Annotated in this window: 216 protein-coding genes, 3 rRNA genes and 4 pseudogenes (2 of these 223 running past the window's edge); 85 read left to right on the forward strand and 138 right to left on the reverse strand. The window is 68.7% G+C overall.

Features of this window, described 5'->3' with window-relative positions; all coding sequences use genetic code 11:
* The 11 genes from htpX to OG453_RS00370 form a co-directional block, all read right to left on the reverse strand.
* Window positions 1-458, reverse strand: partial view of a zinc metalloprotease HtpX gene (gene htpX, locus OG453_RS00320; RefSeq protein ID WP_266863271.1) — the 5' portion only. The gene continues 406 nt to the left of window position 1, outside the view; 458 of the gene's 864 nt are visible here — the first part of the coding sequence; the start codon lies at window positions 456-458; its stop codon lies beyond the left edge, outside the window.
* A 175-nt stretch (window positions 459-633) separates the two neighbouring features.
* Window positions 634-2172 (reverse strand): NADH-quinone oxidoreductase subunit N, encoded by a 1539-nt coding sequence (locus OG453_RS00325; protein WP_266863273.1) that lies wholly within the window; start codon window positions 2170-2172, stop codon window positions 634-636.
* A complete protein-coding gene (locus OG453_RS00330; RefSeq protein WP_266863275.1) occupies window positions 2169-3758 on the reverse strand; it encodes an NADH-quinone oxidoreductase subunit M in 1590 nt (529 codons plus the stop codon). Before OG453_RS00330 ends, OG453_RS00325 begins: the two co-directional genes overlap by 4 nt.
* A gap of 6 nt (window positions 3759-3764) precedes the next feature.
* Window positions 3765-5759, reverse strand: a complete 1995-nt coding sequence (locus OG453_RS00335; RefSeq protein WP_266863277.1) for an NADH-quinone oxidoreductase subunit L — start codon at window positions 5757-5759, stop codon at window positions 3765-3767.
* Window positions 5756-6160, reverse strand: coding sequence for an NADH-quinone oxidoreductase subunit NuoK (gene nuoK / locus OG453_RS00340; protein WP_266863279.1), 405 nt, complete (start codon window positions 6158-6160; stop codon window positions 5756-5758). The genes OG453_RS00335 and nuoK (OG453_RS00340) overlap by 4 nt, the downstream gene beginning before the upstream one ends.
* Window positions 6160-6804 (reverse strand): NADH-quinone oxidoreductase subunit J, encoded by a 645-nt coding sequence (locus tag OG453_RS00345; protein WP_266863281.1) that lies wholly within the window; start codon window positions 6802-6804, stop codon window positions 6160-6162. The genes nuoK (OG453_RS00340) and OG453_RS00345 overlap by 1 nt, the downstream gene beginning before the upstream one ends.
* Window positions 6801-7361: an NADH-quinone oxidoreductase subunit I gene (locus tag OG453_RS00350; RefSeq protein WP_266863283.1), complete on the reverse strand. Its 561-nt coding sequence runs from the start codon at window positions 7359-7361 to the stop codon at window positions 6801-6803. Before OG453_RS00350 ends, OG453_RS00345 begins: the two co-directional genes overlap by 4 nt.
* Complete coding sequence (locus OG453_RS00355) at window positions 7361-8329, reverse strand: complex I subunit 1 family protein (RefSeq protein WP_266863285.1); 969 nt, start codon at window positions 8327-8329, stop codon at window positions 7361-7363. Before OG453_RS00355 ends, OG453_RS00350 begins: the two co-directional genes overlap by 1 nt.
* Window positions 8326-10011 carry an NADH-quinone oxidoreductase subunit C gene (locus tag OG453_RS00360; RefSeq protein ID WP_266863287.1) on the reverse strand — a complete coding sequence of 562 codons (1686 nt, stop codon included), beginning with the start codon at window positions 10009-10011 and terminating at the stop codon, window positions 8326-8328. The genes OG453_RS00355 and OG453_RS00360 overlap by 4 nt, the downstream gene beginning before the upstream one ends.
* Window positions 10008-10616 (reverse strand): NADH-quinone oxidoreductase subunit B family protein, encoded by a 609-nt coding sequence (locus OG453_RS00365; RefSeq protein ID WP_323178586.1) that lies wholly within the window; start codon window positions 10614-10616, stop codon window positions 10008-10010. The genes OG453_RS00360 and OG453_RS00365 overlap by 4 nt, the downstream gene beginning before the upstream one ends.
* A complete protein-coding gene (locus OG453_RS00370; RefSeq protein WP_266863289.1) occupies window positions 10607-10996 on the reverse strand; it encodes an NADH-quinone oxidoreductase subunit A in 390 nt (129 codons plus the stop codon). Before OG453_RS00370 ends, OG453_RS00365 begins: the two co-directional genes overlap by 10 nt.
* A 233-nt stretch (window positions 10997-11229) precedes the next feature.
* Between OG453_RS00370 and OG453_RS00375 the strand changes: the two genes are divergently transcribed.
* The 6 genes from OG453_RS00375 (at window position 11230) to OG453_RS00400 (ending at window position 19576) form a co-directional block, all read left to right on the forward strand.
* Window positions 11230-12417: a sensor histidine kinase gene (locus OG453_RS00375; RefSeq protein WP_266863291.1), complete on the forward strand. Its 1188-nt coding sequence runs from the start codon at window positions 11230-11232 to the stop codon at window positions 12415-12417.
* A 139-nt stretch (window positions 12418-12556) separates the two neighbouring features.
* Complete coding sequence (locus OG453_RS00380) at window positions 12557-13924, forward strand: sensor histidine kinase (protein ID WP_266863293.1); 1368 nt, start codon at window positions 12557-12559, stop codon at window positions 13922-13924.
* A 137-nt stretch (window positions 13925-14061) separates the two neighbouring features.
* A complete protein-coding gene (locus OG453_RS00385) occupies window positions 14062-15501 on the forward strand; it encodes a hypothetical protein (RefSeq protein WP_266863295.1) in 1440 nt (479 codons plus the stop codon).
* Window positions 15502-15583: 82 nt separating this feature from the next.
* Entirely contained in the window at window positions 15584-16243 is a 660-nt protein-coding gene (locus OG453_RS00390; RefSeq protein WP_323178646.1) for a response regulator transcription factor, read from the forward strand.
* A gap of 311 nt (window positions 16244-16554) precedes the next feature.
* Window positions 16555-18486 (forward strand): 2-oxoacid:acceptor oxidoreductase subunit alpha, encoded by a 1932-nt coding sequence (locus tag OG453_RS00395; protein ID WP_266863299.1) that lies wholly within the window; start codon window positions 16555-16557, stop codon window positions 18484-18486.
* The gene (locus OG453_RS00400) at window positions 18479-19576 is read left to right on the forward strand and encodes a 2-oxoacid:ferredoxin oxidoreductase subunit beta (RefSeq protein WP_266863301.1); all 1098 of its coding nucleotides are present in this window, start codon (window positions 18479-18481) and stop codon (window positions 19574-19576) included. The genes OG453_RS00395 and OG453_RS00400 overlap by 8 nt, the downstream gene beginning before the upstream one ends.
* Window positions 19577-19614: 38 nt before the next feature.
* Here the strand turns inward: OG453_RS00400 and OG453_RS00405 are convergent, their stop codons facing one another.
* Window positions 19615-19989: a helix-turn-helix domain-containing protein gene (locus OG453_RS00405; RefSeq protein WP_266863303.1), complete on the reverse strand. Its 375-nt coding sequence runs from the start codon at window positions 19987-19989 to the stop codon at window positions 19615-19617.
* Window positions 19990-20088: 99 nt separating this feature from the next.
* Between OG453_RS00405 and OG453_RS00410 the strand changes: the two genes are divergently transcribed.
* The 3 genes and pseudogenes from OG453_RS00410 to OG453_RS00420 all read left to right on the forward strand — a co-directional run.
* Window positions 20089-20949, forward strand: coding sequence for an SDR family oxidoreductase (locus OG453_RS00410; protein ID WP_266863305.1), 861 nt, complete (start codon window positions 20089-20091; stop codon window positions 20947-20949).
* 115 nt (window positions 20950-21064) lie between these two features.
* Entirely contained in the window at window positions 21065-22075 is a 1011-nt protein-coding gene (gene rarD, locus OG453_RS00415; RefSeq protein ID WP_266863307.1) for an EamA family transporter RarD, read from the forward strand.
* A gap of 107 nt (window positions 22076-22182) precedes the next feature.
* Window positions 22183-22482: pseudogene (locus OG453_RS00420) on the forward strand (helix-turn-helix transcriptional regulator); the annotation flags it as partial.
* Between the two features lie 283 nt (window positions 22483-22765).
* Here the strand turns inward: OG453_RS00420 and OG453_RS00425 are convergent.
* Window positions 22766-24229, reverse strand: a complete 1464-nt coding sequence (locus OG453_RS00425; protein ID WP_266863309.1) for an MFS transporter — start codon at window positions 24227-24229, stop codon at window positions 22766-22768.
* A 236-nt stretch (window positions 24230-24465) separates the two neighbouring features.
* Between OG453_RS00425 and OG453_RS00430 the strand changes: the two genes are divergently transcribed.
* Window positions 24466-24891, forward strand: a complete 426-nt coding sequence (locus OG453_RS00430; RefSeq protein WP_323178647.1) for a helix-turn-helix domain-containing protein — start codon at window positions 24466-24468, stop codon at window positions 24889-24891.
* Here OG453_RS00430 and OG453_RS00435 read toward each other — a convergent pair.
* Complete coding sequence (locus OG453_RS00435) at window positions 24855-25556, reverse strand: ABATE domain-containing protein (RefSeq protein ID WP_266863311.1); 702 nt, start codon at window positions 25554-25556, stop codon at window positions 24855-24857. The two genes, OG453_RS00430 and OG453_RS00435, sit on opposite strands and share 37 nt — an antisense overlap.
* Window positions 25557-25578: 22 nt before the next feature.
* Between OG453_RS00435 and OG453_RS00440 the strand changes: the two genes are divergently transcribed.
* The gene (locus tag OG453_RS00440; RefSeq protein WP_266869654.1) at window positions 25579-26028 is read left to right on the forward strand and encodes a VOC family protein; all 450 of its coding nucleotides are present in this window, start codon (window positions 25579-25581) and stop codon (window positions 26026-26028) included.
* A gap of 33 nt (window positions 26029-26061) precedes the next feature.
* Here the strand turns inward: OG453_RS00440 and OG453_RS00445 are convergent, their stop codons facing one another.
* Complete coding sequence (locus OG453_RS00445) at window positions 26062-26631, reverse strand: TetR/AcrR family transcriptional regulator (protein ID WP_266863313.1); 570 nt, start codon at window positions 26629-26631, stop codon at window positions 26062-26064.
* 138 nt (window positions 26632-26769) lie between these two features.
* Here OG453_RS00445 and OG453_RS00450 point away from each other — a divergent pair, with 138 nt between their 5' ends.
* The 4 genes from OG453_RS00450 (at window position 26770) to OG453_RS00465 (ending at window position 30776) form a co-directional block, all read left to right on the forward strand.
* The gene (locus OG453_RS00450; protein ID WP_266863315.1) at window positions 26770-27339 is read left to right on the forward strand and encodes a dihydrofolate reductase family protein; all 570 of its coding nucleotides are present in this window, start codon (window positions 26770-26772) and stop codon (window positions 27337-27339) included.
* A 57-nt stretch (window positions 27340-27396) separates the two neighbouring features.
* On the forward strand, window positions 27397-28980 hold the full coding sequence (locus OG453_RS00455; protein WP_266863317.1) for a hypothetical protein: 1584 nt from the start codon (window positions 27397-27399) through the stop codon (window positions 28978-28980).
* A gap of 74 nt (window positions 28981-29054) precedes the next feature.
* Window positions 29055-29996, forward strand: a complete 942-nt coding sequence (locus tag OG453_RS00460; RefSeq protein ID WP_266863319.1) for a M28 family metallopeptidase — start codon at window positions 29055-29057, stop codon at window positions 29994-29996.
* A 183-nt stretch (window positions 29997-30179) separates the two neighbouring features.
* A complete protein-coding gene (locus OG453_RS00465; RefSeq protein ID WP_266863321.1) occupies window positions 30180-30776 on the forward strand; it encodes a flavodoxin family protein in 597 nt (198 codons plus the stop codon).
* Between the two features lie 3 nt (window positions 30777-30779).
* Here OG453_RS00465 and OG453_RS00470 read toward each other — a convergent pair whose 3' ends face one another.
* The 4 genes from OG453_RS00470 to OG453_RS00485 form a co-directional block, all read right to left on the reverse strand.
* Window positions 30780-31694 (reverse strand): ABC transporter permease, encoded by a 915-nt coding sequence (locus OG453_RS00470; RefSeq protein WP_266863323.1) that lies wholly within the window; start codon window positions 31692-31694, stop codon window positions 30780-30782.
* The gene (locus OG453_RS00475; RefSeq protein ID WP_266863325.1) at window positions 31681-32607 is read right to left on the reverse strand and encodes an ABC transporter ATP-binding protein; all 927 of its coding nucleotides are present in this window, start codon (window positions 32605-32607) and stop codon (window positions 31681-31683) included. The genes OG453_RS00470 and OG453_RS00475 overlap by 14 nt, the downstream gene beginning before the upstream one ends.
* Before the next feature lie 157 nt (window positions 32608-32764).
* Window positions 32765-34012 (reverse strand): DUF2092 domain-containing protein, encoded by a 1248-nt coding sequence (locus tag OG453_RS00480; protein ID WP_266863327.1) that lies wholly within the window; start codon window positions 34010-34012, stop codon window positions 32765-32767.
* A gap of 250 nt (window positions 34013-34262) precedes the next feature.
* Window positions 34263-35228 carry a CHRD domain-containing protein gene (locus OG453_RS00485; RefSeq protein WP_266863329.1) on the reverse strand — a complete coding sequence of 322 codons (966 nt, stop codon included), beginning with the start codon at window positions 35226-35228 and terminating at the stop codon, window positions 34263-34265.
* Window positions 35229-35397: 169 nt separating this feature from the next.
* Here OG453_RS00485 and OG453_RS00490 point away from each other — a divergent pair, with 169 nt between their 5' ends.
* Window positions 35398-35937 (forward strand): hypothetical protein, encoded by a 540-nt coding sequence (locus OG453_RS00490; RefSeq protein WP_266863331.1) that lies wholly within the window; start codon window positions 35398-35400, stop codon window positions 35935-35937.
* Window positions 35938-35998: 61 nt separating this feature from the next.
* On the opposite strand, the gene OG453_RS00495 is transcribed toward OG453_RS00490, so the two are convergent.
* Window positions 35999-37009, reverse strand: coding sequence for a polyprenyl synthetase family protein (locus tag OG453_RS00495; RefSeq protein ID WP_266863333.1), 1011 nt, complete (start codon window positions 37007-37009; stop codon window positions 35999-36001).
* 279 nt (window positions 37010-37288) lie between these two features.
* Here OG453_RS00495 and OG453_RS00500 point away from each other — a divergent pair, with 279 nt between their 5' ends.
* Both OG453_RS00500 and OG453_RS00505 read left to right on the forward strand, forming a co-directional pair.
* Window positions 37289-38803 carry a peptide MFS transporter gene (locus OG453_RS00500; RefSeq protein WP_266863335.1) on the forward strand — a complete coding sequence of 505 codons (1515 nt, stop codon included), beginning with the start codon at window positions 37289-37291 and terminating at the stop codon, window positions 38801-38803.
* 10 nt (window positions 38804-38813) lie between these two features.
* Window positions 38814-40802, forward strand: a complete 1989-nt coding sequence (locus OG453_RS00505; protein WP_266863337.1) for a CocE/NonD family hydrolase — start codon at window positions 38814-38816, stop codon at window positions 40800-40802.
* Window positions 40803-40883: 81 nt separating this feature from the next.
* Here OG453_RS00505 and OG453_RS00510 read toward each other — a convergent pair whose 3' ends face one another.
* From OG453_RS00510 to OG453_RS00520, 3 genes are all read right to left on the reverse strand, one after another.
* Window positions 40884-41690, reverse strand: a complete 807-nt coding sequence (locus tag OG453_RS00510) for an HAD family hydrolase (RefSeq protein ID WP_266863339.1) — start codon at window positions 41688-41690, stop codon at window positions 40884-40886.
* Window positions 41691-41962: 272 nt separating this feature from the next.
* Window positions 41963-43165, reverse strand: a complete 1203-nt coding sequence (locus tag OG453_RS00515) for an FAD-dependent oxidoreductase (RefSeq protein ID WP_266863341.1) — start codon at window positions 43163-43165, stop codon at window positions 41963-41965.
* 92 nt (window positions 43166-43257) lie between these two features.
* Window positions 43258-44520 (reverse strand): ATP-grasp domain-containing protein, encoded by a 1263-nt coding sequence (locus OG453_RS00520; protein WP_266863343.1) that lies wholly within the window; start codon window positions 44518-44520, stop codon window positions 43258-43260.
* A gap of 187 nt (window positions 44521-44707) precedes the next feature.
* On the opposite strand from OG453_RS00520, the gene fahA reads away from it, so the two are divergent.
* Entirely contained in the window at window positions 44708-45994 is a 1287-nt protein-coding gene (gene fahA / locus OG453_RS00525) for a fumarylacetoacetase (protein WP_266863345.1), read from the forward strand.
* A gap of 87 nt (window positions 45995-46081) precedes the next feature.
* Here fahA and recQ read toward each other — a convergent pair whose 3' ends face one another.
* The 15 genes from recQ to OG453_RS00600 form a co-directional block, all read right to left on the reverse strand.
* Window positions 46082-48010 (reverse strand): DNA helicase RecQ, encoded by a 1929-nt coding sequence (gene recQ, locus OG453_RS00530; protein ID WP_266863347.1) that lies wholly within the window; start codon window positions 48008-48010, stop codon window positions 46082-46084.
* A 190-nt stretch (window positions 48011-48200) separates the two neighbouring features.
* A complete protein-coding gene (nuoN, locus tag OG453_RS00535; protein ID WP_266863349.1) occupies window positions 48201-49865 on the reverse strand; it encodes an NADH-quinone oxidoreductase subunit NuoN in 1665 nt (554 codons plus the stop codon).
* On the reverse strand, window positions 49862-51433 hold the full coding sequence (locus tag OG453_RS00540) for an NADH-quinone oxidoreductase subunit M (protein ID WP_266863351.1): 1572 nt from the start codon (window positions 51431-51433) through the stop codon (window positions 49862-49864). Before OG453_RS00540 ends, nuoN begins: the two co-directional genes overlap by 4 nt.
* Window positions 51434-51438: 5 nt before the next feature.
* Window positions 51439-53334 carry an NADH-quinone oxidoreductase subunit L gene (gene nuoL / locus OG453_RS00545; RefSeq protein ID WP_266863352.1) on the reverse strand — a complete coding sequence of 632 codons (1896 nt, stop codon included), beginning with the start codon at window positions 53332-53334 and terminating at the stop codon, window positions 51439-51441.
* 14 nt (window positions 53335-53348) lie between these two features.
* Complete coding sequence (gene nuoK, locus OG453_RS00550; protein ID WP_016640174.1) at window positions 53349-53648, reverse strand: NADH-quinone oxidoreductase subunit NuoK; 300 nt, start codon at window positions 53646-53648, stop codon at window positions 53349-53351.
* Window positions 53645-54460, reverse strand: coding sequence for an NADH-quinone oxidoreductase subunit J (locus tag OG453_RS00555; RefSeq protein WP_266863356.1), 816 nt, complete (start codon window positions 54458-54460; stop codon window positions 53645-53647). The genes nuoK (OG453_RS00550) and OG453_RS00555 overlap by 4 nt, the downstream gene beginning before the upstream one ends.
* Entirely contained in the window at window positions 54457-55083 is a 627-nt protein-coding gene (nuoI, locus tag OG453_RS00560) for an NADH-quinone oxidoreductase subunit NuoI (RefSeq protein ID WP_266863357.1), read from the reverse strand. The genes OG453_RS00555 and nuoI overlap by 4 nt, the downstream gene beginning before the upstream one ends.
* A complete protein-coding gene (nuoH, locus tag OG453_RS00565; RefSeq protein WP_266869655.1) occupies window positions 55076-56425 on the reverse strand; it encodes an NADH-quinone oxidoreductase subunit NuoH in 1350 nt (449 codons plus the stop codon). The genes nuoI and nuoH overlap by 8 nt, the downstream gene beginning before the upstream one ends.
* Before the next feature lie 8 nt (window positions 56426-56433).
* Window positions 56434-58950, reverse strand: coding sequence for an NADH-quinone oxidoreductase subunit G (locus tag OG453_RS00570; RefSeq protein ID WP_266863359.1), 2517 nt, complete (start codon window positions 58948-58950; stop codon window positions 56434-56436).
* Entirely contained in the window at window positions 58947-60311 is a 1365-nt protein-coding gene (gene nuoF, locus OG453_RS00575) for an NADH-quinone oxidoreductase subunit NuoF (RefSeq protein ID WP_266863360.1), read from the reverse strand. The genes OG453_RS00570 and nuoF overlap by 4 nt, the downstream gene beginning before the upstream one ends.
* Window positions 60308-61081, reverse strand: a complete 774-nt coding sequence (nuoE, locus tag OG453_RS00580; protein ID WP_266863361.1) for an NADH-quinone oxidoreductase subunit NuoE — start codon at window positions 61079-61081, stop codon at window positions 60308-60310. Before nuoE ends, nuoF begins: the two co-directional genes overlap by 4 nt.
* Complete coding sequence (locus OG453_RS00585) at window positions 61078-62400, reverse strand: NADH-quinone oxidoreductase subunit D (protein ID WP_266863363.1); 1323 nt, start codon at window positions 62398-62400, stop codon at window positions 61078-61080. The genes nuoE and OG453_RS00585 overlap by 4 nt, the downstream gene beginning before the upstream one ends.
* On the reverse strand, window positions 62400-63110 hold the full coding sequence (locus OG453_RS00590) for an NADH-quinone oxidoreductase subunit C (RefSeq protein ID WP_266869656.1): 711 nt from the start codon (window positions 63108-63110) through the stop codon (window positions 62400-62402). The genes OG453_RS00585 and OG453_RS00590 overlap by 1 nt, the downstream gene beginning before the upstream one ends.
* Before the next feature lie 11 nt (window positions 63111-63121).
* Window positions 63122-63676 carry an NADH-quinone oxidoreductase subunit B family protein gene (locus tag OG453_RS00595; protein ID WP_005313804.1) on the reverse strand — a complete coding sequence of 185 codons (555 nt, stop codon included), beginning with the start codon at window positions 63674-63676 and terminating at the stop codon, window positions 63122-63124.
* Between the two features lie 21 nt (window positions 63677-63697).
* Complete coding sequence (locus OG453_RS00600; protein WP_003992243.1) at window positions 63698-64057, reverse strand: NADH-quinone oxidoreductase subunit A; 360 nt, start codon at window positions 64055-64057, stop codon at window positions 63698-63700.
* Window positions 64058-64898: 841 nt separating this feature from the next.
* Between OG453_RS00600 and OG453_RS00605 the strand changes: the two genes are divergently transcribed.
* Window positions 64899-65714 (forward strand): C40 family peptidase, encoded by an 816-nt coding sequence (locus OG453_RS00605; RefSeq protein WP_266863368.1) that lies wholly within the window; start codon window positions 64899-64901, stop codon window positions 65712-65714.
* Between the two features lie 99 nt (window positions 65715-65813).
* Here the strand turns inward: OG453_RS00605 and OG453_RS00610 are convergent, their stop codons facing one another.
* Both OG453_RS00610 and OG453_RS00615 read right to left on the reverse strand, forming a co-directional pair.
* Window positions 65814-66140 (reverse strand): putative quinol monooxygenase, encoded by a 327-nt coding sequence (locus OG453_RS00610; protein WP_266863370.1) that lies wholly within the window; start codon window positions 66138-66140, stop codon window positions 65814-65816.
* A gap of 61 nt (window positions 66141-66201) precedes the next feature.
* Window positions 66202-67491 carry a geranylgeranyl reductase family protein gene (locus OG453_RS00615; protein WP_266863372.1) on the reverse strand — a complete coding sequence of 430 codons (1290 nt, stop codon included), beginning with the start codon at window positions 67489-67491 and terminating at the stop codon, window positions 66202-66204.
* 97 nt (window positions 67492-67588) lie between these two features.
* Between OG453_RS00615 and OG453_RS00620 the strand changes: the two genes are divergently transcribed.
* Together OG453_RS00620 and OG453_RS00625 are read left to right on the forward strand one after the other, a co-directional pair.
* On the forward strand, window positions 67589-68113 hold the full coding sequence (locus OG453_RS00620) for a GNAT family N-acetyltransferase (RefSeq protein ID WP_266863374.1): 525 nt from the start codon (window positions 67589-67591) through the stop codon (window positions 68111-68113).
* Window positions 68114-68235: 122 nt separating this feature from the next.
* On the forward strand, window positions 68236-68574 hold the full coding sequence (locus tag OG453_RS00625; RefSeq protein WP_266863375.1) for a PASTA domain-containing protein: 339 nt from the start codon (window positions 68236-68238) through the stop codon (window positions 68572-68574).
* A gap of 48 nt (window positions 68575-68622) precedes the next feature.
* Here OG453_RS00625 and OG453_RS00630 read toward each other — a convergent pair whose 3' ends face one another.
* The 6 genes from OG453_RS00630 to OG453_RS00655 form a co-directional block, all read right to left on the reverse strand.
* Window positions 68623-71205, reverse strand: a complete 2583-nt coding sequence (locus OG453_RS00630) for a zinc ribbon domain-containing protein (RefSeq protein WP_266863377.1) — start codon at window positions 71203-71205, stop codon at window positions 68623-68625.
* Between the two features lie 153 nt (window positions 71206-71358).
* Window positions 71359-72051: a demethylmenaquinone methyltransferase gene (locus OG453_RS00635; RefSeq protein ID WP_266863379.1), complete on the reverse strand. Its 693-nt coding sequence runs from the start codon at window positions 72049-72051 to the stop codon at window positions 71359-71361.
* A gap of 180 nt (window positions 72052-72231) precedes the next feature.
* The gene (locus OG453_RS00640) at window positions 72232-72831 is read right to left on the reverse strand and encodes a hypothetical protein (protein ID WP_266863381.1); all 600 of its coding nucleotides are present in this window, start codon (window positions 72829-72831) and stop codon (window positions 72232-72234) included.
* Window positions 72832-72838: 7 nt separating this feature from the next.
* Window positions 72839-74038: a cyclic dehypoxanthinyl futalosine synthase gene (mqnC, locus tag OG453_RS00645; RefSeq protein WP_266863383.1), complete on the reverse strand. Its 1200-nt coding sequence runs from the start codon at window positions 74036-74038 to the stop codon at window positions 72839-72841.
* A gap of 71 nt (window positions 74039-74109) precedes the next feature.
* Window positions 74110-74814 carry an A24 family peptidase gene (locus OG453_RS00650; RefSeq protein WP_266863385.1) on the reverse strand — a complete coding sequence of 235 codons (705 nt, stop codon included), beginning with the start codon at window positions 74812-74814 and terminating at the stop codon, window positions 74110-74112.
* A 16-nt stretch (window positions 74815-74830) separates the two neighbouring features.
* Window positions 74831-77809 (reverse strand): BTAD domain-containing putative transcriptional regulator, encoded by a 2979-nt coding sequence (locus OG453_RS00655; protein ID WP_266863387.1) that lies wholly within the window; start codon window positions 77807-77809, stop codon window positions 74831-74833.
* A 458-nt stretch (window positions 77810-78267) separates the two neighbouring features.
* Between OG453_RS00655 and OG453_RS00660 the strand changes: the two genes are divergently transcribed.
* Together OG453_RS00660 and OG453_RS00665 are read left to right on the forward strand one after the other, a co-directional pair.
* Entirely contained in the window at window positions 78268-78918 is a 651-nt protein-coding gene (locus tag OG453_RS00660; protein WP_266863388.1) for a hypothetical protein, read from the forward strand.
* Window positions 78915-80027: a hypothetical protein gene (locus OG453_RS00665; RefSeq protein WP_266863390.1), complete on the forward strand. Its 1113-nt coding sequence runs from the start codon at window positions 78915-78917 to the stop codon at window positions 80025-80027. Before OG453_RS00660 ends, OG453_RS00665 begins: the two co-directional genes overlap by 4 nt.
* 644 nt (window positions 80028-80671) lie before the next feature.
* On the opposite strand, the gene OG453_RS00670 is transcribed toward OG453_RS00665, so the two are convergent.
* Window positions 80672-81088 (reverse strand): hypothetical protein, encoded by a 417-nt coding sequence (locus OG453_RS00670; RefSeq protein WP_266863391.1) that lies wholly within the window; start codon window positions 81086-81088, stop codon window positions 80672-80674.
* Between the two features lie 241 nt (window positions 81089-81329).
* On the opposite strand from OG453_RS00670, the gene OG453_RS00675 reads away from it, so the two are divergent.
* Together OG453_RS00675 and OG453_RS45310 are read left to right on the forward strand one after the other, a co-directional pair.
* A complete protein-coding gene (locus tag OG453_RS00675) occupies window positions 81330-82898 on the forward strand; it encodes a PstS family phosphate ABC transporter substrate-binding protein (RefSeq protein ID WP_266863393.1) in 1569 nt (522 codons plus the stop codon).
* A gap of 105 nt (window positions 82899-83003) precedes the next feature.
* Window positions 83004-83162, forward strand: a pseudogene (locus OG453_RS45310) (DUF4345 family protein); the annotation flags it as partial.
* Window positions 83163-83327: 165 nt separating this feature from the next.
* Here the strand turns inward: OG453_RS45310 and OG453_RS00680 are convergent.
* Complete coding sequence (locus OG453_RS00680) at window positions 83328-83537, reverse strand: DUF397 domain-containing protein (RefSeq protein WP_266863395.1); 210 nt, start codon at window positions 83535-83537, stop codon at window positions 83328-83330.
* Window positions 83534-84385: a helix-turn-helix transcriptional regulator gene (locus OG453_RS00685; RefSeq protein WP_266863397.1), complete on the reverse strand. Its 852-nt coding sequence runs from the start codon at window positions 84383-84385 to the stop codon at window positions 83534-83536. The genes OG453_RS00680 and OG453_RS00685 overlap by 4 nt, the downstream gene beginning before the upstream one ends.
* A 168-nt stretch (window positions 84386-84553) precedes the next feature.
* On the opposite strand from OG453_RS00685, the gene OG453_RS00690 reads away from it, so the two are divergent.
* Together OG453_RS00690 and OG453_RS00695 are read left to right on the forward strand one after the other, a co-directional pair.
* Window positions 84554-84985: an ATP-binding protein gene (locus OG453_RS00690; RefSeq protein ID WP_266863399.1), complete on the forward strand. Its 432-nt coding sequence runs from the start codon at window positions 84554-84556 to the stop codon at window positions 84983-84985.
* 1186 nt (window positions 84986-86171) lie between these two features.
* Window positions 86172-86531: a hypothetical protein gene (locus tag OG453_RS00695; protein ID WP_266863400.1), complete on the forward strand. Its 360-nt coding sequence runs from the start codon at window positions 86172-86174 to the stop codon at window positions 86529-86531.
* Between the two features lie 31 nt (window positions 86532-86562).
* Here OG453_RS00695 and OG453_RS00700 read toward each other — a convergent pair whose 3' ends face one another.
* From OG453_RS00700 to OG453_RS00740, 9 genes are all read right to left on the reverse strand, one after another.
* Complete coding sequence (locus tag OG453_RS00700) at window positions 86563-87021, reverse strand: pilus assembly protein TadG-related protein (protein WP_266869657.1); 459 nt, start codon at window positions 87019-87021, stop codon at window positions 86563-86565.
* Between the two features lie 2 nt (window positions 87022-87023).
* Complete coding sequence (locus OG453_RS00705) at window positions 87024-87452, reverse strand: TadE/TadG family type IV pilus assembly protein (RefSeq protein WP_266869658.1); 429 nt, start codon at window positions 87450-87452, stop codon at window positions 87024-87026.
* Between the two features lie 35 nt (window positions 87453-87487).
* Entirely contained in the window at window positions 87488-87940 is a 453-nt protein-coding gene (locus OG453_RS00710) for a TadE family protein (RefSeq protein ID WP_266863402.1), read from the reverse strand.
* A gap of 37 nt (window positions 87941-87977) precedes the next feature.
* Window positions 87978-88229: a hypothetical protein gene (locus OG453_RS00715; RefSeq protein WP_266863404.1), complete on the reverse strand. Its 252-nt coding sequence runs from the start codon at window positions 88227-88229 to the stop codon at window positions 87978-87980.
* Between the two features lie 82 nt (window positions 88230-88311).
* Window positions 88312-89247 (reverse strand): type II secretion system F family protein, encoded by a 936-nt coding sequence (locus tag OG453_RS00720; protein ID WP_266863406.1) that lies wholly within the window; start codon window positions 89245-89247, stop codon window positions 88312-88314.
* Window positions 89244-90305 (reverse strand): type II secretion system F family protein, encoded by a 1062-nt coding sequence (locus tag OG453_RS00725; protein ID WP_266863408.1) that lies wholly within the window; start codon window positions 90303-90305, stop codon window positions 89244-89246. Before OG453_RS00725 ends, OG453_RS00720 begins: the two co-directional genes overlap by 4 nt.
* Before the next feature lie 7 nt (window positions 90306-90312).
* Window positions 90313-91623, reverse strand: a complete 1311-nt coding sequence (locus tag OG453_RS00730) for a CpaF family protein (protein ID WP_266863409.1) — start codon at window positions 91621-91623, stop codon at window positions 90313-90315.
* Window positions 91620-92561 carry a hypothetical protein gene (locus OG453_RS00735; protein WP_266863411.1) on the reverse strand — a complete coding sequence of 314 codons (942 nt, stop codon included), beginning with the start codon at window positions 92559-92561 and terminating at the stop codon, window positions 91620-91622. The genes OG453_RS00730 and OG453_RS00735 overlap by 4 nt, the downstream gene beginning before the upstream one ends.
* A 17-nt stretch (window positions 92562-92578) precedes the next feature.
* Complete coding sequence (locus tag OG453_RS00740) at window positions 92579-93319, reverse strand: RcpC/CpaB family pilus assembly protein (protein WP_266863412.1); 741 nt, start codon at window positions 93317-93319, stop codon at window positions 92579-92581.
* Between the two features lie 569 nt (window positions 93320-93888).
* Between OG453_RS00740 and OG453_RS00745 the strand changes: the two genes are divergently transcribed.
* The 7 genes from OG453_RS00745 to OG453_RS00775 all read left to right on the forward strand — a co-directional run bounded on the left by OG453_RS00745 (window position 93889) and on the right by OG453_RS00775 (window position 100897).
* Window positions 93889-94773 carry a trypsin-like serine protease gene (locus OG453_RS00745; protein WP_266863413.1) on the forward strand — a complete coding sequence of 295 codons (885 nt, stop codon included), beginning with the start codon at window positions 93889-93891 and terminating at the stop codon, window positions 94771-94773.
* A 314-nt stretch (window positions 94774-95087) separates the two neighbouring features.
* Window positions 95088-95765, forward strand: a complete 678-nt coding sequence (locus tag OG453_RS00750) for a hypothetical protein (protein WP_266863415.1) — start codon at window positions 95088-95090, stop codon at window positions 95763-95765.
* A gap of 112 nt (window positions 95766-95877) precedes the next feature.
* Entirely contained in the window at window positions 95878-96561 is a 684-nt protein-coding gene (locus OG453_RS00755; RefSeq protein ID WP_266863417.1) for a hypothetical protein, read from the forward strand.
* A 96-nt stretch (window positions 96562-96657) separates the two neighbouring features.
* Window positions 96658-97599, forward strand: coding sequence for a hypothetical protein (locus OG453_RS00760; protein WP_266863419.1), 942 nt, complete (start codon window positions 96658-96660; stop codon window positions 97597-97599).
* Window positions 97600-97824: 225 nt separating this feature from the next.
* Window positions 97825-98154 carry a hypothetical protein gene (locus OG453_RS00765; RefSeq protein ID WP_266863421.1) on the forward strand — a complete coding sequence of 110 codons (330 nt, stop codon included), beginning with the start codon at window positions 97825-97827 and terminating at the stop codon, window positions 98152-98154.
* Between the two features lie 54 nt (window positions 98155-98208).
* Window positions 98209-100206, forward strand: coding sequence for a DUF6571 family protein (locus OG453_RS00770; RefSeq protein ID WP_266863423.1), 1998 nt, complete (start codon window positions 98209-98211; stop codon window positions 100204-100206).
* A 25-nt stretch (window positions 100207-100231) separates the two neighbouring features.
* Window positions 100232-100897: a hypothetical protein gene (locus OG453_RS00775; RefSeq protein ID WP_266863425.1), complete on the forward strand. Its 666-nt coding sequence runs from the start codon at window positions 100232-100234 to the stop codon at window positions 100895-100897.
* A gap of 6 nt (window positions 100898-100903) precedes the next feature.
* Here the strand turns inward: OG453_RS00775 and OG453_RS00780 are convergent, their stop codons facing one another.
* The 5 genes from OG453_RS00780 to OG453_RS00800 all read right to left on the reverse strand — a co-directional run bounded on the left by OG453_RS00780 (window position 100904) and on the right by OG453_RS00800 (window position 103557).
* Window positions 100904-101422, reverse strand: a complete 519-nt coding sequence (locus OG453_RS00780; protein WP_266863427.1) for a hypothetical protein — start codon at window positions 101420-101422, stop codon at window positions 100904-100906.
* 298 nt (window positions 101423-101720) lie between these two features.
* Window positions 101721-102278 (reverse strand): hypothetical protein, encoded by a 558-nt coding sequence (locus OG453_RS00785; protein WP_266863429.1) that lies wholly within the window; start codon window positions 102276-102278, stop codon window positions 101721-101723.
* Between the two features lie 318 nt (window positions 102279-102596).
* Window positions 102597-102989 carry a hypothetical protein gene (locus tag OG453_RS00790; protein WP_266863431.1) on the reverse strand — a complete coding sequence of 131 codons (393 nt, stop codon included), beginning with the start codon at window positions 102987-102989 and terminating at the stop codon, window positions 102597-102599.
* Window positions 102986-103279 carry an Arc family DNA-binding protein gene (locus OG453_RS00795; RefSeq protein ID WP_266863433.1) on the reverse strand — a complete coding sequence of 98 codons (294 nt, stop codon included), beginning with the start codon at window positions 103277-103279 and terminating at the stop codon, window positions 102986-102988. The genes OG453_RS00790 and OG453_RS00795 overlap by 4 nt, the downstream gene beginning before the upstream one ends.
* 50 nt (window positions 103280-103329) lie before the next feature.
* Window positions 103330-103557 carry a GntR family transcriptional regulator gene (locus tag OG453_RS00800; protein WP_266863435.1) on the reverse strand — a complete coding sequence of 76 codons (228 nt, stop codon included), beginning with the start codon at window positions 103555-103557 and terminating at the stop codon, window positions 103330-103332.
* A gap of 164 nt (window positions 103558-103721) precedes the next feature.
* Here OG453_RS00800 and OG453_RS00805 point away from each other — a divergent pair, with 164 nt between their 5' ends.
* From OG453_RS00805 to OG453_RS00820, 4 genes are all read left to right on the forward strand, one after another.
* Complete coding sequence (locus tag OG453_RS00805) at window positions 103722-104009, forward strand: hypothetical protein (RefSeq protein ID WP_266863437.1); 288 nt, start codon at window positions 103722-103724, stop codon at window positions 104007-104009.
* The gene (locus OG453_RS00810; RefSeq protein WP_266863439.1) at window positions 104006-104374 is read left to right on the forward strand and encodes a hypothetical protein; all 369 of its coding nucleotides are present in this window, start codon (window positions 104006-104008) and stop codon (window positions 104372-104374) included. Before OG453_RS00805 ends, OG453_RS00810 begins: the two co-directional genes overlap by 4 nt.
* Before the next feature lie 206 nt (window positions 104375-104580).
* Window positions 104581-105237 (forward strand): hypothetical protein, encoded by a 657-nt coding sequence (locus OG453_RS00815; protein WP_266863441.1) that lies wholly within the window; start codon window positions 104581-104583, stop codon window positions 105235-105237.
* 2 nt (window positions 105238-105239) lie between these two features.
* Window positions 105240-106256: a hypothetical protein gene (locus OG453_RS00820; RefSeq protein ID WP_266869659.1), complete on the forward strand. Its 1017-nt coding sequence runs from the start codon at window positions 105240-105242 to the stop codon at window positions 106254-106256.
* Between the two features lie 178 nt (window positions 106257-106434).
* On the opposite strand, the gene OG453_RS00825 is transcribed toward OG453_RS00820, so the two are convergent.
* The gene (locus tag OG453_RS00825; RefSeq protein ID WP_266863442.1) at window positions 106435-107454 is read right to left on the reverse strand and encodes a hypothetical protein; all 1020 of its coding nucleotides are present in this window, start codon (window positions 107452-107454) and stop codon (window positions 106435-106437) included.
* A 282-nt stretch (window positions 107455-107736) separates the two neighbouring features.
* On the opposite strand from OG453_RS00825, the gene OG453_RS00830 reads away from it, so the two are divergent.
* From OG453_RS00830 to OG453_RS00850, 5 genes are all read left to right on the forward strand, one after another.
* Window positions 107737-108774: a hypothetical protein gene (locus OG453_RS00830; protein WP_266863443.1), complete on the forward strand. Its 1038-nt coding sequence runs from the start codon at window positions 107737-107739 to the stop codon at window positions 108772-108774.
* Between the two features lie 42 nt (window positions 108775-108816).
* Window positions 108817-109677, forward strand: coding sequence for a hypothetical protein (locus tag OG453_RS00835; protein ID WP_266863444.1), 861 nt, complete (start codon window positions 108817-108819; stop codon window positions 109675-109677).
* A 13-nt stretch (window positions 109678-109690) separates the two neighbouring features.
* Window positions 109691-109957: a hypothetical protein gene (locus OG453_RS00840; RefSeq protein ID WP_135332408.1), complete on the forward strand. Its 267-nt coding sequence runs from the start codon at window positions 109691-109693 to the stop codon at window positions 109955-109957.
* A gap of 26 nt (window positions 109958-109983) precedes the next feature.
* The gene (locus OG453_RS00845) at window positions 109984-110439 is read left to right on the forward strand and encodes an RDD family protein (RefSeq protein ID WP_266863448.1); all 456 of its coding nucleotides are present in this window, start codon (window positions 109984-109986) and stop codon (window positions 110437-110439) included.
* 84 nt (window positions 110440-110523) lie between these two features.
* Complete coding sequence (locus OG453_RS00850; protein WP_266863450.1) at window positions 110524-111729, forward strand: hypothetical protein; 1206 nt, start codon at window positions 110524-110526, stop codon at window positions 111727-111729.
* Between the two features lie 18 nt (window positions 111730-111747).
* Here OG453_RS00850 and OG453_RS00855 read toward each other — a convergent pair whose 3' ends face one another.
* From OG453_RS00855 to OG453_RS00865, 3 genes are all read right to left on the reverse strand, one after another.
* Entirely contained in the window at window positions 111748-112149 is a 402-nt protein-coding gene (locus OG453_RS00855; protein WP_266863452.1) for a hypothetical protein, read from the reverse strand.
* 391 nt (window positions 112150-112540) lie between these two features.
* A complete protein-coding gene (locus OG453_RS00860) occupies window positions 112541-114673 on the reverse strand; it encodes a hypothetical protein (RefSeq protein WP_266863454.1) in 2133 nt (710 codons plus the stop codon).
* Between the two features lie 76 nt (window positions 114674-114749).
* A complete protein-coding gene (locus OG453_RS00865; RefSeq protein ID WP_266863456.1) occupies window positions 114750-115088 on the reverse strand; it encodes a hypothetical protein in 339 nt (112 codons plus the stop codon).
* 186 nt (window positions 115089-115274) lie between these two features.
* Between OG453_RS00865 and OG453_RS00870 the strand changes: the two genes are divergently transcribed.
* Window positions 115275-115559: a WXG100 family type VII secretion target gene (locus OG453_RS00870; protein WP_135332414.1), complete on the forward strand. Its 285-nt coding sequence runs from the start codon at window positions 115275-115277 to the stop codon at window positions 115557-115559.
* Window positions 115560-115693: 134 nt separating this feature from the next.
* On the opposite strand, the gene OG453_RS00875 is transcribed toward OG453_RS00870, so the two are convergent.
* The 4 genes from OG453_RS00875 to OG453_RS00890 form a co-directional block, all read right to left on the reverse strand.
* Window positions 115694-120160, reverse strand: coding sequence for an FtsK/SpoIIIE domain-containing protein (locus OG453_RS00875; RefSeq protein WP_266863459.1), 4467 nt, complete (start codon window positions 120158-120160; stop codon window positions 115694-115696).
* A gap of 36 nt (window positions 120161-120196) precedes the next feature.
* Window positions 120197-120646, reverse strand: a complete 450-nt coding sequence (locus tag OG453_RS00880) for a hypothetical protein (RefSeq protein WP_266863461.1) — start codon at window positions 120644-120646, stop codon at window positions 120197-120199.
* A 138-nt stretch (window positions 120647-120784) separates the two neighbouring features.
* Window positions 120785-122509 (reverse strand): serine/threonine-protein kinase, encoded by a 1725-nt coding sequence (locus OG453_RS00885; RefSeq protein ID WP_266869660.1) that lies wholly within the window; start codon window positions 122507-122509, stop codon window positions 120785-120787.
* A 119-nt stretch (window positions 122510-122628) separates the two neighbouring features.
* The gene (locus OG453_RS00890; protein WP_266869662.1) at window positions 122629-123486 is read right to left on the reverse strand and encodes a menaquinone biosynthetic enzyme MqnA/MqnD family protein; all 858 of its coding nucleotides are present in this window, start codon (window positions 123484-123486) and stop codon (window positions 122629-122631) included.
* A 359-nt stretch (window positions 123487-123845) separates the two neighbouring features.
* Between OG453_RS00890 and OG453_RS00895 the strand changes: the two genes are divergently transcribed.
* Complete coding sequence (locus tag OG453_RS00895; protein WP_006138897.1) at window positions 123846-124049, forward strand: cold-shock protein; 204 nt, start codon at window positions 123846-123848, stop codon at window positions 124047-124049.
* 228 nt (window positions 124050-124277) lie between these two features.
* On the opposite strand, the gene OG453_RS00900 is transcribed toward OG453_RS00895, so the two are convergent.
* The 6 genes from OG453_RS00900 to OG453_RS00925 are packed head-to-tail and all read right to left on the reverse strand — an operon-like array spanning window position 124278 to window position 130630.
* Window positions 124278-125063 (reverse strand): ABC transporter ATP-binding protein, encoded by a 786-nt coding sequence (locus tag OG453_RS00900; RefSeq protein ID WP_266863463.1) that lies wholly within the window; start codon window positions 125061-125063, stop codon window positions 124278-124280.
* On the reverse strand, window positions 125063-126004 hold the full coding sequence (locus tag OG453_RS00905) for an ABC transporter ATP-binding protein (RefSeq protein WP_266863464.1): 942 nt from the start codon (window positions 126002-126004) through the stop codon (window positions 125063-125065). The genes OG453_RS00900 and OG453_RS00905 overlap by 1 nt, the downstream gene beginning before the upstream one ends.
* Window positions 126005-126012: 8 nt before the next feature.
* The gene (locus OG453_RS00910; RefSeq protein WP_266863466.1) at window positions 126013-126861 is read right to left on the reverse strand and encodes an ABC transporter permease; all 849 of its coding nucleotides are present in this window, start codon (window positions 126859-126861) and stop codon (window positions 126013-126015) included.
* Window positions 126861-127811, reverse strand: a complete 951-nt coding sequence (locus tag OG453_RS00915; protein WP_266869663.1) for an ABC transporter permease — start codon at window positions 127809-127811, stop codon at window positions 126861-126863. The genes OG453_RS00910 and OG453_RS00915 overlap by 1 nt, the downstream gene beginning before the upstream one ends.
* Before the next feature lie 12 nt (window positions 127812-127823).
* Entirely contained in the window at window positions 127824-129476 is a 1653-nt protein-coding gene (locus OG453_RS00920; protein WP_266863468.1) for an ABC transporter substrate-binding protein, read from the reverse strand.
* A complete protein-coding gene (locus tag OG453_RS00925) occupies window positions 129473-130630 on the reverse strand; it encodes a C45 family peptidase (RefSeq protein ID WP_266863470.1) in 1158 nt (385 codons plus the stop codon). The genes OG453_RS00920 and OG453_RS00925 overlap by 4 nt, the downstream gene beginning before the upstream one ends.
* 109 nt (window positions 130631-130739) lie before the next feature.
* On the opposite strand from OG453_RS00925, the gene OG453_RS00930 reads away from it, so the two are divergent.
* Window positions 130740-131660, forward strand: coding sequence for a MurR/RpiR family transcriptional regulator (locus OG453_RS00930; RefSeq protein ID WP_266863472.1), 921 nt, complete (start codon window positions 130740-130742; stop codon window positions 131658-131660).
* 81 nt (window positions 131661-131741) lie between these two features.
* On the opposite strand, the gene OG453_RS00935 is transcribed toward OG453_RS00930, so the two are convergent.
* Both OG453_RS00935 and OG453_RS00940 read right to left on the reverse strand, forming a co-directional pair.
* Entirely contained in the window at window positions 131742-132563 is an 822-nt protein-coding gene (locus tag OG453_RS00935) for an MBL fold metallo-hydrolase (RefSeq protein WP_266863474.1), read from the reverse strand.
* A gap of 223 nt (window positions 132564-132786) precedes the next feature.
* Window positions 132787-133365 (reverse strand): helix-turn-helix domain-containing protein, encoded by a 579-nt coding sequence (locus OG453_RS00940; protein WP_266863476.1) that lies wholly within the window; start codon window positions 133363-133365, stop codon window positions 132787-132789.
* A 94-nt stretch (window positions 133366-133459) separates the two neighbouring features.
* Between OG453_RS00940 and OG453_RS00945 the strand changes: the two genes are divergently transcribed.
* Together OG453_RS00945 and OG453_RS00950 are read left to right on the forward strand one after the other, a co-directional pair.
* Complete coding sequence (locus OG453_RS00945; protein WP_266863478.1) at window positions 133460-134242, forward strand: AzlC family ABC transporter permease; 783 nt, start codon at window positions 133460-133462, stop codon at window positions 134240-134242.
* The gene (locus tag OG453_RS00950) at window positions 134239-134553 is read left to right on the forward strand and encodes an AzlD domain-containing protein (RefSeq protein WP_266863480.1); all 315 of its coding nucleotides are present in this window, start codon (window positions 134239-134241) and stop codon (window positions 134551-134553) included. Before OG453_RS00945 ends, OG453_RS00950 begins: the two co-directional genes overlap by 4 nt.
* On the opposite strand, the gene OG453_RS00955 is transcribed toward OG453_RS00950, so the two are convergent.
* Window positions 134519-136351 (reverse strand): long-chain fatty acid--CoA ligase, encoded by a 1833-nt coding sequence (locus tag OG453_RS00955; RefSeq protein WP_266863482.1) that lies wholly within the window; start codon window positions 136349-136351, stop codon window positions 134519-134521. The genes OG453_RS00950 and OG453_RS00955 overlap by 35 nt on opposite strands.
* Window positions 136352-136638: 287 nt before the next feature.
* On the opposite strand from OG453_RS00955, the gene OG453_RS00960 reads away from it, so the two are divergent.
* From OG453_RS00960 to OG453_RS00980, 5 genes are all read left to right on the forward strand, one after another.
* On the forward strand, window positions 136639-137187 hold the full coding sequence (locus OG453_RS00960) for a hypothetical protein (protein ID WP_266863484.1): 549 nt from the start codon (window positions 136639-136641) through the stop codon (window positions 137185-137187).
* Between the two features lie 46 nt (window positions 137188-137233).
* Complete coding sequence (locus OG453_RS00965; protein ID WP_266863486.1) at window positions 137234-137605, forward strand: hypothetical protein; 372 nt, start codon at window positions 137234-137236, stop codon at window positions 137603-137605.
* 114 nt (window positions 137606-137719) lie between these two features.
* The gene (locus OG453_RS00970) at window positions 137720-138742 is read left to right on the forward strand and encodes an AraC family transcriptional regulator (protein WP_266863488.1); all 1023 of its coding nucleotides are present in this window, start codon (window positions 137720-137722) and stop codon (window positions 138740-138742) included.
* Between the two features lie 104 nt (window positions 138743-138846).
* Window positions 138847-140004, forward strand: a complete 1158-nt coding sequence (locus tag OG453_RS00975) for a lipase family protein (protein ID WP_266863490.1) — start codon at window positions 138847-138849, stop codon at window positions 140002-140004.
* 118 nt (window positions 140005-140122) lie between these two features.
* Complete coding sequence (locus tag OG453_RS00980; RefSeq protein ID WP_266863492.1) at window positions 140123-140398, forward strand: DUF1876 domain-containing protein; 276 nt, start codon at window positions 140123-140125, stop codon at window positions 140396-140398.
* 27 nt (window positions 140399-140425) lie between these two features.
* Here OG453_RS00980 and OG453_RS00985 read toward each other — a convergent pair whose 3' ends face one another.
* Window positions 140426-140857, reverse strand: coding sequence for an ATP-binding protein (locus OG453_RS00985; RefSeq protein WP_266863494.1), 432 nt, complete (start codon window positions 140855-140857; stop codon window positions 140426-140428).
* A 127-nt stretch (window positions 140858-140984) separates the two neighbouring features.
* Here OG453_RS00985 and OG453_RS00990 point away from each other — a divergent pair, with 127 nt between their 5' ends.
* The 3 genes from OG453_RS00990 to OG453_RS01000 are packed head-to-tail and all read left to right on the forward strand — an operon-like array spanning window position 140985 to window position 142502.
* The gene (locus OG453_RS00990) at window positions 140985-141851 is read left to right on the forward strand and encodes a helix-turn-helix transcriptional regulator (protein WP_266863496.1); all 867 of its coding nucleotides are present in this window, start codon (window positions 140985-140987) and stop codon (window positions 141849-141851) included.
* On the forward strand, window positions 141848-142111 hold the full coding sequence (locus OG453_RS00995) for a DUF397 domain-containing protein (RefSeq protein ID WP_266863498.1): 264 nt from the start codon (window positions 141848-141850) through the stop codon (window positions 142109-142111). Before OG453_RS00990 ends, OG453_RS00995 begins: the two co-directional genes overlap by 4 nt.
* Window positions 142089-142502, forward strand: coding sequence for a DUF4440 domain-containing protein (locus OG453_RS01000; protein WP_266863500.1), 414 nt, complete (start codon window positions 142089-142091; stop codon window positions 142500-142502). Before OG453_RS00995 ends, OG453_RS01000 begins: the two co-directional genes overlap by 23 nt.
* Window positions 142503-142513: 11 nt before the next feature.
* Here the strand turns inward: OG453_RS01000 and OG453_RS01005 are convergent, their stop codons facing one another.
* Window positions 142514-142975: a hypothetical protein gene (locus OG453_RS01005; protein WP_266863501.1), complete on the reverse strand. Its 462-nt coding sequence runs from the start codon at window positions 142973-142975 to the stop codon at window positions 142514-142516.
* Between the two features lie 213 nt (window positions 142976-143188).
* Here OG453_RS01005 and OG453_RS01010 point away from each other — a divergent pair, with 213 nt between their 5' ends.
* On the forward strand, window positions 143189-143737 hold the full coding sequence (locus OG453_RS01010) for a TetR/AcrR family transcriptional regulator (RefSeq protein WP_266863503.1): 549 nt from the start codon (window positions 143189-143191) through the stop codon (window positions 143735-143737).
* Window positions 143738-143744: 7 nt separating this feature from the next.
* On the opposite strand, the gene OG453_RS01015 is transcribed toward OG453_RS01010, so the two are convergent.
* The 5 genes from OG453_RS01015 to OG453_RS01035 form a co-directional block, all read right to left on the reverse strand.
* A complete protein-coding gene (locus OG453_RS01015; protein WP_266863505.1) occupies window positions 143745-144110 on the reverse strand; it encodes a gamma-glutamylcyclotransferase family protein in 366 nt (121 codons plus the stop codon).
* Window positions 144111-144570: 460 nt separating this feature from the next.
* Window positions 144571-145230 carry a maleylpyruvate isomerase N-terminal domain-containing protein gene (locus tag OG453_RS01020; RefSeq protein ID WP_266863507.1) on the reverse strand — a complete coding sequence of 220 codons (660 nt, stop codon included), beginning with the start codon at window positions 145228-145230 and terminating at the stop codon, window positions 144571-144573.
* Between the two features lie 67 nt (window positions 145231-145297).
* Complete coding sequence (locus OG453_RS01025) at window positions 145298-146932, reverse strand: alpha/beta hydrolase (protein ID WP_266863509.1); 1635 nt, start codon at window positions 146930-146932, stop codon at window positions 145298-145300.
* Between the two features lie 84 nt (window positions 146933-147016).
* Window positions 147017-148918, reverse strand: a complete 1902-nt coding sequence (locus OG453_RS01030) for a long-chain fatty acid--CoA ligase (protein ID WP_266863511.1) — start codon at window positions 148916-148918, stop codon at window positions 147017-147019.
* Between the two features lie 93 nt (window positions 148919-149011).
* The gene (locus OG453_RS01035) at window positions 149012-150292 is read right to left on the reverse strand and encodes an acetyl-CoA C-acetyltransferase (protein WP_266863513.1); all 1281 of its coding nucleotides are present in this window, start codon (window positions 150290-150292) and stop codon (window positions 149012-149014) included.
* A 72-nt stretch (window positions 150293-150364) separates the two neighbouring features.
* On the opposite strand from OG453_RS01035, the gene OG453_RS01040 reads away from it, so the two are divergent.
* Window positions 150365-151690 carry a 3-oxoacyl-ACP reductase gene (locus tag OG453_RS01040; protein WP_266863515.1) on the forward strand — a complete coding sequence of 442 codons (1326 nt, stop codon included), beginning with the start codon at window positions 150365-150367 and terminating at the stop codon, window positions 151688-151690.
* Window positions 151691-152217: 527 nt separating this feature from the next.
* Complete coding sequence (locus OG453_RS01045) at window positions 152218-153042, forward strand: MaoC family dehydratase (protein ID WP_266863517.1); 825 nt, start codon at window positions 152218-152220, stop codon at window positions 153040-153042.
* On the opposite strand, the gene OG453_RS01050 is transcribed toward OG453_RS01045, so the two are convergent.
* Both OG453_RS01050 and OG453_RS01055 read right to left on the reverse strand, forming a co-directional pair.
* Window positions 152998-153645: a TetR/AcrR family transcriptional regulator gene (locus OG453_RS01050; protein WP_266869664.1), complete on the reverse strand. Its 648-nt coding sequence runs from the start codon at window positions 153643-153645 to the stop codon at window positions 152998-153000. The genes OG453_RS01045 and OG453_RS01050 overlap by 45 nt on opposite strands.
* Before the next feature lie 254 nt (window positions 153646-153899).
* A complete protein-coding gene (locus OG453_RS01055; protein ID WP_266863518.1) occupies window positions 153900-155003 on the reverse strand; it encodes a hypothetical protein in 1104 nt (367 codons plus the stop codon).
* A gap of 251 nt (window positions 155004-155254) precedes the next feature.
* Between OG453_RS01055 and OG453_RS01060 the strand changes: the two genes are divergently transcribed.
* Entirely contained in the window at window positions 155255-156697 is a 1443-nt protein-coding gene (locus OG453_RS01060; RefSeq protein WP_266863520.1) for a recombinase family protein, read from the forward strand.
* Window positions 156698-157112: 415 nt separating this feature from the next.
* On the opposite strand, the gene OG453_RS01070 is transcribed toward OG453_RS01060, so the two are convergent.
* From OG453_RS01070 to OG453_RS01090, 5 genes are all read right to left on the reverse strand, one after another.
* A complete protein-coding gene (locus OG453_RS01070; protein ID WP_266863521.1) occupies window positions 157113-158477 on the reverse strand; it encodes a dicarboxylate/amino acid:cation symporter in 1365 nt (454 codons plus the stop codon).
* 439 nt (window positions 158478-158916) lie between these two features.
* The gene (locus OG453_RS01075; protein ID WP_266863522.1) at window positions 158917-159207 is read right to left on the reverse strand and encodes a DUF4229 domain-containing protein; all 291 of its coding nucleotides are present in this window, start codon (window positions 159205-159207) and stop codon (window positions 158917-158919) included.
* A 94-nt stretch (window positions 159208-159301) separates the two neighbouring features.
* The gene (locus tag OG453_RS01080; RefSeq protein ID WP_266863524.1) at window positions 159302-159826 is read right to left on the reverse strand and encodes a GNAT family N-acetyltransferase; all 525 of its coding nucleotides are present in this window, start codon (window positions 159824-159826) and stop codon (window positions 159302-159304) included.
* 173 nt (window positions 159827-159999) lie between these two features.
* Complete coding sequence (gene mqnE, locus OG453_RS01085) at window positions 160000-161163, reverse strand: aminofutalosine synthase MqnE (RefSeq protein WP_266863526.1); 1164 nt, start codon at window positions 161161-161163, stop codon at window positions 160000-160002.
* Window positions 161164-161220: 57 nt separating this feature from the next.
* The gene (locus OG453_RS01090) at window positions 161221-161679 is read right to left on the reverse strand and encodes an Lrp/AsnC family transcriptional regulator (RefSeq protein ID WP_135332842.1); all 459 of its coding nucleotides are present in this window, start codon (window positions 161677-161679) and stop codon (window positions 161221-161223) included.
* Between the two features lie 133 nt (window positions 161680-161812).
* Here OG453_RS01090 and OG453_RS01095 point away from each other — a divergent pair, with 133 nt between their 5' ends.
* A complete protein-coding gene (locus OG453_RS01095) occupies window positions 161813-161944 on the forward strand; it encodes a hypothetical protein (protein WP_266869962.1) in 132 nt (43 codons plus the stop codon).
* Here OG453_RS01095 and OG453_RS01100 read toward each other — a convergent pair.
* From OG453_RS01100 to OG453_RS01110, 3 genes are read right to left on the reverse strand one after another with little or no spacing between them, the layout of a single operon-like run.
* Complete coding sequence (locus OG453_RS01100; RefSeq protein ID WP_266863530.1) at window positions 161941-162615, reverse strand: UbiX family flavin prenyltransferase; 675 nt, start codon at window positions 162613-162615, stop codon at window positions 161941-161943. The two genes, OG453_RS01095 and OG453_RS01100, sit on opposite strands and share 4 nt — an antisense overlap.
* Window positions 162616-162624: 9 nt before the next feature.
* Window positions 162625-163548 (reverse strand): menaquinone biosynthesis prenyltransferase MqnP, encoded by a 924-nt coding sequence (mqnP, locus tag OG453_RS01105; RefSeq protein WP_266863532.1) that lies wholly within the window; start codon window positions 163546-163548, stop codon window positions 162625-162627.
* On the reverse strand, window positions 163549-165000 hold the full coding sequence (locus OG453_RS01110) for a menaquinone biosynthesis decarboxylase (protein ID WP_266863534.1): 1452 nt from the start codon (window positions 164998-165000) through the stop codon (window positions 163549-163551). It abuts the gene before it with no gap.
* An 89-nt stretch (window positions 165001-165089) separates the two neighbouring features.
* On the opposite strand from OG453_RS01110, the gene OG453_RS01115 reads away from it, so the two are divergent.
* Both OG453_RS01115 and OG453_RS01120 read left to right on the forward strand, forming a co-directional pair.
* The gene (locus OG453_RS01115; RefSeq protein ID WP_266863536.1) at window positions 165090-165413 is read left to right on the forward strand and encodes a PLD nuclease N-terminal domain-containing protein; all 324 of its coding nucleotides are present in this window, start codon (window positions 165090-165092) and stop codon (window positions 165411-165413) included.
* Window positions 165413-166324, forward strand: coding sequence for a LysR family transcriptional regulator (locus tag OG453_RS01120; protein WP_266863538.1), 912 nt, complete (start codon window positions 165413-165415; stop codon window positions 166322-166324). The genes OG453_RS01115 and OG453_RS01120 overlap by 1 nt, the downstream gene beginning before the upstream one ends.
* On the opposite strand, the gene OG453_RS01125 is transcribed toward OG453_RS01120, so the two are convergent.
* Window positions 166269-167186, reverse strand: a complete 918-nt coding sequence (locus OG453_RS01125; RefSeq protein WP_266869665.1) for a DMT family transporter — start codon at window positions 167184-167186, stop codon at window positions 166269-166271. The genes OG453_RS01120 and OG453_RS01125 overlap by 56 nt on opposite strands.
* 142 nt (window positions 167187-167328) lie before the next feature.
* Here OG453_RS01125 and OG453_RS01130 point away from each other — a divergent pair, with 142 nt between their 5' ends.
* From OG453_RS01130 to OG453_RS01140, 3 genes are all read left to right on the forward strand, one after another.
* On the forward strand, window positions 167329-167778 hold the full coding sequence (locus tag OG453_RS01130; RefSeq protein ID WP_266863540.1) for a nucleoside deaminase: 450 nt from the start codon (window positions 167329-167331) through the stop codon (window positions 167776-167778).
* 106 nt (window positions 167779-167884) lie between these two features.
* Window positions 167885-168847 (forward strand): phospholipase, encoded by a 963-nt coding sequence (locus tag OG453_RS01135; RefSeq protein WP_266863541.1) that lies wholly within the window; start codon window positions 167885-167887, stop codon window positions 168845-168847.
* A 37-nt stretch (window positions 168848-168884) separates the two neighbouring features.
* Entirely contained in the window at window positions 168885-169841 is a 957-nt protein-coding gene (locus OG453_RS01140) for an isopenicillin N synthase family oxygenase (RefSeq protein ID WP_266863543.1), read from the forward strand.
* 4 nt (window positions 169842-169845) lie between these two features.
* On the opposite strand, the gene OG453_RS01145 is transcribed toward OG453_RS01140, so the two are convergent.
* The 10 genes from OG453_RS01145 to hemL all read right to left on the reverse strand — a co-directional run bounded on the left by OG453_RS01145 (window position 169846) and on the right by hemL (window position 180036).
* Entirely contained in the window at window positions 169846-170370 is a 525-nt protein-coding gene (locus OG453_RS01145) for an SRPBCC domain-containing protein (RefSeq protein ID WP_266863545.1), read from the reverse strand.
* A gap of 96 nt (window positions 170371-170466) precedes the next feature.
* Complete coding sequence (locus OG453_RS01150) at window positions 170467-171402, reverse strand: CU044_5270 family protein (RefSeq protein WP_266863547.1); 936 nt, start codon at window positions 171400-171402, stop codon at window positions 170467-170469.
* Entirely contained in the window at window positions 171399-172028 is a 630-nt protein-coding gene (locus tag OG453_RS01155) for an RNA polymerase sigma factor (RefSeq protein ID WP_266863549.1), read from the reverse strand. Before OG453_RS01155 ends, OG453_RS01150 begins: the two co-directional genes overlap by 4 nt.
* Window positions 172029-172137: 109 nt before the next feature.
* Window positions 172138-173244, reverse strand: a complete 1107-nt coding sequence (gene ccsB, locus OG453_RS01160; RefSeq protein ID WP_266863550.1) for a c-type cytochrome biogenesis protein CcsB — start codon at window positions 173242-173244, stop codon at window positions 172138-172140.
* Entirely contained in the window at window positions 173241-175055 is a 1815-nt protein-coding gene (locus tag OG453_RS01165) for a cytochrome c biogenesis protein ResB (protein WP_266863551.1), read from the reverse strand. The genes ccsB and OG453_RS01165 overlap by 4 nt, the downstream gene beginning before the upstream one ends.
* A gap of 3 nt (window positions 175056-175058) precedes the next feature.
* Complete coding sequence (locus tag OG453_RS01170) at window positions 175059-175826, reverse strand: cytochrome c biogenesis CcdA family protein (RefSeq protein WP_266869666.1); 768 nt, start codon at window positions 175824-175826, stop codon at window positions 175059-175061.
* A gap of 10 nt (window positions 175827-175836) precedes the next feature.
* Entirely contained in the window at window positions 175837-176466 is a 630-nt protein-coding gene (locus OG453_RS01175) for a TlpA disulfide reductase family protein (protein ID WP_266863552.1), read from the reverse strand.
* A gap of 66 nt (window positions 176467-176532) precedes the next feature.
* The gene (locus OG453_RS01180) at window positions 176533-177765 is read right to left on the reverse strand and encodes a hypothetical protein (protein WP_266863554.1); all 1233 of its coding nucleotides are present in this window, start codon (window positions 177763-177765) and stop codon (window positions 176533-176535) included.
* Window positions 177766-178021: 256 nt separating this feature from the next.
* Window positions 178022-178714 (reverse strand): histidine phosphatase family protein, encoded by a 693-nt coding sequence (locus tag OG453_RS01185; RefSeq protein WP_266863556.1) that lies wholly within the window; start codon window positions 178712-178714, stop codon window positions 178022-178024.
* Complete coding sequence (hemL, locus tag OG453_RS01190) at window positions 178711-180036, reverse strand: glutamate-1-semialdehyde 2,1-aminomutase (RefSeq protein ID WP_266863558.1); 1326 nt, start codon at window positions 180034-180036, stop codon at window positions 178711-178713. The genes OG453_RS01185 and hemL overlap by 4 nt, the downstream gene beginning before the upstream one ends.
* Before the next feature lie 381 nt (window positions 180037-180417).
* Here hemL and OG453_RS01195 point away from each other — a divergent pair, with 381 nt between their 5' ends.
* Window positions 180418-180858, forward strand: coding sequence for a hypothetical protein (locus OG453_RS01195; protein WP_135332860.1), 441 nt, complete (start codon window positions 180418-180420; stop codon window positions 180856-180858).
* A gap of 30 nt (window positions 180859-180888) precedes the next feature.
* Here the strand turns inward: OG453_RS01195 and OG453_RS01200 are convergent, their stop codons facing one another.
* The 3 genes and pseudogenes from OG453_RS01200 to OG453_RS01210 form a co-directional block, all read right to left on the reverse strand.
* On the reverse strand, window positions 180889-181470 hold the full coding sequence (locus OG453_RS01200) for an FMN reductase (protein ID WP_266863560.1): 582 nt from the start codon (window positions 181468-181470) through the stop codon (window positions 180889-180891).
* Window positions 181467-182587 (reverse strand): annotated as a pseudogene (locus OG453_RS01205) (LLM class flavin-dependent oxidoreductase). The gene OG453_RS01200 and the pseudogene OG453_RS01205 overlap by 4 nt, the downstream one beginning before the upstream one ends.
* Before the next feature lie 125 nt (window positions 182588-182712).
* The gene (locus tag OG453_RS01210; RefSeq protein WP_266863562.1) at window positions 182713-183330 is read right to left on the reverse strand and encodes a TIGR03086 family metal-binding protein; all 618 of its coding nucleotides are present in this window, start codon (window positions 183328-183330) and stop codon (window positions 182713-182715) included.
* An 82-nt stretch (window positions 183331-183412) separates the two neighbouring features.
* On the opposite strand from OG453_RS01210, the gene OG453_RS01215 reads away from it, so the two are divergent.
* A complete protein-coding gene (locus tag OG453_RS01215; RefSeq protein ID WP_266863564.1) occupies window positions 183413-184252 on the forward strand; it encodes a helix-turn-helix domain-containing protein in 840 nt (279 codons plus the stop codon).
* Between the two features lie 216 nt (window positions 184253-184468).
* Window positions 184469-185911 (forward strand): MFS transporter, encoded by a 1443-nt coding sequence (locus OG453_RS01220; RefSeq protein WP_266863566.1) that lies wholly within the window; start codon window positions 184469-184471, stop codon window positions 185909-185911.
* 3 nt (window positions 185912-185914) lie between these two features.
* Here OG453_RS01220 and OG453_RS01225 read toward each other — a convergent pair whose 3' ends face one another.
* On the reverse strand, window positions 185915-186334 hold the full coding sequence (locus OG453_RS01225; protein WP_266869667.1) for a MarR family winged helix-turn-helix transcriptional regulator: 420 nt from the start codon (window positions 186332-186334) through the stop codon (window positions 185915-185917).
* A gap of 194 nt (window positions 186335-186528) precedes the next feature.
* Here OG453_RS01225 and OG453_RS01230 point away from each other — a divergent pair, with 194 nt between their 5' ends.
* The 5 genes from OG453_RS01230 to OG453_RS01250 all read left to right on the forward strand — a co-directional run bounded on the left by OG453_RS01230 (window position 186529) and on the right by OG453_RS01250 (window position 189416).
* Window positions 186529-186864, forward strand: a complete 336-nt coding sequence (locus OG453_RS01230) for a YnfA family protein (RefSeq protein WP_266863568.1) — start codon at window positions 186529-186531, stop codon at window positions 186862-186864.
* 79 nt (window positions 186865-186943) lie between these two features.
* Window positions 186944-187732, forward strand: a complete 789-nt coding sequence (locus OG453_RS01235; protein WP_266863570.1) for an SDR family NAD(P)-dependent oxidoreductase — start codon at window positions 186944-186946, stop codon at window positions 187730-187732.
* On the forward strand, window positions 187732-187884 hold the full coding sequence (locus tag OG453_RS01240; RefSeq protein ID WP_266863572.1) for a hypothetical protein: 153 nt from the start codon (window positions 187732-187734) through the stop codon (window positions 187882-187884). The genes OG453_RS01235 and OG453_RS01240 overlap by 1 nt, the downstream gene beginning before the upstream one ends.
* On the forward strand, window positions 187881-188372 hold the full coding sequence (locus tag OG453_RS01245) for an N-acetyltransferase (RefSeq protein WP_266863574.1): 492 nt from the start codon (window positions 187881-187883) through the stop codon (window positions 188370-188372). The genes OG453_RS01240 and OG453_RS01245 overlap by 4 nt, the downstream gene beginning before the upstream one ends.
* Before the next feature lie 240 nt (window positions 188373-188612).
* Complete coding sequence (locus tag OG453_RS01250; RefSeq protein WP_266869669.1) at window positions 188613-189416, forward strand: hypothetical protein; 804 nt, start codon at window positions 188613-188615, stop codon at window positions 189414-189416.
* A gap of 52 nt (window positions 189417-189468) precedes the next feature.
* Here the strand turns inward: OG453_RS01250 and OG453_RS01255 are convergent, their stop codons facing one another.
* Window positions 189469-190662 (reverse strand): RtcB family protein, encoded by a 1194-nt coding sequence (locus tag OG453_RS01255; protein ID WP_266863576.1) that lies wholly within the window; start codon window positions 190660-190662, stop codon window positions 189469-189471.
* A gap of 192 nt (window positions 190663-190854) precedes the next feature.
* Between OG453_RS01255 and OG453_RS01260 the strand changes: the two genes are divergently transcribed.
* From OG453_RS01260 to OG453_RS01270, 3 genes are all read left to right on the forward strand, one after another.
* Window positions 190855-191754 carry a DUF3558 domain-containing protein gene (locus tag OG453_RS01260; RefSeq protein WP_266863578.1) on the forward strand — a complete coding sequence of 300 codons (900 nt, stop codon included), beginning with the start codon at window positions 190855-190857 and terminating at the stop codon, window positions 191752-191754.
* Window positions 191755-191872: 118 nt separating this feature from the next.
* Window positions 191873-192751, forward strand: a complete 879-nt coding sequence (locus OG453_RS01265; RefSeq protein WP_266863580.1) for a DUF3558 domain-containing protein — start codon at window positions 191873-191875, stop codon at window positions 192749-192751.
* 172 nt (window positions 192752-192923) lie between these two features.
* A complete protein-coding gene (locus OG453_RS01270) occupies window positions 192924-194306 on the forward strand; it encodes a DUF2637 domain-containing protein (RefSeq protein WP_266863594.1) in 1383 nt (460 codons plus the stop codon).
* On the opposite strand, the gene OG453_RS01275 is transcribed toward OG453_RS01270, so the two are convergent.
* Window positions 194264-194548 carry a hypothetical protein gene (locus tag OG453_RS01275; RefSeq protein ID WP_266863596.1) on the reverse strand — a complete coding sequence of 95 codons (285 nt, stop codon included), beginning with the start codon at window positions 194546-194548 and terminating at the stop codon, window positions 194264-194266. The two genes, OG453_RS01270 and OG453_RS01275, sit on opposite strands and share 43 nt — an antisense overlap.
* 91 nt (window positions 194549-194639) lie before the next feature.
* On the reverse strand, window positions 194640-196385 hold the full coding sequence (gene lysS, locus OG453_RS01280) for a lysine--tRNA ligase (RefSeq protein ID WP_266863598.1): 1746 nt from the start codon (window positions 196383-196385) through the stop codon (window positions 194640-194642).
* Between the two features lie 135 nt (window positions 196386-196520).
* On the opposite strand from lysS, the gene argS reads away from it, so the two are divergent.
* Window positions 196521-198320, forward strand: a complete 1800-nt coding sequence (gene argS / locus OG453_RS01285) for an arginine--tRNA ligase (RefSeq protein WP_266863600.1) — start codon at window positions 196521-196523, stop codon at window positions 198318-198320.
* A 125-nt stretch (window positions 198321-198445) separates the two neighbouring features.
* Here the strand turns inward: argS and OG453_RS01290 are convergent, their stop codons facing one another.
* From OG453_RS01290 to OG453_RS01300, 3 genes are all read right to left on the reverse strand, one after another.
* On the reverse strand, window positions 198446-199648 hold the full coding sequence (locus OG453_RS01290) for a PLP-dependent aminotransferase family protein (RefSeq protein ID WP_266863602.1): 1203 nt from the start codon (window positions 199646-199648) through the stop codon (window positions 198446-198448).
* Between the two features lie 140 nt (window positions 199649-199788).
* Window positions 199789-201087 (reverse strand): helix-turn-helix transcriptional regulator, encoded by a 1299-nt coding sequence (locus OG453_RS01295; RefSeq protein ID WP_266863604.1) that lies wholly within the window; start codon window positions 201085-201087, stop codon window positions 199789-199791.
* Window positions 201088-201180: 93 nt separating this feature from the next.
* Window positions 201181-201654: a carboxymuconolactone decarboxylase family protein gene (locus OG453_RS01300; protein WP_266863606.1), complete on the reverse strand. Its 474-nt coding sequence runs from the start codon at window positions 201652-201654 to the stop codon at window positions 201181-201183.
* Between the two features lie 203 nt (window positions 201655-201857).
* Between OG453_RS01300 and OG453_RS01305 the strand changes: the two genes are divergently transcribed.
* Window positions 201858-202736, forward strand: a complete 879-nt coding sequence (locus tag OG453_RS01305; RefSeq protein ID WP_266863608.1) for an NAD(P)-dependent oxidoreductase — start codon at window positions 201858-201860, stop codon at window positions 202734-202736.
* A 151-nt stretch (window positions 202737-202887) separates the two neighbouring features.
* Here OG453_RS01305 and OG453_RS01310 read toward each other — a convergent pair whose 3' ends face one another.
* The 7 genes from OG453_RS01310 to OG453_RS01340 form a co-directional block, all read right to left on the reverse strand.
* Window positions 202888-203865: a zinc-binding dehydrogenase gene (locus OG453_RS01310; RefSeq protein ID WP_266863610.1), complete on the reverse strand. Its 978-nt coding sequence runs from the start codon at window positions 203863-203865 to the stop codon at window positions 202888-202890.
* A gap of 64 nt (window positions 203866-203929) precedes the next feature.
* On the reverse strand, window positions 203930-204919 hold the full coding sequence (hemB, locus tag OG453_RS01315; RefSeq protein ID WP_266863612.1) for a porphobilinogen synthase: 990 nt from the start codon (window positions 204917-204919) through the stop codon (window positions 203930-203932).
* 132 nt (window positions 204920-205051) lie between these two features.
* The gene (locus OG453_RS01320; protein ID WP_266863614.1) at window positions 205052-206710 is read right to left on the reverse strand and encodes a bifunctional uroporphyrinogen-III C-methyltransferase/uroporphyrinogen-III synthase; all 1659 of its coding nucleotides are present in this window, start codon (window positions 206708-206710) and stop codon (window positions 205052-205054) included.
* Window positions 206707-207666 carry a hydroxymethylbilane synthase gene (gene hemC, locus OG453_RS01325; protein WP_266863616.1) on the reverse strand — a complete coding sequence of 320 codons (960 nt, stop codon included), beginning with the start codon at window positions 207664-207666 and terminating at the stop codon, window positions 206707-206709. Before hemC ends, OG453_RS01320 begins: the two co-directional genes overlap by 4 nt.
* A complete protein-coding gene (locus tag OG453_RS01330) occupies window positions 207663-209471 on the reverse strand; it encodes a glutamyl-tRNA reductase (protein ID WP_266863618.1) in 1809 nt (602 codons plus the stop codon). Before OG453_RS01330 ends, hemC begins: the two co-directional genes overlap by 4 nt.
* Window positions 209468-210223 carry a redox-sensing transcriptional repressor Rex gene (locus OG453_RS01335; protein ID WP_266863620.1) on the reverse strand — a complete coding sequence of 252 codons (756 nt, stop codon included), beginning with the start codon at window positions 210221-210223 and terminating at the stop codon, window positions 209468-209470. Before OG453_RS01335 ends, OG453_RS01330 begins: the two co-directional genes overlap by 4 nt.
* A gap of 315 nt (window positions 210224-210538) precedes the next feature.
* Window positions 210539-210817 (reverse strand): glutaredoxin family protein, encoded by a 279-nt coding sequence (locus OG453_RS01340; protein WP_266863622.1) that lies wholly within the window; start codon window positions 210815-210817, stop codon window positions 210539-210541.
* Between the two features lie 125 nt (window positions 210818-210942).
* Between OG453_RS01340 and OG453_RS01345 the strand changes: the two genes are divergently transcribed.
* The 3 genes from OG453_RS01345 (at window position 210943) to OG453_RS01355 (ending at window position 214487) form a co-directional block, all read left to right on the forward strand.
* Window positions 210943-211887: an HAD family phosphatase gene (locus OG453_RS01345; RefSeq protein WP_266863624.1), complete on the forward strand. Its 945-nt coding sequence runs from the start codon at window positions 210943-210945 to the stop codon at window positions 211885-211887.
* Between the two features lie 301 nt (window positions 211888-212188).
* The gene (locus tag OG453_RS01350) at window positions 212189-212980 is read left to right on the forward strand and encodes an ECF subfamily RNA polymerase sigma factor, BldN family (protein ID WP_266863626.1); all 792 of its coding nucleotides are present in this window, start codon (window positions 212189-212191) and stop codon (window positions 212978-212980) included.
* A 277-nt stretch (window positions 212981-213257) separates the two neighbouring features.
* Window positions 213258-214487 (forward strand): DUF5667 domain-containing protein, encoded by a 1230-nt coding sequence (locus OG453_RS01355; protein ID WP_266863628.1) that lies wholly within the window; start codon window positions 213258-213260, stop codon window positions 214485-214487.
* A gap of 109 nt (window positions 214488-214596) precedes the next feature.
* Here the strand turns inward: OG453_RS01355 and OG453_RS01360 are convergent.
* A pseudogene (locus OG453_RS01360) lies at window positions 214597-214746 on the reverse strand (glycerol acyltransferase); the annotation flags it as partial.
* Between OG453_RS01360 and OG453_RS01365 the strand changes: the two are divergent.
* Window positions 214703-214834, forward strand: coding sequence for a hypothetical protein (locus OG453_RS01365; RefSeq protein WP_266863630.1), 132 nt, complete (start codon window positions 214703-214705; stop codon window positions 214832-214834). The pseudogene OG453_RS01360 and the gene OG453_RS01365 overlap by 44 nt on opposite strands.
* On the opposite strand, the gene OG453_RS01370 is transcribed toward OG453_RS01365, so the two are convergent.
* The 12 genes from OG453_RS01370 to OG453_RS01425 all read right to left on the reverse strand — a co-directional run bounded on the left by OG453_RS01370 (window position 214831) and on the right by OG453_RS01425 (window position 228008).
* Window positions 214831-215898: a lysophospholipid acyltransferase family protein gene (locus OG453_RS01370; RefSeq protein ID WP_266863632.1), complete on the reverse strand. Its 1068-nt coding sequence runs from the start codon at window positions 215896-215898 to the stop codon at window positions 214831-214833. The two genes, OG453_RS01365 and OG453_RS01370, sit on opposite strands and share 4 nt — an antisense overlap.
* 14 nt (window positions 215899-215912) lie before the next feature.
* Entirely contained in the window at window positions 215913-216959 is a 1047-nt protein-coding gene (locus OG453_RS01375) for an NAD-dependent epimerase/dehydratase family protein (RefSeq protein ID WP_266869670.1), read from the reverse strand.
* A 234-nt stretch (window positions 216960-217193) separates the two neighbouring features.
* Window positions 217194-217292, reverse strand: a complete 99-nt coding sequence (locus tag OG453_RS01380) for an AURKAIP1/COX24 domain-containing protein (protein WP_003948845.1) — start codon at window positions 217290-217292, stop codon at window positions 217194-217196.
* Between the two features lie 125 nt (window positions 217293-217417).
* Entirely contained in the window at window positions 217418-217627 is a 210-nt protein-coding gene (locus OG453_RS01385) for a helix-turn-helix domain-containing protein (RefSeq protein ID WP_266863634.1), read from the reverse strand.
* A gap of 131 nt (window positions 217628-217758) precedes the next feature.
* A complete protein-coding gene (locus tag OG453_RS01390; RefSeq protein ID WP_266863635.1) occupies window positions 217759-218574 on the reverse strand; it encodes a phosphatase in 816 nt (271 codons plus the stop codon).
* A 252-nt stretch (window positions 218575-218826) separates the two neighbouring features.
* On the reverse strand, window positions 218827-219999 hold the full coding sequence (locus OG453_RS01395; protein ID WP_266863637.1) for an acetoin utilization protein AcuC: 1173 nt from the start codon (window positions 219997-219999) through the stop codon (window positions 218827-218829).
* Window positions 219950-221167 carry an MFS transporter gene (locus tag OG453_RS01400; RefSeq protein ID WP_266863639.1) on the reverse strand — a complete coding sequence of 406 codons (1218 nt, stop codon included), beginning with the start codon at window positions 221165-221167 and terminating at the stop codon, window positions 219950-219952. Before OG453_RS01400 ends, OG453_RS01395 begins: the two co-directional genes overlap by 50 nt.
* A 117-nt stretch (window positions 221168-221284) precedes the next feature.
* Window positions 221285-221986, reverse strand: coding sequence for a VC0807 family protein (locus OG453_RS01405; RefSeq protein ID WP_266863641.1), 702 nt, complete (start codon window positions 221984-221986; stop codon window positions 221285-221287).
* A 143-nt stretch (window positions 221987-222129) separates the two neighbouring features.
* Window positions 222130-222774, reverse strand: a complete 645-nt coding sequence (locus tag OG453_RS01410; protein WP_266863643.1) for an HAD family phosphatase — start codon at window positions 222772-222774, stop codon at window positions 222130-222132.
* A 67-nt stretch (window positions 222775-222841) separates the two neighbouring features.
* Window positions 222842-222958, reverse strand: a 5S ribosomal RNA gene (rrf, locus tag OG453_RS01415).
* Window positions 222959-223050: 92 nt separating this feature from the next.
* Window positions 223051-226173: ribosomal RNA gene (locus tag OG453_RS01420) — 23S ribosomal RNA — on the reverse strand.
* A 309-nt stretch (window positions 226174-226482) separates the two neighbouring features.
* Window positions 226483-228008 (reverse strand): 16S ribosomal RNA (locus tag OG453_RS01425).
* The 16S, 23S and 5S rRNA genes sit together here, the layout of an rRNA operon.
* An 894-nt stretch (window positions 228009-228902) precedes the next feature.
* Here OG453_RS01425 and trpS point away from each other — a divergent pair.
* Window positions 228903-229626, forward strand: partial view of a tryptophan--tRNA ligase gene (gene trpS / locus OG453_RS01430; RefSeq protein ID WP_266863645.1) — the 5' portion only. 287 nt of this gene lie beyond the right edge of the window; 724 of the gene's 1011 nt are visible here — the first part of the coding sequence; its start codon is at window positions 228903-228905; its stop codon lies beyond the right edge, outside the window.

Raw genomic sequence — 229626 nt, forward strand, 5'->3', positions numbered from 1 at the left:
GCGAGCGCGCCCGCGACGGACGAGATCAGGATGTCCCGGTTGTAGACGTGGCTGAGCTCGTGGCCGATGACGCCCCGGAGCTCGCGCTCGTCCAGGAGCCGCAGGATGCCTTCGGTGCAGCAGACCGCGGCATTGCGCGGATTGCGGCCCGTCGCGAAGGCGTTGGGGGCCTCGGTCGGTGAGATGTAGAGGCGGGGCATGGGCTGGCGGGCCTGGGTGGAGAGCTCGCGGACCATGCGGTACAGCTCGGGCGCCTCGAATTCGCTCACCGGGCGCGCGCGCATGGCGCGCAGGGCGAGCTTGTCGCTGTTCCAGTACGCGTACGCGTTGGTGCCGAGCGCCACGAAGAGCGCGACGATCAGGCCCGTACGTCCGAAGAAACTGCCGATGACGAGGATGAGAGCGGACAGTCCCCCGAGGAGTACGGCGGTCTTCAGCCCGTTGTGCCGGCGGTGCACGGTACGCCCTCCTGATGGTGCGTGGGGGAACCCTCTGCCTACTGGTGCTTCCACTCTTCAGTGGACCCTCCCGTACTGGTCAACGCCAGGCGGGGAGCACTAGTTCCCTTGTGCGCGCAGGAGCGGTGTGGGCCGCTCGGGTGAGGCCCCGAGCGGCCTTGGAGGAAGGGGATCGTCAGAAGAGGCCGGTGTCCGCGAACCTCAGGACGAGTTGCGGCGCTCCGGAGAGGGCGACGCCGAGGACCGCGGTCAGGGCGATGGCTGCCGTCAACGGGGCGGGCACGCGGTGCTTCACCGGCTCGCCCTCGGGGGCGCGGAACAGCAGCGCGGTCCACTGGAGGTAGTAGAAGAGCGCGATCACCACGTTCACGGCCATCACCACGGCGAGCCAGCCGAGGCCCGCGTCGACCGCCGCCGAGAAGACGGTGACCTTCGCGAAGAGGCCGATGATGCCCGGCGGCAGGCCCGCGAGGCAGAGCAGGAAGAAGCCGAGCACCAGGGCGGACAGCGGGCTCCTGGCGTACAGGCCCCGGTAGTCGCTGACACGGTTCAGGCGCTGTGTGCGGCCGACGAGCGCGGCCACGGCGAAGGCTCCGAGGTTCACTGCCGCGTACATCAGGGCGTACGCGACGGTGGAGCCGATGGCCTTCTCGGCCTCCGCGGGGTTGTCCGCGTAGCCGGCGGCGGCGATCGGCACCAGGAGGTAGCCGGCCTGGCCGACCGAGGACCAGGCGAGCAGCCGGACCGCGCTGTACGCGCGCGTGGCCTGCTGCCGCAGCGCCGCCACGTTGCCCGCGGTCATGGTGAGGGCGGCGAGCACGGCGAGCGCCGGGCCCCACACGTCCGCGTACGAGGGGAAGGCGACGACGGTGACGAGGATCAGGCCGGTGAAGCCGACCGCCTTGCCGACCACGGAGAGGTAGGCCGCCACCGGCAAGGGGGCGCCTACGTAGGTGTCGGGTACCCAGAAGTGGAAGGGCACGGCCGCCACCTTGAAGGCGAAGCCGACGAGGGTGAGGGCGACGCCGGTCTGGGCGAGCGTGTCCAGCTGCCCGTCCACGGTGCGGAGTTCGGTGGCGATCTCGGTGAGGTGCAGGGTGCCGGTCGCGGCGTACACGAAGCTGACGCCCATCAGCGTCACGGCGGTCGCGGCGACCGAGGACAGGAAGAACTTCAGGGCCGCTTCGGAGGACCGCTTGTCGCCGTGCCTGAGGCCGACGAGCGCGAAGGCGGGCAGCGAGGCGACCTCCAGGGCGACGACGAGGGTCGCGAGGTCACGGGAGGCCGGCAGCAGCGCGGCGCCCGCCGCCGAGGACAGCAGCAGGAACCAGAACTCCCCCTCGGGGAGTTCCCTCTTGGTGCCGTTCGCGTCCTTGAGGGCGGTCATCGACAGGAGCGCGGCCAGCAGGGCGCCGCCCAGGACGAGGAGCTGGATGACGAGCGTGAAGCGGTCGGCCGTGTAACTGCAGGCGTCCGCACCGCCGGTCAGGCAGAAGGTCGACCGGTCGTCGTTCAGGATCGGAAGCAGCGACAGCGCGGCCGCTGCCAGTCCCGCCACGGAGATCCAGCCGAGCAGCGCCTTCTTCTTGTCGCCCACGAAGAGGTCGGCGACGAGCACGAGGAGACCGACGACCGCCGCGATGGTGGGCGGGGCGATCGCCAGCCAGTCGACGGACTGGACGACACTGGCGGCGCTTTCGGCGGCCACGGTCACGACTTGCCTCCTGCGAGGAGCTGCTGCACGGCCGGGTCGGTGAGGCCGAGCAGCGCGGCGGGCCAGAGTCCGGCGAGGACGGTGAGGGCGACGAGCGGGGTCCAGGCGGCGAACTCATAGCCCTGGACGTCGGCGAGCGCCGGGGATTCGGTCGCGGCGGCGCCCTGCGGCATCGGGCCCATGCAGACGCGGCGTACGACGATGAGCATGTACGCGGCGGTGAGCAGGGTGCCGAAGGCGGCGATCGCCATGAACGTGAGGAAGGCCGGGCGGCTGAGGTCGTCGGCGGGCTTGAACGCGCCGAACAGGGCGAGCATTTCGCCCCAGAACCCGGCGAGGCCCGGAAGGCCGAGCGAGGCGACCGCGCCGAAGGCGAGCAGGCCGCCGAGGCGGGGGGCCTTGCCGTAGAGCGCGGCGCCCGACTCCTGCGCGAGGGTGTCGAGGTCGCTGGTGCCGGTGCGGTCCTTCAGCGCGCCGACGAGGAAGAACAGCAGGCCGGTGATGAGGCCGTGCGCGATGTTGGCGAACAGCGCGCCGTTCACGCCGGTCGGGCTCATCGTCGAGATGCCGAGGAGCACGAAGCCCATGTGGCCCACGGACGAGTAGGCGATGAGGCGCTTGAGGTCTCCCTTCGCGCCCTGCTTGGCGAGCGCGAGGCAGGCAAGCGATCCGTAAATGATCCCGACGACCGCGAAGGCCGCGAGGTACGGCGCGAAGGTGCTCATCCCGTCGGGCGTGATGGGCAGCAGGATGCGGACGAACCCGTACGTGCCCATCTTCAGCAGCACGCCGGCCAGCAGGACCGAGCCGACGGTGGGCGCGGCGGTGTGCGCGTCCGGCAGCCAGCTGTGCAGCGGCCACATCGGCGTCTTGACCGCGAGGCCGATCCCGATCGCCAGAACTGCGATGACCTGCACGGATGTTGTCAGCCCACGGCCGTTGTCAGTGGCGAGTGCCACCATGTCGAATGTGCCGGAATTCAGGCCGATGAGGAGGAGACCGAGCAGCATCACGACGGAGCCGAGCAGCGTGAAGAGGATGAACTTCCAAGCGGCTTGGACCCGTTGCTCACCGCCCCAGCGGGCGATGAGGAAGTACATCGGGATGAGCACCATCTCGAACGCCAGGAAGAACAGCAGCAGATCGAGGACGGCGAAGGTCGCGAGGGTGCCGGACTCGAGCACGAGGATCAGTGCCACAAATGCCTTGGGGGACGGCCCAGTCGGCATTTTGAAGTAGGAGTACAGCGCGCAGAGGAAGGTCAACAGCGCGGTCAGGACCAGAAGGGGGAGCGAGATGCCGTCGACGCCGAGGTGGATGCGCACGTCGAGTGCGGGGATCCAGCTGATATCGGTCGTGGCCTGCATCTTCGACGGCTGGTCGTGGTCGAAGCCGAGCGCGAGGACGATCGCGGCGATGAGGACGGCGCCGGTCACGGTCACGCCGTGGCGGAGCACGGCCTGGTCGGGCGACTTCCCCTTCAGTCCGGGCGGGGCCGGCAGGAGAGCGGCGACGGCGCCGATGAGCGGGCCGACGACGATCAATGCGAGAAGGAACTGCATCACGGATTCGCTGATATCGATCACGGCTGCTCACGCTCCGACGGTGGCGACGAGGACGGCGGCGACAGCCAGGACGACGGTGCCTGCGAGCAGCGCGCTCAGGTAGGTCTGCACATTGCCGGTCTGGGCGCGGCGGACGGCCGTGCCGAGCCAGCGGGGTGCGGTGCCCGCGCCGCGTACGTACGTGTCGACGACCTCGCGGTCGAGGAACCGGACGAGGCTCGCGGCCGCCCGGACGGGGCGCACGAACAGGGCGGAGTAGACGGCGTCGACGTGGAAGCCGACGGCGGCGTGCCGGTGCAGCGGGCCGAGCAGGAGGCGGCCCGGGTCGGCCGGGTCATGGGCGGCGGCCACGTCTCCGTAGGCCGGAGCGTGCGTGGCGATGGCCTCTGCCTCGACGAGCCCGCCGTCGGCCTCCGCGTCGGCGGCGACCGCACCCATCGGGACACGGGCGGCGAGCGCCGTGGTGTGACGCCACGCGCCGTACGTGACGAGCCCGCCGACGAGGGCGAGTCCCGTGCCGAGGACGGAGGTGGTGAGGGTCGGGGTGAGCTCGTGGCCGTCGAACCAGTCCGGCAGGACGCCGACGGTGAGGCCGAAAGCGAGTGAGGGGACGGCGAGCACCCAGAGCACGGCGGTCATCGTGACGGGCTGCCTGCCGTGGTCGGGGGCTTCGACTCCCTTGCCGTTGAAGGCGAGGAGCCACAGGCGCGTCGCGTAGGCGGCGGTGAGGAGGGCGGTGAGCAGACCGGCGACGAGGACGATCCAGCCCGCGGCGGAGGGCGCGGTCTCGGAGTGACCGGTGGCCGCGTGCTCGGCGGCGCCCAGGACGGCTTCCTTGGAGAAGAAGCCGCTGAACGGCGGGATCGCGGCGAGCGCGAAGAGCGCCACGGTCATCGTCCAGAAGGCGTCGGGGACGCGGTCGCGCAGGCCCTTCATCCGGGACATCGCGGCGAGGGAGTTGGTGCCGGCGGCGTGGATGATCACGCCCGCGCCGAGGAAGAGGAGCGCCTTGAAGGCGCCGTGCGACAGGAGGTGGAAGACGGCGGCGCCGCGTTCGCCGACGGCGAGGGCGCCGGTCAGATAGCCGAGCTGGCCGATCGTCGAGTACGCGAGGACGCGCTTGATGTCGTCCTGGGCGAGCGCGGCGAGGGCCGAGCCGGCCATCGTGACGGCGGCCATGACGGCGAGGACGACCAGGGCCGCCGACGACGCGGCGAAGACCGGGAGGAGACGGGCCACGAAGTAGACACCGGCGGCGACCATCGTCGCGGCGTGGATGAGCGCGGAGACGGGCGTGGGGCCCGCCATCGCGTCGGGCAGCCAGGTGTGCAGCGGGAACTGCGCGGACTTGCCGGCCACGCCCGCGAGGAGCAGCAGGGCGATGAGCGTGGGGTGGTCGAGGCCGCCGTCCGCGACCGTCGCGAGGACGGTCGTGATGCGGAAGGAGCCCGCGTCGACGGCCAGGGCGAACAGGCCGATCAGGAAGGGGACGTCGCCGAGCTTGGTGACCAGGAAGGCCTTGAGGGAGGCGGCGCGTGCCTCGGGCGTCTCCCAGTAGTGGCCGACGAGGAAGTACGAGCAGATGCCCATGATCTCCCAGCCGACCAGGAGCACCATCAGGTCGCCGGAGTAGACGACGAGCAGCATCGCGGAGGTGAAGAGGGAGACGAGAGCGGCGTACGAGGGGTAGCGCGGGTCGTCGCGCAGGTAGCCCGTCGAGTAGATCTGCACGCAGGAGGCGACGACGCCGACCAGTACGGCGACCAGGGCGGCGAAGCCGTCGATGTGCAGGGCGAGTTCGATGGGGACCGAGCCGGTCGGGGTGAGCTCGGTGGCGGAATCGATGTCGGCGCCGCCGCCGTGCCGGAAGGCGACCAGGACGGCGAGGACGAGCGCGGCCAGCGTGGGCAGCACCGCGAGGGGGCGTACGAGTCCGGGGATCGTGCGGCCGAGCAGCAGGCCGGCGGCCGCGCCGAGGAACGGCAGGAGGGGGACGAGTACGGCGAGGGTGGTCGTGGTCACGCGGTGGCCTCAGCCTTCTGCGACTTCTGCGACTTCTCTGCCGGGGCGGGCTCTTCGGTGGCCGCGCCCTCGGCATCGTCTTCGGGGTCTTCGGGGCCCTCGGCGGTGTCGCGGAGGTCGTCGACGGCGGAGGAGCCGCGGTTGCGGTAGACGGCGAGGACGATCGCGAGGCCGATGCCGATCTCGGCGGCGGCGATGGCGATGGTGAAGAGGGTCAGGGCCTGGCCGGAGTGGAGGGCGTCGCGCAGCCAGACGTCGAAGGCGACCAGGTTGAGGTTGACGGCGTTGAGCATCAGCTCGACGGACATCAGGACCAGGATCGCGTTGCGGCGGGCGAGTACTCCGTAGAGGCCTACGCAGAAGAGGAGGACGGCCAGGACGGCGGGATAGGCGAGGTGCATCAGCGCTGCTCCTTGTCGCTGGGGGCACCGTTCGTGCGGGTGTCGCCGGGGGTGTTGTTCAGCCGGGTCATGCGGGCGTTCCTGCGGGAGAGGACGATCGCGCCGACCAGGGCGGCGAGGAGCAGGACCGAGAGAGCCTCGAAGGGCAGTACCCAGTGCTGGAAGAGGAACTTTCCGGTCACGGCGGTGGAGCCCTGGGCTTCGTCGGCGGCGCGGTCGAGGTCGATCCAGGTCGTCCGGAAGGCGTCGACGACGACCCAGACCAGGGCGGCGGCCGCGAGGACGGCCACCGCGAGCGCGACCGGGCGGTTGCCCGAATCGGCGTCCGGGGAGCGGCCGATGGGGGCCCGCGTGAGCATCAGACCGAACAGGAGGAGGACGACGACGGAACCGACGTAGATCAGTACCTGCACCCAGGCGATGAACTCGGCGGTGAGCAGGAGGTACTCGACGGCCAGGCCGCCGAGCGTGGCCACCAGCCACAGGGCGGCGTGCACCAGCTGCTTGGTGGTGACGGTGACGATCGCCGAGCCGAGGGTGACAAGACCGACCAGGAGGAAGGCGATCTCCACTCCCGTCGGGGAGAGGAAGCCCTGGCTCTCGACGGCCTTGGCCGCCGCTTCGGAGGCTGTTGTGAGGGTCACGCGTCTCCCTCCGGTCCGGGTGCCGGGGCCTGCTGGGCCGCGGCGAGCTTCTCCGCGGCCTTGCGGGCGGTGGCGATCTCCTTGGGCTCCTCGGCGGTGGGGACCAGGGCGGGCGGGGCCGGCACGGTCCACATCCAGTCGCGGAGCTTGTCGCGCTCGTGGGTGAGTTCGTGGATGTCGGTCTCGGCGTACTCGAACTCCGGGGACCAGAACAGGGCGTCGAAGGGGCAGACCTCGATGCAGATGCCGCAGTACATGCAGAGGGAGAAGTCGATGGCGAAGCGGTCGAGGACGTTGCGGCTGCGCTCGCGGCCGCCCTCGACGGCCGGCGGGACCGTCTCCTTGTGGGAGTCGATGTAGATGCACCAGTCCGGGCACTCGCGGGCGCACAGCATGCAGACCGTGCAGTTCTCCTCGAAGAGCCCGATGACGCCTCGGGTTCGGGGCGGTAGTTCGGGCTGGTGCTCCGGGTACTGCTGGGTGACGGTCTTCTTCGTCATCGTGCGGAGGGTGACGGCGAGGCCCTTGGCCAGGCCGCTGCCAGGGATCGGAGGCATTAGTTGATCGCCACCTTCACGATTCCGGTGAGCGCGATCTGCGCGAGGGCGAGCGGGACGAGGAGGGTCCAGGAGAACTTCTGGAGCTGGTCCTCGCGGAGACGGGGGTAACTGACGCGTAGCCAGATCACGAGGAAGGCGAGCACGCCGGTCTTGAGGAGGGTCCAGACCCAGCCGAGGCCGTCGGCGCCCCAGGGGCCGTGCCAGCCGCCGAGGAAGAGGACGGTGGTGAGGCCGCAGAGGACGACGATTCCGGCGTACTCGGCGAGCAGGAAGAGGGCGAAGCGGAGGCCCGTGTACTCCGTGTACGCGCCGAAGATGATCTCCGAGTCGGCGACCGGCATGTCGAAGGGCGGGCGCTGCAGTTCGGCGAGGCCCGCGATGAAGAAGACGAGGGCGCCGACGATCTGCCAGGGCAGCCACCACCACTGGAAGGCGTTGAGGATGCCGGGCAGCGAGACCGTCCCGGCGGCCATCGCGACCGAGGCCGCGGCGAGCAGCATCGGGAGTTCGTACGCGAGGAGCTGGGCGGCGGTGCGCAGGCCGCCGAGGAGGGAGAACTTGTTGGCGCTGGCCCAGCCGGCCATCAGCGAGCCGAGTACGCCGATGCCCATGACCGCGAGGACGAAGAAGATGCCGGCGTCGACGAGTTGGCCGACGGCGCCTTCGCTCGGGCCGATGGGGATGGCCACGAGGACGAGGAGGTAGGGCAGCAGGGCGACGGCGGGGGCGAGCTGGAAGATGCGGCGGTCGGCGTCGGCCGGTACGACGTCTTCCTTCTGCGCGAACTTCACGCCGTCCGCGACGAGCTGGGCCCAGCCGTGGAAACCACCGGCGTACATGGGGCCGAGGCGGCCCTGCATGTGGGCCATCACCTTGTGCTCGGTCTGGCCGATGACCAGGGGCAGGACCATGAATACGGCGAAGACGATGAGAAGCCGCAGGGCAACGTCGAGAGTGTCGTTCACTCCGTGCCTCCTGGGCGGCGGTCGTCTTCGGGGGTTTCGGTGGGGGCGGGGTCGGGGTCGGGGGTGACGGTGGGCTCGGGTGCGGGTGCGGGTGCGGGTGCGGGTGCCGGTGCCGGTGCGGGTGCCGGTGCGGGTGCGGGTGCCGGTGCGGGTGCCTGATCCGCGTCGGCCGTCGGCTCGGGGGCGAGTGCCGGCTCGGGCTCGGGTGCCGGCCCGGGTGCGGGCGTCGGCTCGGCCTCAGGTGCCAGCTCGGCCTCGGCAGTCGGCTCGAGTGTCGGCCCAGGCGGGGGCGTCTGCTTCGCCTCGGCTGCGGGCGTCCGCTCGGGATCGGGTGCCGGCTCCGCCTCGGGCGCAGGTGTCGGCACCGCCTCGGGTGCAGCTGTCGGCACCGTCTTGGGCGTCGGCTCGGGCTCGGGCGTTGGCTCAACTGCGGGCGCCGGCCCGGGCGTCGACTCAGGCTGGGGCGTCGGCTCGACCGCAGGTGTCTGCTCGGGTGCCGGCGTCTGCTCCGGTGTCGCCTCGGCCTCCGGCGTGGGCTTCTGGTCAGCCGGGGCTGTCGGCTCCGCCTTGGCGGCCGACTCCGCTTCCGGTGTTGCTGGCTTCGGCTGGTCGGTGTCGTCGAACGCCGGGCGCGCCTTGTGCCAAGGGGCGTCGGAGCCGGACGGGGGCGCCGCCGCGGGCTTCGCCTCGGCTTCGGGCTTCGTCGGCGCGGTCACCTCGGCTTCGGGCTTCACCGGCGCGGTCGACTCCGCTTCGGGCTTCGCCGCCGCGGGCTTCGCCTCGGCTTCGGGCTTCGTCGGCCCGGTCACCTCCGCTTCGGGCTTCACCGGCGCCTTCGCCTCGCCCTCAGGCTTCGCCGCCGCAGGCACCTCAGGCTCCGGCGCAGGCGGCGTCCCCGGCGCCGAAGGAGCAGCCTCCGGCGTCGGTCGCTGGGATGCCGAGCCCTGGCTCACGCTGCGGGATCGGCGTGGGCGGGGTGCTTCCGGGGCGGCCGGGGTCGGCTGCTCCGCTGTGCCGGACTGGCTTGCCGAGCCCTCGCCCGCCGTGCGGGTGCGGCGGGCCGGGCGGTCGCCTGCCGCGCGGGCCGCGCCGCGGGCCGGGCGGGCCGGGGCCGCGGGGAGTTGGCCCTTCAGAGGGCCCCATTCGTTCGGGTCCGGTACGCCGGGGGGCAGCATCTGGCGGCGCTTGGGGCCGCCGTGCTCCGACTCCCCCGGCTCCTTGGCGCCCGGCCAGGCCTTCGCGACACGGGCGGCGAGTACGAAGTCCTTGCGGAGAGGGTGACCCTCGAAAGTGTCGGGGAGGAGCAGCGGCACCAGGTTCGGGTGGCCTTCGAAGCCGATGCCGAACATCTCGTGCGTCTCCCGCTCGTGCCAGCCCGCGCCCGCGTAGACGCCGACCGCGGTCGGCAGGACCGGGGCGTCGTGCGGAACGGTCGTACGGATGAGGAGACGGCGTACCGGAGAGAGGGCGACGACGTGGGCGGAGACGAGGAAGCCCGTGCCCGGCTCGTCGACCGCGCTCAGCCAGTCGAAGTAGGTGCAGGTCAGGGTCGTGCGAGCGGTTTCGAGCGCGGCGATCCAGGAGGAGGGCGGTACGTCCACCGTCAGGAGGTCGTACGACTCGTCGGCCGTCGCCTCCGCACCGAAGAGCTCCTCGACGGGGCTCGGCAGCCAGCCGGTCATGCCGTGCCCTCCCCCGAGACAGAAGGCGCAGAAGGCGGCTTCACCAAGCCGCTCTGCAGCGCCGCCGCCGAAGGCCGCGCACCGCTCCCGTACCGCTCCCCCAGCGACTCCCGCGCGATCTTCTCCTGGAGCTTGAGGATCCCCTGGAGAAGGGCTTCGGGACGAGGCGGGCAGCCGGGGACGTACACGTCGACCGGGATGATCTGGTCGACGCCCTTGGTGACGGAGTACGAGTCCCAGTAGGGGCCGCCGCAGTTGGAGCAGGCGCCGAAGGAGATCACGTACTTCGGCTCGGGCATCTGCTCGTACAGGCGCTTCACGGCGGGGGCCATCTTGTCCGTGACCGTGCCGGACACGACCATCAGGTCGGCCTGGCGCGGGCCCGGCGCGAAGGGGATGACGCCGAGCCTGATGAAGTCGTGGCGCGCCATGGACGCGGCGATGAATTCGATGGCGCAGCAGGCGAGACCGAAGTTGAAGACCCAGAGGGAGTACCGGCGGCCCCAGTTGAGGACCACCTTCATCGGCTCGGGGGCGAGGCGCGAGAGCACGCCCAGCTTCTTCGGCTCGGGGAGCAGCACAGGCTCCGAGGGGGTCACGTCCACGTCAGGACGCCCTTCTTGTATGCGTACAGCAGACCCACGGTCAGGAAGCCGAGGAAGATGAACATCTCCACCAGCGTCGTGGCACCGTAGCCGGGCGCGGCGAAGACCGTCGCCCACGGAAAGAGGAAGATCGAGTCGACGGCGAAGATGACGTAGAGGAACGCGTAGACGTAGTAGCGGACCTGGGTGTGGGCCCAGCCCTCGCCGACCGGGTCGACGCCGCACTCGTACGTCAGGAGTTTCTCCGGGGTCGGCACGACGGGCCGCAACAGCCGCCCCGCACCGAAGGCGACGGCGACGAACAGCACGCCCACGACGGCGAGCAGTCCGACGACGGAGTACGACTGGTAGTAGCTCGCCGCGACGTTCGTCACGTGCACGTCAGCCCCTTCACTCCCCGACAGTCCCCGACCGCCTCTGAAATTGATCACCGTTCAGTGATCACAGTTCATTGATCACTGTTCGACGATCTGTACGCACGGGAGTCTAGGGCCTGCTAAAGGCAAGGTAAGCAGAGCGTCACGCTTCGGTCAGGACGGGTGGGGTTATCCCCCGCCCAGCTTGGCGGTCAACCTCATGGCGCCGGAGCGGCGGGCCGGGCACCCTTGCGCATATGACCGCAAGCACCATGTCCCCTTCTCCGTCCGCGTCCTCGGTGTCCCCGCCGCCCGCCCGCTTCGCGGCGTACGACCGGCACACCTGGAAGGAGATCGCGCACCTCCTCGCCAATCTGCCGCTGGGCGTGGCCGGTTTCGTCTATGTGACCGTGGCCGTGGCGGTGGGCGGCGGTCTGTCCGTGACGGTCATCGGTCTGCCGCTGCTCGCGGGCGCGCTGATCGGCGCGCGGCAGCTCGGCAAGGCGGAGCGGGCCCGCGCCAGGGGGCTGCTCGGGCTGCGGATCGAGGAGCCGAGTCCGCTGCCGAGACAGCACGGGCACGGCTTCTTCAGCTGGCTGTGGTCGAGCCTGAAGGACCCGGTGGGCTGGCGCGCGATGCTGTACGAGTTCATCCGGCTGCCCTGGGGCGTGGTGACCTTCACCGTCGCCTTCACCGGCCTCTTCGTGTTCTGGCCCGTACTCCCCTACGTCGCGCGCGGTCTGACCAACGCCGACCGGGCGATGGCGCGCGGCCTTCTCTCGCCCTCCGACGAACTGGAGCGGCGCATCGCCGAACTGGAGTCGGACCGGGGCGTCGTGGTCGACACCGCCGCCGCCGATCTGCGCCGCATCGAGCGCGATCTGCACGACGGGGCGCAGGCCCGCCTGGTCGCGCTCGCCATGGGCCTCGGCCTGGCCAAGGAGAAGCTCCTCGAGGACCCCGACGCCGCGGCCGCGATGGTCGACGAGGCGCACGGCGAGGTGAAACTCGCCCTCCAGGAGCTGCGCGACCTGGCCCGCGGCATCCACCCGGCGGTCCTCACCGACCGCGGCCTGGACGCGGCGCTCTCCTCCGTGGCCTCGCGGTGCACGGTCCCGGTGAAGGTGACGGCCGATCTGCCCGACCGCCCGGCCGCCGCGATCGAGGGCATCGCGTACTTCACGGTCTCCGAGCTGCTGCAGAACGTCAGCAAGCACAGCGGCGCGCGCACGGCTTCCGTGGAGGTGTGGCGCTCCGACCAGCGCCTGCTCATCCAGGTGGGGGACGACGGCCACGGCGGCGCGAGCCTCGACGGGGGCACGGGCATGGCGGGGCTCGCGGACCGGCTCGGCGCGGTCGACGGCCTGTTCATCATCGACTCGCCGCAGGGCGGTCCGACGACGATCACGGCGGAGCTGCCGTGGCGGGACCGCGACCAGGGGTAGGGAAAACCCCCGGTCGAAGACACCCACCCACCACATGGTCCGGATCCGCCCAGGCCAGCAGGCTGGTCATAGACAGCGCACGACCCAGCAGCGCCCCAGCAGCGACCGAGCAGCGACCGAGCAGAAACGGACGGCACCGATGGCCACGGAGTACGGACAGGAGTACGGACAGGAGTACGGACGCATGGACCGTTCGGAGTTCCGGGGTTCCGACCTCGATGAGCGCCGGCGCCGGATCCCCGCCGGGCTGCGCGCGCCGTTCCAGGCCCGGGCCTGGAAGGAGTTCGGATATGTGCTGCTCAGCCTGCCCATCAGCATCGTCACCTTCACGTACGCGATCACGATGCTGTCGCTCGGTGCCGGCCTGCTGATCACGTTCATCGGGATCCCGGTGCTGGCCGCCGGTCTGGCCGGCTGCCGGGGCATCGGCGCCCTCGAGCGGGTGCGGGCGCGCTCGCTGCTCGGCGTCGAGGTGGCGAACCCGGAGCCGCTGCGGCCCAAGAACCGCGGGCCGATGGGATGGATGGGCGCCGTCCTCAAGAGCGGTGTCTCCTGGCGGCACGTCCTTTACTCGGTGCTCCACATGCCGTGGGCGGTCTTCTCGTTCAGCGTGTCGCTGGTCTTCTGGTCGAGCGGCTGGACGCTCCTGACGTATCCGCTGTGGCAGTGGCTCTTCCCGGCGTACGGGGACCAGGGCGGCATCCAGCTCTACGGCGACGACGGTCACCGCATCTACCTGGACAACCCCTTCGAGATCGGTGTCACCGCCCTCATAGGACTGCTGATCACGCTGGCCACCCCCTGGATCATCCGGGCCCTGACCACCGTCGACCGCGTCATGGTGGTCGGCCTGCTCGGCCCGTCGAGCCTGGCGACGCGGGTCGTCGAGCTGGAGTCGGACCGCGGCGTCGTCGTGGACACCGCGGCCGCCGATCTGCGCCGTATCGAGCGCGATCTGCACGACGGCGCGCAGGCCCGCCTGGTGGCGCTCGCCATGGACCTGGGTCTGGCCAAGGAGAAGCTGGCGGAGGACCCCGAGGCCGCGGCGCGCATGGTGGACGAGGCGCACGGCGAGGTGAAGGTCGCTCTCCAGGAGCTGCGCGACCTGGCCCGCGGCATCCATCCGGCGGTCCTCACCGACCGCGGCCTGGACGCGGCGCTCTCCGCGCTCGCCGCACGGTGCACGGTTCCGGTGCAGGTCGAGGTGGATCTGCCCGCGCGTCCCGCCGCCGCGATCGAGGGCATCGCGTACTTCACGGTCTCCGAGCTCCTGCAGAACATCTCCAAGCACGCGCGGGCGACGCGCGGCACCGTCGACGTCTGGCATGTCGAGGACCGGCTGATGCTCCAGGTCACCGACAACGGCGCGGGCGGCGCCGACGTGACGTCGGGCTCCGGCCTCGCGGGGCTCGCCGAGCGGCTCGACGCGGTCGACGGGATCCTGGTCGTGAACTCGCCGGCGGGCGGGCCGACGACGGTGACGGCGGAACTGCCGTGGCGGGCGTAGCCCGCGCCAACAGTGCCTTGTTTCCCCGGAGTTGGGTACCTTCTGGCTGATCGGCCGCGGTCCTGATCGGCGGCAGTCTCGATCGGCCACAGGGGACTTCTCGGGGGAGGCGCGTCATGCAGCGAGGGCGGTCCCGCTTGCGTGAGCGGATACAGCAGCGGCTGCGGGGAGACGCTCCCCCGGCCGACTCGGACGCCGGCAGCCAGGCCGCCGACAATGGGCTGCCGTTCGACTACCGCGTGCGCGTCCTCGTGGAGATCCAGGAGGACCCGGATGAACTGGCGCTCGCGGAGAGCCAGTTGACCGCACGGGGCTGGCCGGTCAGGGAGCCCAAGCCGGGTGAGTACGCGCCGGGTGAGGTGACACCTTCGTACGTCCCAAGGATCGTCGAGGTGCGCCTCATCGGCGCGCGCGACGGCGCCGCCCAGCACGCGCTGCACCAGGTGATGGACCTCTCCTACGCCAGGGAACTCGCCCTGCATGTACGGGACGCGGCGCTCATCCAGCACCGGCCGGACCCGCACATCACGTGGAAGCTCCATCCCAAGCGGGTCCCCACACCGCGCGAGCGGCTCAAGGAATGGCTGGGCATCGAGAGCGGCGGCACGGAGGAGGATCCGCAGCCCGAGCGCGTGATCCGGATTCCGGAGGACGCGCCCGAGGCGGACGCGCTGGCCGCGGCGGCCTCGCACTCGCCGGCGTGGCCGCCGTTCGACCCGCTGAAGCATGAGGTGCGGCCGGCGCGGATCAACAGTGCGCCGCCGATCGCACTGGCGCACTGCCTCTCGGCCGCTGCCGCGGTCGCCATCGCCTATCTGGCCATCCGATACCTGCCGATCGGCGGTGATTCTTGGTGGGCCGACATGGGCGTGGGCCTCGTCCTCGGGATCGGTGGCGCGCTCAGCAGCCGACTCGTCGCCGGCATCGTCTTCATCTACCGTCAGTCCACCGCCCTGCGCGCCGTCCTGCCCTGGGCGCTCCCGGTCGTCGTACCCACTGCCTTCGCCGCGATTCCGCAGGTGGGGCAGTCGATGTACGCGGGCTATCTGTCGGCCTTCGACCTGTCCGGGGAGGTCTCGACCGGGGCATGGCCGGACGGTCTGATGGCCGGGGCATGGGTGTCGGCCGCGTTCCTGTACGGGCTGCTCGCCGGGATCGGCGCCAGCGGCTGGGTGTACCGGACCACGGCACGCTCCGGCACCGCCTTCGGCACCGCCGTGCTCATCGGCATGTACGTCGGGGCGCTCACGGGCTGGCTGCTGGCGGCCGCCGTCACCGACCGCGCCGCCGACTCCGGCGAGAACGCCCGCGCCGCCGTCACGGAGTACAAGACCCCCGGCGCCTACTACGGCCTCAAGGCCAACTTCACGTGCGTACGGCCGAAAGAGAAGGACGCCCCCGTCTACGGCGGCACCCTCCCCGCGGACCGCCCGCTGCTCACCTTCGGGCCCAAGGGTGACCGTGTGTCCCTCTGGGATCCGAAGACGAAGCGCGCGCTGAGCATGCGTCTCGAAGACGCCTCCTTCGTGCCCGCCAAGAGCGAACACGGGAAAGCGGTCTGTCCACGAACCAAGTAACGCCCGCGCGTACGCGCGATACTGAGGTGCCGGGGGACTCAAGAACCAAATATGCCGGGGGGCCGTGGACGTGGAGGACAAAGTGCGGGTGGTCATCGCCGAGGATTCAGTGCTGCTCAGGGAGGGCCTGACCCGGTTGCTGACCGACCGCGGGCACGACGTCGTCGCGGGGGTGGGCGACGCGGACGCGCTGATCAAGACGGTCGACCAGCTCCACGCGACGGGCGCGCTGCCCGACGTGGTGGTCGCCGATGTGCGGATGCCGCCGACGCACACCGACGAGGGGGTGCGGGCCGCGGTCCAGCTGCGCCACCAGTATCCGGGGCTCGGGGTGCTCGTCCTTTCGCAGTACGTCGAGGAGCAGTACGCCACCGAGCTGCTCGCCGGGTCCAGCCGTGGCGTCGGCTATCTGCTCAAGGACCGGGTCGCCGAGGTCCGTGAGTTCGTGGACGCGGTGGTGCGGGTCGCGCAGGGCGGCACCGCGCTCGACCCTGAGGTCGTGGCGCAGTTGCTCGGCCGCAGCCGTAAGCAGGACGTCCTCGCGGGTCTGACGCCGCGCGAGCGCGAGGTGCTCGGCCTGATGGCCGAGGGGCGGACGAACTCGGCGATCGCCCGGCAGCTCGTGGTGAGCGACGGCGCCGTCGAGAAGCACGTCAGCAATATCTTCCTGAAGCTCGGCCTCTCCCCGAGTGACGGAGATCACCGGCGCGTACTGGCCGTGCTGACCTATCTCAACTCCTAGAAAACTGACACCCTGTCAGATATTTAGGGCGCAACAAGAGCGTCACCAGGTCGAACCGAGCAGAGCACGAGCACGAGTCGAGCATGAGTGCGGAGAATAGTCCTAGAACCAAAGGATGAGTGGGGGGCGTCTTCCATGTCGGGCCGGGGGGCGAGGCAGACTATGGCAAATCAGGGCAATTACGCGTCTCAAAAGCGCGTCCATCATGCGAGCGAGCCCAGGAAGGCGACCCTTACCGACGTAGGGTGGGCCTTGGGAAGGCTGGTCTTCCGGCCTTTGCCGCTCAGCCGCCTCGAGGGAGGTCCAGTTCAGTGACCAGCCAGGTCAGTAGCCCAGCCGAGCAGGCCGACGGGGCAGTCGTCGGAGAGCAACGCAAGCCTGCTGGTGAGAAAGATGTTCGCCGTCTGGACCGCGTGATCATCCGTTTTGCGGGTGACTCGGGGGACGGCATGCAGCTCACCGGTGACCGGTTCACTTCAGAGACGGCGTCCTTCGGCAATGACCTGTCGACGTTGCCGAATTTCCCGGCCGAGATCCGTGCTCCTGCCGGAACGTTGCCGGGGGTGTCCTCCTTCCAGTTGCATTTCGCCGATCACGACATCCTCACGCCGGGCGACGCGCCCAACGTGCTTGTCGCGATGAACCCGGCCGCGTTGAAGGCGAACATCGGTGATGTGCCGCGGGGTGCGGAGATCATCGTCAACACGGATGAGTTCTCCAAACGGGCGATGCAGAAGGTCGGCTACGACACCTCGCCGCTGGAGGACGGTTCGCTGGACGGCTACAGCGTCCACCCGGTGCCGCTGACGACGCTGACGGTCGAGGCGCTCAAGGAGTTCGACCTCTCGCGCAAGGACGCGGGCCGCAGCAAGAACATGTTCGCGCTGGGGTTGTTGTCGTGGATGTACCACCGGCCCACCGAGGGCACGGAGAGGTTCCTGCGGACGAAGTTCGCGAAGAAGCCGGAGATCGCCGAGGCGAACATCGCGGCTTTTCATGCGGGGTGGAACTTCGGTGAGACGACGGAGGACTTCGCCGTCTCCTACGAGGTCGCGCCGGCGTCCACGGCGTTCCCGACGGGCACGTATCGCAACATCTCGGGGAACCTGGCGCTGTCGTACGGGTTGATTGCGGCGGGGCGGCAGGCGGATCTGCCGCTCTATCTGGGCTCGTATCCGATCACGCCGGCCTCGGACATCCTGCACGAGCTGTCCAAGCACAAGAACTTCGGCGTGCGCACCTTCCAGGCCGAGGACGAGATCGCGGGCATCGGGGCAGCGCTGGGCGCGGCGTTCGGCGGTTCGCTCGCGGTGACGACGACGTCGGGTCCTGGTGTGGCGCTGAAGTCGGAGACCATCGGGCTCGCGGTCTCGCTCGAACTGCCGTTGCTGATCGTGGACATCCAGCGCGGCGGCCCTTCGACGGGGCTGCCGACCAAGACCGAGCAGGCCGACCTGCTGCAGGCCATGTACGGCCGCAACGGCGAGGCACCGGTGCCGATCGTGGCGCCGAAGACGCCGGCCGACTGCTTCGACGCGGCCATTGAAGCCGCCCGCATCGCGGTCAGCTACCGCACCCCGGTGTTCCTGCTGTCCGACGGCTATCTGGCCAACGGCAGCGAGCCGTGGCGGATCCCGGAGATCGATGAACTGCCCGATCTGCGGGTGCAGTTCGCCTCGGGCACCAATCACACCGAGGACGACGGCACCGAGGTGTTCTGGCCCTACCAGCGCGACCCGCAGACCCTGGCCCGCCCGTGGGCGATTCCCGGCACGCCGGGCCTTGAGCACCGCATCGGCGGCATCGAGAAGCAGGACGGCACCGGAAACATCTCCTACGACCCGGCCAACCACGACTTCATGGTCCGCACCCGCCAGGCCAAGATCGACGGCATCGAGGTGCCTGATCTTCAGGTCGACGACCTGACCGGGGATGCCAAGTTGCTGGTGCTGGGCTGGGGTTCGACCTATGGGCCGATCACTGCGGCCGTCCGGCGGCTGCGCGCGGCCGGTGAGAGTGTCGCGCAGGCCCATCTGCGCCACCTCAACCCCTTCCCGCGGAATCTGGGCGAGGTCCTGAAGCGTTACGACAAGGTGGTGATTCCCGAGATGAACCTCGGGCAGCTGGCCACTCTGGTCCGCGCCAGGTTCCTGGTCGACGCCGTCTCCTACAACCAGGTCAACGGAATGCCGTTCAAGGCCGAGCAGCTCGCCACGGCTCTCAAGGAGGCCATCCATGGCTGACACGAAGACCGAAGGCACCGGGAGCACCATCGAGGCGCTTTCGCTGGTGCCCAAGGCCGAGGCCAAGCAGTCCATGAAGGACTTCAAGTCCGACCAGGAGGTGCGCTGGTGCCCCGGCTGCGGCGACTACGCCGTCCTGGCGGCCGTGCAGGGCTTCATGCCCGAACTCGGCCTGGCCAAGGAGAACATCGTCTTCGTCTCCGGCATCGGCTGCAGCTCCCGCTTCCCGTACTACATGAACACCTACGGGATGCACTCCATCCACGGCCGCGCCCCGGCCATCGCGACCGGCCTCGCCTCGTCGCGGCGGGACCTGTCGGTGTGGGTGGTCACCGGCGACGGGGATGCGCTGTCCATCGGCGGCAACCACCTGATCCACGCGCTGCGCAGGAATGTGAACCTGAAGATCCTGCTGTTCAACAACCGGATCTATGGCCTGACCAAGGGCCAGTACAGCCCCACTTCGGAAGTCGGCAAGATCACCAAGTCGACGCCGATGGGCTCCCTGGACGCGCCCTTCAACCCGGTCTCGCTGGCCATCGGGGCGGAGGCGTCCTTCGTGGCGCGCACGGTGGATTCGGACCGCAAGCACCTCACCTCGGTGCTGCGGGAGGCGGCCGAGCATCCCGGCACGGCGCTGGTGGAGATCTACCAGAACTGCAACATCTTCAACGACGGCGCCTTCGAGGTCCTCAAGGACAAGCAGCAGGCCGAGGAGGCGGTGATCCGCCTGGAACACGGGCAGCCGATCCGCTTCGGGGCCCCGCTGGAGAGCGGCCTCGGGTCCCAGGGCGTGGTGCGCGACCCGCTGACCGGTGATCTCAAAGTTGTCCCGGTCACGCCTGAGACCGAGTCTCAGATCCTGGTCCACGACGCGCACTCCACCTCGCCGACGCAGGCCTTCGCGCTCTCCCGGCTCGCCGACCCGGACACCCTGCACCACACGCCGATCGGCGTCTTCCGCAACGTCGAACGCCCGGTCTACGACACGCTCATGGCCGACCAGCTCGACACCGCCATCGAGCACAACGGCAAGGGCGACCTCGCCGCGCTCCTCGCCGGCGGCGACACCTGGACCGTCGTCGGCTAGCTCGGCACGCCACACCCCCGAAGCCCGGTTCTGATCCTTCAGGACCGGGCTTCGTCGTACGCCGCGCGCGCCGTGCCCACGGCGTCCATGCGCCGCTCCGTCCAGGTCGCCAGGGCGTGCACCCGCTCGGCGGCCTCGCGGCCGAGGTCCGTGAGGGAGTAGTCGACGCGGGGCGGGATGACGGGCTTGGCGTCCCGGTGGACGAGGCCGTCGCGCTCCAGGGTCTGCAGCGTCTGGGCCAGCATCTTCTCGCTGACGCGACCGCCGATCGCCCGGCGCAGCTCGCTGAAGCGGTACGCGCGCTCCTGCAGGGCCAGCAGGATCAGCGTGCCCCAGCGGCTGGTGACGTGCTCCAGGACGAGCCGCTGGGGGCACATCTCGTCACTGGTGAGGTTCCAGTCCCTTACTCCCATGCAAGTACCTTACTTCAAAGTGGGTACTTTCCAGAAGTTAGTGCGCGACCTAGGCTCGGTCTCGAACCGCTTCAAACGGAAATCAGGGAGCTTTCAGACATGAGCATCGTCGTCACCGGAGCCACCGGACACCTCGGCCGTCTCGTCATCGACGGGCTGCTCGCCGCGCGGGTCCCCGCCGGGCAGATAGCGGCCGTCGTCCGCGACAAGGAGAAGGCCGCCCCGCTGGCCGCGCGCGGAGTCGAGCTGCGCGTCGCCGACTACAGCACGCCCGAGTCCCTCGCCGGTGTCTTCGCCGCGGGCGACAAGGTGCTGCTGATCTCCGGCAACGAGATGGGGCAGCGGGTCGCGCAGCACGGGGCCGTGATCGACGCCGCGCGCGCCGCGGGCGTCGCTCTCCTCGCGTACACCGGCGTACTCGGCGGTCCCGACGCCGACTTCGACCTCGCGGCCGAGCACAAGGCGACCGAGCAGCTGATCCTCGACTCCGGGGTGCCGTACACGTTCCTGCGCAACGGCTGGTACCACGAGAACTACACGGAGAACCTCGCCCCCGTCCTGGAGCACGGCGCCGTGGTCGCCTCCGCGGGTGACGGCCGGGTCGCCTCCGCCTCGCGCGCCGACTACGCCGCGGCCGCCGTCGCCGTGCTGACCGGTGACGGCCATCAGGGCAAGGCGTACGAGCTGAGCGGCGATGTCGCGTGGAGTCTCGCCGAGTACGCCGCCGAGGTCGCCCGGCAGAGCGGCAAGGACATCTCGTACGCGAACGTCCCGGCCGAGCAGAACCTCGCGAACCTGACCGGCGCCGGTCTGCCCGGGCGGTTCGCCGCGATCCTCGTCGACGTGGACGGGGCGATCGAGCGGGGGCTGCTCGCCGGTACGAGCGGTGATCTGACCCGGCTCATCGGGCGGCCCACGACGCCGCTGGCCGACGCGGTCGCGGCGGCGCTCAAGGGCTGACGCCCGGGCCGCGGGAGCGTCATGACCGTCTTTGAGATACGGGCATGACAGGTGGGCCCCTGTGCCGCTACCTTCGTGAGGGCAGCGTGGGGCTGCCGCGCACCAAGGAGGGGCCGTGGACAGCGGAGCAGCGGGGCAGCCGAAGAGCGAGGCGCGCATAGGACTGCTGAACGGCTTCGCGGCCTACGGGATGTGGGGACTCGTGCCCCTTTTCTGGCCGCTGCTCAAGCCGTCCGGGGCCGGCGAGATCCTCGCGCACCGGATGGCCTGGTCGCTGGTCGTGGTCGGCATCGCGCTGCTGTTCGTGCGGCGTTGGGCCTGGGCCGGCGAGCTGATCCGGCAGCCGCGGAAGCTGGGGCTTGTGACGATCGCCGCGGCGGTCATCACCGTCAACTGGGGCGTCTACATCTGGGCCGTGAACTCCGGCCATGTCGTCGAGGCGTCCCTCGGCTACTTCATCAACCCCCTGGTCACCATCGCCATGGGCGTCCTGCTCCTCGGCGAACGCCTGCGGCCCGTGCAATGGGCGGCGGTCGGCGTCGGCCTCGCCGCGGTCCTCGTGCTCGCCATCGGCGCCGGACAGCCGCCGTGGATCTCGCTCTGCCTGGCCTTCTCCTTCGCCACGTACGGCCTGGTGAAGAAGAAGGTGGGCCTCGGCGGCCTTGAGTCGCTCGCCGCCGAGACCGCGATCCAGTTCCTGCCCGCGGTCGGCTTCCTGCTGTGGCTCGCCTCGCGGGGCGATGCCACGTTCGGCGCGGAGGGCGTCGGGCATGCGGCGCTGCTCGCGGCGACCGGTGTGGTCACCGCCGCTCCCCTGGTCTGCTTCGGCGCGGCGGCGATACGGGTGCCGTTGTCCACGCTGGGGCTGCTGCAGTATCTGGCGCCGGTCTTCCAGTTCCTGCTCGGCATCCTGTACTTCCATGAGGCGATGCCGGCCGAGCGGTGGGCCGGGTTCGGGCTTGTTTGGCTGGCGTTGACGTTGCTGACCTGCGATGCGTTGCGCTCCGCTCGGCGTAATGCGGTGCGGCTGGCCGCTGCGCGGGGCGGTGCCGTTACGTCTGGCTCCGCCGGGGGGCGGGAGGCGGTGGGGCCCGCCGCCGGGCGGGAAGCGGAGACTGTGGTCTGACGACCGCAGGCCCCTACCGTTTTCGGCTGCGGGTGCGTTGGGGCTGGTCGCGCAGTTCCCCGCGCCCCTTCAACCCCGGTAGCTGGGCGCGCCCACGCGGCGGAGGGACGGTGGCCTCGCTGGCCGCCCGCGCCCAGGTGTCCCGCGCGTCCTTCGCCCGCCACTTCACCGAGCTGGTCGGCAGGCCCCCGATGGCGTACCTCACCGAGTGGCGGATGACGCTCGCCGCCGAGCTCTTGGCCGAGCCCGGCGCGACGGTGGCCGCCGTGGCCGGCCAGGTGGGCTACGCCGACGGCTTCGGCTTCAGCGACGCCTTCAAACGAATCCGAGGCATCACCCCGAGCAACTACCGCACCTCACTGACGACCGGCCGACCGGACTCCACCTCGCTCCGGGCGGCGGGCTGACCGTCGCTACCTTTCGCACTCCACCTCGCTCCGGGCGGCGGGCTGACCGCCGCCGCCTCCCGCGACGCCCTGCCCCCCCAAGCAACCACCGCGGCCTCACTGACGACCGGACAGCCAGACCTCCGCCTCGCTCCGGGCGGCGGGCTGACGGCCGCCGCCTCCCGCACTCCGCCCCACTCCGGGCAGCAGGCCGACCGCCGCTCTCAGCGCGACCGCCGCCGGACAGATCTCGTACGCCGACCCCTTCGGCCTCAGCAACACCCCCGGTGCACATCCCGAGCAGCTACCTCGCCTCACTCACCGCCGGGCGACCGGACTCCGCCTCGCTTCGGGCAGCGGGCTGACCGCCGCCTCCCGCGACCCGCCTCCCGCTCCTGCGCCTCCGCAGGCCCTGTGCCGAGAGCAGTACGCCCAGGAGTGCCATCGCCAGCGGGACGGTGAGGGCCGCGTGGAAGGCGGAGAGGGGGGATGCCGCGGTCGTGCCCGATGAGGCCAGGCCGTGGACCGCTGTTACGCCCGAGATGCCTATTGCCGCGCCGAACTGCAGGCCTGTCTGGAGTACTCCGCCCGCCAGGCCCTGTTCCTTCTCGGCCACCCCTTCCGTCGCCGCGATCATCAGCGGGCCCAGGGCCAGCGCGAAGGCCGTGCCCGCGAGGAGCAGGGTCGGGAACATCGCCGCGTACGTCCAGTCCATGCCGACCGGCAGGAAGAGGCCGTACGCCACTGTCGCGAGCAGGAAGCCGGCGAGGATCACCCGGGCGTGGCCGTACCGCGCGACCAGGCGTGGGGTGAGTGTCGGGGCGAGGATCACGTCGCAGCCCATCACCACCAGGGCGATGGCTGTCTGCCAGGACGACCAGCCGCGCAGTTCCTGGAGGTAGAGCGTCAGGACGAACTGGAAGCCCATGAACGCCCCGACGAACAGCAGCGCCCCTAGCCCGGCCCGCACCACCGAGCCCGTAAGAAGGATGCCGAGGCGCACCAGTGGCTCTGCCGTGCGCCGCTCGATCCGTACGAAGGCGGCTCCGAGCAGCAATCCCGCGGCCGCCGCACCGGCGGTCAACGGCCAGCCCGCGAGCCCGTGTTCGAGCCGTACGACGCCGAAGGCGAGCAGCAGCATCGCCCCGGCCGCCGCGGCGGCACCCGGCAGATCGAAGCCCCGCAGGCCGGGTGTGCGCCGCTCGGGCACCGCCTCGCCCGGGACGAGCCGCACCGCCGCCGCGAGGATCGCACCCGCGAGCAGCACCGGCGCGAAGAACACCCACCGCCAGCCGAGTTCGGTCAGGAGCCCGCCGACGACCAGGCCGAGCGAGAAGCCACCGGCGGAGGTGCCGGCGAAGACCAGCAGGGCCTTGTTGCGCTCGGGCCCCTCGGCGTACGAGGTGGTGATGATCGACATCGCGGCGGGTGTCATGAAGGCCGCGGCGAGGCCGGTCACGAAGCGGGCCACGATCAGCATCCAGCCCTCGGTGGCGAGGCCGCCGAGTCCGGAGAAGAGGAGGAAGACACCGAGCCAGACGAGGAACATCCGCCGTCTGCCGAGCAGGTCGGCCGCCCTGCCGCCGAGCAGTGTGAAGCCCGCGTACCCGAGGACGTAGGCGCTCAGGACCCAGGCCGCGGTGCCGGTGGACAGGCCGAGGTCGGATCTGATGGCGGGGATGGCGATCGCGAGCATCGCGATGTCGATGCCCTCCAGGAAAATCGTCCCGCAGAGGACCAGCAGCAGTGCCCAGGCCCGTGCGCCCATGGTGGCTCCCGGTGAGGTGAGATCGGCGGTTGTGACGGTTACTCAGCCGGGGGTCGGTTCCCTCTTGTAACCACTGGAAGCCTGCGGCACCATCGGCAGGTATGGAAGAAGGCACTTTGAAGTCACCGAGTAACCGCGAAGGCACCGTGGGCGTGGGCACGGGCGCGGACGCACACGCGGGCTCGGGCTCGGGCACAGGCACGGGCACGGGCACAGGCACGGGCGTGGGCGTGGGCGTGGGCACGGGCGTGGGCGTGGGCGTGGGCGTGGACTATGGAGACGCCGATCCCTTCCAGTGGGACACCCGCGAGGACTGCCAGGTACGCCAGATCCTCGACCGCGTCGCCGACAAGTGGTCGCTGCTCACCATCGCCCTCCTGGAGCACCGCAAGCTCCGCTTCACCGAACTGCGCCGCGAGATCGACGGCATCAGCCAGCGCATGCTGACGGTCACGCTGCGCCAGCTGGAGCGCGACGGTCTGGTCAAGCGCACGGTGCACCCGGTGGTGCCGCCACGGGTCGAGTACGAACTCACCCCGCTGGGCGGCACCCTGCACCACACCATCCAGTCCCTGGTGACCTGGACGGAGCGGCACCAGAACGAGATCGCGGCCGCGCGGGAGGCCTACGATGTGCGGGCCGCGTCCGAAGAGGCGGGCTGAGTCGCATCCGAAGAGGCGGGCCGAGTCGCGTCCGAAGAGGCAGGCCGAACCGTCTCGCCGCGGGCCCGGTGCACCCTGGCCTTCTGACGGTTGCCGCAGCGTTCCATCGAGCACCAGCGGCGGCGGCCGGGGCGGGACGTGTCGACGAAGAGCAAGGAGCAGTTGCCCCCACCGCATTCGCGGACGCGGTGGGCGAACGGCCCGGTGAAGAGGTCGACCGCGTCGCGCATGACGCTCGACAGGAGCCGTGTGCCGGTGGCGCCCGGCGCCCACGCGCGCGTGCCGTCCGGTTCGATGCGGGCGGTGAGCGGGGCTTCGGCCGCCGCGGCGTTCACGGCGGACAGGCACCCGGGGCCGAGCGGGCGGTCGTGGGCACGGTCGGCGGCGAGCTGGAACAGGGCGTCGCGGGTGCGCCGCACCAATTTCAACTCCCCCTCGCCCACCGCCAGTTCTAGGCCTGACGGCCACCGGAGGCGGCTCTCCCCCGCCCAGCGCACCAGGTCCGCGGGCTCGTGCAGCACCTCGAAGCGCGCGAACTCTCCCGGGCCGCCCGTCGCGAGCAGTTCCAGGCAGAGCGCGCCCGGATCGAAGTGGAACCGCCGGCCCGTGGGCGGGGCGAGCAGCAGCCCCGGCCGTTCGGCCTGTCCCGTTGTGCGCTCCATCATGTAACCAGTATAAGTGGTTAGCATGACCCTGCACTGGAAACTCGTCGTCGACGCCAACGACCCGCACGCCCAGGCCGTCTTCTGGGCCGAGACGCTGGGCTATGAGGTCGAGGACAACAGCGCCCTGATCACCCGCCTCCTCGGCTTCGGCGCCCTCCCCGAGTCCGAGACCATCGAGTTCCGCGGCCGCCACGCCTTCCGCGATCTGGTCGCCGTACGGCATCCGGACGATCCGTACGACGAGGAGACCGGCACCGGCCTCGGGCGGCGGATCCTCTTCCAGCGCGTCCCGGAGACGAAGACCATCAAGAACCGGCTGCACCTCGATGTGCACTGCGCGCCCGACGAGCGCGAGCACGAGGTCACCCGCATCGAGGCGCTCGGCGCGGCCGTCCTGCGGCGCGAGAAGCAGCCGGGTGGCGAGTGGGTCGTCATGACGGACCCGGAGGGGAACGAGTTCTGCGTCCACTAGGGGCGCACCCACAACGGGCGGCGCCCCTGCCCCCTACAGCAGGAGCCGCGACACCATCTCGTCGACCAGGCGCTCGGGCTGATGCGGCGCCAGGAGCTCCGGGATGGTCAGGTCGTCCACCATGAGCCCGAACATGGCCAGGTAGAGCAGCACCATGCCCGTGGTGTCGCCCGGCAGTCCGCTGTCGAGGTGGAAGCTGATGTTGCCCTCCAGCTCGTCGCGGAAGAAGCGCGTCAGCTCGGCGTGGAGTTCGGGGTTCCTGGTGGCCATCAGTCGCAGCTCCAGCATGGCCAGATGGCTGCTGCGGTCGGCGCGCATCCGCTCGATGATCTGGTGCATGAAGGTCTTCACCAGCTCGTGCGTCGGCTCGGCCTTGAGCGTCTCCGCCACGTCCGACGCATCGGGCGTCAGCCGCTCGCGGGTGCGCTGCATGATCTGCCCCAGCATGTCGGCGCGGTTGGTGAAGTAGTTGGACGCCGTGCCCGTGGGGACACCCGCCTCGGTGTCGAGGGCGCGGAGGGTCAGCCCGCGTGAGCCCTCACGGGCGAGCACCTCGATGGCGGCGTCCAGCAGGGCGGTGCGGCGGGCGGGATTCTGACGCATGGGATTCTCCTGAACCATTTTCCATTGGACGGTTGACACCACTGCAAGTGAAGTACTAAGTTCTGACCACTTCAAGCACAGTACATCAAGCGCAGCACCCAGTCGCAGAACTCGCCGTCCTACCCAGGAGAACCCCACTTGCGAAAGCTCACGTACTACGTCGCCGTCACCCTCGACGGTTACATCGCGGGCCCCGACGGATCGTTCGACTTCTTCCCCTTCGAGGGCGAGGTCCGCGAGACGATCATGGCCGAGTACCCCGAGACCCTGCCCGTGGTCGCCCGCGGCCCGCTGGGTCTCAGCGACACCCCCAACAAGCGCTTCGACACGATCCTCATGGGGCGCAGCACCTACGAAGCCGGCCTGCCCATCGGCATGACGAGCCCCTATCCCCAGCTGAAGCAGTACGTCATATCGAGCACGCTGACCGAGACGCCCCCGGACGTGACGCTCGTCGCCGACGACCCGGTCGGGCTCGTGCGCGAGCTGAAGCAGGAGGACGGCCTGGACATCTGGCTGTGCGGCGGCGGCAAGCTGGCCGGTGCGCTCTTCGACGAGATCGACGAGCTGGTCCTCAAGCGCAATCCGTTCGTCATCGGCTCCGGCATCCCCCTCTTCGACAGCCCCTTCGCGGTGACCGGTTTCACCGTGTCGGCGAACCGGTCCTTCGATTCCGGCGTCAATATGACTACCTTCAAGCGGAAGTGACCGGACATGACCGAGAAGTGGGCCAAGTCCGGTAAGACCTGACAGGAGGTCAGGCGGATGGCCCGGCAGCTCGTCGTGACGGAGTACGACGCGGGCGCGCCCCTGCGCGCCCGCGTCCTCCCCCGCGACCAGCGCCCCCTCGTCGCCGCCTGCGCCGGATTCGCCCTGCTCTCGTTGGCCCTCGTCCCGCTCACGCTCACCCTCGGCTGGGACGAGATCGTCTACGCGAGCCGGTTCGGCCCGTACGCGCCCGCCACCCCGTTCAGCGCGCCCCGCGCCCGCGGCGTCCCGCTGCTCATCGCCCCCGTCGCCGCCTGGAGCGACTCGGTCGTGCTGCTCCGGGTCTGGCTGACGGCGCTCGCCACCGGAGCGCTCTATCTGGGGTTCCGGCCCTGGATCCGGGTGCTCGCCGTGCGGCCGGCCGCCGTCGGCGTCGCGGCGGGGCTCTACGGCACCCTCTGGTTCGCGCTGTTCTACGCGGGCGCGGCGATGCCGAACCACTACACCGCCATGGGCGCCGTCGCGGCGGTCGGGCTCTTTCTGCGGGCCGCGCCGACTCCTCTGACGTACGCGGGAATCGGCGCGGGTCTCGCCGTCGCCACCCTGATGCGGCCCAACGACGGTGCCGCCGTCGCCGCCCCGCTGCTCCTCGTCGCGCTCCTCGGTCTCATCGGGCCGCGCTCCTGGGCCCGCGTGCTCGCCGTGCTCGGCGGGGTCGTCGCCGGTGCGCTGCCGTGGGTGATCGAGGCGTACGTGCGGTTCGGCGGCGTACGCGAACGGCTCGTCGACGCCAGTGACGTACAGGGCGGGCTGCGGCCGCTCGCCGCGATCACCGCCCAGTTCACCGCCGTGGACGGGCCGTTGCTCTGCCGGCCGTGCGGCGCCGACCAGATCAGGGCCGTGGGCCTGGAGTGGTGGATCCTGCTGCCGGTGCTTGTGGCCTTCGGGCTCTGGGCCGCCGAGCGCTCCGCTGGGAGTGGCGCGAGGTGCCGTCCGTCATCTGCGGCGCCGTCTTGGCTGGTTGCGCCCACGCGGCAGAGCCGCACATGTCACAGCCCCGCGCCCCTTCAGGGCGCGAGAGCCACCCTCGGGGCGCTCTGGCTCGCCGTGGTCGTCGCGGTGTCCGCCGCCCTCCCCTATCTGCTCCTCGTCCCCTACGGAGCCCCCCGCTTCCTCCTCCCCAGCCACGCCCTCCTCGCGCTCCCCGCGGCCGTCGGCCTGCTCGCCCTCGTCGACCGGGCGAGGGCCTCACGTGCACTCGCGGCCGCCCTCGCCGTCGTCCTCGTCGGGCATCTCGCCGTCCAGCTCCCGCTCGCCCACGGCAACGGCCGCATCCAGGCCGGCGCCCGCGGCGACTGGGCCCGCGTCACCGCGGTCCTGCGCGAACAGGGGGTCCGCGCCCCGTGCGTGCTCCAGGGCAACACCTCGGTGATCCCTCTCGCGTACGTATCCGGATGCGTGGCCGATCCTCGGAGCGGCCCGGAGCGCCCCACCGCCCTTGTCCTGCGCAATGGGCAGACTCCGCCCTGGGCGCGCGACTGGCGGAGCCATCCCGTGCCGGACACCTACGCGCCCGGCTGGACGGTTCTGGTGCCGCCGCGGACCGCCATCCGGAACACTCCGACCGATATGCGCTCTTGACGCACGGTCAACCTCACCCCCACCATCAGGCACGCCAATCCCGTTCAGATTTCACGGAATTCGGAGCCCCCCACATGAAGTTCTCCGTTCCAGGACGCGCCGCGGCAGCCGCCGTCATAGCCGTCACCGGACTCCTCACCACCAGCGCGATATCGTCCGCGGCCCCCTCCCCCACGGCGGCCGCGCCCGACATCTCCGTCGCCAACGTCCAGGGCCATCTCTCCCAGCTGCAGTCCATCGCCGAGGCCAACGGCGGCAACCGCGCCCACGGCAGCGCGGGCTACAAGGCCTCCATCGACTACGTGAAGGGCAAGCTCGACGAGGCCGGATTCACCACCACCGTCCAGGAGTTCACCTCCAACGGCGAGACCGGCTACAACCTCATCGCCGACTGGCCGGGCGGCGACGCCGACCAGGTCGTGATGGCAGGGTCGCACCTCGACAGCGTCGGCTCGGGCCCCGGCATCAACGACAACGGCTCCGGTTCGGCGGCCGTACTGGAGACCGCGCTCACGGTGGCCAAGGAGCAGTACAAGCCCGCCAAGCACCTGCGGTTCGCCTGGTGGGGCGCCGAGGAGCTGGGCCTCGTCGGCTCCTCGCACTACGTCGACAAGCTGCCCGCCGACGAGCGCTCGAAGGTCAAGGACTACCTGAACTTCGACATGATCGGCTCGCCGAACCCCGGCTACTTCGTCTACGACGACGACCCCACCATCGAGAAGACCTTCAAGGACTTCTACGGCGGCCTGAACATCGCCACCGAGCCGGACGAGGAGGGCGACGGCCGCTCCGACCACGCGCCCTTCAAGGACGCGGGCATCCCCGTCGGCGGGCTCTTCAGCGGCGCGGACTACGAGAAGACGGCCGAGCAGGCGCAGAACTGGGGCGGGACGGCGGGTGAGCCGTTCGACAAGTGCTACCACTCGTCGTGCGACACGACGTCGAACATCGACGAGAAGGCGCTGGATCACAACAGTGATGCTGTTGCGCATGCCGTTTGGGGGCTCTCCGGGTAAGGGGGCTGCCGGCTTGTGACTTATCTGCGGGCCGTCCTCGGCTGGGCGCGCCCACGCGGCGGAGCCGCACATGTCACAGCCCCGCGCCCCTGACGGGGCGCAGCCCCCCGTAGACGCAATTACCTGCGCGTGCATATAGTGCACACGCAGGTATTCGCCGCGTCCTACATCAGGGGGACCCCCATGACCCGCAACTTTCTCTTCGTGCTCGGCAGTGCCCGCCCCGGCGGCAACTCCGAGACCCTGGCCCGCAAGGCCGCCGAGCAGCTTCCGTCCGGTGTCGGGCAGCGCTGGCTGAGCCTCGCCGAGCATCCGCTGCCCGACTTCGAGGACCTGCGCCACGACGGCGAACGCCCGCGCGCCCGCCCCCGCCCGGCCGGCGACAACGAGGCGCTGCTCCTGGACGCCACCCTCGACGCCACGGACATCGTCATCGTGTCGCCGCTGTACTGGTACTCCCTCTCGGCCACCACCAAGCGCTACCTCGACTACTGGGACGCCTGGCTCGAGGTCCCGGAGCTCGACTTCAAGGACACCCTGAAGGGCCGCACCCTGTGGGGCGTGACCGCCCTCGCGCACACCGAGGAGGAGGTGGCGGCCCCGCTGATCGGCACGCTGAACCACACCGCGGCGTTCTTCCCGATGCACTTCGGCGGCGTCCTGCTCGGCAACGGCTCACGGCCGGGCAACGTGCTCGACGACACCGAGGCCCTCTCGCGCGCCAAGACCTTCTTCGCCAAGGAGCCGCCGCTCGCCCGCTACCCGTACGACAAGGGCTGATGCTCAGGCAGTGATGTCCTTCGCGCCGAACCTCGCCCACGCCGCCGAGCCGAACACCGCCGCGTAGACCCCTTGCAGGCCGAGGTTCTTGACCAGCTCGTCCCAGTAGACCGGCTCGCGCAGCAGGTCCGCGAAGGACAGCCAGTAGTGCGAGAAGAAGTACGGCTGGATGGCGTGCAGTTGAGGGATCTGGTCGAGGATCTGGATCGTGATCAGCAGGCCGACGGTCGTCGCCATCGCCGCGATGCCGCTGCTGGTCAGCGTCGACACGAAGAGTCCGAGCGCCGCCACGCCGATCAGCGACGCGGCGACCGCGAGCGCGATGAGCAGGGCGCGCAGCATCCCCTCGCCGAAGCCGATCCGCGTACCGGAGATCGTGGTGACCTCACCGACCGGGAAGAGCAGGGCCCCGACGGCGAGCGCCGAGACCGCCACGACAAGGGTCGCGACCAGGCAGAACGTCAGTGTCGTCGCGTACTTCACGAGCAGCAGACGGGTGCGTCCCGCGGGCGCGACAAGGAGATAGCGCAGCGTACCCGCGCTGGACTCGCCCGCGATGGAGTCGCCCGCGACGACACCGATCGCCATGGGCAGGAAGAACGGCAGCGTCGCGGCGAGGGCGGTGAAGACCAGGAACAGACCGTTGTTGGTGACCTGCGCGATGAACGCGGGACCGCCGCCCTCACCGCCACCGCCGATCGTCGAGCCGTCGCTGGTCTCGATCTTGACGGCGACGCCGACGAGGATCGGGACTGCGGCGAGCACCCCGAGCAGCGCGAGCGTCCGCCAGCGGCGGAAGGTGATCCCCAGCTCGCTGCGGAAGAGGCCCAGACTCCAGAGCCGCCGGACCTCGCGTACGTCACTTGCCTCTTCTGCGGCTTGTACCTCTGGTACGTCGGCGACCTCAGCCCGCGACATCGAAGCCCTCCCCCGTCAGCGCCACGAACGCGTCCTCCAGCGAGGCCCGTTCGACACCGAAGCCCCGCACCCGTACCCCCGCCCCGACCAGGGCGGCATTCAGCTCGGCGAGCTCCGTGCCCGGTGGTTCGCCCGTCACCCGGTCCTCCGTCACGACGAGATCCGTCACGCCCAGCTCCTTCAGGACGCGCGCCGCGTCGCCCGTGTCCGGCGTCGTCACCACGAGCCGCCCGCGCGCGCCGGCGGCGAGTTCGGCCACCGGACCCTGGGTGATCAGCCGCCCCTGGGCCATCACGGCGGCATGCGTACAGACCTGCTCGATCTCGTCCAGGAGATGCGAGGAGAGGAAGACGGTCGTGCCCTCGGACGCCAACTCCCGGACCAGTGTCCGGATTTCGCGCATGCCCTGCGGGTCGAGACCGTTGGTCGGTTCGTCGAGCACGAGGAGCCTGCGCGGCTGGAGCAGGGCCGCCGCGAGGCCCAGGCGCTGCTTCATGCCCAGCGAGTACGCCTTCGCCTTCTTGCCCGCGGCTGCCGTGAGCCCCACCCGGTCCAGGGCCGATTCGGCGCGGGCGCGGCGGGTGCGGGGGTCCGCGGTCGGGTCGGCGGAGTCGTAGCGCAGGAGGTTGTCACGGCCGGAGAGGAAGCCGTAGAGGGCGGGGCCCTCGATGAGTGCGCCCACCTGGGGGAGGACCGTGCGGGTCGCTCGCGGCATCGCGCTGCCCAGGACCCGTGCGTGGCCGGAAGTCGGCTCGATCAGGCCCATCAGCATCCGGATGGTGGTCGTTTTGCCGGAGCCGTTGGGGCCGAGGAACCCGAAGACGCTGCCTGCGGGGACGGTGAGGCTCAGCTGGTCCACGGCCAGTTGCTTGCCGTAGCGCTTGGTGAGCGCGACGGTTTCGATAACGGGCATATGTCCTCCCTCACCGTTGCGGCGGACTCAGGGGTTCGTACCCTGAGTCCGCCGCAAGTACTTCATCTGCGAGTGCGTTGGGGCTGGTCGCGCCCCGCGGCGGAGCCGCAAATGTCACAGCCCCGCGCCCCTTCGGGGCGCTCCAGTTCGGGGCGGTCTAGTTGGCTGCGTTTGCCGCCTTCACCAGAGCGTCCTTGGTGACCGCGCCCGCGTAGACCTTGCCGTCATCGGTGATGAGGGCGTTGATCAGGCGGGTCTTGAAGACCGTGCCCTCGCCGAACTTGCCGGACACCTTGTCGCCGAGCGAGTCAAGGAGGCGCTGCGCGTCCGCCGGTACGTCGCCGGATTCGGCCGTCGGGAGGCCCTGGCCGCCCGGCAGTTCCAGCTCGGCGATGGAGTTCCAGCCCTTGCCGATGACGTTCAGACCGTTCAGGTCCTCCTCGCCCTTGAACTCCTTGGCGTCGCCCTTGAAACCGTGCTTCTGCTGCTCGGCCTTGGCGTCGTCGGCCTCGGTGACCTTCGCGCCCTTGGGCGGCGTGAAGTCGAAGGTCGATGCCGAAGGCTTGGCGAAGTCGACCTTCGTGAAGCCCGCGTCGACGACCGCGCTGCCGCCACCCGCCGGAGACAGCGTGAACTTCAGCGGCGTACCGGTCTTGGAGTCCACCGAGACGGTGATCTGACCGACCGTCGAGCCGGCCTGCTTGGGCTTGATGACCAGGCGGTAGGCGTCGCGGCCCGCGACCTGCGCGGTGCCGTCGACCTTCACCGACGTCGTGTCGTCGACCGCCTTCAGGGCCTCTTCGGCCAGTTCCTTGGGGGTGGACGGGACGTCCTTGGGAAGGTCCGTCTTGCCGGAGTCCTTACCGGATTCCCCGGCCTTGCCCGCCGACTTGGAGTGGTACACCTCGTTCGACTTGCTGTCGTAGGCCCATACGTCGTCGCCGTTGTGGATCAGGCTGTACTCGGCCGCGTCGTCCAGGACGGACAGCTTCTGCTTGTCGGGGCCGTCGGCGGCGACGCGCAGCGTGTGCGTGCCGGTTGCCAGCTCCATCAGCTTGGACTGCGGGTCGGCGGACGAGCCCTCGCCGTCCTCGCCTCCGCCGCCGCCCGGGGCGAAGCCGCCGGTCATGCCGCCGCCCAGGGACGGGAGTCCGAGGTCGGTGCTGATCTTCACCGTGCCGGAGAGCTGTTCCGTGTCCGACGCGGCGATCTTCTCGATGAGTTCCTGAGCGGTGACGTCGGGCAGTTTGGGGTCGCCCGACGTGGCGAGCGCCGGGACGAGCCCGATGGTCGCCGCCGCCACCCCCGCCACCGCGACCGGGACCGCGTAACGCGCCGCCTTGCGGCGGCCGGCGCGCGGCGCCTCGGCCTCATTGGTGTTCTGCTCCGGTTCGTACGGTGCCATTGTGTGCCCTACCTCCGTGGTCGGCGGCGGCCTTCCCTGTACGTGCCTGCGTCCACCCCGCGCCGCCATTCTCACCCGAATAGGTCAGGAGTGGTTGTTTCTTGCTGGACCTTGCTTGTCTCCATACGACCAAATCGGCCAGCCAGAAGCGTCAGACCCCGGGAGCAACTCCACGTACTGCTGTGGGATGACAGAAGGCGGTGGCGCCTCCCCCATCCCGTAGGGGAGACGCCACTTGGAGGGTCCGGGATCAGCGCTGCACGAACACGTAGTCCGCCTTGTACGGCACCTTCGCGATGGCGCCCTCGTCACAGCTGCCCGCCGGGGCGAGGCCGCCCACCGTGTTCAGGCGCAGGATCTCCGTCACGTGCGAGAGCCGTCCGTGCGGCTTGCCCGACTGGGTGGCCGCCAGGTCGAGTTCGGCGATGTTCTTGTCGCCGTTCGGCGTCCTGGAGATCAGCTTGCCGGTGACCGCGCTGCCGTCGGGGGCCACCCACTGCGGGGTGCCCGAGTTGGGCGCGGTGAAGCTGTGCGCGATGTTCCCCTGCAGCCGTGCGCTGACGTCGCGCTGGGCGAAGGCGAACTTGCCGGAGCCGTCGTCGGCCTTCTTGCACTCGTAGATCTGCTGACCCTCGATCACCGAGGCCTGGAAGTTGGACGAGGCGAACCGGAAGTCGAAGTCGGTGGTGACCGCGTGGAGCTGCCCACGGACCGCGCCGCCCGGGAACTCGGCGGTGTGCAGGTTGGCGTAGAAGCCGCCCGGGTTCTTCTTCAACTCCTCCAGCAGGGCGGCGTCCTTGACCTGGACCGTGCCGGTGACGCGGTGGCCCTTGCTCTGGTCGAGCAGTTTCGTGAAGTCGACCTTGACCCCGCCGTTGGCGCCCCTCTCGCCCTGGTGGATGTGGAGCGCGGTGGGCCTGTCCGTGCCGCGCCACTTGACCGTGACGGACACCTGGTCCCCCTTGACCTGGATGAACTCGAGCGCCGAGCCGTCCTTGTCACCGACCGCGGGCCCGCCCTGCACCGGTACCTCGTTCGCGCCGTTCAGGCTCGCCACGAAGATCGAACCGCTGGTGGTGCCGGTGTCGGCGGCAGCGGCGGGAAGCGTCGCCAACGCCACCCCCGCGGATGCGGCGACGGCGACGCCGGAGGCGAGCAGGGCCCGGCGGCGGTGCGCGAGAGCGCTGAACAGGCTCGAAGTGCTGAAAGTGCCCATGAGCAGAAATCTCCCCGTATGCGAGCTGACGCCCCCTGCGTCAGCTTCTGGGCATGGATACGAAGTGAATCTCAGTCTGGACTCAATCCAGCCCCGCCAAATAATGTGACCTGCATCACACAAGCATAGGATCAAGTGGGAGGGTACCCGGACCACAAAGGGGGTCGTCATGTTCACGACCCGGCACAGCAGAACCCGGCGCGTCAGCGGTTACGCCGCCGCGGCAGCCGCCGTCCTCGCGCTCACCGCGTCAGGCTGCGGCGACAGCGACAGCGGCGACGAGAACGGCGGGGGCGACACCAAGAACTCCGCGACGCTCACCGCCACCGAGGTCGACGAGGTCGGCACGGTCGTCACCAACAGCAAGGGGCACGTCCTGTACCGCTTCGACGAGGACACCGCGAAACCGTCGAAGTCCAACTGCAACGACAACTGCGAAAAGGTCTGGCCTGCCACACCCGCCCCCGGCACGGTGACCGTCAAGGGCGTCGACAAGGACCTGGTGGGCACGGTCACCCGCGACGACGGCACCAAGCAGCTCACCCTCGACGGCTGGCCGCTCTACACCTACGTCAAGGACGACGAGCCGCGTGAGGCGCAGGGCCAGGGCGTGGACGGCACTTGGTACGCCGTCACACCGACCGGCGCGAAGGCGCAGACCACCACGGACCAGCCTGAGGACGAGGACGGGGGCGGCTACGGCTACTGACGCCGAGCGCCACCCCTAGACCGGCTCCGGACCTCGGCCCGCCCGGTGCACCACGCGAACCTCAGCCCGCCCGGTGCACCACGAGATCGCAGAGCTCCACAAGGGACGTCTTCGCGTCGCAGTCCCGCAGCGGCGCGAGCGTGGCCCGTGCCTCCTCGGCGAACCGCACGGTGTCCTTGCGCGCCTGCTCAAGGGCCGGGTGCACCCGCAGCCGCGCAAGCGCCTCGGCGTGCCGGGCGTCGTCCGTCAGGTCGGAGTCGAGCAGCTCGCACAGGGCGATGTCCTCGGGCAGACCGAGCTTCTCCACCCGCTCGCGCAGCCGGAGCACCGGAAGCGTGGGAATGCCCTCGCGCAGGTCGGTGCCGGGGGTCTTGCCGGACTCGCGCGAGTCGGACGCGATGTCAAGGACGTCGTCGGCCAACTGGAACGCGACGCCCAGCCGCTCGCCGTACTGGGTCAGGACGTCCACGACGGTCTCGTCGGCGCCCGACATCATGGCGCCGAAACGACACGCCACGGCGACCAGCGAGCCGGTCTTGCCGCCGAGCACGTCCAGGTAGTGGTCGACCGGGTCGCGGCCCTCGGTCGGCCCCGCGGTCTCCAGGATCTGGCCGGTGACCAGGCGTTCGAAGGCCTCGGCCTGGATGCGCACGGCGTCCGGACCGAGGTCGGCCAGGATGTACGAGGCGCGGGCGAACAGGAAGTCGCCGGTCAGGACGGCCACCGAGTTGCCCCAGCGCTGGTTGGCGCTCTCGACGCCGCGGCGCACATCGGCCTCGTCCATCACGTCGTCGTGGTAGAGCGTCGCGAGGTGCGTCAACTCCACGACCACGGCGGAGGGCGCGACGCCCGGCGCGTAGGGATCGCCGAACTGCGCGGCGAGCATCACGAGCAGCGGCCTGAACCGCTTGCCGCCCGCGCGCACCAGATGCTGTGCCGCCTCCGTGATGAAGGGGACCCCACTTTTGGTGGCGTCGAGCAGACCTTCCTCGACGGCCGTCAATCCGGCCTGGACATCGGCTTCGAGAGCCTGGTCCCGCACGCTGAGGCCGAAGGGCCCGACGACGGTCACGAGGGGTTCTCCTGTCTGCTGACGATCACAAGTCGGTCACTCGGTCGATCATCACTCGGTCGATCTTCGCGTGATGACGGGGTCGATGACACGGTTTGTCGATGTGTCGCTGCCATCACTCAAGTCAGCGTATCCGGTCGCCTTTCGATCACAGTGGGCACCCGCCTGTGCAATGCCGCCCAGGCGGGGCACGATCACCGCCGGTATGTTCTTGATCAGCTGATACGACCCAGAAGACCGCAACGCCCCGTTAACGACCGAACCACCGGGAGCAGCTCCTTGTCCCGTACGCAGGCCGAAGCCGAACCGCCCCCGGATCCTTCCACGGAGCCGCCGCCGGGCGACGACCACGCCTTCTTCGGACAGCCGCGCGGACTGCTCACCCTCTCCGGACTCGAAGTCTGGGAGCGCTTCTCGTTCCTCGGCATGCAGGCCATCCTCGTCCTCTACTTCGCGGACTCCGTCGGACACGACGGCATGGGCATGGATTCCGGAACTGCCGCGTCCGTGTCGGCTGCGTACGGAACGCTCGTCTATCTCGTGTCGGTGGCGGGCGGCTGGCTCGCCGACCGCATCCTCGGCTCGTACCGCGCGGTCCTGTGGGGCGGCATCCTCATCGCCTGCGGGCACTACTCGATGGCGGTGCCGACGGCGACGATGACCTGGGTCGGGCTCGGTCTGATCAGCGCGGGCACCGGACTGCTCAAGCCGAACGTCGCCTCCATGGTCGGCAAGCTCTACAGCACCGACGACGACCGGCGCGACGCCGGCTTCGCGCTCTACTACATGGCGATCAACGTGGGCGCCTTCGCCGGACCGCTGATCACCGGCTGGCTCGGCGAGCACAGGGGCTGGCACTGGGGCTTCTCGGCGGCCGCGATCGGCATGACGTTCGGCCTCGTCCAGTACGTGTGGGGGCGGCGCCATCTCGCCGGGCGCAAGGCATCCGCCGAATTCGCGCTGCCCCGGGACGCGATGCGCCGGGCGGCGTTCCTGATCGTCGTGGGCCTCGTCGCGGTGGCCGCCGTGGGCGGTCTGCTCGCCGCCGCCGGCTGGCTCACCATGGACCGCTTCGTCGACCTGCTCACCCTGATCTCGGTGATCGCGCCGGCCGTCTACTTCGCGGTCATGTTGCGCAGCCCGCGCGTGACGGCCGAGGAACGCGGCCGTCTCAAGCCGTACATCGTGCTCTTCCTGGCGTCGGTCGTCTTCAACTTCATCCTGTTCCAGGCGTACTCGACGATGATCCTGCTCGCGTCGACGAACGCCGAGACCTCGATCCTCGGCTTCACCTTCCCCGCCAGCTGGTACGCCTCCGCGCTCGGCGCCTTCGAGGTCGCGCTCGCCCCGGTCGTCGCCGCGGTCTGGGCGAAGATGGGCCACGGCCAGCCGCACGCGTCCAACAAGATCGCGTTCGGCGTGATCCTGGGCGGCCTCTCGTTCCTCCTGATGGTCCTGCCGACCTCGGGGCACTCCGACGACACGTACAAGATGGCCGTCTGGTGGATCGTCGGCTCGTATCTGCTGCTCGGGCTCGGCGACATCCTCGTCGAGACCTCCGGCATGTCGGCCACGACGAAGCTCGCCCCGAAGGCCTTCGCCAGCCAGACGATGTCCCTCTGGTTCCTCTCGCTCGCCCTCGCCAACGGCATCCAGGCGCAGACCGTGAAGCTCTACGGAGAGGTCTCCAACCCGGCGTACTTCGGCGTGAACGGCGCCATCGCGGTGGCCGCCGGGGTCGCCGTCATCCTGCTCGCACCGTGGCTGCGCCGCACCATGCACCCCGTCCACTGAGGTTCCCGCCATGCAGATTCGCTCCTCCTTCCCGTACGAGACCACCCGCGAGGACGTCCAGGTACCCCTCCCGGACGGGACCAAGCTGTACGCGCGCATCTGGCGCCCGGTGACGGACGAACCCGTCCCCGCGCTCCTCGAATACCTCCCCTACCGGCTGAGCGACTGGACGGCACCGCGCGACTGGCAGCGCCACCCCTGGTACGCGGGCCACGGCTACGCCTCCGTGCGCGTGGACGTGCGGGGCCACGGCAACTCGGAGGGCATGCCGGGCGACGAGTACTCGGCGGTCGAGCTGGCCGACGGGGTCGCGGTCGTCAACTGGCTCGCCGCACAGCCCTGGTGCACGGGCAAGGTCGGCATGTTCGGCATCTCCTGGGGCGGCTTCAACTCCCTCCAGATCGCGGCTCTCGCGCCCGAGCCGCTCAAGGCGGTCGTCACGGTCTGCTCGACGGACGACCGTTATGACAACGACGTGCACTACATGGGTGGTTCCGTCCTCGCGGTGGACATGCACGCATGGGCGGCGACGATGCTGGCGTTCGTGTCGCGCCCGCCGGACCCGCTGTTCGCCGGCTCCGACTGGCGCGAGATGTGGCTGGCCCGCCTCGAAGCCGTGGATCCCTTCATCCACACCTGGCTCGACCACCAGACCCGCGACGACTACTGGCGGCACGGCAGCGTCTGCGAGGACTACTCGGCGATCGGCGCGGCGGTGCTCGCGGTGGGCGGCTTCCACGATCCCTACCGGGACACGGTGCTTCGCCTGGTCGAGCATCTGCCGGGCGAGGTACAGGGGTTGATCGGCCCGTGGTCGCACCAGTACCCGGACCGGGGGCTGCCGCCGGGCCCGGCGATCGGCTTCCTCCAGGAGACGCTGCGGTGGTGGGACCACCACCTGAAGGGCGTCGAGAACGACGTCATGTCCGAGCCGAAGCTCCGCTCCTGGATCAGTGATTCGCACCGGCCCGCGACGGTGTACGACGAGCTGCCGGGCGGCTGGGTCGGCGACCCCTCCTGGCCGTCCCCGAACGTCACCCCCGTGTCGTACGCCCTCCAGGGCAACCCCCTGATCGTGAACTCCCCGCAGCACACCGGCCTGGACGCGGGCCGCTTCTTCCCCTTCGGCAACGACGCCGACCTGCCGCCGGACCAGCGGGACGAGGACGCCAAGTCGGCGTGCTTCGAGTTCGAGGTGCCATCGGCGGTACGCATCCTTGGCCGGCCCCGGGTCACGCTGCGGCTCCGCATGGACGTGCCCTTCGGACAGGCGATCGCCCGGGTGTGCGACGTGGCCCCGGACGGCTCGTCGACCCTGGTCACGCGCGGCGTCCTGAACCTGTCCGCCCGCCACGGCCGCGACCGTGCGGACGCCTGGCCGCTGGGCGATGCCGAGGACGTGACGTTCGACCTGAACGCCATCGGGTACGCGTTCCCGCCGGGGCACCGGATCCGGCTCGCGGTGTCGTCGGCGTACTGGCCGTGGATCTGGCCGCAGGCGGACTCGGCGGGCTTCGTCCTCGACCCGGCGGGCAGCTCCCTGGAACTGCCGGTCAGGGAAGGGGAATTGGACCCCGGGATCACCTTCGCCGCGCCGGAGCAGTCCGAGCCGCTTGAGGTCGTCTACCCGGCGACGCTCGACGAGCAGCGCCCCGAGCGCCTGGTCGTACGCGATGTGGCGAAGGGCGAATGGCGCCTGGAGGTGGACCCGCGCTACGGCGGCACGCGGGTCTACCCGGACGGCCTCGAATTCACCGAGGACGCCCTGGAAACGTACACGATCAACGAGTCCGACCCCCTCTCCGCCCGCACCCGCTCCGACTGGACGATCCGCCTGCACCGCCCCGAACTGGCCTGGGACGTACGGGTGGAGTCACGCTCCGAGATCACCTGCGACGCGGCGGACTTCATCACGTCGAACGAGGTGGTGTGCAAGGACGGCGGAGAGGTGGTGTTCCACCGGACTTGGGAGAAGCGAATTCCGCGGACGGCGGGGTGAGTTGGTTCAGCAGCGCCCCCGAAGGGGCGCGGGGAACTGCGCGACCAGCCACGACGGACCCGCGGACAAATACCGGAGTGCTCAGCCGAGCAGCCGCTCAAGCACCGCAGCCACCCCGTCATCCTCGTTCGACGAAGTCACCTCATCGGCAGCCGACTTGAGATCGGGATGAGCGTTGGCCATGGCGACGCCACGAGCCGCCCACACGAACATCGGTACGTCATTGGGCATGTCGCCGAAGGCGATCGTGTCCGCGGAGCTCATCCCGAGCCGCTCGGCGGCGAGCGCGAGCCCGGTCGCCTTGGTCACCCCGCGCGGCTGCAGCTCGACCGTGCCGGGACCTGACATGGTGACGGTGGCGAGGGACCCGACGGCATCACGCGCCACGGCGGCCAACTCGTCGTCGGTCAGCTCGGGATGACGCAGCAGCACCTTGCTGATCGGCTCGGCCCAGAGCGCGTCACGCCGCCGCACCCGCACGGCCGGCAGCGTGGGGTGCGGCATCAGATACCCCGGCTCGATGAGAGTGAGCCCGTCCACGCCGTCCTGGTCGACGGCGGCATGGACCTGCCCCACCTCGGCCTCGATCTTGCCGAGCGCGGCCTCGGCGAGCTCCCGGTCCAGCGTCACCGACCACACCATCCGGTCGGACTCCGCGTCGTACAACTGCGCCCCCTGCCCGCAGACGGCGAGACCGCCTCTGTCCAGATCGTCGAGGAGCGGCTTCACGCGCGGCGCGGGCCGCCCGGTCACCACCAGGTGCCGTGCCCCGGCGGCGACCGTCGCCGCCAGTGCGGCCCGCGACCGGTCGGAGATGGTGTCGTCGCCGCGCAGCAGCGTTCCGTCCAGGTCAGTGGCGATAAGTGAATATGCGAGGGGAGCGGACATGATCCAGAGAATACGGATCCGCGGCGATGCCGAAAGCAACGTCACAGGAGCTGTGACGGGCGCAGTGCGCCGGTCGCACTACCGGCGCTCCGGGGATTCACCGAGACGTGTCGTTCCGAACGGCTCGGGGGCGCACGCCGGGGTGGAGTGACGGGTGCCCGGACGGGTGCCGGATCCACCCGATTCCCCTTCGCCTTGGCCCTAGTTGGCCGCCGCCACAGACCTCTCGTTCCCCCTCGCCCACCGCCCCTTCGTCCTCCCTCGCCCGCCCCTCAGCCGTGCGCCGCCGCGAGATGCCGGGCAAGGCGCGGCGAGGCGAACTCCGTCCCGCACACGAACCTCATCACCGGTCCGTACGAGGCCGCCGCCGGCAGCCCCGTGAAGTACAGGCCGGGCACCGACGAGACGTACCCCGCACCGAGCTTCGGCGTCCCCCGGCTCACCGCCAGGCGGGCGCGGAGCGCGTGGCCGAGGAAGTCCATCGCGGCGATGTCGACCCGGTAGCCCGTCGCCGCCATCACGTGGTCGGCGGAGAGCTCGCGGGTGCGGCCGCCCAGGGTCTCGACCCGCAGCACCGGGCTGCCGTCACGGACGTCCGCCGATACGACGCGGCGGACCTCGCGCGTCTCGACCTTGCCCTCGAAGCGGTCGCGCAGCCACCAGGCGCCAAGGGGGCCCAGGATGCGGCGGACCAGGAAGTGACGGGCCTGCGGGGGCAGATAGCGGTAGGGGTGCGGGTAGTAGCTGACCGCGTAGAGCGACCAGGCGCGGCCGAACGGCGACTCGGGGCGCAGCCTCGGCTGCTCCCAGGGGGGCGCCCCGAAGCCCACCGACCCCTTGCCGCGCGCCACCACCCGTACGTTCGCGCCCGCTTCGGCGGCGAGCGCGGCCGTCTCCAGGGCGGACTGGCCCGCGCCGACCACGATCAGGTCGCGGCCGGAGAACCGTGACAGGTCGTGGTGCTGCGAGCTGTGCGAGACGGGCCCTGTGGGGGTCGGTCCGTCCGGTACGGCCGCCGCAAGCTCGGGCGGCAGCTGCGCGAGGCCGGAGAGCCCGGTCGCGACGACGACCGCGCGGGCCGTGAACTGCTCGCCGGAGTCCAGCTTCAGCTCGAAGCCCGCCGTGCCCCTGCGGTCGACCGACACCACCCGCACCTGTTCGAGTTCGGGCACGAGCTTCTGCTTGAACCACTCCCCGTAGTCGACGAAGGTCTCCACGGGGATGATGTCCTCGTCGGTGACCAGGCGCGGTATCCCCGCCGCGTCGCAGTAGTCGACGAGGTTGTGGCCGCGCTGCGGCGCGTCGATGTTCGACGCCGCGGGCGTCGACTTCAGGAGCATCCCCGCGGGCATATGGGCGCGCCAACTGACCATGGGCTCGCCGAAGATCCGCACCGGGATGCCGCGGGCCCGTAGATGGGCCGCGGTGGACAGGCCGAACGGGCCCGCCCCGATGATTGCTACTGGCTGGATCACGAAGTCCCTCCCCAGGACGTCACTTGTTGCGTGTGCCTACTTCGTGTGGTGCTGGATTCAGTTGTGTGGTGCCGGGGTGTGTGATGGCGGGATCAACTCGTCGTGCTCCCCCGCCGGTTCGTGCGCCAGAGCTGGTACAGATGCTTGGCCCCCGGCCGTACGAACCTCGCGAGCATCGTGAAGAACGGCTTCATGTCGTCCGCCGCGAGCCACGCCAGTTCCGTGCCGCTCGCGCGGGCGGGCGCGTGCGGCGTCGTATATCCGCTGCGGCGGTAGGCGAGGAGAGCGGGCAGGTCGATGTTCTCCACGACGTACCGATGACCGGCGCGCTGTTCCCCCTCCGGGACAGAGCGGCCTGTCAGGTGCAGATGCATCGCACGGACGACGTCGATCCCGGACTCGCTCTCGAAGAGCCGGAACTGGGCGCCCATGCGCGGGTTGAAGTCGAGCAGTTTGTACTGACCGTCGCGCCGGTCGAAGCGCAGGTCGAGGTCGATGATTCCGGTGAAGCCGATCTGCTTGATGAAACGTGCGGCGAGGTCCGCGAGTTCCGGATTGTCGACGACGTACGCATTCGCCGTCATCCCCGCGTGCGGCGGCCAGGAGCGCACCTTGACGCCCGTGAACATCGCGAGCGGCGTCGAGTCCGCGTCGAAGTACGCGTGCACGATCCAGTCCTCGGCCTGCTCGCGGGGCAGATACTCCTGGAGGATCACACCGGGGCGCGCGCCCCAGTCGCGGGCCAGGCTGAGCAGGCCGTCCGGGGTCTCTATGCGCGTCGTTCCGTTCACCGCGGGTCTGGTGCGGCGGGTGAACGCCTCGCGGTTCTTGGCGACCACCGGGAAGGCCGCCGCGGCGGCGAACTCCTCGATGTCCCCGAGGCTTTCGGGGAAGGCCGCCGCGGGCGACGCGATGCCGTGCTCCACGCACAGCTCGTGCAGGCCCTGCTTGCTGGCGAGGCGGCGAGGCAACTCCGGCTCCACGCGCGGGAACAGGAACCCCGCGTCACCGAGCGGCTGCTGGTGCTCGGCGATGAGGACGGCCGCCTCCTCGTCGGTCGGGATCAGGACCGTGGGCCTGCCGATCCGGCGGGCGACGCGCAGCAGCCCGTCGACGAGCCGCTCCGGCTCCTCAGCCCCTGTGGTCGGCCAGGGGAAGGCTCCGGTGAGGTGACGCGAGACCGCCGCGGGCGTGTAACGGTCCTCCGTGATCGCATACATGGGCACGCCGAGACGCCCCAGGCTGCGGATGGCGCCGACGCCGCCGTGGTGCAGCGGATAGTTGCCGAACTTTACGATCAGGCCGGGCACGTCCCGGTCCGCCGCCACGGGCACGCTGTCGTTCGTCCTGGCCACGGGTCCCCCCACGTGTCCTTCCGTCTGACCCGGACCCACCCCGTCCGCGTCCCCCAAAGGAAGCTAAGCCGGAATTGACCACTCCAGCAAGGCTTATTCGGACATTGCGAACTCTTTAGGCACTGCCCGAACCGGGGACTTCCCACGTAACGTGTGGCACACCCAATGGAAAGCGAGGCAGGTACGCATGTCCGAGCAGACCCCGCTCGAGCCGGCCGGGAGCGACCCTTCCGTGCGCTCCGAAGGCGGCGACCCCTTCGCCCTCTCGGAGAGCGACCCCTTCGGGCCGCACAATCTTCCGTACGGCGTGTTCTCCCCCGCCGGTGACGCCGAGCGCAGGGTCGGCGTACGACTCGGCGATCATGTCCTCGACGCGGGCGCCGCGGCCGCCGCGCTCGGTTCGCCCTATGTCTCGCTGCTCGCACGGCCCACGCTGAACCCGCTGCTCGCAGCGGGCCGCACCGCCTGGTCCGACGTCCGGCGCGCGATCACGGCATGGGTGACGATCCCGGCCCACCGCGAGGTGGTCCGTCCACTCCTTCACCCGCTGTCCGAGGTGACGCTGCACCTCCCCTTCGAGGTCGCGGACTATGTGGACTTCTACGCCTCCGAGCACCACGCGACGCATCTGGGCAAGATCTTCCGCCCGGACTCGCCGACGCCGCTGACCCCGAACTGGAAGCACCTGCCGATCGGTTACCACGGCCGGTCAGGCACCGTTGTGGTCTCCGGGACTGAAGTGGTACGTCCGACGGGGCAGCGCAAGGCGCCCGCCGACACGGCCCCCGTCTTCGGCCCCTCGGTCCGGCTCGACATCGAGGCGGAGGTCGGCTTCGTCGTCGGTACGCCGTCGCAGCTCGGCACGCCGGTGCCGCTCGCGGACTTCCGTGAGCATGTCTTCGGCCTCACGCTCCTCAACGACTGGTCGGCGCGTGACATCCAGGCCTGGGAGTACGTCCCGCTCGGGCCGTTCCTCGGCAAGTCCTTCTGCACCTCCGTCTCGGCGTGGATCACCCCGCTGGAGGCGCTGGACGCGGCGCGCGTCACCCCGCCCGCGCGGACGCACGAGCTCCTCCCCTATCTGGACGACTCGGCGGAGTCCGCCGCGGACGAGCCGGGCGGCTACGACCTGCGGATCACCGTGACCCTGAACGGCCACGTCATCTCCGAGCCGCCCTTCTCCACCGTCTACTGGACGGCCGCCCAGCAGCTGGCCCACATGACGGTGAACGGCGCGTCCCTGCGCACCGGTGACCTCTACGGCTCGGGCACCGTCTCCGGCCCCTCGGAGGGGCAGTACGGCTCCCTCATCGAGATCACCTGGAACGGCCGTGACCCGCTTGTCCTGCCGGACGGGAAGCGGACGTTCCTGGAGGACGGGGATGAGGTCACTCTGAGTGCGTGGGCCCCTGGTCCGGACGGGATCCGGGTGGGCCTCGGCGAGGTTTCTGGCAGGGTCGCCTCAGCACGATGAGTCCGGCAGGGGCCGGGGAGCGTCTACAGCACCGTCGTGGCTGGTCGCGCAGTTCCCCGCGCCCCTTACGGGGCGCGGCTCGGCCCCTCAGAAGTCGTCCGGCGGCTCCGGCCACTCCTCCTCCGGGGTCTCCGGCGGAGTAGTGGCCGTCCCGTCCAGTTCCGCCAGTACCCCCAGTACACCCTCCCCGTACGTCGCCAGCTTCTTCTCGCCGAGGCCGCTGATGCCGCCAAGGTCCGCCAGGGACGAGGGCCGCAGCGTGGCGATCTCCCGCAGCGTGGCGTCGTGGAAGATCACGTACGCCGGGAGGCCGAGCTCCTTGGCCTGTGCCCCGCGCCATGCCCGCAGCGCCTCGAACACCGGGACCGCTTCCTGAGGCAGCTCGGCCACGGCGGCCGCCGTCTTCGCCTTCCGCTCCCCCTTCGAGGCCCGGGCGGCAGCCGCGCGCTTGGGCTCCTTGCGCAACCGCACCTCCCGCTCCCGGCCAAGGACTGTTCCGCTCTCCTCGGTCAGGACCAGCGTGCCGTACTCCCCCTCGACCGCGATAAGACCCTGGGCCAGCAACTGCCGCACCACGCCCCGCCATTCGGCCTCCGCGAGCTCCTCGCCGATGCCGAAGACCGAGAGCTGGTCGTGGTCGAACTGGATGACCTTGGCGGTCTTCTTGCCGAGCAGGATGTCGATGATCTGGCCCGCGCCGAACTTCTGCCCGCGCTCGCGCTGGAGCCGTACGACCGTCGACAGGACCTTCTGCGCCGCGACCGTGCCGTCCCAGGTCTCCGGAGGCGTGAGGCACGTGTCGCAGTTGCCGCAGGACTGGCCCTCCGCCTCCTGGCCGAAGTACGTGAGGAGCTGGGCCCTGCGGCACTGCGCGGTCTCGCACAGCGCCAGCATCGAGTCCAGGTGCGAGGCGGCCCGGCGGCGGAATGCCTCGTCGCCCTCGCCGCCCTGGATCAGCTTCCGCTGCTGGACGACGTCCTGCAGGCCGTACGCCATCCAGGCCGTGGAGGGCAGCCCGTCACGTCCCGCGCGGCCCGTTTCCTGGTAGTAGCCCTCGACCGACTTCGGCAGGTCGAGGTGGGCGACGAACCGGACGTCCGGCTTGTCGATGCCCATGCCGAAGGCGATCGTGGCGCAGACGACCAGGCCCTCCTCCCGGAGGAAGCGGGACTGGTGGGCGGCGCGCGTCCCACCGTCCAGACCCGCGTGGTACGGCACCGCCTCGATGCCGTTCTTGCAGAGGAACTCCGCTGTCTTCTCGACCGAGTTGCGCGACAGGCAGTACACGATGCCCGCGTCCCCCGCGTGCTCCTCCTTCAGGAAGGACAGGAGCTGCTTCTTCGGCTCGGCCTTCGGCACGACGCGGTACTGGATGTTGGGCCGGTCGAAGCTCGCCACGAAGTGCTTGGCGTCCGGCATGCCGAGCCGCTCGGTGATCTCCCGGTGCGTGGCGTGCGTCGCCGTCGCCGTCAGGGCGATGCGCGGCACGTCCGGCCAGCGCTCGCCGAGGAGGGAGAGGGCCAGATAGTCGGGGCGGAAGTCGTGGCCCCACTGGGCGACGCAGTGCGCCTCGTCGATCGCGAAGACGGAGATCTTGGCGCGCGAGAGCAGGTCGAGGGTCGACTCCAGGCGCAGCCGCTCCGGCGCCAGGTACAGCACGTCGAGCTCCCCCGCGAGGAACTCGGCCTCCATCACGCGCCGCTCGTCGAAGTCCTGTGTGGAGTTGATGAACCCGGCCCGCACGCCGAGCGCCCGCAGCGCGTCCACCTGGTCCTGCATGAGCGCGATGAGGGGCGAGACGACCACGCCCGTGCCGGATCTGACCAGGGCCGGGATCTGATAGCAGAGCGACTTGCCGCCGCCGGTGGGCATCAGCACGACGGAGTCCCCGCCCGCGATCACATGCTCGATGATCGCTTCCTGCTCGCCGCGGAACGCGTCGTACCCGAAGACGCGGTGCAGCGTCCGCAACGCGTCACTGTCCGCCACCGCGCTCGGTACGGTCACCTCGCTCATGCCACTGATCCCATCCATCGCCCTGCCCCCGTACGTCGCGCTTCGACCACTGCCTCCACGATAGGGCTCAGGACCGACAGCTCTGGAAGTTATCCACAGGCCCGGCCCTCCAGACGCCACCGCCCGGCACCCCAGTCGAACAGGGTGCCGGGCGGCGTACGAACGGAGACGGAGACCGAGAGGGAGTCGGTCAGCGGACGAAGACCCCCGCCTGGTTCGCCAGATCCAGGAAGTACTGCGGGGCCACACCGAGGACGACCGTCACCGCGACACCCACACCGATCGCGGTCATCGTCAGCGGCGAGGGCACGGCGACGGTCGGGCCGTCCGCCTTCGGCTCGCTGAAGAACATGAGCACGATCACACGGATGTAGAAGAACGCGGCGATCGCGGACGAGATCACACCGACCACGACCAGCGCGCCCGCGCCGCCCTCGGCCGCCGCCTTGAAGACCGCGAACTTCCCGGAGAACCCGGAGGTCAGCGGGATGCCGGCGAAGGCGAGCAGGAAGACCGCGAAGACCGCCGCGACCAGCGGCGACCTGCGGCCGAGCCCCGCCCACTTGGACAGGTGCGTGGCCTCGCCGCCCGCGTCCCGCACCAGCGTGACCACCGCGAACGCGCCGATCGTCACGAAGGAGTAGGCCCCCAGATAGAAGAGGACCGACGAGATGCCGTCCGGGGTCATGGCGATGACACCGGCGAGGATGAAGCCCGCGTGCGCGATCGACGAGTACGCGAGGAGCCGCTTGATGTCGGTCTGGGTGATCGCGACGATCGCACCGGCCAGCATCGTGAGGATCACGACGCCCCACATCACGGGCCGCCAGTCCCAGCGCAGGCCCGGCAGGACCACGTAGAGCAGCCGTAGGAGCGCGCCGAAGGCGGCCACCTTCGTCGCCGCCGCCATGAAGCCGGTCACCGGGGTCGGAGCGCCCTGGTAGACGTCCGGGGTCCACATGTGGAACGGCACCGCGCCGACCTTGAAGAGCAGACCCATGACGATCATCGCGGCGCCGATCAGGAGCAGCGCGTCGTTGCCCATGGTGTCGGCGAGCGCCGGGTTGACCGTCTCGATGCTGCCGTCGACGACCTTCGCGATGGTGCCGTACGACACCGAGCCCGCGTACCCGTAGAGCAGCGCGATCCCGAAGAGCATGAAGGCGGAGGAGAAGGCGCCGAGCAGGAAGTACTTGACGGCGGCTTCCTGCGACATCAGACGCTTGCGGCGGGCGAGCGCGCACAGCAGGTAGAGCGGCAGCGAGAAGACCTCAAGAGCGATGAAGAGCGTCAGGAGGTCGTTCGCCGACGGGAAGACGAGCATCCCGCCGATCGCGAAGAGCGCCAGCGGGAACACCTCGGTGGTGGCGAACCCGGCCTTCGTGGCGGCCTTTTCACCCTCGCTGCCCGGCACGGCGCCGGCCTGCGCGACGAACGAGTCGACGCGATTGCCGTGCGCCAGCGGGTCGAGCCGCCGCTCGGCGAAGGTGAAGATCGCGACGAGTCCGGCGAGGAGGATCGTGCCCTGCAGGAAGAGCGCGGGTCCGTCGACGGCGATGGCGCCCATCGCGGCGATGTGCGCCTTCGTCGTGCCGTATCCGGTGGCCGCGAGCCCGACGACCGCGGCGAAGGCCGCGGTGAGGGCGACCACGGCCACGAACACCTGGACGTAGTAGCGGGACTTACGCGGTACGAAGGCCTCGATGAGGATCCCGAGGACCGCCGCGCCGATGACGATCAACGTCGGTGACAGCTGTGCGTACTCGATCGTGGGAGTGTCGATCTTGTCGATCGTGTCCTGGGGCGCCGCGGCCGACGCCATTGTCCACAGGCTGTGGACAGCCGATGCGCTCACTTGGCCGCCTCCACGTCGGGCTTCGGGTCCTTCTGCTGTACGTCGGACATGGTGTGCTCGACCGCCGGGTTCACCAGCTCGGTGAGCGGCTTCGGGTAGACGCCGAGGCCGATCAGGAGCGCGATCAGCGGGGCGACGACGACCAGTTCCCGCACCCGCAGGTCGGGCATGGACGAGACCTCGGGCTTCACGGGGCCCGTCATCGTCCGCTGGTACAGGACGAGGGTGTAGAGCGCGGCGAGCACGATGCCGAAGGTCGCGATGATCCCGGCCACCGGATAGCGCGCGAACGCGCCGACCAGGACCAGGAACTCACTCACGAACGGGGCGAGCCCCGGCAGCGAGAGCGTCGCGAGACCGCCGATCAGGAACGTGCCAGCGAGCACCGGGGCGACCTTCTGCACCCCTCCGTAGTCCGCGATGAGCCGCGAACCGCGCCGCGAGATCAGGAAGCCGGCCACCAGCATCAGCGCGGCGGTCGAGATGCCGTGGTTGACCATGTAGAGCGTCGCGCCGGACTGGCCCTGCGAGGTCATCGCGAAGATGCCGAGAATGATGAACCCGAAGTGCGAGATCGACGCGTACGCCACCAGGCGCTTGATGTCGCGCTGGCCGACGGCGAGCAGCGCGCCGTAGACGATGCTGATCAGCGCGAGTACGACGATGACCGGCGTCGCCCACTTGCTCGCCTCGGGGAAGAGCCCGAGGCAGAACCGCAGCATCGCGAACGTGCCGACCTTGTCGACGACGGCCGTGATCAGTACGGCGACCGGGGCCGTGGCCTCGCCCATCGCGTTCGGCAGCCAGGTGTGCAGCGGCCACAGCGGCGCCTTCACCGCGAAGGCGAAGAAGAAGCCGAGGAAGAGCCACCGCTCGGTGCTGGTCGCCATGTCCAGCGTGCCGTTGGCCCGCGCCTCGGCGATCTCCTGGAGCGAGAAGTTCCCCGCCACCACGTAGAGCCCGATCACGGCGGCCAGCATGATCAGGCCGCCGACCAGGTTGTAGAGAAGGAACTTCACGGCCGCGTACGAGCGTTGCGCCGATGCCTTCTCGTCGCTGCCCGCGTGGGCGCGGTCTCCGAAGCCGCCGATGAGGAAGTACATCGGGATGAGCATGGCTTCGAAGAAGATGTAGAAGAGGAAGACGTCGGTGGCCTCGAAGGAGATGATCACCATCGCCTCGACGGCGAGGATCAGGGCGAAGAAACCCTGAGTCGGCCGCCAGCGCGAGGACTTGGTCTCCAGGGGATCGGCGTCGTGCCAGCCCGCCAGGATGATGAAGGGGATCAGGAGCGCGGTGAGCGCGATGAGCGCAACACCGATGCCGTCCACCCCGAGTTCGTACCGCACCCCGAAGTCCGCGATCCAGGAACGGGATTCGGTGAGTTGATAGCGGTCCCCATCCGGGTCAAACCGCACGAGGACGGTCACGGCGAGCGCGAGCGTCGCGAGCGAGACGAGCAGCGCGAGCCACTTGGCGGCGCTCCGCCGGGCGGCCGGGACGGCTGCCGTGGCGATCGCGCCGACCGCGGGCAGGGCCGCCGTCGCTGTCAGCAGAGGAAAGGACATCGGTATCAGACCGCCCTCATCAGCAGGGTCGCGGCGATGAGTACCGCAGCGCCGCCGAACATCGAGACCGCGTAGGAGCGGGCGTAGCCGTTCTGCAGTTTGCGCAGCCGCCCGGAGAGCCCGCCGACCGAGGCCGCCGTGCCGTTGACGACTCCGTCGACCAGGGTGTGGTCGACGTAGACCAGGGACCGCGTGAGGTGCTCGCCACCACGCACCAGGACCACGTGGTTGAAGTCGTCCTGGAGGAGATCGCGGCGGGCGGCTCGGGTGAGCAGCGAGCCGCGCGGGGCGGTGACCGGGACCGGCCGGCGTCCGTACTGGACGTAGGCGAAGGTCACACCGATGACCAGGACGACCATCGTGGCGCCCGTGACCGTCGTGGCGCTGAGCGGCGAGTCGCCGTGGGCGTGGTGGGTGACCGGCTCCAGCCAGTGCATGAAGCGGTCGCCGATGCTGAAGAACCCGCCCGCGAAGACCGACCCGAAGGCCAGCAGGATCATCGGGATCGTCATCGACTTGGGCGACTCGTGCGGGTGCGGCTCCTTGCCTTCCGCATCCGGCTGCCACCGCTTCTCTCCGAAGAAGGTCATCAGCATCACGCGTGTCATGTAGTACGCGGTGATGGCCGCGCCCAGGAGCGCCACCGAGCCGAGGATCCAGCCCTCCGTGCCGCCCTTGGCGAACGCCGCCTCGATGATCTTGTCCTTGGAGAAGAAGCCGGACAGACCGGGGAAGCCGATGATCGCGAGGTAGCCGAGACCGAAGGTCACGAAGGTGACCGGCATGTACTTGCGCAGGCCGCCGTACTTCCTCATGTCGACCTCGTCGTTCATGCCGTGCATGACCGAACCGGCCCCGAGGAAGAGCCCGGCCTTGAAGAAGCCGTGCGTCACCAGGTGCATGATCGCGAAGACGTAGCCGATGGGGCCGAGGCCCGCGGCCAGGATCATGTAGCCGATCTGGGACATCGTCGACCCGGCGAGGGCCTTCTTGATGTCGTCCTTCGCGCAACCGACGATCGCACCGAAGAGGAGCGTGACCGCGCCCACGACGGTGACGACGAGCTGGGCGTCCGGCGCGGCGTTGAAGATCTCTCCGGAGCGGACGATCAAGTACACGCCCGCGGTCACCATCGTCGCCGCGTGGATCAGGGCCGAGACCGGGGTCGGGCCCTCCATCGCGTCGCCGAGCCAGGACTGCAGCGGCACCTGGGCGGACTTGCCGCACGCGGCGAGCAGCAGCATCAGGCCGATGGCGGTGAGCTTGCCCTCGCTGGTCTCACCCGTCGACTCCAGGACAGGACCGAAGGCGAACGTCCCGAAGGTGGTGAACATCAGCATGATCGCGATCGACAGGCCCATGTCGCCGACCCGGTTGACCAGGAAGGCCTTCTTGGCGGCGGTGGCCGCGCTGGGCTTGTGCTGCCAGAAGCCGATCAGGAGGTACGAGGCGAGGCCGACGCCCTCCCATCCGACGTACAGGAGCAGGTAGTTGTCGGCGAGGACCAGGAGGAGCATCGCCGCGAGGAACAGGTTCAGATAGCCGAAGAAGCGGCGGCGCCGCTCGTCGTGCTCCATGTACCCGATGGAGTAGATGTGGATCAGCGTGCCCACACCGGTGATCAGCAGGACGAACGTCATCGACAGCTGGTCGAGCTGGAAGGCGACGTCCGCCTGGAAGCCCTCCACGGGGATCCAGGCGAACAGGTGCTGCGACAGGGAGCGCTCCTCGGCGCCCTTGCCCAGCATGTCGGTGAAGAGCAGCACGCCGACGACGAAGGAGGCGGCCGCGAGCAGCGTGCCGAGCCAGTGGCCCACACGGTCCAACCGCCGCCCGCCGCACAGCAGTACGGCCGCTCCGAGCAGAGGCGCCGCTACCAGCAGCGCGATCAGGTTCTCCACTTTTCAGCGACCCCTTACAGCTTCATCAGGCTGGCGTCGTCGACCGAGGCCGAGTGGCGGGAGCGGAACAGCGACACGATGATCGCCAGGCCGACCACGACCTCCGCGGCGGCGACGACCATCGTGAAGAAGGCGATGATCTGGCCGTCGAGATTGCCGTGCAGCCGGGAGAAGGCGACGAAGGCGAGGTTGCACGCGTTGAGCATCAGCTCGATACACATGAACACCACGATCGCGTTCCGCCTGATCAGCACGCCGGTGGCGCCGATCGCGAACAACAGCGCCGCGAGATACAGGTAGTTGACCGGATTCACTTCGACGCCTCCTCGGCCTCGGGCGACCGCTCCAGGCGCTCCGTGGAACGCTGCTCGAGCGCCCGCAGATCGGCGATCGCCTCGTCCGACACATCACGGATCTGGCCGCGCTCGCGCAGCGTCTTGTTGACCGTGAGCTCCGACGGAGTGCCGTCCGGGAGCAGGCCCGCGATGTCCACGGCGTTGTGCCGTGCGTAGACACCCGGGGCGGGCAGCGGCGGCACGTGGCTGGAGCGCACGCGCTCCTCGGACATCTCGCGCTGCGTCTTGGCGCGCTCCGTGCGCTCGCGGTGGGTGAGCACCATCGCGCCGACGGTGGCGGTGATCAGCAGCGCGCCGGTGATCTCGAAGGCGAAGACGTACTTCGTGAAGATGAGCTCGGCGAGCCCCTCCACGTTGCCGCCCGCGTTCGCCTTGGAGAGTCCGGCGAACTCGTTCACCGAAGCGTTCCCGATCCCCGCGAACAGCAGGATCGCGAAGCCGAAGCCGCACAGGCCGGCCAGCCAGCGCTGGCCCTTGATGGTCTCCTTCAGGGAGTCGGCGGCGGTGACGCCGACGAGCATGACCACGAAGAGGAAGAGCATCATGATCGCGCCGGTGTAGACGACGACCTGGACGATGCCCAGGAAGTACGCGCCGTTGGCGAGGTAGAAGACCGCCAGGACGATCATGGTCCCGGCCAGGCAGAGCGCGCTGTGCACGGACTTCTTCATGAGGATGGTGCACAGGGCGCCGATCACGGCCACCGTGCCGAGCACCCAGAACTGGACGGCCTCACCGGTCGACGTGGTGTAGGCGGCAAGCTCGCTCATCCTGCCGCCCCTTCCGCATCGGGGGCCTTCTCGCCCTTGCTGACGGCCACTTGGGGGACCGTGCCGGGCGCGGCCTCGGTCACCAGGCCGCGGTAGTAGTCCTGCTCGTCCGTGCCCGGGAAGATCGAGTGCGGCGACTCGACCATGCCTTCCTCCAGGCCGGCGAGCAGCTGCTCCTTGGTGTAGATGAGGTTCGCGCGGGTGCTGTCCGCCAGCTCGAACTCGTTCGTCATCGTCAACGCGCGCGTGGGGCACGCCTCGATGCACAGGCCGCACAGGATGCAGCGGGCGTAGTTGATCTGGTAGACGCGGCCGTACCGCTCGCCCGGGGAGTAGCGCTCCTCCTCGGTGTTGTCCGCGCCCTCCACATAGATGGCGTCCGCGGGGCAGGCCCAGGCGCAGAGCTCACAGCCGATGCACTTCTCCAGGCCGTCCGGATGGCGGTTGAGCTGATGCCTGCCGTGGAAGCGGGGAGCGGTGGTCTTCTCCTGCTCCGGGTACTGCTCGGTCAGCCGCTTCTTGAACATGGCCTTGAAGGTCACGCCGAAGCCCGCGACGGGGTTCTGGAACCCCTGCTTCGATTGGTTCGACTCGTGGGTCGAGTCCTCGTTCGGCTCAGCCATCGGACGCCTCCTTTCCGTCACTTTGAGTATCCGGCCCACCACTGACAATCAACTCCCGCTCCTGGCGCGAGCGGCGGCGCGGCACGGGCGGCAGGGTCTGTCCGGGCAGCGGCGGGACCGGGAATCCGCCCGCCATCGGGTCGAAGCCGACCGGCTCTTCCTGGACCGCCGCTTCCTTCTCGCGTTTGTCGCGGAAGATGTCGACGACGACGGAGAGCAAGAGCAGTGCGATGACTCCGCCGCCCACATAGAGCGCGATCGAGGTGAAGTCGTACTCCTCGTTCCGCATCACCCTGACCGTGGCCACAAGCATCAGCCAGACGACCGAGACCGGGATCAGGACCTTCCAGCCGAGCTTCATCAGCTGGTCGTAGCGGACGCGTGGCAGCGTGCCGCGCAGCCAGATGAAGAAGAACAGCAGCAGCTGGACCTTGATCACGAACCAGAGCATCGGCCACCAGCCGTGGTTCGCGCCCTCCCAGAAGGTGCTGACCGGATACGGGGCCCGCCAGCCGCCCAGGAAGAGCGTGACCGAGACCGCCGAGACGGTGACCATGTTGACGTACTCGGCGAGCATGAACAGCGCGAACTTGATGGAGGAGTACTCGGTGTTGAAGCCACCGACGAGGTCGCCCTCGGACTCCGGCATGTCGAACGGCGCGCGGTTGGTCTCGCCGACCATCGTCACGATGTAGATCAGGAACGAGACGGGAAGCAGCAGGATGTACCAGCGGTCCGCCTGCGCCTCCACGATCGCCGAGGTCGACATCGACCCGGAGTAGAGGAAGACGGAGGCGAAGGCCGCGCCCATCGCGATCTCGTACGAGATCATCTGCGCGCAGGAGCGCAGGCCCCCGAGGAGCGGATAAGTGGATCCAGAACTCCAACCCGCGAGCACGATGCCGTAGATGCCGACCGAGGCGACCGCGAGGATGTAGAGCATCGCGATCGGCAGGTCGGTCAGCTGCATCGTCGTACGCTGGCCGAAGATCGAGACTTCGTTGCCCGCGGGCCCGAAGGGGATCACCGCGATCGCCATGAAGGCCGGGATCGCCGCGACGATCGGGGCAAGGATGTAGACCACCTTGTCCGCGCGCTTGACGATCACGTCTTCCTTGAGCATCAGCTTGATGCCGTCAGCGAGGGACTGCAGCATGCCCCAGGGGCCGTGCCGGTTGGGGCCGATGCGCAGCTGCATCCAGGCGACGACCTTGCGCTCCCACACGATGGAGAAGAGCACCGTCACCATCAGGAACGCGAAGCAGAAGACCGCCTTGATGGCGACGAGCCACCAGGGGTCACGGCCGAACATGGACAGGTCTTCCGCCGCAAGCGGCACCACGGTGTGCATCACGACGTCACCTCCGGGGCCTCAGTGGGCTCCGGCAGGACCGCCGGGCCGATGCGGACGAGGTCGCCGGGGCGCGCGCCGGTGTCCGAGGCGACGCCTCCCCCGGTCGAGTTCAGCGGCAGCCACACCACCCGGTCCGGCATCTCGGTGACCTGGAGCGGGAGTTCGGTCGCGCCCCCCGCAGGACCGGTGACGGCGAGGGTGTCGCCGTCCTTGACGCCGGCCTCCGCCGCGGTGGCCGCCGAGAGCCGGGCGACCGCCGCGTGCCGCGTCCCCGCGAGCGCGTCGTCGCCCTCCTGGAGGCGGCCCTGGTCGAGCAGCAGCCGGTGGCCCGCGAGAACGGCCTCTCCGGAGGCGGGCCTGGGCGGCTGGGCACCTGTCTCCAGGGGCTCGGTGGCGTGCGGTCCGTCCCAGCCGCCGAGCCGGTCCAGCTCGCGCCGGGCGGTCGTCAGGTCAGGAAGGCCCAGGTGTACGTCGCCGGCGTCGGCCAGCATGTGCAGCACCCGCGCGTCGCTGGGCGCGAGCGGGCGCGTCATCTGGTCGGGCTTGAGCGCGGCGGCGAAAAGCCGTGCCCTGCCCTCCCAGTTGAGGAAGGTGCCCGACTTCTCCGCGACCGCCGCCACGGGCAGGACGACGTCGGCGTGCTCGGTGACCTCGCTGGGGCGCAGTTCGAGCGAGACCAGGAAGCCGATCTCCGCGAGGGCTTCACGCGCGCGTGCCGGGTCGGGAAGGTCGGCGACCTCCACACCCGACACCAGGAGCGCCCGCAGTTCACCGGTCGCGGCGGCCTCGACGATCTGGCCGGTGTCGCGGCCGTAGCGGTGCGGGAGTTCGGCGACGCCCCAGGCCGCAGCGACCTCTTCCCGCGCGCGCGGGTCGGTGGCCGGACGGCCGCCCGGCAGCAGCGAGGGCAGCGCGCCCGCCTCGATGGCGCCGCGCTCCCCCGCCCTGCGCGGGATCCACACCAACTGGGCGCCGGTCGCGGACGCGGCCCGCACGGCGGCGGTGAGCCCGCCGCGCACACCGGCGGCGCGCTCGCCGACGACGATCACCGCACCCGAAGTGCGCAGCGCCTCGGCCGCCTTGGCACCGTCGCCCTCCAGGCCGGCCCCGGCCGCGAGCGCGTCGAGCCACTCCGTCTCGGTTCCGGGAGCGGCCGGCAGCAGCGTGCCGCCCGCCTTCTCCAGGCCGCGGGACGCGAAGGGCGCCAGCGAGAAGGTCCGCTGGCCGTGCTTGCGCCAGGCCTTGCGCAGCCGCAGGAAGATCCCGGGCGCCTCCTCCTCGGACTCGAATCCGACGAGCAGGACCGCGGGCGCCTTCTCCAGTGCCGCGTACGTGACTCCGGTGCCGTCGAGGTCCCGGCCACGGCCCGCGACGCGCGCAGCGAGGAAGTCGGCCTCCTCGCTGCTGTGCACGCGCGCGCGGAAGTCGATGTCGTTCGTGTCGAGCGCCACGCGCGCGTACTTGCTGTATGCGTAGGCATCCTCCACGGTGAGCCGGCCGCCGGTGAGGACACCGGTGCGGCCGCGTGCCGCGGCGAGACCGCGGGCCGCCACCTCCAGGGCCTCGGGCCAACTGGCCGGCTCCAGCTGACCTGTTGCGGCATCGCGCACCAAGGGGGTGGTCAGCCGGTCCGGCTTCTGCGCGTAACGGAAGCCGAAGCGTCCCTTGTCGCAGATCCACTCCTCGTTGACCTCGGGGTCGTCCTGGGCGAGGCGCCGCATGACCTTGCCGCGCCGGTGGTCGGTGCGGGTCGCGCAGCCGCCCGAGCAGTGCTCGCACACCGAGGGCGACGACACCAGGTCGAAGGGCCGGGAGCGGAAGCGATACGCCGCCGAGGTCAGCGCGCCGACCGGGCAGATCTGGATGGTGTTCCCGGAGAAGTACGACTCGAACGGGTCGCCCTCGCCCGTGCCGACCTGCTGCAGCGCGCCCCGCTCGATCAGCTCGATCATCGGGTCGCCCGCGATCTGGTTGCTGAACCGGGTGCAGCGCGCGCACAGCACGCACCGCTCACGGTCGAGAAGGACCTGCGTGGAGATGGGGACGGGCTTCTCGTACGTCCGCTTCTTGCCCTCGAAGCGGGAGTCCGGGTCGCCGACCTGCATCGCCTGGTTCTGCAGCGGGCACTCGCCGCCCTTGTCGCAGACCGGGCAGTCCAGCGGGTGGTTGATGAGCAGCAGCTCCATCACACCGCGCTGCGCCTTCTCGGCGACCGACGACGTCAGCTGCGACTTCACGACCATGCCGTCGGTGCAGGTGATGGTGCAGGACGCCATCGGCTTGCGCTGGCCCTCCACCTCGACGATGCACTGCCGGCAGGCGCCCGCGGGGTCGAGCAGCGGGTGGTCGCAGAACCGCGGGATCTCGATGCCGAGCAGCTCGGCGGCCCGGATGACCAACGTCCCCTTGGGGACGCTGATCTCGATGCCGTCGATCGTCAGCGAGACGAGATCTTCCGGCGGAACCGCCGCCTCACCGCCCCCGGAGGGAGCGCTGTTGGTGGTCACTGTCATGCGTTCACCTCCGAATTGTCGGCGGGCCGGCCGGCCCAGAGCGTCGACTTGGCCGGGTCGAAGGGGCAGCCCTTGCCGGTGATGTGCTCCTCGTACTCCTCGCGGAAGTACTTGAGCGAGGAGAAGATCGGCGAGGCCGCGCCGTCGCCGAGGGCGCAGAAGGACTTGCCGTTGATGTTGTCGGCGATGTCGTTCAGCTTGTCGAGGTCGGACATGACGCCCTTGCCGGCCTCGATGTCGCGGAGCAACTGCACCAGCCAGTACGTCCCTTCGCGGCAGGGCGTGCACTTGCCGCAGGACTCATGGGCGTAGAACTCGGTCCAGCGGGTGACGGCCCGCACGACGCAGGTCGTCTCGTCGAAGCACTGCAGCGCCTTGGTGCCGAGCATCGATCCGGCGGCGCCCACGCCCTCGTAATCAAGGGGGACGTCGAGGTGCTCGTCGGTGAACATCGGCGTGGAAGAGCCGCCCGGCGTCCAGAACTTGAGCCGGTGGCCCGCCCGCATCCCCCCGCTCATGTCGAGCAGCTGGCGCAGCGTGATGCCGAGCGGCGCCTCGTACTGACCGGGGCTGGTGACATGCCCGCTGAGCGAATAGAGCGTGAAGCCCGGGGACTTCTCGCTGCCCATCGATTTGAACCAGTCTTTTCCGCGATTCAGGATCGCGGGAACCGACGCGATGGACTCGACGTTATTGACAACAGTGGGGCATGCGTAGAGGCCCGCGACGGCAGGGAAAGGGGGACGCAGTCGCGGCTGGCCACGGCGGCCTTCGAGCGAGTCGAGCAGCGCGGTCTCCTCACCACAGATGTACGCGCCCGCGCCCGCGTGCACGGTGAGTTCCAGATCGAGTCCGCTGCCCAGGATGTTCTCGCCCAGGAATCCCGCCTCTTTCGCCTCACGCACGGCCTCGTGCAACCGCCGCAGCACGGGGACGACTTCACCGCGCAGATAGATGAAGGCATGCGAAGAACGGATCGCGTAGCACGCGATCACGATCCCCTCGATGAGGGAATGCGGGTTCGCGAAGAGGAGCGGGATGTCCTTGCAGGTCCCCGGCTCCGATTCGTCGGCGTTGACAACTAGATAGTGCGGCTTTCCATCGCCCTGCGGAATGAACTGCCATTTCATTCCGGTGGGGAATCCCGCCCCGCCCCGGCCGCGCAGACCGGAGTCCTTCACGTACGCGATGAGGTCGTCGGGCGCCATCGCCAGGGCCTTGCGCAGGCCCTCGTACCCCTCGTGCCGCCGGTAGGTGTCCAGCGTCCAGGACTTCTCCTCGTCCCAGAACGCCGAAAGGACCGGCGCGAGCACCTTCTCGGGGCTCGTCTCGTGGTCGATCTCGGCTGCCAAGGTCATCACTCCCCCTCCTCGGTGACCGCGTCCGACGTCGACTCGTCACGCGGGTGGACCACCCGCGGCTTTGCCAACTCGCCCTTGGCGAGCCGCAGTCCGATCAGCGAGGCGGGGCCTGCGCCGCCGCTCGCCTCGACGGCGCCGGGCCGCTCGTCGGGGAACCCCGCCAGAATCCGGGCCGTCTCCTTGTACGTGCACAAGGGGGCGCCGCGGGTCGGCTCGACCTGCACTCCCGCGCGCAGGTCGTCGACGAGCCGCTTGGCGGTCTCGGGGGTCTGGTTGTCGAAGAACTCCCAGTTGACCATCACGACGGGAGCGAAGTCGCAGGCCGCGTTGCACTCGATGTGCTCCAGCGTGACCTTGCCGTCCTCTGTGGTCCCCTCATTGCCGACACCCAGGTGCTCCTGCAGCGACTCGAAGATCGCGTCGCCGCCCATGACGGCGCAGAGCGTGTTGGTGCAGACACCGACCTGATAGTCACCGGAGGGCTTGCGCCGGTACATCGTGTAGAAGGTCGCCACCGCGGTGACCTCGGCCGTGGTCAGGCCGAGCACGTCCGCGCAGAACGCCATGCCGGTCCGCGTGACGTAGCCCTCCTCCGACTGCACCAGGTGCAGCAGCGGAAGCAGCGCGGAGCGGGAGTCCGGGTAGCGGGCGATGAGTTCCTTGGCGTCCGCTTCGAGCCGGGCCCGGACGTCGGCCGGGTAGTCGGGGGCGGGAAGTTGGGGCATGCCGAGGCTGACGCCCGCACCCTGTTGGGAAGGAGTGGTGGTCACCGGTCGACGCCTCCCATCACGGGGTCGATGGACGCGACGGCGACGATGACGTCGGCGACCTGGCCGCCCTCGCACATCGCCGCCATGGCCTGCAGGTTGGTGAACGACGGGTCGCGGAAGTGGACCCGGTAGGGGCGGGTGCCGCCGTCGGAGACGACGTGCACCCCGAGCTCGCCCTTGGGCGACTCGACGGCGGCGTAGGTCTGCCCGGCCGGGACCCGGAAGCCTTCGGTCACCAGCTTGAAGTGGTGGATGAGGGCCTCCATGGAGGTGCCCATGATCTTCTTGATGTGGTCGAGCGAGTTGCCCAGACCGTCGGGGCCAAGTGCCAGTTGGGCGGGCCAGGCGATCTTCTTGTCGGCGACCATGACCGGGCCCGGGGCGAGCCGGTCCAGGCACTGCTCGACGATGCGCAGCGACTGGCGCATCTCCTCCAGGCGGATCAGGAAGCGCCCGTAGGAGTCACAGGTGTCGGCGGTCGGCACGTCGAACTCGTAGTTCTCGTAACCGCAGTAGGGCTGCGACTTGCGCAGGTCGTGCGGCAGGCCCGCGGAGCGGAGCACCGGGCCGGTGGCGCCGAGGGCCATGCAGCCCGCGAGGTCCAGATAGCCGACGTCCTGCATACGGGCCTTGAAGATGGGGTTCCCGGTGGCGAGCTTGTCGTACTCGGGAAGGTTCTTCTTCATCTTCTTCAGGAACTCGCGGATCTGGTCCACCGCGCCGGGCGGCAGGTCCTGGGCGAGTCCGCCGGGCCGGATGTACGCGTGGTTCATGCGCAGGCCGGTGATCAACTCGTAGATGTCGAGAATGAGTTCACGATCACGGAAGCCGTAGATCATGATCGTCGTCGCGCCGAGCTCCATGCCGCCGGTGGCGATGCACACCAGGTGCGAGGAGAGACGGTTGAGCTCCATGAGGAGCACGCGGATGACCGTGGCGCGGTCCGGGATCTGATCCTCGATGCCGAGGAGCTTCTCGACCCCGAGGCAGTACGCCGTCTCGTTGAAGAACGGCGTCAGATAGTCCATGCGCGTGACGAACGTCGTGCCCTGCGTCCAGTTGCGGTACTCGAGGTTCTTCTCGATGCCCGTGTGCAGATAGCCGATGCCGCAGCGGGCCTCGGAGACGGTCTCGCCCTCGATCTCCAGGATCAGCCGCAGCACGCCGTGCGTGGAGGGGTGCTGGGGCCCCATGTTGACGATGATGCGCTCGTCGTCGGACCGGGCGGCGGACTCGACGACCTCGTCCCAGTCGCCACCGGTGACTGTATATACAGTCCCCTCGGTGGTCTCACGGGCGGATGCGTGTGAAGTGCTCATCAGCTGTACGACCTCCGCTGGTCCGGAGCCGGGATCTGGGCGCCCTTGTACTCGACGGGGATGCCGCCGAGGGGGTAGTCCTTGCGCTGCGGGAAGCCCTGCCAGTCGTCCGGCATCATGATCCGCGTGAGGGCCGGGTGGCCGTCGAAGATCAGGCCGAAGAAGTCGTACGTCTCGCGCTCGTGCCAGTCGTTGGTCGGATAGACCGAGACCAGCGAGGGGACGTGCGGATCGGCGTCAGGGGCACTGACTTCGAGCCGGATCAGGCGGTTGTGGGTGATCGAGCGCAGGTGGTAGACGGCGTGCAGCTCGCGGCCCTTGTCCTCGAGGAAGTGCACCCCCGAGACGCCCGTACAGAGCTCGAAGCGCAGCGCCGGGTCGTCGCGCAGGGTCTGGGCGACCCGGAGCAGATGTTCGCGCGCGATGTGGAAGGTGAGCTCGTCGCGGTCGACGACCGTCTTCTCGATCGCGCTCGTAGGGACGAGTCCCTGCTCTTCGAGGGCCCCCTCCAGCTCGTCGGCGACCTCGTCGAACCAGCCGCCGTAGGGACGCGCGGAGGCGCCCGGCAGGGTGATGGTCCGCACGAGCCCGCCGTAGCCGGAGGTGTCACCGCCGTTCTCGGCGCCGAACATGCCCTTGCGTACGCCGATGACCTCGCCGGCGGCGTCACGGGGAGCCGGGACGCCGTTCGCGTCGCCGTTCCCGTTCAGGTGCTCGTCGCTCACCGCAGCAGCCCCTTCATCTCGATGGTGGGGAGCGCCTTGAGGGCCGCCTCCTCCGCCTCGCGGGCCGCTTCCTCCGCGTTGACCCCGAGCTTGGAGCCCTGGATCTTCTGGTGGAGCTTGAGGATGGCGTCCATCAGCATCTCGGGCCGCGGCGGACAGCCGGGCAAATAGATGTCAACGGGGACGATATGGTCCACACCTTGCACAATCGCGTAATTGTTGAACATCCCGCCCGATGACGCACAAACCCCCATGGAAATGACCCACTTGGGGTTCGGCATCTGGTCATAGACCTGCCGCAGGACGGGCGCCATCTTCTGGCTCACCCGCCCGGCCACGATCATCAGGTCCGCCTGGCGCGGTGAACCGCGGAAGACCTCCATGCCGAAGCGCGCCAGGTCGTAGCGCCCGGCCCCTGTCGTCATCATCTCGATGGCGCAGCACGCGAGGCCGAAGGTCGCGGGGAAGACGGATGACTTGCGCACCCAGCCCGCGGCTTGTTCGACGGTGGTCAGCAGAAAACCGCTCGGCAGTTTCTCTTCGAGTCCCATGCTCTTTGGCCCCTCAGACCTTTAGTCCCATTCCAGGCCGCCACGCCGCCATACGTACGCGTACGCGACGAAGACGGTGAGCACGAAGAGCAGCATCTCCACGAGCCCGAAAATCCCCAGCGCATCGAAGGTGACGGCCCAGGGGTAAAGGAAGACGATCTCGATGTCGAAGACGATGAAGAGCATCGCCGTCAGGTAGTACTTGATGGGGAATCGCCCACCGCCGGCCGGAGTCGGCGTCGGCTCGATCCCGCACTCATACGCCTCGAGCTTGGCGCGGTTGTACCGCTTTGGACCGATAAGCGTGGCCATGACCACGGAGAAGATCGCAAAGCCTGCCCCGAGGGCTCCCAGCACGAGGATGGGCGCATAGGCGTTCACGCTCCTCGCTCCTCTCAGTCGGCACTGACTGTTGGCGGTTGCGTTGGGCCGAGGCCCGCGAAGATCGCGTACATGTGAAGCAGGTCACAAGCCCAACTGCCACGCATCTTATGCCCGCCGGTCTGTGATCTGCGACACGGGGTGCGACAACAGCTTTGTGATCTCCACCACCTGACGAAGGATCATGAAGTCGGATGAGCGGTGATCTTCATACGCGAAGCGCCTGAGTGATCACCAGAGGTGACATCTCAGCGAGTCACCCCTGGTCGAGAGGGTGTCGCTCTATCAAGGGATGGCGGCCGCAAGCAAATTGGCGCTGGACACATCAGCTTGATAGTGGCGCCCCGTTCACACCTTGGCGGGAGAGGTGTGGACGGATGTGGACGTGTGCACCGATTCACGAGCGAGAGTGACGCACCGCCTCGCGCACGGAGCGCCATCTCGCGCGCGGGAGGGAGTGGTGACCCCCGCGCGGGGATTCGGTGTCCGGCGCGCGGGGATTCCGTGCCGGGCAACACCCCCGAAATCTGCGGGAGATCTCAGGAAGGTCTCGGCGGGATCTCAGGGAGATCCCCTAGGGTCGCGGATGTGACCTGCGCCACAGCGCCATTCGCGGTCGAGAAGCCGGGCTTGGCCAACGGCCTCAACGGGTGGTAGACCGTGGGCAATTCGGACGTATCACTGAAAGCCCATGATCACAGGCGTGATCACCGTTGTCCGCATTGCCCGTTACGGCGTCAATAAGAAGTGACACGCCCGGGATTCAGGGCCGCCGCGAGCAACTGTGGCGCAGCACACGTTTCTTGATGGGAACCCTGACTCCCTGATAGCGGTTGTTCTCATGTCCCACACCGCTCACATACCCAGCCACCGGAAGCCCCGTCGCAGCGCCACGAAGCAGGCCCTGCGCGCCGGAGTTGCCGGTGGCGTCCTCAGCACCCTGGCAGTGGCCGCGGCCGCTGGCACGGCGAACGCCGCCGAGCCGGTGACCGAGACCATCGAAATGCCCACGCTCACCACGGATCTGTCGACGCAGATCGCGCAGTCCGCGGAGGCCACCCAGCAGGCCGCCGACAGCTACGAGCTCCGCGCCGAGCAGGACGCGGCCGCCGTGAAGGCCGCGAAGCAGGCCAAGGAAGACCAGGCGCAGGCCGAGAGGAAGGCCGAGGCCAAGGCGAAGGCCGAAGCCGCCGCCAAGAAGAAGGCGGAAGAGGAGCGCGCGTCGCGCGCCGCCGAGCGCACCACGCTCAGCGCCTCCGCCGGCGGCTCCAGCGCTTCCGCCGATGTGGCCGCCCCGGCCAGCGGCAGCGTCGGCACGGTCATCAGCTTCCTCAAGGCCCAGCTCGGCGACGCGTACGTCATGGGTGCGTCCGGGCCCAACGCCTGGGACTGCTCCAGCCTCGTCCAGGCCGCGTTCAAGCAGGCGGGCGTGGACCTTCCGCGCGTCTCGCAGGACCAGTCGGTCTCCGGTACGCCGGTCGCGCTCTCCAACGTCCAGGTGGGCGACATCCTTTACTGGGGTGGCGCCGGTTCCGCGTACCACGTCGGTGTGTACATCGGTAACGGTCAGTACCTCGACGCCGCCAACCCCGGCAAGGGCGTTGTCATCCAGGACCTGTCGGGTTACCCGGCCGACGGCGCCGTGCGCGTCCTCTGAGGGCCCTCACAGCCGCACACAGCAACACAGAAGGGCCGGGAACCCCCAGCGGGGTTCCCGGCCCTTCTGTGCGCTTCTGGTGAAGGCTCAGCCCTTCGGTCAGCCCTTCGGGGAGAGCTCACCCATCTCGGACCAGCTGCCGCCCGGGATCTCGGTGTGGATGATCTCCGGGGTCGCGGCGATCAGCTCGGACATCGTCTCCATGGCGGTCTTGAAGTGGTCGGACCCGACGTGCACCGCGCCCGCCTCCTGCGAGGCGAAGCCCTCCAGGAGGACGAACTGGTTGGGGTCGTCGACGCTGCGGGACCAGTCGTAGAAGAGGTTGCCCTCCTCCGCGCGCGTGGCCGCGGTGAACGCGGCGGTCCGCTCCAGCCAGCTGTCGCTGTACTCGGGGCGGACGGTGAACTTGACGGCAATAAAAATCATGCGTCCATTTTGCACCGTCTCGCCCGGAGCCCGCGCCGCCAGGCCCTCGGAGCCACCTTGCTCAGGCCTTCGGGGCCACCTTGCTCAGGCCGTTGATGATGCGGTCCATCGCGTCGCCGCCCGTGGGGTCGGTCAGGTTGGCCAGCATCTTCAGCGTGAACTTCATCAGCATCGGGTGCGTCAGGCCGCGCTGCGTCGCGATCTTCATGACCTTCGGGTTGCCGATGAGCTTCACGAAGGCGCGGCCGAGGGAGTAGTAGCCGCCGTAGGTGTCCTTGAGGACCTTCGGGTAGCGCTGCAGCGCCAACTCCCGCTGGGCGGGCGTCTGACGGGCCTGAGCCTGGACGATCACATCTGCGGCGATCTGCCCTGATTCCATGGCGTACGCGATGCCCTCGCCGTTGAACGGGTTCACCATGCCGCCCGCGTCGCCGACCAGGAGCAGGCCCTTGGTGTAGTGCGGCTGGCGGTTGAAGGCCATCGGCAGTGCGGCGCCGCGGATCGGCATCGTCATGTTGTCCGGGGTGTAGCCCCAGTCCTCCGGCATCGAGGCGCACCAGGCCTTCAACACCTCGCGCCAGTCCAGCTCCTTGAAGGCGGCCGACGAGTCGAGGATGCCGAGCCCGACGTTCGACGTGCCGTCACCCATGCCGAAGATCCAGCCGTAGCCGGGAAGCAGCCGGTCCTGGGCGCCGCGGCGGTCCCACAGCTCCAGCCAGGACTCCAGGTAGTCGTCGTCGTGGCGCGGCGAGGTGAAGTACGTACGGACGGCGACGCCCATCGGACGGTCGTCGCGGCGGTGCAGCCCCATCGCGAGGGAGAGCCGCGTCGAGTTGCCGTCGGCGGCGACCACAAGCGGCGCGTGGAAGGTGACCGGGGTCTTCTCCTCGCCGAGCTTGGCGTGCACGCCGGTGATGCGGCCGGTGCGGTCGTCGACGATGGGGGCGCCGACGTTGCAGCGCTCGTGCAGGCGCGCGCCCGCCTTCTGGGCCTGCCGGGCGAGCTGCTCGTCGAAGTCATCGCGCTTACGGACCAGGCCGTAGTTCGGGTAGGAGGCGAGTTCCGGCCAATCGAGCTGGAGCCGAACGCCGCCGCCGATGATACGGAGGCCCTTGTTCCGCAGCCAGCCCGCCTCTTCGGAGATGTCGATCCCCATGGAGACGAGCTGCTTGGTGGCGCGCGGCGTCAGACCGTCGCCGCAGACCTTTTCCCTTGGGAACGCTGTCTTCTCAAGAAGGAGTACGTCGAGTCCGGCCTTCGCCAAGTAGTAGGCCGTCGTGGAGCCGGCTGGCCCGGCCCCGACGACGATCACATCTGCGGTGTGTTCGGTGAGGGGCTGGGGCTCGGTCACGGCGGGTTCTCCCCAAGGCTCGAAATCTGTGTGCCGGCGGGCACGGGATATGGGCAGTCTATGCAGCGGTACTGATCCACCAGCCGAAGGGCCACCCGTGACAAAGCAGGCACCGCCGCACCAGACCCTGCCCGCCGTACAGCTGCGCGTCCCCACCGACGAGGACGCCTTCGTCTGGCACCGGCTGTTCGACGACCCGGACGTCATGGAGTTCCACGGCGGCGTGTCGGCCGAGATGTCCGTGTACGAGGAGCTGACGGCCCGGCAGCGCAGACACGACGCCGAACTGGGCTTCTGCTTCTGGACGTTGCTCGACGCGGACGGCGAGCCGATCGGCTTCACGGGGGCGCAGCCGTGGCCGCACGACTGGGGCCCCAAGGGCAGGATCGAGATCGGCTGGCGGCTGGCGCGCGCCGCTTGGGGCAAGGGGTACGCCACCGCTGCCGCGAGGGAGAGCCTTGAGCGGGTGCGGGCTGCGGGGATAGCCGACGTGGTGGCCATGGTCGACGTACGCAATGAGCGGTCGGTGGCGGTGGCGGGCCGGCTCGGCATGCGCCTTGAGGAGACGTTTACGCTTCCGGGGGGACAGCGGCAGGGGCATCGCTTCGGTCTGGTTCTTTAGCTCGCCGAGTGCTTCGCTGGGGGATGCCACGGGATGCCGTCCTCCATCCGCGGCGCCTTCGTGGCTGATCGCGCAGTTCCCCGCGCCCCTTCAGGGCGCGTACCGCCCGGGGGGTGACATCCGTGACGAAGGCGCCCAGGACCGCCGAAGTGCGCGTACCGCGGCTGATCGGTCTCATGGCCGTCGACGCGCGCGAGTCGGCCGCGGAGCACGGTGTGCTGCTCGCGGCGCCGGACCGCCCCGACTTCCATCTGGTCGTCCTCGACCATGTGGTGCGGCAGTACCCGCTCCCGGGCATGTGGATCCCGCGCGACGCCGTCGTCACGGTGTGGTTCGAGCTCGGCCCCGGGGAGGGCGAGGGCGGCGCGGGAGTTCGGGAGCCGCGCCGCCCGGGCACTCCGGGCGGCGGGCTCCAACGGGAGCTGGACGAGCCGGGACCCGAGGTCGGCGTCGGCTGGTGACCCCGGGCGCCTCGCCCCGGGGTCATCACCGCACTTCCCGCGGAGCGCTCAGCCGTTGATCCGCCAGCGCTCCAGCGCGATGCGGTGGATCTTCTCGCCCTCGCCCGCGGGCCAGAAGTCCGCGCGCCAGGAGAGCTGGATGGCGTACTCGGTGCCGTTGTCCGCGACGTAACTCTGGTTCAGCGCATGGATCTCGCGGCCCGACGTGTCGGTGTAGGTGTACTCCCAGATGGCGCCGCCGCGGCCCTGGAAGGTGTTCGGCTCAAGGCGGATCCGCTCGTAGTCCGACTTCTCCGGGTCCTTCTTGGCGTCCTTCTCGATCGTCGTGAAGTTCTCGTACGAGGTGTACGTGGCGTTCGGCACGACGCCGACGAGGAACTCCTCGCGGCCGGTCGACCCGGCGTACACGATCTGCCCCGGCCGGTCCTCACCCTGCCGGGACCACCCCTCGGGGACGGCGAACTCGAAGCCGCTGACATCGCTCACGAGTTCCGACCCCGCGGGCACCTGGCCGCCGGAGGTCTCATCGTCGTCCGCGGCGTCGGGGGTCGCGGTCGGCTCGACCGTGGGGGTGGGCGTGGCCGAGGGGGACGGCGATCCGTCGGGCTGCTCGGAGCGGCTGACGGCGGGCTTGTCGTCCTTGCCCACGTTGTCGCCCTTGTCGTCGCCGTTGCTCTGCCAGAGCAGTACACCGGCCGCGGCGCCACCCCCGACGACGAAGGCGGCGGCGAGGGTGCCGACCCAGAGGCCGGCGCGGCTGCGGGGCTTGGAGGGCTGCTGGCCGAGGTGGAAGGTGTGGGGGTCGTATACGGGGGATGCGGCTGCGGGTATGGGGGATGCGGCTGCCGGTACGGGTGATGCGTTCGGTACAGGTGATGCGGCCGGTGCGGGGGATGTGGCCGGAGGTGCAGCCGGGGATCCGGCCGGAGACGCGGCCGGAAATGCAGCCGGGGGCCCGGCCTGAGATGCAGCGGCAGATGCCGCCGCGGACGCATCCGGTGCAACCCCCGCTCCCGGAGCGCCAGTTCCCGCAGGGCCGGCCGGCATCGGCGGGACCGGCGCCGGGACGACCCCCGGCCGCCGGCCCAGGATCTGCAGCAGGAACGGCGCGACGAACGCCGCCGCGGACACCCAGAGCAGCCCGAACAGCAGCGCGTCCGGCACGCTCACGCCCGCGTCGAAGCTGCCGTTGCCCGAGCCGCTCATGCCGCCGCCGAACTCCGACGACGCGCTCCCGGTCGCCTCGACGCCGACCCCGCCGACCCCTGCGAGCAGCAGGACCAGCCCGAAGAAGACACCGGCGGCGAGCAGTTGCTCCCCCCGGTGCGCGGAGCGGCGCGCGGCGAGGACACCGAGGATCAGCGCGCAGACCAGCCCGAGCGCCAACGCACCCACGACAGCCCAGGAGTTGGTGACATCGCCCAGCTCGGAGAGGCCGAACGACTCCTTCTCGAAGCCCCCGCCGAACCCTGAACTGCTGCTCTGCACCGACGCGTCGAGCGGCGCCCCCCATCCGAGACCGAGGAGCGCGACGCCGAGGTTGGGCAGTACGAGCAGGGCGATGACCAGCGGCGACACATCGGCGTCGTCGAGGTCCATGGCGCCGGCCAGGTCGTCGATCTGGGTGAGGCTGATGAACGCGACGACCGAGCAGAGCACGAGCACGACGGCGAGCGCGCGCAACGCGGTGCCGGTGGCACGGAACAGCGCCTGCCAGGCGGGGCGTTGGGCCAGCCACTGGCCCAAGTCGGCGCGGTGCAGCACACCGCAGGAGACGGCGAGCGCGAGGACGAGCGCGCCGAGCGTGGCGAGCACGGGCGACGAGGAGATCTCGACGCCCTCGATCTCGGGCTGCGCGAAGAGACCGAGCACGAGGATCCCGCCGGTCACCAACAGCGTGACCCGCAGGGCCGCTTCAAGACCCGCGGTGCCACCGCCTCCGTGTCCCCCGCCGCGTACGAGAACACGACTGCGCAGGATGCGTACGCCGATGAAGAGGGCCCCGATCCACAGCGCGGTCGCGGTCAGCGGGATCAGATGCAGGGTGGCGCTGCCGTCGAACGCGAGGTCTCCGCCGGAACTCCCGCCCCCGAACATCGTCTCCTGCCGCTCGCCGCCCGAGATCTCGAAGCCGCCGCCGACCGCCTGGAGCAGCAGCGCGAGCGCGATCCGCATCCGGGTGCCGAACCCGACGAGGACGTCATCCCCGTCGTCCCCCTGCCCGTAGGAGGGAACGGCCAGCGCCACAGCCGCGATCAGCACAAGGCCCACGGGCCACAAGGCGGCCTGCGCGGCCCCGGCCCAGTCCCCACGAAACGCCCGCCCCAGGAAGGCCCCCACCGGCGACGGCGCCGCGGGCTGCGACGGCGGCGCGGGGACGAACGCGGGTGCGGGCGGAGGCGGGGGCGGGGGCGGCGAGAGGGGTGCGGCAGGGACCGCCGGTTCCGCGTCGGCAGCAGCCTCGTCGCCGCTGGACTCAACCCCTGTGGGTACGCCCAACTCGGCCTCAGGCGGCACGTCGGGCCCCGCGTCCACGGACGTGTCCCGCACCCGCTCCCGCCCGCACTTCATGCAGAAGCGAGCCTCATCAGGAATGGAAGACCCGCATTGGGGACATTGCGGCGACGCCATGGGAACGCTCCGTCATTGGGGAGATGACCAGAAGGGACCGACTCGTGCCCACCGAGCTCGCAGCGCCCGAGGCGGTTCGGCAGAGTCGTATCAACGGACACATCTTGCCCGGTGGCCGGTTCCCGTCAACTCCCGTTCAGGAAGCCCCCGGAGCTAAGCTTTGAACCCCCGGTGCAGCGCCACCACACCACCGGTCAGATTCCGCCACGCCACCTTCGACCAGCCCGCGCCCCGCAGCCGCGCCGCCAGCTCCGGCTGCTCGGGCCAGGAGCGGATGGACTCCGCGAGATAGACGTACGCGTCGGGATTGGACGACACCGCGCGCGCCACCGGCGGCAGCGCCCGCATCAGATACTCCTCGTAGACCGTGCGGAACGGCGCCCACGTGGCGTGCGAGAACTCGCAGATGACGACCCGGCCGCCGGGCTTCGTCACGCGGTACATCTCGCGCAGCGCCTGGTCCGTCTCCTGGACGTTGCGAAGGCCGAAGGAGATCGTGACGGCGTCGAACGTGTCGTCCTTGAACGGCAGCTTCGTCGCGTCGCCCGCGGTGAACGGCATCCAGGGGTGGCGCCCCTTGCCGACCTGCAGCATGCCGAGCGAGAAATCGCAGGGCACGACGTACGCTCCCGCTCGGGCGAACGGCTGGGACGAGGTTGCCGTGCCCGCGGCGAGGTCGAGGATCTTCTGCGCGGGGCGCGCGTCGACCGCCTTCGCGACCTCCTTGCGCCAGAGCCGGGCCTGGCCGAGCGACAGGACGTCGTTCGTGAGGTCGTACCGTTCCGCCACGTCGTCGAACATCGAAGCGACTTCGTGCGGCTGCTTTTCCAGGGAGGCGCGGGTCACCCGGCCTATTGTGTCAGGCCGGTCTTCTTTCCTGCCGGGCGCCTCCGCATCTGCCGTGTCGCGGTGTGTGCGGCGTGTGCGGGTTGCGTTTTGGTTGCTCGCGCCCCGCGGCGGAGCCGCAAATCGATACAGTCCCGCGCCCCTGACGGGGCACCCCTCAGCGCCCCTCACTAGCGATACTCAGCGGCTGCGGTACACCATTCGTCCGCCGATCACCGTCGCCACGCACGTGCCCGCGCCGCGTCGCACCAGGTCCGCCCGGTCGGTGACGTCGAAGATCGCGAAGCGGGCCGGGCCGCCCGCCGTCAGAGGTGGCAGCAGGACCAGCGGCGTCGGTGACAAGGACGGTGGGCCCGGCAGCTGTGGTGGGCGCGCGCCCACCACGAGGCCCGCCCTGCGGACCGCGTCCAGGACCGGGCGGGCGCGGAGTTCGCCCGCCACCGCCACCGTGCCGTGTGCCAGGAGGCGCTGTACGCCCCGGCGCGCGCTCGCGCCCAGGCGGGACGGGTCCGCGCGGAAGATGGCTGCCGCCCGCTCCCCGCCAATGGGCTCGGTGCCCAGCTCGGCGGCCTCGCGCGGGTCGGGGTGGTAGGTGGCTTCGAGGAGTTCGGGACCGTACGGGTTGAGCAGGCCCGGCATGAGGATGCCGGGCCAGTGCCGGACTCGGGCCGAAGGGTGCGCGGCGGCCAGTTCCTCGGACGGACCGACGGCGGCGATGTTCGCGCCGTCGGCCAGGACCGCCGTCTCCGGCGAGCGTTCGGCGACGTGAAGTGTCAGCAACGGAACCTCAGTTGGAGGCGAGGAGCTTGAGCTCCGGGTGGGCCGTGCCGCCCTCGATCGCCGTGGAGGAGATGTGCGAGGCGACGCGGTCGTCGACCGGGTCGTTCGCCGGGTCGTCGTGCACGACGAGGTGCTCGTACGTCGTGGCGCGCTGGGCCGGGACGCGGTCCGCGGTGCGGATCATGTCGATCATCTCGCGCAGGTTGTTCCGGTGCTTGGCACCCGCCATGGAGACCACGTTCTCCTCCAGCATCACCGAGCCGAGGTCGTCCGCGCCGTAGTGCAGGGTCAGCTGGCCGGCCTCCTTGCCGGTGGTCAGCCAGGAGCCCTGGATGTGGGCGACGTTGTCGAGGAAGATCCGCCCGATCGCGATCATGCGGATGTACTCGAAGATCGTCGCCTGGGTGCGGCCCTTGAGGTGGTTGTTCTCGGGCTGGTACGTGTACGGGATGAAGGCGCGGAAGCCGCCGGTCCTGTCCTGTACGTCGCGGATCATCCGCAGGTGCTCGATGCGCTCGGCGTTGGTCTCGCCCGTACCCATGAGCATGGTGGAGGTGGATTCGACGCCCATGTTGTGGGCGGTCTCCATGATCTCCAGCCAGCGCTCGCCGCTCTCCTTGAGGGGGGCGATGGCCTTGCGCGGGCGGGCGGGCAGCAGTTCGGCACCCGCTCCTGCGAAGGAGTCGAGGCCTGCGGCGTTGATGCGCTGGATCGCCTCCTCGACGGAGACCTTGGAGATGCGAGCCATGTGCTCGACCTCGCTCGCCCCCAGGCTGTGGATGACCAGCTGCGGGAAGTCCTTCTTGATCGCGGCGAAGTGCTTCTCGTAGTACTCGACGCCGTAGTCCGGGTGGTGGCCGCCCTGGAACATGACCTGCGTCCCGCCCAGCTCGACGGTCTCCGCGCAGCGGCGCAGGATGTCGTCGAGGTCGCGGCTCCAGCCCTTCTTGGTGTCCTTCGGGGCGGCGTAGAAGGCGCAGAACTTGCACGCCGTCACGCAGACGTTCGTGTAGTTGATGTTCCGCTCGATGATGTACGTCGCGATGTGCTCGGTCCCGGCGTACCGGCGGCGGCGCACGGCGTCGGCGGCGGCGCCGAGCGCGTGCAGCGGGGCGTCGCGGTAGAGGTCGAGAGCCTCTTCCGGGGTGATCCGCCCGCCTGCGGCGGCACGGTCGAGGACGGACTGGAGGTCGGCCTTCTCGGTCACCGGGAGGTCCCTTTCATAGGGGTTGCGGACGGACTGATCCAGCGTACGCCAGCCCTTTCGGCCACCCGACGTCAGGCGGCGTACGCCCCGATCATGAGGCCCACGAACGCGCCGCCGATCAGGAAGGGACCGAACGGGATCGCCGTCTTGCGCCCGGCGCGGCGGGCGATGACGAGCCCCACCCCGTACAGCGAGGCGAGCAGGAACCCGGCGAAGGTGCCGAGCAGCAGCACGCCCCAGCCGTACCAGCCGAGCACGGCCCCCAGGCAGAGGGCGAGCTTCACGTCGCCGAAGCCCATGCCGTTGGGGCTGATCAGGAAGAGCAGGAAGTACACCGCGGACAGCGCGAGCGCCCCGTACAGCGCGTTCAGCCAGGAACCGCCGTGCTCGGGCAGCAGCGCGGCGCCCCCGAGCAGCGCGAGCGCGGCGCCGGCGAGCGGCAGCGTGAGCACGTCCGGCAGCCGGTGCACGGTGAAGTCGACCAGGGCGAGCAGCACGCCGAAGGGCGCGAGCAGCATCCAGACGCCGAGCTCGGGCCGCGCGCCGGTGGTGAGGGCGAGAGCGGCGCAGACGAGGGCGGTGGTGACGACGGTCCCGGAGGTCCGGGGCCCGTAGCCCCCGGCGAGCCCGACCCAGGAGGTGAGGGTCGCCCCCTCCGGGGTCTCGGCGCGCCAGCCCTCGCCGGGCGGCACCGAAAGACGGTACGCGGCACGCGGCACGAAGAGCCCGACGAGGGCGCCCCAGAGGGCGCCGCCGAAGGCGAGGAACAGCAACAAAAGCGTCGACTCCCCGTCAGCTGACCGCGGTCAGGCCACTGCGCCAGGTCGGCAGCAGCTCGTCCAGCAAGGCCTCCGTCCGGGGCGGCACACCCCGAGCCCCACTACGGGCCACGAGATCCGCGGCAACCTGCTGCAACCGCGCGGAGTCGCCGGTGGCATGCGTGGCCCGCAGCAGTTCGTTCCAGAGCCGCTCATCGCCCGGCGCGGAGCCGAGCGCCGCGTTCAGCGCCTCGATGGCCTTCTCCGCGCGCCCCTTCTCCAGGTGGAACTCGGAGAGGGCGAGCCCGATGTCCGCGACGAGCAGCGGCAGCTGCGCGTCGATGATCTCGTGCGTGAGCCAGCCGTAGCGCCCCTGCGGCCGGTCGGCGAGCAGCGGCCCGCGCACCAACACCAAGGCATCGGTGAGCATCCGCCCGCGCACGGCACGGCTGTTGGCACCGCGCCCCTGCGTGGCCTCGTGGTAGAGCGAGCGCAGCACGTCCAAGTCGGAGACGACGGACTTGGCCAGCGTGAGCCGCCCGCTCTGGTCCGCCCGCAGCCGCGGCGCGCCGTCAGGATCGGTGCCGAGCCACTCCCGCAGCCGGTCGACGAGCGCGTCCCGCACGTCCTCGGTGACACCGCGCGGCCACAGCGCGGAGGCGAGCACCCGGGGGTGCACACCTTCGCGGTGCAGCAGGAGCAGCGCGAGCGCCTCGTGCATCAGCGGACTGCGCTCGCCGTCCGGAGTGTCGAGGCCGATGATCTCGTACGTACCGACAAGGCGGGCGTACACCGCGGGCCTGCCCTGCTCGGTGACGTCGACGAGGAACGGCGGAGCGGTCGCCGCACGGCCGGCACCGGAGCCGGTGGCCCCGTCCCCCGGGTCGGCCTCGACGAACAGCTCGACCACGGACCGCTGCAGGGCCTCCGGCAGCGTCTGCGCCTCCAGTTCGAGCCCGAGCAGCGGGGCGAGCAGCTTGCCCTCGCGGGTGATCTCCATCTCCCAGGCGGCGCCCGGCAGGTCACCGGACTCGGTGCCGACGAGGTAGCCGATGCCCAACCGGCTCGCGTCCGCGGCCAGTTCGGCGAGCTTCACGGCGTCGTCGCCGGTCGGCTCGGCGGCGAGCAGCACGAGGTGCGGCGCCCAGCGGGTGTGCTGGGCCGGGCCCGTACGCCCGGTGAGGACCGAGTCGTGGCCCGCGGCGCCGAGCGCGCCGCGGCGCTGGCGCGTCTCGGCCTCCATCGTCTCGATCAGCGCCTCGATGTCGTCGAGGTGGCGCAGCCGGTTGGGCGCGAGCGGCGTCAGGTCCTGGCCGAAGCCGACGAGCGTGATGGTCATGCGGTCCGACCAGCCGTTGGTGGCCAGCTCGGCGGCGACGGACGCGAACACGGCGGCGCGGTCGGCCTCACGTCCGCTCAGCGACACGACGCCGGGCACGGCCTCCAGGTTGAGGAGCAGCCGCGAGTCGTCGAGCGTGCCGAGGCTGACGAGCCCCGGATAGGGAGCGGCGGTATCCACATCCTCGTACCGCTCGGCGTCGGTGCGCGCCAGCATCCAGAACGTCTGGTCCTGTCCCAGCTGCCACGGCGCGGGCGGCCGCCCGGCGGGCTGGGCGAGCTGCAGATGCAGATCGCCGTTGCTGAGCCAGGCCGCGTACACGGTCGGCAGGGCACGCGACTCCTCGGCGAGCGAGGCAGCGAGCCCGCGCAGCGAAAGATCCAGCAGCCGTACGCCGTCGGGGTCGGCGCCCACGAGCAGCGCGTCCTGCGCGGCCGCGGCACCCCCGGTCGGCGTCGGCGGCTCCATGCCGCGGCGGCCGCCGACGGCGCCCATGGCGGACTGCCACAGCGCGTGGCGCCTGCGGCGTCCGAGGGCGCCGAGCAGTCCGGCGGCGAGGAGGGGCGCCCCGAGGAGCGCTTCCGGAAGACCGAAGGAGAAGCCTTCGGACTCGCTGCCGCTGCTGGCGGCGGGGGCTTCCTGCTGCCCCTTGCCTCCCCCTTCGGAAGGCCGCTGCTCGGGAATGGTGATGTGCGCGGTATCGCGATCGACGGACCCGCCGCCGCCCTGCTCCTGGGCGCCGCCACCCTGCCGGTGGTCCCCGGACTTGGCGTAGTCGGAGATCTGCTCCTTCACGTCCTGCGAGATCTTGGGTGCCTCGTCGGGCATCTCGACGAGCTCGCCGCCGTGCGCGTCCGCGGGCATCTCCATGATCCAGCCGGGCCGGATGAGGCTGGCCTCGGAAAGCCGCGAACCGTCGGGCTGCTCACGGTCCTTGTTGAGCTGGTAGATCTCCTTGTACCGGCGCCCGTCGCCCAGGTGCCGCTCGGCGATCTCCCACATGGAGTCGTGGTGACGGCCCTCCGGCGGCTGAATCCGGTAGTACTTGGTGTCCCCGTCCTTCTTGTTGCTGCCGCCGCCCTCCGCATGGGCGGCCGCCTGGTCGGCCTGCTCGGCGATGGCACTGGCGGCGCTGCCCGCCTGCTCCTGCCCGAAGAGACCACCCGGGGTCTGCTGGGCGGAGGCGGCAGACGCGGGCTTCTGATTCCCCTCCAGCGACTGCCCGAACTGCGAGAGCCCCGGCGCGAAGCTGGCGGCGGTGGCACCCACGAGCAGCAGTGCGGCGACGAGCTGCCGGGCGAGGAGCTGGCTGCCGCCGGCGCCGGGAATGCGATTGGGCATGCCGACACCGGAGAGCGCGGCCTTGACCTCGACAAGGACGCAGGCGGTGAACTGCGCCCAGGCGAGCCAGACGACGACGGTCAGTACGTTGATGAACGTACCGACCGTGATCTCCTGCTGCAGCCAGTCCAGCGAGGGCGAACCGCCCGGCAGCGGCCACCCCACGGCGTACGCGAGGGCTCCGGGCACGCCGACGACCAGCGCGACAAGGGCGACGAAGGCGAAGAACGCCTTGACGAAGTCCCCGAACGTACGACGACGCCGGGGCAGCGGCTGCGGCGTCCGGTTCCGCGGAGCCGACGGGCCCGTAGAGCTTGAAGTGGTGCGCGCCATGGCGGGTGTCCTGGTGTCCTCTGCTGCTGGGAGGGAGCGGGTGGAGTGGCTGGAGGCCGGCGATCCGACCTTCTTAGGCGATGGTTACGACCTTCCTTCTTAGGCGATGGTACGGAAGCGACGGAAGGTCAAACAGGGGCAGCGGCCCTTACGGGTGCCCGTTTGCACCCGAGTTGCACCGAAGGCCCAACTCGTTCTGCGCGCTGATGAACTGTCGGCCCTCCCCTTTGACCGGACAGGCGACCGCTCTGACCGGGCAGGCGACCGCACACGTCCCCCTCGTCACAGTTCCGGCACGGATTCGCTGCGCCCGCGTAGCACTTGAGGACCGTTCGCTTCCGTCATCACGCCGAACGCGGGAGCCTTCACAGAGCGCACCAGTTCCGGTAACCCGCTCCTGATAATTTCGTCCGGCTTCATTCTCTCCTGCACATGCCGACCTCTGGGGGACTGCAACCGTGGCCCGTCGCACCATGCCCACCGTCGCCGCGCTGGTGACCAGCGCGGCCCTGCTCCTGACCGCCTGCGGGAGCGGCGGGGACGACACATCCTCGGACAAGATCGAGGGGGCGGGACAGGGGTCGGAGAAGCCGGCGGCTTCGGAGTCGCCCGAGGGAGAGGGTCCGGACGTCAGCGTCCCGAACGACCTGAAGCTGGTCTTCGACTTCGCCGAGCCTTCCGACCCGAAGCAGGCGAAGGCCGTCGACAACGCGGCCAACTACATCCGGGCGCTCAAGCACGGCATCGTCCAGCAGGACGTGAACGACCCCGCCTACAAGTACTACTCGGGCGCGCAGGCATCCACGTACGCGAAGACTCAGATCAAGGCGTGGATCGACGGCGGCTGGGTGCCCACGGGGACGGACCGCTACTTCAAGTCCGAGGCCACCGAACTGAGCGGCGGGAAGGCCGTCCTGGTCACCTTCTGCCGCAACCAGGCGAAGTCGTTCAGCAAGGACATCAAGGGCGACAAGATCCACTACAGCAAGGAATCCCTCGACAGCTACCAGAAGTTCAGCGTCCTGATGAGCCCGCCGAAGGGCGCGGACAAGATCTGGAAGGCGCAGAAGGTCGAGGTCCAGGGGAGGGTGAAGGAATGCCGGGGATGACAAGGCCGGGGACCACCATGAACCTTCGCGCACGGCGGTGCGTCGCGGCAGGCGCGGCGGCACTGATCCTGGGGACCGCGGGAACGGGCACGGCGTACGCCGACGACATACCCGGCGGCACCACGAAACCTCCGACCGAAGAACCGTCCGGCGGAGGCGCCGACAAGAACGGAAACCTCTCGGCCGGAGTCTCCTCCATCAAGCTCAGCTACCCCAGCGGCGGGGACGGCGGCGGCAAGCAGGGCAACCTCGCCCCGATCGACCCCAACTGGGAGCCTCCCGCCTGCTGGTACGAGCCGGCCTTCACCTCCGCCGAGCTCAAGAAGTTCGTGGACACGGACGGCGGCGGCGACGTCGGCATCCACGAGTCCTGGTTCGGCAAGGAGCTCTGGACCGACCACTACCGCGACGGCAAACCGGCCGACAACTTCGACCTGCACAAGCCGACGAACAGTTCGGCCGATGGCTACAAGGACTACAACGAGGGCAAGGACGGCCGCTTCTGGCGCGGCGTCGCGCCCGACTCCTCGGACCCCAAGTCCTGGGACTGCGGCCGCATCATGTTCTGGGTCCCGGACGGTGAGATCCCTGACGACCCGAACGCCCCGACACCCGAGATGCTCGCCGAGTACGCCTACGACAAGGTGAAGGTCCCCGACACCGAGGTCGAGCTGAAGCCCGAGGCCAAGTCCACGGTGAACCTGCCGACTTGGGTCTGGCTGGACAAGGGCACCTTCAAGGAGGTCACGGTCCGCGCGGAGCTCCCGAACACCCCGCTGTGGGCGGAGACCACGGCAAAACCGAAGAGCCTCCACCTGGAGCCCGGCACGCCGGACGCGGAGACCTTCCCCGCATCCGGCGAGTGCAAGATCAACGAGGACGGCAGCATCGGCACCCCGTACACCAAGGGCAAGTCCAAGCAGGACCCGCCGTGCGGCATCAAGTACCTCCGGGCCACGAACGGGAAGCCGTACCAGCTGAAGGCGTCCGTCACGTGGGAGATCTCCTGGGAGGGCTCGGACAACGACGGCGAGCACAAGCTGCCGAACGGGACCTTCGAGACGACCCAGGACATGGACGTCCAGGAGATCCAGTCCATCAACCGCTAGCTTCGCCCGGTCGACGAGTCGGATTCCCTTGCACAGGGGTGGATCTCGGCGCTCGGCCTTCCTGCCGGGGAACAGCTCGCCTTCCGTCCCCCGGAGTCCGGGCACAGGACCTGGATCCGCCGTGTCGGCGAGCCGGATCCGGTTCGGGTTCCGGCACCCGAACCGGCCTCCGAAAGCCCCCTGTTGATCCTGTTCGGCAGCTACCGCTCAATGGGCATCGCGCGCGCGAACCCGCGATGTGTCGCCGATTCCCTGGAATCGCTCGCCTTGGCGGATGGAAACGGGTTCATGGCCATCACGGAGTCACTGGATTACGTACTCCAGGTAGACGTGGAAGAGGACGACCAGTCAGTGGGGATCGAACTGGCGGTTTGGGGCGGAACAGGCGTCAGGATGAAGGGGGATACGAACATGGGCAGCAAGGGCAAGAGTGACCTCAGCATTCCGCTCACCGACCTCGAGGACTACGGCAGCCGGCTGCGGTCCATCAGACACGACCTGGGGCCCGGTACACGGAACCGCAGACCATCGCACGCGCATGACTGTCCTGTCTCCTCCGTCGGCATGCGCCGTTCCCGGTCAGCTTACGAGCAGCCGCCGGCCCACTCCCCCGTGGCTCCGTCGGTCCGCGCCCTGAGCAGTTTCTACGGCAGGTGTGAAACAAAGAACTCGAACCGATACTCCTGCTCGCTGACCGCTGCCACCGCGCCGAGGTCGCTCCTCAGGAAGACCCATGAGGATTCCTTGGCCCGGCGGATCGAGGAGAACCAGGCGGGTGGCATCCGGAACTCGATCCACGGTGCGAGGTCGAGATCGGTTAGCAGGAAGGCCGACGTGCGGAAGCTGTGGCGGGTGAGCAGTTCCTCCATCCAGGAGTCGAGACGCTCGTCGGGGACTTCGTCGTTCAGTGTCGCGGCGGGCTCGGCGGACATGCTCCAGAATCCCCGTACGGCCTCCAGAACCGCGTCGGGCACCTCAGCGGACGCCAACGTGTGCGCCGTGACCACCTCGGAGGCAGCACGCAGCATCCGGTCGAGCTCCTGCCTCTCTCGCCGTTCCATGAGCCTGCGCTGCAGTTCACCGACCACATTGCCCCTTGCTTGTAGTAGAGACGGTGCTTCGGCTGAAATTCTCGTTCTCGTAGGGACACCCGCCCCAACAGCCGGTGAACCCCCGGACCTCGCAGGCAGACGGCCGGTGAACTCCCCTTGAAACACGGCCCGTTGACGACCGCTGCCCGCCTCGCCGCTCGTAACTTGGCCACCCGATCAACTGCGTGCAGCCAACGGGGGTCGTACGGCGATGAGTGGTGGATTTTCCTGGGAGTCGGCGGTCGCCGCCCTCGGGCTCGCGATACCGGTTGGTGCCGCCCTGTGGGAGTTCGGGTTCGCCGGGCGCAAGCGGCTCGGCTACCGCGTGCAGATGGACACCACCGCGAAGAACGCGGACACCCATCCGCACGCCGGGGTGCTGCGGCAGATGCAGCAGCACGGCACCTCCCTCATCGACCCGTCCTTCGTCCTGCTCCGCATCCAGAACAGCGGCTGGACTCACATCGACGCCAACGACTATGTCGTACGCGACGACGACCAGGTCGGCATCCGGATCAGTTTCCCCGGCCGCCGCGTCGACGGCATGGTCGTCACCGAGTACAGCCACGACTACCTGGGCCCCTGCTTCGACGGAGCCGCCGGGCTCCGCATGGACAACGGGCTGATCGAGCTGCCCCGTGTCCCCCTCAACCGCGGCACCCACTACAAGGTCCTCGCCGTCCTGGAACGCGACCCCGACTTCCCGGCCGGGCGTAGGTTCCCCGATCCCGATGTCGTCGCCGGCATAAAGGGCGGCGTACGCGGTGGCCGGATCAAGAAGACCGAGAGCCACACCTTCGCGTCGAAGCCCGTGATGGTCTTCATCGCCCTGCTGGTGCTGATCGCCGCCGCCCAGTCCTTCACCACGTTCACCAGGGACGACGCCGCGGCCCAGGCGGCGCCCGTGGACTGCGCCGAGGGCACGCTGACCCTCTCCGGCTCCACCGCCTTCAAGGACGCCGTCGCGGAGGCCGCCAAGCGGTACGTGAAGAAGTGCACGGACGCCAGGATCCCCATCACGGACAACACGTTCAACGGCAGTGTCGCGGGCCTCGACTCCTTGGCGGCCGCCGGCAAGAAGGCCGGCACGGGTAAGGCCGGTGGGGCCGGCCTTCCCGACCGGCTCGCCTTCACCGACGGGGCCAAGGGCGACGGCCGCCCCCAGCTCCTTCCCCGCCCCGTCGCCCTGTCCCTCTTCACCCTCTCCGTCAACAAGGACGCGGGCGTCCAGGACCTCTCCCTCAAGCAGGTACGCCAGATCTACGCGGGCAAGATCACCAACTGGTCCCAGGTCAACGGCAACAACGTCCCCGTCCACCTCGTCAGCCGCCACCCCGGCTCCGGCACCCGCTCCACCCTCGTCAGCCAAGTCCTCGACGACAAGGAGCTGTTGGAGGTCACCTCGGGGGACTGTGCGGGCATGGACCGCAGCAAGCCGGGCCGCTGCGAGGTCGGCGACACCGGCATCCTCCTGGACACGGTGGCCTCGACCCCGGGAGCCCTCGGCCACAGCGAGGCGGGCGCCGCGCTCACCCACGAGGGCCTCAACCAGGTCCGCATCGCGGGCTACCCGGCGACGGTGGAGGGCGCGGACACGGGCGCGTACCCCTACTGGCAGACGGAGTTCGCGTACACCTACGGAGAGCCCCCCGCCGACTCGATCGCGGCAGGCTTCCTGCGCTACCTGACAGAGGGCGCAGGCAAGGACAGCCTCCCGTCCCACGGCCACCGCCCCTGCTCGGAGCTGGAGAAGCCGCTGCTGTGCCGCCCGGTCAGCTGAGCGTTTTACCCCGGGGGTAATTGAAGGCGCACAGGCTTCGGCGGCAGCCTCTTCGCCATGTCCTCTGACCTTTGGATAGGCGTCGCCGCCTTCTTCTTCCTCGGCATGGGCTTCTTCGGCCTCATCGCACCCGCCGCGCTCATCCGACCCTTCGGTATCAAGCTGACCGTCCCGGAAGCACGTGCCGAGGTCCGCGCCGTCTACGGCGGGTTCGGTGTCGGCTTCGGATGCCTGCTCGGCTGGGCCGCTCTATACGCTTCCGGTGATCTGCGACGGGGGATCGCCCTGACGGCCGCGGTGGCGCTTGCGGGGATGGCTCTGGGGCTGGCTTGCGGCCCGTGCGGTGGAGCGCCCGAGGGCGTTCTATCCGGCGTGGTTCTACTTCTGGGTCGAGGCCCTGGGCGCAGCTGGGCTGCTGTCCGCAGCTGTTCAGCTGCCGGATGCGTAGGTCACGAAGTCGCCCCATGCGGTTGGGGCGAAGGCCAGTTGGGGGCCTCGGGGGTTCTTGGAGTCGCGGAGGTGGATGGTGGTGGGGGTGGTGGCTACTTCGACGCAGTCGTCCGTCTCACTGCTGCTGCTGTAGCTGCTCTTGAACCACTCCAGCCCCGAGGCGTCCCCGGCAGAAGCCTTGCGGATCATGTCTCTCCCAGCACTTGCTCGATGAAGGACAGTGACTCCCGTGGCCTGAGAGCCTGCGCCCGGATCATCCCATAGCGCAACTCAAGGATCCTGAGCTGCTTCGGGTCGGTGACAGGGTGGCTGCCGAACGCCCCCTCGGAGCGTCCGACTGCCGTGCCGTCACGGAACTTCAGCACTTCGATCAGGCCTCCCATTCCGGCATGGCTCTCACAGTCGAGCGGCATCACCTGGAAGGTGACACTCCGCAACTGCGCTACTTCCACCAGGTGTTGAAGCTGTCGCCGCAGCACCATTCTCCCTCCGATGGTGCGTCGCAGCGTCGCCTCTTCCTGGACGAAGTGGAGGGACGGCGCAGGCGAACGCTCGAAGATCGCCTGCCTGCCCATGCGCGCGGCCACTCCTCGCTCCAATTCATCTTGCGAGAAGGCAGGCTGCCGCATCTCGAACAGCGCCCGCATGTGCTCTTCCGTTTGCAGTAGCCCATGGACGTTGTGGTTGCTGTACAACCCGATCTCGACCGCCTGCGCCTCCAACTTCGCCAAGTCCCGGGCCTTCTTCGGATACCGGGCCTCCCGCATCTCCTTCTTCATCGCGGAGACAAGCCCACCCGCGCCCAACACCTCGTCCACCTTGTCCAGATACTCGGGACGAGGAATCCGCGCCCCGCGCTCGATCTTCCGGATCAGGTCCTCCCCGTACCCGATGGCCTCCCCGAACTCGCCCACCCGAAGACCCGCCGCCTCCCTCCGCAACTTGAGATGGTGACCCGCCATCTCGACCACCGCACTGATCTCGTCCTCGGGATCAACGTCCCAACCGGGCTCATCCGCCCCGTCGTTACGCTCCACGCCACCACGCCCAACGTCCACCGCACCCACCTCCGACGTGCCGTCCAAGCCCAACGCGCACTCGTACCCACACGTCACCCCGGACAGCCGGGACAAGCACCGGACAAACGCGGTACGCACAGCCCGCACCGCTATTCACGGTACGCACGGACGACCACGCTGAGTGACGTGAACCAAGAAACCACCCGAGCCCAGACCCCCGTACGCCAGTTCACGATCCTGCTGTCCGCCACGCGAAGAGGCGCCCGCCTGGCACGGCTCCTGGCGGGCGAGCAACTCCGCACATGGGGACTACCGTTCGAGACGGCGGAGCAGATCGTCGCCGAGCTGGCGAACAACGCCGCACTGCACGGCCACGTACCCGGCAGAAGCTTCCGACTGGCACTCACGCTCACCGAGACCGACACTCTCCGTATCGAAGTGACCGACGCACTAGCGGACCGTCTCCCACCGGGTAGACCCCAACTCCCGCCGCTTGAGGTGGAGTCGGGCAGAGGCCTGATCCTGGTCGCGGCACTGTGCGACCGGTGGGGTACGGAGCTGAGCCCGGCCCCCTGCAAAACAATCTGGGCGGAAATCGACCTTCCCGAGCCCGCTTGACGGCGGCGTCCCCGCCAAGGGGTGTGAGCGTGCGGGGCGGGGGCTTTGGCAGCCCGGCATCGAGTTGGCGCCGGGGCCGCCCGCTGTTACGAGGTTGGCGGTTCCGGGCCGGCCATCAAGGGCGCTCCGCTGCGCTACGCGTCGGCTTCGCCGATTCCGCTGCGCTCCACCCTTGACACCCAACCCTCCACCGCAGGTGAACGTCGATCGGGCGGCCCAGGAAGCGGGCCTCACGGGACTGCGGGGATGGGTCATCCGGCTTCGCTGCCGGGTGCGGACTGGTTCGTAGCAGACGCCGTCAGATGGAGAGGTGCGCGGCCGGTTCGGGGATGGGTGCCGGTTTCGTCAAGCGTCTTGGCGGCCGGATCTTCCGGTGTGACCGTCACTTGCGAGGTGACCCTCACGCATCACAGGTTGGGGGGGGTGGGGGACCTACTTTGGAAAAGTAGTGTTCTGACACAAGGGGGGCGCGCGGCACTACGAAACGCAACTTTGCCGAAGTAGGTCCCCCACCCCCCTCTCTCCCGGCCACCCGGTCGGGGCCGGTCGGCAGACGCTTGACGAGACCGGCACCGATCCCCGGACCGGCCGCGCACCCCTCCAGCGGGCAGCGCTGCTACGAACAAGTCCGCACCCGGCGCTCAAGCCGGATGACCCGCCGGGTGGTCCCCGAGAGCCCCGCTTCCAGGGCCGCCCGGTCATATGGCTTCGCGCGGTGGAGGGGTGGGTGTCAAGGGTGGAGCGAAGCGGAATCGGCGAAGCCGACGCGCAGCGCAGCGGAGCGCCCTTTACACCCGGCCCGGAACCGCCAACCTCGGGACAACCGGGCGGCCCCGGCGCCAACTCGACGCCGGGACAGCAAAGCCCCGCATCGAGGTTTCCACGACCCGGCCGCCCCGACAACGAGCGGCAGCAAGCGTCGTCGTACGCCGCTGATCGTCGCGCTCGCCGTCGTGGGCGTCCTGGCGGTCGGTGGCGGGGGCGTCGCCGCGTACCAGCTCATGGGGGACGACGGGAAGGAGAACAACTCGGCGGGGGGGGCAAGCAGGGTTCCGGCTCCGAGGCCGGCAGCAAGCCCGGCGGCAGCGACACCGCGTCACCGGAGACGGCGGCCGATGCCCCGAAGAGCGCCGGGTGCCGTCCCGCCGACGTCACCGAACTCAACATCAATGACCTCGAGCTCTACGTGAACCAGAAGTACTCGGGGGCGACCACGGGCCCCCGGATCACCTACGAGGACTGCGCGGCTCCCCTCAGCAGCAACAGCCTCCGCCTCGCCGACGCAAGCGGCGCGTTCAGCGCCACCACCGAGCAGCGCCCCACCCCCAGCGCATGCCGCGACACCGCGCGCGAGGCGAATCTGCCCAACCCCATCCCGCTCAGCAAGATCAGGGACGACTCGGTCCTCAAGGCGAACACCGGCATCTGTGTCGAGTCCAGCGACGGACCCGTCACGCACCTGTGGATCACCAAGGTCAACAAGGAGCCGGAGAACGACAATCTCCGGTCCTACGTGGTGAAGGCCACCCAGTGGAAGCCTGAGTGAAGCTGCGTCGCGGGGTACCCGGTCCGCCGGCTCAGCCGACCGCGTTCTCCGCCACCGCGCGCCCGCGCACCGTCACGTCCCCGCCGTAGAACATCCCGGTGAACACCGGGCTGTAGGTCATCTGGACCTCGACCTCGACCTGTTCGGCGTTGGCCGTCACGCAGTGCGTGGCCGCGACGTCCGCGCCGCCCATGCCCATCTCCGTGGCGAACTGTCTGGCGCGCGCGCCGCAGTTCTCGTAGTTGATGGGCGCGCCCTTGGCACCTTCGTAGATGCCCTCGGTGTCGAGGTCCTGCGCGGCATAGCGCGCGGCCTGTTCCGCTATGTCCGCGGCACGCTCCCGCTTGGAGATGGAAAGGCCGCCGTCGATGACGAAGGCCGAGAGCGTGAGGAAGACGATCGCGAAGATGATGACGGCGCCCGCGCCCGAGCCACGGTCGTCGAGGCGTTCGCAGCGGGCGGCGGCCCATGAACGGATAACAGGGGCGATGTTCACGCCGACCTCCGGTAGGGGTCCAGCGAAGAGCTGAAGCTGGCCTTCAGCGTCGTCTCCATGTCGAGGCCGAGCATGCCCAAGCCCCTTACCCGACAGCTCACTTCCACCGTGAAGAACGTGCCGGACTTGAAGCCCGTGCTCGTCTGGGTGACGCCGATCGGCCCGATGCAGGTGTCCTCCAGGTCGGCCTCCGCCGCCGCCCTGGCCTCGGCCATCGCCGTGCCCCGGTCCTTCTGGATCGAACCGGCACGGGCGGCGTCACGCGCCGCGCCGTCAACGGCCCCCCGGCCGTCGACCAGTTGGCCGAAGGCCACCAGGAGCAGGATGAAGAGAATCATCACGGGTGCGAGGATGACCACCTCGATGGTCGAGAGCCCACGGTCCGAACGCAGGCGGCCCGAACGCAGGCGGCCCGACGCGCGCATCCCGTGGGGGACGGCGCAAGCCCGTACTTTCGCCATCAGCCGCCCTCACCCTCCTCCACGAACCGCTCCACCGGTCCGGACGACTGCGCGCGCACCGTCATGTCGAGACCGGGGAAGACCGACGGCACCTTCGCGGTGATCTCCACACCGACCGTGTTCGCCTTCGGCTCGACCGTCGCCACATCCGGGTTCAGGACCAACTGCGGGCCGAGCTGCCGGATGTAGTCGTCGACCACGTCGCGCGCCTCGCCCCGCCAGCCGCCCGGGTTCTCGTCGGCCGTCGCGCGGGCCTTGCGCGCCCCCGCCTGGGCCGCGGCCTGGGCGACATGGTCCGCGAAGAAGTACAGCGCGAACTGCACCGTCGCGAAGATCATGAAGAACAGCACCGGAGTGAGCAGCACGAACTCGATCGCGGTCATGCCGGATTCACCGCGGGTGGAGGCTGCCTCCACCCTGCGGCGTACCCATCGCTTCACGCACCCGCGCACTCGTCCCCGCCCTCGCTCCCCGGTAACCGATTGATGATCAGCAGGTGCCGTCGGCGTCCGCACCCTCGATGCAGTCCTTGACGTCTTCCGCGCCGCCCTTGAGCGCGCCGTTGATGACGGCGGCGACCACACCGACGATCGCCACGACGACCGCCGAGATGATGACCCACTCGACTGCGGACGCACCGCGGTCGAGCTCGCCCGAGCGGGCACGCTGCACGCGGCCCTGCAGGAAGGTGATCATGAAGTCCAGACCGGAGTTGCCGGTGCTGAAGTTCCGTCCGTTCATGGTGAGTTGTCCTTTCAGGAGTGGGGGGAGGGACCCGGATCACTGCCGCCGTCGGCAGGTCCGTCCATCGCCGTGAAGATCGCTAGACCTGGAACACGCGCATTGCCGCCGGGAAGATCAGGAAGACAAGGAAGCCGGCACACAGCAGCAGCTGTGCGACGAGCATCGACTGGGATTTCTCGCCCGCGCTGCCCTCGATCTCGGCCATCTCGCGGTGCCGCATCGTCTCCGCGCGGGAGGCGAGCGACTCGCGCACCTTCGCGCCGTCGTCCGCCACCAGGCCGAGCGAAGCCGACAGGTCCTTGAGCTCTTCGACGCCCAGCTGCTCGCCGAGTGTGCCGAGCGCCTGCCACTGGCTGATGCCGGTGATCCGGGCATCGGCCAGCGCGTTTCGGATACGTTGCGTCGCCCATCCGTCGGAGACTTCCGCCGCCGCCATCAGGGCCTCGGGGAGGCCGCGGCCGCCCGCCAGGCTCATCGACACCAGGTCCAGATAGGCACCGATGACGCGACGCAGGTCGCGCCGCTTGTCCGCGGCGTCGCGCCGGACCTCGAGGTCGGGAAGGAAGAAGAAGAGAACGCCGAACATCAGCGCAAGCCAGACCGGGATGATCGGGCTGCTGCCGACCCCCAGCGTCCAGATGATGGCGAACATGAACGGGCCGAAGAAGATGCCCGTCGCCGCCAGCAGTGTCTTCGTCGCCAGGAACTTCTCCCAGCTGCGGTCGAGCACCGCCAGGTCGGCCCGCAGCGAGCGCTGTTCCCAGCCCTGCTGGAGATAGAAGTCGGCGACCCGCGCGCCCACCCGGGCACGCGTCGAGTTCATGCGGCCGGAGCTCTTCTTGTCGTCGCCGGACGGTGCGCGGTTCGACTCGTAGGCCGCGCCCCGCGCACGCATCGCGTCGATGCGCGCGACGGTCGCGACCGCACTCCGCTTGGACGGCATCAGGGCCCGTACGAGGGCGAAGATGCCCAGGCCGAGGATGGCGCCGATCACTATCGGCATCGTCAGGTTCATCGACGTACCCCCTCCGGATTCGCATGGCCGCCCTGCCCGGGGTGACCCGGCTGGCCCGGCTGGCCCGGCTGCCCGTACGGACCGCTCGGGCCCGTCAGCGGCGCCTGCGCCTCACCGGCACCGGGAGCCACACCCGCCCCAGCCCCCCGAGGCCGCACAAACTGCACCCCCGGCTCATCCCGGATCAGGAAGCGATCCGGCGTCTCCACCGTCGACAGCTTCCGCAGCCACCAGAAGCCGAGCGCGAACAGCGCGCAGACGCAGGCGAGTACGAGCTGGCCGACCGGCGTGCCGTACGGCGAGACGAAGTCCCGGTTGAAGATCGAAAGGCCGAGGACGAACGCGATCGACACCGCGACCACGATCTGCACCGACCGCCGCGTCGACGCCCGCTGCGCCATCACGCGCTGCCGCATGTCGACCTCTTCACGCGCCGACTTGGCAAGCGCGCCGAGCACCTGCCGCAGACCCGGACCCCGCAGCTTCGCGTTCAGGATCAGGGCGGCGACGATGATGTCCGCCGACGCGTCGTCGATCTCGTCGGCGAGGACCTGAAGGGCCTCGGGAAGCGGGGTACGAGCCCGCAACCGGTCCACCAGCGCGTCCAGATGCGGACGAAGCACCGGCGCGGCCGCCCGCGCCGAAGCGGGGATCGCCTGCTCCAGGCCGACCGCGCCCGCGATGGTGTCGCGCAGGGACTCCGTCCAGGCGGCGAGGGCCTCGACGCGCTTCATCTGGGCGCGCTCCTCGGCCGCACCCCCGAACAGCTTGTCCCAGAAGAAGACGAGGATGCCGGACGCGATGCCCGCCACCGCCCAGCGGGTGAGGAGGAGGACCACCAAGCCGACGCCGATGGCCAACGAGCCGCGCTGCCCGGCGAAGCGGATGAGTTCACTCATCCGCTCGCTGGCCTTCTGCTTCTCGTGCTCGGGCTTCACGGGCAGTCCGCGCAACGCGATCGCGAGGACCGCGAGGCCTCCGCCGACCGCGATGCCGCAGCCCAGTGCGTACAGGACGGGCAGCGAGAAGAGGCCGCCCATCGAGCCGAGTGAGTTCATGTCGTGCTCACCCCCATTGCCCGGCGGGGCGGTAGCCGAAGACAGCCAGGTCGTCCATGCAAGCTATCGGCGCGTGCGCGACGACCTGCCCGTCCGCGGCCTCCGCGAAGACCTCGCTGGACAGGACGCGGCCGTCGACGCCGTTGACCTCGCGGACCGAGGTCACCATGCGCTGGAGCTTTCCGCCGGTCTGGTAGTTGTTGCGCCGCTGGATGAAGACGACGAAGTTGACGGCTCCGGCCACGAGCATCTGGCTGGCCTCGATGGGCAGCCGCTCGGAGGCCTGGAGGGCGTACGTCGAGATGCGGTTGAAGACCTCACTCGAGCTGTTGGCGTGGATCGTGGAGAGCGAGCCGTCGTTGCCCTGCGACATCGCGTTCAGCATGGTCACGATCTCGTCGCCGAGCACCTCACCGACGATGACCCTCGACGGGTTCATACGGAGCGAACGGCGCACGAGCTCCGCCATCGAAATGGTGCCCTGGCCCTCGGAGTTGGGCAGGCGCTCCTCGAAGGCGACGACGTTCGGGTGCAGATCGGCGTACTGGTCGAGACCGAGTTCCAGGGCTCGCTCGACGGTCACCAGACGCTCGTGCGGCGGGATCTCGTTGGCGAGGGCACGCAGGAGCGTCGTCTTACCGGCGTTCGTCGCGCCCGCGATCATGATGTTCTTGCGGGCCCGCACCGCGCACGCCATGAAGTGTGCGACCTCGGGCGTCACCGTGCCGTTGCCCACCAGGTCCGACATGAAGACCTTGCCCATGCGGGCACGTCGGATGGAGAGCGCGGGGCGCCGCGTGACGTCCATGACGGCCGACAGACGCGAGCCGTCGGGGAGCCGGAGGTCGAGCTGCGGGTTGGCGGAGTCGAAGGGGCGGGAGGAGAGACCGGAGTAGGCGCCGAGGATCTGGATGAGCTCGATGAGCTCCTCGTCCGTCTCGGCGACCGGGTCGCCCTTGACCTCGCGCCCGTCGGCGTATCCGACGAAGACCTGGTCGTACCCGTTGATGTCGATGTTCTCGACGTCGGGGTCGTCCAGGAGCGGCTGGAGCCGACCGACGCCGAAGAGCGCGGCGTGCACGGCGGCCGCGTACTTCTCCTCGGTCTCGGCGTCCAGCGGGGTGCGCCCGGCGTTGATCTCTATCCGGGCGTACTCCTCCAGGATCTGGGCGATGACGGCACGGGCGTACTGCCGCTCGTCCTCGCCCGACATGGGGGTGACACCGGAGACCTGGTCGAGACGGCGCTGCTCGGCGATGCGGTCACCGGCGTCCTGCCGGAACCGCTTGACGAGCTGGTGATCGACAGGAACGCTCATCGGCCGGCCCCGTGCGTGCCGGCCCCGTGCGTGCCGGCCCCGTGCGTGCCGGCCCCGTGCGTGCCGGCCCCGTGCGTGCCGGCCCCGTGCGTGCCGGCCCCGTGCGTGCCGACGCCGTGCGTGCCCGCGGCCGGGTTGGCCCAGGCGGCGCCGTACTGCTGGTACAGGTCGACGGTCACCTTGCGGGCGGAGCGGATCAGCATCGACTTGTCGAGCCGGCCGCGCTTGCGTCCGGCCAACTGGTCGGCGCCCGCCGGGTCGTCGGCGAGCGTGCCCACGACGCGCGCGCCGGTCTGCGCGGCCATCAGCATGTCGTTGACCTGGTGGACGAGCTTGGCGGACGTCGAGGGGTCCGCGATGAGGAGTACGCCGATGAGCGGGGTCGCGAGTGACGCGGCCCCACGGGATCCGCCGTGCAGCTTGGCGGACAGGGCCGCGGCACGGTCGCGCACGCGGGCGATGGCCTCGGGCTCGGTCCGCGAGACGAGCAGCACGAGGGCCGCCTGCGGAAAGAGCTCGACGGCAGGGGTGTCCCCACTGACGCGACCGCAGTCGGCGATCACATCGGCGGGGGCGTGCGGCGAATCGGCGAGCTGCGAGAAGGCACGCCCGAGGGTGGGCCAGAGCCCGGCGAGCCCGGCGGCCTGTTCAGCGACACCAAGCCCCACGAGCACCTCGAGCCCACCGGCCAACGGCTGCGTGTGGTCCCACAGTTGGTCGGGAACGAGCCCCCTGCGCGCGGTGGCGGCGATGCTGAGCATGCCGGTGTTCGGGTTGAGCGGTCCGCCGTGCGCGGCGGCACTGCGGTAGACCAGGTCGCCGCCGGCGGGGTCGGTCTCCGCGACGAGGACGCGCCGGGGCCAGACGGCCGCCAGTGCGACGGCCGCGGTGGTGACCCCGGGAGACCCCTTGTCCGCGGCGAGAGCAATGAGCGCCATGTCTCTTCTACTCGCCTCTAGTTGCCGTTGGGAGACACTTGGACGAGAGAGACCTGCCCCGCGGACGCGGCCCTGGTGACGGCGGCGGCGTCGGCGCTGTCGACCAGGAGCGTGACGCCGAGGGCGCCGGTGCTCACGGTCGCGTCGCTCTTGTCGGCGATGGAGCTGACGCGGGCGGCGGCGACGATGGGGCTGTCGCTCGTGCCGCCACCGGATCCGGCGGAGCCGCCGGTGTCCTTGTCGTTGGACCCGGATGACGCCGAGTCGCCGACCTGGTAGACGTCCACGGTGTCGCCGGTCTTCAGGCCGTCCGCCGGGTACTGCCCCTCCTTGAGGGAGACGCCGACGGCCGACTTGCCCGCGGGCAGCCCGCTCTTGCTGGAGAACATCTCTCCGACGGCGACGGCACCCTTGGGGATGGTGTTGGTGGCCTTGAGCTTCTTCAGCCCGTCGACCTGGCTCCACTTGACGTAGTTGATGCCCGAGTCCTCGGCGACCATCACCGAGGTGACGTTGCTGTCGTTCACGGACTCGCCCGCCGGGATCTCGTTCGTGATCTTCACGACCTCGATACGTTCCCCTGCGCGCAGCACGAGAACGGTGGCGCCGAGGGCGCCGATGAGGATGAGCAGAACGGCCAGGGCGGCCAGTGCCGGTTTGCGCTCGCGAGGCGGCGCGGGAAGGCGCTCACCGACCGCTGGCTGAACCGGCGCGGCAGAACGGCCGTTGCCCGCCCCCGTACGCTCTTGGATCTTCACGCAACTGCTCCCCGCACGCCCAAGAAGATTCGGTCATTTTCAGACACTCGCGACTCTCTCGCCCGCCTCGGGCGGGCTATTCAGCCCCAGGCACAGTGTCAAGTCATCGCACCGTATCAGCAGCACATAAGCCCCTCAAGGCGCGCCAAGGCTGCCGGAGCCCGCACCCCTCATCGTTATCCACGCGCAATCCACGCTCCATGGTTCCCACGCATTCCTGGAACCTCTGGAGAGGCAAAGATGTGCGTACGCGAATAGACGCCCTTTGCGCAACGGGCGGCGCAGGGCGCGGTGATGAGGAACACCGACCGATCCGTCTCTGCCGGACCGCTGTTCCTTCAGCCGCACGGATGACGCCGGAAGAGGCGGGGCCGGTTCCCTGAGGGCGGTGGGTTCTTTGAGGGCGGCTGGCTCCCTGAGCGCGGATGCCAATGAACCCCGGCCCCTTGTCCCCCGTCTCACAGTCCGGCGCAAGGACCGTGCGGCAACGACTCGTTGAACAAGCGGGCAGCAGCGGCATGGCCCCGCGCCGGAAACTCCTGCTCACACGAAAGAGAAATTCAACCCCCATGAGACTTTCCTTTCCCTCACGCGCACGACGCGGCTCGCGCAAGACCGTGGCGGCGACCGGTGTAGCCACAGCGGCCCTGGCCCTGGTGGCCACGGGCACCCCCGCGCACGCCATCATCGGCGGCACCGAAGTCTCCAACGACGCCTACCCCTTCATGGTGGCCGTCATGGACAAGGGCCAGGGCAGCGCGCTCGACCGCCAGTTCTGCGGCGGCAGCCTCGTCACCGCGGACACGGTGATGACGGCGGCACACTGCCTCGTCGACGACGCGGGCAAGCCCGTGAGCCCGAAGAAGCTGCAGGTGGCGGTGGGCCGCACGGTCCTCTCCTCCGCCGGCCAGGGCCAGGTCCGCAACGCCGCGCAGGGCGGCGTGGTCGTCCACCCCCGCTACCTCAAGGGCCAGGAGGCGTACGACGTAGCGTTCATCCAACTCAGCAAGCCGGTAAAGGGAATCAGCCCGATAGCCCTCCCCACCCAGGGCACGGACGCGCTGATCCGCCCGGGCCAGAAGGCGACGGTCGCCGGCTGGGGAAACACGGACACGGAACTCCCCAACACCCCTGACCGCCTCCGCGAGGTGAAGGTCCCGATCCTCTCGCACGCGGAATGCAAGACGAGTTACGGGGAGTACGACTCAAAGGTCAACTTCTGCGCGGGAGTTGAGACGAAGGACTCCTGCCAGGGCGACAGCGGCGGCCCCATCTTCCGCCACGTCCCCGGCCGTCGGGCCCCCATCCAGGTGGGCGTCGTCTCGTACGGCGAGGGCTGCGGGGCGCAGGGCGCTCCGGGTGTCTACACGTCGGTTAGCTCGTCGAAGCTGTGGAAGACGCTGGATGAGTCGGCCGGGGGGAAGAAGATCAAGCGGGGGATGAACCGCCGCTGATCTGCGGCTTGATCCGCCACTGATCCGCCGACCTGATCGCGCGGACGGGAGAGCCTCGCCCCCGGCGGCGGGGTTCTCCCGCATCAGCCATCAGCCGCGCGCGGACCTGCTTCGTATCACCACAAACGGAATGTACGGGGTGCGGGGAAATGGGCCGGTGGTCCTTTCCCTCTCTCCCCATTGTTCGCCTTTTGGGCGAACTGTTCTCCCTGGCGAGACCTTCACTACTCAGTGCAGTGAATCCTGGTGAAACCATCGACCACTTCAGTAGCGTCAGGTGGCGTGAAGAACCCTCGCCCCACCGGGAGTCCTACGTGAACCGCAGTCGAGTCCTGCCTGCCGCCGTCTCACTGACGGCTGCCGCTGCCCTCCTGCTCACTGGATGCGGGGGTGACGACGGCGACTCCGGGAAGGACAAGGCCGCCGGGGGCGCAGACGCGAAGAAGAGTGCCTCGCCCAGCCCGAAGAAGAGCGAGGCACCTGCCATCGAGCGGCCCGCGATGAAGTTCCCCTCCGATGTGCGGCTCGTCTTCGAGAAGAGCGAGCTGACCGATCCGGACCAGGCCGCCGCGCTGAACGACGCCCAGAATTACGCGCGTTCAACCGTGTACGGAATCGTGAAGCAGGACCCGGAGAACGCCGCGTACAAGTTCTACTCGGAGCCGGGCAGCGATGCCCGCGAGTACGCGAAGTCCCAGATCAGGAACCATTCCTCGGCCGACTTCAGCGTCACGGGCGAGCGGTCCCACAGCGACGCGAAGGTGCAGCCTGGCGGGGGCGCGGACAAGAAGGGCATGGTCGTCACCTTCTGCTCCGACGAGAGCAAGATGAGCGGCAAGGATCTCCGGACAAAGGAGAAGATCCCCTTCGAACCGGGCCCCAAGAATTACTGGTTCTGGCGGATTGAGATGGTCCCCTCGAAGAGCACCGACGGCCTCTGGCTCGCTCAGAAGGCCAAGGTCAAGGACGAGGCCGAGCAGTGCCGCCGCTGAGCGGTGTTCTCCGGTCGGAGTCGGCAGAGAAGAAGACGACTCTGGCGAAACCGCTGGCCCCTTCAGTACCGTCTGATGGCATGCAGAACCGTCGCCCCACCGGGAGTCCTAAGTGAACCGCAGTCGCACCCTGCCCGTCGCCGCCGTTTCGATGGCGGCTGCCGCTGCTCTCCTCCTGACCGGGTGCGGGGGCGGGGACAGCAAGGATTCGGGCGGCGACAAGATCCCGGGGGCCGGTTCCGGTGACACCAAGAAGAGCGCTTCTCCGAGCCCTGACGCCGGCGGAGCCTCGGACATCGACCGGCCGGAGATGAAGTTCCCGTCCGATGTTGATCTTGTCTTCGACAAGATCAACCTGTCAGACCCGGACCAGGTGGCGGCGCTGAACGACGCCCAGAATTACGCGCGAGCCATTGAGTACGGAATCATCAAGCAGGATGCGGACGACGCCGCGTTCAAGTTCTATTCGGAGATCAGCAGCCCCGCGCAGACGTACGCCAAGAAGCAGATCAAGGACCACATCGACGCCGGTTACACGGTCACCGGTGAGCGCCGATACACAGACGTGAAGGTCCAGACCGTCACGAAGAAGAAGACCATCGCCGTCACCTTCTGCACCAATGACAACAAGCTCTTCGGCAAGGAAGTCAAGACCAAGAAGGTGCTCCGCACCAAGCCGAGCATCAAGGACTACTCCTCCTGGCAGATCTCGATGACTGCCGCCAAGAGCACCAAGGGACTGTGGCGGGCCGACCTCATCAAGGTGGAGGGCGAATCTCAGCAATGCATGGGATAACGGGGACGACAGGAACAACGGGGGACAGGTATGCGTAAGCCACTTATAGTGTCGGCTGTTTGCGGCTCACTCGTCCTGTTGGCGGGCGCTCCCGCCATGGCGGCGGACCCCGTCAAGACCGACAGCCAGGGATCCAAGGGGCCCGATCGCACGGTCGCCGCCCAGGCCAAGATCACCTACAAGACCACCGGGACCTCCCCGGGCGGCGGCACGGTCACGTCGGTCGACCCCAATTGGACACCGCCGCCCTGCTGGTACGCCCCGGAGTGGAAGGCCGGCGAGTTCGCGAAGTTCCGCGACCGGCTGTACTTCACCGCGAGGCACGACCCCGGCGCTCCACGGGATGCCCTGAAGGACATGTCCGACGAGAACCAGGCCTACGCCAAGGACAACTACAACATCGACAAGGAGAAGGAAGGGATGTGGTGGGGCGCCCAGTTCAGCCCCGACGCCACCGTCGCCGAGCAGTCGAAGTGCCTTGATCCCCCCTTCTGGGTCGAAAACGGCGAGATCCCGGACGTCCCGAACGCCATCAGCCCGGAAATCCTCGCCGAACTCGCCTACAACCAGATCAAGGTCCCCGGCACCAAAGTCTCCCTCGCCCCCGACGGCCCCTCCAAGGTCAATCTCCCCACCTGGGCCTGGCTCGACAAGGGTGACTTCAAGCCCGTGTCCGTGACCGCCTCGCTCGACGCCCCGGGGCTGCACATCGAGGCGACGACCGTCGCGAAGCCCGTCGCGCTCAGCATTAAGCCCGGTACGGAAGACGCCACGCTGCACCCCGCCTCCGGCAAGTGCGAGATGAACGACGACGGTTCGATCGGCGAGCCGTACGCAAAGGGCAAGTCGGAGCAGACGCCGCCCTGTGGCGTCACCTACCAGCGCTCGTCGGGCAACGGCACGTTCAACCTCCAGGCCACCGCCACCTGGGAGATCACCTGGACCGGCACGGGCGGCGCGGGCGGGGACCTGCCCAACGGCGAGTACGGCAACGACCAGCCGATCACCGTCGAGGAGATCCAGTCCATCAACCGCTGAGCGGACAACACAGCCACGATGCGGGCACGCTGCAAGCACCACGCGGCACTTCGCGCAGAGGGGCCCAACGGGAAGGCGACAACCCCCCGTTGGGCCCCTCTACCTTTCCGCAATGCTTCCCGTCGCAAAGATGGCGAAACTACATACCTCAACGCGCCCTGCAACAGAGAAAGCTTTCACCATTCCAGCCCCCGTGCAATGATTAACTGTTGCGAAGGGAGAGGTGTGGGGGATAGCGACAAAAAGCCCAAGGTGGACAACCCAGACAGAGAGCGCCTGGTGGGCTTGAAGCGGGAACTTGAGAAAGAGCGGGACAGTCTTGTCGGCGCATTGAAGCGGGCCGCCGAAGACATCGGTAAAGGTGGAGCGAACTCCAAGAAGTCATGGGTGGGAACGACAGCCAACAAGTGGCACAGCGATGTCGCCGGGCATCGCAAGACGGCACGTATGCGCATCGACAAGGTTCTCGCCGACATTCAACGCGAAATCGACCGAATGCCGGAAAAAGTCACACCTGAAGAAGCCACATCGATGAACCGGAACAGGCGCCTCTAACTGGGCAGTTCAGCGATACCTGCATATCTCACAAGCGAGAGGAAACAGTCCGGCATGGTCAGTGCAGACAACCCAGGCCCTTCGGGTGTCTTCTCGGGCATCGACCCGGACGCCCTGAAGGGGACGATCGAGTCCATTCGGCGTGATCACGAGAAGCTCTCGGACAGGGCGGGCTACTACAAATTGCAGCTCGCCTACTACGGAGTGGGCGCCGATGAACTCGCGGATGTCCTGCGCGTGGCGAACTGGGCGAGTGACGAACTGCCGCTTCTCAAACGGCGCTACCACCTGTCCATGAAAATGGACAGCGTGCCGTATCCCGGTGGCAAGGGCATGGTCCAGATCAACGAGGCGAGCGTGACGCGGGCCGCCAACGCGGCTGCGGCGAAGGATGCTAAGCGTGCTGCGAAGCTCGCCAAGAAGGACCCTGAAGACCTCACTCCCAAAGAGTTCGACGAGTTGAACCGGCTCTTCGCGACCAACCATGACGAGTACCCCTTCGCCGAGAAGTTCGCGGCCGCCCTCGGGCCCAAGAAGACACTGCAGTTCTGGGAGCAGGCGAGCCGCCTCGGCGACGACCCCGGGTACGGCAGAAACTCGGACTTTGAACGCGAAAGCGATCTCGATGATCTGCAGCGAAACCTCAGTTTCACCATCGCCCAGGCCACGAACTCCGGCACTCCAGCCATGAATCGCTGGAAGAAGGAGATGATCGAGCTCGGCAGCGAGCCGGTCAGGGAATCCGGTCCCCCTCCTCACGGCGACTCCGGTGGCCCCAAGGGGTTCGTCGTCATGAGCAACCTGATGCGCTTCGGGGATTATGACGACAAGTTCCTCTACAGCTACGGAAAAGCCCTCGTCAAGGAGGACAAGTCGGTGATGGAGGGCCCTGGTTCGGGTTGGACCGGCTGGAACGCAGACGACGGCACGCTCAACCACATCGGAAACGATATGGGCGCCGACCCGATGACCGGGTTCATGAAGGCTCTATCCAACAGCCCCGATGCGTCTACCGAGTTCTTCACCGACAAACAGAAGGGCGCCGACGGCAAACCCGAGTCCAACTTCAAGTACCTTTTCGAGGAGCGCGAGTGGCAGGACGACAGCATGGAAGGCAAGGAGAGCGTGACCGGCCGCAACTCGATGGCCTGGGCGCTCGAGGCTGCCACGACGGGCCACCGCCCTGGCGAGCCGGCCACTGCCGATGACCTGAAACACTCCAAGGAGCAGGCTGCCCTGTTCTCGGATGTGGTCAAGTCGGTGTCCGAGGACCAGGACCGGCTGCGCGATCACGCATATATGTCGGACAGCTTCGCGAACGCAGCCGCTGAATACATGCCGGATCTGCATCGCGGCATGACCCCAGACAAGTCCCTCGGAAGCCAGCTCTTTCCGACCTTGGGAGCCGTCGCCAAAATCGATAACTACGACGCCGCGCGATTCCTGCATACGGTAGCCCGCAACGAGGAAGGATACGACACCCTTAACATCTCCCAGCACGTATATGCCGCGTCCCTGATGGAACAGCAGGCAAAGCATCCTGACACCTATCCGCTGAACACCGATGAGACCATCAGTCAAATCTCCTACGATACCGGCCTCTTCCAAGGCGTCATCGGAAAAGCTCGGCATTTCCAGGCCGACGAGAGCGATGCTGACGCAGCCGCGCGAGATGATGCGTGGAAGGGACACGTGAGCACGTGGGGTGGTTCTGTTGTCGGCAGTGCGGCAGGTGTTGCGACGGCACCGTTCAGTGGCCCCGGGGGTGTCGTCGTGGGCGGCCTGGCAGGGACGGCTTCGACGAAGATCTTCGATGGCATCATTAATGGGTTCGGCGATGATGGCGGGAAAGAAGCGAAGGAGCAGGTTTACCAGAACGTGAAGGAAATGGATAAGGTCGAGTATTCGGTAATCCTGACCTCTCAGCATGCGGTAAAGGAGGCTACCGGCTCCGAGGCTGCCGAGTCCCGAGCCGGTGGTGATACCAGCAAGGGATTTCGTGATGCAGGTGATCTGATCAGAGATAGTAATGCCACCGTATCTGTCATCTAGTTTGAGAGCGATGAGGTGACCTTCCTTGACCGAGCCACATGACCGCAAGCATTCCCGTAAGTCCCGCGTCTATGGCCTGGTCGCTGCCGCTGGCACTGCTGCTGTCGCCACCGCTGTGAGTCTTGCCTACTACTTCGGCGCATTCGACTCGTGGACCCGCGAACGCATACAGGCAGATGAAGTCTGTCGCAACCTGAACGACAAACAGTCAGCAGCCGACATCTTTAACTCCGCGCTACCGCCATCCAGCCACTACGACCTGCGGGAGAGGTTTTCAACCGACACAGGTTGGCGGTACCGCATTAATTGTGGAGTGGACGACGGTGATAACCGGCTTCTGAGCCTGACCGCCCACACGTTCACCGCCCCGTCCCAAAAAGTGTGGGAGGACGAACTGCTGCCACCCCTCAAAGGCAAGGCCACCTACTTCGACGCCGGGGTCAGGGGCGTCTCGACACCAGGTGTGGCCGGGATCTATGTACCTTGCTATAGGAGCGGCAGGAAGGACGCACTACCGAACACCGATCTGAACGTATATGCCCTAGCCGTAGAACCCCTCCAAGGCTCTGACAAGGAAAACCGGCAGCAACTCATCGACCTGGCCCTGGACTTCGCCCACACCGCCCACAAGCAAGCGGATTGCGACCGCCCCTCAAAGCTCCCGGACCGAGTAACCGCCCCAGACGTGTGACCGCCATCAGCGGTGGCTGCTCGAACTCCGCCGCACAGTCGGGAGCGTTCCGCCGGCAGTGGGGCAGGTCAGCCGATGGAGCCCCAGTCGCGGCGCGGCCGGGGCAGCACGCCTCGTACGCCTCGCACGCCTCGCACGCCTCGCACTCCCCCGCGGCAACCGCGCCGACACCCACAGGCCCATCAGTCCACCGACGATCGCAGGCATCACCAAAGACCCGCCGAACCCCAACGTGAACCAGCCCTCGTCTTCCCCGCGCCCCAGCTGACGCACGCCGGTGACGAGGAGCGCCACGACCAGAACCGCCCAAGGCAGCACCCACGGCCAGGGGTTGGGCTCCGGCGCCGGTTCCGCGCGGCGGCCCGGAGAGAAGGCGGCGTACCAGTAGCGGGCGCACCACCAGGCGACGACGAACGCCGACACCGCACCGGCCCCGAGCCCGACGCGCGCAAGCCCGCCGATCGCACTGTTCACGGCCGCGGCCGTGAGCCCCACCCCCATCGCGAGCATGAAGACGAACAGCATCGTGCCGACGACCAGCCGGTACCGACGGCTGCCATCGAGTGCGGGGGGGGAGAGACGAACATGCGGAGCGCCCTAGGTAGGCGGGCCCGCTCCGGCCACACACGGCCCCTATGAAGCACATCCGGCGGCACCATCGCCCGCCCGCCCTCTACTTCGTGGTGAACGGCCTCACCTTCACCGAGCCAAGGCCGGGCCACGCGCCAAGTGCCGGGCCCTTTTCGGTGATCGCCGGGACGCCATCGGCCACCATCCCGGCGCCGATCACTGCATTCACCCCATCCTTGTCTTCGCCGACCGCTCAGGCGAGATCCGCAAAGGAGGACTCAAGACCCCGCCGGCGGCGTACATGGCCACGACGGCCCGCCAGAACCACCATCAACGTCCACAGCACCACGCCGGCGATCAGGCCGCCCAACCGGTTGGCGGCATCCACGTCGTCGGCCTGTTCCATGCCCACCGTGCCCTCGGGGTCACGAATGACCTCGAGCCGCTCACCCACGTCCGGCACGCCGGAGTAGCTGCTGTCGTACTCCAGCTTCTCCGCCAGCTCTGAACCGTCGGAGCTCCGCAGAGTGAGGCGATGCGGCTCGTCCGCTGCGCCCGCAGCGCTGTCCTCCACGACCACCACGCTCGCGCGGATCCCGCGCTGTTCCAGTGCCGCTTCGGGTGCGTACTGAACGGCCCCGACCAGGACGAACAGTCCCGGCCCCAGGGACAACACGGCCAGCCAGACGGCGCGGTGGAGGAGACTCAGCACGATGGCGAAGGTGAAGCACAGCAGCACCCCGACCGAGATGGCGATCCATTCCATGCCCAACGCCAGATACGAGACGCCGACGATGACGGCCGCGGCCACCCACCCGAACACCGCCACAACGACCGCGCCCCACATCGAGACCCTCGGATCAACAGCCACCCCACCCCGCCCACCCGGCGGCACGGCCCTGACACCCGGCCCCATCCCTGCCCCTCCCGCCGTCCCCAACTCCTCGATCCCTTGGTGGCCTTGTGGCCTTGTGGGCGCCTCATCGAGCCCTCGCACCGAACCACGGCACACCCATAACTCCACGGTTCCCCTGGTGCGAGGCCCAACCCCACCGATAGCGGCGCGCACGGACTCAATCGAGAGGTCTCGGTGCCGGGTGCCGGGCTGAGCGCCACAGTCTCAGCGCTCTCAGCGGTTCAAGTCCATGACTCCGACGCCGAGCCCTTCGTAGACATCTGGAGAAACCGTGGCGACGAGCGCGCCCCCAGGCAAGACGTGATTCGGCCGGGCCGCGTGCACGGCAGCGCCAACGCCGTAAGGCACGCCATCACGCTGAAGTGCCGCCAGCGTCACAGCCGTCGCGTAGTCGTCGTCGATCAGATGCAGCACATCCACCATGACGCCGATGTACTCGACGATTCCTGGCCGCTCCCGCTCCGCTTCCAAGGAGCAGACGACCGGAACCCAGAGCAGCACGTCATCACTGCCGGACGCCGCGTGAATGAGGCCTGAGACCTGCTTGTTGCCCCCCATGGCGAGGAGCGTCGGGGTGTCGAGCACGAAGTGCTCGATCCCGTTCACCGGGATGTCTCCGAGCCATCCGAATCATCGGCGAGGGCGGCCCGATGCGCAGCGGTCGCTTCCCGCATCTTGCGCCGCATCTCGGCGGACTCCTCGTCCGTCACGTGATGCCCGAGATGCTCGGCGAGCAGGGTGCGGGTTCGATCAGCCCGTTCCTTCAGCTGCTCAGGCGTGAGCGTACGGGCGGCGAGATCCTGCATCAGGGCACGGAGACTGGTGCCACGCGCTTCAGCGACAGCGGCGAGCTGGTCGCGCACCTCGGCGGGCACGCGGATCATGACGTCGGACATGCGGCCAGTATACGGTGCGTATACACGAAGGTGTCCCCTCGATGGCGACATCACCCGTCGGCGACGAACGACCCCATGCCGGGGGTGGTGACGATGAGGCCTTCGGCTCGGAGGGCGGCGGTGGCCTTGCGGACAGTGACGCGGGATACGCCGAACTCCTGCTCCAGCTTCACTTCGGAGATCAGCCCGTGCACGGGGTACTCCCCGTCGGCGATCCGCCTCCGGACCTCCTCGGCGATCTGCTCCCACTTGGGCCTGGTTGGATTGAATTCGAACACAACCGAACTGTACGTAGGCCATGCGAGCCAGGCATAGAAGCTGCTGTCATAGCCTAGGTACAGACAGGTCTTTACACCTCACTCTACGGTAGGCCGACAAGAGACCCCGGCAACGGATGAAGGCCGCCCCGGGGCATGGCCGAACGCTTCGAAGGAGCGCCGACATGCGCGACTCTATCGCCCACTTCCTACGGTGGACCCTCACGCTCTGCACCCCCCACCCCCGCGGCCGCCACCGAGCCGGCACCGCACCAGTACGGCACGCCCCCTCCCTTCCACTCCCCTTCACCGAACTCCTCGACGTCAGCGCCCAACTCCTCGTACGCCCCTACGTACTTGACCCGGAAGAACTGCGCCGCCAACGCGCCCGCCGCCGCGCCCTGTACCTGGCCACGCTCGGCATCGACGTGGGCCCGCAGAGCATCCACGGCGTACGGATGGCCGCCCGATGACCCCACACCCCCGCCCGCCCGTCCGGATGTGCGCCCGCTACCAGCGCACCACCGACGCCCCCGTCCTCGTACACGAGGTGCACGCGGCCACGGGCCCCGGCTTCAACGTCTACGCGTGCCAGACCTGCGCCACGCACTACCCGCCACCCGCCGACGCGCTGGAACTCCTCGACGCGACACCCCACCCCCACCCCCACCCCCGCCCCTCCCGAATGACGATCCGCGTCTACCGGGTATCGCCCGAGGGTGCGGTGACCGAGGACCGGGGCGAGGTCCACACGTGGACCGGAAGCCGCATCGACCCCCTCCCCCGCACATCGGCCTATCCTTCCTGCGCCTGCGCACACTGCGACACCGCCCGATAGCACCGGCAAACACCCCCACCGAGCCTCGCGACCCCGGCAGCCACAAGGCAGCCGGGGTCTTTCGCTGCCTCGCCCTTCGCGTCACGACACGATGACAGTCCATCAAAATGGCGCATCTTGCCCCGCTATCAACCCTGGCGGAACCAACAACCCCACAGATAACGTCGGCCTGTTGGAGACACCCCTCGCCCCACCGGGAGCCGACTGTGAACCGCCGCACCATGCCCGTCACCGCCGCGCTCGCCGCGACCGCAGCCCTGCTTCTGACGGCCTGCGGGGGCGGTGACGGCGACAAGGCCAGCGACAAGGACAAGATTGCGGGTGCCGATCAGGGTGCCAAGAAGTCGGCATCGCCCAGCGCTTCGGCCGACGCCGGCACCGATCGCCCGAAGATCACCCTGCCGAAGGACGACATCCTCAAGTTCGGGGACGCCACAACGGGTGACGCGAAGAAGGACGCCGTGCTCGCGGACAACGCGGAGCGGCACCGTGCGATCGACGCCGCCATTATCAAGGGTGACCCGAGTTCCGAAGCAGTCCAGTTCTACTCGGAGGGCGACGCCGCGGCCAGCGCTGTCCAGTGGATCAAGTCCGTGGTGGACGACGGCTACTCCGTCACCGGCACAGTCCGGTTCTATGACCGCGAAGTACAGTTCCGGGCCGACGGTTCCGCCCGGCTGACGTACTGCGGCGACGAGAGCAAGTGGTTCGGCAAGGACCGCAAGACCGACAAGCCCGAGAAGACTCCGGTGACCAAGAAGTCCTACGTCTTCTACGACGCCAGCCTCAAGAAGAGCGCCAAGGGTGTATGGAAGACCACTGCCGTCTCGTCGGAAAGAGGAGCAGACCAGTGCCAGCCGTGAGGATGACCCTGAGGAACACTGCGCTCGTTCTCGCAGCCGCAGGTATCTCGATCGTGCCCAGCACCGCCTTCGCAGACGGCCCCGGCGGCGGCTCGGAAGGAAACGTCGAGCAGTCCGGCGACAGGAAAGGCGAAGAGATCGAGTCCGTAGTCCGGTTCGACCTCTCCCGCAACGGCAGCGGCCCGTCCAGCGGCCCCATGGCGGTGAAGTCGTCCGACTGGACGCCGCCCCCGTGCTGGTATGAGCCCAAGTACACGCCGGAACAGCTCAAAGCTGACCACATGAAGACCAAGAACCTCCCCCACGCCAGTGGGCTCGGTGAAGCGGTCGCCGCCTTCGAGAAGCATTACGTCGAAGGTCACCCCTACAAGAACTACAACATGGACAAAAAGGGCAAGGGCATGTTCTGGGACCGTGCCGCCCTGCCCTACGAAGAGGGTGGCGACATCTTCGCCTGCAAGAAGCCACCCTTCTGGGTCGACAACGGGGAAACCCCGGAGGTCGAGAACGCGGTGACACCCGAGATCCTCGCCGAGCTCGCCTACGCGAGGATCAAGATCCCCGGCACCAAGGTCACGCTCGCCCCCGAGAACGTCACGAAGGTGAACCTCCACACCTGGGCCTGGCTCGACAAGGCGAAGTTCAAGCCCGTGTCGGTGACCGCGTCCCTCAACGCCGGCGGTCAGAACATCGAGGCCACGACCACCGCCGAACCGCAGTCGCTCAAGATCGAGCCCGGAACGAAGGACGCGCAGAGCCACCCCGCGTCCGGCGAGTGCACGATCAACAAGGACGGCAGCATCGGAGCCCCCTACGCCCGGGGCAACGCCGACAAGATCCCGCCGTGCGGCGTGACCTACCTCCGCTCATCCGGAGACGGAACATACGAGCTGAAGGCAACCGTCACCTGGAAGGTCACCTGGGAGGGCACGGGCGTCCCGGGCGGCAACCTGCCCGCCGGCACCTTCGGCACCACGCAGAACATCACGGTCGAGGAAATCCAGTCCATCAACCGCTGAACCGTGCGGGCCCCAGATGCCCGGGGAGCCCGATCAAGGCCTGGTGCGACGCCCACCTTCGCACCAGGCCTTCCTCAGTACCGCCGAAGTACCGCCGAAGTACCGCCGAGCGAAGCCGACCTCAAAGGCCCCCGCCAAGAGAGCCCCGGCGACATGCATTCAGCCCGATTCACCCCACTCAGGAATCCGACGGATCCCCGTGTAGACGCACCGTGCTCAGGATCTTCATGATGGTGGCGTCCGGGACTTCCTCCTTGACGCCCCTGGCGCTGTAGAGGCTCCAAGCGACGTACTCACCCTCGGAGTTCTTGAAACCGAACGTGATCGCCTTGCCGTCCGAGTCGCACTTGTAGCGTTGCGGCGCGTTCTTGGACCAGGCCCGCGCGATGCTGCCCTTGACGCCGGATTTGGTGGTGTACGGCTTCGCCTTCTCCTCGTAGTGCAGGGTCTTCTTGTCCGGCTGCGCGTAAGCGCCATAGACCCACCACCAGACCGTGTTCAACGCGACATCGTCGGCGTTCTTCGCACCATTCGCGCCCTTGGTCCCCACGGCCGAGAGTGCCTTGTCCTCGCTCGAGCCGTCCTTGTCGTCGTCGGACGAGCACCACTTCGACTTGTAGTACGCGGGCGCCGACATGGTGATGATCGGCTCCCCCGTCTTGACGTCCTCGAATGCGACTGCGGAGTCCGCGGCCCTGACCTCCCAGCCGGGGGGTACGTCAAAGGCCGTGCCGCGCTTGGGGTTCACAACTACCTGCCAGCCCTTGACGGTTGGCTTGGGGCCGTTGTCCGTGCCACGCGGGTCGTCGCCGCCCGAGGAATCCGACGGGGAGTCCTCGGGGCCGGGCTTCCCGGCGGAAGACTTCTGCGGGGCGGCGGAAGCGTCCTTGTCGCCCTCGTCGCCACCCAGAACGAGGAATCCGGTGATTCCCGCAGCCACCACGACGGCAGTGGCCGCCGCGATGGCGATCACCTTGGTCCTGTTCCCGCCGCCTCCGGCCCCGCCACCACCGCCGGGCTGCTGGGGCGCTCCCGGCATCATCGGCTGCGAGCCCCACTGCCCTTGTTGCTGATACGCATTGGACTGCTGGTACCCCGGCTGCTGGTACGGATTCGGCGCTTGGTACCCCGGCTGCTGGTACGGGTTCCGGTCCTGCGGGTTCTGCTCGCCGCCGGGCGGCTGCTGTCCATGCCACATGGGGGCAACGATAGTTCTCGACCGCGAACGGCAGCGTGGCGCCCGGCTGTTGTGCCTCAGCTGTGCCTCACGTCACGCACGACGACGTTCTCGCTGAATGTGACGCTTTGTCCCAATATTAACGCTGGCGGAACCAACAACCCCACAGATATCGTCGACTCCCTGGAGACAATCCTTGCCCAAATGGGAGCCGAACTTGCCCCCCAGCTCAAGCCAGCCACCGCCAGCCGATTCCAGCCGCCGATTCCCGCCGCAGGAACATAACCACCTAGGAACGCGATAATGGGATTCAAGGGAATTAATGACGTCCAGGGGCCAAAGTTGGCTGCCGCCGTGGATGTCATGGGCGGAACACTGACCATCCAGGGCGGTTTGATCAGCGGCATTCTCGCTAAATGGGACGCCAAGGCCGAGGGAGTTTCCGACTTCCCCAAGAAGGCATCCTGGGCAACGGATGAGGCCAAGGACATCCGGCGCCGTCTCGGTATCGCCAAGGATGACCCCGAGGCGGTCCTCACCTTTGCCAGTCTCGCCGGCGCCCTTGAGACGTGGAAAGAGTTCAAAGACGGAACCCTCAAGGACATCAAGACGCCTTTCAAGATCCTCAAGATCCCCACGGCCATTGAAGCTTCGATGCATCTCTATGCCCGGTGGCAGCAGGGCCAGAACGTCGCCGGCGCCCGTGCCGTCTGGGAACTCAACAAGTACTTCGGCTCGTCGGACGCCCGGATCAAGGCGAAGCGGGGTGAACTGCTGAAGGAGCTCCTCAAGGACCAGAAGATCCGTAACTGGTACAAGGAGCCCTGGAAGTGGCAGCAGAGCGTCCGTCGTTTCGCCATGCGCCTGAAGATCCCCTACGCCGCGAAGCTCTTCAGCAAGGCGCCGGGGGCCAGCATGCTCGCGCAGCGCGTCCTCCTGCCGCTGAGTGTCGTGCACGGCGTGAAGGAGATGTTCGTCCCCACGCACAAGGGTGCCTACGGAGCGGCCGACCGCACCATGGGATTCGTGGAGGCGGGCGGCGCCGTGGCCGTCCTGGGCGGCGCGAGCGCGGCAACCGCCCTCGGCGCATCGGCAGCCGTCGCGGCCGCGGTCCCCGTCGTAGGCTGGGTCGCGCTCGGCGTGGCCGGGGCCTACTTCCTTGGCAGTTGGGCCTGGGACAAGTGGGGGGACGACATCAAGTCCGGGGCCAAACAGGCCTGGAAGTCCACCAAAGAATGGGGTGGCAAGATCAAGGACAAGGGGGCCGAGATCGTCAACGGGGCAAAAAGCGCGGTCACCAATCTGGTGCCCAACACCATCAGCAAATACAAGTTCTGGTAAGCGAGCATCGGACGCACAATCATGCAAAGCCCTGACATTGACATGGAGCTCGAGGAGTTCCGCGGAATCCTGGCCGAGGCACTCGCCGAGGGAGGCACGCAGCCCCTCCTGCGCCTCACCGATGAAGAGATCGCCATCCTCGATCCCGACTCGTTGACCGAATGCGTCGCCCCGACCCCGCGACTCACCGAACTCTCCGGCCAGGAGCGGGAATGGGTGTACGCCACCGCGCTGCGGTCACTCGTCTCCCGCGAGGCGGTGGAGGTCGCGAACATCGACGAGCTCGACGCGGTGCTCCGCGCGGCGTCCACCGACTCCGCATCCGGCGAGGCGGCCGCCGACCAGGCCGAGGACCCGGGCAACACCCCGTCCGGCGTGGACCTCGACATGCGGATCACCCCCGAGGTGAGCCTGGCCCTTGCCCTGCGCCGAACTGCCGCCCGGGCCCTGGCCGTTGAGCAGCACACGTCGAACGGCCTCACGCACATGCTCGTCTATGTGCACGGTGAGGACCTCTACCTCGTGGAGCGCGTCACCTCCGGCGGCCTCCACGTGTTCACGCTCGCCAGCTCCGCCAAGGACGCGGCGGACATGGTGCTGCTCTTCGTCGACCCCTTCGAGGTCGCCGACAAGGACGGCCGCGTCCAGCTGCTCACACCCGAGCAGATCAGCCAGGAGAACGTCGGCCGCGACCTCTCCGAGGCCATCAACAACGCCTTGGTGGTGGGTCAGACCGTCCTCCTCGCCGATGCCCCCGGCCCGCTCCTCACGACGTACGCCACCGAGAAGGCCCTGTGGACGGTGTACGTCGCGAAGCCGAACGCGGCCACCGGCATCCAGGCACGCCCCGTCGGCAAGAACACGCTGCGGAAGATGATCACCAAGCTGATCACCCCGAACTGAGAGAGGCGGCACGATGTCACGCGAGAGCGACTGCCGTGAGGACGTACGCAAACTCAAGCAGTATGCGGACGAGTTGGAACGCTCGGTCGACAACGTCCAGAACCTCTGCGGCACGGACACCTGGAAGGGCCCCAAGAGCGAGCGGTTCCGGACCGAATACGCCGGCCACAAGAAGCAGATAAAGGATGCCGTGGCCAACGCGCGTGCCGCGATAGACAAGGCTCTCAAGCGCGTGGAGAAGGAAGAGGAAGAGAAGAAGAAGTCCGGAGCCGAGAAGTAGAAGTAGAAGTAGGGGAAAGCAGAGCCGTGGCCCACCAGCAACGCACGTCCACCCGCGATGCGGCACCGACACAGGCCCGTCGTGTCACCGCCGCCGTCGTCGACGCCCTCATCGCCCTGCTGTGCGGCCTCACGGCCGGTACCGCCGCCGGCATCAAGGTGGTTGATGGACTCGTGGAACTGCAACCGCAATCACCCACGGTGTGGGCCACGGCGCTCGGTGTTGCTGTAGCGGTCTCCCTTTTCAACCACGTGCTCCTCACGCTGGCCTCCCGGGCGAGCCTGGCAAAGCTGCTTACCGGACTGCGGGTGGTCCGTGCCTCGGACGGAGGCCGGCCAGGGTTCCTCCGGCTCGTAGGACGCTGGTTGTTCGGCTTCTACTGGATGGTCGTCTTTGTTCCTATCCATGTCGTAACGGATAGCGGCGTGGAGCAGCAGGACGCGGTGGGGCTGCGTATCGTGCGTCGAACTGCCCGCTCCTGAGGTGTGAGCGGAGAGAGGCGGAGTCTTGTGAGCGGCTTCAGTTCTTGGTCCCGTCGGCGGCGCCAAAGTGTCTTCGGCGGCGGCGTGGCCATTGCCGTGATCGCCGGAATCGGCATCTATGCCGTTACCTCCGATGACGACCCGCTCCCACTGAATGTCGACTTCGTACTCGGTGGCGGAGACAACGCCGTAGGAAAGGGCGACCGGCTCGCAATCCAGGGACAGTTCAGCGGCCTCGCGGTGGCGCCCGACAACGTCACCTATCTCTTCGCCGAAGAGAACGACACGATGGTGATGTGGCGGAAGAAGCCTTCCGGCGCCGCCGAGCGGATCCAAATCTCCGGGATGGATTCGGTCAATACGAAACAGACGGCCGTGGCGCCCGATGGATCTATCTATCTGGCAGCGGAGCAGGAGCTGTGGAAAGTCAGTCCGGCAGGGAAAGCGGACAGGGTCATAGCCAGCCGCACCTGCGAGAAGAAGGCCAATCCCCTCGCCACCTCCCTCAGCGCCTTCTGCAACACCACGATTAGCGGGGTCGCCGTCGACAAGGACGGCACCGTGTACGTGGGTGATCAGCTGATCAGCACCCCTCCCTACGGCTCCTACGTACACAGGCTCAACGGCAAGTCGATCGAGCTCGTGGCAGGCCGTCCGGCCAAGGACGGCGAGTCGGTGAAGCGCTCCAACCCGGCCGTGCGGAACGGGGTGAATCCCCGCGCCGGCACAAAGGCGAAGGACGTCGTTGTTCCGGACGTCACGCGCTCGGGAGCTCTCGCCGCCACCAAGGACGGCGTCTATTGGAACACCGGCCCCGGCATCGTCCGCATCAATCGGGACGGCACTCTCAGCCCGTTCGTCGCGGGCAAGTCACCTGGAAAGATCAGCGATCCCGCCGGACCGTTCGGCACCGTGGGGCACGCCCTTGACGCCCAGGTCCAAAGCGGTTCTGGTGGCGAACCAGGCGAAGGCCTGGCCGTCATCCCGAGCCGCGACGAGGTCTACTACTCCGATGAGGGCAAGGATCACGCCCCCGCCCTGGAGGGCGATTTCCGATGGCAGGGAGTCGAATCCGACTCCCAGAAGAAGCTCTTGAACGAGTCGGGGCGCGGAGACCTTGTCCACCGCGTGGTCGACGGAGAACTGGCCCCCGTCATCGCCGGAGTGCAGGCCATCGCGACCTCTAAGGACAGTCTGTACGTTGCCGTGACCACCGACGGCGGAAACAAGAGCAGCCCGGAGAACTGGGACACTGCAGTGCTCCGGGTGCACCTCCCCAACAAGAACTGACGCCGGGCGGGCGTCAGTTCACTTGTCGGCCGCCTTGTCCAACTTCTTCTCCTGCCCGGTCACGAGTTCCGACGGCACCGCGACGAACTCGAGAGACGACGCAGTGACAGCCGACACCCTGATCACGGACGCTCCCTTCTGCTTCACCACGTACCGGACCTTCTTGCCCATGCGGTACTCGATCGAGAAGTCGACGCCGTCGTCACCGAGGTCGGACTTGTTGGCTGCCACGCTGCGGATCTTCGAGGTGAGGCCGGAAGGCGTGGTCTCGAACCCCGAACCGCAGGCGGAGATCGCCTTCTTGAGGTCCTTCACGGACTGCTCGGCCGCCGACTCGGACTTGGCGCTCGACAGGGAGAGCAGGTATTCCGCGGTGGGGGTCTGCGAACCTTCCGGTGTCTTGATGATGTCCCGTCGCACCAGCCGATCATCGTAGGCAGAGGCATCGGGGTACATCGCGTCGACGATGGGCCGGCAGGACTTATTGGCAGTACGGGTCGGACCCGCGCCCCCGGTGGCCGGCGCTTCGCGAATCGTGTAGCGCGGCACATCTCCCTGCGCCAACGCCGCACTTGAGAGCTGTGCCCGGCTCAGCGGCCCGTCGCCCCCGGATCCCTCTGAGTCCGATCCTTTGTCGTCGCCGCACCCGGCAGCAGCCATCAACAGGACTGCGACCGAGACCGCCGCCGCGGATTTCCTGCCCCTGCCTGCGATTCCCATTACTCACACACCCATCAATCTCGGTCACAGTTGACGTGTCTGCCACGCTCAGCGATTCACTGACTCAGTCATTCACTGGCTCAGCCATTCACTACGAGTCCTGCCCGGGGTAGTCCCGCGCGTTCCTGCCCCTCGAGTACTCCGGCCAGATCGCCGCGACGACGGCGGGGTCCTGCAGCCACTTGTTGTAGGCCGTGCGCTCGGCGGTGCTCATGTCGCCGATGTCCTTGATTTCGCCCTTCTTGTTCAGGAAGTTGCCGTCGCCCTTGGCGTAATCCTTGACGTCACCCGTGTACTCCTTGATGCCCTTCGGACTGCCGTCCTTGCCGTCGCTCTCGATCGTGACGGGCTCGATCTTGTCGTGCTCGCGGGCCGCGTCCGCGTTGTTCTGGTAGTCGGTCTGCCAGGAGAAGTCCGCGGTGTTCTCCTTGACTCCCTTGAATGCCTCTTTGAGACCCTTGGGCGCGTCGTCCGGATCGGCCTTCACAAGGTCCTTGAGCAGGCCGGTGGCAACCCCCGAGCCCAGGCCCCACGCGACGCCCACAGCCGCGCCCTTGGCACCGGCCAGGCCCGCTCCGCCCGTTGCGCCCAGGGCTACATCGCCGGCGGTGTCGATAATCTTCGCGCGGAAGTTGTTGGTGTCCGTGACCCACTTGTCGATGTCGCCCTCGATCTCACCGGACGCCGTTTTCATGGACTCCTGGTAGAACTCCTGCATCATTCCGCGCTTCATGGAGTCGAAGGCACCGGCGTGCTCGGAGCTCTTTTCCGTCGAGTACGCGTGGTCGAGCGCCTTCTCGTCGTACCGCTGGAACAGGGCACTCAGTGTGCCCGCCGCCTTGGGGTCGCGTGCCGATTCCTCCATGAGGGCGCGCCACAGGCCGTCGGACGCCTCGAGCCCGCTACGGCCCGAGTCCTGGCCCTTCATGTAGTCCTGAAGGCTCCACTTGGTGGTCGTCGCGTACTTTTCCTCGCCCTTGGCCTTGATGTCGCTTCCCCAGAGCGTGTTCCCTGCCGGGGAGGTGACTCCGTGTTCGAGGTCCTTCCAGTACGCGGTGAGGATGCTCGCGTAGAGGGCCTGGGTCCCTTCGATGGGGTGGCCCAATCCGTCTTTGCCCTTCCTGTTCTGGTAGTTGTCGAAGAGGATCCGGGCCGTGTTCTTCTCCGCGAGGGACGGATTGGTCTGCTTGAGCGTCACCGTCGCGGCGTTGACCATGTTGAAGAAGGCCTTGCCGCGCTCCTTCGGCTCGTCCACCTTCCAGGGGCCCGTCGGGTAGAGGGAATGCTGCACGAAGTCGTAGTTGTGGTCCATGGCTTCGCCTGCGGCTGCAGGGTTCTCCGAAACGGCGTCGAAGAGCTGCTGGTAGTTGTCCTTGCCCCACTCCCCTTCGCCCGTCTGGTTGTTCCCGAAGAAGCGGAGCTCATCGGTCTTGCCCTGCTTCTTCTTGTCGAGCACCCGGTCACTGAAGGCGACAAGGAAGTCTTTGTCGTGCGAACCGCCCTTGAGGAAGGGGGTCAGACGGTCCGGCCTGAAACCTTCGTACTCGTCCAGCGACGAGTCGCTGAACCACTTGTTCCACGCCTGCTGCTTCGCCTTGGCCGACTTCCCCTCGAAGGCCACCTTGGTGTACGTACCAAAGGTGTCGGCGATGACCGAACGGTCCTTTTCGCGCTCGTCGGGGTGATCCTTGTAGCGGTCATTGTTGCGGTCGCCCATTACTGTGGACAGCCACCCAACCCGCTGCGGACCGAGCTCGTCGTAGAAGGCCTTCACATAGTCCGCGTCTCCCTTGTGAGCGCGCAGGTCAGCGTACATCTCGGGGGTGGGATCGTCCCCGTCGTTCAGGCCTTCCTTGAACTTCTTGCCCAATTCCTTGCCGTCTTTCAAGGACTGCTTGGTCTGCCCGACCATGCTTTCCTGGATCTTCACCATGCCCTTGTAGCCATGGCCGTACTTCTCGTCCTCGGCAATGGAGAGGTGGTGTCGGCGTCTGAGCATGGGAAGCTGTTCATTGGCCCAGCCCGCGATGGACTTCAGCTCGGTCAGCGGTTCGACGCCGACTCCGTAGCGTTCGAAGCTGGACTTGATCCAGCCGACGCTGGTCATGATCTTGCTCTGATCCTTGTCGAGCGACTGGATCGTCTTGGCCAGGCGTTCCGGATCAATGCCGGAGAATCCGTCGCCGTCGCTGCTGCTGCCGCCCTTTTCTGCAGGCTCTCCCATGAATCTCCCCGTTCACTCCACACTCTTGCCCAGATCACCTACGGCAAGTTCACAACCTCGCCCAAGTGCCCCTGGATCACATGTACTGCATTTCCTTGTTCATCATCCTCGCGCTTGATGCGGAGACCTTCTCCGGCAGTTCGTTGATCCTCTTCTGCACCGCCGGAATGAGCTTGTCTATCTCCCTGATCATGCGGCCGCGGTTTCCCTCGATTTCGTCGTGCCACTTGTCGGCCGTCTTGCCGACCCACGACTTCCCTTCCTTACCCTTCCCCACGTCTTGAGATGCGACCTTCAGACACTTTTTCAACTCTTTGACCTCATCTACGAGTTGAGTCTTCAATGTCTCAAGACGGGTCCTATACGGGTTATCTACCTGCGGCTCTTCATCCGCACCCTTGTCTTTGCCTCCCACTACCCCTCCAGCATTGCGTCCAACTGCTGTTGACTAGATTCCGAGGTTGATCCGAACCAAGAATAGGGAGCCTCGCGGGCGTCGGGCAAGGAGACCTGGACGGATGACGCCGGTGCGGGCGTTGCGATAGCATCGGGCTCGGGCGGACGGAAGGTTCGTCCGATTCGACAAGCGGGGAGGAACGCCATGAGCGGTGGCGGCAATGCCGGCCTGAAGGGCGCAGACACAACTAGGCTCCGGACTCTTTCCGGAACCTTCAAGACGCAGCACGGTAACCTCGACGACCTGATCCGTGCCATTTCGACGGGCACGAGCAACAGCGAGGAGTTCTGGAAGGGCGGCCGCGCCAACCGATTCCGGGAGGAATGGGACAAGCTGAAGCCGCAGCTGAAGAACTTCCTGACGTCTCTTGAGAATGCCAAGAAGGAGACGCACGACGCCGCCCAGGCGAACGACACGATCAACGACTAATCAGGGATTAGTCGCAGGTCAGCACGGTCGTTAAATGCATTCGGGCCGGACAGCTCCCAAGCTGTCCGGCCCGAATGCATTTTGCTATGCCCCCAGGGGCGAGGGTGCCGCCCAAGCCCAAGCCCCGGCGGGGCTCACTCCGGCAGCACCGCCTGAGCCGGCATCACTTCCCCGCCCTGGACAAACAGTCCACGCCCGGTCGGCCCGCCGGTGGCGCTGTTCGACGTGATGCGGATGTTGAACATCTCGCCGTCCGCCGACCCCTGCGGCGACAGGAGCAGGCCGTTGCGCGACTTCCGCGCCTGCACCACGGAGCCGCGGTACTGCGACGACAGCGTGTCCACCGCACCCGCCATGATCACTCCGAGGCCGCCGTCCATGCCCCGGCGGATCTCCTCCTCCAGGGCCTCGTCCAGGTTGGTGTCATAGATCAACTCGGCGTCGTCCACCACGATCACGTACGGACCGCGTGCGCTCTGCGTCAGCGCCTCCAGCTCGTCACTCGAACTCTCGGCGTTGAGCGAGCCCAACACGCCGGCCTCCGAGGCGAATTCACGCAAGGGCGATCGCCGCGGCGTCACGAGGATGACCTCGGTGCCCCGCTGCAGCAGCGACATCGTCGCCGCCACCAGCGTGCTGGAGCGGCCGGACTTCGGCGGTCCGGAGATGACGAAGCCGGGGCCGGAATCCTCCAAGTCCATGCCGAGCGGCGACAGTTCGTCGCCGCCCGCCGCGAAGAGGGCCCACAGGGGCGACGGCGGGGTGAAGTCGGGCTGGAGGGCCATGGCCTCCGAGGCCTTGATGCGGGCCGGGAGCACGTCGACACGGATCGGGCGCTGCTCGACGGACGGGCGGGGCCAGGCCTGGGCCGCCGTCCGGGCGATCTCCTGGAGCGCCGCCACCTGCGCCTGACCGTTCGGGTTCTCGTCGAGGAGCGCGATCTGGCTCTCCTGGACGCCCTCGTCGGTGCCCTTGAGGGCGCGGCCCGACGGGACTTCCTTGGGTACGTCCTTCGGCATGATGCCCGCGAACGAGTAGTCCTGTGAGTCTGCGAGCCGCAGCACGAGGCGCTCGGCGAAGGAGCTGGCGACGTCACCCATGAGGCCGCTGCGGTCCACTCCGAGAACGACCTTGACACCGACCGCGGCGCCCTCACGGAAGAGCCGTTTCGCCGACTCGACCAGACGGCCGTAGTCGTAGTTCTCGAAGGCGAGCCGGAACGCGTCCCACCCGTCGAACAGGACCACCATCCACGGCAGCCGATCCTCCGGGGCGGCTGCCGCACGCTGCTCGGCCGCGCTGGACTGGCCCTTCTCGGCGAGCAGGAGCTGCCGTCGTCCGACCTCGTCGAGGAGTCGGCCGAGGAGTCGGTCGACGCGCGCCGTCTGGTCACGGGTCACCACGGCGCCGCAGTGCGGAAGGGTGGTGAGCGGCAGCAGCGCGTTGGCGCCGCAGTCGATGCCGTAGATGTGGACATCACTGGGGCTGCTGTTCTGCGCGACCGCGCCCGCGATCGTACGAAGGGCCGTGGAACGTCCGGATCGCGGGCCGCCCGCGATCATCAGGTGCTCGCCGTCGGCCAGGTCGAGCGCGAGCGCGGCCCGTGCCTGCTCGGCGGGGAGGTCGGTGAGGCCGAAGGCGATCGGGCGGACCGTGTCGGCGCCGACAGGTGCCGGTGGCAGCTCGGGGAGTTCCGTGAGCTGCACCGTGTCGGGGATGGGCGGCAGCCAGGGGCTGCGGGGTGTGGCGCAGCCGAGCTGCTTCGCGCCGTCGGCGATCGCGTCCACGAGGACGGCGAGGTCGGTGACCATCGTGCCGTCGTCACCGTCGTCCGCTGCCGCGCGGGGCGGCGGATGCCCGTACGACGTCCAGTTCAGCAGGTTCACGCTGACCTGCGGTGCCGTATCGAGGCCGGGGCGGCGGCCACCGATGCGGGCCGTCTGTACGCCGACGAGTGACTGGGCGCCGGAACGCACGTAACAACGACCCGGTGTGGCCTTGGAGATGGCGCCGGAGTCGGCGGCGTCGATGACGTCGCGGGACTCCTCGCCGTTGGTGACGCGGAGCGCGATGCGGAGGTTGGTGTTGGCGCGGATGTCCGCGCTGACGACACCCGCGGGACGCTGGGTGGCGAGCATCAGGTGCACGCCGAGGGAGCGGCCTCGCCGGGCGATGTCGACGAGGCCGGCGATGAAGTCCGGGAGCTCGGCGACCAGCGAGGCGAACTCGTCGATGACGAGCATGAGCCGCGGCATGGGCTCCAGTTCGGGGCGGATCCTGCGGGCGTCGTTGTAGTCCTCGATGTCCTTGGTCTCGGCCTCGAAGAGGATCGTCTCGCGGCGGTGGAGCTCCGCGGCGAGCGAGGCCAGGGCGCGCTCCGTCAGGTGCGCGTCGAGGTCGCTGACCATGCCGACGGTGTGCGGGAGCCGCGCACAGTCCAGGAAGGCGGAGCCGCCCTTGTAGTCGATGAGGACGAAGGTCAGGGCGTCCGGGGTGTTGCCGACCGCCAGCGAGGTGATGATCGTCTGCAGCAGCTCCGACTTACCGGCACCGGTGGTACCGGCGATCAGGGCGTGCGGCCCGTCGCGCCGGATGTCCAGGACGAACGGTCCGTCGGCGGCGATGCCGATCGGCGCCACCGTGGTCGATCCGCCGCGCTGCCAGATCCGGGCGATGTCCGCGCCGGTCGGGTTCGGCATCTCTAGGAGGTTGAGCAGCCGGGCGGCGGTGGGCAGCGCGCTGTCGGCATCGTCGCGGCTCACATCGCGTACGGGGGCAAGGGCACGGGAGACGCGTTCACACCAGGCGGTGGAGACCTGGTCGGCGAGGACCTGGCCGACCGCCTCGTATCCGTAACCCCGCAGGTGAACGCGGGTCGGTGAGTCCGGGGTCCAGCAGACGGCGGTGCGGCACTCCTCGGGCAGCACCCGCTCGTCGTCGTCCACGCACAGCGCGAAGATCCCGACCGCCGGGCCTTCCTGGAGCAACTGCGGGACGCCGGGCACCCGGCGAAGGAGGCGCGCGCCATCGAGGATGAGCAGCACCTGCGAATCGGGGCGCATCGCGTTGAAGCCACCGTGCTCCTTGGCCATCGCCTGGCGGCGCTGGAGGTCGTTGAGCAGTTCGGTGACGCGGCGGGAGATGGACTCGCCGTCGGTGCCCAGCAATGCGACGCAGTTCTGGCCCTGTTGGGGGCTGGTGTGCGGGAGCCACTGGGTCCAGCTCCAGTGTTCCTCGGCGTCCGGTGCGGAGGAGAGGACCACGAGGGAGAGGTCGCGCGGGCTGTGCAGGACCGCGGCCTGGGCGGCCAGCCACCGGGTCGTGGAGACCGCGCGCGGCCGGTCGCCCGCGATGCCCACGACGCCGAGCTCGGCGAAGGGCAGCGTCAGCGGAACGTTGGTGACGACCGGGGGCTTCGGCTCCTCCCCCTCCTCCACGGTGGCGCCGCGGCCGAAGGCCAGGTCGATCTCGGCAGGCAGGTCACCGAAGCCCACCCGCAGCTGCATCGCGTCCACGTCGGTGATCCGCCGCTCCCACAGCCGGCGGCGCGGTCCGGTGGCGAACAGGAGCAACTGGCCGGGGTCCGGGAACGCCTCGCGGCGGCGGCGCTGATCGACCTCGCCGAGCCGCTCCACCTCGGCCTCATGGTCGGCCAGGGCCTTCTTGTACTCCTTGAGCGCGGCCCCGTACTTCTTTTTGCCGTGCCGCCGGTCGCTGAACCACTGGCCGACCATCATGACCGGCGACATCAGACAGAAGAGGAGGAAGTAGATCGAGTCCATCATGAAGTACATGCCCACGCCGAAGAAGAGCGGCAGGAGCATCGAGAGCAGCTGGAAGCGGTGCGCCTCGTCCTTCTTCGGCTCCACGGGCACGAGCAGGCGGGGGTTGGCACGCGGCGAGGTCAGCCGGGGCGGCCGGTTGTAGGCGAGGCCGCCTTCGCCCGCAGGTGAAAGGTGGGCGTCGGGCGCCCCGACCTCGGAGAGGCTGAACAGGGATTCGCCGGACTTGAGGAGCATGCCGGGCTCCCACTCCCGCGGCCCGGACATCTCCTCGTCGTCGATCGCGAGGACGGCCCCGTCGAAGGGGGCTATCTCGATCCGCCCCTTGATGTCGACGGTGACCCGCGCGGCCATCTGCGCGAGGTAGGAGTCCTCGACGGCGAGCGTGGCCGTGGGCGCGGAGCCGATCGTGCTGACGCCCGTGGAGAGCCTGGCCACCCGGCCGGCCCCCGGGCCGCCGCTGACCGTGACCTCGTACCGGCCTGTGGGCTCGCCGTTCATCATGAACGGCCCCACTGAGTCGTCGGTGGTGAGGCGCACTCCGTCCCGCAGCGTCTTGCCGACCGGCGCATCCGGTTCGCAGGGCGTGCCGTCGACCCACAGCAGTCCGGACCCGGCGGCCGCCGGCTGTTGCCATCCGGGGACGCGTCCGGGTGACGGCGTCACCACGCCTGGCATCTGGAACGGGATGGCGCTGTCCCGCCCGTTCAACCGCTCCACCGCCGCGGCCACTTCCGCCGCGGTCGTACCATCGTCGATGTTGATCAACGCTTCCTGTGGCGCGGCTCCCTCCCGAACCACGGTCGCCCGCACTCGCATCGGTACGTGCCCCTCCCGCTCAGCTCTTGCGTGTCGTCAGATGTTCGATACTTCCTCGACCGCAACCCCAGGGGCAAACACACCCACGGCCTCGGCAAGACGCCCACGGTCCAGAGTCCACAGATTGATGTGCCTGCTCGCCAGGAAGACCTCGTGGTCCACGTGGGGTGCGAGACGGCCGGTCTGCTCCCGGCTCAGTCCGGCGTTGGCCCCGGGAAGCTGCGGTGCGCCCGCCCTGCGGCGCAGCCCCACATAGTTCATGGGTGAGAGCCCTGCAGTGCTCTGCTGCCACAAGACCACTGCCTCAATGTCCTGCCAGGGCACAAATGCGGTCTGCCGTGCGTACTTCGCAGGTGCACCGCCCAGGGTTACTCCTTGATCGTCGACTCGGAACGCGACAAGGCGGCGCGACACAGCGCCGCTCAGAAGCTGGATCGGCGTCCAGGTGTAGCGGGCTTCGTACGCCGAGGAGTGATCTGCAGGCATAGGCGGATCGTAATCCTTAACGATGACTGGCAGGTGCGATCGTTGCTCATGGATACAGTAACGACAGCCCTCAGGGCCCTCCCGACGCCCGACTCATCCGGCTTTGATGTCAGAGGTGTCTAGCCAACCTGAGCCTCCTCACTCCACCCGCGACATCCGCGCCTCAGGATTCCCCGACTTCTCGTTCTCCGACAGATAACGCAAGTCGTCGCCCACCAGGCGCAGCCGCACCGTATGGGCGTTCTTCGTGCACTGCGCCGCGCTGTCCGCCTTGCCCTTGCCCTGGGCCACGATCTCCTTGGCCGACACCGACTTCAGGACGAGGTCCACGGCGCAGGTGCCGCCCAGTTGGTCGGTCTGGGTCATGACCGCGAAGCGTTCGCCGATCTTGCCCTGCTCGACCTTCAGCCTGAACGTGCCCATCGGGACGGCGCCGTTGGCCGCGACCGCCTGGCCCTCCCAGGTGCCGCGGTAGGAGGCGGGGACCTTGCCGCCGCCCTGGTCCGCGCCGTCGCCCGGCTGCTGGCTCGCGGTCGCGTTCGGCGGCTGCTTGCCCGCGTCGCTCGAATTCCCGCCGCCCCCGGGAAGCAGTCCCAGTACGAAGACGGAGCCGACCGTCACCGCGGCGAGCGCACCCGCGACGCCCAGGACGAGGGTGCAACTGACCTTGCGGCCCTTGCCGTCGACGCCATTGGGCGCGGAGGTCGCGGCCATCGAGACGCTGACCCGGCCGGCCGGCCGGGAGGGGTCTGACGTCTGTGTGGGGATGTAGGCCGCTGGAGTCGGGGCGGCGACCGGTGCGTACGACGCGTCCGGCGGGCCGAACGAGCCGCTGCCCTGCGGCACTTCATGCCCCGTGGCCCGAGCATCGGACCCCGCGGCCGAGCCCACCGTCGACGGCGGCCCGCCCACCATCGAGGTGCCGAACGGCACAGGGCCCGACGGCTGTTCCGCGATTCCCGTCCCGTCCGTGTCCAGGTCGAGGATCCGCACCGCGCTCCGGCTGACCCGCTCCACCAGCGGACCCGGCAGCCACCCGGCCGCCACCAGAGCGTCCGTACCCGAGGGCGCGAGGCGCCGCGCGATCTCCGCGGGAGCCGGCCGCGCGGCCGCTTCCTTGGCCAGGCACTCGCGCGCGAGGTCACGCAACTCGCCGTCGAGGCCGTCCAGTTCCGGCTCTTCGTGTACGACCTTGTAGAGGAGCGACGCGGACGAGTCGCCGGGGAACGGCGAGGCCCCCGTGGCCGCGTACACCAGAACGGCGCCCAGCGAGAAGACGTCAGCCGCCCCGGCGATCCCCTTGCCGAGGATCTGCTCCGGCGACATGTAGCCGGGCGAACCGATGGAGACACCGGTCGAGGTGAGCGAGGCCGTGCCGTCCGTGGCCCGCGCGATGCCGAAGTCGATCAGCCGCGGACCGTCCATGGTGAGCAGCACGTTCGACGGCTTCACATCGCGGTGCACGAGCCCGAGTCCGTGTACGTGCGTCAGCGCCTCGGCGAGGCCCGCGACCAGTACGCGTACGGAATGGGCGGGCAGCGGACCAAGATCGCGCACCGCTTCCGCCAGCGAGGGACCCGCCGCATACCCCGTGGCCACCCACGGAACGGCCGCCTCCGGATCGGCGTCCAGGACCGGCACGGTCCAGTCGCCGCCGACCCGCCGCGCCGCGTCCACCTCACGCCGGAAGCGGGCGCGGAACTCCTCGTCGAGCGCGAAGTGCGGATGGACGACCTTCACCGCGACCGTACGGCCGCCCGTGCTGCGCCCCAGATAGACCCGGCCCATGCCGCCCGAGCCGAGCCGGCCGAGCAGCCGGTAGGGCCCGATGGCGGTCGGTTCGCCGGGATCGAGCGGGTGCATGACGAAGGCCTCCCCCAGACGGCGCCGCGCGGCCGCGGCCACTGGGACCGCGGGCATTGTCTGCAGCTCAGCGTAGTCCGCGGGCATGCCAGGAAGTCCAGGCATGCCCAAGCCGGGCCCTACCTCGGTTCGAGCAGCTCCACCCGTACGTCCGCGGGGAAGCCCGTCGTCCCCCCCACCCGGCGAGCGAACTCCGCCACACCCTTCAGCTGGTCGCTGCCGAAACGAAAGTCCAGCGTCGTGAAGTACTGCTCCAGGACCTCCGCGTCGAAGGCCTCCCAGCGCGCCGCCTGCTCGGAGACCTTGCCGACCTCCTCCAGCGAGAGATCACGCGAGGCCAGGAAGGCCTTGTGCACCTCGCGGACGACGGCGGGCTCGCGCTCCGCGTACTCGCGCCGCGCCGCCCAGACCGCGAAGACGAACGGAAGCCCCGTCCAGTCCTTCCACATCTGGCCCAGGTCATAGACGTCCAGGCCGAGCCGCGGCCCGTCGATCAGATTCGCCCGCAGCGCCGCGTCCCCGATGAGCACGGCGGCGTCCGCCTCCTGCATCATCAGCCCGAGATCGGGCGGACACCTGTAGTAGTCGGGGCGTACGCCGAAGCGCTCGGCGAGCAGCAGCTGCGCCAGGCGCACGGAGGTGCGCGACGTCGAGCCGAGCGCGACCCGGGCGCCGTCCAGTTTCTCCAGGGGCACCTGCGAGACGATCACGCAGGACATGACGGGGCCGTCGCAGCCGACCGCGAGATCGGGGAAGGCGACGAGGTCGTCGGCGTTGCGGAGGAACTCGACGAGCGTCACCGGCGCGATGTCGAGTTCACCCCGCACCAGCTGCTCGCTGAGCTTTTCCGGGGTGTCCTTCGTCAGCTCGAAGTCGAGGAGCGTTCCGGTGCGCGCGAGTCCCCAGTAGAGGGGCAGGCAGTTCAGGAACTGGATGTGACCGACGCGCGGCCGGGGCGTGCGGCGGGGGCTGGGCAGCTGATCGGCGCCCGCACCCGCGAGGGTGTCAACGGGAGAATTGTCCACATCGGGGAGGCTAGCCCCCTTGCTGTACCGTGCAGTGAGCGGGGCCGAAATGCGCCCTTGTCAACCCCTTCGGACCTGGTCCGTCAACCCCTCTGGGGGGTCCGTCAAACATCCGGGTGACGTGATCTTGCCCCCTATTGCATTCGGCTGCCTGCGTGCTAAGCTCGCCGCAAGTTGCAGTTTGGTTTCCCTTGCAGTACAGAGCCTGCGGAGCATGTGACCCGCAGGCTCTCGTCGTTTTCAGACTTATGCAGTTGTTTCAACAATCGCAGGTTCTGGAGCAGGGCAACCCTTTGGCCCAAGGAGGGCTTATGGCTACCGGAACCGTGAAGTGGTTCAACGCCGAAAAGGGCTTTGGATTCATCGCCCAGGAAGGCGGAGGCCCCGACGTCTTCGTCCACTACTCCGCGATCAACGCGAACGGCTTCCGCTCCCTTGAGGAGAACCAGGCCGTGAGCTTCGACGTCACGCAGGGCCCGAAGGGTCCGCAGGCGGAGAACGTCACCCCCATGTAGTGGGGCGCCCCATTCGCGTGGGGCGTGTGACAGTTCCGGTGACTTGATCCGGACATGGATAGCAGTACCCAAGGGGCCCTGCCCTCGCCTTTACGGCGAGGCGCGGGGCCCCTGCCTTTCTCTGGCGGGGGCGCCTTTGCTGGCGGGGGCGCCTTGAGCGGTGGGGGTGCGTTTCTTTCTGCGGGTGCTTTGTGGTTGCTCGCGCAGTTCCCCGCGCCCCTTCGGGCGCTATCCCGCCCTCGGGGTCCAGCCCTCGCGAGGGACCGCCGCGAGCAGGCGGATCGTGTACGGGTCCTCCGGGGCTGTCAGGACTTGATCCGTCCTGCCCTGTTCCACCACCTTCCCTCTCCGCATCACCAGGACCTCGTCCGTGATGTGTTGGACCACCGCCAAGTCGTGGCTCACGAAGACCAGGGCCACGCCCGTGTCTCGGCGGATCTCGGACAGGAGTTGGAGGATCTGGGCCTGGATGGATACGTCCAGTGCTGCCACCGCCTCGTCCAGGACCAGGACCTGCGGGTCCACCGCCAGGGCCCTCGCTATGGCCAGGCGCTGGCGTTGGCCGCCGGAGAGTTCGCGGGGGCGGGCGCCGGCCTCTCTCGCGCCCAGGCCCACCTGGTCCAGGAGGTCCCCCACCTGCTTCTCGTCCCTGCCGTGCAGGGTGAGTGCCGTACGGAGGCACTGGGTTGAAGTGAGGCGCGGGTCCAGGGAGAGGTAGGGGTCCTGGAAGACCATTTGGATCTCCCTGGCTCGCGTCAGGCGGGCCTCGCGGCCTCGGGGGGTGCGGGGTTCCCGGGGGCGGCCGTTCACCTTTACCGTGCCGGTGTCCTGCCGGACCAGGCCCACCAGCATGCGGGCGACCGTCGTCTTGCCCGAGCCGGATTCGCCGACGATGCCGATGGAACCGCCGGGTGACACCGTGAACGTCACGTCGCTCGCCGCCTGGTGGCGGCCGCCGCCCGGCAGGGGGTAGCTCTTGCCCAGGCCGGATACTTCCAGCAGGTCCGACGGCATCAGGAGTTCACCTTTCGCTGAACAGAGACGGCGCAGGCCGCTGTCCCCCCGTCCGGGAGTGGCAGTTGCCCCGGAGTCCACGTCTCGCAGCCCGGTTCCGCGTCCCCGCAGCGGGAGACGAAGGGGCAGCCGTCGAACGTGTCCGAGAGGGACGGGGGGCGGCCCGGGATGGGGTGGAGGGTATGGGGCGTTTCGCCCAAGGTCGGGGAGCACGCGAGCAGGCCTCGGGTATACGGGTGCGCCGGGGACTTGAACAGGGCCTCCGCCGAACGCTGTTCGACGACCCGGCCCGCGTACATGACGTACACCCGGTCGCAGTACGCGGCCGCCAGGTGGAGGTCGTGGGTGATGAAGAGGAGGCCCAGGTCGCGGGTCGCGCGCAGGTCGCGGAGGAGAGCGAGGATCTCCGCCTGCGTCGTGACGTCAAGGGCGCTCGTCGCCTCGTCCGCCAGGAGCAGGCTCGGTTCCGCCGCAAGCGCGCCCGCGATGACCACGCGTTGCAGCATGCCGCCGGAGAGTTCGTGCGGGCGCTGGCGTACGCGGTGTTCGGGGTGTGACAGGCCCACGGTGGAGAGCAGTTCGACCGCCTTCTCGCGGCTCGCGCCCCGCTCCACCAGGAAGTCGCCGATCCTGCGTACGGGGTTCAGCGCGGCCCGGGGGTCCTGGTGGACCATCGCCACCGTCCGCGCGCGGTGGGTGCGCAGAGCCTCGCCGGTGAGGGGGAGGATCTCGGTGCCGTTCACACGTACGGAACCTGATGTCACCGCCCGCGCCGGCAGCAGGCCGAGGGCCGCCTTCGCCGTGGTCGACTTGCCCGAGCCCGACTCGCCCACCAGGCCGACGACTTCACCGGGTGAGACAGACAGGGACACGGTGTCCAGGAGCGGGCGGGCGGCGCCCGGGACCCGCAGGGTCAGGTCTTCGATTTCGAGCAGTGGCATTTGCATTTTCACTGCCTTCCTAGCCGGTCGGCGGCCCAGACCCCGACCACGTTGAAGGACACGACGACCAGGGCGATGGCCGTGCCGGGGACGAGAGCGGGGAGCAGCGCGCCCTGGACCACCGCCGCCTGGCCCTCCTGCACCATCAAGCCCCAGTCGGAGGAGGGTGGTTGGGCTCCGAAGCCCAGGTAGGAGAGGGTCGCCAGGGACATCAGGGCCTCGCCGAACAGCACCACCAGGTAGCCGAGGATCGCTCGGCCCAGGTTCGGGACGAGGTGCGCGACGCAGATCCTCGCCCCGCCCATGCCCTGCACGCGGTAGGCGTCGACGTACGGCTTGCGGGTCTCCGAAAGGGCCAGTGAGCGTACGTACTTGGCGATCGTGGGGGTGAAGGCCAGGCCCAGGGCCAGGACTGATGTCGTCATGCCTGCGCCGAACACCGCAATGATCAGGACCGTGAACAGTAGGCCCGGGAACGCGTACATCACATCCGTGAGACGCGAGACCAGCGCGTCCACCCATCCCCCGCGCCAGGCCGCGAGCACGCCGAGCGTGACGCCCAGGACGGCGGCCACGGCGAGGAGCAGGATCGGGGCGATCAGGCTCGTGCGGGTGCCGTACAGGGCGCGGGAGAGGAGATCCTGGCCCGAGGAATCGGTGCCGAGGAGGTGGTCACCGGAGGTGCCGACCAGCGATGCCGAGAGGTCGATGGCGTCCGGGGCGTAGGGGGCGAGGAGCGGTGCGAACACCGCGGCGAGGACCACGAGGCCCAGCAGACCGGCGGCCACCATCACTCCGACGGGGCGCCTGCGACGTACGACCAAGGGCTTGAGCCCCACAACAGCAGCATCAGCCATCAGGCCCTCGCCTCCTTGACCCGTGGGTCCAGCAGCGGATGGACCACGTCCACCAGCGTCGTCACCACGATGTAGCCGGTGACCATGAGCAGCAGGACCGCCTGCGCCACCGGGAAGTCATGTGTATTGATCGCGCCCACCAGGAGCGAGCCGATGCCGCTGATGCCGAAGGCCGTCTCCACGACCACCGTCCCGGCCAGCATTCCGGCCATGACCAGGCCGCACATCGTGATGATCGGGCCGAGCGCGTTGCGCAGGATGTGGCGGCGGATGATGTCCCGCTCCGGGACACCTGACGCCCGTGCCGCCTCCACGTGGTCCGATGCCGCAGCGTCCGCCATCGCCTGGCGGGTGACCCGGCTGATGATGGCGAGCGCGCCGAGCGCCAACGACAGGGCGGGCAGCGTCAGATGGTGGAGCGTGCCGGTGAAGCCCTCGCCCGATCCGGTGACAGGGAACCAGCCCAGTTGCACGCCGAAGAGCGAGACGAGCGCGATCGCGGCCACGAAGGACGGGACCGACGCGGCGAGTGTCGTGCCGCCGACCACCGCCGAGTCGATCCACGTCGAGCGCTTGACGGCGGCCAGGATTCCGGCGCCGACGCCGAGCACCACGAACAACACCGTGGCGTACACGACCAGTTGGAGGGTCGTCGGGAAGCGGGACGTGATCAGGTCGGCGACCTGGTCGCTGTACTTGAAGGACCGGCCCAGGTCGAAGTGGACGCAGTCCCACAGCCAGCGGCCGTACTGGACGACCAGCGGCTCGTCCAGGTGGTACTGCGAGCGGACCTGCGCGAGCCGCTCGGGCGTCAGCTTGTCGCGGCCGCCCGCGAGGAACACCGCGGGGTCACCGGGTGCCGCGTACACGGCGGCGAAGATGACGAACGACGCGGCGAAGAGCGTGGCGACGAGGCCGGCCAGGCGCCGCAGCAGTCGGGAGGCGAGCATGGTGCTCCTCACCTAGCCCTTCTTGGCGCCGAGTCCGGCCGCCCACGGGTAGTAGAGGTAGGCCTGCGAGGCGGGCGGTCCCGTCAGCTTGTCGCTGATGACGAGTGCCGACGGCACCTGCGCGACGGGGATCCAGACACCCGCGTCCACGAACCTCTTCTGTACGTCGATGGCGAGCTCGGCCCGCTTGGCGTCGTCCAGGGTGCTGAGCGCCTGGCGCACCTTCTTGTCGTACGTGGCGTCCTTGAAGCCGACCCAGTTGTTGGCGGAGTCGGAGAGGCCGTTGTCGTAGAAGCCCATGGGGTCGGCCTTGGAGATGTACCAGTCGCCGACCAGGACGTCGATGTCCGCGCGGGCGGCCGGGTCGCTGTAGAACTCCTCGAACTGGGCGGTCGGGACGGTCTTGATCTGCCCCTTGAGCCCGACGCGCTGGAGCGCGGAGCGCACCGCGTTCGCGACGACCGTGCGGCCCTGGCTGCTGTCCGTGCCGATCACGATGGGGTCGGACGGTGCGCCGGCGTCCTTCACAAGATCCTTGGCCTTGGCGAGGTCGTCGGCGGAGGGGGTGGCGGGCGCCGACCCCTCCAACTTCTCCTGCGCGGCGGCGAATTCGGCCTTCTCGTAACCCCAGGCGCCGGAGCCGACCGGAGTGGCCCACGGCTGCACGAGGCCGCCGTAGCCCGACTTGGCGATGCCCGAGCGGTCGAGCGCGAGGGAGAGCGCCTGCCGAATCCGCGGGTCCTTCAGGCCGCCGCGCGCGGTCGGGATGAGGACGAGGGACGCGGTGGAGGGGCCGTAGTGCTGGTCGAGGCCCTTGGTGGAGCGCAGGGCGGATGCGGTGTTCGGGGATTCCGCGTACGTTCCGTCGGCGGCGCCCGTCTTCAGGGCGTTGACCAGCGCGCTGTCGGACGCCCAGCGGAAGACGACCTGCCGGGTCAGCGGCTTGTCGCCCCAGTACTTGCCGTACCGCTCGATGGTGATCGAGTCGCCGGACTTCCAGCCCTTCAGGGCGTACGGACCGCTGCACGCGTCGCCCTGCCCCGGCGTACCGAAGTCCTTGCCCGCGGCGGTCACTTGCTCCTTGTTCCAGACGATGCCCGCGTCACCGGCGAGCGCCTTGGTGAAGAGCGCGTCGGGGGCCTTGAAGCGGATGGTGATCTCGCGGTCGCCGGTCTTCTTCATGGACTTGACGTTGCCGAACTCGTCGGCCTGTTCCATGTCCGGGTCCGCGTGCCGCTTCAGCGACCAGAGCACGTCGTCGGCGGTGAGCTTGGAGCCGTCGTGGAAGGTGACGCCGTCCCTGACGGTCAGGACGAGGGTCTTGTCGTCGGGGGTCGCGGCCTTCTCGGCGAGGAAGGGCTTCGTCGTCATGTCGGGCTGCAGCTGGTACAACCGCTCGCAGACATTGGTGAGGACGACGCGGCCCGCGCTCGTTCCCTGGGTGTCGAGGTCGAGCGAGTCGGGCTCGTCCTCCAGGAGCCAATTGGCCTTGTCCAGCTGCCCCTTGGCGGCCATGGTCGTCGCGCTCAGCTTCAGCTTCGCCGCGTCGGCGGGCTCTCCGCCGGTGGCGGCGGTGTCGGCGCCGCTGCATCCGGCGGCGGTGAGAAGGGTGGCCGCGGTGAGGCCCGCGACCAGAGGCCGGCTGATGGTCCGGGTCGTCGTCATCTGCTGTCTCCGTACGGGCCGTCGTAGAGGTTCCAGGGCATGTGCTGGTAGTCGCGGTCGCAGGGGGTGCCGGCGGTGGCGTGATAGTCGCCGCTGGTCAGGTCCACGCAGGAGGAGACGAGCGTGGTCCAGTGCTTGACCTCGGGCCTGCGCGGGTCGGGGTGGGTGCAGAGCGACTCGGGGTGGCCGAGGTGGTCGGACATGGCCTGCTTGATCAGCTTCCGGGACTCGTCGGCGCCGGTGGAGCCGCGCAGCGCCTTCAGTCCCTGCTCGGCGCGCGGGACGCGGACGAGCGAATCGGACGACATAGGGCGGTAGTTGGCGGCGATCGCAGCCGGGACGCCCGCCTGGTAGTGGTTGCCGTGCACGAGGAGCCCGTCCGTCGGATACATCCAGCCGTGCCCGGCGGGTGTCGTCTCCAGGTCGACGGCGAAGCCCTCGCGGCAGGTCAGCAGGGCGTTGGACGCGATGTGGGCGCGGGTGCGGCAGAGCACGTCCAGGGCGTCGGTGATGGTGTGCTGGTCCAGGACGCTGCGGCGTACGACGGTCTGGGGCAGCCCGATGGCGTCGCTGAAGCGGCCGCCGAGGCCGTTCGCGTTGAGCGCGATGCCCGCCGAGTTGGCGCCCTGGCGGCCGATCTGGCCCGCCTCGACCTGCATGATCAGGGTCGGGTGCGGGGGCTGGACGATGCGGAGCATGACGACGGTGTCGGCGACCCCGGCGCGCCAGTCCCAGTTCTGCCCGGCCCAGACGTGACCGTCCCCGCTGGCCTCCCCGTACGCGGCGAAGGAGGTGCAGCCCTCGGCGGGCTCCTCGTCTTCTGCGTCTTCTGTGTCCTCTGCCTTCATGTCGGCGAAGGAGCGGTCGTAGATGACCTCGCCGCGGGCGTTGAGGGCGAGGATGTCGGGGAGGTCGACTCCGGCGCCCTCGGCGATGCCGCGCATCTCCTCCAGGAGGTGGGGGGCGTAATCGCGGACCGGCTCCAGCCAGCGGGCGGCGCGGGTGGCGACCTGGGTCCAGGTCAGGCCCGAGGACTGGCCGAACGCCTCCTCGTAGTAGGCGAGTGCGGCGTGCAGCTGCGGGCGGACGGCTTCGCCGTACTGGTGGCCGCGTTCGATCGGGGTGCCGGATATCTCGATGAGGGGCAGTGCCATTGTTCTCCTCGCGGCGGAGAGCTGTTGTAACGTGCGTTACGAAGAACTCTCCTTTTGGAATGCGTTGCCCAGGAGAGTAACGTCCATCACACGAGAGTCAATAGCTGTAATGGAAATTTCAGAGGGTGGGACGGAAGAGGCCGGGGCGTCCGGCGGAGCGGGCCTCGCCCGGCTGCGGGCCGCCGTGCGCGACCAGTGGGAGACGCTGTCGGCGTCCGAGCGGGCCGTCGCCCAGTACCTGGTCAGCGCCCCCGCGGAGTCGCTCCTCTTCGCCAGCGCGCAGGAGCTGGGCTCGGCGAGCGGCACCAGCAACGCGACGGTCGTGCGCGCCCTGCAGCGCCTCGGCTATGCGGGCCTGCCCGCGCTCAAGCGTGAGCTGGCGTCGGACTTCACCTCGGCGGTGGCGCCGGAGGTGCGTCTGAAGCAGCGCATCGCGCATGTGGGCCGGGACCTGGACGGCATCTGGGGCGACGTCTTCGACGAGGCGCAGGAGCGCATCGAGCACGCGCGGCGGCTTACGCCGGGCGAGGCGCTGCGAGACGCGGTCGGCATCCTCGCCGAAGCCCCCGAGATCCACTGCTACGGCATCGCGGCGTCCGAACTGGCCGCGCGGCACCTGGCGTTGGCGCTCGGCAGGATCGGCCGCAGGGCGCGGTACTTCGGCGACACGGGGTTCGCTTTGGCCGACCGTCTGCTCGCCGTGCGGCAGGGCGACGCGGTGGTGATCTTCCAGCCGGGGCGCGAGCTGACCGAGCTGACGGTGCTGATAGAGCGGGCGCGGGCGGTCGGGGCGCGGGTTGTCCTCGTCACGGACGAGTTGGCCGAGCTTTACGGGCCGCGGGTGGATGCGGTGCTGACAGCTCCGCATACGCCGACCGGGATCACCACGGAGGCGTTGACGGCGCTGGTCGTGGCCGATGCGTTGTTGCTGGCGCTGGCCACGCTGGATGAGGCTCGGGCGGTGGATACCTCGCATCAACTTACTGCTCTGCGGGAGCAGTTGTTGGGGCCTAGGGTTCGTAAGGGGTAGCAGGTCGAGTTGTGACTGCGGCGCCGTCGTGGCTGATCGCGCCCACGCGGCGGAGCCGCAAATGTCACAGCCCCGCGCCCCTTACGGGGCGCTCTCGGCAGCCGCCATCCACTGGTCCAGGTCGGTCTGGGTGAACTCCGTCCACGGTGGGACTCCGGGGAGTTGGCGGAGGAGGTCGTAGGCCTCGGGGATCTGGGCTCCGCGGAGGACCGGGCAGTGGCAGCCGGCGATGACCTCGGCGTTCAGGTGCTGGAAGTCGGTGACGACCGTCCCGAACTTCTGGGCGTCAAGCAGGGCGACCCAGGGGGAGACCAGGCGTCCGCCGAAGAACTGGCCGTCGCGGAATTCGTCCGGCGACAGCGCAGCCATTTCGGGCATGGGGGTCGGCACGTTCGTGGCGAAGGTGTCCACGGACCACAGGACGTTGCCCTTCGGGTCGAAGAGGGCGCGGGTCGTGGGGTTGTCGTACAGGGGCGGTCGCTTGGCGACCAGGGTGCGGTCGCCCACGTCGATCGTGTCGCCGTCGGTCATGAAGCGGCACCGGTTGATCGGGGTCTCCCACTCCTCGGCCATGCGGCCGATGGAGAACCATGTCGTCAGCAGGGTCGCGTTCGGGCATTCCGCGAGGACCGCCAGGAGGTTGCCGGCGTGGTCGCGGTCGTCGTGGGTGAGGAAGATCCACCGTACGTCCAGCGGATCCACGATGGACCAGGCCGCCTCCAGCCACTGGGAGCGCACTGCGGGCGCCCCGGTGTCCACGAGTACTGGTTCGGCTCCCCGGATCACCATCGAGTTCATCGGGAAGTGGCCGACCGGCGGGGCCTCAAGGGCCCACGGGATGACGAACGTCTCCTCGGCGATCTTGTACGGCTGCAGAAGGTCGAAACTCTCTATGGTTGTCATCGCTACTCCCTAGGACGGAGTCGCCGCAGCCTCCATAAATCCAGTGCAGCCCCGCGCCGTGCTGTCGTCAAACGCAGAACACGTGACGACCGGCTTCAGAACACCACCTAAGCGGTCTTGTCGAAGTCCGCTGCGGGTCGGCAGTGCCCCGAAAGGGGCGCGGGGAACTGCGCGACCAGCCACGACGGACCCGCGGACGAGTACCGCACTTCCCGCGGAGCGCTTAGCTGTGCTGCATCACCAGCACGAAACTCGTCCCCGGCTCCAGCGCCTCGTACAGATGCGGGACGTCTCCCCGGTACGACATGTAATCCCCTGCCGCCAGCTCCACCGTCTCGCCTCGTGGCCCCGCCAGCAGTCGGCCCGTGCTGACGACCAGGTGCTCCACCGAGCCGGGGATGTGCGCGTCGGACTCCCGCGCCGAGCCCGGCTCCATCGCGCCGTGGTAGATGTCGCGCCGCACCCCGGCCGGGCCCGGTGACAGCAACGTGCCCGCGTACGAGGCCTGTTCGGCGTGCATGGTCGGGCCCTCCCCCGCGCGGATCACCGTGACGGCGGGTGCGGGCGACTCCACGAGCACGCTGAACGGCACCCCCAGCGCCACGGCGAGCGCCCACAACGTCTCGATCCCGGGGTTGCCGGTGGCCGCCTCCAGCTGCGAAAGCGTCGACTTCGCGATCCCGGCCCGCTTGGCCAGCTCGGAGAGGGAGATCCCCGCCTTGGCCCGCTCCCGGCGCAGCGCGGCCGCGACCCACTCACGGGGCAGCCGGGATCGGGCGGCGTCGCCCTTGCCGTCAGTCATGCCGTACCGCTCTCTCTCACTGCTCGATCGTTCGCTACAAGGGACCATTCGTTCGGCTTGACGAACGGGACCCTTCCCGCCCATCCTACGACGTATGCGTTCGCCACACCGAACAGACAGCCCGCCCGACCGAACGAACGAGGGTTTCGTCCGGCTCTCCCACCTCCCCCGCGGCGTCCTGCGCGACATCGCCCTCGTCTGGCTCGCCGACGCCGTCGTCGGCGTCTCCTTCGGCGCGATCGCCGTCGCCGGCGGGCTACCGGTGTGGGTGCCGGTGCTGATGTCACTGCTCGTGTACGCGGGCTCCGCCCAGTTCAGCGCGGTCGGGATCCTCGCGGCGGGCGGCGGTCCGGTGGCCGCGGCGGCGACCGGTCTGCTGCTCAACTCCCGTACGGCGGCGTTCAGTCTGGCCGTGGCCGACAGCCTCGGGCGGTCCTGGGCCGCACGGCTCGTGGGCGCGCATCTGATCACCGACGAGACGGCGGCGTTCGTCCTCGCACAGCCCGACCAGAAGCGGCGCAAGGCGGCGTTCTGGATATCCGGGGTCGGCCTGTTCGCCGTATGGAACGTCAGCGTGCTCGGCGGCGCGCTCGCCGGTTCCGCGATCGGCGACACCGCCCGCTTCGGGCTCGACGCAGCGTTCCCGGCCGTACTCCTCGCCCTGGTCCTGCCCGCGCTGCGGGCCGACAGCATGACGCGGCGGGCCGCGGCCGCCGGTGCCGTGATCGCGGTGGCCGCGACGCCGCTGCTGCCCGCCGGGGTGCCGGTGCTGCTCGCCCTGCTCGGCCTGCTCGCCGCGCGGCGCGGGCCGAGCCGCCCCGCCCGTTCCGCTCCCCGCCGCACCACCCGCCGCACCACCCCGAGGAGCGCCTCGTGAACGCCCAGCTCGCCTGCGTCCTCGTCCTCGCCGCGGGAACGTACGTCTTCCGCCTGGCCGGACCCGTACTGCACGGCCGCATCGAACTCCCCGCCCGCGTGCAGGAGTTGCTGACCATCGGCGCCACGGTCCTGCTCGTCGCACTGCTCGCCACGGGCGCGCTCACCGAGGGCGGCGGCCCCGCCGGATGGGCCCGCCCGCTCGGCGTCCTGGCCGGCGGCGTACTCGCCTGGCGCAAGGCGCCGTTCGCCGTGGTCGTGATCGGCGCCGCGGGGACTACTGCCTTGCTGCGTCTCGCGGGGGTTGCGTAGCCCCGTCCGGTGTGCCGCCCCCGGAGCTGTACAGCGCGTCCACGACCCCCGCGTACCGCTCGGCCACCGCACGCCTGCGCACCTTCAGGCTCGGCGTGAGCAGTCCCTCCTCCACCGTGAAGTCCTCGTCCAGGAGCGCGAATTCGCGGATGCGGGCCGGGCGCGAGACCTCCGCGTTGGCCGCGTCCACCGCATCCTGGACCAGGGCGCGGACGCGGGGGTCGCGGGACGGCGGGAGGGTGAGCCGTACGCCCTCGCGTCCCGCCCACCCGGCGACCTCCTCCGCGTCCAGGGTGATGAGGGCCACCGGGTAGGGGCGGTGGTCGCCCACCATCACCGCGCGTGACACGAAACGCGAGCGTTGGACGGCCAGTTCACTCAGCGATGGCGTGATGTTCTTGCCGCCCGACGTGATGATCAGGTCCTTCTTGCGGCCGGTCACGGAGAGATAGCCGTCGGCGTCGACGGCACCCAAGTCGCCCGTGTGCAGCCACCCTTCGGCGTCCAGCACCTGCTGGGTGGCGTCCGGGTCCGCGTGGTAGCCCGGGAAGACCATCTCGCCCCGGGCGAGTATCTCCCCGTCATCGGCGATGCGGACCTCGCAGCCGTCGACGGGACGGCCGACCGTGCCGTACCGCACCGCGCCCGGATGGTTGAGGCTGATGACCCCGGCCGACTCGGTCATCCCGTATCCCTCGAAGACCGCTATGCCGCAGGCCCGCAGGAAGTCGACGACATGCGGCGCGATGGGGGCGCCGCCGGTCAGCGCCCATCGGACGCGGCCCCCGAGCGCCTGCCGGACCGGGCCGTACAGCGACTTTTCGGCGGCTTCGTACGCGTCCTGGAGGCCGGGCGGCAGGGCGTCGTCCGCGGCGAGGACCCCGATGCGTACGGCTTCTTCGAAGCGTGCGCCGCCACCGGGTGCGGACTCCGCGAGGGAGCGGACGACCGCGTACACCTTCTCGAACAGGCGTGGCACGGACGGCAGATGGGTGGGGCTCACCTCGGCGAGTTCGGTGACGACGTTCTCGATCGCGCCGCCGAAGAAGCAGAGCTCGCCGCCCTCGATGAGCGTGGTGAACTCGATGAGCTGGGCCAGCAGATGGGCCAGCGGGAGATAGAGGTACGTCGCGTCACCGGGGCCGCCCTCGATGAGGGGCAGCGTGGCGGACTGGACGGCGCCCAGGTTGGCGTGGGTGAGGAGGCAGCCCTTCGGCGGTCCTGTCGTACCGGAGGTGTAGATGATGGTGGCCAGGTCGTCGGGGACGCGTTCGCGGGCGCGGGCCGGCAGGGCGGCGGTGTCCGACGGCTCGCCCCCCGGCCCCGGCCCCACCCCTGCACCCGCACCCGCTCCCTCCCCCTCCGGGACTTCCGTCATCAGCAGCACATGCCGCACCCCGGTCAGCCGGGCCCGCAGCCGCTCGATCTTCGCCGCCTGCGCCGCGTCCTCGCAGATCACCACCGAGGCCCCGCTGTCTCCCAGGACCCAGACGACCTCCTCGTCGCCCGCCGTCGGGTAGACGGGGACGACGACCGCGCCCGCCGCGAAGGTGCCGAAGTGGGCGTAGGTCCACTCCGGGCAGGTCTCGGCGAGGATCGCCACGCGGTCGTCCGCGCGGACGCCGAGAGCGAGCAGCCGCTGCCCGAAGTCCCGCACGCGGTCCCGGAGTTGCTCGTAATCGACCTGCTCCCACGCCCCGCCTTCGGTCTTGCGGCGGAGGGCGGGCAGCTTGCCGTGCCGGTCGGCCGCCCACTCGGCGAGGACGGCCAGGGTCTCGGGGCGCTCGGTCGGCTGCATGTGTACGACGCTAGGGACACCGCGGCACTTCGCGGGATGACGGGAAACGTCAGCGGGGTTGGCCGGGAAGCTCAGCGGGACCCCCGCGACCCCCCGCGACTCCACGGCGCAACTCGCCGCAAGTGCCAAAGGTTTGACCGCAAGGCTCAGAAGATCCTCAAAACTCTTGTTGCCCCGGCCGCCCCGGCACCAGTATCCCTCCCAAGCCCGCGCCCAACGCCCCTGACCAGGGCGTAACCAGCCGGAGCGGGTGCATCGCCATGCGATGAACAAAAAGGGGAACACATATGTCCATATCGAGAACCGTGCTGCGCACCGCCGCGGTTTCCGTTTCCGCCGCCCTCGCGCTCGCCGCGGCCGGACCCATCGCGTCCGCCACCGAGGCCGCGAACGCCCGCGCCGAGCAGCACAAGGCCGCCGCCGGTGTGCTGACGGCGGTCGCCGACGACACCGGCGCACCGCAGATCGTCGAAGAGGGTCTGGAGGAGCGACTGGGGGCGCTGCCGCAGAACCCGACGACCCAGCAGCTCGTCGAAGCGATGTACCCGGGCGACGAGGCCGCCCAGCAGGCCGCGCTCGCCAAGCTGGAGCCGCAGGGCGTGCAGCTGCGCAGCGGCTGGGACACCGCCTGGAAGGTGACCAAGTGCGTGGGCTCGATCGGCGCGTTCATCGCGGGCAACGCGCTGCTCGTCACCAAGGCCACCAAGTTCGGCGGCGTGCTCAAGGGCGCCAAGCTCATCGTGCAGGCCGGCAACAAGGAGGAGCGGATCAAGCTCCTCGTCGCCATTTTCGGCGAAGTCACCGGCCTGTCGACCGTCGCAACGGCCTGCGGCTGAGTCCGCACGTGACACGCTGCACGAGATATGTGAGGAGGCCTTGACCATGGAGACCGCCTTCAAGGCATCGTTCATGCTCGCCGTGGTCGCCGAGGTCGCCCTGGTGGCCGTCCTGGTCTTCCAGGTCGCGCGCAAGGAGCGGCACGGCGGCACATCGCCGCTGGTGTTCACCGGTGGTGACGCGGTGGCCGCCGCCGCGCTGTTCGGCGGCACGATGACGCTGACCGCGCTCCTGTCGGACGGCTGGAGCGGCCTTTCGACGAGCGACATGCTGCTGTACGCGGTGACCTTCGGCATCGTCACCGCCGGATTCGCGGCGTTCCTGCGCCGGGGGGAGAGGGGGCGGCCCGAGTACGGGCGCATCGCCTTCCTGCTGCCCATCGGCTTCGGGGTGCTTGCGGGCCTGTCCGGCGTCTGACGCCCTGGGCGTGCGGTGGGCGGGGGCGTACACGTCCCCCCGCCCACCGCACTGAACCCGCCGCCGCGCGGAACCTTCGGGTTCGGGCGGCGGCGCGACGGGGAAGGGACCCTCATGCCCAGGCGGACCATCACCGTGCACCACGTGCGCTGCGTGCTCCGCGGCGCCGAGCGGCGCGGAGTGGACACCGTCCCGCTCCTGTGCACCGCCCAGATTCCCCCGCTCCTGCTCGGCGACGACCGGGCCCGCGTCACCGAGGTCCAGTTCGCCCGGCTCTTCCGGGAGTTGTACCGCGCCACCGGTGACGAGTTCCTCGGCCTCGGCTCGGCGGTCAGCCGGCCCGGCACCTTCGCGATGATGTGCCACGCCGCCCTCGGCTGCCGCGACCTGGGCGCCGCGCTGGAGCGTGGCGTCACGTTCTACGGCCTGTTCCCAGGCGGCCCTGACCTGACCCTGGAGCGCTGCGACACCGGAGACGGCGGCACCGGCGGCGCCGTCTTCGCCGTACGCAACGATCTGGAGCACGACCACTTCCTCGCCGAGTGCCTCGTCCTCATCTGGCACCGGCTGTGCAGCTGGCTGATCGGCCGCCGGATCCCGCTCCACTGGGCGGAGTTCGGGCATCCGCCGCCCCCGCACAAGGATGAGTACGGCACCCTCTTCGGCTGCCCCGTCCGCTTCGGCGCGGCCCGCACCGGCGCCGGGTTCGACGCGCACTGGCTGGCGGCCCCGCTGATCAGGGACGAGGCGGCGCTGCAGGAGATGCTGCACCGGGCGCCGTTCGACCTCCTCTCCCGGCGCGAGTACGGCACGACGGTCGCCGAACAGGTACGCCGCACCCTCGCCCGCGCCCTGCGCTCATCGCCCCGTCTCCCCTCCCTCGGCGAGATCGCCGACCGGCTCGCGGTGAGCCCCGCGACGTTGCGCCGCCGCCTGGCCCAGGAGGCCACCTCCTACCAGCAGTTGAAGGACGCGGTACGCCGCGACGCGGCCATCGCGGGCCTGGCGGAGGGCAGCGAGCCGATAGCCGACCTCGCCGCTCGGCTCGGCTTCTCCGAGGACACCGCCTTCCACCGGGCCTTCCGGCGGTGGACGGGGACGACGCCGGGGGCCTATCGAACCGGTCAACAAAGCTGAGCTTCCCCGCCAGCACTCAGCGACCCGCACGTCACTACGGTCGACGCCTGCACGGCATACGCAGAATGACCACCCCAGCCACTGAGGACAGTTGGGAGAGCCGCATGCACATACGTACCGGCGCGAGAGCCCTCGCCGTAGTGGCCGCGCTCGGCCTGTCGACCATCACCCCGCTCACGGCGCAGGCCGCACCCGCGGACACCGCCGCCCCCGGCGACATCGTCACCTCCGAACCCACCAGCTTCCACCCCCTCCCCGGCCAGCCGACCAACACCAAGGCCTGGAAGGTGAACTACCGCTCGACGACGGCAAAGGGCGAGCCGAACACCGTCTCCGGAACGGTCATCGTGCCGCAAGACGGCCGCCAGGGACCCCGCCCCCTCATCACGTACGCGGTCGGCACCATCGGCATGGGCGACCACTGCGCCCCCAGCGCGGGCTTCCCACGCGGCACCACCATGGAAGCCAACCTCATCCAGCAACTCACCCTGCGGGGCTGGGCGGTGGCCGTCACCGACTACGAGGGCCTCGGCACCCCCGGCGACCACACCTACACGGTCGGCCGCGCCGAGGGCCAGGCCATGCTCGACGCCGCCCGCGCCGCGATCCGCCTCCCGGAGGCGGGCCTCTCCTCAGACACCCCGGTCGGCATCATGGGCTACTCCCAGGGCGGCCAGGCGGCCGGCTGGGCGGCCGAGCTGCACGGCTCGTACGCCCCCGACCTCAAGGTCAAGGGCACGGCGACCGGCGGCATCCCCGGCGACCTGCGGAAGGCGGCGGACTTCAACGACGGCTCGTACGGCTCGGGCCTGATCTTCATGGCGGCGATCGGCCAGAACGCGGCCTTCCCCGAACTGAACCTGGAGTCGTACCTGAACCCGGCAGGCAAGAAGCTGATCGGCGCACTGCGCAACAGCTGCGTGGCGGACGGCGCGGTACTGGGCGCCTTCAAAAAGATCACTGACATGACGACACGAAACCCCCTCGACCAGCCGGACTGGCAACAACGGCTGCGCGAGTCGAGCGTCGGCACGCGGGCGCCGGACGCGCCGGTGTACCAGTACCACGTGATCACCGACGAGCTGATCCCGTACGGCGTCGGCAAGCAGGTCCGCACGGACTGGTGCGCGAAGGGCGCGAACGTGGAGTGGCACACGGTCCCCCTGGGCGAACACGTCTCCGGAGTCATCACCCAGTCCCCACTGGCCGCGAACTGGCTGGCGGACCGTTTCGCGGGGAAGCCGCCCCGCGGCAACTGCTGAGCGCTCCGCGGGCCCCTGACAGCTCGCACACCATCCCGCACCGGCAGTAACCGCCCGGCCGCCCGCTGGACCACCGCGGGCCGGTGGGCGCACCCTGGAATCAGCAGTTCCGGAGGTGATGACGATGAAGACCGCAGTCGGATGGCACATCGAGCTGGAATTCGAGGAGGACGACCACCGCACGCGCGCGGCCGCGCTCGTACGGCTCCCCGACGGCAACGAAGTCCGGGCCCACGGATACGCGAGCCGCCACCCCTCCGACTCGCAACAGGCGAGGGTCGGCGAGGAGATAGCGGGAGCACGTGCCCTGAACGAACTGGCGATGCAATTGCTGACGAAGGCGCACGACGAGATCGACGAGGCATCGGGAAGGACGTCGCACACACTGCGGTGACGCCGACCACGGTCCGCCCGAGCGCCACTAGTCCCTCGGGCGGACCCTCAGCTCTGCCCACACCGTCTTGCCGATACGCCGCTCCCTGACGCCCCAGGTTGCGGCGGCCGCCTCCACCAGGCGCAGCCCCCGCCCCGTCTCCGCCCCGGGATCCGGCGGGCGCAACTCCGGGACGCGGTCGCCCCGCGCGTCCGACACCTCGATACGCAGCGTGCGCGCCGACTCCGCGTAGACGAGCCGCAGTTCGAAGTCCCTTCCGGGTACGTGTCCGTGCGTGACGGCATTGGCCGCCAGCTCGGCAACGACATGCGCCGCCGCGTCGGACAGCTCGCTGCCGTGCGGGATTCCCCAGAGGTCGAGCTGATGGGCGGCGAGCCGCCGGGCCAGGCGGGCACCTCTGCGGGTGGAGCTGAGCCGTTGGGTGAAGTCGCTGATGGGGGTGGAGATTTGGGCTTTCATGTCACTGAGCGTGGTCGGTTCGTCTTACGCTGACCAGGTACGACGCCACGACTCCGCGTAGCTGTATGAGTGCGGCGCGTTGGGCGTATGAGACGTCGACCGTGACCACGCAAGGGCGGTACGGGGTATGACCAACGCGGATCATGAGGAGCGGCCGGAGCGACCGTCGGAGGCGGACGGTACAGCTCATCTCTTCCGGGCCCTGGGCAAACAGATCAAGGTGCTGCGCGAGCGGGCCGGGCTGAGCCAGAAGGAGTTCGCGGCAGCCGTTCATTGCGGGGAGGCGCTGATTTCCGCGATGGAACGCGGGGTGCGTACGCCGCAGCCGGAATTCCTTGAGCTGGCCGATCCCCTGCTGGGCGCCGATGGCGTGCTGATCGCCGCCATCGAAGATGTGCGGGAGGCGCAGAAGAAATCGCGGACGCGGCACCCGGAGTGGTACCGGGGATACGCCAGTCTGGAAGCACAGGCCGTCCAACTGTACGTGTACACCAACCAGTCCGTCCCCGGTCTGCTCCAGACCGAGGCGTACGCGCACGCCATGTTCAGCCAGTGGAAGCCGCTCCTGAGCGAGGAGACCATCGAGAAACGGGTGGCGGACCGGCTCGCTCGTCAGCAGATCTTCGACCCCTGGCCCTCGCCGACGTTCAGCTTCATCCTGGACGAGAGCGTGCTGCTGCGGCCGATCGGCGGGAGGGCCGTCCACGAGGAGCAGCTACGGAAGCTTCTTCGCATCGGGCGGATGCGGACGGTTCAACTCCAGGTGATGCCGCTGGACCGGGAGGAACAGCCAAGCTTGGACGGTCCGTTCACTCTTCTCACGCCCAAGAAGCAGCAGCAGGTGGCGTACATGGAGATCCACACATACCCGCGGTTGGTCACCGTTCCGGAGGAAGTCCGTGTACTCGCCGTCCGCTATGGGATCCTGCAATCGGAGGCGCTCACCCCCCGTGATTCGCTGGCCCTGATCGAGAAGATGCTGGGAGAGCTATGAGCACCGAGGAACTCACCTGGTTCAAGTCCAGCTACAGCAGTGGCGGAGGCGGCGAATGCCTCGAAGTCGCTTACACCTGGCGCAAGTCCAGTCACAGCGGCGGCGAGGGCGGCGATTGCGTAGAGGCCTCCGCCTGCCCCAGCGCAATCCACGTACGCGACTCCAAGAACCCTGAAGGACCCAACTTCAAGGTATCCCCCACCACTTGGACCGCCTTCATCACGCAGACGGGATCCCATGACCGACGTCACCAAGGCTGAACTCGACGAACTGATGCGCACGTTCCTCGGTGCGTTCACCAACACCGGTGACAGCAAGGCGAACCTCGGCGCGGTCCGTGACGTATTCATCCCGCAGGGAATGATCATCAGCAACGTCGGTGACGGCGCACCCGTGGTGTACGACATCGAGGGCTTCATCGCGCCCCGCGAGAAGATGCTGAGCGACGGCGGGAAGCTGACGGAGTTCTCCGAGTGGGAGGTCGCCGAACGCACCGAGATCTACGGGTCGATCGCGCACCGGTTCAGCGAGTACCGGAAGTCGGGTTACCTCGACGGCGAGTGGTTCGAGGGAGTCGGCCACAAGACCACCCAGTACGTCCGCACGCCCGACGGCTGGCGGATGAGTTCAATGGCCTGGGACGACGAGTAACTAGAACCGCATCAGACAACGTTTCCGGCCGATGCCGTTCGGGCGATGGCCTGTTCGAGAAGCTGGTACATGACCTGGGGATGTCGGCTCTCCGCCTGAGCCCACATGGCGCGTGCCTTGTCGTCGTCCAGCTGAATGAAGCAGGCCAGCAGCAGCGTGTGCTGCCGGCGCTGGAAGCGCAGCTCGGAACGGAGTCCGAGAGTGGCGCCGGCGGAGAGGCGAACGGTATCGGGGGTGCTGTGTCGAACCTGCCAGCCGAGCACGAATCCAGCGGATCGGGCCGGACCGAGTTGCAGGCCCAGTGCCGACCATCCCTGCGTAAGGGCCTGCCGTCTGTCGGCGGGCGCGTCTTCCATGACCACTCGCGCCCATTGCTCGGCGGTGCGGTCTTGAGCCGGGCCGATGTCGGCGAGCAGGGCGTTGGCGTAGTCGATCCGGGCGAGTGTGCTGAGCGCCTGGTCGGCGGGTGACACCGGGACGTGGCGCACTCCGCACGGGGGCGGCGTATGGGCCGTGGAATCAACCATTGGTACTCCTCGTCTCGTTGACCTGTCAGCGAGCACGCGCCGCCGCCTGGCCCCCATGAGTGAACCTCATCCATACAGTGCTGTATGGATGGACGATAGCAGTCGTCCGGCGGAGCGAGCAGACTCCGTGACGGATGCGACACCGACGAGGAGAAGCTGATGGCGGCACCGACGCGCACCCCGCGCGGCACGTGGATCGAAGCCGGGCTACGGGCCCTTGCCGCGGGCGGTCCGGACGCCGTGCGGGTCGAGCCGCTGGCCAAAGCGTTGGGCGTTTCCCGAGGCGGCTTCTACTGGCACTTCAAGGACCGGGGCGCGCTGCTGGAGGAGATGCTCGACGCCTGGGAGCGGATGAGCACCGATGAGGTGATCGAGCGCGTCGAGAGCGAGGGCGGTGACGCCAGGGACAAGGTACGGCGCGCGGGCGCGCTCACCTTCTCCGACTCCCTGGTGCCGATCGACCTCGCCGTCCGCGACTGGGCTCGGCGCGATCCTGCGGTCGCCGAACGCCTCCGGCGCGTCGACAACGCCAGAATGGACTACGCGCGCTCGCTGTTCAGGACCTTCTGCCGCGACGAAGACGACGTCGAGGCCCGCAGCATGCTCGCCTTCACACTCGCCGTCGGCAAACACTTCCTGGCCGCCGACCACGGCACACGCAGCCGCGCCGACGTGCTCGATACGGCCACAAAGCTGCTCTTGACCTAGGACCGCATCAGGCTCCGAAGCTACGGGCGGACTCAAGGTACGCCCACGCCTTCGCGCCCGACACAAGGGTCACCTCGACGCGCGCATAGTCGTCGACCTCATAGTCGTCCGCCGCTGCCAACTCCTCGTCGGTCAGCTCAAGGACGGCGCCCTCAACTGCGTCGGCAGGGTCGCCCGACGGCACGACGAGCAGGTGCCGGTCGGTGCCGCTGACTGCGATGACATCAGGGTCCGTGATCCGGATCTCCGTCGTGCGGTATCCCGGCAGTGCGTCGCTGCGACCTTGAAGAAGGCGACCAAAGCGTGAGAGTTGCACCTCGCGCAGCTGCAGCGTCCCGTAGGTGAAAAGGGAGTGCGAGGCGGCAGAAGTCATCTTGGCGGAACCTGGGTTTCTGTGATCAAAGAGGGCCTCAAGGCTAACAAACTCAACCCAAGGGAACCTCTCACCTTCTCATCGTCGACATGCACGGGAGAGGCGCATTGCGTAACCCGCACGCCCCCCTGCTGCCAGAACGCAACTTTCCCAAAGTAGGTCCCCCACCCCCACCCATGACCCTGACGGCGCCCGCGACGAACTGGTCCGCACCCGGCAGGAAAGCCGGATGACCCATCCCCGCAGTCCCCGTGAGCCCCGTTTCGTGGCCGCCCGGTCAATTGGCTTCTCGCGGTGGAGGGTTGGGTGTCAAGGGTGAAGCGAAGCGGAATCGGCGAAGCCGACGCGTAGCGCAGCGGAGCGCCCTTTACACCCGGCCCGGAACCGCCAACCTCGGGACAACCGGGCGGCCCCGGCAAGAACACCACCACCGGCCCACCGAAGCCCCCTGCCCCCGCGACTACCCCCGCACCTCCCCGTACCACCGCCAAGACGTACGCCGCTCCTCCCCCGGCAACTCCCCCCGCCCCGTCGCCCACAACAGCGTCACCCACGGCTCCGCCCCCGACGGAACGTCGCGGAACAACCGGTGCAGAACCCGCTCGCACACATCCGCCGGCGGCTCCCACTCCAGCCCAAGCCCCTCGGCCAAGTCGTACGTATGGACCACCGTCTCCACGATCCCCATCGCCGCGAAGCCCTCCGGATCCGAGACCCCGAAGCCATGAAACGACCGAAGCTCCGGCGGCGCCGTACGCACCATCGCGGTAAGCATCGCCCCGCTCGCCTCCAGAACCTGAAGAAGCCCCTCCGGACCCGCCTCACGGTCCGCGTGGATGGCGTTCCACGGGCCGTCCGTCTGGCGCGGCTCCCAGACAAAGGGCACAGGGCCGTCCAAGGACGGTTTACGCGGCCCCAGTTGGGCGGCGTACGCGAAATAGTCGTCGCTCAGGTGCTCGACCGTCTCCCAACAGGTCCACCGCAACCCACCCGCCTTGCCGTGCCACGCCTCCGCAGGAGCCCCGCGGAGGGTGGCGAGGGCCAGCTGGACGGAGCGGTCGAGGTCATCGGCGGTGACGGGTCCGGGCGTTGCGGCATCTTGTTCGGCTTCTCGGCGCATGCGGGGCACGGTAGTCGCGCGCGAGCCGACACCCCACCGACTTTCCCGGCAGGTGCCTCGACTCCGCTCAGTCCTCGTCGTCCGCCCCGCAAGAACTCCCGTTCCTCGGCATCTCCCCGTACAGCAGGAACCCGTCCACCTTCTCCCGTACGCACTTGGACCCCGCGTAACCGGTGTGCCCGTCCCCCTTGTTGTCCAGGACGATGGCATGCGACCCGAGCCGCTCGGCCGTCTCCTCGGTCCAGCGGTACGGGGTCGCCGGGTCGCCCCGCGTGCCGACGAGCAGGAAGTCGGGGCTCTTCAGATCGCGTACCTCGTCACGGATGTAGTCCGTGCCGGGGGGCCGCCCGAAGCAGAAGAGCACCGGCATCAGCATCGACTTCCCGAAGATGGCGGACGTCGACGCGAACTCCTCCTGGAGCTTGGCGACTTCCTTCTCGATGCTGTCCGCGTCCGGCCGGTCGGGATCGTCCGCGCAGTTCACGGCCATGAGCGCGGCGGCCATGTTGTCGGCGGGAATGTCCTCCGTCAGGTCCTTCGGGCCAGGCTTCAGACCCGGCGTCTGCATGGCCATCGCCCCGCTCATCCGCAGCAGCGCCCGAGGATCGCCGTCGGCCAGCAGCGCGCCCAGCGCCTGCGAAAGCGCGGGCCACGACTGCCTGCTGTAGAGCGCCTGTCCCAGCACGTCCACGACGTCCTGGCCGGTGAACTCCGCGCCGTCCGTGGACTGCAGCGGATACTTGTCGAGCCCCCGGATCAGCTCGGCCATGTGCTCGCGCGCGGCCCGTGAATCCGTGCCGAAGACGCAACCCGGGTTGTCCGTACACCAGTCGAGGAAGTTGTCGAGGGCGGTCTGGCGCCCCTCCGCGCTCACCAGGGCCTGCTCGGCGACCGGTTCGGTCAGCGTGTCCACGCCGTCGAGGACCATCCGGCCGACCTTCTTGGGGAACTGGGCGGCGTAGACGGAGCCGAGCCGCGTCCCGTAGGAGAAGCCCAGATAGTTGAGCTTCTTGTCGCCGAGGGCCTGCCGCATGACGTCCATGTCGCGCGAGACGTTGATGGTGCCGACGTACGGAAGAACGGGCCCGGACTCCTTGGCGCACTTGTCGGAGATCTTCTTCACCTCGTCGAGCAGGGCACCGGGGTCCTCGTCGGGATCCTCGGCCGCCGTCGGATCTTCGGCATCGACGTCACCGCAGGTCACCGGCGAACTCTGGCCCACACCGCGCGGATCGAAGGAGACGACGTCGTACCCCTTGCCGAGATACGCGAACTCCTTCTGCGACGCGAGCAGTCCGGAGACCCCCGCACCGCCGGGCCCCCCGAAGTTGATCAGCAGCGAACCACGCTTGTCGCCACTGGACTTGATGCGGACCATGGCGAGGTCGACCTTGCCGCGCTTGGGCTGTGCGTAGTCGAGCGGGACGGTGATCTTGCCGCACTGCACTTCGTCCTTCGCGGGAGCCGGAGTGGCGGGCCCCTCGGGGACGAGCCCCGCCCCTTCCCCCTCCCCTTCGCAGTCACCCCACTTGATCTTCTGGGTGTAGTACCTGGAGAGATCGGGCCGCTGATCCGGCGACGGGGACTCCTTGGCAACGGCAGCGGCAGCAGCGGCGGTGGCCGCTCCGATGCCCGGCAGTACGATTCCTGTCCCCATGACGGCCAGCGCGGTGACGCCGGCGAGCGCAACAGCTCTGCGCACGGCAACCTCCCAGGGTCTGCCCCTCGATCACCCTAAGCGCGCCGGTCCGGCCCCGCCCGTCCAGCTCACAGCCAGTGACGACGACTACCGACCGTGTCCGTAGAGCCCCTCGATCTCCTCGGCGAAGTCACGCTCGACGGCGGCCCGCCGCAGCTTCAGGGACGGCGTGAGATGACCGCTCTCCTCCGTGAAGTCCACGGGCAGGACGGCGAACCGCCGGATGGACTCGGCGCGGGACACGAGCTTGTTGGCCTCGTCGACGGCACGCTGCAGGGTCTCCCGCAACTCGACGTCATCGACAAGATCGGCCGGCGTCGTCCCCGGCTCCTTCTTCTTCATACGACACCAGTGCGCGATGCCGTCCGCTTCGAGCGTGATCAGGGCGGTGATGTACGGCCGGGCGTCGCCGACGACCATGCACTGGCCGACCAGCGGATGGGCCCGCAGCCAGTCCTCCAGCGGGGCGGGGGCGACGTTCTTGCCGCCGGTCGTGATGAGCAGGTCCTTCTTCCTCCCGGTGATCGAGAGATACCCGTCGGCGTCGAGGGCGCCGACGTCCCCGGTGGCGAACCACTCCCGCCCGGAAGGCACCGCACGCCCCGTACGCCCGTCCCAGTACCCCGCGAAGACCTGACCGCCGGCGAGCAGCACCTCCCCGTCGTCCGCGATCCGCACCTTCGTGCCGGGCAGCGGCCAGCCGACCGTCCCCAGGCGCGGCTTCAGCGGCGGTGTCACGGTCGCCGCCGCGGTGGTCTCGGTCAGCCCGTACCCCTCGAAGATCTCGATGCCCGCCCCCGCGTAGAAGGCGGCGAGCCGGCGCCCGAGCGGTGAGCCGCCGCAGATCGCGTACCGCACCTTGCCGCCGAGCGCGGCGCGGATCCGCCGGTAGACCAGCGGGTCGTACAGCGCACGGGCCGCCCGCAGCCCGAACGCCGGCCCGGGGCCCGTGCCGTGCTGCGCCGCCTCGACGGCTTCCCCGTACCGCACCGCGATACGCGCCGCACGGTCGAAGGACGAGGCACGCCCCATCTTCTCGGCGGTGGCACGCCCGGTGTTGAAGACCTTCTCCAGGACATACGGAATGGCGAGCAGAAAGGTCGGCCGGAAACTCCCCAGGTCCCGCAGCAGATCCTCGGTCTGAATGCTCGGCGCGTGCCCGAGCCGCACGCGGGCGCGCAGACACCCGATGGCGACCATCCGCCCGAAGACATGGGAGAGCGGCAGGAAGAGCAGCGTGGAGGCGGGCTCTTTGCTGACCGACTTGAAGACGGGGTGGAGCAGCTCGATGGCGTTGTCCACCTCGGCGAAGAAGTTGCCGTGGGTCAGGACGCAGCCCTTGGGCCGGCCGGTGGTGCCGGAGGTGTAGATGAGGGTGGCGATGTCGCCGGGCCTCAACTCCCTTCTCCGGCCGTGGACTTCGCTGTCGGAGATGTCGCTGCCGCGTCCGAGTTCGGCGAGGCGCCGGATGTCGCCCTTCTCGAAGGACCACAGGTGCTCGAGGCCGGGCATCCGGTCGCGCTCCGGGCCGAGCGACGAGGCGAGTTCGGCGGTCTCGGCGGCGAGGGCGACGGCTCCGGAGTCCTGGACGATCCACCGGGTCTGATAGGCGGAGGAGGTCGGATACACCGGCACGGTGACGAGCCCGGCCGCCCAGGCGGCGAAGTCGAGGAGCGTCCACTCGTACGTCGTACGCGCCATGATCGCGAGGCGGTCGCCCGGGGCGAGGCCCTCCGCGATGAGTCCCTTCGCCACGGCGAGGACTTCCTCGGCGAAGTCAGCGGCGCTGACGTCCCGCCAGCGGCCGTCGCTTCCCTTCCGGGAGAGGACGGCTTCGGCGGGGGCCTCTCGGGCGTTGTCGAAGGGGATGTCGGCGAGGGAGCCGGTGGTCACGGGGGCGGCGAAGGGGGGTGTGGTGGCTTCGCGTACGACTCCGTCGAGGGCGCGTATGTGGGGTGGTACGAGGGCGGGTTGGGGGGTGGGGGACATGGGTGGCGGCTCCTATGTCGGGGGGGGAGGTGGACGATGCCGGGCAATCTGGTGGGTGGGCGGGAAGGATCCGCCGCGAAGCGGCGGTCTTGACTAGCCGCGCTCGAGAATCGCCGTCACCCCCTGCCCACCCGCCGCGCAGATCGAGATCAACCCCCGCCCAGGAGCCCCCCGTTCCGCCAGCAGCTTCGCCAGCGTGGCGACGATCCGCGCCCCCGTGGCCGCAAAGGGATGCCCCGTCGCCAGCGACGAACCGGCGACGTTGAGTCGCCCGCGGTCCACCGCCCCAAGCCCCGCCTTCTCCCACGCGGCCAGCGTCGCAAGCACCTGCGAGGCGAACGCCTCATGAATCTCGACGAAGTCGAAGTCGGAGAGCCCGAGCCCCACCCGCTCCAGCATCCGCGGCACGGCATGGGCAGGCGCCATCAACAACCCGTCCCCGGCACCCCCGACGACATCACCTCCCACGAAATCCACCGCGGCCGTCTCATAGGCGGTCAGATACGCCAGCGGATCAAGCCCCCGCTCCCCCGCCCATTCCTCACTCGCAAGCAGCGCGACAGCCGCCCCATCCGTCAGAGGAGTCGAATTCCCGGCGGTCATCGTCGGGTTGGCCCCCTTCACCCCGAAGACCGGCCGCAACGCCGCCAGCTTCTCGGCAGTGGACCCCGGCCGCAGATTCTGGTCCCGCTCAAGCCCACGGAAGGGAACAACAAGCCCCTCCAGAAAGCCGCGCTCGTACGCCGCGGCGAGCCGCTGATGGCTGGCGGCGGCCAGTTCGTCCTGAGCGGCCCGCGAGACGCCCCACGCCTCCGCGGTGACGGCGGCGTGCTCGCCCATCGAAAGGCCGGTGCGGGGCTCGGCGTTGCGGGGAATGTCCGGCACGAGATGCCCGGGGCGGATCCCGGCAAGAGCCTTCACCCTCGCCCCGGCCGTCTTCGCCCGCCGCGCGGCCAGCAGGATCTTGCGCAGGGAGTCGTTGACGCCGAGCGGCGCGTCGCTCGCGGTGTCGGCGCCGCCCGCCACGGCGGACTCCGTCTGCCCCAGCGCGATCTTGTTGGCGGCGGCGATGACGGCTTGCAGCCCGGTGCCGCAGGCCTGCTGGATGTCGTACGCGGGAGTGGTCGGAGCGAGCCGCGAGCCGAGGACGGTCTCGCGGGCGAGATTGAAGTCGCGGCTGTGCTTGAGCACGGCGCCGGCGACGAACTCCCCTACGGCGCCCGGCCCTTCAAGACGGAATTGCTCTACGAGCCCGTCGACGGCGGCGGTAAGCATCTCCTGGTTGGAGGCGGTCGCGTACGGGCCGTCGGAGCGCGCGAAGGGGATACGGCTGCCGCCGATGACCGCCACGCGGCGGGTGGTGGGCAGATTCATGTCTCGACCAGCTCCTGACCCTTGAGTAACCTTACTCTGAAGTAAATTTACGACCGAGCTGGGAGTTGGACAATGGCCGACCGCTATCTGAACTTCACGGGCACCGCACCCGGCCGCTTCCTCACCCGCAGGCTCGGCCTCCCCCAGCCGGCGCCGCTGCGCCGCTGGTCAGCCGAACACCCCGAGCTGGAGGGCGAGTTGCTGCACCTGACGGCGGGGGATTCGCAGCACACCTCGACGCTGGCGGAGATCCTGGCCCGGACCGGCCTGAAGGAAGTCACCGCGACCGACGCCGCCGAGCACGTGTCGGCGGTCGTTCTCGACGCGACGGCACTGTCGGACACTCCGGGCCTGGCCCAGGTCCACGCGGCGCTGCACCCGGTCGTGCGACAGGTGGCGGCGAACGGCCGCATCGTCGTCATCGGCGCACCGGTCTCGCCATCCGACCACCACCAAGCAGCAGCGCAACAAGCACTGGAAGGCTTTGTACGTTCACTGGGCAAGGAGCTGGGAAGGGGCCGCACCGCGACCCTCACCCGCATCAGCTCGGCATCGGCGGCGGAATCGACCCTCCGCTTCCTCCTCTCACCGAGGTCGGCGTATGTCAGCGGCCAGGTGATAGAGGTCGGGGACGCCGAGCCCGCCCCCTGCGACTGGGACCGCCCGCTGGCCGGCCGCACGGCGCTGGTCACGGGCGCGGCGCGGGGCATCGGCGAGGCGGTGGCGGAGGTCCTCGCCAGGGACGGTGCGCACGTCGTCGTACTCGACGTTCCGTCCGCCCAGGCGGAGTTGGTGCGGGTGGCGGACCGGCTGGGCGGGACGGCACTGCCACTGGACATCACGGCGGACGACGCGGGCGAGCGCATCGCGGCGGCGGTGTCCGCCGGGGGCGGCCTCGACGTACTGATCCACAACGCGGGCATCACACGGGACCGCAAGCTGGCGAACATGACGGCGGACCGCTGGGACCCGGTCCTGGACGTCAACCTCACAAGCGTGCTGCGAACGACAGACGCCCTGCTCTCGTCCGGGACGCTGAAGCGGGGCGGCAGCGTGGTCGCCACGGCGTCGATCGCCGGGATCGCGGGGAACGTCGGGCAGACGAACTACGCGGCGAGCAAGGCGGGCATCATCGGCCTCGTCCGCTCGCTCGCGCCCCGGGCTCTCGCGGAGTACGGGGTGACGGTGAACGCGGTGGCCCCCGGCTTCATCGAGACGAAGATGACGGCGGCGGTCCCTCTCCTCATCCGGGAGGCGGGCCGCCGTATGAACTCCCTTGCGCAGGGGGGCCTTCCGGTGGACGTGGCGGAAACGACGGCCTGGCTGTCCGGCGTGGCCTCCGGCGGGGTGAACGGCCAGGTAATCCGGGTCTGCGGCCAGTCCCTGCTGGGAGCATGAACAGGCCTTTCCCACCCACCCGCCCGTAACCCGGCAGCCTCGCCCCACCGAACAAGCCTTTCCCGCCCACCCGCCCGATTGCCCGGCAGCGGGCGACTTGCCGGGGTGGGTGGGGGAGGTGGCGGTACGGCACCACTCACCCGCAGTGCGCGACGTACACAAAGGGCTGGACCACGGCCCCACGCACCGTCAGCACGCGACGAGACGCGAGGGGACGGGCATCGGCCCCCACGCACCGTCAGCGCGCAACGCTCGCGAGGGGACGTGTCGGTATGTCCGCACGGAGCACGGTACGCAGCACTCCCCAGCCGCAGCAGCAGAACGCCCAGACCGAGATGGCGAGTACGGACATACCGGCGCGGCCCCGCCCCCAAGACGGCGAGGCGCCCCACCCACGACGGGCCGGCCGCCAAGACGACGAGGCGCCCCACCACGGCCGACGGCGGCCGCCCCGCCCCCAAGACGAACCGCACCGCAAGCAGGCCAGCCAAACGTGAGCCCGCCCCCCCCAACAGACAAGGACCCCCATGCTCGCCCCCCAACTCCTGCGCGGCGCCCTCCTCTCCCCCTTCAAGCGCCCCCGCCCAGACGCACCGCTCGACACCACGCCCCGCACCCGCCCCGCAGCCCGCCCCGACCCCCGCCACCTCACCACCTACGCAAACCTCTGCGGATACGACGACGCCCACGACGCCGCCCTCCCCCTCACGTATCCGCACATCCTCGGCTTCCCCCTCGCCATGGGGATCATGACCGCCCGGACCTTCCCGCTCCCCCTCCTCGGCCTCGTCCACACCTCCATCGAGATCGCGCAGGAGCGGCCCCTCAGCCCCACCGAGGAGCTCGAAATCGGCGTACACGCGGCCGAGTTGAGCCCCCACCGCCGCGGCACCGAAGCCACCGTCGTCACCGAGGCACGCGCCACGGACGGCACGGCAGTCTGGACGTCCACCAGCACTTACCTGGCCCGGCACAAGACCAGCAACACCAACACCACCCCACAGGCGACCGGCGGCGCCCCGGCCGACACCACGCCCCTCCCCGCCCGAGCCGAATGGCAGCTCCCCCCAGACCTCGGCCGCCGCTACGGCGCCGCCACGGGCGACCGCAACCCCATCCACCTGTACGCGCTGACCGCCCGCGCCCTCGGCTTCCCCCGGGCCATCGCCCACGGCATGTGGACGTTCGCCCGCTGCCTCGCCGAGCGGCAAACGGACACCCACCCCCGCCGCATACACGCCGAGTTCAAGGCCCCCGTACTACTCCCCAGCACCGTCATCTACGCCGCCGAAGGCCCCGCCTTCGAACTACGCTCCCCCACCGGGGCTGTCCACCTCACCGGCACCGGGTGACCACCGGCGCCCCCGCATCAGATCCCCAAGCCCTGCCCAGGCAAAGTTCATCAGCGTCGCCGCGGCCTCCTTCGCGGAGACGGAGGCGTCCTCTTTGGCCCAGCCGGCCAGCGACTCCGCCGCGCCCACCAACGCCTGTGCGAGACCCGCCACTTCACGCTCGGCCAGGGCCGGATTCCCGTGCGCCTCCCGCGCCGCCTCCGCGATCAGGGCCGTCACAAAGGCCAGGATCTCCTCGCGCATGACGGCGACTTCGGCCGCGAACGGCTCCCCTTGCGTCCGCGCCTGGTTGTGCAGGACCACCCACGCGTCGGGCCGCTCCGCGGTGTGCGCGAAGAAGGCCCGCAGCCCGGCCCACAGCTGCCGGTCGGCGGGCCCACCGCCGCTCACCCCGCACCGCACGGCGGCGACAAGCGCCGCCGCCTCCCGCCGGATGCACGCCGTGAACAGCTCTTCCTTGGAGTTCAGATAGAGATAGACGAGCGGCTTCGAGACCCCGGCGACCTCGGCGATCTCGTCCATGGACGCGGCACGGTAACCACGCTGCCCGAAGATCCGCACGGCGGCATCCAGCATCTGCTGCTCCCGCACCGCCCGCGGCATCCGCTTCTGCCGCTTCCCGACCGCCCCGGAAGCCCCACCCCCACCGGCCACCCCGGCCTTCACTTCGCCCACCCCCGGCCGCCCGCCTTCCACACAACTTGTGCACAGACGACCCAGCCTACGGTCCACCCCCGACAGCCGCCGCGCCCCGCCCCGGATAGATCCGGGAACGAGGTTGCCGCCGTGCCGGCGCCGGATGTGCTGGGAGATCTACATGCTCGAGAGCGTGAGTCGCCATTCGGCTACGTCCACTGCTACATACGCCGAAGAACCTGCACCCCCGCCCTCTCGACCGTTGTACGGCTGTAGACGTGCACCAACGCGAGATGGAAGAGCGCCGGTGCAAGCGGAGCCCACCGATGGATGCGGTCGGCGCGCAGCAGGTACTTGAGCACAGTTGCAGGGCGGAAAGGCACGTAGTCGATGGTCTGGTGTTCCCATCTGTCCGCGACTCCTCTGCTCATACGGGCCTGCAGGCCTTCGCGGGTCAAGTCCTTGAGCCTGGCGTAGAAGTGCGCGCTCCAGTGGCGTTTGTCGACGTCCAGCACAAAGGCAAGGAGTTCAAGAGAGTATTCGTTCGGCTCGGCGGAGAGCTCCTCACGCATGCCGCGCCGGGCGACAGCATGCAGGTCAGGGGCGCTCCGGCCGGATGAGTCGATGTGCCGTGACATACCCTCGTTCACGGAGGAGTTCCAGACACCTGGTGCCATACGGACCCGGTCACTGCGCTGGCTGACGACCAACATGTCGTCGGCGGTCACAACCGCAACGTTGATCGCGAAACTGCACTGTAGAAACGCCGGAGCGTGCAGTGGTTGGTCAGGGTCGAGGTAGCGGGACCGAGGGGTTGTGCCATCGGCCAGTCGGCGATCGAGCTGCTGAGCCGCGAGAAACGTGTAGTAGTCCGTCGGGCGAAGCCGCAGGTGAGCTTCGGGCTGTTCGTCGAGGGCAGTGCGAGAGACATCGAACGACTCGACTGCGTAGCGCGGTCCGTTCCACAACGGTGTTCGGCCCTCTTCACGTAAACGTGCGCTCTCTGCCTCGACTTCAGCCCGCCAGCCGACCATGTCCGAGGGCAGCTCGATCTCTTCGTCGAGGACTTGGATATAGATGGCGTCGGCCGGAACAGACGACTCGCCGTCTCCCTCCACGACCAGGGCAGAGGTGTGGAGAGGGCCCAGGGAGAAGGTCCTCCACGCGGGCCCGGACTCCTCGCGCAGCCTCAGGCTCCGGACCGCTCGCGTGGAGCGAGTCCGCAGCCTGTACCAGCTGTTCTGTAACGGTTGTTGGAACAGCACCGCGAACAGCATCCCCAGCATCGCGCCGACGACTCCGTTGGCCACATCAATCCCGCCCATGTGAGGCAGGGTAGGGACGTAGATCGCCCAGTGCGTGATCTTGTCTCATCCGTTACAGCACAGGGCGGGAACCACCAAAGCCTGGTGTGGCCCCGGACCCCCTCAACAGACACACGTCGTGGTCGAGGACCTTCTCGCGGGCCGCGACGATCACAGCACCAGCGCCTGACCGGCCACACCCGTGACCGGACTATAGGTATGTACGTTGAACGGTGCGCAGGTGGGTTGTCCGCGACCATCAGGGGTGGGGCATGGCCAAGCCGAAGCGCGTGGGGATCTACGTCCGGATCAGCAAGGACCGCAAGGGTCAGGAACTCGGCATCCAGCGCCAGGAGAAGGCATGCCGAGAGTTATGTGAGCGCATGGGGTGGGGCGTTTACAAGGTCTACCCCGAGAACGACATCTCAGCGTCGACCACCAGCAAGAAGCGCCGACCGCAGTACGCGGAGATGATGCGTGACGCCCGAGACGGATTCATTGACGGAGTCGTCGTCTACTCAATCGACCGACTGACGCGCCGGATCAGCGAGTTGAGCAGATTCCTGGAGGAGCAGAAGGAGCAGGGGTTCGCCTTCGCCACAACAGAGGGCGAGGACACGCAGACCGCGAACGGCCGGATGATCCTGACCATCAAGGGCGCAGTGGCCCAGCAGGAGACCGAGCGGATGTCGGAGCGTGTGAACAACTCCCTTCTTCAGCGGCGCGAGCAAGGCAAGCCACACGCGGGCGGCAAGCGCCAGTTCGGGTTCAAGGAAGGCACGTACTTCAAGGAGTTGGACGACGACGAGACGGAGCTCATCCGCGCCGGGTATCGGATGCTCATGGACCGCACGCCGAAGACTCCAGGGGATGTGGCGCGCTTCTGGAACGCGGAAGGATCGAGGACACCTCTGGCCGCAGTCTGGGACATCAAAGCGGTCAAGCGGGTCTTCCGAGCCGAGCGAACCGGGGGAATCGTGACCCACAAGGGTCGCGACGTCGGTGACAGCATCTACGGCGCCCCGCTCACGCGTGAGCAGTGGGAGAACGTCCAGGCTGTCCTTGATGGCCGCGCCACACGGAACGCGCAGGGCCAGGGCAAGCGGAAGCACGTGTACTCAGGGTTCCTCCGGTGCGGACACTGCCAGTCAACGATGCGTGTCCAATGGGCCACCGTCCAGGGGCGTACGTTCCGACGAACGTTCTGTCACTCGGCCGAGCGGGGCGCGAACGGAAACCTTGGCTGCGGGAAGGTCAATCGCCAGTACACGTGGATCGAGGAGCGCCTGAACGAGGTGGTGGAAGCCGCGTTGTCCAAGCGCAAGCCTCAACAGCCACCAGCCCCGGACGAGGATCTCACCGGCCAGATCAGCCTGCTGGAAGATCGCATTCGAGCAATGCGGGGCAGGTGGAAGGCAGGCCAGATGGAAGACGAGGACTACTTCGACTCGCTGGCCCACCTCCGCGACGAACTCCAGACGCTGCGCACACGTGAGGCCGCGACTGTCGTACGGCAGTCACGTGCCGAGACCGATGTTTGGGCCGTCTGGCAAGACGACAGCGTCGAGAATCTCGTACGGCGCCGGGCCATCGTTTCCAGCGTGATCCACAAGGTCGATGTGTTCAGCGTCGGTAGAGGAAGGCGCAAGCCGCCCGAGATCTCTTCCATCAAGATCACACCGGTCGGCGCAGAGGATCAGACGCCCTCGGACTGATGGCCTTGGCCTGGTCGGTGACATAGCCATCGACAACTGCCGAGGGGCGAGCGTCGGACCATGTCAGCCGCGCCAGAGTCCAGTTCGCCATGGCCCTCGTGCTCTGCTCGGTCAGCGCGCAGTGCCGCGTACGTGGTCGAGTAGGCGCGGGTTTTGGGCAAGATGTGGCCGCGTGCCGAGGGAGTGGGCCCACGCTCGCAGGTGCAGCGGCTCGTACTCGGGTAGGCAGCCGAGGCGCCAGCAAGTCCGCATGAGGTGCGCGCGTGGCCGGTCACAGGTGCTGCGTCGAGGTCATCCCAGGTCTTGAGTCGGTAGTCGGTGCCGGCGCCTGTGCCGCAGTGACCCCCTCAGCAAACATGCCCCGCACCCAGAACAAATCCAGGTGCGGGGCACGCTCGCTACGAGCGGGGGGACGTCAGGCGGCGACAGGCACCGGCTGCCGCTCGTCGGCAGGCTCGTCGTACCCGTCGAGCGGGGACGACGTGGCCTTCGCGTACTTGTCGCGGTCGAGGATGTTCTCCCGCGCGGCCACGATCAACGGCGTTGCAACCTGACCGGCCACATTCGTGGCAGTTCGCATCATGTCGAGGACCGGGTCGATGGCGAGCAGCAGGCCCACGCCCTCCATCGGGAGGCCCAGCGTCGACAGGGTCAGGGTCAGCATGACCGTGGCGCCCGTCAGACCGGCGGTGGCGGCGGAGCCGACGACCGACACGAACGCGATCAGCAGGTACTCCTTGATGCCCATCTGCACGTCGAAGATCTGCGCGACGAAGATCGCGGCGATCGCCGGGTAGATCGCGGCGCAGCCGTCCATCTTGGTGGTCGCGCCGAAGGGCACGGCGAAGGACGTGTACTCCTTCGGGACGCCGAGGCGCTCGGTGACCTTCTGGGTGACCGGCATGGTGCCGACCGAGGAGCGGGAGACGAAGGCCAGCTGGATCGCGGGCCAGGCGCCCTTGAAGAACTGCAGCGGGTTGACCTTGGCGACGAACGTGAGCAGCAGCGGGTAGACGCCGAACATCACCAGGGCGCAGCCGATGTAAATGTCGGCGGTGAACGTCGCGTACTTGGAGATCAGGTCCCAGCCGTAGTCGGCGATGGCGAAGCCGATGAGGCCGATGGTGCCGATCGGGGAGAGCTTGATGACCCACCACAGGGCCTTCTGGAGGAGAGCCAGGACCGACTCGCTCAGGTCCAGGATCGGCTGCGCCTTGTCACCGATCTTCAGTACGGCGATACCGGCGACGGCGGCCATGAAGACGATCTGCAGGACGTTCAGGTCGGTGAAGGGCGTAACGACGTCCGTCGGGATGATGCCGGTCAGGAAGTCGATCCAGGAGCCCGCGTCGTCCGGCTTGGCGCCGTCCTTCGGGGTGAGGCCGGTGCCGGCGCCGGGGTTCGTGATGAGGCCGATCGCGAGGCCGATGACGACCGCGATCAGGGACGTGATCATGAACCAGACCAGCGTCTGCGAGGCGAGCCGCGCCGCGTTGTTGACCTTACGCAGGTTGGTGATCGAGACCAGGATGGCGAAGAAGACGAGCGGGGCGACCGCCAGCTTCAGCAGCCCGATGAAGGTGCTGCCCACCTTGTCCAGGGTGGTGACCAGCCAGGAGATGTCCTGGCTGCGGGCGAGCCAGCCGAGCAGGACGCCGATGACCAGACCGCCGAGGATCTGGGCCCAGAAGGGCACCTTGAGGAACTTGGGTATCCGGAAGCCGGGCTTCGACTTCTCTTCCGGCTGATCGCCGGCGGCTACGGGGGAGTTCGCGGACACGGACACACTCCGGGTAATGGCAGGGGACGTGAGGGAGCGGCGACCGCGAGGGGTCAGACGGAACGGCCGTTACGGCGCCGCTGCAGTGCAGATGTCAGTTGGTGCTTGTCGCTCGCGCTGTTTTCGCTCGCGCTGTTCAACGACAGCAACGACAGGCCGCGGACATGCAGCGGCAGAGATCGACATGCAGGCGCGCCACGAGCGGAACGCTCATGGGGACGTGGGGCGCGGCTGCTGTCTTCATGTCGAACACGTTAACACTCAAACTTTGGGAACATCAAAGGTCTTGTTTGAGGTAGAGGCGGCCAATCAGAGGCCGAACGGCTCCCAAAACGCACAAAACCCCGGTACTGGAGCGGATCGCTCCAGTACCGGGGCCGAGATCTGTGTGACGAACCTTACGAGGGCCTTACGCGGTCCCGTGAGTCCTTACGAGGCCTCACGACTGCGCGCGGGCCGCGTCGTCGGCGAGGTCCTCCTGCGTGCGGTTCGCCTCGAGGCTGGCCTTGGTCCGCTCAACCCGCTCGGCGACCTGGACCGAGGCCCGGTCACGCTCCTTGCGCAGCGCCACGAAGCTGATGGGCGCGGAGACGACGAGGGCGAGCAGCAGCACCCAGAGGAGGTTGGAGTCCCCGAGACCCCTCGGCAGGATCTCGGCATAGACAAGTCCCCAGATCGCGAGAGAGCAGCCCACGAAGATTCCGAGGCGCATCAGCGTGTAGCGGAGCATGTCAATCCACTCTTCCGTTCCGAAATGGGCCCGAGTAGGACGAGCCCCTCCAGTGAAGCACGGGAGGGCCCGCCTCCAGCAGGGGGGTGAACCCTCAGCCGAGCGGGAGCAGCATCGTGATGTCGTCGCGGTCGTCGCCGGGGCCGACCCGGATGGCGCCGGGCACCCGCCCGACCTCCTTGTATCCGCAGGACTCGTAGAAGCGGTCCACGCCGGTGCCGCCCCGGCAGGTCAGCCGGATCGCGTCGATGCCGTCGATCCCCCGGGCGGCGTCGGCCGCGGCGGCCATCAGGTCCCGGCCGTAGCCCTTGCCCTGGTGCTTGGGGTGCACCATCACCACGTACAGCCAGATCCAGTGCTTCATCAGGCGGTGCGTGTTGTAGGCGAGGAAGGCGGTCGCGGCGACGGCACCGTCCTCGTCGTACCCCACGAGCAGCCGGGTCTCCCCCTGGCTCAGCTGGGCCAGCCGCTTGAGCCACTCGGGGCGTATGTCCTCGACCGTCACGGGCGGTACGAAACCGACCGCGCCGCCGGCGTTGGACACATCGGCCCAGAGCGCGAGCACGCCGTCGCGGAGGGCGGGGTCGATCTCCGGGTCCAGACGGAAGGTAAGAGTCATAATGGGAGAGTAACCATTACCATCATCTCGCCTCAAGCGCATTCCGCATCCCGGACAGACCTCTGGCAGACCTCCGACAGGCCTCTGCCAGACGCAGCGAGCCCCGGCTGACAGACGCAGCGAGCCCCGGCCTCGTGAGGCCGGGGCTCGCACACGGTTCGAGAAGGGACGGGTCAGACCCGCATCGCCTGCGGGGTCTCCCGCAGCGACAGGTCGGGACCCTCGTACTCACGGATCGCCTCGTACCGCGTATTGCGCTCCACGGGGCGGAAGCCGGCCTCGCGGATGAGGTCGAGGAGGTCCTCGCGCGTCAGCTTGTTCGGCGTGCCGAAGTCGTCCGCGTCGTGCGTGATCTTGTACTCGACGACCGAGCCGTCCATGTCGTCCGCGCCGTGCTGCAGCGCGAGCTGCGTCGTCTGCAGGCCGTGCATGACCCAGAAGACCTTGACGTGCGGGACGTTGTCGAAGAGCAGCCGGGAGACCGCGAAGGTCTTCAGGGCCTCCGCGCCGGACGCCATGGTCGTCCGCGCCTGGAGCTTGTTGCGGACCTTGCCGTCCTTCATGTCCACGAAGTCGTGCTGGTAGCGCAGCGGGATGAAGACCTGGAAGCCGTTCGTCTCGTCCTGCAGCTCACGCAGCCGAAGGACGTGGTCGACGCGGTGGCGGGGCTCCTCGATGTGGCCGTACAGCATCGTGCACGGGGTCTTCAGACCCTTCTCGTGCGCGAGGCGGTGGATGCGCGACCAGTCCTCCCAGTGGGTGCGGTGGTCCACGATGTGCTGGCGGACCTCCCAGTCGAAGATCTCCGCGCCGCCGCCGGTGAGGGACTCGAGGCCCGCCTCGATGAGCTCGTCGAGGATGTCGGAGGCCGACATTCCCGAGATCGTCTCGAAGTGGTGGATCTCCGTGGCCGTGAACGCCTTCAGGGAGACGCTCGGGAGCGCCTTCTTGAGCTCGCTCAGCGAACGCGGGTAGTACCGCCACGGCAGGTTCGGGTGCAGGCCGTTGACGATGTGCAGCTCGGTGAGGTTCTCGCCCTCCATCGCCTTGGCGAGGCGGACGGCCTCCTCGATGCGCATCGTGTACGCGTCCTTCTCGCCCGGCTTGCGCTGGAACGAGCAGTAGGCGCAGGACGCGGTGCACACGTTCGTCATGTTGAGGTGACGGTTGACGTTGAAGTGCACCACGTCGCCGTTCTTGCGGGTGCGCACCTCGTGGGCGAGACCGCCGAGCCAGGCCAGATCGTCCGACGCGTAGAGCGCGATGCCGTCCTCGCGGGACAGCCGCTCGCCGGCCCGAACCTTCTGCTCCAGCTCGCGCTTCAGCCCCGCGTCCATACCCGGCCGCCTCTCCAATGTCTACGTAAATCAGGCCTCGCCCACGGTACGCCTACATCACTGGACCTCTTCGGGCAGCTCCCCGACCCGGTTCTCCCACTTGGTGGAGAGCACGATCGTCGTACGCGTCCTGGAGACGCCCTTCGTGCCGCTCAGCCTGCGGATCGTCTTCTCCAGGCCGTCCACGTCACTGGCACGGACCTTGAGCATGTACGAGTCGTCGCCCGCGATGAACCAGCAGTCCTCGATCTCGTGCAGGTCCTTCAGCCGGCGCGCCACGTCCTCGTGGTCGGCGGCGTCCGAGAGCGAGATGCCGATGAGGGCGATGACCCCGAGGCCCAGCGACGCCGAGTCGACGGTCGCGCGGTAACCGGTGATGACACCGGCCGCCTCCAGGCGGTTGATCCGGTCCGTGACGCTCGGGCCGGAGAGACCGACGAGGCGGCCGAGTTCGGCGTACGAGGCCCTGCCGTTCTCCCGCAGGGCCTGGATGAGCTGCCTGTCCACGGCGTCCATAGGTGCGATGCCTTTCATTATTCAGCGATACCGCGAGTCTATGTGTAGAATCTAAGGCGCAACAGGGTCTACACCCTGTGAATCTTTCTCAATCTCAGCAGATCAACGACGATCCTTCAGGAGTGAGTCACCCGTGTACTCGATCGAGATGGCCTACGCCCGGATGCGCGAGCTTCAGGACATAGCCAACCGCTCGCGTGCCCATCAGCCCACCAGCGCGCTCAAGGCCGCCGCCCGCAAGAAGCGCGGCAGCAAGAAGCGCTAAGCCCCCTGGGAGCCGGAGCCGAGCTCTCCCTCCCAACGGCGGTACAAGCTGTGCGGCACACCCGCCGCGTCCAGCACCCGCCCGGCGACGAAGTCCACCAGATCCTGGATGTGTGTCGCCCCTGCGTAGAACGCCGGAGAGGCGGGCAGCACGACCGCGCCCGCCTCGTCCAGGCTCACCAAGTGCTTCAGCGTCGGCCCGTTCAGCGGCGTCTCGCGTACGCAGACGACCAGCTGCCGGCCTTCCTTGAGCGTCACGCTCGCCGACCGCTGCAGCAGGTCCTTCGAGAGACCGAGCGCCACCCCCGCCACGCACGCCGTGGACGCGGGCACGATCAGCATTCCCTTGGTCGCGTACGACCCCGACGAGGGGCCCGCGGCCAGATCACCGGGCGCCCAGTACCGCACGTCGTCCACCGGCACGTCGAACGTCTCCGGCTTCCCGTCGGCGCCACGGCCCAGCCACGCGTGCAGATCGTCGCGCCAGTGCGCGTCCCGGAAGGCGATGCCCGTCTCGTCGAGCAGCGTCAGGCGTGAGGCCCGCGAGACGACGAGGTCCACGCTCTCCCCGGCCGCGAGCAGCGCGCGCAGCACGGCTGCGGCGTACGGGGTCCCCGAGGCGCCGGACACCCCCACGATCCAAGGCTTACGCTGCGTATCTCCTGGGTTCACACTGTGAGCCTAGACGGTGAGACCACGCACCAGCAGATCGAGCAGCGCGCAGACGAACAGCGCGATGCCGATGAAGCCGTTGACCTGGAAGAAGGCGCGGTTGAGCCGGGACAGATCGTGGGGCTTCACGATGGAGTGCTCGTAGACGAACGCGCCGGCGACGACCGCGATCCCGAGCCAGAAGAACGTTCCCGCGTCGGTCGAAGCGGCGTACCAGACGAAGAGCGCCGTGGTCAGCAGATGGCAGCCGCGCGCACCCCAGACGGCGGCCGGGATGCCGAAGCGCGCGGGCACCGAGAGCACGCCGACCTCGCGGTCCGTCTCCACGTCCTGGCAGGCGTAGATCAGGTCGAAGCCGCCGATCCAGACGCCGACGGCGAGCCCGAGGATCACCGCCTGCCCCGACCACTCCCCGGTGACCGCGATCCAGGCGCCGACCGGGCCCATCGCCTGGGCGAAGCCGAGGATGGCCTGCGGGAAGTTCGTGAACCGCTTGCCGTACGGATAGACCACCATCGGGATCACCGCGATCGGCGCGAGCGCCAGGCACAGCGGGTTGAGCAGCGCCGCCGAGCCGAGGAACACCACGAGCGCGATGAGCGCGCCCGTCCACGCGGACTTCACCGACACGGCACCCGTGACGAGTTCGCGGTGCGCGGTGCGCGGGTTGCGGGCGTCGATCTCGCGGTCGATGATCCGGTTCGCCGCCATCGCGAAGGTCCGCAGGCCGACCATGCAGATGGTGACCAGGAGCAGCCGCCCCCAGTGGATGTTCTCGTCCCACTGGTACATCGCGGTCAGGGACGCGATGTACGCGAAGGGCAGCGCGAAGACCGAGTGCTCGATCATCACGAGGCGCAGGAAGGCCTTGACCTTGCCGGGCGGCGCGGGCTCCGGGCCGAAGAGATCCGAGGTTGCTGAATCAGCACTCATCTAGAGCCCGTACTCCTTCCAGCGGCGGTCGACCTTCGACGCCGTCTCCGGGTCGGACTCGACCATGTTGGGCCAGCCCCCGTCCCGCGTGTATCCCTCTTCGGGCAGCTTCTTCGTCGCGTCGATGCCCGCCTTGCCGCCCCAGAACTGCTGGTAGGAGGCGTGGTCGAGATGGTCGACGGGACCTTCGGCCACCGTCAGATCGCGTGCGTAGTCGGTGTTGCCGAGCGCGCGCCAGGACACTTCGTGCAGGTCATGGACGTCGCAGTCCTTGTCCACGACCACGATCAGCTTGGTCAGCGACATCATGTGGGCGCCCCAGATGGCGTGCATGACCTTCTGCGCGTGCTTCGGGTACTTCTTGTCGATCGAGACGATCGCGCAGTTGTGGAAGCCGCCGGACTCGGGCAGGTGGTAGTCCACGATGTCGGGGACGATCACCTTGAGGAGCGGCAGGAAGAAGCGTTCGGTGGCGCGGCCGAGCGGGCCGTCCTCCGTCGGCGGGCGGCCGACGACGATCGACTGGAGCAGCGGACGCTTCCGCATCGTCACGCAGTCGATCTTCAGCGCGGGGAAGTCCTCCTGCGGCGTGTAGAACCCGGTGTGGTCGCCGAAGGGGCCCTCCGGGAGCATCTCGCCCGGCTCGAGCCAGCCCTCGATGACGACCTCGGCGTTCGCCGGGACCTGGAGCGGGACCGTCTTGCAGTCGACCATCTCGACGCGCTTGCCCTGGATGAACCCGGCCAGCATGTACTCGTCCATGTCACCGGGCAGCGGCGCCGTCGACGCGTACGTGACGGCCGGCGGGCAGCCGAAGGCGATCGCGACCGGCAGCTTCTCGCCCCTGCGGGCGGCCACCTGGTAGTGGTTGCGGCTGTCCTTGTGGATCTGCCAGTGCATGCCGATGGTGCGCTTGTCGTGGCGCTGCAGGCGGTACAGACCGAGGTTGCGTACGCCGGTGTCCGGGTCCTTGGTGTGGGTCAGGCCCAGGTTGAAGAAGGAGCCGCCGTCCTCCGGCCAGGTGAAGAGCGCGGGCAGCTTCTCCAGGTCGACGTCATCGCCGGTGAGGACCACTTCCTGCACGGGAGCGTCCTTCACCTTCTTCGGCGGTACGTGCGTCATGGCGCCGAGCTTGCCGAACGCCTCCCGCACGCCGACGAAGCCGTGCGGCAGCTCCGGCTTGAGGAGGCCGCCGATCTTGTCGCTGATCTCGCCGTACGACTTCAGGCCGAGCGCCTTCAGGAGGCGGCGGTCCGTCCCGTACACGTTCATGGCCAGGGGCATCGCCGAGCCCTTGACGTTCTCGAAGAGAAGCGCGGGGCCACCGGACTTCTGCACCCGGTCGACGATCTCGCCGACCTCCAGATAGGGGTCGACCTCGGCCTTGATGCGCTTGAGATCGCCCTCGCGGTCCAGAGCCCGGAGCAGGGAGCGAAGATCGTCATAAGCCATGCGTTCCAGTATCGGTCACCGGCTACCCTGGCCCCGTCACCGGGGCCCTGACACCGCCCCTCCTTCGTCGCTTGGGGAATCGCGCAACCATGCTCAGGTATCTGCCGTTCCTGCTGGTCCTCGCGGTGTGGATCTACGCCTTCATCGATGTCCTGAACACTCCGGAGAAGGAGGTCAGGCATCTGCCGAAGGTGGTGTGGGTCATCATCGTGCTGCTCTTCGGCGAGGTGCTGCTCGGGCCGATCGCCTGGTTCGTCACCGGCAAGGTGCGCCACGCCCCGGGCGCCGGCGCTTCGGCGCGCGGCGGGCGCGGCGGGCAGTGGGTGGCGCCGGACGACAACCCCGAGTTCCTGAAGTCCCTTCGGGACGAGGACCCCGACGAGAAGAAGAAGGACAGGGGCAGCGAGGGCTGATGGAACTGCGGCTGCTGATCACCTTCGAGAAGGTCGCGACCGTACTGAGCTTCACGCAGGCGGCCGCCGAGCTGAAGTACGCCCAGTCCAGCGTCACCAGCCAGATCCGCTCCCTGGAGTCCTCGCTCGGCAGCGAGCTCTTCGACCGGCTCGGCAGCCGGATCCGCCTCACGGCCGCGGGCGAGCGGCTGCTGCCGTACGCGCGGCAGATCATCGAGCTCGCTGACGAGGCACGGACGGCGGTCGTCGACGCCGGGGAGCCGAGCGGCGCGATCGCGGTCGGCACGATGGAGTCCCTGACCTCCTACCGGCTGCCGCCGCTCCTCGAACTCTTCCACCACCGCTACCCGAAGGTGCAGCTCTCGCTGCGGCCCACCCTCGGCGACGAGACGCGCCAGGCGCTGCGCCAGGGCACGTACGACGTGGGATTCCTGCTGGAGCGGGAGACCGCGCACCAGGGCCTGGAGACCGAGGTGCTCGCGGAGGAGCCGCTGGTGCTCGTCTGCTCGCCGACGCATCCGCTGGCCGCGCACGGGGCGGACTCGCTCGCCACGGGTGACCTGGCGGCGGTCCAGCTGGTCGGCACGGAGCCCGGCTGTCCCTACCGCGACCTCTTCGAGGACGAGCTGCGCGAGCGGAACGGCGCGCCGCCGCCCTTCATGGAGTTCGGCACGATCGAGGCCACCAAGCGGGGTGTCGCCGGTGGCCTCGGGGTGGCGCTGCTTCCGCGGATGGCGGTGCGGGACGAGCTGGCTTCGGGGGTGCTCGTCGCACTGCCGTGGGAGCCGCCGTTCGTGCTGCACACGCAGTTGGCGTGGCGGTCGGGGAAGCGGCTCCCCAGCCATGTGCGGCTCTTCATCGAGCAGACGGTGCGGCTGGTGCGGGAGCAGGCCGCGGAGCCGGTGAACTAGCCACTGTCGTGGGCGACTTGGCGCGGTTGATCTTCAGACTGGCGAGCACGATCAGCGGTACGCCGAGCGCCTGGACCAGGCCGATGTGGTGCCCGTAGACGGCCCAGTCGGCGACCATCGCGACCGCCGGGTAGGTGAACGCGAGCACCGCGATCTTCGCGGTGGGGAGCTTGGCGTACGCCGCGTACATCAGGACGTACATCAGACCGGTGTGGATCACGCCGAGCCCGACGAGCCAGCCCCAGCCCGTGCCCGTGCCGCTCATCGCGCCGAAGTCGGCGAAGGGCAGCAACAGCGGGATGCCGACGAGGACTTGGACGAGGGCGATGAGGTGCGGGCGCACCCCGGTGACGCGCTTGGTGACGAGCGTGGAGAGGCCGTAGAGGAGGGCCGCCAGGAGCGCGAAGCCGATGCCGGTTAGCGAGCCGAGATCGCCGGGGCGCACCCCGGAGACGAGTACGAGCCCCGCGAACGCGGCGCCCAGCCAGCCAAGTTGATGCTTCGTCAGCCGCTCGCGGAAGATGACGGCGCTCATCAGCACCAGCAAGAACGGCTGCGTGTGGTAGACGACCGTGGCCAGGGAGATCGAGGTGGCCTCGTACGCCTTGAAGAGGAACACCCAGTTGAAGACGATGAACGCCCCGCCGAGCGCGGCGAGGCCGAGCTTCTTCGGGGTGAGGCCGTGGTTCTTGAAGTAGCCGCGGGCGAACGCGTACGCCCCGAGAGCGAGGGCGCCGAAGAGCACGCGGAAGAAGACGACGTTGAAGGCCGACGCGCCGGACTCGACGACGAAGATCCCGAGGGTGCCGGAGAGCACCATCGCGGCGGTGAGCTGGGCCGTGCCCTTGTTCTCTGAGGTCATGGAGGTCATGCCCATGAAGCTACGAGCGGGCGTATCCCCTGGTCCACGAGCCAGTGGGGCGTCCTGCCGATGGGGGCATCGGCGGGGACGATGGGTCACGACGAAGGTGTGTACCGAAAGGTGTGTACCGAAAGGTGTGTACATGGATCAGGCACAGGCCCGCGCATGGCTCGCGACCGCCGTCGAGGAGGCCAGGCAGGGGCTCGCGGAGGGCGGCATCCCGATCGGCGCCGCGCTCTACGGCGCCGACGGCACGCTGCTGGGGCGCGGGCACAACCGGCGTGTGCAGGACGGCGATCCGTCCCTGCACGCGGAGACGGCGGCGTTCCGGAACGCGGGGCGGCGGCGCACCTATCGCGGCACGACGATGGTGACGACCCTCTCGCCCTGCTGGTACTGCAGCGGTCTGGTGCGGCAGTTCGGGATCTCGCGGGTCGTGGTGGGCGAGGCGCTGACGTTCCACGGCGGGCACGACTGGCTGGCCGAGCACGGCGTGGAGATCGTCGTCCTCGACGATGCGCGGTGCGCGGCGATGATGAGGGAGTTCATCGCGGCGCGTCCGGAGTTGTGGAACGAGGACATCGGGGAGTAGCGGCCGAGTACGCAGCGCAGCCGACGATTACCCGCGGGTAACTTGACGTACAGTGCTGACGGGCTGCCGCCCCACGCAGCCCGGGCAACTGAAAGGACCCGTCCTCATGGCCGCCCCACGCCGCCTTCGCGCCGTACTGCTCCCGCTGGCCCTGGCCGTCTCCGCGGTCACCCTCGCCGCGCCGAGCAGCGCCGCGCCGAGCACCGCCGAGCAGCGCCCCACCTGGGCCATCGCCCACCGGGTGCTGACCACGGGCGGAGTGACCACGGCGCTGGCGAACGGGGCCAACGCGCTGGAGATCGACGCCACGGCCTGGCGCGATGGCTGGTGGGCGGACCACGACGGCACCCTCACCAGCTACGGCGACACCATGTCGGACATGTTCGACCAGGTGGCCAAGGAGCACGACGGCGGGCGCCAAGTCTCCTTCGTCTGGCTGGACATGAAGAACCCCGACTGGTGCGACAGCGCCGACCCCGAGTGGCGCCACTGCTCCGTGGCGGCCCTGCGGGACATGGCGCGCGAGAAGCTGGAGAGCAGGGGCATCCGGGTGCTCTACGGCTTCTACGGCACGGAGGGCGGCAGCGGCTGGAAGAACGCCCTCGGTGACCTGAACTCCAAGGAAGCCGTCAGCTACAGCGGCGCCTACGCCGACGTCCGGGACGGCTTCGCCGAGCACGGTCCGAACGTCCCCGGCAACCAGCGCGTGATGGACAACGGCCTGTTCAACATGGCGCTGAAGTTCGGCAGCATCCGGCAGGAGCTGGAGGCCGCCAGGAAGCCCCGGGACGCCGGAGAGCTCGCGCAGACCGTCGGCTGGACGGTGGGCAAGGGCGACGGGGAGCGCGCCGCCACGCTGCTCGACGCGTCCGACGGGAGCGCCGCCGTGGACAGCCTGATCTACGGCAACCGGATGTCGTGCTACCCGGACGGCGTCAGCGGCCTGAAGGGCTGCGGCACCGACGACAGCGGGGTGCGGGAGTCGCTCTCGTACATCACGGACTACGTGAAGGCCCACCCGGACACCCGCCGCATGGCCACCCCGGCGGACGTCCCCTTCGGCAGCTGACCCTCCGGACGCACGCGGCCGGAGGAGAGTGGTGAGCATGACGATCCCCACCATCGACCTGCGGCCATGGCTCACGGGCGGCTCTGCGGACCGCGCCGCCGTCGCGCGGACCGTCGACCGCGCGCTGCGGACGGCCGGGTTCCTGCTGGTCACCGGCCACGGCGTGGACCCGGCCCTGCGCACCCGCATCCGCGCGGCGGCCCGCGCGTTCTTCACGCTGCCCGCGCCGGTCAAGGAGCGCTACGCCGCGAAGGTCGGCGGCCGCGGCTGGCTCGGCCCCGGCGCCGAGGCCAACGCCTACTCGGAGGGCACCGAGACGCCGCCCGACCTGAAGGAGTCCCTGACCTTCGCGACCGACCGGCCCTTCGACGACCCGGCGGTGAACGCCGAGTGGTACGAGCCGAACGTCTGGCCCGCGGAGGCGGCCGGGCTCAAGGCGCTGTGCGCGGACTACCTGGCCCGGATGGAAGAGCTGACCAACCGGCTCCTGACCCTGCTGGGCGAGGCGCTCGGCGAGGAGCCCGACTTCTTCACCCGGCACATGAGCCACCCCACGTACGGCTTCAACATCAACTGGTATCCGGGCACGGACGTCGTCGGCACACCCCGGCCGGGCCAGTTCCGCATCGGCCCGCACACCGACTTCGGCACCGTCACCGTCCTGGACCGGCAGTCGGGCAAGGGCGGTCTTCAGGTCTTCACCGACGCGGGCGGCTGGGCTGACGCGCCGTACGACCCGGACGCCCTGACCGTCAACATCGGGGATCTGATGGCCCGTTGGACCGGCGACCGCTGGCGCTCGGGCCGCCACCGGGTGCTTCCGCCACCGGCCGACGCACCGGCCGAGGAACTGATGTCTCTGGTCTACTTCGGCGAGTGCACGCCGGGCACGCTCGTGGAGTCGGTGCCCGCGCCGGTGGGGCGGGTCGCGTACGAGCCGGTGGACTCGCACACGTATCTGCGGGCCAAGCTGGACTCGATCACGGTGGCCTGACTCGTCACTCGCCGGCGCGGTACATCTCCCGCAGCTCGTGCCAGCGGTCCAGGCTCCATGTCGACCAGTCCTTCGGGTGCCCGTCGAGCGCGTCGACGAGGAACTCGAAGTGGTTGTGCCAGCCGGCCAGGCAGTCGAGGCGCAGCTCGTCGTCGCCGGTGAACTCGTTGGTGAAGCGGACGGTCGTGCCGGTCTTCCCGTGGGCGAGCTCCAGATGGAAGCGGCAGCGTCCGTGCAGGTCGATCGTGTACTCGGCGACGCGTTCGACGTCCCAGGCGGTGATGTGCCCGGAGTGGCTCGCCGCCTCGCCCCCGTTGAGCCAGCGCAGCGTGACCGCGCCGCCGAGCCGGGGTTCAAGCACGTCGGCGGCGGCCAGCCACCCCGGAAGTCCCTCCGGGGTGGCGACCGCCGCCCAGACCTCCTCCACAGGGTGGGGAAGGTGGATCTCGTAGTGGAGGTGCTGGGTCGGACCCCCAGTACCGCTGGAGCCCTCCGTCCGGCTTGTGCCCTGCCCGATCGTCGCGTTCATGGCACAAGCCTGGCCCGGTACGCCCCGTTCCGCACCCCCTGCGACCGCTTACAGGACTACTGACGGGACCACTGACGGGACCACTGACAGAACTGCTTACGGGCGCTGGCCCGCCTTGTCGACGACCGTCCGCTCCAGGACCGCGCTGCGGCCGGTGACATCGCCCTTCTTCGGGCCGGACGGCAGATCCTCGACGGCGACCTGGCGCTCGCCCAGGAACTCCTTGGTCTTCTTGTCGAAGATCAGCTCCTGGCGCTCCCCCTGGTCCTCACGGGCGATCGCGACACCGTGCCGCCCTTCGGCATCCACCGAGTCGTCGATCAGCTCGACCCCGGGGATCTTCGACGCGGCGAGATAGAGGGCCGCGGCCTGCTTCGGCGGCATCAGCGACTCGTACAGCAGATCGCCGACCAGGACGAACGTGGCCTGGTCCTCGCTGGAGCTGCCGTCGCTCTCCTTGTGCAGCCAGTCCAGCATGTTGACCGGGTCGGTCGGCAGCTTCTCCAGGTTGCGGTAGTTGGTGTCGGACGGCATGGGCGGCCCCTCCACCTTCAGGACCTCGTTGTCGAAACCACTGGCGGGCTCGTGCAGCAGTTCGTCGTGCTTGCCGTCCACCGAGAGCCAGATCTCCCGCGGGTGCACGGGGTCGAGCTCGGCGGGCTTGCCCTCCTCCTGCGCCATGAATCCGACCTTGCTCTTGATGTACACGTACTGGTCGTCGCGGACGTCCTTGGGCGCGGGCTGCTTCTCCGCCGTCGCCGCGATCTCCTCCAGCATCCGCACGGTCTCCTTGGAGGGCGGCCCCGCCTGCGCCGCCTGATCGCCGAACGGCGAGGCGACGAGCACGCCCGCCGCGATGGACGCGGCCACCGCTCCCGCGATCAGCGTGGGGCGGAACCACCTCTTGTCGGCCCTCGGAGTCTTGGAGTCCTTCGCGGTCTTCGTCTCGTTCTGCCGGATCTCGGTCAACAGATGCTCCCTGAGCAGATGATGACGGCCCGGCGGAAGGTCACGCTCGGGAAATTCACTCATCGGTTTCCCTCCCTGATGGGCCTGACCGCGGTGGTGCGGTCATCTCTCATCTGTCCGCGCCCGGCAGGCGGTTCCATATGTTTCGCGAGTTTTGTACGGGCCCTGGAGAGCCGGGAGCGCACGGTGCCGACCGGGATGCCGAGCGCCTCTGCGGCCGCGGCATAGCCGAGCCCCGACCAAACGCACAGGGCGAGGACCTCACGCTCGGGACGGCGCAGGGCGTTCAGCGCCTTGCGTACGAGGGCCAGTTGCTCCTTGTCGTCGATGCGCTCGGCGACCTCGTCGGCGAAGTCGGCGACGGTCTCGTCACGCGGCAGGCGCGCTACGGCCGCGGCGTGCCGCCGGGTCGCGCGCCGGGCGTTGCGCGTCACGTTCGTCGCGACGCCCAGCAGCCACGGCCGCAGCGAACCGCCGTCCTCGTCGATCCTGCCGCGCAGCCGCCACGCCTCCAGGAAGGTCAGCGAGACGGCGTCCTCGGCGGCCGACCAGTCGCCGGTCAGGCGGTAGGCGTGGTTGTAGACGGAGCGCGCGTACGCGTCGAAGAGCTCGCCGAAAGCGTCCGCGTCACCGTCCCTGATGCGGGCGCGTAAGGCTCTGAGGCGTGCCTGATGTTCCCCCTGATTCATCTCCACGCCCCTTATCTGTCCGTACGACGAAGGCCGGTTCCCGTGGCCTGGATCACATGGATCACAGGTCACGGGAACCGGCCTCAAGAGGCAACGGCGGTACGGGGGTTCAGACCCCGGCGTACGAGTGCTTGCCGGTGACGAAGATGTTCACGCCGTAGTAGTTGAACAGCCAGCAGCCGAAGGCGATCAGGGCCAGGTAGGCGGCCTTGCGGCCCTTCCAGCCCGCCGTCGCGCGGGCGTGCAGGTAGGTGGCGTAGGCGACCCAGGTGATGAAGGACCAGACCTCCTTGGGGTCCCAGCCCCAGTAGCGGCCCCACGCGTCGCCGGCCCAGATCGCGCCCGCGATGATCGTGAACGTCCACAGCGGGAAGACGGCGGCGTTCACGCGGTAGGAGAACTTGTCGAGGCTGGCCGCGGCGGGCAGGCGTTCCAGGACCGAGGTCGCGAAGCGGCCGGGCTGGCCGCCGTTGGCGAGCTTGTTCTCGTAGGAGTCGCGGAAGAGGTACAAGATCGTCCCGACGCCCGCCAGGTAGAACGTCGCGCCGCAGAAGATCGCGGTCGAGACGTGGATCCACAGCCAGTACGAGTGAAGGGCGGGAACCAACTGGTCGCTGGCGGTGTACAAGACAGTGACGGCGAGACCGAGATCGAGGAGGACCGTGGTGATCAGCGGAAGCCCGAGCCAGCCCACGTTCTTCTTCAGGGCGAGCAGTACGAGGTACACACCGACGGCCATGGTGGAGAAGGTGATGTTGAACTCGTACATGTTGCCCCAGGGGGCCCGCTGCACCGACAGCGCGCGGGTGAGCACACCGCCGAACTCCACGAGGAAGGCGAGCACGGTGAGGGACACGGCGATACGGCCGTAGAGATCGCCCTTCTCGTCACCGGCCGCCGCACCGGGACCGTCCGGCACATCGCGTGATCCGCTCACGGACCGGGTGACGACCTTGGGAGCCGCCTTCGGCCGGTCCAGGACGGCGGTGCCGCCCTTGGCCTTGACGGTGACCGCGGGCGCCTTGGCCGCGGTGTCGGCCTTGGCGGTCAGCGCGGCGGCCGTGCGGCCGACCTTGCTGCGGCTGCCGAAGATCCACTCTGCCATGTGCGCGAAGAAGGCAAGGAGGTAGACGGCCATCGCGGAGTAGATCAGCACATTGCTGATGTTCGCGAGGTTCTCATTCGGTTCGGCGGCGAGGGTGGTGGCGAGAGTCATTTCTCAGCCCCTTCGGCAGGAACAACATCGGGGGTGGGGTCGGAATGGTCCGGGTCGGCGGGGTCGGCCGGGTCAGGCGCGCTGGGCGCCTGCTCGTGAAGGTGTGCGGCGAGGTCGGCCAGTTCTTCGGGCAGCTTCGCGGACTCGCTGCGGCCGAGCCCGGCCATCTCGACGACGGTGACGCCGTCGGCGCCCGGCACGGCCCGCACCCACACGCGGCGGCGCTGGATGAACAGCGACATGGCGAGCCCGACGATGGCGGAGACCGCCCCGACGAGCGCCCACATGCTGCCGGGCTGCTGGGAGATCTGGAAGGTGGCCCAGCGCTTGATGTCCTTCTCGAAGGTGATCGAGCCGGCGCCGCCCGGAAGCTTCATCGTCTCGCCGGGCCTGATCCGCTGCTTGAGCAGTTCGCCCTTGGAGTCCTCGAACTTCGTCATCTTGCTGGTGTCCAGCTGGTACACGTTCTGCGGCAGACCCGAGTCCACGCCGAGGCTTCCGTGGTACGCGGACAGCGCGAGCACGGGATAGTCCAGCGCGGGGAACTGGGAGAACATGTTGCCCTGGCCGGAGCCCGCGAACGTCGGCACGAAGAAGGCGTTGAAGCCCAGCTGCTCCTTCTTGCCGTTCTTGTCGCGGTAGCCGTCGAGGACCTTGATGGCGCCGGTGGCGGTGCCGTTGGAGTCGATGGGCAGCAGCGGCACGGACGCCTTGTAGACGACCTTGCCCTTGCCGTCGCGGACCGTGACGGTCGGCGCGTAGCCCTGGCCGATGAGGTAGACCTTCGAGCCGTCGACCTCGAGCGGCTTGTTGACCTCGATGGCCTGCTTCTTCTCCGGACCGTCGGTGCCCTCGCTGTAGGTGACGTTCGCCCGGTAGGTGCGGGCCGTCCCCTTCTCGGGGCCCTTCCGCTCGAACGACGACTCGAAGCTGTCCAGCCTGAAGCTGAACGGCGCCAGCTCGTCGGTGTCGAAGAGGCTGCCGGACTTGAAGTTGTCGTACTGAGTGAGGGTGTTGGAGAACCCGTCGCCCTGGACGACGAGCTTGCCGCCCTCGGACTTGAAGAGCGCGCCGACGGCGAAGGCCACCAGGAGCACGATCAGCGAGATGTGGAAGAAGAGGTTGCCGGCCTCGCGCAGATAGCCCTTCTCCGCGGCGACGGAGGCGCCGGCCGCGCCCTGACGGCTGGTGAGGTCCGCACGGAAGCGGCGCCCCTTGAGGAGCGTCAGCGCCGCCTCGTGCACCTGCTCGGGCTCGGCATCGGTGCGCCAGGTGGTGTACGCGGGCAGCCGGTCGAGCCGCTTGGGGGCGCCCGGCGGGCGGCCGCGCAGCTGGCCGATGAACTGCCAGGTGCGGGGCACGATGCAGCCGATGAGGGAGACGAAGAGGAGGATGTAGATCGCCGAGAACCACACGGAGCTGTAGACGTCGAACAGCTGGAACTTCTCGTAGATCGGCGCGAGCGTGGTGTGGGCCTTCTTGAAATCCGCGACCTTCAGCTCGTCGATGCTGGTCTGCGGGATCAGCGAGCCGGGGATCGCGCCGAGCGAGAGCAGCAGGAGCAGAAGCAGCGCGACCCGCATGGAGGTCAGCTGGCGCCACATCCAGCGCACCCAGCCGACGGCCTCACGGCCGGACCAGGCCAGCCAGCCTGCGGCACCGGGCACCCGCTTCCCGCCGAAGGAGCCGGGCATCGCCCGGTCCACGGGGGCGGTGGACAGCTGGGCGCCCGCGGCTCCCAGGTCCTGCACGCCCTCGTCCGTGGCCTTGCCGTCGTCCGTGGCCGTGGTGTTCGTCTTGGTGTCGCTCATGGATCAGATCCCCACCGTGTAGCCGTTCGACCAGACCTGCATCTGCTGCACGATGCCGTCCCACACGCCGGTGAGGAGGAGCAGTCCGGTCGCGATCATCATGATGCCGCCGATGCGCATCACCCAGACGTAATGCTTCTTCACCCAGCTGAACGCGCCGAGCGCCTTGCGGAAGGCGATGGCGGCGAGGATGAACGGGACGCCGAGCCCCAGGCAGTACGCGACGCTCAGTATGGCCCCGCGGCCCGCGCTCGCCTGGTCCAGAGCCAGGGTGTTGACGGACGTGAGGGTCGGCCCGACACAGGGCGCCCAGCCGACGGCGAACAGCGCGCCAAGGACCGGGGCGCCCGCGAGCCCGGCGGCGGGCTTCTTGTGGAAGCGGAACTCGCGCTGGGACAGCCAGGGCATGAGCCCCATGAAGAAGATGCCGAGGACGATCATCAGCGCGCCGAGCACCTTGGTGATGACGTCCTGATAGGCCTGCAGGTTCTGTCCCGCGTAGCCGAAGAGCGCGCCGGTGGAGACGAAGACGGCGGTGAAGCCGAGCACGAAGAGACCGGCACCGGCGGCCATCCGCCCCCGCTTGGCCTCCGCGAGATCGGTGCCGCCGACCCCGGTGACGTACGAGAGATAGCCCGGCACGAGCGGCAGTACGCACGGCGAGAAGAAGGAGACGAGACCGCCGAGGAGGGCGACGGGCAGCGCGAGCAGCAGCGCCCCGTTCATCACGGTCTGGTTGGGTTCGCCGACGGCGGCGGCGAGATGAGACATCACGAGGAGATCACTTCTCCGCGATCAGCGGGTCGATCATCTTGCGCAGCTTCTTCTCGTTCAGGGCCTGCTGTGAACGCGCCGCGACCTTGCCGTCCCGGTCGATGACGATCGTGGACGGGATGGCGTTCGGGTTCAGCGTGCCCTTGGGGAAACGCAGCATCAGCTTGCCCGCAGGGTCGTGCAGGCTCGGATACGGGATGCCGTAGTCCTTCTCGAAACTGAGCGCAGGGCCCTTGTCGTTGTCGCGGGTGTTGATCCCGACGAACTGGACGTCATTGTTCTTGGTGTCCTCGGCGACCTTCGCGAAGTTCGGTGCCTCGGCCCGGCAGGGCGGGCACCAAGAGCCCCAGACGTTGAGGACGACGACCTTGCCCTTGTAGTCGGCGAGATCCAGATGCTTGCCCTCGAGGGTCGTGCCGTCGATCTTCGGGCCGTCCTTGCGATCGGCCTTCTTGAGCGTGGCGATCCCGTCGGAGCCGGTCACGAAGTTGGTGTTGCCCGAGCCTCCCGACGTACCGCCGGAGCCGCACGCCGACAGGGTCAGCGCGGCGACCGCGGCCCCAGCGCCCAGAAGGACGGCGCGGCTGCGGCTACGGCTGCGGTCAGTGCTGTGGGGGGCGCGGCAGGCGGCACTCATGTGAAAAGTTTCGCATGTCTGTTTCGGGGATCTTCCGCACCCCCCGCGGTAGCGGAAAGTCCCATTTCAGGCGGCCTTTCCCAGCCCCTTCCAGCCGCCGCCGGGACGCTGTCCGACGTCGAGGCCCTGGAGTTCGGCGAGCACCTTGGGGTCCTGGACGTCGAGCCAGTCGACGAACTGCCGGAAGGAGACGAGGCGTACGTCCTTCTTGCCGGCGATGTGCTTGAGGGCTTCCTCGACGGCATCCATGTAGATGCCGCCGTTCCACTCCTCGAAGTGGTTGCCGATGAAGAAGGGCGCGCGGTTCGTCTCGTAGGCCCGCTTGAAGCCGGCTATATAGGCCTCGGTCGCCTGCTTGCGCCAGCCCGGGTAGTTGGCCGGCGGCGCCTTCGTGGAGTTCTGCGACTGGTTGGCGAGGATGTTGTAGTCCATCGAGAGGACCTCGAAGGAGTGCCCGGGGAACGGCACGGCCTGCAGCGGCAGATCCCAGATCCCCAGCTTCTTCTCGGGCCAGCGCTGACGGCCGCCGGGCGAGGACGCGTCATAGCGCCAGCCGAGCTTCTTCGCCGTCGGCAGCAGATTGTCCTGGCCGAGGAGGCAGGGCGTGCGGCCGCCGATGAGTTCCTTGTCGTAGTCGAAAGGCAGCGACGGCAGATCGGTCCAACCCGTATTCGTACGCCATTCCTTGACGAAGGACTTGGCCTGGTCGATCTCGTCCTGCCACTGCGCGGACGTCCAATTGCCGACGGTGCCGGTGCCGGCGCAGAAGTGCCCGTTGAAGTGCGTGCCGATCTCATGGCCCTCGAGCCAGGCCTGGCGCACGTACTTGAGAGTCTCCTTGATGTGACCGTCGGTGAGATAGCCGATGTCGGATGCGCCCACGGAGTTGTTCGGCGGCCGGTACAGACGCTTCTTCGATTCGGGCAGCAGATACAGCCCGGAAAGGAAGAACGTCATCCGCGCGTCATGTTCCTCGGCCAGCTTCAGAAAGCGCGGGAAGAGACCGTTGCCGACCTCGCCCGCACCGTCCCACGAGAAGATCACGAACTGCGGGGGCGTCTGACCGGGCTCCAGCGGAACGGGCTTGGCGGGCTGCCGGGGCTGCTGCCCCGTAAAGGCCGTCGAACCATCCCCGATCGGCTTTGCCGATTGCTTGTCGCCGCCGCCGTTCCCGCCCTTGGCAGGACCTGCCGAATGACTGTCACCGCTGCCGCCGCCCGTGCCACAGCCCGCAAGTCCCAAAGCGGCCGCGGCGCCGGCCCCGATGCCCAGCATTCCCCTGCGACTGATGTCGCGCATTCCATCCCCTGTTCGTCGCGCCCTCGCCCCGCCCATGCAGGTCACGCAGGACGGACGCCTCGTTAGAGGGCACGAAGAACAGAGGGGTTCCGGTAACTAGGCACATATTGAGCGCCTTTTACCGAGAATGGACATAAAGTCGCGACCCGATTACCCGGCGTAGGCGCGCCCCGTTAGGGGCGCGAGGAACTGCGCGACAAGCCACGACGACGCCGCAGATGAAATACGGCACCCCACACCAATTCCAGCGGAGCGCTCACGCTCCGAACGCCTTGTCCTTCCCCTTCACCGGCTTGGCCCCTGCCAGGAGATGCGCGGGGACAAGATCCCGCGCAGGCTCCGTGTACCCCACCGACACGATCTTGTCGCCGCGGTACGTGAACGTCGTCAGCGAGGCCAGCGTGCACTGCCGCTTGCGCGGGTCGTGCCACAGCCGCCGCTTCTCCACGAAGCTGCGCACGATCCAGATCGGCAGCTGGTGGCTGACGCACACCGCCTCGTGCCCGCGTGCCGCGTCCTTCGCCGCGTCGAGGGCGCCCATCATCCGCACGACCTGCTCGACGTACGGCTCGCCCCAGGACGGCTTGAAGGGGTTGACCAGGTGCTTCCAGTTCTCCGGCTTCTTCAGTGCGCCGTCGCCGACGCCGAAGGTCTTGCCCTGGAAGACATTGCCCGCCTCGATGAGCCGGCCGTCCGTCGCGAGATCGAGGCCGTGCACCTTGGCGATCGGCGTGGCCGTCTCCTGGGCGCGGTCCAGCGGAGAGGAGACGACATGCGTGATGTCGCGGGACGCGAGGTGCTCGGCGACCCGGTCGGCCATCTGCCGGCCGAGCTCGGAGAGGTGGTAGTCGGGAAGGCGTCCGTAGAGGATCCCCTCCGGGTTGTGCACCTCGCCGTGGCGCATCACGTGGACGACGGTGAGCTCGTCGCCCGCTGCCGTACCGCTCATGCGGTGACCTCCGTAGCTTCCGCGGCCGCGCGCGCGGCACCCGGCAGGGCGGCGGCGATCCGCTCGATCGCCCGCTCGTCGTGGGCGGTGGACACAAACCAGGACTCGAACGCCGACGGCGGCAGATACACGCCCTGCGACAGCATCGAGTGGAAGAAGGCGGTGAAGCGGAACGACTCCTGCGCCTTCGCGTCGTCGTAGTTGCGCACTTCACGCTCGGTGAAGAACACCGAGAACATATTCGACGCGTTCTGCAGCCGGTGCGCGACGCCCTCCTTGGTGAGCGCCTCCGTCACGAGTCCGCGCAGCTGCTCGGAGACGGCGTCGACCTTCTCGTACGCGGCGTCGTCGAGGAGCCGCAGCTGCGCGAGGCCCGCGGCCGTCGCGATCGGGTTCCCGGACAGCGTGCCCGCCTGGTAGACCGGCCCGACGGGCGCGAGGTGCGCCATGACATCGGCGCGACCGCCGAAAGCGGCGGCCGGGAAGCCGCCGCCCATGACCTTGCCGAAGGTCATCAGGTCAGGACGTACGCCGTCGACGCCGTACCAACCCGCCTTCGACGTGCGGAAGCCGGTCATCACCTCGTCGGAGATGTAGAGGGCGCCGTTCTTGGCGCAGGCGGCCTTGAGGCCTTCGTTGAAGCCCGGCCGCGGCGGCACCACGCCCATGTTGCCCGGCGACGCCTCGGTGATCACGCACGCGATCTCTCCGGGATACCGGTGGAAGACCTCGTGCACCGCTTCGAGATCGTTGTACGGGACGACGATGGTGTCGCCCGCCTGGGCGCCGGTGACGCCGGGGGTGTCCGGAAGGCCGAGGGTCGCGACACCGGAGCCGGCGGCGGCGAGCAGGGCATCGACATGGCCGTGGTAGCAGCCGGCGAACTTGATGATCTTGGCGCGGCCGGTGAATCCGCGGGCGAGGCGGATGGCCGACATCGTGGCCTCGGTACCACTCGACACGAGCCGCACCTGCTCTACGGGCTCGATACGGGCGACGATCTCCTCGGCGAGCGCGACCTCGCCCTCGCCCGGCGTGCCGAAGGACGTGCCGCGCGAGACGGCCTCCTGGACTGCGGCGATCACATCGGGGTGGGAGTGGCCGAGGATCATCGGCCCCCACGAGCAGACGAGGTCGACGTACTCACGGCCGTCGGCGTCCGTCAGGTACGGACCGGTACCGGACACCATGAAGCGGGGCGTACCACCCACAGCGCGGAACGCGCGCACGGGAGAGTTCACACCGCCGGGCGTCACGGCCGCCGCACGGTCGAAGAGAGTCTGCGAAACTGGGGCGCTATACGGGAAGCTCACATGAACCATGGTGTCAGAGGCTCCGGGCATCGTGTTCGGGCCCTGGTCCGGTCTCGGTCCGGGCCAGGTGCGCGGGCATCCTGCGGACAGGTGTTTCACCCCAACGTTTTAGCGGGTGACCGTGGGGGAGGTCACTGACACGATGATCGGGTTGCGTGGCGGGCGCCGCGAGGCCTAGAAAAGCAGGGGCGGGGCGCCCTGGAAAAGCAGTCGGGTGGAGATATGCATCGCGGTGGCGGACTGGGCGAGGGGACCGACGGCCTGGGTCCCCGGCGTGCCCGGCGGATCGGCAAGCACCGGCGCGAGGCGGAAGCGGCCGACAAGCAGAGCCCACGGACGTCGGAGCTGGGCGATTCAGAGCAGGACCGGGCGGCAACCAGGAGTGGCCGGGTGGGCGGGGTGACGTACAAATACTTCGGAGCCCCGGACGGCGCGACCGCCGCCCGTGTGCCCATTTCGATGCGCCCCGAGGAGCTGGGCGGCGATGAGCTCGGCATGGGCGGCATGTTCACGAAGATCAAGCCGGAGACGGTGGCCGCGATGGTCCTGACCGGCATCGAGGGCATACCCCTGCACAAAGTCCCCCCGCTCGAACTGGTCGTCCTGCACCCCGACTACGCCGTGGTGAAGCTCCCCATGACGGTCGTCGACCCGCTGCGCGGCATCGGCGAGGAGTCGGTCGGCGCCGCGGCGTTCATCTGGTCCACGGTCCCCGACCGCGGCGGCCCGCGCGACGCGTTCAACGTGTACCAACTCCTGCACGAATGGCAGGACTTCAGCCACCGGCTGCATGACGCGGGGCATCAGGCGTACTGCCTGGTCTGGCCCTGAGGCCCCGCGCCTCCCTCTCGGCGCGCCGCCCTACTCCGCCCGCAGCGCCGCGAGCTGCCGCTCGAAGGGGATCAGCTCCTCCTCCTGGACCGGCGCGGGCCGCATGATTCCGGCCAATTCGGCCGCGCCCCTCTCGATGCGCTCGTCCAGACCGTCCGCGCCCCAGTCCTCGGACGCCGCGTACACGGCCGTCGGCAGGACGACCGCCCGCAGGTGGGCGAACAGCGGGCGCATCGCGTGCTCCAGGACCAGCGAGTGGCGTGGGGTGCCGCCGGTCGCGGCGATCAGGACCGGCGTACCGGCGATCGCGTCCTTGTCCATGACGGTCAGTACGTCGAAGAAGGACTTGAACAGGCCGCTGTACGAGGCGGAGAAGACCGGTGTGACGGCGATCAGGCCGTCCGCGCTCTTCACCGCTTCCGCGGCCGCGCTCAGCTCCGGGCCGGGGAATCCGGTGACGTAGTTGTGCGCGATCTCGACGGCCAGGTCGCGCAGTTCGACGACCTGGATCTCCACATCGGCGTGGCGTCCGGTCGCCGCCGCCAGGCGGTCGGCCAGCAGGCGGGTGGACGAGGGGACGCTCAGTCCCGCCGATACGACGACGAGCTTCATGCGGTGACCTCCTTCTCGGCACTGCTCCGGGTGGCCGCCACGCGTGTGGCGTGCGTCGGTGCGTCCGGGACGTTCGCCGGGCGGTTCTTCGCGAACTCCTCGCGCAGGACCGGGACGACCTCCTCGCCGAGGATGTCCAGCTGCTCCAGGACGGTCTTGAGGGGCAGGCCCGCGTGGTCCATCAGGAACAGCTGACGCTGGTAGTCGCCGACGGTGTCGCGGAACGACAGCGTCCGCTCGATGACCTCCTGCGGGGAGCCGACGGTCAGCGGGGTCTGGGACGTGAACTCCTCCAGGGACGGCCCGTGGCCGTAGACCGGCGCATTGTCGAAGTACGGGCGGAACTCCCGCACCGCGTCCTGGGAGTTCTCCCGCATGAAGACCTGCCCGCCGAGCCCGACGATCGCCTGCTCGGGCGTGCCGTGTCCGTAGTGCGCGTACCGGTTGCGGTAGAGCTCGACCATCTTCTTGGTGTGCTCCTGCGGCCAGAAGATGTTGTTGTGAAAGAAGCCGTCGCCGTAGTACGCGGCCTGCTCGGCGATCTCCGGGGAGCGGATCGAGCCGTGCCAGACGAAGGGCGCCACGCCGTCCAGCGGGCGGGGCGTGGACGTGAACGACTGCAGGGGCGTACGGAACTTGCCCTCCCACGTCACGACGTCCTCGCGCCACAGGCGGTGCAGGAGCGCGTAGTTCTCGACGGCGAGGTTGATGCCCTGGCGGATGTCCTTGCCGAACCACGGGTAGACCGGGCCGGTGTTGCCGCGGCCCATCATCACGTCGGCCCGGCCTTCGGCGAGGTGCTGGAGCATCGCGAAGTCCTCGGCGATCTTCACCGGGTCGTTCGTGGTGATGAGGGTGGTGGAGGTGGAGAGGATCAGGTTCTCGGTGCGGGCGGCGATGTAGCCGAGCATCGTGGTGGGCGAGGACGGGACGAACGGCGGGTTGTGGTGCTCGCCGGTCGCGAAGACGTCGAGCCCGACCTCCTCGGCCTTCAGCGCGATGGCGACCATGGCCTTGATGCTTCCCCAAGCTCTTAATGAGCAGGGGAGGCCCCATCGTGCTCGGTGGGGGTGCGGCCCGTGGTGGGGTCCGGCGTCACGTCGCCGACGCTGAAGATCCCGAACTACATGCCGGATCCGGACTGCATGGCTGACTCACTCTCCGCAGGTCATGTTGTTGACTGTTCAACTATACCTACGGAACGGGGGTCGGCCGGGTGGTATTCCCGGCGGGGCCCCGGCGCTAGGCGGCCGCAGGCGCCCAGCTCGGGTCACGCCCCGTCTCGGCCAGCAGTTTCTCCAGCTCGGAGGCGTCGCCCGGCACCTCCACCTGCTCCCCGAAGACGCCCATCTTCCGGGCGGTGGGCGCCAGACCCGCGACCGACTCGCGCAGCACCTCCAGTACGCCGCTGCCCTCCGGGGCGGGCTCGTACGTCTGCCCCGTGGCGCGGGCCAGGTCCCAGGCGTGCACGGTCAGGTCGAGCAGCACCATGGAGCCGACCGTCCGCGCGGGCATGCTCATCGCACCCGTGGTGCCTTCCTCGGCGCCGGGCGCGGACCAGGCGGCGACCAGCTTTCCGGTCTCGTCGACGAAACGCTCGCGCCAGTCGGGGCCCTGCGCGACGTAATCGACGCTCTGGTCGAAGTCGGAGTCCTGCTTGGCGGCGAGCGCCTGGAACTGGACGATCACCTGGAGGAGGTGGTTGACCAGGGACTTCACGTCGTACTCGGCGCAGGGAGTGGGCGCGGCGAGGCGCTCGTCCGGGATCGCGCGGACCACGGGGACGGCCCGCTCTACGGCCGCGCTCAGCAGATCGCCGATCTTGTTCACCGGGGCCTTGTTCGCGGAGGTGTCAGTCATGCTCCGACCGTACGAGCGACCGGCTCGCGCAGGCTTGAAGAAACGCGACCGATGCCGCTGGGCCCCGTCATACGATCCAGCCATGCCCGATGCCCCCGACCCGCGCGACACCCCCCGCACCGACACCAAGGGCATCGTCGACGCCGCCGGGCTCTTCGCCCACGCACGGTTCCGCCGCCACCTGCCGGCCCCCGCACTGCGCGCGTACATCGAGCAGTACTGGCTGATCGGCTGGGACCTCACCGAGCCCTACGTCTCCCACGTCGTCCCGCATCCGTCCGTCAACGTCGTCTTCCAGGCACTCGCGGGACAGGAGCCCTTCGCCGAGGTGGCGGGCATCGGGCTCGACCTCTTCGCGCAGAAGCTGGAGGGGCGGGGCCGGGTGTGCGGGGTGAAATTCCGGCCCGGCGGCTTCCGGCCGTTCGCGCCGTCGGCCCCGGTGTCCGAGTGGACGGGGCGGCGGCTGCTTCCCCTGACGGAGGTCTTCGGCGACGTACGCGAGGACCACTGGGTGGACGCGGTGCTCTCCCCCGACGACGAGCACGCGCGCGTGGCGGCGCTCGACGCCTTCCTGCTGAGCCTCGGCCCCACCCCCGCCCCGCAGGCGGACCACGCGATGGCCCTCGCCGAACGCATCCGCACGGACCGCACGATCCGCCGCGTCGGCGACTTCGCACACACCGAGGGCATGTCGGTACGGGCGCTGCAGCGGCTCTTCGCGGCGTACGTGGGGGTGGGCCCGAAGTGGATGATCCTGCGGCACCGGATCCACGAGGCGCTGGAACGCGCGGAGTTGGAGACGGAGGTGGACTGGGCCGACCTGGCCGGCACGCTCGGCTACGCCGACCAGGCCCACCTGATCAGGGACTTCACGGCGACGGTGGGGGTCCCGCCGACGGCGTACGGAAATTCCGGCCCGTAAGTCCGTAAGCCCGTAGGCCCGTAGGCCCGTAGGCCCGTAGGCCCGTAGGCCCGTAGGCCCGTAACTGAACCGCCTTGACAGCACCGGCCCCTCTCCCGCACATTTATCTGCGTCACGCAGCTTCTGCACAGCGCCGCGTAAATCTGACCCTGCCCCGCTGTGGCCGCGTACCCCAAGACCTCTCACATCCCGTATCCCGCAGATGAAGGACCCACCGTGCACACGGACTCCGCCACGCCCACCGGCGAGGCCCCCGCCCAAGACCACCCCCCGACGACCCCGAGGCGAGCCTGGGCCGTCCTCGCCGTCATCCTCGCCGCCGACGTCCTCGACCTCGTCGACGCCACCATCACCAACGTCGCCGCCCCCACCATCGCCGAGGACCTCACCGGCGGCCCCGCCCTCGTCCAGTGGCTCGGCGCCTCCTACGCGCTCGCCCTCGGCGTACTCCTCGTCATAGGCGGCCGCCTCGGCGACAAGTACGGCAGACGGCGGCTCTTCCTCCTCGGCCTCGCCGGATTCACCGCCGCCTCCGTCGCCTGCGGCCTCGCCTTCAGCCCCGAATCGATCGTCGTCGCCCGGCTCGCCCAGGGCGCCTTCGGCGCGCTCGTCATCCCGCAGGGCTTCGGCATCCTCGGCGCGGTCTGGCCCCGCGAGGAGATCGGCAAGGCGTTCAGCCTCTTCGGGCCCGTCATGGGGCTCTCCGCCGTCGGCGGCCCGATCCTCGCCGGGTTCCTGATCGACGCCGACATCGCGGGCCTCGGCTGGCGCCCCATGTTCCTGATCAACCTCGTCCTCGGCGGCGCCGCCCTCATCGCCGCCGCCCGGCTCCTGCCCAAGGACTCCGGCGACCGCGCCACCTCCGTCGACGGCATCGGCTCCACACTGCTCGGCGCCACCATGCTCGGCCTGCTCTCCGGCCTGATCGAAGGCTCCACCAACGGCTGGTCCGCCGCCCCGGTCGCCCTGATCGGCGCGGGGCTCCTCTCCTTCGCGCTCTTCTGCCGCCGCCAGCGCACCGCCGCGAGCCCGCTGATCCAGCCCTCGCTGCTGCGCAACCGGGGCTTCACCTCGGGCCTCGTCCTCGGCGTCGTCTTCTTCGCCGCCGTATCGGGCCTGCTCTACGTCGTCTCGCTCTTCCTGCAGACGGGCCTCGGCCGCTCGCCGTCCGGCGCCGCACTGAACCTGATGCCGCTCTCCGCGGGCATCGTCATCGCGTCCATCGCCTGCTACCGCCTCATCGGCAGATTCGGCCGCACGCTCATCCTCGCCGGGCTCCTGATCACCCTGGCCGGCACGGGCTCACTGCTCGCACTGGTCGCCATCTCCGGTACGGGGGTGAGCAGTTGGGCCCTCGTACCGTCCATGCTCGTCATCGGCCTCGGCATGGGCACCTGCTTCGGCACCGTCTACGACGTCACCATCGGCGACATCGCCCCCGCCGAATCGGGCAGCGCCAGCGGCTCACTGAGCGCGGTGCAGCAGCTGGCCAACGCGATCGGCGCGGCGACCGTCACCACGGTCTTCTTCAAGACCGCCCACGACGGCCCCGCCCACGCCATGACCGTCAGCCTCGCCGTGGTCGCGGGCATCACACTGCTCTGCTGCCCCCTCGTACGACTGCTTCCGCGCAAGGCGCAGGAGGAGCAGCACCACTGAGACTCAGTCGTCCAGCTCCCCGCCCCGCAACCGCGCCACCTGCGCCGCACTGAACTCCACGGTGCGGCGCATATGGCCGATCAGCAGGGCCAGTTCATCGTCGTCGTACCGCTCGAAGAGCGCGAACCAGCCGCCGCCGAGCCTGTCCCACATCCGCCCGAACTCCGCCACCTTCTCCGGCACGGTCGAGACCAGAACCCTGCGCCGGTCGGCGGCGTCGCGCTCGCGCACGACATAGCCCGCCTTCTCCAGACGGTCGACGAGCCGCGTCGCCGAGCCGGTCGTCAGACCGGTCAGCTCGGCGATACGGCCCGTGGTGACGGGCTCGGCCTCCAGGCTGAGCAGGTTCACGCACTGCAGATCCGTGGGGTGCAGCTTCAGATGATCGGCGACAGCCTGATTGAAGAGGGCGTACGAGGCCATGTAGCGCCGCGACTCGACGGACAACTCGTCCACCAGAGCCGCACGCCGCCCACCGGTCTTCTTGCTGGCCACGAAGGACCACCCTCCTCAACCCATAAGACACCTGCGTCAGACATCTGCGTCAGACAGAAATCGTACGACGCAGAGATCCGAGCCGGAGCGGCACCCAGGGCGGCACATGCCACGATTCCCCCATGCTCATCGCCCGCTCCGCCGCCCTCTTCGCCGTCGCAGCCCTCTTCGAGATCGGCGGCGCCTGGCTCGTCTGGCAGGGCGTGCGCGAGCACAAAGGCTGGGCCTGGATCGGCGCGGGCGTCATCGCGCTCGGCGTGTACGGCTTCGTCGCCACCCTCCAGCCGGACGCCGAGTTCGGCCGCATCCTCGCCGCGTACGGCGGCGTCTTCGTCGCCGGTTCGATCGCCTGGGGCATGGTCGCCGACGGCTACCGGCCCGACCGCTGGGACGTGACGGGCGCGCTGATCTGCCTCGCGGGCATGGCAGTGATCATGTACGCCCCGAGAGGCCGCTGAGGACACCGATCGCCCCGCCTATCCTTGGCGCAGGACAGGAACGTACGTACGTACGCATCAGGACGCCCAAGGAGCAGCCATGACCGCCGCCGCGAACGCCGCGAACGCCGCGCCCGCCTCCCGCATCGCGATCGTCACCGGCGCGAGCAGCGGCATCGGCGCCGCCACCGCACGGCAGCTCGCGGCCGCCGGCTACCGCGTCGTCCTCACCGCCCGCCGCAAGGACCGCATCGAGGCACTCGCCGCGGAGCTCACGGCCGCGGGCCACGACGCGATGGCGTACGCGCTCGACATCACCGACCGCACCGCCGTGGACGAGTTCGCGACCGCCTTCCGCAAGGTCGCGGTCCTGGTCAACAACGCGGGCGGCGCACTCGGCGCCGACACGATCGCCGCCGGGGACCCCGCCGACTGGCGCCAGATGTACGAGACGAACGTCATCGGCACCCTGAACGTCACCCAGGCCCTGCTCCCCGCACTCACCGCGAGCGCCGACGGCACGATCGTGGTCCTCTCCTCCACGGCCGGCCACGGCACATACGAGGGCGGCGGCGGTTACGTGGCCGCCAAGCACGCCGAACACGTCCTCGCCGAGACCCTCCGCCTGGAGATCGTCGGCACCCCGGTCCGCGTGATCGAGGTCGCCCCCGGCATGGTCAAGACGGAGGAGTTCGCCACGACCCGCTTCGGCGGCGACACGGAAAAGGCCGCGAAGGTCTACGCAGGAGTGTCGGCCCCCCTCACGGCGGACGACGTGGCGGACACGATCACCTGGGCGGTGACCCGCCCGCCCCACGTCAACATCGACCTCCTGGTGGTCCGCCCCCGCGCCCAGGCCTCGAACACAAAGGTCCACAGGGAACTGTGATGCCGACCCCCGAAGAGGCATCGGCCGAACAGAAACGCCTGGCCCAGGAGACGAAGAACGAGAAGCTGATGTGGTGGTACCTGGCGTACTTCCTCTTCGGCATCCACATCATCGCGTTCGTGATGATCTTCGCCATCAAGCACGCGAAATGACCACGGCCGAACTCGTACTCCCCCTCAGGGCACGCGACTTGAGGCCCGCCGACCTCCCGTCATGCACCTGGTCCGGCTCCCCGCACCACCTGCAATCCGTCACCCGGCAGCTCCAGCGCGCCCGCATCGGCGAGGTGGACTACCTGGCGATCTGCCCACCGTCCGACATCCCCGTGGCCAAAGGCGGCATCGACTACAAGCCCCACGAAGGCGCCGGCTACCTCTGGCAACTGGCCGTCCACCCCGCCCTGCAGTCCTGCGGAATCGGCACGTTCCTCATCGAGGCCGCGGAACTCCGCATCAAGTCCCGCGGCCTACGCCGAGCCGAACTCGCCGTGGAGGAGACCAACCCAAGGGCCCTCGCCCTCTACGAGCGCCTCGGCTACATCGCGTACGACCGCGCCCTCGACTCCTGGACGGAACAGTCCCCCGACGGCTCGACGCACCTCCACGAAACGATGTGCGTCCAGCTGCGCAAGGCCCTGTGACCTCGCCCGTCCACGTCGTTCACTCACACGCGTGAACTCGCTCCATCGACCGCTCGATGCCCAAACACGCGACCTAGGCTCGCGACACAACATCAAACAGAACGGCCCCCGGCCGGGATTGCAGTCCCGGCCGGGGGCCTGACCTCAAGGAAGGCAGACTTCCTCATGGCTGAACACGAGCCTAGCGCGCACCAATTCACGCTGGACGATGCCCTTGGCATCGACACGACAGCAGCCTTCATGGACCTCAAAGTCCCCGAGTACGCCTACATGTTCGGCTTCTTGCAGGCTGATGGGCATCTAAAGCAAGGGGTGGGACAGAAAGGTCGACTGAGCGTCGAGATCAACGTGCGGGACATCGAGATCCTGCGCGAGTTCCAACGGCTGACCCCGTACAACAGCACCATCAGCGAGCGCATTCGGTCCACGAACTTCTCCGAGAGCATCCACTCGGCGACCTGGTCTCTCTGCTCCCTGGAAGCCAGGACGACCATCAACCAGCTCGGCCTGCCGTACGGCCGCAAGTCCAAGAAGATCACGCCGCCGCGCGTCGAATTCTCGCGCCGCGACTATCTGCGCGGTGTGATCGACGCGGACGGAGCTGTCGGCTACACGGGGCAAGGTTTCCCGTTCGTCTCGCTGACTACAGCCAGCACAGCCGTCGGGGTCTACCTCTGCCGTTACGCGCGGATACTGACCGGCGCTGAACGCCTCATCAAACGGAACGCACGGGACAAGATCTACAACGTCGTGTACACGAAGGAACCAGCCATGCAGCTGGCCGAGGACCTCTACTATCCAGGCTGTCTTGCCCTGGAGCGCAAGCAGACCGCCGCCGCAACGCTCGCGTCATGGGTCCGCCCAGCCGACATGAAGGTCGCACCTCCCCGCCGCCGCTGGAAGGAGTGGGAGGACCGGATCCTGTTGGAACTGTGCAGTCCCACCGCAGCAGCAGAAGCCCTGGGACGAACCGCACAGAGCTGCGGCCTCCGCCACTGGCGGCTGCGCAACGGCAAGGTTCCGTTGCCCTCGACCGACCAGTGAACCGCTGACCAGTGGGGCCCGGACTGACAACAGTCCTGGCCCCACTGTCAGTTCAGCCCTTCACGCAGATGAACTGCTTCAGCTTGGCCACGACCTCAACAAGGTCACGCTGATGCTCCATGACCTGCTCGATCGGCTTGTACGCACCAGGGATCTCATCTACGACGCCCGAGTCCTTACGGCACTCGACGCCTCGCGTCTGCTCTTCCAGATCCTTCGTCGTGAAACGCCTCTTCGCCGCGTTGCGGCTCATACGCCGCCCTGCACCATGTGAGGCCGAGTTGAAGGCCTTCTCGTTGCCGAGGCCCTTCACAATGTACGAGCTGGTGCCCATGGAGCCTGGAATGATCCCGTACTCGCCAGAGCCCGCGCGGATCGCCCCCTTACGAGTCACCAGCAGGTCCATGCCCTCGTACCGCTCCTCCGCCACATAGTTGTGGTGGCACGAGATCTCCTGCTCGAAGGTCGGCTTCGCCTTCTTGAACTCCTTACGGATCACGTCCTTAAGGAGGGCCATCATGATCGCCCGGTTGTACTTCGCGTACTCCTGAGCCCAGTAGAGATCGTTCCGGTACGCCGCCATTTGCGGGGTGTCAGAGACGAAGACCGCGAGGTCGCGATCAACTAGGCCCTGGTTGTGCGGAAGCTTCTGGGCCAACCCGATGTGATGCTCAGCCAGTTCCTTGCCGATGTTCCGGGACCCGGAGTGCAGCATCAGCCACACGGCCCCGTCTGCATCAAGACAAGTCTCGACCATATGGTTGCCCGATCCAAGCGTTCCCATCTGCTTCGTGGCACGTTCCTGACGGAACTTGACCGCATCAGCAACCCCGTCGAACCGCCCCCAGAAGTCCCCCCACCCCGAAGTGGCGAACCCATGCAACCTCCCCGGATCCACCGGATCCGCATGCATCCCCCGCCCCACCGGAATCGCCTGCTCAATCTTCGACCGCAGCCGCGACAGATCCCCCGGCAGATCGTTCGCCGTCAGGGACGTCTTCACCGCCGACATCCCGCAGCCGATGTCCACGCCCACCGCCGCGGGGCACACCGCACCCTGCATCGCGATCACCGAGCCGACCGTCGCGCCCTTGCCGTAGTGGACGTCCGGCATGACCGCCAGGCCCTTGATCCAGGGCAGCGTCGCGACGTTCTGCAGCTGCTGCAGCGCCACGTCCTCGACCGAGGCCGGGTCCGTCCACATGCGGATCGGTACCTTTGCCCCGGGAACCTCCACGTACGACATAACGTCCTCATTCCCCCGTAGTTGAACCAAAGTATTGAAAGTCTTGAAACGCAAATACCGGAGCCAAGGTCAACGAATCGGATGACGGACCGGCGTCCACGGCTGTGCGTGCGATACACATTGTGTCCACCGGTCGCCCACCAGCGGCAACCGAATATCCCCCGACATCCCCGGCGAGAAGGAGCCCATACGGTGCAGCGGAAGGCCTACGTACCAGGCGTCGCGGCTCTCCTCGCGGTGCTGCTCGCCGGCTGCACCGGCGGAGGCGGGCTCGGCGGAGAAGCCGACGACTCGAAGCCCGGCGAGCCCGGCAGCTCCACCGCGGCCGCCGAGCCCGGCAAGTACCGCACGCTCCCCGAGCCCTGCGGCGAGGTCGACCTCGGCACGCTCGACTCGATGCTGCCGGGCATCGCGGAGATGCCGGACGAGGAGCAGCAGGAGAAGGCGTACGAGGGTGAGCCCACCGTCACGTACGACACCGACCGGCATGTGGGCTGCCGGTGGAAGGTGGAGTCCTCGGACGCCACGCACCACCTTCTCGTCGACTTCGAGCGGGTCGTGTCGTACGACACCGCCGTCAGCGATGACACCCGTGCCACCGAGGTCTATGCGTCGAAGGTGCAGAAGGCGGATCTGCCTGAGCCTTCCGGTAGCGCGTCGAGCGATGCAGATGGTTCAGACGCCGATGCCGATGCCGGTGGTGAGCCTTCGGACGGTGCGAGCAGCGCAGACGCGGGTGAATCCGACAAGTCGGGCGACAAGGGGAAGGGGAAGGACAAGGGGGAGGGGGACGGCGAGGCGAGCGGCAGTGCCTCCAGCGGTTCGCCCGAGGACGCTGCCACCCCGGCCGGGCTCCAGCCCCGCGTCCTCGACGAGTTCGGCGACGAGGCCTTCCTCGACGACGCCCTCACCACCTCCGCCTCCGCCACCCGGCACCGCACGGTGACTGTGGTGTTCCGCACGTCGAACGTCATTGTGACCATCGAGTACGACGAGCAGCCGGGGCGTCGCACCGACATCCCCGACAGCAAGGAAATGCAGGACAAGGCGCAGGAACTGGCAAGCAGCCTGGCCGACGGTTTCGCCGATTAGCGGCGGTTCGGGCGGGCGACCGGCTCACGGGAAGCGGAGTCGTCCGCCGCGAGCACGGCGTACCGTGGCCCATCGAACCGATGATGTAGCCGTCCTGAGTGACTTGAGTGAAGGAACCATGCACCGACCAGCACAGCGACTCACCCGCATACTCACCTGCGCAGCCGCCGTACCGGTGATCCTCGTTGCCTCCGGCTGCTCCTCCGACTCCGACTCGGGCTCGGACGGGGCCAAGAAGGATTCGGGCTCGAAGGCCTCTTCCCCGGCCAAGGCGGGCGACAAGCCCGCGGCGGTGGAGAAGGCCGCGTTCGGCAAGCTGCCCGAGCCGTGTGAGGTCCTCTCGAAGAAGACGCTCGAGGACCTGGTCCCGAAGGCGAAGGACAAGTCGGGCAAGGCCGGCGACTCCGACGACACATCGACGCGCGGCACCTGCACGTGGGACAGCCTGGAGAACAACGGCGTCGACGGCTCGCAGTTCCGCTGGCTCCGTGTCTCGCTGATGCGTTTCGACTCGGACGCGTCGCTGGGCAGCGGCGAGAAGCGCGCGCAGGAGAGCTTCGCCAACCAGGTCGCGGACGCGCAGAAGACGAAGGATGCGAAGGCCGTCAAGACCGAGCCGGTTCCTGGCGTGGGCGACCAGACGACGACCGTCCGGTACGACCTGAAGAAGGACAAGGAAAGCTTCAAGCAGCAGACGGTCGTGACGCGCGTGGAGAACGCGGTCATCACGATCGACTACAACGGCGCGGGCCTGGCGGGCGACAAGGCGCCGAGCGCGTCGGATCTGGCGAAGGACGCGCAGAAGGCCGCGAAGGAGGCCGCCGCGGCGGTCGTCTCGGCGAACAAGTCGGCCGGTTCGGGCAGCGGCTCGGGGTCGGGCAGTGGCTCGGGCTCGGGTTCGAGCGCGGGCTCCGGCTCCGACTCGGGTTCGGGCTCCGGTGACGGTTCGGGCAGCGACTCGGACGACTCGTCCAGCCCGAAGAAGCGCAAGAGCTAGCGCGAGAGCCAGCGCATCCGCCGCCCGCCTCGCGGGCAACTCGCAGCGCAGCCAAGGCAGTTGTGGAGCCCGGCCCCTGATGGGCCGGGCTCCTGCCGTACCGGCACACGGTCTTCCGCATACGTGTGCCAGGCTGTCGCTCGCAATAAACCGAACAGGGAGGGGTTCGCGGGTGGCCGCGATGCAGCTGACACGCACGCACCGAATACTCATCGGCGTGGTCGTCGCCGGTGCGGTCGTCATCGCCGGTATCGGTTTCGCGGGGTCGTACGCGGCCGTGCGCGAGCTGGCCGAGAAGAAGGGCTTCGGCAGCTTCTCGGTGGTCTTCCCGATCGGCATCGACGCGGGCATCTGCGTCCTGCTGGCGCTCGACCTCCTCCTGACGTGGATCCGTATCCCCTTCCCGCTGCTCCGCCAGACGGCGTGGCTCCTCACGGCCGCGACGATCGCCTTCAACGGCGCGGCGGCCTGGCCGGATCCGCTGGGCGTGGGCATGCACGCCGTCATCCCGATCCTGTTCGTGGTCGCCGTCGAGGCGGCGCGGCACGCGGTGGGCCGGATCGCGGACATCACCGCGGACAAGCACATGGAGGGCGTGCGCCTCACGCGTTGGCTCCTCTCCCCCGTGCCCACGTTCAAGCTGTGGCGCCGTATGAAGCTGTGGGAGCTTCGCTCGTACGAGCAGGTCATCAAGCTGGAGCAGGACCGCCTCATCTACCAGGCCCGTCTCCAGGCCCGCTTCGGCCGCTCCTGGCGCCGCAAGGCTCCGGTGGAGTCGCTGATGCCGCTGCGGCTCGCGCGGTTCGGCGTACCGCTGGCGGAGACGGCGCCCGCGGGGCTCGCCGCCGCAGGGATCGAGCCGGCGCTGCTGCCGCCCGCGCCGGTCTCGGCGGAGCCTCAGCAGCCGGAGCTGACCGCGCCGCGGGCCCAGGCGGAGCCGCTGCCGGTGGGGCAGGTGGAGTCGGCGGAGTCTGCGGAGTCGCCGGAAGAGCAGCAGCCCGCGGCCGCGCACGCGAGCCCGTGGTTCGCGGCTCAGCAGCCTTCGTACGTTCCTGAAGAGCCGCACGATCAGTGGTACGCGGAGCAGCAGGCGTACGCGGATCAGCAGGCGTATGCCGAGCAGCAGGCGTATCTGGAGCAGCAGCAGGCGTACTTCGACGAGCAGGGCGAGGGCCATGTGCCCGCCCCCGAGCCCGAGTTCCCCGTGCCCGCGGGTCCGGGCCGTACGCGGCAGCTCGGCGGCCAGCATCTGATTCCGGGCCCGCGCGAGGAGCAGGCGCCCGAGGAGGCCCCGGAGACGCTGCCGGACGACGTACCGGGGCTGCCGGACGACGTCTCGCGTGACGACGCGTACTTCTCGGCGTTCCGCAAGTACGTGAGCGAGCTCGGGGACTACCCCAACGCCCGCCAGTTCGGCCTGTACCTGATGGATCTGTACGGCGTCACGGGCCAGGCGGGAGGCCCTCCCGCGGAGAGCACCCTGCGCCCGTACCTGCGTGACTTCCGCAGCCGCTACCAGCAGGAGCTGGACGCGGGCGCGGAGCACATCGCGTAGCGCATGGCGCGTACGACGGCCGCCGCGGGCTTCATTGTCCGCGGCCAATCCGGCTTGTCCTGCTGCCGACCTGCGGTTTCGTGGCTGGGACCGGCGGACAACGCGACCACGTCGTCAATACCGTCAAGGACGACAAGACTCTGGCGGTGATCATGCTCCAGGAGGTCTGCCTGGGCCTGCACGCCGAGCCGCTCCAGGAACGCCTCGGCGACGGCGCCGCGGCACGCGAAGCAGGACAGCACCCCAAAAGCACGGCCCGCCCAACAGCCAGGCCCCGCCGCACGCGAAAGGGCGCCGCCCAGACCACTGGACGGCGCCCCCGTTCACGTACCGCTAAGAGCCAAGCAGCTTCCGCACCCGCTCCGCCCCCACGGCCAGCAACAGCGTCGGCAGCCGCGGCCCCGTCTCCCGGGTCACGAGCAGTCGGTAGAGCAGCGCGAAGAACGACCGCTGCGCGACCTTGATCTCCGGCGGCAGTTCCTTCGCCGTGGCGTCCGCGGAGAACCCGGCCCGCACCTTCGGCACGCCGTACACCAGGTGGGTGAGACCGTCGAGGGACCAGTGCGAGTCCAGGCCCTCCAGGAGCAGCCGCAGCGACTCGCGCCCCTCGTCGTCCAGGGACGAGAGCAGCTCCGCGTCCGGCTCCGAGCGCACGATCGTCCGCGCGTCGGCCGGGACCTGGGTGGTGATCCAGTTCTCGGCGCGGTCGAGCCGCGGCCGTGCCTCGTCCAGCGAGGTGATCGGGTCGGACGGGTCCAGGTCGCGCAGGATCCGCAGGGTCTGGTCCTCGGCGCCGGCCGTGATGTCCGCGACGGACGCGAGCGTCCGGTACGGCAGCGGGCGCGGCGTCCGGGGCAGATCACCCGCGGCGGTGCGCACCGCGCGGGTGTGCGCGGCGGCGTCGGCGGGCAGCACGGACCCGTCGGCGACCTTCGCGTCCAGCTTGTCCCACTCGTCGTAGAGCCGCTGGATCTCCTGGTCGAAGGCGATCTTGAAGGCCTGGTTGGGCTTGCGCCGCGCGTACAGCCAGCGAAGCAGCGGCGCCTCCATGATCTTCAGCGCGTCGGCCGGAGTCGGCACTCCACCCTTCGACGACGACATCTTCGCCATCCCGGAGATGCCCACGAACGCGTACATGGGACCGATCGGCTGCACGCCGTCGAAGATCTCGCGGACGATCTGCCCGCCGACGACGAAGGACGACCCGGGAGAGGAGTGGTCCACGCCGCTCGGCTCGAAGATCACGCCCTCGTACGCCCAGCGCATGGGCCAGTCGACCTTCCAGACCAGCTTGCCCCGGTTGAACTCGCTGAGCCGCACCGTCTCGGTGTGCCCGCACTCCGCGCACACGTACGCGAGCTCGGTGCTCTCATCGTCGTACGAGGTGACGGTCGTCAGGTCCTTCTCGCAGGCGCCGCAGTACGGCTTGTACGGGAAGTACCCGCTGGTGCCGCCGCTGCCGTCGTCCTCGCTCGCGGCGCCGGAGCCCTCGGCGGCCTCCAGCTCGGCCTCGTCGACCGGCTTCTGCGACTGCTTCTTCGCCGGGGCCTTCTTGGTCCGGTACTGGTCGAGGATCCCGTCGATGTCGCCGCGGTGCTTCATCGCGTGCAGGATCTGCTCGCGGTAGACCCCGGACGTGTACTGCTCCGTCTGGCTGATGCCGTCGTACTCGACACCCAGCTCGTCGAGCGCCTCGGTCATGGCCGCCTTGAAGTGCTCGGCCCAGTTCGGGTACGCGGACCCGGCCGGTGCGGGCACCGAGGTGAGCGGCTTGCCGATGTGCTGGGCCCAGGACTCGTCGATGCCGGGGACGCCGGCCGGGACCTTGCGGTACCGGTCGTAGTCGTCCCAGGAGATCAGGTGCCGTACCTCGTACCCGCGCCGCCGGATCTCGTCCGCGACCAGGTGCGGGGTCATGACCTCGCGCAGATTGCCCAGGTGAATGGGCCCGGAGGGGGAGAGTCCGGACGCGACGACGACCGGTTTGCCCGGGGCACGACGCTCCGACTCGGCGATGACCTCGTCCGCATAGCGGGAGACCCAGTCGGTGGTATCGGTGCTCTGAGCCACGATCGGCACGCCTTTCTTCTTCTACGTGAGTACCGCTTGACGCAGCCATTCTCCCAGCTCCACCCGCAACCGCGAAAACCGCTTTTTCCCCCGTGGGATACTGGCCGGGTCTATCTGCACCTCGAGGAGAACGGCATCCACTCCATGGCCTCGGTCACGTCCCTCACCGCCTCCGTCCACCAGCGCATCGCGGACGCCCTCTCGGCTGTGGTGTCGGAGACGCTGGGCGCCGCCGACCCTTCCCCTAGCTCTTCGAGCTGGGGAGACCCCATGCTGCGACGAAGCGACCGGGCCGACTTCCAGGCCAACGGGATCCTGGCCCTCGCCAAGAAAGCGAAGGCGAACCCGCGCGAGCTGGCCACGCAGGTCGTCGAGCAGATCACCAACGGCGATCTACTGGCCGACGTCGAGGTGTCGGGCCCCGGCTTCCTGAACATCACCGTCACCGACAAGGCGATCACCGAGACACTCGCGGCGCGCGCCGCCGACGGCGACCGGCTCGGCGTCCCGCTGAACCCGCACGCGGGCACGACAGTCGTCGACTACGCCCAGCCGAACGTGGCGAAGGAGATGCACGTCGGCCACCTGCGCTCCGCGGTGATCGGCGACGCCCTGCGGCACATGCTGGACTTCACCGGCGAGAAGACGATCGGCCGTCACCACATCGGCGACTGGGGCACCCAGTTCGGCATGCTCATCCAGTACCTGATCGAGCACCCCGGCCAGCTGGCCCCGGCGGCCGACGTCGACGGCGAGCAGGCGATGAGCAACCTGAACCGTGTGTACAAGGCGTCACGCGCGGTCTTCGACACGGACGAGGAGTTCAAGGAGCGGGCCCGCAAGCGGGTCGTCGCCCTGCAGTCCGGCGACAAGGAGACCCTCGACCTGTGGCAGCGGTTCGTGGACGAGTCGAAGGTCTACTTCTACTCGGTCTTCGAGAAGCTCGACATGGAGGTCAGGGACGAGGAGATCGTCGGCGAGTCCGCGTACAACGACCTGATGCCGGAGACGGCCCGTCTCCTGGAGGAGTCGGGCGTGGCCGTCCGCTCCGAAGGCGCCCTCGTCGTCTTCTTCGACGAGATCCGCGGCAAGGACGACAAGCCGGTCCCGCTGATCGTGCAGAAGGCCGACGGCGGCTTCGGTTACGCGGCTTCCGACCTCTCCGCGATCCGCGACCGCGTCCTCGACCTGGACGCGTCGACACTCTTGTACGTGGTGGACGTGCGGCAGTCGCTGCACTTCAAGATGGTCTTCGAGGCGGCCCGCCGGATGGGCTGGCTGAACGACGACGTCACCGCGCACAACATGGGCTACGGCACGGTGCTCGGCGCGGACGGCAAGCCGTTCAAGACGCGTGAGGGCGAGACGGTGAAGCTGGAGGACCTCCTCGACGAGGCCGTCGAGCGAGCCACGGCGGTCGTCCGGGAGAAGGCAGAGAAGGTCGGCCTGACCGAGGAGGAGATCGTCGAGAACGGCCGGTACGTAGGCATCGGCGCCGTGAAGTACGCGGATCTGTCGACGTCGGCGAACCGCGACTACAAGTTCGACCTGGACCAGATGGTGTCGCTGAACGGCGACACGTCGGTGTACCTCCAGTACGCGTACGCCCGTATCAAGTCGATCCTGCGCAAGGCGGAGGACGCGACCGCGACGGCCCACCCGGAGCTCGAACTTGCCCCGGCGGAGCGGTCGTTGGGCCTACACCTGGACTCTTTCGGCGACACGGTCTTCGATGCGTCGGCGGAGTACGCGCCGCACAAGGTGGCCGCGTATCTGTACCAGCTGGCCTCGCTGTTCACGACGTTCTACGACCAGTGCCCGGTGATCAGGCCGCGCCCGGCGCAGGAGATCGTCGAGAACCGCCTGTTCCTGTGCGACCTCACGGCGCGCACCCTCCACCAGGGCATGGCACTGCTGGGCATCAGGACGCCCGAGCGGCTCTGATCATCACGTGACGGTCCCGCGCTTCATACGAGGCGCGGGACCTGAGCGCCCCTTTAGGGGCGCGGGGCTGTCACATTTGCGGCTCCGCCGCGTGGGCGCGACAAGCCACATACGGCCCGCAGATCTCAACCCACCAGCGCGCCCCCGAGCCTCCGCAGCCCCTCAGCAATCTCATCCGGCGTCTGCGTGACAAAGCACATCCGCAGCGTCGAACGGTCCGGCTCCCCCGCGTAGAACGGCGCCCCGGGCACGTAAGCCACGTCATGCTTGACGACCTCCGGCAGCAGCGCGGCCGTGTCGTACCCGTCGGGCAACCGTGCCCACACGAACATTCCGCCCTCCGGCCGGATCCAGGTAGACCCCTCTGGAAGCGCCTCCCCGAGGCCGCCCAGCATCGCGTCCCGATGCACCCGATACTCCCCCGCAACGCGAGCCACATGCGCGTCGAGATCGTTGTCCGCCAAGTACCGCGCCGCGGCAAGCTGGTTGACGGTGGGCGTATGCAGATCCGCGGCCTGCTTGGCGATGACGCAGGCCCGCAGCAGCGCCGCGGGCCCCCGCAGCCAGCCGAGCCGCATGCCCGGCGCCATGACCTTGGAGAAGCTGCCGAGCAGTACGGTGCGGTCCTCGGCCCCGGGGTACGAGGCGATCCACGGCACGCGCTCGCCCTCGAAGCGCAGCTCTCCGTACGGGTCGTCCTCGATGATCCACAGCCCCCTGCGGGCCGCGACGTCCGCGATCGCGGCGCGCCGCTCGGCGGGCATGGTGCGGCCGGTGGGGTTCTGGAAGGTGGGGACGGTGTAGAGGAGTTTGGGGCGGTGCAGGGCGACCAGTTCGTCGAGGGCGGCCGGGTCGATGCCCGCCTCGTCGCAGGGCACGGGCACGATGCGCGCGCCGGCGAACCCGAAGGCCTGCAGCGCCGCCAGGTAGCAGGGGCTCTCGACGAGTATGGTCTCGCCGGGCTCGATGAGAGCGGTGGCGAGGAGCGAGAGCGCCTGCTGCGAACCGGTGGTGATCACGAGGTCGTCGGCGTCGGTTGCCAGCCCGCGCGCCTCGAAGCGTGCGGCGATGGCGGCACGCAGCGTCGGCTCGCCCTCGGTCGTGGAGTACTGGAGCGCGCGTTCGGGCTGCTCGGCGAGGACCGCGGCGAAGGCGGCGGCGATGCCGGCCTTGTCGAAGAGGCCGGGGGCGGGCAGACCGCCCGCGAAGTTGATCACCTCGGGCCGCGCGGTGACGGCCAGGATGTCCCGTACCGGCGAGCCGCCGACCGAGGCGGCACGCGCGGCGAGCGCCGGCGTGGGGACTGCGGCAGGGGCGGGCTCGGTCACGGCGGCGGCTCCTTCGGCTCGGACAGCTGTGCCCGCACCCTAAGCACGTAGGTGCCGCCTACATGCGCCATTCCGGGATACGGACGGGCGGCCGCCGCCTCGGACTTCCTCGATTCCCCGATCCCCCGATCCCTCGGCGCTCACCCGTCGAGCGGGGCGATCCACTGCGAGCCGCCGTTGGGCCAGCCGTACGTCGGCCGCCCCTCGCGGCCGCTGGTGCGGAACGGCTTGCCCTGGTCGTCGATGCGGAGCACCCCGTGCCGTTCGCCGCTCGACCACTCCAGTTCCAGATACCAACGGACGTCGTGTGCCTCGGCGTTGGCCTTGATGTAGAAGACCTCGGGGTCGCTCTCGCTCACCTTGTACGGGAAGTCCCGCTGCCCCGCCTTGGGCGCGACGCGCGGCGCGGCGTCGTCGAGGTCGACGCCGAAGGACTTGGTGTCCACGCCGCCGCCACAGCCGACGCCCATCGCGTAGTCGTTCCAGTCCAGTGGCGACGCGGTGCTCTGTACGCGGACGTCCATGCCCTGCAGTACGACGGTGTCCTTGCCCATGCCCTGCAGGGTGACCTCGATGAACTGCTCGCCCGACGAGACGGCCCCGAGGTCGGCGGCCCAGCCGGGGGCGTCCTGCTCGACCGGCGGCCGGGGCACCTGGTTCGGCTTGCGGTCGATCAGGAAGTGCTGGCTGCAGGGCTCTTCGTAGACGTACGGCCTGGTGCGCGCGGCGAGGGGTACACCGAGGTCGCCGCGGCGCTCGTCCCCTTGCGGGGAGGGGGACTTGGCGCCGCCGCCGGTCGCGCCGCCCTTGCGCCCTTCGGAGGCGGAGGCGGAGGCGGAGCTCTTCTTCTCCTTGCCGTCGGGCGCGTGCTCCGCGTCCTTGGAGGGAGAGGCGGAAGCAGAGGCCGAGGGCCCGCCGCCGGCGGTCGCGGCACCATTCCGCTTGCCGCCGTCTCCGTCTCCGTCTCCATCGCCCTTGCCCGGAACTCCGTTCAGAGCAAGGGCGGTTGAAGCAAGGACCACGGCTACGGCCACAGCGGCGAGAGCAACGGCATGCCGCCGCCGGCCCCGAGGCCGTGCTGCCGGCACGTCCGCCGCTGCCGGCTGCACGTCCGCCTCTGCCGGCTGCTCTTCCTGTGGGTCGGCGGCGGGCACGGGCCCGACTGCCGCGCCACCAGGGTCGGCAGAGCCCCGTTTCCCCCGCCCCGCGTCGGCAAGAATCCACCGCCGGTGGACCTCGACCAGCTCCTCCGGCGACGCATCGCACAGCCGGGCCAGCTTCTCCACCGTCGCGAACGCCGTGGGCACCGCATCCCCGTTGCAGTACCGATGCAACGTGGACGTGCTCACATGCAGCCGTTTGGCCAACACCCCGTAACTGAGCCCGGACCGCCCCTTGAGCTCCCGCAACAACTCCGCGAAGTCCCCCGCGCCGCCCACCGAGCCCCTCCCATGCCGTCAACCCCCGAGATCCATCCAAGCACGCCGCCGGACGGGAGGGGTGCGGCAGTTCGGGCTACCGGCCACTTCTGGTCACCCGAACATGCCGGGCTCGTAGTCGCCCGCCGGCTGCTGCACGATCACGTTCACGCGGTTGTAGGCGTTGATGAGGGCGATCAGGGACGCCAGCGCGGCGAGCTGCTCCTCGTCGTAGTGCTTGGCGGCGTCCGCCCACGCCTCGTCGGTGACCCCGCCCGCCGCGTCCGCGATACGGGTGCCCTGCTCCGTCAGCTCCAACGCCGCGCGCTCGGCGTCGCTGAAGACCTTCGCCTCGCGCCAGGCCGCGACCAGGTTGAGGCGCACCGAGGTCTCACCGGCGGCGGCAGCGTCCTTCGTGTGCATGTCGGTGCAGAAACCGCAGCCGTTGATCTGGCTGGCGCGGATCTTCACCAGCTCCTGCGTCTCGGCGGGCAGCGTCGAGTCCGCGATGACCTTGCCGGCCGAGTTGAAGTGCCGCACGAGCTTGTTGGTGACCTCGTTGCCGAACAGGTTCAGCCTGGCTTCCATGACGAACTCCTCTGTATCGCTTCTTTGTGGCTACACATGTCTGACGGACGGGCTCGCCAAGATGTGACATCCCCCTGGTCCACCGCCCTGACCAGCTCACACACCTTTCGGTAAGTACCGCACCAAAAAGTCGGTACTTGTTCCGTCCGTAGGACCCCCCGAGGATCAGAGGCATCCCCAGACGCCCTTCCGAAGGAGCCCCCGTGCCCGGCGACAACGCCCCCGTATCCGTCCTCGGCCTCGGCCTGATGGGCTCCGCCCTCGCCGCCGCGCTGATCAGGGCGGGCCACCCGACGACCGTCTGGAACCGCACCGCCGCCAAGACCGGCCCTTTGGTCGCCCAGGGCGCGACCCCGGCGGCGACCGCCGCGGAGGCCATCGCGGCCGCCCCGCTCGTCATCGTCTGCCTCACCACCAACGACGGCGTCCGCGCCCTCCTCACCCCGGAGACGGACGCCCTCGCGGGCCGCACGGTCGTGAACCTCACCAACGGAACGCCCGCCCAGGCAAGGGAGTTGGCCGACTGGGCGGCGGCCCACGGCATCACGTACATCGACGGCGGCATCATGGCCGTACCGCAGATGATCGCGACGCCCGCCGCGTACATCCTCTACAGCGGCACCGACGAGGACGCCTTCGCGACGCACCGCCCCACCCTCGCCGCGCTCGCCGACACCAAGTGGGTCGGCAAGGACCCCGGTCTCGCAGCCCTCTACGACCTCTCCCTGCTCACCGGCATGTACGGCATGGTGATGGGCGTCGTCCAGGCCTACGCCCTGATCGGCAGCGCGGGCGTGCCGGCGACCGAGTTCGCGCCGCTGCTCAAGGACTGGGTCGGCGCCATGACGAACGGTGTCGTCCCCGGTGTGGCCGAGGCGCTGGACTCCGGGCAGCACCTCACGGACGTCTCGTCCCTCGAGATCAACCAGGCCGCGCTGCCCAACTTCCTTACGGCGTACGCCGAGGCCGGCATCAGCGACGAGCTGTTCGCGCCGCTCCAGGGCCTCCTGGACCGCTCGATCGCCGAGGGCCACGCGGCGGACGGACTCTCGCGCCTGGCGACCCTGCTCAAGAAGAACTGACCGGTCTTCCCGCCCCGTAAGGGGCGCGGGGCTCTGACATGTGCGGCTCCGCCGCGAAGGGGGTCCCCCCTGTTCGAGCGAAGCCGAGAACTTGGGGGAGCGACCGGCCCCCACCAGCCCGCAGTTCATCACCCGCAAACCCAGCAGAGCGCTAGGGCACGAGCACGACCTTGCCCGTGGTCTCCCGCCGCTCCATGGCCGCATGGGCCAGGGCCGCGTCCGCCAGCGGGAACGTCTGCACCGCGGGCACCAACTCCCCCTTGGCGGCGGCCTCCAGGGCCCGCCGCTCGTGTTCGGGCCCGTCCTCGGGGTGCTCGATCAGCCGCAGCAGGGCGTTGGCGACAGAGATCCTTCGCCGCTCCACCACGCCCGCGTCCGGCTCGAAGCCCTCCTGGGACGACCACCCGATGACCACGTACCGGCCGCCGTCACCGATCAGGCCGAAGGCGGCGGCGGACTTCTCGCCGCCCACCCCGTCGAGTACGACGCTCACGCTCCGCCCGTCGAGGCGCTCCCGCACGAGGTCCGTCCAGCCGGGTTCGTTGTAGTCGACGGCGAGATCGGCGCCGAGCCCCCAGACGTCCTCGACCTTGTCGGGCCCGCCGGCGGCACCGATCACGACGGCTCCGAGCTCCACGGCGTACTGGACGACGAGCCGCCCGACCCCGCCGGCGGCGGACGTCACCAACACCACGTCGTCGGAGGTGAGTTGAGCGACGTCAAGGAGCCCCATGGCCGTCGCCCCGGTCATCACCATCGACACGGCGGCCTCGTGTCCGAGCCCGTCCGGCACCTCGTGCAGCTGCCCCGTCTCGGCCACGGCCAGCTCGGCGTACCCGCCGGGCACGCTGCGCGGGGTGACGACGGCTCGCCCGAGCCAGCCGGGATCCACATCGGGCCCGACGGCGTCGACGACCCCCGCGACCTCCCCGCCGAACACGGCGGGCAGCTCGGGCAGCGGCGGCGCCATGTCGCTCGCGTCGCCCCGCCGCATGACGGTCTCGACGAAGTGAACTCCCGCCGCCCGCACGGAGATCCGCACCTGGCCCGGCCCCGCGACGGGGTCGGGCAGGGTCTCGTACGTCAGATTCTCGGCGGGCCCGAACTCATGCAGAACCACGGCGCGCATATGTCCTCCTCAGAACGTCTATGCACACCACCCTGCAACCTCAAGCAAGCTTGAGGTCAACCCGTCACAGCTGCTTGGCGACCTCGGTGGCCCAGTAGGTGAGGATCATGTTCGCGCCCGCCCGCTTGATGCCGGTGAGGGACTCCATGATCGCCTTGTCCCGGTCGATCCAGCCCCGCTCGGCGGCGGCCTCGATCATCGCGTACTCGCCACTGATCTGGTACGCCGCCACCGGCACGTCCACCGCGTCGGCGACCCTCGCCAGGATGTCCAGGTAGGGCCCGGCCGGCTTCACCATCACCATGTCGGCGCCCTCTTCGAGGTCGAGCGCCAACTCCCGCAGGGATTCCCGGGCGTTGGCCGGGTCCTGCTGGTAGGTCTTGCGGTCGCCCTTCAGGGACGAACCGACGGCCTCGCGGAACGGGCCGAAGAAGGCCGACGAGTACTTCACCGTGTACGCGAGGATCGACACGTCCTCGTGGCCCGTCTGGTCCAACGCGTCCCGGACCACACCGATCTGACCGTCCATCATGCCGCTCGGGCCCACCACATGGGCCCCCGCGTCGGCCTGGACCTGAGCCATCTCGGCGTACCGCTCCAGGGTCGCGTCGTTGTCGACACGGCCTTGCTCGTCGAGCACTCCGCAGTGCCCGTGGTCGGTGAACTCGTCGAGGCACAGGTCGGACATGACGATGAGGTCGTCACCGACCTCCGCGCGTACGTCCCGCAGCGCCAGCTGCAGGATCCCGTCCGGGTCCGTGCCGACGGTCCCCGCGGCGTCCTTCTTCTCCTCCTCGGGAACCCCGAAGAGCATGATCCCGGAGACCCCCGCCTCCAGCGCCTCGACGGCAGCCTTCTTCAGGCTGTCGCGGGTGTGCTGGACGACGCCGGGCATGGCGCCGATCTCCACGGGAGCGCTGATCCCCTCGCGCACGAACGCGGGCAGGATCAGATCTGCCGGGTGGAGACGGTTCTCCGCGACCATGCGCCGCATGGCGGGGGTGGTCCGCAGCCGCCGGGGCCGCGCTCCCGGGAAGGATCCGTACTTGCTCACTGTGCTCACTCACCTCACGCAAAGGTTCCGGCCCCGACTGAAGGATCTCAGCCGGGGCCAGGGAAGACATTCAGCCCGTCCGGCGTTGAGGACGAACTCGGCGAAGCCGGTGACTAACGGTACGCCTGAGCCTCAGGGTGCCGTACGCCGCCTACGCGAACCCGGCCGCCGCTCACTCGGCCGCGTGACAGGGTCACCGGCCTCCAGCGCGGCAGCCCGACGCCGCGTCCCGAACTCGGCCAGCGCCTCGGCCAGCTTGTGGACCGACGGCTCGGGAGCCATCACGTCCACCCGAAGGCCGTGCTCCTCGGCGGTCTTCGCCGTGGCGGGGCCGATACACGCGATGACGGTCACGTTGTGCGGCTTGCCGGCAATACCGACCAGGTTCCGCACGGTCGAAGAGGACGTGAAGAGCACGGCGTCGAAGCCGCCGCCCTTGATCGCCTCACGCGTCTCCGCCGGCGGCGGCGACGCCCGCACCGTCCGGTAGGCGGTCACGTCGTCGACCTCCCACCCAAGATCGATGAGCCCGGCCACCAGCGTCTCGGTGGCGATGTCGGCACGCGGCAGGAAGACCCGGTCGATCGGGTCGAAGACGGGGTCGTACGGCGGCCAGTCCTCAAGGAGGCCCGCGGCCGACTGCTCGCCGCTCGGCACCAGATCGGGCTTCACACCGAAGGCGATCAGCGCGGCAGCGGTCTGCTCGCCCACCGCAGCGACCTTGATCCCGGCGAAGGCACGGGCGTCGAGCCCGTACTCCTCGAACTTCTCGCGCACGGCCTTGACGGCATTCACCGAGGTGAAGGCGATCCACTCGTACCGCCCGGTGACGAGCCCCTTGACCGCACGCTCCATCTGCTGCGGCGTACGCGGCGGCTCGACGGCGATCGTCGGCACCTCGTGCGGCACGGCGCCGTACGACGTCAGCTGGTCGGAGAGCGAGGCCGCCTGCTCCTTCGTACGCGGAACGAGCACACGCCACCCGAAGAGCGGCTTCGACTCGAACCACGACAGCTGGTCGCGCTGGGCGGCGGCGGAGCGCTCACCGACCACGGCTATGACGGGCTGCCCGCCGTCGGGCGAGGGCAGCACCTTCGCCTGCTTCAGGACCTGCGCGATGGTGCCGAGCGTCGCGGTCCAGGTGCGCTGGCGCGTCGTCGTACCGGCGACGGTCACCGTCATCGGGGTGTCGGGCTTGCGCCCGGCCGCCACCAGCTCACCGGCGGCCGCCGCGACGGAGTCGAGCGCCGTCGAGACCACCACGGTCCCGTCGGACGCGCCGACCTCGCTCCAGCAGCGGTCGGAAGCGGTGCGGGCGTCGACGAAACGTACGTCGGTGCCCTGCGCGTCGCGCAGCGGAACACCCGCGTAGGCGGGCACACCGACCGCCGCTGCGATGCCGGGCACCACTTCGAAGGAGATGCCCGCGGCGGCGCAGGCCAGCATCTCCTCGGCGGCGTACGTGTCGAGGCCGGGGTCGCCGCCGACGGCACGCACGACCCGCCTGCCGCCCCTCGCCGCCTCCATGACAAGATTGGCCGCGGCCCGCAGGGAAGGCGCATCGGTGGTAGCTGACGCGTCGTCAACTGCCTGAGGGTGAGGTGTGTCCACACCTCCCCGGGCATGCGCGCGCACAACGTCGAGCACATCCGGCTCGGCGATCAGGACGTCCGCCCGGGCCAACGCCTCGACAGCGCGCAGAGTGAGCAGTCCCGGATCTCCGGGTCCGGCACCCAGGAAGGTGACGTGCCCGTGTGCGGGAAGGCCGGGAAGGTTCGAGGTGGGGCTCAAAGTACTCGCTCCCCCATCAGACCGGCCGCGCCCTTGGCAAGCATCTCGGCAGCGAGTTCGCGGCCGAGCGCCAAGGCTTGGTCATGCGTCTCGGGCACGGGACCGGTGGTGGACAGCTGCACCAGCGTCGAGCCGTCGGTTGTTCCGACGACGCCGCGCAGGCGCATCTCCTTGACAATCTGCCCGTCGGCCAGCAAGTCGGCCAGCGCACCAACAGGCGCACTGCAACCGGCTTCCAGGGCGGCGAGCAGGGATCGCTCGGCGGTCACGGCGGCCCGGGTGTACGGGTCGTCGAGCTCGGCGAGCGCGGCGGTCAGCGACGCGTTGGACGCGGCGCATTCGATCGCCAGTGCCCCCTGGCCGGGGGCGGGCAGAACTGTGTCGACCGACAGGAAGTCGGTCACCTCGTCGATCCGGCCGATGCGGCTCAGTCCGGCGGCGGCGAGCACGACGGCGTCGAGCTCACCCTTGTGCACGAATCCGATGCGGGTGTCGATGTTCCCGCGGATCGGCACGGTCTCGATGGTCATGCCGTGGCCCCGCGCAAAGGCGTTCAGCTGCGCCATGCGGCGCGGCGAACCGGTGCCGATGCGCGCGCCGTTCGGCAGCTCCGCGAAGGTCAGGCCGTCGCGCGCGATCAGTACGTCGCGGGGGTCCTCGCGCAGCGGCACGGCGGCCAGCGTCAGGTCGTCGGGCTGCGCGGTCGGCAGGTCCTTGAGCGAGTGCACGGCGAAGTCGACCTCGCCGGCAAGGAGCGCGTCGCGCAGGGCGGTCACGAAGACGCCGGTGCCGCCGATCTGCGCCAGGTGCTCACGCGACGTGTCGCCGTACGTCGTGATCTCCACGAGCTCCACGGGGCGGCCCGTCAACTGGCTCACTGTTTCGGCCACTTGGCCGGACTGGGCCATGGCCAGCTTGCTGCGCCTGGTCCCGAGCCTGAGTGCCCTCTCGGTCATGCCCGGCCTCGATTCGGGTCGTTGTTCTCGTCGTGCTGGTCGTGCTGGTCGATCTGGTCGTTCTGGTTGTTCAGGTGGTCGGCCCTGCTGACGGCGGCGACCGTCTGCGGGTCGAGGTCGAAGAGGGTGCGCAGCGCGTCGGCGTACCCGGCGCCGCCGGGCTCGCCCGCCAGCTGCTTGACCCGCACGGTCGGCGCGTGCAGCAGCTTGTCGACGACGCGGCGGACGGTCTGCGTGATCTCCGCGCGCTCCTTCTCGGCGAGTCCGGGGAGCCGTCCGTCGAGCCGGGCGATCTCGCCGGCGACGACGTCGGCGGCCATGGTGCGCAGGGCGACCACGGTCGGTGTGATGTGCGCGGCCCTCTGCGCGGCGCCGAAGGCGGCGACCTCGTCGGAGACGATCGCGCGGACCTGCTCCACGTCGTCGGCCATCGGGGCGTCGGCGGACGCCTCGGCGAGCGACTCGATGTCGACGAGGCGTACGCCGTCGATGCGGTGCACGGCGCCGTCGATGTCGCGGGGCATGGCCAGGTCGAGCAGGGCGAGCAGGACGTGCCCGGTCTCGACCATCGAGGGGCCGCGGCGCTCGGGCACCCGCCCGGTGGCGGTCACGGCCGCGGCGAGCGCGGTGATGGTGCCGGCCTCGGCACGCACGTCGACGGCCTCGTCGTCACGGCGCTCGGCGGGCGCGTTGTCGACCCAGGCGGCGTGCTGCTCCAGGGTCGCGGCGTCCATCCCCGCGACGGCGTCCTCGCCCATGACGGAGAACCCGACGCCGCGGTTGACGGCCGCACCGTCGAGCGAGCCACCGGTCGCTTCCACGCCGGCCCCCGACGGCGCACCCGCGCCGGAGAGACCGAGCGGGCAGGCGTCGTCGGCACCGCGGGGCGCAGAGGCGCCGGCCGCGGGCGTACGCGGCGCCGCCACGACGGCGGGCGAGCCGGTGCGGTCCGTGACGGCGGCCGCGACGGACTCGGCGGTCAGGACGAGACCGGTGGCCCCGGTGCAGGAAACCGCCACATCGGCACGTGTCAGTTCGGCCGCCACCTGGTCCATCGCGACGGCGCGGGCGCTGGTGCCGTGGCCGCCGTCCGTCAGGCTGCGTCCATATTGCTCTCCGAGCAGGGCGGCGAGCCGCTCGGCGCGCTCCAGGGTGCGGTTGGCGACGACGACCTCGTCGACCCCGGCCCGCGCGAGCGTCGCCGCGGCCAGTGAGGACATGGATCCGGCGCCGATGACCAAAACACGCTTGCCCTTGGCCCACGCCTCGACCGGCTCGCGCCCGGCGAGCTGCTCGAGGCCGAAGGTCACGAGCGACTGCCCGGCCCGGTCGATCCCGGTCTCCGAGTGCGCGCGCTTGCCGACCCGCAGGGCCTGCTGGAACAGGTCGTTGAGCAGGCGCCCCGCGGTGTGCAGCTCCTGCGCGCGCGCCAGGGTGTCCTTGATCTGCCCGAGGATCTGCCCCTCGCCGACGACCATCGAGTCCAGGCCGCAGGCCACCGAGAACAGGTGGTGGACGGCTCGGTCCTCGTAGTGGACGTACAGATAAGGGGTGAGCTCCTCGAGCCCCACACCGCTGTGCTGGGCGAGCAGCGTGGACAGCTCGGCGACGCCCGCGTGGAACTTGTCCACGTCGGCGTACAGCTCGATGCGGTTGCAGGTGGCGAGCACGGCCGCCTCGGCGGCGGGCTCGGCGGCGAGCGTGTCCTGCAGGAGCTTGGCCTGCGCATCGGGAGCGAGCGCGGCCCGCTCCAGGACGCTCACCGGAGCGCTGCGATGACTCAGCCCTACGACAAGGAGACTCATGCCGGCATCACGGCGGGGACGTCCCCGTCGGGTCCCTTCCGCTGCTGCTTGGCGTCGGCGGGCGCCGCGGCGTCTTCCGCGGTCGCTTCCTCACCGGCCTTGCGCTGCTCGTGGAAGGCGAGGATCTGCAGCTCGATGGAGAGGTCCACCTTGCGTACGTCGACACCGTCCGGCACGGACAGAACGGTGGGCGCAAAGTTGAGGATCGAGGTCACACCGGCGGCGACGAGCCGCTCGCAGACCTGCTGGGCGGCGCCCGCCGGGGTCGAGATGACGCCGATGGAGACGCCGTTGTCCTTGATGATCTTCTCGAGCTCGTCGGTGTGCTGCACCGGCATGCCCGCGACGGGCGTGCCCGCCATGGCCGGATCGGCGTCGATGAGCGCGGCCACACGGAAGCCACGCGAGGCGAACCCGCCGTAATTGGCAAGCGCCGCGCCGAGGTTACCGATACCGACGATCACAACCGGCCAGTCCTGGGTCAGACCGAGCTCGCGGGAGATCTGGTAGACGAGGTACTCGACGTCGTAGCCCACACCACGCGTCCCGTAGGAACCGAGGTACGAGAAGTCCTTGCGCAGCTTCGCGGAATTGACCCCCGCGGCGGCCGCGAGCTCCTCGGAGGAGACCGTGGGCACCGAGCGCTCCGACAGTGCGGTGAGGGCTCGGAGGTACAGCGGAAGCCTGGCGACGGTGGCCTCGGGAATCCCTCGGCTGCGGGTCGCCGGTCGGTGAGTTCGGCCAGTTGCCACGGTGCTCCTGCGGGTAGAGCGGGGCTGCAGGCGGTCACACGTCCCCAGACCGCCCCGTCGAATGCAGGCTATGTCTTTGTGAACGCGTGCACAAAGATGGTGTCCGATTTGCCCGGCCAACGTGACCGGGGTCACGCGCCCCCGGCGCACGATCCTGGAACCGGCGCGCAGACGGCGGCGTTGCTCACTTGATGGGGGCAAAACCGCACACTCTCCTCACGATCATCGCCCCCGAGACCAAAACCGCCCACGATCCTAAGGGACCTTTCGGGCCACTTGGACTCCTCAGTCAGTCTCGATCGGTCTCGATTCGGACTACGGGGCGAGCGTGCGTCGAAGTCGATCTTCGTTCACCCGCCAGAAGGTGTGCTGTTCACCGTCGACCAGAACCACCGGAATCTGTTCCCAGTAGGCCCGGTTGAGCTCCTCGTCCTGCGTGATGTCCTTCTTCTCCCAGGCGACTCCCAGCTCGCCGCAGACCTTCTCGATCACCAGCTGTGCGTCATCGCACAGATGGCAGCCGGGCTTGCCGATCAAGGTGACCGTCCGGTCCTGCGGACGCTTCTTCTCCGTACGGCGAAAAATCGGGCTCATGACACCATTCTCGCCCCGCCGACGCGCCGCGCGGCCCGTCCGTTTAACGGTGCCGCCGCGAAGAGTTCACAGGGTCGAATCCTGCCGACTCCGGAACCACCGAACGAACTAGCTATGCTCACGGCATGGCCGCTCTCGGATGGCTCACCCCCCGTAGGCGCTCCGCCACGGCGCGGAGCGTGTTGGCAGGCGAGGCCTCGGCTGAGGCAGCGCGCAAGTCCTCCCAGGAGCTGGAGGAACTGGCGGAGGCCGCCGCGCCCGACGAACAGGACCAGGAGCCGGAGTTCCCCGTCGTCGGCGACGACAAGGCCGCCGCCTTCTTCGACCTCGACAACACCGTGATGCAGGGCGCCGCGATCTTCCACTTCGGCCGCGGCCTCTACAAGCGGAAGTTCTTCGAGCGCCAGGAGCTGGCCCGATTCGCCTGGCAGCAGGCGTGGTTCAGGCTCGCCGGCGTCGAGGACCCCGAGCACATGCAGGACGCCCGCGACAGCGCGCTCTCCATCGTCAAGGGCCACCGCGTCGCCGAGCTGATGTCCATCGGCGAGGAGATCTACGACGAGTACATGGCCGAGCGCATCTGGCCCGGTACGCGCGCCCTCGCCCAGGCCCATCTCGACGCGGGCCAGAAGGTCTGGCTGGTCACGGCCGCCCCGGTGGAGATCGCCACGGTCATCGCCCACCGCCTCGGCCTGACCGGCGCCCTCGGCACGGTCGCCGAGTCCATGGACGGCGTCTACACGGGCAAGCTCGTCGGCGAGCCCCTGCACGGCCCCGCCAAGGCCGAGGCGGTGCGCGCGCTCGCCTCCGCGGAGGGCCTGGACCTGGCCCGCTGCGCCGCGTACAGCGATTCGCACAACGACATCCCGATGCTCTCGCTCGTCGGGCATCCGTACGCGATCAATCCCGACGCCAAGCTGCGCAAGCACGCCCGCGAGCGGGACTGGCGCCTGCGGGACTACCGCACCGGCCGCAAGGCCGCCAAGGTCGGCATCCCGGCCGCCGCGGGCGTCGGCGCGATCGCGGGCGGCACGGCCGCGGCCATCGCCCTGCACCGCCGCCGCCACTGAACATTCTCTCGGTCCTACCCCGCCCGGGCTCCCGCCAGTCCTGTTGGTAGCACTCGGCCACAACACGCCCCGCGCTTAGACGGAATGTGAACCAACCCGATCAATAACCGGTCACTGTCTGCTACTTGAACGGGCACGGATCGGCAACACAAGCGACGTAATCGGTGATTTAAGCAACTGGGTGTAGCGCCGCCTGTACGAAGCGTTATTCTCCTCAGACGCATAACGGACCCCACGCGTCGCTACGACGAGTGAACGGTCCCGCACTGCACGTGATGGAAGCTCTGCCTCTGGGAGTCCCGTGTACCCACACGTCGGGGTTGACGCCTCGGGCCTGGCTACGCTGCGCGCAACGGTCGCCGACCGCTTGCGCGGCTTCGTCCCCACCGCGTACGCCGGCCCCGCCGTCCCCGCATTTGCCGTCCCCACACCCGCCGGGCCGCTCTACGCCCTGGCGGACAGCGGCGCGGCGGTCAGCAGACGGACTCGTTCCGCCTCTGCCGCCACCTCAACCCCCACCCACCGCCGTCCCGCCGCGGACAGCGACAGCGCACGCATGATGGATCTCGTCGAGCGCGCCCAAGCCGGCGAGTCCGACGCCTTCGGCCGTCTCTACGACCAGTACAGCGACACGGTCTACCGCTACATCTACTACCGCGTCGGCGGCAAGGCGACCGCCGAGGACCTCACCAGCGAGACCTTTCTGCGCGCCCTGCGCCGCATCAGCACCTTCACCTGGCAGGGCCGTGACTTCGGCGCCTGGCTGGTCACGATCGCCCGCAACCTGGTCGCCGACCACTTCAAGTCGAGCCGCTTCCGCCTCGAAGTGACCACCGGCGAAATGCTCGACGCCAACGAGGTCGAGCGCAGCCCCGAGGACTCCGTCCTGGAGTCCCTCTCGAACGCCGCACTGCTCGACGCCGTGCGCCGCCTCAACCCCCAGCAGCAGGAGTGCGTGACGCTGCGCTTCCTGCAGGGCCTCTCGGTCGCCGAGACCGCGCGGGTGATGGGCAAGAACGAGGGCGCGATCAAGACCCTCCAGTACCGCGCCGTCCGCACCCTGGCCCGGCTCCTGCCGGACGACGCACGCTGATGCCATGGACCGCCGACGGCCGTCCATGGCCGTGGGTGACGCTCAACTCACCTTCCGTGGCGGCCAGATGGCCGCCACGGACTTCTACGGACTTCTGGCGGTCCGATCATCCTCCGTCCGTAACCCAAGTGCCGCGACGCTCGTTGTGCGGAATGCAGGCTCCCTGTGGTCGCTCCCTGATCACCTCCGCTCACTCATTCGTGTGGATGTGCTCAAGGTGTGCAACCCTCAGGACCCCCTGGGGAGTCGACCGTCATGACGAGAGGAGGTGCCGCCAGTGATCGCGAACGTATCGGCACACCGGCGGGCGAACGCCTTCGCCCAGGCCCTGGAGGAGCAATCCGACCAGGACCCGGCGGCCGAGCAGACCGACGAATCCGTCACACCCGATCCAGTGCTGTCCGAACAGGCGGCCCCGGACCGGATGTTGACCCTGGCGACCGGCCTCGGCGAGCTGCCGAAGCCGGAGCTTGATCCCGAGGTCAAAGTGGTCCAGCGGGCCCAGCTCGTAGCCGCCATGGAGGCCATGCTCCTCGAGGGCACGGCCGCGGGCGGCGGCACCACCGGCACATCGGTGCCCGAACAGCGGTCCCGCAAGGGCGCCCACCGGGCCACCGGGCTGCGCAAGCTGCGGCCGCGCTCCCGGCTGTCCAAGGGCATCGCCGCGGGCGGGCTCACCGTCGGCGTCGCCGCCGGGGCGTTCAGCGGAGTGGCCGCGGCAAGCTCGGACGCGCTTCCGGGCGATTCGCTGTACGGACTGAAGCGCGGCATGGAAGACATCAAGCTCGGCATGGCCGACGACGACGGCGACAAGGGCGAGATCTACCTCGACCACGCCTCGACCCGGCTGAACGAAGCCCGCCGGCTGATGGAGCGGGGCCGCGCCGGCGACCTCGACCACGAGTCCCTCGGCGAGATCAGGCGAGCGCTCTCCGGCATGCAGCACGACGCCGCCGAAGGCCACCGCCTGCTGCACGAGGCGTACGAGAGGGACGGATCGCTCGGCCCCATCCAGGCCCTGTCCGCCTTCTCCGAGTCGCACCGCAGCAGTTGGAGCGACCTGCATAGCCGCCTGCCCGTCCAACTGGGCGACGTGGGCGAGAAGGTCAACTCGGTCTTCGACGCGATGGACCAGGAAGTGGACCCGCTCCGCTCCCTGCTCCCCCGCACCCCGGAAACCAGCGACACCCCGGACCGGCCAAGCCAGCGCTCCTCCGGCTCCTCCACCCCGGACCGCCCCTCCGCCCCCGAGTCTTCCCCCGGCGGCGGCTCGAGCGACGACAGCAAGCCGCACCCGTCGAACTCGGACGGCAGCGGCGAGGACGACGGCCTGCTCGGCGGCAACACGGGCGGCCTCCTGGACCCCCCGAAGACCGACACGACCCCGACCCCATCGGACGACAAGCCCGAGAACGAATCCCCCCCGGCCAAGCCGGGCGTAACGGTGCCCCCGCTCCTGCCGGGCCTGCTGCCGGGCTTGGGGATCGAGGGCGAGGACACGAAGTAGCACCACGGAATATCTGAGGGGCCAGATCCGCAGGGATCTGGCCCCTCAGCCATGAGCGCAACGCACCGCCGCCTCAGAAGAACGCCTCAGAAGAACACGGACCGCCGACAGCCTCCGGCGGATACCCGTCCGTCGGAATCGGCTCCCCGAACTGAATCGTCCACTTCGTCGGCAACGGCAAAGCTCCCAGCGGCCCGAGCCAAGGGAACGTAGGCGTGATCGGGAAGTACGGAAAGCCGAGCACCCGCGCCAGCGACCTCTCTACACTGCCGCCCTCGCGCCGCTTCGCGGGCTTCGGACGGCTGCGCCGGACTCCGTCCGCCGACCTGACACCGGAGCCCGCCTAGAAGAACACGGACCGCCGCTGCACCAGCAGCTTGTACAACGTGTGCTGAATCTGCTCCCGAACCTGATCCGTCAGGTTGAACATCAGCATCGGATCCTCGGCAGCCTCCGGCGGATACCCATCCGTCGGAATCGGCTCCCCGAACTGAATCGTCCACTTCGTCGGCAACGGCAACGCCCCCAGCGGCCCGAGCCACGGGAACGTAGGCGTGATCGGGAAGTACGGGAAGCCGAGCACCCGCGCCAGCGTCTTCGCGTTCCCGATCATCGGGTAGATCTCCTCCGCCCCCACGATCGAGCACGGAACGATCGGCGTCCCCGTCCGCAACGCGGTGGAGACGAACCCGCCCCGACCGAACCGCTGCAGCTTGTACCGCTCGCTGAACGGCTTCCCGATGCCCTTGAATCCCTCCGGCATCACCCCGACGAGCTCACCCCGCTCAAGCAGCCGCTCGGCATCCTCCGCGCACGCCAGCGTGTGCCCCGCCTTACGCGCGAGCTCATTCACGACCGGCAGCATGAAGACCAGATCCGCCGCGAGCAGCCGCAGATGCCGCGCCTGCGGATGGTTGTCGTGCACGGCGACCTGCATCATCAGGCCGTCGAGCGGCAGCGTCCCCGAGTGATTGGCGACGATCAGCGCCCCGCCGTCGGAGGGGATGTTCTCGATGCCCTTCACCTCGACGCGGAAGTACTTCTCGTACAACGGCCGCACCAGGGACATCAGCACCTGGTCGGTGAGCTCCTCGTCGTACCCGAAGTCGTCGACCTCGTACTCCCCGGTGAGCCGCCGCCGCAGGAACGCGAGCCCGCCCGCGATGCGCCGCTCCAGGCCGCCGCCCCGCGGCTCGGGTGCGGCTCCCGGCTTCGGCGCCGGCTCCGCCGGAGGCACCGGCTCGGCCCGCTCCACCCCCGGCTCGCCGTCTTGCTGGGCCGGCATGGCCGTGACCTCACGCACGGCTGCCGGATCGTTCTTGCGCCGGGCCGTGCCCCTGCGCCGCGCCGGGCGCTGCGCACCCGTGCGCGACCGGTCGTCGTCGAACGGAATGACCTTGGCGTCCGCCATCGTTGACGCTCTCCTCAGTTGGCGCTCTGGTTGCCCACGAAGGGCAGCGTGGCGATCCGGTCCAAGGCCCCGGCGACGGCCTGCGGCGGCAGAAGCCCGGGACCCCGACTGCGTACAAAATCCGCGAAGGTCTCCGCGGTCGTGTATTTGGGCCGGAAGCCCAGTGTCTCGCGCATCTGCCGTGTTGCGACCACTCGGCCGTGGGTGAGCAGCCTGATCTGCTCGGGCGAGAAGTCCGTGACGCCCACCGTGCGCAGCGCCTGGCCGACCCAGGTGACCGCGGGCATGAACACCGGGAGCGTAGGCCGCCCGAGCCGCCGCGAGCACTGCGAGAGCAGCAGCAGGCCGTCGCCCGCGACGTTGAACGTGCCGCTGTTGAGCGTCCCGCGCCGCGGGTCGTGCGCCGCCACACGGAGCACCTCGATCGCGTCGTCCTCGTGCACGAACTGCAGCCGCGGGTCGTAGCCGAAGACGGTCGGCAGGACCGGCAGCGAGAAGTACTCGGCGAGCGGAGAGTCGGCGGCAGGCCCCAGGATGTTGGCGAACCGCAGCACACACACGGCCACGTCCGGGCGCCGCCGCGCGAATCCGCGTACGTACCCCTCGACCTCGACGGTGTCCTTGGCGAAGCCACCGCTGGGCAGCGACTTCGGCGGTGTCGTCTCGGTGAAGACCGCCGGGTCGCGCGGCGCGGAGCCGTACACGTTGGTCGACGACTTCACCACGAGCCGCTTGACCGTCGGCGACTTCTGGCAGGCACCGAGCAGCTGCATGGTGCCGATGACGTTGGTCTCTTTGAGTGAACCCCGGCTGCCGCCGGCCAGCGCGGTGCCCGTGACGTCCATGTGGACGACCGTGTCCACGGAGAACTCGGCGAGCACCTTGGCGATCGCCGGCTGCCGGATGTCGGCCTGGACGAAGTCCGCACCGCCCAGATGGTGCTCGGGAGGGACCGCGTCCACGGCGACCACCCGGTCGACCTCCGGATCGCGCTGGACGCGTCGGACGAACCGCCCGCCCAGTTGTCGGGCCACCCCGGTCACGAGCACGACCTTGCCCAAGATCAGCGCCTGCCTTCCCCAGCCCTCGAAGTCCTGACGCACACCGTCATCACTCTCCCGGCACACGCTAGCGGGTCGATGTTGCGCTGTGATGACCGCCTGCTGCAGGAAGTGACGACAGCCACACCAGAGGCCTACAAAAGCGCAGGTGAACCCGGGAAACTCCGCGGAAAACACCGAAGCCCTCCCGCCGGATGGCGGGAGGGCTTCGGGGCGCGCTTGTACAGCTGTCGCTTACTTCTTGTTGCGACGCTGAACGCGGGTGCGCTTCAGCAGCTTGCGGTGCTTCTTCTTGGCCATCCGCTTACGCCGCTTCTTGATAACAGAGCCCACGACTACCCTCGCTCACTTCTCTTCACTAAGTGCGGGGCAGCAGACTGGGCCCACACGACCTACGTCGGCCTAGCCTACCCGCCTCTGAGTGAGGGACGTAATCGAGGTGGATCGAGGGACTCCTGTCAGCCCGCCTCGACTCCTACATAGGACTCGCGGAGGTACTCGTGAACCGCCTGCTCCGGGACCCGGAAGGACCTTCCGACCCGGATGGCGGGCAGATGACCGCTGTGCACCAAGCGGTACACGGTCATCTTGGACACTCGCATAACCGCGGCGACTTCCGCCACGGTCAGAAACGCAACCTCGTTCAGCGGCCTTTGGTCTGCAGCCATGACACCCCACCTGAACCTTCCGCACATGACGGGCACCGGCTTCCCCTTCCGGTGACTCTTCGTCCCTGCGCGCTCACTCCCAGACTAGGGGCGGATGATGCGAGTGGGGAAGAGGAGTAGCCATCGGCCGCCTACTGTGACAGACACGCTCGATTGAGTACATAGCGAGTAAGCGGTCGGTAGTAATCAGATCGCACAGCGTCATCAAGCGGAACGACGACGGACACCTGCCCCTCGGCCTCTCCGACGAACAGCGCGGGATCATCCGTATCCGCCAGACCGATCGCCTCAAACCCCAGCTGACCTGCCCCGCAGACCCATCCGTGGTCCCCGATGACCAGCTCGGGCAGGGGTCCCGGACCCTCCGCGGCGGCCGCGAGGGCGGCCCGAACCGGGAGCGGTGAGTGGGTGTGTGCGCCGGTCTCACTCCCGGTGGGACGCACGCCGGGTTCCCGCACCAGCGCGACTCCTTGTACGTAGTCAAGGTTGTACGTGCGTAGGCCGAACCGGGTCGTTATGTCGACACTGTTGCCCTGCGCGGGGGTGAGGACGGTGCACCCGGCCGCCGACAAGGCGTCCGCCAACGCGGCGTAGAACCCGAGCAGCCGGTGCGGATGTCCGGTCCCGAAGAGCACGGGAAGCCGCCGCCGCATGGCATCCGCGAGCCGCTCCGCAAAGGCGTCGAGCGCGGCCAGCGTCCGCTCGGGGTCGATGACATCGGCGCCCGTGGTGTGCCGGGGGTCCGCCGACACCCCGCACTTGTCGGCCATGAGCCGGAGCAAGTCCCGGGACTCCCAGTTCCATTCAGGATCGAGCCCCAGCAGTATCCGCGGATCCCGGGCCGCGAAGAGCCGGTAGCTCCGCAGGCTCTCTTCCCGAGACGTGGCCACAGGCCCGGCCAACCGAGCCGCCAACAGATGCGCCCGCAGGGCGCCGGTGCTCAACACCCAGCCGATGCTGACGCATCCCACCCCCGGGGACCCCCAAAACCCCGGAAACCCCCCACAGTTGGCGTAACGAGACGTACCCTCCCCGACAGGGCCCGCTCCCCTGCCCCCCGCCCCCGTTGTGGGCAGGCGTTCCGCACGGCGAGTGGGGTCTCCCCTGCTCGAGCGAAGCCGAGAGCTTGGGGAAGGGTGGGCACAACGCCCCACTGCCGGACACCGATGCAGCAAAGCGCCCCCGCACGGGGCCCGGGGTTACGCCAACAACCCCCGCAGAGGAAACACCGCCCGCCGCGCAGCCAACACCGCCTGGTCAAGCCGATCGGCAGGGTCATACCCCGCCTCCCACTCCTTCCAGGAGACAGGCCACCGCCCATCCGTCATCCGCGCAGGCCCCAACTGCCGCGTACGAGCAAACACTTCCTGCCGCCAAGCCTCAGGAATCTCCGCGGAAGGCGAAACCTCCCGCCCCGCAGCGATGGCGACCAGATGCGTCCACGACCGAGGCACGACATCCACCACGGCATAGCCACCCCCACCCAGCGCGACCCACCGCCCCTCCGCGTACGCATGCGCCAACTCATGACAGGCAACCTGCACCCCCCGCTGCGCATCCAGCGAAACGGCAAGATGCGCCAACGGATCCTCGAAGTGCGTATCGGCCCCGTGCTGAGTGACAAGCACCTGCGGCCGAAAGTCCGCGAGCAACTCCGGCACCACGGCGTGGAACGCCCGCATCCACCCCGCGTCCCCGGTCCCCGCCGGCAGCGCCACATTCGCGGCCGACCCCTCCGCCGATGAAGAGCCCGTCTCCGAGGACCACCCCGTCTGCGGAAACAACGTCCGCGGATGCTCGTGCAACGAAATCGTCAGCACCCGCGGATCGTCCCAGAAGGAGGCCTGCACCCCGTCCCCGTGATGCACATCGACATCCACATACGCGACCCGCTCGGCGCCCAGCTCCAACAGCCGCGCAATAGCCATCGACGCATCGTTGTAGATACAGAACCCCGAAGCGGCCCCCGGCATCGCATGGTGCAGCCCACCCGCGAAGTTCACCGCGTGCAGCGCTTCCCCACGCCACACCGCCTCGGCCGCCCCCACCGACTGCCCGGCGATCAGCGCCGACACCTCGTGCATCCCCGCGAAGGCAGGATCATCGGGAGTGCCCAGGCCATAACTGCCGTCCGCCGACGCCGGATCGGCGGACGCGGCCTTGACCGCCTCCACATAGTCCTCGCGATGCACGAGCCGCAGCGTCGAGTCACCGGCACGCTTGGCCGCGACGACATCCATCTCACGGTCGAGCCCGAAGGCACCGACCAGACTTCTGGTCAGCGCGAGCCGGACCGGGTCCATGGGGTGCTCAGGACCGAAGTCATAGCCCGTTACTGCCTCGTCCCACATCAACTGTGCGCGGCCGCTCATGCTCGTCACCGTATCGGTCCGCTCCGGGGGCGAAGGACCGGGCGTACAACAAGGTCACGAGCACCAACACCATGGGAACGAGCATCGCCCCGCGGTAGTTCCACGCATCCCCCAGCGCCCCCACCAGCGGCGAACCGATCAAGAACCCCACGTAGTTGAAGACATTGAGCCGCGCCACAGCGGCATCCGAGGCCCCCGGGAAGAGCCTCCCCGCCGCGGCGAAAGTCTGCGGGACGATCACGCACAGCCCGAGCCCGAGCACGGTGAACCCCAAGATCCCGGTCCACGCCCCGGGCGCCACCGCCACGACCGCGAACCCGAGCGCGGCCACCACCGACCCGACCCGCACCACCGCCACGGCCCCGAACCGCCGAACCCCCAGGTCCCCGAGCCCTCGCCCCAGCAGCGTCATGACCATGTAGACGTTGTAGGGAACGGTCGAGACCTCTTCCGAGCTCCCCAACACATCCTGCAGATACTTCGCACTCCAGTTGGAGACGGTCGAGTCCCCGATGTACGCGAAGGTCATCACCAGACAGAGCGGAAGCAGCAGCTTGAAGACGACGGGCCCGCCCTTCCCCTCACCGCCGTCACCCACAGCAGCGCCGGCGCCGGCATCGACGTACCAACGACTCCCCACCAACGCCGCGGGCAGCAGCACCACGACCGGCGGCAGATACGACACAAACAGCGAGAGATCCCAGTGCGCCCCCGCCCAAGCGATCGATGCCCCCGCGATCCCGCCCAGGCTGTACGCCGCGTGGAACCCGAGCATGATGCTGCGCCCGTAAGCCCGCTGCAGACTCACCCCGAGCATGTTCATGGACGCGTCGAGCGCCCCCACCGCGAGCCCGAACACCCCGAGCGCCACGGCAACCTGCCACAAGGCGTCACCCGCGCCGACCCCGAGCAGCGCCAGGAGCACCACGGGCTGCGACCACCGCAGCACCCGGCTCGGCCGCACCCTCTTGACCAGCCACTCCGTGCCGACGCTCCCGACACCGGCGAGAATCGGCACCGCGGCGAGGAAGACCGGCAGCAGGCCGTCGGATATCCCGTACCGATCCTGAATGGCGGGAATCCGCGTCACCAGCAACGCGAAGGTGACCCCCTGCACCAGGAAGCTCAACGCCAAAGAGGCCCTGCCGCGCCGCAGCTCGTCCGTCATGGCTGCTGAGCGTAGGACCCCTGACTACTGGTGGGTAGATAGATCACCCACCCAATTCCTCACGCACCTCGCACGAAGCAGGCCGGCCCACGCCACCCCACGAACCCCCGCCACCCTTCACCGCCCGAGCCCGGCGACCTCCTCGCTCACCTTCTTCTCCATCGGCTCGACGACCAGGCCGCCACCGACGATGACCGTCGCCGTGATGACGACCGCCGCGATCGCGCCACCCAGCCACACCATGGTGTCGACCGGAAGCGTGTACGCCCCCACGACCCGCACCGCCGCCTCACCGAACAGCGCCACGCCCCACAGCACCGAGAACATCCGCTCCATCCGCGCGAACCACCCCCGCTCGGCGATCAGCCGCTCCCACACCGCGCCCCGCACCGGATTCCCCTTGGTGACCCAGGCTTTCAGCGCCACGGTCATCAACGGCCGCCCCATCAGCACGGACACCAGAACGGCCAACCCCACCGTCGCCGTGATCCCGCTGTCCTTGGCCAGCATCAGCCGCGGATCACCGGCCACCAGACTGAGCGAAAGACCGACAACATTGGCGACGAGGATCAGCGCCGCGAGCCCATTGACCCGCCGCTCCGTGACGACACCCCACACGGTCCGCCCGGCGGGCACCACGCTGCTCCAGGCGAGCGCGGCCATCGTGCCCATCCCAAAGCCCTTGCTGAGCAGGTAGTACGAGGCCGTGGGCACCGCCGCGTCCAGCACGAGCGGCTTCAGCGACTCCCAACGCGACTGCCGGGCACCCACGCCGACTGTCGCACCCGAGTCGCCCTTCGTCTCTGCAATGAGTGTCATGTCATTGGCAGCAATCCGGCTCATGATGATCGGCCCCTCTCCCTTGGCGACGCGCTCAGCTTCGCCGCAGCCACCCATCGGCCGACAGAAACGATCGTCCGGACCTGGCGATGACAAATGTCAGACCCACCACCCCGCTCACCTCATACCAGCAGGTCAGGCAACTCCCCCATGTCCCCAAAGAGTTCAGTGGCCCCGGAAAGCCTCTCGGCGGGAGTCATCGCAGTGAACCCATACACATCCATCCCGGCGGCGACGGCAGCACGCACCCCCAGCGGACTGTCCTCGACCACCACGCACTTCTCGGGCGCGACACCCATCCGCTCGGCGGCGTGCAGAAAGAGATCAGGCGCCGGCTTCCCCCGCCCCACATCCTCGGAACTGAAGATCCGCTCGTCATCGAACCACCGGTCGAGCCCGGTACGCCGATGTCCGACCCTGATCCGCTCATGGCTCCCGGACGAGGCCAGGCAGTAAGGCACCCCGCCGGCGACGAGCTTCTCCAGCACATCGGAAGCCCCCGCCACGGGCTCAAGATCCCGCTCAAAAGCAGCGAAGACCCGCGAGTGAAAGGCCGAGTCAAAATTCTCGGGCAGCCGCTGTCCGGTGCGCTCAAGAATCAAATCGTGTACGCGATGCATGGCGGCCCCCATGTAGTCGCGCAGGGAGTCCTCGTACGTGGTGGGGTGACCGAGCTCGGTCAGATAGCCCGCAAGAATGGTGTTGGAAATCGGCTCGCTGTCCACAAGAACGCCGTCATTGTCGAAGATGACCAGTTCGTATCGCATACCGAGACCCTAAACGCAGAAAACCCCCGCGCCGTATCCCGGTGCGGGGGTTTCCCATTCAAAAATAGTTCGGCGGCGTCCTACTCTCCCACAGGGTCCCCCCTGCAGTACCATCGGCGCTGTGAGGCTTAGCTTCCGGGTTCGGAATGTAACCGGGCGTTTCCCTCACGCTATGACCACCGAAACACTATGAAACTGTCAACCGCACCACACCCGGTGGCCCCGGGCATGGGGTTGTTCGTGGTTTCAGAACCAACACAGTGGACGCGAGCAACTGAGGAAAAGCCCTCGGCCTATTAGTACCAGTCACCTCCACCCGTTACCGGGCTTCCAGATCTGGCCTATCAACCCAGTCGTCTACTGGGAGCCTTAACCCCTCAAAGGGGTGGGAATACTCATCTCGAAGCAGGCTTCCCGCTTAGATGCTTTCAGCGGTTATCCTTTCCGAACGTAGCCAACCAGCCATGCCCTTGGCAGGACAACTGGCACACCAGAGGTTCGTCCGTCCCGGTCCTCTCGTACTAGGGACAGCCCTTCTCAATATTCCTACGCGCACAGAGGATAGGGACCGAACTGTCTCACGACGTTCTAAACCCAGCTCGCGTACCGCTTTAATGGGCGAACAGCCCAACCCTTGGGACCGACTCCAGCCCCAGGATGCGACGAGCCGACATCGAGGTGCCAAACCATCCCGTCGATATGGACTCTTGGGGAAGATCAGCCTGTTATCCCCGGGGTACCTTTTATCCGTTGAGCGACGGCGCTTCCACAAGCCACCGCCGGATCACTAGTCCCGACTTTCGTCCCTGCTCGACCCGTCGGTCTCACAGTCAAGCTCCCTTGTGCACTTACACTCAACACCTGATTACCAACCAGGCTGAGGGAACCTTTGGGCGCCTCCGTTACTCTTTGGGAGGCAACCGCCCCAGTTAAACTACCCATCAGACACTGTCCCTGATCCGGATCACGGACCGAGGTTAGACATCCAGCACGACCAGAGTGGTATTTCAACGGCGACTCCACGAACACTGGCGTGCCCGCTTCAAAGTCTCCCACCTATCCTACACAAGCCGAACCGAACACCAATATCAAACTGTAGTAAAGGTCCCGGGGTCTTTCCGTCCTTCTGCGCGAAACGAGCATCTTTACTCGTAGTGCAATTTCACCGGGCCTATGGTTGAGACAGTCGAGAAGTCGTTACGCCATTCGTGCAGGTCGGAACTTACCCGACAAGGAATTTCGCTACCTTAGGATGGTTATAGTTACCACCGCCGTTTACTGGCGCTTAAGTTCTCAGCTTCGCCCGACCGAAGTCGGACTAACCGGTCCCCTTAACGTTCCAGCACCGGGCAGGCGTCAGTCCGTATACATCGCCTTACGGCTTCGCACGGACCTGTGTTTTTAGTAAACAGTCGCTTCTCGCTGGTCTCTGCGGCCACCCCCAGCTCACGGAGTAAATCCGATCACCAGTGATGGCCCCCCTTCTCCCGAAGTTACGGGGGCATTTTGCCGAGTTCCTTAACCATAGTTCACCCGAACGCCTCGGTATTCTCTACCTGACCACCTGAGTCGGTTTAGGGTACGGGCCGCCATGAAACTCGCTAGAGGCTTTTCTCGACAGCATAGGATCATCCACTTCACCACAATCGGCTCGGCATCAGGTCTCACCCTCAAGTCATCCGGATTTACCTAGATGACGGGCTACACCCTTACCCCGGGACAACCACCGCCCGGGCTGGACTACCTTCCTGCGTCACCCCATCACTCACCTACTACAAGTCTGGTCCGTCGGCTCCGCCACTTCCCTTTGCCCGAAGGCTCCAGGACGGCTTCACGGACTTAGCATCGCCTGATTCAATGTTTGACGCTTCACAGCGGGTACCGGAATATCAACCGGTTATCCATCGACTACGCCTGTCGGCCTCGCCTTAGGTCCCGACTTACCCTGGGCAGATCAGCTTGACCCAGGAACCCTTAGTCAATCGGCGCACACGTTTCTCACGTATGTATCGCTACTCATGCCTGCATTCTCACTCGTGAACCGTCCACCACTAGCTTCCGCTGCAGCTTCACCCGGCACACGACGCTCCCCTACCCATCCCAGCCCCCGTTGGGGGTATCTGCTGGAATGACACGACTTCGGCGGTACGCTTGAGCCCCGCTACATTGTCGGCGCGGAATCACTTGACCAGTGAGCTATTACGCACTCTTTCAAGGGTGGCTGCTTCTAAGCCAACCTCCTGGTTGTCTCTGCGACTCCACATCCTTTCCCACTTAGCGTACGCTTAGGGGCCTTAGTCGATGCTCTGGGCTGTTTCCCTCTCGACCATGGAGCTTATCCCCCACAGTCTCACTGCCGTGCTCTCACTTACCGGCATTCGGAGTTTGGCTAAGGTCAGTAACCCGGTAGGGCCCATCGCCTATCCAGTGCTCTACCTCCGGCAAGAAACACACGACGCTGCACCTAAATGCATTTCGGGGAGAACCAGCTATCACGGAGTTTGATTGGCCTTTCACCCCTAACCACAGGTCATCCCCCAGGTTTTCAACCCTGGTGGGTTCGGTCCTCCACGACCTCTTACAGCCGCTTCAACCTGCCCATGGCTAGATCACTCCGCTTCGGGTCTTGAGCGCGCTACTGAATCGCCCTATTCGGACTCGCTTTCGCTACGGCTTCCCCACACGGGTTAACCTCGCAACGCACCGCAAACTCGCAGGCTCATTCTTCAAAAGGCACGCAGTCACGACGCATTGAGTAAACTCAATGCGCGACGCTCCCACGGCTTGTAGGCACACGGTTTCAGGTACTATTTCACTCCGCTCCCGCGGTACTTTTCACCATTCCCTCACGGTACTATCCGCTATCGGTCACCAGGGAATATTTAGGCTTAACGGGTGGTCCCGCCAGATTCACACGGGATTTCTCGGGCCCCGTGCTACTTGGGTGTCTCTCAAACGAGCCGCTGATGTTTCGACTACGGGGGTCTTACCCTCTACGCCGGACCTTTCGCATGTCCTTCGCCTACATCAACGGTTTCTGACTCGTCTCACAGCCGGCAGACTGTGAAAGAGAGATCCCACAACCCCGCACACGCAACCCCTGCCGGGTATCACACGTATACGGTTTGGCCTCATCCAGTTTCGCTCGCCACTACTCCCGGAATCACGGTTGTTTTCTCTTCCTGCGGGTACTGAGATGTTTCACTTCCCCGCGTTCCCTCCACACTGCCTATGTGTTCAGCAGCGGGTGACAGCCCATGACGACTGCCGGGTTTCCCCATTCGGAAACCCCCGGATCAAAGCCTGGTTGACGACTCCCCGGGGACTATCGTGGCCTCCCACGTCCTTCATCGGTTCCTGGTGCCAAGGCATCCACCGTGCGCCCTTAAAAACTTGGCCACAGATGCTCGCGTCCACTGTGCAGTTCTCAAACAACGACCAACCACCCATCACACACTGCATTCACAGTGCTTCACTGGGGTCGGCATCGAAGGCAGCCGAAAACCCGGCCGTACCTTCAGATACCCAACAGCGTGCCCGACCCAGTCCCCTCCCCAGATCCGCGTTCCACGCCCCGAAGGACAGTACTTGCGGCCCGAGTTGGCCGACTGTGCCGAGTAGTCAACGTTCCACCCATGAGCTAACCACCGTCGAACATTTGCCGACGTAGTGGCTCTGGCTTCCTTGCGGAAGCTAGATGCTCCTTAGAAAGGAGGTGATCCAGCCGCACCTTCCGGTACGGCTACCTTGTTACGACTTCGTCCCAATCGCCAGTCCCACCTTCGACAGCTCCCTCCCACAAGGGGTTGGGCCACCGGCTTCGGGTGTTACCGACTTTCGTGACGTGACGGGCGGTGTGTACAAGGCCCGGGAACGTATTCACCGCAGCAATGCTGATCTGCGATTACTAGCAACTCCGACTTCATGGGGTCGAGTTGCAGACCCCAATCCGAACTGAGACAGGCTTTTTGAGATTCGCTCCGCCTCGCGGCTTCGCAGCTCATTGTACCTGCCATTGTAGCACGTGTGCAGCCCAAGACATAAGGGGCATGATGACTTGACGTCGTCCCCACCTTCCTCCGAGTTGACCCCGGCAGTCTCCTGTGAGTCCCCATCACCCCGAAGGGCATGCTGGCAACACAGAACAAGGGTTGCGCTCGTTGCGGGACTTAACCCAACATCTCACGACACGAGCTGACGACAGCCATGCACCACCTGTATACCGACCACAAGGGGGGCACCATCTCTGATGCTTTCCGGTATATGTCAAGCCTTGGTAAGGTTCTTCGCGTTGCGTCGAATTAAGCCACATGCTCCGCTGCTTGTGCGGGCCCCCGTCAATTCCTTTGAGTTTTAGCCTTGCGGCCGTACTCCCCAGGCGGGGAACTTAATGCGTTAGCTGCGGCACCGACGACGTGGAATGTCGCCAACACCTAGTTCCCACCGTTTACGGCGTGGACTACCAGGGTATCTAATCCTGTTCGCTCCCCACGCTTTCGCTCCTCAGCGTCAGTAATGGCCCAGAGATCCGCCTTCGCCACCGGTGTTCCTCCTGATATCTGCGCATTTCACCGCTACACCAGGAATTCCGATCTCCCCTACCACACTCTAGCCTGCCCGTATCGACTGCAGACCCGGGGTTAAGCCCCGGGCTTTCACAACCGACGTGACAAGCCGCCTACGAGCTCTTTACGCCCAATAATTCCGGACAACGCTTGCGCCCTACGTATTACCGCGGCTGCTGGCACGTAGTTAGCCGGCGCTTCTTCTGCAGGTACCGTCACTTTCGCTTCTTCCCTGCTGAAAGAGGTTTACAACCCGAAGGCCGTCATCCCTCACGCGGCGTCGCTGCATCAGGCTTTCGCCCATTGTGCAATATTCCCCACTGCTGCCTCCCGTAGGAGTCTGGGCCGTGTCTCAGTCCCAGTGTGGCCGGTCGCCCTCTCAGGCCGGCTACCCGTCGTCGCCTTGGTGAGCTTCTACCTCACCAACAAGCTGATAGGCCGCGGGCTCATCCTGCACCGCCGGAGCTTTCAATCCCCTCCCATGCGAGAGGGGATGTCATCCGGTATTAGACCCCGTTTCCAGGGCTTGTCCCAGAGTGCAGGGCAGATTGCCCACGTGTTACTCACCCGTTCGCCACTAATCCACCCCGAAGGGCTTCATCGTTCGACTTGCATGTGTTAAGCACGCCGCCAGCGTTCGTCCTGAGCCAGGATCAAACTCTCCGTGAATGTTTACCCGTAATCGGGTGCGCATCCGCGTTGAGCGGAACCAGGAAGAGGAATAATCTTCCGGTTCACAGCGTCCTCGCTGATGTTGCCACCCCAAGGGGTGGACTTTTCAAAGGAACCGCGTCCGACCATGACGGTCGAGACGGGGTTGTCAATCTGGCGTTGACTTTTGGCACGCTGTTGAGTTCTCAAGGAACGGACGCTTCCTTTGTACTCACCCTCTCGGGCTTTCCTCCGGGCGCTTCCCTTCGGTGTTTCTGTTCTTCGTTCTTGCGTTTCCGACTCTATCAGACTCTTTCGTGTCCGATTTCCTCGGCGCCTTTCAGGTTTCCGCTCCGGCCTCTCGGCCTTTCGCGTTTCCCTTTCCGGCGGTTCCGACTCTATCAGATCCTTTCGGGCCTGATTCCCAGTCAGCGGGGTTTGTCTTCCCGGCTGTTGGGCCGTTCCGACGAGTGAGACTTTAGCGGATTCCTGGCTCCCGACCTAATCGGGGGCGCCCTTTCGAACGCGGAATCCTCATTTCGCAAACGCGTATGAAAACGAACGGACGACGGGTCAGCAAAGAGACACGACGTCGATCGCTTGAATAGTTGTTGCGGAATGGCTGCCCGGGGACCGACCAAGTGGTCGACGCTCACGTCGGGCAACTCGGAGAACACTACGTATCTGGTCAGGGCGTGTCAACCTCACGCCATGGAGCCTCTCAGGAGCTACGGTAGGAGGCGTGACTACGCATGCGAACACCCAACTGTGGTGGGCCGCCTGAGGGCGGCCGTACATACGCATGTACTCAACGGCCGCCGCCTCGGCGGCCGTTCGTGTTTCTCCCCCTGGAGGACCCGGAGCCCGGCCGTCGGGCCGGCGGGCCGGCGGGCCTGACCAGGAGGTAGAGAGATGACGCGGATCTTCAGCGGGGTCAAGCCGACGGGGCATCTGACCCTCGGGAACTACCTGGGTGCCGTACGCCCGTGGGCAGAGGTCGACCAGTACCGGGCCGAGGCGCTGTTCAGCGTCGTCGATCTGCACGCCCTGACCGTGGAGCACGATCCCGGGCGGGTGCGCAGGCTGAGTCGGCAGGCGGCGACGCTGCTGCTCGCGGCGGGGATCGATCCCGAGCGGGCCACCGTGTTCGTACAGAGTCATGTGGACGAGCACGCCCGGCTCTCGTATCTGCTGGAGTGCGTCGCGACGGACGGCGAGATGCGGCGGATGATCCAGTACAAGGAGAAATCCGCGCGGGAGCAGGCCCGGGGCGGGAGTGTGCGGCTGTCGCTGCTCACCTATCCGGTGCTGATGGCGGCGGACATCCTGGCGTACGGGGCGGACGAGGTGCCCGTCGGGGACGACCAGACGCAGCACGTCGAGCTCACGCGGGATCTGGCGGTGCGGTTCAACCAGCGGTACGGGCAGACGTTCGTGGTGCCGCGGGCCACGAATCCCAAGGTGGCTGCGCGGGTCATGGATCTGCAGGATCCGACGTCGAAGATGGGCAAGTCCCACGAGGCCGGGGCCGGGATCGTCTATCTGCTCGATGAGCCCGATGTGATCCGGAAGAAGATCCTGCGCGCTGTCACGGACAGCGGGAGCGAGGTCGTGTACGACCGGGAGGCCAAGCCGG

It is taken from the genome of Streptomyces sp. NBC_01381, assembly GCF_026340305.1.
GTDB lineage: Bacteria > Actinomycetota > Actinomycetes > Streptomycetales > Streptomycetaceae > Streptomyces.

Coding starts and splice junctions, on each gene's coding strand:
- nuoK (WP_266863279.1), bottom strand. CDS start 6,160: ATGCACCTCGCCTATCCCGCCGTCCTGGCCGTCCTCCTCTTCTGCGTA.
- OG453_RS00350 (WP_266863283.1), bottom strand. CDS start 7,361: ATGCCTCCGATCCCTGGCAGCGGCCTGGCCAAGGGCCTCGCCGTCACC.
- OG453_RS00360 (WP_266863287.1), bottom strand. CDS start 10,011: ATGACCGGCTGGCTGCCGAGCCCCGTCGAGGAGCTCTTCGGTGCGGAG.
- OG453_RS00375 (WP_266863291.1), top strand. CDS start 11,230: ATGACCGCAAGCACCATGTCCCCTTCTCCGTCCGCGTCCTCGGTGTCC.
- OG453_RS00380 (WP_266863293.1), top strand. CDS start 12,557: ATGGCCACGGAGTACGGACAGGAGTACGGACAGGAGTACGGACGCATG.
- OG453_RS00400 (WP_266863301.1), top strand. CDS start 18,479: ATGGCTGACACGAAGACCGAAGGCACCGGGAGCACCATCGAGGCGCTT.
- OG453_RS00405 (WP_266863303.1), bottom strand. CDS start 19,989: ATGGGAGTAAGGGACTGGAACCTCACCAGTGACGAGATGTGCCCCCAG.
- OG453_RS00410 (WP_266863305.1), top strand. CDS start 20,089: ATGAGCATCGTCGTCACCGGAGCCACCGGACACCTCGGCCGTCTCGTC.
- OG453_RS00425 (WP_266863309.1), bottom strand. CDS start 24,229: ATGGGCGCACGGGCCTGGGCACTGCTGCTGGTCCTCTGCGGGACGATT.
- OG453_RS00435 (WP_266863311.1), bottom strand. CDS start 25,556: ATGATGGAGCGCACAACGGGACAGGCCGAACGGCCGGGGCTGCTGCTC.
- OG453_RS00440 (WP_266869654.1), top strand. CDS start 25,579: ATGACCCTGCACTGGAAACTCGTCGTCGACGCCAACGACCCGCACGCC.
- OG453_RS00445 (WP_266863313.1), bottom strand. CDS start 26,631: ATGCGTCAGAATCCCGCCCGCCGCACCGCCCTGCTGGACGCCGCCATC.
- OG453_RS00455 (WP_266863317.1), top strand. CDS start 27,397: ATGGCCCGGCAGCTCGTCGTGACGGAGTACGACGCGGGCGCGCCCCTG.
- OG453_RS00460 (WP_266863319.1), top strand. CDS start 29,055: ATGAAGTTCTCCGTTCCAGGACGCGCCGCGGCAGCCGCCGTCATAGCC.
- OG453_RS00465 (WP_266863321.1), top strand. CDS start 30,180: ATGACCCGCAACTTTCTCTTCGTGCTCGGCAGTGCCCGCCCCGGCGGC.
- OG453_RS00470 (WP_266863323.1), bottom strand. CDS start 31,694: ATGTCGCGGGCTGAGGTCGCCGACGTACCAGAGGTACAAGCCGCAGAA.
- OG453_RS00475 (WP_266863325.1), bottom strand. CDS start 32,607: ATGCCCGTTATCGAAACCGTCGCGCTCACCAAGCGCTACGGCAAGCAA.
- OG453_RS00480 (WP_266863327.1), bottom strand. CDS start 34,012: ATGGCACCGTACGAACCGGAGCAGAACACCAATGAGGCCGAGGCGCCG.
- OG453_RS00485 (WP_266863329.1), bottom strand. CDS start 35,228: ATGGGCACTTTCAGCACTTCGAGCCTGTTCAGCGCTCTCGCGCACCGC.
- OG453_RS00490 (WP_266863331.1), top strand. CDS start 35,398: ATGTTCACGACCCGGCACAGCAGAACCCGGCGCGTCAGCGGTTACGCC.
- OG453_RS00505 (WP_266863337.1), top strand. CDS start 38,814: ATGCAGATTCGCTCCTCCTTCCCGTACGAGACCACCCGCGAGGACGTC.
- OG453_RS00510 (WP_266863339.1), bottom strand. CDS start 41,690: ATGTCCGCTCCCCTCGCATATTCACTTATCGCCACTGACCTGGACGGA.
- fahA (WP_266863345.1), top strand. CDS start 44,708: ATGTCCGAGCAGACCCCGCTCGAGCCGGCCGGGAGCGACCCTTCCGTG.
- recQ (WP_266863347.1), bottom strand. CDS start 48,010: ATGAGCGAGGTGACCGTACCGAGCGCGGTGGCGGACAGTGACGCGTTG.
- OG453_RS00540 (WP_266863351.1), bottom strand. CDS start 51,433: ATGTCCTTTCCTCTGCTGACAGCGACGGCGGCCCTGCCCGCGGTCGGC.
- OG453_RS00555 (WP_266863356.1), bottom strand. CDS start 54,460: ATGAGCGAGCTTGCCGCCTACACCACGTCGACCGGTGAGGCCGTCCAG.
- nuoI (WP_266863357.1), bottom strand. CDS start 55,083: ATGGCTGAGCCGAACGAGGACTCGACCCACGAGTCGAACCAATCGAAG.
- OG453_RS00570 (WP_266863359.1), bottom strand. CDS start 58,950: ATGACAGTGACCACCAACAGCGCTCCCTCCGGGGGCGGTGAGGCGGCG.
- OG453_RS00585 (WP_266863363.1), bottom strand. CDS start 62,400: ATGAGCACTTCACACGCATCCGCCCGTGAGACCACCGAGGGGACTGTA.
- OG453_RS00595 (WP_005313804.1), bottom strand. CDS start 63,676: ATGGGACTCGAAGAGAAACTGCCGAGCGGTTTTCTGCTGACCACCGTC.
- OG453_RS00605 (WP_266863368.1), top strand. CDS start 64,899: ATGTCCCACACCGCTCACATACCCAGCCACCGGAAGCCCCGTCGCAGC.
- OG453_RS00610 (WP_266863370.1), bottom strand. CDS start 66,140: ATGATTTTTATTGCCGTCAAGTTCACCGTCCGCCCCGAGTACAGCGAC.
- OG453_RS00630 (WP_266863377.1), bottom strand. CDS start 71,205: ATGGCGTCGCCGCAATGTCCCCAATGCGGGTCTTCCATTCCTGATGAG.
- OG453_RS00655 (WP_266863387.1), bottom strand. CDS start 77,809: ATGGCGCGCACCACTTCAAGCTCTACGGGCCCGTCGGCTCCGCGGAAC.
- OG453_RS00665 (WP_266863390.1), top strand. CDS start 78,915: ATGACAAGGCCGGGGACCACCATGAACCTTCGCGCACGGCGGTGCGTC.
- OG453_RS00670 (WP_266863391.1), bottom strand. CDS start 81,088: ATGGAACGGCGAGAGAGGCAGGAGCTCGACCGGATGCTGCGTGCTGCC.
- OG453_RS00675 (WP_266863393.1), top strand. CDS start 81,330: ATGAGTGGTGGATTTTCCTGGGAGTCGGCGGTCGCCGCCCTCGGGCTC.
- OG453_RS00680 (WP_266863395.1), bottom strand. CDS start 83,537: ATGATCCGCAAGGCTTCTGCCGGGGACGCCTCGGGGCTGGAGTGGTTC.
- OG453_RS00705 (WP_266869658.1), bottom strand. CDS start 87,452: ATGCGCGCGTCGGGCCGCCTGCGTTCGGGCCGCCTGCGTTCGGACCGT.
- OG453_RS00715 (WP_266863404.1), bottom strand. CDS start 88,229: ATGAACGGACGGAACTTCAGCACCGGCAACTCCGGTCTGGACTTCATG.
- OG453_RS00720 (WP_266863406.1), bottom strand. CDS start 89,247: ATGAACCTGACGATGCCGATAGTGATCGGCGCCATCCTCGGCCTGGGC.
- OG453_RS00725 (WP_266863408.1), bottom strand. CDS start 90,305: ATGAACTCACTCGGCTCGATGGGCGGCCTCTTCTCGCTGCCCGTCCTG.
- OG453_RS00730 (WP_266863409.1), bottom strand. CDS start 91,623: ATGAGCGTTCCTGTCGATCACCAGCTCGTCAAGCGGTTCCGGCAGGAC.
- OG453_RS00735 (WP_266863411.1), bottom strand. CDS start 92,561: ATGGCGCTCATTGCTCTCGCCGCGGACAAGGGGTCTCCCGGGGTCACC.
- OG453_RS00745 (WP_266863413.1), top strand. CDS start 93,889: ATGAGACTTTCCTTTCCCTCACGCGCACGACGCGGCTCGCGCAAGACC.
- OG453_RS00760 (WP_266863419.1), top strand. CDS start 96,658: ATGGCGGCGGACCCCGTCAAGACCGACAGCCAGGGATCCAAGGGGCCC.
- OG453_RS00770 (WP_266863423.1), top strand. CDS start 98,209: ATGGTCAGTGCAGACAACCCAGGCCCTTCGGGTGTCTTCTCGGGCATC.
- OG453_RS00780 (WP_266863427.1), bottom strand. CDS start 101,422: ATGCTGTTCGTCTTCATGCTCGCGATGGGGGTGGGGCTCACGGCCGCG.
- OG453_RS00795 (WP_266863433.1), bottom strand. CDS start 103,279: ATGTCCGACGTCATGATCCGCGTGCCCGCCGAGGTGCGCGACCAGCTC.
- OG453_RS00805 (WP_266863437.1), top strand. CDS start 103,722: ATGCGCGACTCTATCGCCCACTTCCTACGGTGGACCCTCACGCTCTGC.
- OG453_RS00810 (WP_266863439.1), top strand. CDS start 104,006: ATGACCCCACACCCCCGCCCGCCCGTCCGGATGTGCGCCCGCTACCAG.
- OG453_RS00820 (WP_266869659.1), top strand. CDS start 105,240: ATGACCCTGAGGAACACTGCGCTCGTTCTCGCAGCCGCAGGTATCTCG.
- OG453_RS00825 (WP_266863442.1), bottom strand. CDS start 107,454: ATGTGGCATGGACAGCAGCCGCCCGGCGGCGAGCAGAACCCGCAGGAC.
- OG453_RS00830 (WP_266863443.1), top strand. CDS start 107,737: ATGGGATTCAAGGGAATTAATGACGTCCAGGGGCCAAAGTTGGCTGCC.
- OG453_RS00835 (WP_266863444.1), top strand. CDS start 108,817: ATGGAGCTCGAGGAGTTCCGCGGAATCCTGGCCGAGGCACTCGCCGAG.
- OG453_RS00840 (WP_135332408.1), top strand. CDS start 109,691: ATGTCACGCGAGAGCGACTGCCGTGAGGACGTACGCAAACTCAAGCAG.
- OG453_RS00860 (WP_266863454.1), bottom strand. CDS start 114,673: ATGGGAGAGCCTGCAGAAAAGGGCGGCAGCAGCAGCGACGGCGACGGA.
- OG453_RS00870 (WP_135332414.1), top strand. CDS start 115,275: ATGAGCGGTGGCGGCAATGCCGGCCTGAAGGGCGCAGACACAACTAGG.
- OG453_RS00875 (WP_266863459.1), bottom strand. CDS start 120,160: ATGCGAGTGCGGGCGACCGTGGTTCGGGAGGGAGCCGCGCCACAGGAA.
- OG453_RS00880 (WP_266863461.1), bottom strand. CDS start 120,646: ATGCCTGCAGATCACTCCTCGGCGTACGAAGCCCGCTACACCTGGACG.
- OG453_RS00885 (WP_266869660.1), bottom strand. CDS start 122,509: ATGCACCCGCTCGATCCCGGCGAACCGACCGCCATCGGGCCCTACCGG.
- OG453_RS00895 (WP_006138897.1), top strand. CDS start 123,846: ATGGCTACCGGAACCGTGAAGTGGTTCAACGCCGAAAAGGGCTTTGGA.
- OG453_RS00900 (WP_266863463.1), bottom strand. CDS start 125,063: ATGCCGTCGGACCTGCTGGAAGTATCCGGCCTGGGCAAGAGCTACCCC.
- OG453_RS00905 (WP_266863464.1), bottom strand. CDS start 126,004: ATGCCACTGCTCGAAATCGAAGACCTGACCCTGCGGGTCCCGGGCGCC.
- OG453_RS00910 (WP_266863466.1), bottom strand. CDS start 126,861: ATGGCTGATGCTGCTGTTGTGGGGCTCAAGCCCTTGGTCGTACGTCGC.
- OG453_RS00915 (WP_266869663.1), bottom strand. CDS start 127,811: ATGCTCGCCTCCCGACTGCTGCGGCGCCTGGCCGGCCTCGTCGCCACG.
- OG453_RS00920 (WP_266863468.1), bottom strand. CDS start 129,476: ATGACGACGACCCGGACCATCAGCCGGCCTCTGGTCGCGGGCCTCACC.
- OG453_RS00925 (WP_266863470.1), bottom strand. CDS start 130,630: ATGGCACTGCCCCTCATCGAGATATCCGGCACCCCGATCGAACGCGGC.
- OG453_RS00930 (WP_266863472.1), top strand. CDS start 130,740: ATGGAAATTTCAGAGGGTGGGACGGAAGAGGCCGGGGCGTCCGGCGGA.
- OG453_RS00935 (WP_266863474.1), bottom strand. CDS start 132,563: ATGACAACCATAGAGAGTTTCGACCTTCTGCAGCCGTACAAGATCGCC.
- OG453_RS00940 (WP_266863476.1), bottom strand. CDS start 133,365: ATGACTGACGGCAAGGGCGACGCCGCCCGATCCCGGCTGCCCCGTGAG.
- OG453_RS00945 (WP_266863478.1), top strand. CDS start 133,460: ATGCGTTCGCCACACCGAACAGACAGCCCGCCCGACCGAACGAACGAG.
- OG453_RS00955 (WP_266863482.1), bottom strand. CDS start 136,351: ATGCAGCCGACCGAGCGCCCCGAGACCCTGGCCGTCCTCGCCGAGTGG.
- OG453_RS00960 (WP_266863484.1), top strand. CDS start 136,639: ATGTCCATATCGAGAACCGTGCTGCGCACCGCCGCGGTTTCCGTTTCC.
- OG453_RS00965 (WP_266863486.1), top strand. CDS start 137,234: ATGGAGACCGCCTTCAAGGCATCGTTCATGCTCGCCGTGGTCGCCGAG.
- OG453_RS00970 (WP_266863488.1), top strand. CDS start 137,720: ATGCCCAGGCGGACCATCACCGTGCACCACGTGCGCTGCGTGCTCCGC.
- OG453_RS00975 (WP_266863490.1), top strand. CDS start 138,847: ATGCACATACGTACCGGCGCGAGAGCCCTCGCCGTAGTGGCCGCGCTC.
- OG453_RS00980 (WP_266863492.1), top strand. CDS start 140,123: ATGACGATGAAGACCGCAGTCGGATGGCACATCGAGCTGGAATTCGAG.
- OG453_RS00985 (WP_266863494.1), bottom strand. CDS start 140,857: ATGAAAGCCCAAATCTCCACCCCCATCAGCGACTTCACCCAACGGCTC.
- OG453_RS00990 (WP_266863496.1), top strand. CDS start 140,985: ATGACCAACGCGGATCATGAGGAGCGGCCGGAGCGACCGTCGGAGGCG.
- OG453_RS00995 (WP_266863498.1), top strand. CDS start 141,848: ATGAGCACCGAGGAACTCACCTGGTTCAAGTCCAGCTACAGCAGTGGC.
- OG453_RS01000 (WP_266863500.1), top strand. CDS start 142,089: ATGACCGACGTCACCAAGGCTGAACTCGACGAACTGATGCGCACGTTC.
- OG453_RS01010 (WP_266863503.1), top strand. CDS start 143,189: ATGGCGGCACCGACGCGCACCCCGCGCGGCACGTGGATCGAAGCCGGG.
- OG453_RS01015 (WP_266863505.1), bottom strand. CDS start 144,110: ATGACTTCTGCCGCCTCGCACTCCCTTTTCACCTACGGGACGCTGCAG.
- OG453_RS01020 (WP_266863507.1), bottom strand. CDS start 145,230: ATGCGCCGAGAAGCCGAACAAGATGCCGCAACGCCCGGACCCGTCACC.
- OG453_RS01030 (WP_266863511.1), bottom strand. CDS start 148,918: ATGTCCCCCACCCCCCAACCCGCCCTCGTACCACCCCACATACGCGCC.
- OG453_RS01035 (WP_266863513.1), bottom strand. CDS start 150,292: ATGAATCTGCCCACCACCCGCCGCGTGGCGGTCATCGGCGGCAGCCGT.
- OG453_RS01040 (WP_266863515.1), top strand. CDS start 150,365: ATGGCCGACCGCTATCTGAACTTCACGGGCACCGCACCCGGCCGCTTC.
- OG453_RS01045 (WP_266863517.1), top strand. CDS start 152,218: ATGCTCGCCCCCCAACTCCTGCGCGGCGCCCTCCTCTCCCCCTTCAAG.
- OG453_RS01050 (WP_266869664.1), bottom strand. CDS start 153,645: ATGCCGCGGGCGGTGCGGGAGCAGCAGATGCTGGATGCCGCCGTGCGG.
- OG453_RS01055 (WP_266863518.1), bottom strand. CDS start 155,003: ATGGGCGGGATTGATGTGGCCAACGGAGTCGTCGGCGCGATGCTGGGG.
- OG453_RS01060 (WP_266863520.1), top strand. CDS start 155,255: ATGGCCAAGCCGAAGCGCGTGGGGATCTACGTCCGGATCAGCAAGGAC.
- OG453_RS01075 (WP_266863522.1), bottom strand. CDS start 159,207: ATGCTCCGCTACACGCTGATGCGCCTCGGAATCTTCGTGGGCTGCTCT.
- OG453_RS01080 (WP_266863524.1), bottom strand. CDS start 159,826: ATGACTCTTACCTTCCGTCTGGACCCGGAGATCGACCCCGCCCTCCGC.
- mqnE (WP_266863526.1), bottom strand. CDS start 161,163: ATGGACGCGGGGCTGAAGCGCGAGCTGGAGCAGAAGGTTCGGGCCGGC.
- OG453_RS01090 (WP_135332842.1), bottom strand. CDS start 161,679: ATGGACGCCGTGGACAGGCAGCTCATCCAGGCCCTGCGGGAGAACGGC.
- mqnP (WP_266863532.1), bottom strand. CDS start 163,548: ATGAGTGCTGATTCAGCAACCTCGGATCTCTTCGGCCCGGAGCCCGCG.
- OG453_RS01110 (WP_266863534.1), bottom strand. CDS start 165,000: ATGGCTTATGACGATCTTCGCTCCCTGCTCCGGGCTCTGGACCGCGAG.
- OG453_RS01115 (WP_266863536.1), top strand. CDS start 165,090: ATGCTCAGGTATCTGCCGTTCCTGCTGGTCCTCGCGGTGTGGATCTAC.
- OG453_RS01120 (WP_266863538.1), top strand. CDS start 165,413: ATGGAACTGCGGCTGCTGATCACCTTCGAGAAGGTCGCGACCGTACTG.
- OG453_RS01125 (WP_266869665.1), bottom strand. CDS start 167,186: ATGACCTCAGAGAACAAGGGCACGGCCCAGCTCACCGCCGCGATGGTG.
- OG453_RS01130 (WP_266863540.1), top strand. CDS start 167,329: ATGGATCAGGCACAGGCCCGCGCATGGCTCGCGACCGCCGTCGAGGAG.
- OG453_RS01135 (WP_266863541.1), top strand. CDS start 167,885: ATGGCCGCCCCACGCCGCCTTCGCGCCGTACTGCTCCCGCTGGCCCTG.
- OG453_RS01140 (WP_266863543.1), top strand. CDS start 168,885: ATGACGATCCCCACCATCGACCTGCGGCCATGGCTCACGGGCGGCTCT.
- OG453_RS01145 (WP_266863545.1), bottom strand. CDS start 170,370: ATGAACGCGACGATCGGGCAGGGCACAAGCCGGACGGAGGGCTCCAGC.
- OG453_RS01150 (WP_266863547.1), bottom strand. CDS start 171,402: ATGAGTGAATTTCCCGAGCGTGACCTTCCGCCGGGCCGTCATCATCTG.
- OG453_RS01155 (WP_266863549.1), bottom strand. CDS start 172,028: ATGAATCAGGGGGAACATCAGGCACGCCTCAGAGCCTTACGCGCCCGC.
- ccsB (WP_266863550.1), bottom strand. CDS start 173,244: ATGACTCTCGCCACCACCCTCGCCGCCGAACCGAATGAGAACCTCGCG.
- OG453_RS01165 (WP_266863551.1), bottom strand. CDS start 175,055: ATGAGCGACACCAAGACGAACACCACGGCCACGGACGACGGCAAGGCC.
- OG453_RS01170 (WP_266869666.1), bottom strand. CDS start 175,826: ATGTCTCATCTCGCCGCCGCCGTCGGCGAACCCAACCAGACCGTGATG.
- OG453_RS01175 (WP_266863552.1), bottom strand. CDS start 176,466: ATGAGTGCCGCCTGCCGCGCCCCCCACAGCACTGACCGCAGCCGTAGC.
- OG453_RS01180 (WP_266863554.1), bottom strand. CDS start 177,765: ATGCGCGACATCAGTCGCAGGGGAATGCTGGGCATCGGGGCCGGCGCC.
- OG453_RS01185 (WP_266863556.1), bottom strand. CDS start 178,714: ATGAGCGGTACGGCAGCGGGCGACGAGCTCACCGTCGTCCACGTGATG.
- hemL (WP_266863558.1), bottom strand. CDS start 180,036: ATGGTTCATGTGAGCTTCCCGTATAGCGCCCCAGTTTCGCAGACTCTC.
- OG453_RS01200 (WP_266863560.1), bottom strand. CDS start 181,470: ATGAAGCTCGTCGTCGTATCGGCGGGACTGAGCGTCCCCTCGTCCACC.
- OG453_RS01210 (WP_266863562.1), bottom strand. CDS start 183,330: ATGACTGACACCTCCGCGAACAAGGCCCCGGTGAACAAGATCGGCGAT.
- OG453_RS01215 (WP_266863564.1), top strand. CDS start 183,413: ATGCCCGATGCCCCCGACCCGCGCGACACCCCCCGCACCGACACCAAG.
- OG453_RS01225 (WP_266869667.1), bottom strand. CDS start 186,334: ATGGCCTCGTACGCCCTCTTCAATCAGGCTGTCGCCGATCATCTGAAG.
- OG453_RS01230 (WP_266863568.1), top strand. CDS start 186,529: ATGCTCATCGCCCGCTCCGCCGCCCTCTTCGCCGTCGCAGCCCTCTTC.
- OG453_RS01235 (WP_266863570.1), top strand. CDS start 186,944: ATGACCGCCGCCGCGAACGCCGCGAACGCCGCGCCCGCCTCCCGCATC.
- OG453_RS01240 (WP_266863572.1), top strand. CDS start 187,732: ATGCCGACCCCCGAAGAGGCATCGGCCGAACAGAAACGCCTGGCCCAG.
- OG453_RS01245 (WP_266863574.1), top strand. CDS start 187,881: ATGACCACGGCCGAACTCGTACTCCCCCTCAGGGCACGCGACTTGAGG.
- OG453_RS01250 (WP_266869669.1), top strand. CDS start 188,613: ATGGACCTCAAAGTCCCCGAGTACGCCTACATGTTCGGCTTCTTGCAG.
- OG453_RS01255 (WP_266863576.1), bottom strand. CDS start 190,662: ATGTCGTACGTGGAGGTTCCCGGGGCAAAGGTACCGATCCGCATGTGG.
- OG453_RS01265 (WP_266863580.1), top strand. CDS start 191,873: ATGCACCGACCAGCACAGCGACTCACCCGCATACTCACCTGCGCAGCC.
- argS (WP_266863600.1), top strand. CDS start 196,521: ATGGCCTCGGTCACGTCCCTCACCGCCTCCGTCCACCAGCGCATCGCG.
- OG453_RS01300 (WP_266863606.1), bottom strand. CDS start 201,654: ATGGAAGCCAGGCTGAACCTGTTCGGCAACGAGGTCACCAACAAGCTC.
- OG453_RS01310 (WP_266863610.1), bottom strand. CDS start 203,865: ATGCGCGCCGTGGTTCTGCATGAGTTCGGGCCCGCCGAGAATCTGACG.
- hemC (WP_266863616.1), bottom strand. CDS start 207,666: ATGACCGAGAGGGCACTCAGGCTCGGGACCAGGCGCAGCAAGCTGGCC.
- OG453_RS01330 (WP_266863618.1), bottom strand. CDS start 209,471: ATGAGTCTCCTTGTCGTAGGGCTGAGTCATCGCAGCGCTCCGGTGAGC.
- OG453_RS01340 (WP_266863622.1), bottom strand. CDS start 210,817: ATGAGCCCGATTTTTCGCCGTACGGAGAAGAAGCGTCCGCAGGACCGG.
- OG453_RS01345 (WP_266863624.1), top strand. CDS start 210,943: ATGGCCGCTCTCGGATGGCTCACCCCCCGTAGGCGCTCCGCCACGGCG.
- OG453_RS01370 (WP_266863632.1), bottom strand. CDS start 215,898: ATGGCGGACGCCAAGGTCATTCCGTTCGACGACGACCGGTCGCGCACG.
- OG453_RS01385 (WP_266863634.1), bottom strand. CDS start 217,627: ATGGCTGCAGACCAAAGGCCGCTGAACGAGGTTGCGTTTCTGACCGTG.
- OG453_RS01395 (WP_266863637.1), bottom strand. CDS start 219,999: ATGAGCGGCCGCGCACAGTTGATGTGGGACGAGGCAGTAACGGGCTAT.
- OG453_RS01400 (WP_266863639.1), bottom strand. CDS start 221,167: ATGACGGACGAGCTGCGGCGCGGCAGGGCCTCTTTGGCGTTGAGCTTC.
- OG453_RS01405 (WP_266863641.1), bottom strand. CDS start 221,986: ATGACACTCATTGCAGAGACGAAGGGCGACTCGGGTGCGACAGTCGGC.
- OG453_RS01410 (WP_266863643.1), bottom strand. CDS start 222,774: ATGCGATACGAACTGGTCATCTTCGACAATGACGGCGTTCTTGTGGAC.